General features: G+C 72.8%; 219 protein-coding genes, 1 pseudogene and 1 riboswitch (1 of these 221 running past the window's edge). Of the genes and pseudogenes, 117 read left to right on the plus strand and 103 right to left on the minus strand.

What is annotated here, in order from left to right; translation table 11 throughout:
• Positions 1 to 15 precede the first annotated feature (15 nt).
• Positions 16 to 951 (plus strand): zinc-binding dehydrogenase, encoded by a 936-nt coding sequence (locus ACU436_RS11625; RefSeq protein ID WP_459024445.1) that lies wholly within the window; start codon positions 16 to 18, stop codon positions 949 to 951.
• A gap of 4 nt (positions 952 to 955) precedes the next feature.
• Here ACU436_RS11625 and manD read toward each other — a convergent pair whose 3' ends face one another.
• The 6 genes from manD to ACU436_RS11655 all read right to left on the minus strand — a co-directional run bounded on the left by manD (position 956) and on the right by ACU436_RS11655 (position 7521).
• The gene (gene manD, locus ACU436_RS11630) at positions 956 to 2149 is read right to left on the minus strand and encodes a D-mannonate dehydratase ManD (protein WP_459024447.1); all 1194 of its coding nucleotides are present in this window, start codon (positions 2147 to 2149) and stop codon (positions 956 to 958) included.
• Positions 2150 to 2163: 14 nt separating this feature from the next.
• Positions 2164 to 3033: a carbohydrate ABC transporter permease gene (locus ACU436_RS11635; protein ID WP_459024449.1), complete on the minus strand. Its 870-nt coding sequence runs from the start codon at positions 3031 to 3033 to the stop codon at positions 2164 to 2166.
• Positions 3030 to 3920, minus strand: coding sequence for a carbohydrate ABC transporter permease (locus ACU436_RS11640; RefSeq protein WP_459024450.1), 891 nt, complete (start codon positions 3918 to 3920; stop codon positions 3030 to 3032). The genes ACU436_RS11635 and ACU436_RS11640 overlap by 4 nt, the downstream gene beginning before the upstream one ends.
• Before the next feature lie 13 nt (positions 3921 to 3933).
• Entirely contained in the window at positions 3934 to 5196 is a 1263-nt protein-coding gene (locus tag ACU436_RS11645) for an ABC transporter substrate-binding protein (RefSeq protein ID WP_459024451.1), read from the minus strand.
• A 79-nt stretch (positions 5197 to 5275) separates the two neighbouring features.
• Positions 5276 to 5944 (minus strand): response regulator, encoded by a 669-nt coding sequence (locus ACU436_RS11650; RefSeq protein WP_459025669.1) that lies wholly within the window; start codon positions 5942 to 5944, stop codon positions 5276 to 5278.
• Positions 5945 to 5949: 5 nt separating this feature from the next.
• Positions 5950 to 7521 carry a sensor histidine kinase gene (locus ACU436_RS11655; protein ID WP_459024453.1) on the minus strand — a complete coding sequence of 524 codons (1572 nt, stop codon included), beginning with the start codon at positions 7519 to 7521 and terminating at the stop codon, positions 5950 to 5952.
• A gap of 118 nt (positions 7522 to 7639) precedes the next feature.
• Between ACU436_RS11655 and ACU436_RS11660 the strand changes: the two genes are divergently transcribed.
• Genes ACU436_RS11660 through ACU436_RS11670 form a run of 3 tightly spaced genes read left to right on the plus strand, consistent with a single transcriptional unit; the run spans position 7640 to position 10655 of the window.
• Positions 7640 to 8629 carry a Bug family tripartite tricarboxylate transporter substrate binding protein gene (locus ACU436_RS11660; RefSeq protein ID WP_459024455.1) on the plus strand — a complete coding sequence of 330 codons (990 nt, stop codon included), beginning with the start codon at positions 7640 to 7642 and terminating at the stop codon, positions 8627 to 8629.
• The gene (locus ACU436_RS11665) at positions 8626 to 9120 is read left to right on the plus strand and encodes a tripartite tricarboxylate transporter TctB family protein (protein ID WP_459024457.1); all 495 of its coding nucleotides are present in this window, start codon (positions 8626 to 8628) and stop codon (positions 9118 to 9120) included. Before ACU436_RS11660 ends, ACU436_RS11665 begins: the two co-directional genes overlap by 4 nt.
• An 8-nt stretch (positions 9121 to 9128) precedes the next feature.
• Positions 9129 to 10655 (plus strand): tripartite tricarboxylate transporter permease, encoded by a 1527-nt coding sequence (locus ACU436_RS11670; RefSeq protein ID WP_459025671.1) that lies wholly within the window; start codon positions 9129 to 9131, stop codon positions 10653 to 10655.
• Positions 10656 to 10662: 7 nt separating this feature from the next.
• Here the strand turns inward: ACU436_RS11670 and ACU436_RS11675 are convergent, their stop codons facing one another.
• On the minus strand, positions 10663 to 12096 hold the full coding sequence (locus ACU436_RS11675) for a serine/threonine-protein kinase (RefSeq protein WP_459024459.1): 1434 nt from the start codon (positions 12094 to 12096) through the stop codon (positions 10663 to 10665).
• A gap of 420 nt (positions 12097 to 12516) precedes the next feature.
• The gene (locus ACU436_RS11680; RefSeq protein ID WP_459024461.1) at positions 12517 to 12642 is read right to left on the minus strand and encodes a hypothetical protein; all 126 of its coding nucleotides are present in this window, start codon (positions 12640 to 12642) and stop codon (positions 12517 to 12519) included.
• 579 nt (positions 12643 to 13221) lie between these two features.
• Here ACU436_RS11680 and ACU436_RS11685 point away from each other — a divergent pair.
• From ACU436_RS11685 to ACU436_RS11730, 10 genes are all read left to right on the plus strand, one after another.
• The gene (locus ACU436_RS11685) at positions 13222 to 13902 is read left to right on the plus strand and encodes a methyltransferase domain-containing protein (protein WP_459024462.1); all 681 of its coding nucleotides are present in this window, start codon (positions 13222 to 13224) and stop codon (positions 13900 to 13902) included.
• 13 nt (positions 13903 to 13915) lie between these two features.
• Positions 13916 to 14254 (plus strand): DUF3870 domain-containing protein, encoded by a 339-nt coding sequence (locus ACU436_RS11690; RefSeq protein ID WP_459024464.1) that lies wholly within the window; start codon positions 13916 to 13918, stop codon positions 14252 to 14254.
• A gap of 169 nt (positions 14255 to 14423) precedes the next feature.
• Positions 14424 to 16349, plus strand: a complete 1926-nt coding sequence (locus ACU436_RS11695) for an oxidoreductase (RefSeq protein WP_459024466.1) — start codon at positions 14424 to 14426, stop codon at positions 16347 to 16349.
• A gap of 5 nt (positions 16350 to 16354) precedes the next feature.
• A complete protein-coding gene (locus ACU436_RS11700) occupies positions 16355 to 17677 on the plus strand; it encodes an MFS transporter (protein ID WP_459024468.1) in 1323 nt (440 codons plus the stop codon).
• Positions 17674 to 18213: a MaoC family dehydratase gene (locus ACU436_RS11705; RefSeq protein ID WP_459024470.1), complete on the plus strand. Its 540-nt coding sequence runs from the start codon at positions 17674 to 17676 to the stop codon at positions 18211 to 18213. The genes ACU436_RS11700 and ACU436_RS11705 overlap by 4 nt, the downstream gene beginning before the upstream one ends.
• Positions 18210 to 19448, plus strand: coding sequence for a CaiB/BaiF CoA transferase family protein (locus ACU436_RS11710; protein ID WP_459024472.1), 1239 nt, complete (start codon positions 18210 to 18212; stop codon positions 19446 to 19448). The genes ACU436_RS11705 and ACU436_RS11710 overlap by 4 nt, the downstream gene beginning before the upstream one ends.
• Positions 19433 to 20596 carry an acyl-CoA dehydrogenase family protein gene (locus ACU436_RS11715; protein WP_459024474.1) on the plus strand — a complete coding sequence of 388 codons (1164 nt, stop codon included), beginning with the start codon at positions 19433 to 19435 and terminating at the stop codon, positions 20594 to 20596. The genes ACU436_RS11710 and ACU436_RS11715 overlap by 16 nt, the downstream gene beginning before the upstream one ends.
• A gap of 72 nt (positions 20597 to 20668) precedes the next feature.
• Positions 20669 to 21877, plus strand: coding sequence for a cation:proton antiporter domain-containing protein (locus tag ACU436_RS11720; RefSeq protein WP_459024476.1), 1209 nt, complete (start codon positions 20669 to 20671; stop codon positions 21875 to 21877).
• A 561-nt stretch (positions 21878 to 22438) separates the two neighbouring features.
• Positions 22439 to 24604: a hypothetical protein gene (locus ACU436_RS11725; RefSeq protein ID WP_459024478.1), complete on the plus strand. Its 2166-nt coding sequence runs from the start codon at positions 22439 to 22441 to the stop codon at positions 24602 to 24604.
• A gap of 313 nt (positions 24605 to 24917) precedes the next feature.
• On the plus strand, positions 24918 to 25106 hold the full coding sequence (locus ACU436_RS11730) for a hypothetical protein (RefSeq protein ID WP_459024480.1): 189 nt from the start codon (positions 24918 to 24920) through the stop codon (positions 25104 to 25106).
• An 829-nt stretch (positions 25107 to 25935) separates the two neighbouring features.
• Here the strand turns inward: ACU436_RS11730 and ACU436_RS11735 are convergent.
• Together ACU436_RS11735 and ACU436_RS11740 are read right to left on the minus strand one after the other, a co-directional pair.
• The gene (locus ACU436_RS11735) at positions 25936 to 27585 is read right to left on the minus strand and encodes an alkaline phosphatase family protein (protein ID WP_459024482.1); all 1650 of its coding nucleotides are present in this window, start codon (positions 27583 to 27585) and stop codon (positions 25936 to 25938) included.
• A gap of 48 nt (positions 27586 to 27633) precedes the next feature.
• On the minus strand, positions 27634 to 28686 hold the full coding sequence (locus ACU436_RS11740; protein ID WP_459025673.1) for a LacI family DNA-binding transcriptional regulator: 1053 nt from the start codon (positions 28684 to 28686) through the stop codon (positions 27634 to 27636).
• Positions 28687 to 28930: 244 nt separating this feature from the next.
• Here ACU436_RS11740 and ACU436_RS11745 point away from each other — a divergent pair, with 244 nt between their 5' ends.
• The 9 genes from ACU436_RS11745 to hepT all read left to right on the plus strand — a co-directional run bounded on the left by ACU436_RS11745 (position 28931) and on the right by hepT (position 37692).
• Entirely contained in the window at positions 28931 to 30253 is a 1323-nt protein-coding gene (locus ACU436_RS11745; protein ID WP_459024484.1) for an extracellular solute-binding protein, read from the plus strand.
• Entirely contained in the window at positions 30250 to 31143 is an 894-nt protein-coding gene (locus ACU436_RS11750) for a carbohydrate ABC transporter permease (RefSeq protein ID WP_459024486.1), read from the plus strand. Before ACU436_RS11745 ends, ACU436_RS11750 begins: the two co-directional genes overlap by 4 nt.
• A gap of 127 nt (positions 31144 to 31270) precedes the next feature.
• Entirely contained in the window at positions 31271 to 32056 is a 786-nt protein-coding gene (locus ACU436_RS11755; RefSeq protein ID WP_459025675.1) for a carbohydrate ABC transporter permease, read from the plus strand.
• Positions 32057 to 32066: 10 nt separating this feature from the next.
• Positions 32067 to 32753 (plus strand): ThuA domain-containing protein, encoded by a 687-nt coding sequence (locus ACU436_RS11760; RefSeq protein WP_459024488.1) that lies wholly within the window; start codon positions 32067 to 32069, stop codon positions 32751 to 32753.
• Positions 32738 to 33862, plus strand: coding sequence for a Gfo/Idh/MocA family protein (locus tag ACU436_RS11765; RefSeq protein WP_459024490.1), 1125 nt, complete (start codon positions 32738 to 32740; stop codon positions 33860 to 33862). The genes ACU436_RS11760 and ACU436_RS11765 overlap by 16 nt, the downstream gene beginning before the upstream one ends.
• Before the next feature lie 563 nt (positions 33863 to 34425).
• Positions 34426 to 35697 (plus strand): IS21 family transposase, encoded by a 1272-nt coding sequence (gene istA, locus ACU436_RS11770; RefSeq protein ID WP_459024492.1) that lies wholly within the window; start codon positions 34426 to 34428, stop codon positions 35695 to 35697.
• Positions 35697 to 36494, plus strand: coding sequence for an IS21-like element helper ATPase IstB (gene istB, locus ACU436_RS11775; protein WP_459024493.1), 798 nt, complete (start codon positions 35697 to 35699; stop codon positions 36492 to 36494). The genes istA and istB overlap by 1 nt, the downstream gene beginning before the upstream one ends.
• A gap of 371 nt (positions 36495 to 36865) precedes the next feature.
• On the plus strand, positions 36866 to 37255 hold the full coding sequence (gene mntA / locus ACU436_RS11780) for a type VII toxin-antitoxin system MntA family adenylyltransferase antitoxin (protein WP_459024495.1): 390 nt from the start codon (positions 36866 to 36868) through the stop codon (positions 37253 to 37255).
• Positions 37252 to 37692 carry a type VII toxin-antitoxin system HepT family RNase toxin gene (gene hepT / locus ACU436_RS11785; RefSeq protein ID WP_459024496.1) on the plus strand — a complete coding sequence of 147 codons (441 nt, stop codon included), beginning with the start codon at positions 37252 to 37254 and terminating at the stop codon, positions 37690 to 37692. Before mntA ends, hepT begins: the two co-directional genes overlap by 4 nt.
• Positions 37693 to 37702: 10 nt before the next feature.
• On the opposite strand, the gene ACU436_RS11790 is transcribed toward hepT, so the two are convergent.
• Positions 37703 to 38749: a homocysteine S-methyltransferase family protein gene (locus ACU436_RS11790; protein WP_459024498.1), complete on the minus strand. Its 1047-nt coding sequence runs from the start codon at positions 38747 to 38749 to the stop codon at positions 37703 to 37705.
• Positions 38750 to 38870: 121 nt separating this feature from the next.
• Between ACU436_RS11790 and ACU436_RS11795 the strand changes: the two genes are divergently transcribed.
• From ACU436_RS11795 to ACU436_RS11820, 6 genes are all read left to right on the plus strand, one after another.
• Positions 38871 to 39626 carry an IclR family transcriptional regulator gene (locus ACU436_RS11795; RefSeq protein WP_459024500.1) on the plus strand — a complete coding sequence of 252 codons (756 nt, stop codon included), beginning with the start codon at positions 38871 to 38873 and terminating at the stop codon, positions 39624 to 39626.
• Positions 39627 to 39756: 130 nt separating this feature from the next.
• A complete protein-coding gene (locus ACU436_RS11800) occupies positions 39757 to 40401 on the plus strand; it encodes an ABC transporter permease (protein ID WP_459024501.1) in 645 nt (214 codons plus the stop codon).
• The gene (locus ACU436_RS11805; protein ID WP_459024503.1) at positions 40398 to 41591 is read left to right on the plus strand and encodes a betaine/proline/choline family ABC transporter ATP-binding protein; all 1194 of its coding nucleotides are present in this window, start codon (positions 40398 to 40400) and stop codon (positions 41589 to 41591) included. Before ACU436_RS11800 ends, ACU436_RS11805 begins: the two co-directional genes overlap by 4 nt.
• The gene (locus tag ACU436_RS11810) at positions 41588 to 42349 is read left to right on the plus strand and encodes an ABC transporter permease (RefSeq protein ID WP_459024505.1); all 762 of its coding nucleotides are present in this window, start codon (positions 41588 to 41590) and stop codon (positions 42347 to 42349) included. Before ACU436_RS11805 ends, ACU436_RS11810 begins: the two co-directional genes overlap by 4 nt.
• A 14-nt stretch (positions 42350 to 42363) precedes the next feature.
• A complete protein-coding gene (locus tag ACU436_RS11815; protein ID WP_459024507.1) occupies positions 42364 to 43335 on the plus strand; it encodes a glycine betaine ABC transporter substrate-binding protein in 972 nt (323 codons plus the stop codon).
• Between the two features lie 14 nt (positions 43336 to 43349).
• Entirely contained in the window at positions 43350 to 44195 is an 846-nt protein-coding gene (locus ACU436_RS11820) for a nitrilase-related carbon-nitrogen hydrolase (protein WP_459024509.1), read from the plus strand.
• A gap of 169 nt (positions 44196 to 44364) precedes the next feature.
• Here ACU436_RS11820 and ACU436_RS11825 read toward each other — a convergent pair whose 3' ends face one another.
• From ACU436_RS11825 to ACU436_RS11840, 4 genes are all read right to left on the minus strand, one after another.
• Entirely contained in the window at positions 44365 to 45306 is a 942-nt protein-coding gene (locus ACU436_RS11825) for a right-handed parallel beta-helix repeat-containing protein (protein WP_459024511.1), read from the minus strand.
• A 90-nt stretch (positions 45307 to 45396) separates the two neighbouring features.
• Positions 45397 to 46290 carry a ketopantoate reductase family protein gene (locus tag ACU436_RS11830; protein WP_459024513.1) on the minus strand — a complete coding sequence of 298 codons (894 nt, stop codon included), beginning with the start codon at positions 46288 to 46290 and terminating at the stop codon, positions 45397 to 45399.
• A gap of 54 nt (positions 46291 to 46344) precedes the next feature.
• Positions 46345 to 47607, minus strand: coding sequence for an MFS transporter (locus tag ACU436_RS11835; protein ID WP_459024515.1), 1263 nt, complete (start codon positions 47605 to 47607; stop codon positions 46345 to 46347).
• Complete coding sequence (locus ACU436_RS11840) at positions 47604 to 49061, minus strand: amidohydrolase family protein (protein WP_459024517.1); 1458 nt, start codon at positions 49059 to 49061, stop codon at positions 47604 to 47606. The genes ACU436_RS11835 and ACU436_RS11840 overlap by 4 nt, the downstream gene beginning before the upstream one ends.
• 154 nt (positions 49062 to 49215) lie before the next feature.
• Between ACU436_RS11840 and ACU436_RS11845 the strand changes: the two genes are divergently transcribed.
• From ACU436_RS11845 to ACU436_RS11870, 6 genes are all read left to right on the plus strand, one after another.
• Positions 49216 to 50022: an IclR family transcriptional regulator domain-containing protein gene (locus tag ACU436_RS11845; RefSeq protein WP_459024519.1), complete on the plus strand. Its 807-nt coding sequence runs from the start codon at positions 49216 to 49218 to the stop codon at positions 50020 to 50022.
• A gap of 142 nt (positions 50023 to 50164) precedes the next feature.
• Complete coding sequence (locus ACU436_RS11850) at positions 50165 to 51334, plus strand: CaiB/BaiF CoA transferase family protein (RefSeq protein ID WP_459024521.1); 1170 nt, start codon at positions 50165 to 50167, stop codon at positions 51332 to 51334.
• Positions 51327 to 52127 carry a citryl-CoA lyase gene (locus ACU436_RS11855; RefSeq protein ID WP_459024523.1) on the plus strand — a complete coding sequence of 267 codons (801 nt, stop codon included), beginning with the start codon at positions 51327 to 51329 and terminating at the stop codon, positions 52125 to 52127. Before ACU436_RS11850 ends, ACU436_RS11855 begins: the two co-directional genes overlap by 8 nt.
• The gene (locus ACU436_RS11860) at positions 52120 to 52980 is read left to right on the plus strand and encodes a DODA-type extradiol aromatic ring-opening family dioxygenase (protein WP_459024524.1); all 861 of its coding nucleotides are present in this window, start codon (positions 52120 to 52122) and stop codon (positions 52978 to 52980) included. The genes ACU436_RS11855 and ACU436_RS11860 overlap by 8 nt, the downstream gene beginning before the upstream one ends.
• Positions 52977 to 53339 (plus strand): hypothetical protein, encoded by a 363-nt coding sequence (locus tag ACU436_RS11865; protein WP_459024525.1) that lies wholly within the window; start codon positions 52977 to 52979, stop codon positions 53337 to 53339. The genes ACU436_RS11860 and ACU436_RS11865 overlap by 4 nt, the downstream gene beginning before the upstream one ends.
• Positions 53336 to 54289 carry a quinone oxidoreductase family protein gene (locus ACU436_RS11870; protein ID WP_459024526.1) on the plus strand — a complete coding sequence of 318 codons (954 nt, stop codon included), beginning with the start codon at positions 53336 to 53338 and terminating at the stop codon, positions 54287 to 54289. The genes ACU436_RS11865 and ACU436_RS11870 overlap by 4 nt, the downstream gene beginning before the upstream one ends.
• Before the next feature lie 4 nt (positions 54290 to 54293).
• Here ACU436_RS11870 and ACU436_RS11875 read toward each other — a convergent pair whose 3' ends face one another.
• Positions 54294 to 54716, minus strand: a complete 423-nt coding sequence (locus ACU436_RS11875; protein WP_459024528.1) for a PPOX class F420-dependent oxidoreductase — start codon at positions 54714 to 54716, stop codon at positions 54294 to 54296.
• A gap of 35 nt (positions 54717 to 54751) precedes the next feature.
• Here ACU436_RS11875 and ACU436_RS11880 point away from each other — a divergent pair, with 35 nt between their 5' ends.
• The 3 genes from ACU436_RS11880 (at position 54752) to ACU436_RS11890 (ending at position 58247) form a co-directional block, all read left to right on the plus strand.
• Positions 54752 to 55783, plus strand: coding sequence for a uroporphyrinogen decarboxylase family protein (locus tag ACU436_RS11880; protein ID WP_459024530.1), 1032 nt, complete (start codon positions 54752 to 54754; stop codon positions 55781 to 55783).
• Positions 55784 to 55906: 123 nt separating this feature from the next.
• Positions 55907 to 57100 (plus strand): cytochrome P450, encoded by a 1194-nt coding sequence (locus ACU436_RS11885; RefSeq protein ID WP_459024531.1) that lies wholly within the window; start codon positions 55907 to 55909, stop codon positions 57098 to 57100.
• A 1-nt stretch (position 57101) separates the two neighbouring features.
• Entirely contained in the window at positions 57102 to 58247 is a 1146-nt protein-coding gene (locus ACU436_RS11890) for an acyl-CoA dehydrogenase family protein (protein WP_459024532.1), read from the plus strand.
• 67 nt (positions 58248 to 58314) lie between these two features.
• Here the strand turns inward: ACU436_RS11890 and pdxR are convergent, their stop codons facing one another.
• Positions 58315 to 59742 carry a MocR-like pyridoxine biosynthesis transcription factor PdxR gene (gene pdxR / locus ACU436_RS11895; protein WP_459024534.1) on the minus strand — a complete coding sequence of 476 codons (1428 nt, stop codon included), beginning with the start codon at positions 59740 to 59742 and terminating at the stop codon, positions 58315 to 58317.
• A gap of 181 nt (positions 59743 to 59923) precedes the next feature.
• On the opposite strand from pdxR, the gene ACU436_RS11900 reads away from it, so the two are divergent.
• Positions 59924 to 60976 carry a hypothetical protein gene (locus tag ACU436_RS11900; RefSeq protein ID WP_459024536.1) on the plus strand — a complete coding sequence of 351 codons (1053 nt, stop codon included), beginning with the start codon at positions 59924 to 59926 and terminating at the stop codon, positions 60974 to 60976.
• A 47-nt stretch (positions 60977 to 61023) separates the two neighbouring features.
• Here ACU436_RS11900 and ACU436_RS11905 read toward each other — a convergent pair whose 3' ends face one another.
• On the minus strand, positions 61024 to 62016 hold the full coding sequence (locus tag ACU436_RS11905; protein WP_459024538.1) for a helix-turn-helix domain-containing protein: 993 nt from the start codon (positions 62014 to 62016) through the stop codon (positions 61024 to 61026).
• A 70-nt stretch (positions 62017 to 62086) separates the two neighbouring features.
• Between ACU436_RS11905 and ACU436_RS11910 the strand changes: the two genes are divergently transcribed.
• Both ACU436_RS11910 and metH read left to right on the plus strand, forming a co-directional pair.
• Positions 62087 to 62335, plus strand: coding sequence for a hypothetical protein (locus ACU436_RS11910; protein ID WP_459024539.1), 249 nt, complete (start codon positions 62087 to 62089; stop codon positions 62333 to 62335).
• 11 nt (positions 62336 to 62346) lie between these two features.
• A riboswitch (S-adenosyl-L-homocysteine riboswitch) is annotated at positions 62347 to 62424 on the plus strand.
• 19 nt (positions 62425 to 62443) lie between these two features.
• Complete coding sequence (gene metH / locus ACU436_RS11915) at positions 62444 to 66049, plus strand: methionine synthase (RefSeq protein WP_459024541.1); 3606 nt, start codon at positions 62444 to 62446, stop codon at positions 66047 to 66049.
• Here metH and ACU436_RS11920 read toward each other — a convergent pair.
• Both ACU436_RS11920 and ACU436_RS11925 read right to left on the minus strand, forming a co-directional pair.
• On the minus strand, positions 65983 to 66525 hold the full coding sequence (locus tag ACU436_RS11920; RefSeq protein ID WP_459024543.1) for a molybdopterin-dependent oxidoreductase: 543 nt from the start codon (positions 66523 to 66525) through the stop codon (positions 65983 to 65985). The genes metH and ACU436_RS11920 overlap by 67 nt on opposite strands.
• Positions 66526 to 66651: 126 nt before the next feature.
• Positions 66652 to 67677 (minus strand): hypothetical protein, encoded by a 1026-nt coding sequence (locus ACU436_RS11925; protein WP_459024545.1) that lies wholly within the window; start codon positions 67675 to 67677, stop codon positions 66652 to 66654.
• 116 nt (positions 67678 to 67793) lie between these two features.
• On the opposite strand from ACU436_RS11925, the gene ACU436_RS11930 reads away from it, so the two are divergent.
• Both ACU436_RS11930 and ACU436_RS11935 read left to right on the plus strand, forming a co-directional pair.
• On the plus strand, positions 67794 to 68447 hold the full coding sequence (locus ACU436_RS11930; protein WP_459024547.1) for a TetR/AcrR family transcriptional regulator: 654 nt from the start codon (positions 67794 to 67796) through the stop codon (positions 68445 to 68447).
• A gap of 154 nt (positions 68448 to 68601) precedes the next feature.
• On the plus strand, positions 68602 to 69006 hold the full coding sequence (locus tag ACU436_RS11935) for an AAA family ATPase (protein ID WP_459024548.1): 405 nt from the start codon (positions 68602 to 68604) through the stop codon (positions 69004 to 69006).
• Here the strand turns inward: ACU436_RS11935 and ACU436_RS11940 are convergent.
• Genes ACU436_RS11940 through ACU436_RS11955 form a run of 4 tightly spaced genes read right to left on the minus strand, consistent with a single transcriptional unit; the run spans position 68943 to position 72524 of the window.
• Positions 68943 to 69722 (minus strand): alpha/beta fold hydrolase, encoded by a 780-nt coding sequence (locus ACU436_RS11940; RefSeq protein ID WP_459024550.1) that lies wholly within the window; start codon positions 69720 to 69722, stop codon positions 68943 to 68945. The two genes, ACU436_RS11935 and ACU436_RS11940, sit on opposite strands and share 64 nt — an antisense overlap.
• 21 nt (positions 69723 to 69743) lie before the next feature.
• Complete coding sequence (locus tag ACU436_RS11945) at positions 69744 to 70871, minus strand: amidohydrolase family protein (RefSeq protein ID WP_459025677.1); 1128 nt, start codon at positions 70869 to 70871, stop codon at positions 69744 to 69746.
• Positions 70871 to 72223, minus strand: coding sequence for a type I glutamate--ammonia ligase (locus ACU436_RS11950; protein WP_459024552.1), 1353 nt, complete (start codon positions 72221 to 72223; stop codon positions 70871 to 70873). Before ACU436_RS11950 ends, ACU436_RS11945 begins: the two co-directional genes overlap by 1 nt.
• Positions 72224 to 72254: 31 nt before the next feature.
• Positions 72255 to 72524, minus strand: coding sequence for a hypothetical protein (locus tag ACU436_RS11955; protein WP_459024553.1), 270 nt, complete (start codon positions 72522 to 72524; stop codon positions 72255 to 72257).
• 210 nt (positions 72525 to 72734) lie between these two features.
• Between ACU436_RS11955 and ACU436_RS11960 the strand changes: the two genes are divergently transcribed.
• The 6 genes from ACU436_RS11960 to ACU436_RS11985 all read left to right on the plus strand — a co-directional run bounded on the left by ACU436_RS11960 (position 72735) and on the right by ACU436_RS11985 (position 80320).
• Positions 72735 to 73748 (plus strand): ABC transporter substrate-binding protein, encoded by a 1014-nt coding sequence (locus ACU436_RS11960; protein WP_459025679.1) that lies wholly within the window; start codon positions 72735 to 72737, stop codon positions 73746 to 73748.
• A 41-nt stretch (positions 73749 to 73789) separates the two neighbouring features.
• Entirely contained in the window at positions 73790 to 75286 is a 1497-nt protein-coding gene (locus ACU436_RS11965) for a sugar ABC transporter ATP-binding protein (RefSeq protein ID WP_459024555.1), read from the plus strand.
• A gap of 1 nt (position 75287) precedes the next feature.
• A complete protein-coding gene (locus ACU436_RS11970) occupies positions 75288 to 76334 on the plus strand; it encodes an ABC transporter permease (protein ID WP_459025681.1) in 1047 nt (348 codons plus the stop codon).
• On the plus strand, positions 76331 to 77323 hold the full coding sequence (gene yjfF, locus ACU436_RS11975) for a galactofuranose ABC transporter, permease protein YjfF (protein ID WP_459024557.1): 993 nt from the start codon (positions 76331 to 76333) through the stop codon (positions 77321 to 77323). The genes ACU436_RS11970 and yjfF overlap by 4 nt, the downstream gene beginning before the upstream one ends.
• Positions 77324 to 77479: 156 nt before the next feature.
• Positions 77480 to 78826 carry an MFS transporter gene (locus ACU436_RS11980; RefSeq protein ID WP_459024559.1) on the plus strand — a complete coding sequence of 449 codons (1347 nt, stop codon included), beginning with the start codon at positions 77480 to 77482 and terminating at the stop codon, positions 78824 to 78826.
• Between the two features lie 24 nt (positions 78827 to 78850).
• Entirely contained in the window at positions 78851 to 80320 is a 1470-nt protein-coding gene (locus tag ACU436_RS11985; protein ID WP_459024561.1) for an amidohydrolase family protein, read from the plus strand.
• A gap of 19 nt (positions 80321 to 80339) precedes the next feature.
• On the opposite strand, the gene ACU436_RS11990 is transcribed toward ACU436_RS11985, so the two are convergent.
• The 3 genes from ACU436_RS11990 to ACU436_RS12000 form a co-directional block, all read right to left on the minus strand.
• Entirely contained in the window at positions 80340 to 81335 is a 996-nt protein-coding gene (locus ACU436_RS11990) for an inorganic phosphate transporter (protein ID WP_459024563.1), read from the minus strand.
• Positions 81336 to 81971 (minus strand): DUF47 domain-containing protein, encoded by a 636-nt coding sequence (locus tag ACU436_RS11995; RefSeq protein WP_459024564.1) that lies wholly within the window; start codon positions 81969 to 81971, stop codon positions 81336 to 81338.
• A 61-nt stretch (positions 81972 to 82032) separates the two neighbouring features.
• Positions 82033 to 82389: a hypothetical protein gene (locus ACU436_RS12000; RefSeq protein WP_459024566.1), complete on the minus strand. Its 357-nt coding sequence runs from the start codon at positions 82387 to 82389 to the stop codon at positions 82033 to 82035.
• A gap of 78 nt (positions 82390 to 82467) precedes the next feature.
• Between ACU436_RS12000 and ACU436_RS12005 the strand changes: the two genes are divergently transcribed.
• On the plus strand, positions 82468 to 83217 hold the full coding sequence (locus tag ACU436_RS12005; RefSeq protein ID WP_459024567.1) for an alpha/beta fold hydrolase: 750 nt from the start codon (positions 82468 to 82470) through the stop codon (positions 83215 to 83217).
• Positions 83218 to 83224: 7 nt separating this feature from the next.
• Entirely contained in the window at positions 83225 to 83560 is a 336-nt protein-coding gene (locus ACU436_RS12010; protein WP_459024569.1) for an SAM-dependent methyltransferase, read from the plus strand.
• Positions 83561 to 83593: 33 nt separating this feature from the next.
• Here ACU436_RS12010 and ACU436_RS12015 read toward each other — a convergent pair whose 3' ends face one another.
• Positions 83594 to 84418 carry an NAD(P)H-binding protein gene (locus ACU436_RS12015; protein ID WP_459024571.1) on the minus strand — a complete coding sequence of 275 codons (825 nt, stop codon included), beginning with the start codon at positions 84416 to 84418 and terminating at the stop codon, positions 83594 to 83596.
• Positions 84419 to 84562: 144 nt separating this feature from the next.
• Between ACU436_RS12015 and ACU436_RS12020 the strand changes: the two genes are divergently transcribed.
• Positions 84563 to 86041 (plus strand): DHA2 family efflux MFS transporter permease subunit, encoded by a 1479-nt coding sequence (locus tag ACU436_RS12020; protein ID WP_459024573.1) that lies wholly within the window; start codon positions 84563 to 84565, stop codon positions 86039 to 86041.
• Between the two features lie 406 nt (positions 86042 to 86447).
• Here ACU436_RS12020 and ACU436_RS12025 read toward each other — a convergent pair whose 3' ends face one another.
• Positions 86448 to 87479, minus strand: a complete 1032-nt coding sequence (locus tag ACU436_RS12025) for a LacI family DNA-binding transcriptional regulator (protein WP_459024574.1) — start codon at positions 87477 to 87479, stop codon at positions 86448 to 86450.
• A 168-nt stretch (positions 87480 to 87647) separates the two neighbouring features.
• Here ACU436_RS12025 and ACU436_RS12030 point away from each other — a divergent pair, with 168 nt between their 5' ends.
• Genes ACU436_RS12030 through ACU436_RS12045 form a run of 4 tightly spaced genes read left to right on the plus strand, consistent with a single transcriptional unit; the run spans position 87648 to position 92608 of the window.
• Positions 87648 to 88940, plus strand: a complete 1293-nt coding sequence (locus tag ACU436_RS12030) for an ABC transporter substrate-binding protein (protein ID WP_459024576.1) — start codon at positions 87648 to 87650, stop codon at positions 88938 to 88940.
• Positions 88937 to 89824, plus strand: a complete 888-nt coding sequence (locus tag ACU436_RS12035; protein WP_459024577.1) for a carbohydrate ABC transporter permease — start codon at positions 88937 to 88939, stop codon at positions 89822 to 89824. Before ACU436_RS12030 ends, ACU436_RS12035 begins: the two co-directional genes overlap by 4 nt.
• Complete coding sequence (locus ACU436_RS12040) at positions 89821 to 90714, plus strand: carbohydrate ABC transporter permease (RefSeq protein ID WP_459024579.1); 894 nt, start codon at positions 89821 to 89823, stop codon at positions 90712 to 90714. The genes ACU436_RS12035 and ACU436_RS12040 overlap by 4 nt, the downstream gene beginning before the upstream one ends.
• 1 nt (position 90715) lies before the next feature.
• Entirely contained in the window at positions 90716 to 92608 is a 1893-nt protein-coding gene (locus tag ACU436_RS12045; protein WP_459024580.1) for a glycoside hydrolase family 127 protein, read from the plus strand.
• A gap of 3 nt (positions 92609 to 92611) precedes the next feature.
• Here the strand turns inward: ACU436_RS12045 and ACU436_RS12050 are convergent, their stop codons facing one another.
• From ACU436_RS12050 to ACU436_RS12065, 4 genes are all read right to left on the minus strand, one after another.
• On the minus strand, positions 92612 to 93802 hold the full coding sequence (locus ACU436_RS12050; RefSeq protein WP_459024582.1) for an MFS transporter: 1191 nt from the start codon (positions 93800 to 93802) through the stop codon (positions 92612 to 92614).
• A gap of 70 nt (positions 93803 to 93872) precedes the next feature.
• Entirely contained in the window at positions 93873 to 94535 is a 663-nt protein-coding gene (locus ACU436_RS12055; protein ID WP_459024583.1) for a thioredoxin domain-containing protein, read from the minus strand.
• Positions 94535 to 95017: a MauE/DoxX family redox-associated membrane protein gene (locus ACU436_RS12060; protein ID WP_459024585.1), complete on the minus strand. Its 483-nt coding sequence runs from the start codon at positions 95015 to 95017 to the stop codon at positions 94535 to 94537. Before ACU436_RS12060 ends, ACU436_RS12055 begins: the two co-directional genes overlap by 1 nt.
• A 48-nt stretch (positions 95018 to 95065) precedes the next feature.
• Positions 95066 to 95806 carry a zf-HC2 domain-containing protein gene (locus ACU436_RS12065; RefSeq protein WP_459024587.1) on the minus strand — a complete coding sequence of 247 codons (741 nt, stop codon included), beginning with the start codon at positions 95804 to 95806 and terminating at the stop codon, positions 95066 to 95068.
• Between the two features lie 76 nt (positions 95807 to 95882).
• On the opposite strand from ACU436_RS12065, the gene ACU436_RS12070 reads away from it, so the two are divergent.
• The 5 genes from ACU436_RS12070 (at position 95883) to trxA (ending at position 100695) form a co-directional block, all read left to right on the plus strand.
• Positions 95883 to 96458, plus strand: a complete 576-nt coding sequence (locus ACU436_RS12070; protein ID WP_459024589.1) for a sigma-70 family RNA polymerase sigma factor — start codon at positions 95883 to 95885, stop codon at positions 96456 to 96458.
• A gap of 546 nt (positions 96459 to 97004) precedes the next feature.
• Complete coding sequence (locus tag ACU436_RS12075) at positions 97005 to 97847, plus strand: isocitrate lyase/PEP mutase family protein (RefSeq protein ID WP_459024591.1); 843 nt, start codon at positions 97005 to 97007, stop codon at positions 97845 to 97847.
• 349 nt (positions 97848 to 98196) lie between these two features.
• A complete protein-coding gene (locus ACU436_RS12080; protein WP_459024593.1) occupies positions 98197 to 99228 on the plus strand; it encodes an arabinan endo-1,5-alpha-L-arabinosidase in 1032 nt (343 codons plus the stop codon).
• Between the two features lie 56 nt (positions 99229 to 99284).
• Entirely contained in the window at positions 99285 to 100265 is a 981-nt protein-coding gene (locus tag ACU436_RS12085; protein WP_459024595.1) for an ornithine cyclodeaminase family protein, read from the plus strand.
• A 55-nt stretch (positions 100266 to 100320) separates the two neighbouring features.
• Positions 100321 to 100695, plus strand: coding sequence for a thioredoxin (gene trxA / locus ACU436_RS12090; RefSeq protein ID WP_459024597.1), 375 nt, complete (start codon positions 100321 to 100323; stop codon positions 100693 to 100695).
• A gap of 4 nt (positions 100696 to 100699) precedes the next feature.
• On the opposite strand, the gene ACU436_RS12095 is transcribed toward trxA, so the two are convergent.
• From ACU436_RS12095 to paaZ, 6 genes and pseudogenes are all read right to left on the minus strand, one after another.
• The gene (locus ACU436_RS12095) at positions 100700 to 101788 is read right to left on the minus strand and encodes an NYN domain-containing protein (RefSeq protein WP_459024599.1); all 1089 of its coding nucleotides are present in this window, start codon (positions 101786 to 101788) and stop codon (positions 100700 to 100702) included.
• Positions 101789 to 101991: 203 nt separating this feature from the next.
• A complete protein-coding gene (locus tag ACU436_RS12100) occupies positions 101992 to 103020 on the minus strand; it encodes a hypothetical protein (RefSeq protein ID WP_459024601.1) in 1029 nt (342 codons plus the stop codon).
• 17 nt (positions 103021 to 103037) lie between these two features.
• Complete coding sequence (locus tag ACU436_RS12105; protein WP_459025726.1) at positions 103038 to 103214, minus strand: hypothetical protein; 177 nt, start codon at positions 103212 to 103214, stop codon at positions 103038 to 103040.
• A gap of 26 nt (positions 103215 to 103240) precedes the next feature.
• Positions 103241 to 103531: pseudogene (locus ACU436_RS12110) on the minus strand (cupin domain-containing protein); the annotation flags it as partial.
• 61 nt (positions 103532 to 103592) lie between these two features.
• Positions 103593 to 104918, minus strand: coding sequence for a phenylacetate--CoA ligase PaaK (paaK, locus tag ACU436_RS12115; protein WP_459024603.1), 1326 nt, complete (start codon positions 104916 to 104918; stop codon positions 103593 to 103595).
• A gap of 2 nt (positions 104919 to 104920) precedes the next feature.
• Positions 104921 to 106954: a phenylacetic acid degradation bifunctional protein PaaZ gene (gene paaZ, locus ACU436_RS12120; protein ID WP_459024604.1), complete on the minus strand. Its 2034-nt coding sequence runs from the start codon at positions 106952 to 106954 to the stop codon at positions 104921 to 104923.
• 198 nt (positions 106955 to 107152) lie between these two features.
• On the opposite strand from paaZ, the gene ACU436_RS12125 reads away from it, so the two are divergent.
• The 7 genes from ACU436_RS12125 to paaE all read left to right on the plus strand — a co-directional run bounded on the left by ACU436_RS12125 (position 107153) and on the right by paaE (position 112499).
• Positions 107153 to 107947 carry an enoyl-CoA hydratase/isomerase family protein gene (locus ACU436_RS12125; protein ID WP_459024606.1) on the plus strand — a complete coding sequence of 265 codons (795 nt, stop codon included), beginning with the start codon at positions 107153 to 107155 and terminating at the stop codon, positions 107945 to 107947.
• A complete protein-coding gene (locus ACU436_RS12130) occupies positions 107944 to 108558 on the plus strand; it encodes a TetR/AcrR family transcriptional regulator (RefSeq protein WP_459024608.1) in 615 nt (204 codons plus the stop codon). The genes ACU436_RS12125 and ACU436_RS12130 overlap by 4 nt, the downstream gene beginning before the upstream one ends.
• A 205-nt stretch (positions 108559 to 108763) precedes the next feature.
• Positions 108764 to 109702 carry a 1,2-phenylacetyl-CoA epoxidase subunit PaaA gene (gene paaA, locus ACU436_RS12135; protein ID WP_459024609.1) on the plus strand — a complete coding sequence of 313 codons (939 nt, stop codon included), beginning with the start codon at positions 108764 to 108766 and terminating at the stop codon, positions 109700 to 109702.
• Complete coding sequence (gene paaB, locus ACU436_RS12140; protein WP_459024611.1) at positions 109699 to 109989, plus strand: 1,2-phenylacetyl-CoA epoxidase subunit PaaB; 291 nt, start codon at positions 109699 to 109701, stop codon at positions 109987 to 109989. The genes paaA and paaB overlap by 4 nt, the downstream gene beginning before the upstream one ends.
• 34 nt (positions 109990 to 110023) lie before the next feature.
• On the plus strand, positions 110024 to 110920 hold the full coding sequence (paaC, locus tag ACU436_RS12145; RefSeq protein WP_459024613.1) for a 1,2-phenylacetyl-CoA epoxidase subunit PaaC: 897 nt from the start codon (positions 110024 to 110026) through the stop codon (positions 110918 to 110920).
• Positions 110914 to 111408: a 1,2-phenylacetyl-CoA epoxidase subunit PaaD gene (paaD, locus tag ACU436_RS12150; RefSeq protein WP_459024615.1), complete on the plus strand. Its 495-nt coding sequence runs from the start codon at positions 110914 to 110916 to the stop codon at positions 111406 to 111408. The genes paaC and paaD overlap by 7 nt, the downstream gene beginning before the upstream one ends.
• Positions 111408 to 112499 carry a 1,2-phenylacetyl-CoA epoxidase subunit PaaE gene (gene paaE, locus ACU436_RS12155; protein ID WP_459024616.1) on the plus strand — a complete coding sequence of 364 codons (1092 nt, stop codon included), beginning with the start codon at positions 111408 to 111410 and terminating at the stop codon, positions 112497 to 112499. The genes paaD and paaE overlap by 1 nt, the downstream gene beginning before the upstream one ends.
• Before the next feature lie 103 nt (positions 112500 to 112602).
• Here paaE and ACU436_RS12160 read toward each other — a convergent pair whose 3' ends face one another.
• The 8 genes from ACU436_RS12160 to ACU436_RS12195 form a co-directional block, all read right to left on the minus strand.
• The gene (locus ACU436_RS12160; protein WP_459025682.1) at positions 112603 to 113664 is read right to left on the minus strand and encodes a serine hydrolase domain-containing protein; all 1062 of its coding nucleotides are present in this window, start codon (positions 113662 to 113664) and stop codon (positions 112603 to 112605) included.
• Positions 113664 to 114614 carry an ABC transporter ATP-binding protein gene (locus ACU436_RS12165; protein ID WP_459025684.1) on the minus strand — a complete coding sequence of 317 codons (951 nt, stop codon included), beginning with the start codon at positions 114612 to 114614 and terminating at the stop codon, positions 113664 to 113666. Before ACU436_RS12165 ends, ACU436_RS12160 begins: the two co-directional genes overlap by 1 nt.
• Positions 114614 to 115573 (minus strand): ABC transporter ATP-binding protein, encoded by a 960-nt coding sequence (locus tag ACU436_RS12170; protein ID WP_459024618.1) that lies wholly within the window; start codon positions 115571 to 115573, stop codon positions 114614 to 114616. The genes ACU436_RS12165 and ACU436_RS12170 overlap by 1 nt, the downstream gene beginning before the upstream one ends.
• 73 nt (positions 115574 to 115646) lie before the next feature.
• Positions 115647 to 116786 (minus strand): anhydro-N-acetylmuramic acid kinase, encoded by a 1140-nt coding sequence (locus ACU436_RS12175; protein ID WP_459024620.1) that lies wholly within the window; start codon positions 116784 to 116786, stop codon positions 115647 to 115649.
• Positions 116783 to 117682, minus strand: a complete 900-nt coding sequence (gene murQ, locus ACU436_RS12180; RefSeq protein ID WP_459024622.1) for an N-acetylmuramic acid 6-phosphate etherase — start codon at positions 117680 to 117682, stop codon at positions 116783 to 116785. The genes ACU436_RS12175 and murQ overlap by 4 nt, the downstream gene beginning before the upstream one ends.
• Positions 117679 to 118557, minus strand: coding sequence for an ABC transporter permease (locus ACU436_RS12185; RefSeq protein WP_459024623.1), 879 nt, complete (start codon positions 118555 to 118557; stop codon positions 117679 to 117681). The genes murQ and ACU436_RS12185 overlap by 4 nt, the downstream gene beginning before the upstream one ends.
• A complete protein-coding gene (locus ACU436_RS12190; RefSeq protein ID WP_459024625.1) occupies positions 118554 to 119516 on the minus strand; it encodes an ABC transporter permease in 963 nt (320 codons plus the stop codon). The genes ACU436_RS12185 and ACU436_RS12190 overlap by 4 nt, the downstream gene beginning before the upstream one ends.
• Positions 119513 to 121036 (minus strand): ABC transporter substrate-binding protein, encoded by a 1524-nt coding sequence (locus ACU436_RS12195; RefSeq protein ID WP_459024627.1) that lies wholly within the window; start codon positions 121034 to 121036, stop codon positions 119513 to 119515. Before ACU436_RS12195 ends, ACU436_RS12190 begins: the two co-directional genes overlap by 4 nt.
• Positions 121037 to 121220: 184 nt before the next feature.
• On the opposite strand from ACU436_RS12195, the gene ACU436_RS12200 reads away from it, so the two are divergent.
• The 3 genes from ACU436_RS12200 to ACU436_RS12210 are packed head-to-tail and all read left to right on the plus strand — an operon-like array spanning position 121221 to position 123664.
• Positions 121221 to 122090 (plus strand): MurR/RpiR family transcriptional regulator, encoded by an 870-nt coding sequence (locus ACU436_RS12200; protein ID WP_459024629.1) that lies wholly within the window; start codon positions 121221 to 121223, stop codon positions 122088 to 122090.
• Positions 122087 to 122815, plus strand: a complete 729-nt coding sequence (locus ACU436_RS12205) for a Type 1 glutamine amidotransferase-like domain-containing protein (protein WP_459024630.1) — start codon at positions 122087 to 122089, stop codon at positions 122813 to 122815. Before ACU436_RS12200 ends, ACU436_RS12205 begins: the two co-directional genes overlap by 4 nt.
• A gap of 54 nt (positions 122816 to 122869) precedes the next feature.
• Entirely contained in the window at positions 122870 to 123664 is a 795-nt protein-coding gene (locus ACU436_RS12210) for an SAM-dependent methyltransferase (RefSeq protein ID WP_459024632.1), read from the plus strand.
• Positions 123665 to 123683: 19 nt separating this feature from the next.
• On the opposite strand, the gene ACU436_RS12215 is transcribed toward ACU436_RS12210, so the two are convergent.
• Entirely contained in the window at positions 123684 to 124328 is a 645-nt protein-coding gene (locus ACU436_RS12215; RefSeq protein ID WP_459024633.1) for a universal stress protein, read from the minus strand.
• 135 nt (positions 124329 to 124463) lie between these two features.
• Positions 124464 to 125300, minus strand: a complete 837-nt coding sequence (locus tag ACU436_RS12220) for a sugar phosphate isomerase/epimerase family protein (protein WP_459024635.1) — start codon at positions 125298 to 125300, stop codon at positions 124464 to 124466.
• A 111-nt stretch (positions 125301 to 125411) separates the two neighbouring features.
• On the opposite strand from ACU436_RS12220, the gene ACU436_RS12225 reads away from it, so the two are divergent.
• Positions 125412 to 125684, plus strand: coding sequence for a hypothetical protein (locus ACU436_RS12225; RefSeq protein WP_459024637.1), 273 nt, complete (start codon positions 125412 to 125414; stop codon positions 125682 to 125684).
• Positions 125685 to 125690: 6 nt separating this feature from the next.
• Here the strand turns inward: ACU436_RS12225 and ACU436_RS12230 are convergent, their stop codons facing one another.
• On the minus strand, positions 125691 to 125894 hold the full coding sequence (locus ACU436_RS12230; protein ID WP_459024638.1) for a hypothetical protein: 204 nt from the start codon (positions 125892 to 125894) through the stop codon (positions 125691 to 125693).
• A 217-nt stretch (positions 125895 to 126111) separates the two neighbouring features.
• On the opposite strand from ACU436_RS12230, the gene ACU436_RS12235 reads away from it, so the two are divergent.
• The 4 genes from ACU436_RS12235 to ACU436_RS12250 all read left to right on the plus strand — a co-directional run bounded on the left by ACU436_RS12235 (position 126112) and on the right by ACU436_RS12250 (position 131430).
• On the plus strand, positions 126112 to 127842 hold the full coding sequence (locus ACU436_RS12235; protein WP_459024639.1) for a choline dehydrogenase: 1731 nt from the start codon (positions 126112 to 126114) through the stop codon (positions 127840 to 127842).
• A gap of 72 nt (positions 127843 to 127914) precedes the next feature.
• Positions 127915 to 128934: a LacI family DNA-binding transcriptional regulator gene (locus ACU436_RS12240; RefSeq protein ID WP_459024641.1), complete on the plus strand. Its 1020-nt coding sequence runs from the start codon at positions 127915 to 127917 to the stop codon at positions 128932 to 128934.
• Positions 128934 to 130379, plus strand: a complete 1446-nt coding sequence (locus ACU436_RS12245; protein ID WP_459024643.1) for a mannitol dehydrogenase family protein — start codon at positions 128934 to 128936, stop codon at positions 130377 to 130379. Before ACU436_RS12240 ends, ACU436_RS12245 begins: the two co-directional genes overlap by 1 nt.
• Positions 130380 to 130509: 130 nt before the next feature.
• Positions 130510 to 131430 (plus strand): type IV toxin-antitoxin system AbiEi family antitoxin domain-containing protein, encoded by a 921-nt coding sequence (locus tag ACU436_RS12250; protein ID WP_459024644.1) that lies wholly within the window; start codon positions 130510 to 130512, stop codon positions 131428 to 131430.
• 76 nt (positions 131431 to 131506) lie between these two features.
• Here the strand turns inward: ACU436_RS12250 and uxaC are convergent, their stop codons facing one another.
• A complete protein-coding gene (uxaC, locus tag ACU436_RS12255; protein ID WP_459024645.1) occupies positions 131507 to 132931 on the minus strand; it encodes a glucuronate isomerase in 1425 nt (474 codons plus the stop codon).
• 1 nt (position 132932) lies between these two features.
• Positions 132933 to 134282, minus strand: a complete 1350-nt coding sequence (locus ACU436_RS12260) for a Gfo/Idh/MocA family oxidoreductase (protein ID WP_459024646.1) — start codon at positions 134280 to 134282, stop codon at positions 132933 to 132935.
• A 251-nt stretch (positions 134283 to 134533) separates the two neighbouring features.
• Between ACU436_RS12260 and ACU436_RS12265 the strand changes: the two genes are divergently transcribed.
• Genes ACU436_RS12265 through ACU436_RS12280 form a run of 4 tightly spaced genes read left to right on the plus strand, consistent with a single transcriptional unit; the run spans position 134534 to position 138323 of the window.
• Positions 134534 to 135865: an ABC transporter substrate-binding protein gene (locus tag ACU436_RS12265; RefSeq protein WP_459024648.1), complete on the plus strand. Its 1332-nt coding sequence runs from the start codon at positions 134534 to 134536 to the stop codon at positions 135863 to 135865.
• Between the two features lie 15 nt (positions 135866 to 135880).
• Positions 135881 to 136834, plus strand: coding sequence for a carbohydrate ABC transporter permease (locus ACU436_RS12270; protein WP_459024650.1), 954 nt, complete (start codon positions 135881 to 135883; stop codon positions 136832 to 136834).
• Complete coding sequence (locus tag ACU436_RS12275; RefSeq protein ID WP_459024652.1) at positions 136834 to 137739, plus strand: carbohydrate ABC transporter permease; 906 nt, start codon at positions 136834 to 136836, stop codon at positions 137737 to 137739. Before ACU436_RS12270 ends, ACU436_RS12275 begins: the two co-directional genes overlap by 1 nt.
• Positions 137736 to 138323 (plus strand): hypothetical protein, encoded by a 588-nt coding sequence (locus tag ACU436_RS12280; protein WP_459024654.1) that lies wholly within the window; start codon positions 137736 to 137738, stop codon positions 138321 to 138323. The genes ACU436_RS12275 and ACU436_RS12280 overlap by 4 nt, the downstream gene beginning before the upstream one ends.
• A gap of 98 nt (positions 138324 to 138421) precedes the next feature.
• Here ACU436_RS12280 and ACU436_RS12285 read toward each other — a convergent pair whose 3' ends face one another.
• Positions 138422 to 138640 carry a DUF397 domain-containing protein gene (locus ACU436_RS12285; protein WP_459024656.1) on the minus strand — a complete coding sequence of 73 codons (219 nt, stop codon included), beginning with the start codon at positions 138638 to 138640 and terminating at the stop codon, positions 138422 to 138424.
• 24 nt (positions 138641 to 138664) lie between these two features.
• Entirely contained in the window at positions 138665 to 139510 is an 846-nt protein-coding gene (locus ACU436_RS12290) for a helix-turn-helix domain-containing protein (protein ID WP_459024658.1), read from the minus strand.
• Between the two features lie 59 nt (positions 139511 to 139569).
• Here ACU436_RS12290 and ACU436_RS12295 point away from each other — a divergent pair, with 59 nt between their 5' ends.
• Positions 139570 to 140154 (plus strand): LURP-one-related/scramblase family protein, encoded by a 585-nt coding sequence (locus tag ACU436_RS12295; protein WP_459024660.1) that lies wholly within the window; start codon positions 139570 to 139572, stop codon positions 140152 to 140154.
• On the plus strand, positions 140151 to 141260 hold the full coding sequence (locus ACU436_RS12300; protein WP_459024661.1) for an NAD(P)/FAD-dependent oxidoreductase: 1110 nt from the start codon (positions 140151 to 140153) through the stop codon (positions 141258 to 141260). The genes ACU436_RS12295 and ACU436_RS12300 overlap by 4 nt, the downstream gene beginning before the upstream one ends.
• 4 nt (positions 141261 to 141264) lie before the next feature.
• Here the strand turns inward: ACU436_RS12300 and ACU436_RS12305 are convergent, their stop codons facing one another.
• Both ACU436_RS12305 and ACU436_RS12310 read right to left on the minus strand, forming a co-directional pair.
• Positions 141265 to 142959, minus strand: coding sequence for an acyl-CoA dehydrogenase (locus ACU436_RS12305; RefSeq protein WP_459024663.1), 1695 nt, complete (start codon positions 142957 to 142959; stop codon positions 141265 to 141267).
• Entirely contained in the window at positions 142956 to 143561 is a 606-nt protein-coding gene (locus ACU436_RS12310; protein ID WP_459024665.1) for a TetR/AcrR family transcriptional regulator, read from the minus strand. Before ACU436_RS12310 ends, ACU436_RS12305 begins: the two co-directional genes overlap by 4 nt.
• 84 nt (positions 143562 to 143645) lie before the next feature.
• Between ACU436_RS12310 and ACU436_RS12315 the strand changes: the two genes are divergently transcribed.
• Together ACU436_RS12315 and ACU436_RS12320 are read left to right on the plus strand one after the other, a co-directional pair.
• Positions 143646 to 143870, plus strand: a complete 225-nt coding sequence (locus ACU436_RS12315) for a hypothetical protein (RefSeq protein WP_459024667.1) — start codon at positions 143646 to 143648, stop codon at positions 143868 to 143870.
• Positions 143871 to 143873: 3 nt separating this feature from the next.
• Positions 143874 to 144680, plus strand: coding sequence for an NAD-dependent epimerase/dehydratase family protein (locus tag ACU436_RS12320; protein ID WP_459024669.1), 807 nt, complete (start codon positions 143874 to 143876; stop codon positions 144678 to 144680).
• Here ACU436_RS12320 and ACU436_RS12325 read toward each other — a convergent pair.
• Entirely contained in the window at positions 144637 to 146058 is a 1422-nt protein-coding gene (locus ACU436_RS12325) for an MFS transporter (protein WP_459024671.1), read from the minus strand. The genes ACU436_RS12320 and ACU436_RS12325 overlap by 44 nt on opposite strands.
• Before the next feature lie 45 nt (positions 146059 to 146103).
• On the opposite strand from ACU436_RS12325, the gene ACU436_RS12330 reads away from it, so the two are divergent.
• Positions 146104 to 146544 (plus strand): MarR family winged helix-turn-helix transcriptional regulator, encoded by a 441-nt coding sequence (locus tag ACU436_RS12330; RefSeq protein ID WP_459024673.1) that lies wholly within the window; start codon positions 146104 to 146106, stop codon positions 146542 to 146544.
• A gap of 296 nt (positions 146545 to 146840) precedes the next feature.
• Entirely contained in the window at positions 146841 to 147239 is a 399-nt protein-coding gene (locus ACU436_RS12335; RefSeq protein ID WP_459024675.1) for a hypothetical protein, read from the plus strand.
• A 57-nt stretch (positions 147240 to 147296) separates the two neighbouring features.
• Here the strand turns inward: ACU436_RS12335 and ACU436_RS12340 are convergent, their stop codons facing one another.
• From ACU436_RS12340 to ACU436_RS12360, 5 genes are all read right to left on the minus strand, one after another.
• Positions 147297 to 148295 (minus strand): YncE family protein, encoded by a 999-nt coding sequence (locus tag ACU436_RS12340; protein WP_459024676.1) that lies wholly within the window; start codon positions 148293 to 148295, stop codon positions 147297 to 147299.
• A gap of 145 nt (positions 148296 to 148440) precedes the next feature.
• A complete protein-coding gene (locus ACU436_RS12345; RefSeq protein WP_459024678.1) occupies positions 148441 to 151143 on the minus strand; it encodes an FUSC family protein in 2703 nt (900 codons plus the stop codon).
• Positions 151144 to 151275: 132 nt separating this feature from the next.
• Positions 151276 to 153330, minus strand: a complete 2055-nt coding sequence (locus ACU436_RS12350) for an ATP-dependent Clp protease ATP-binding subunit (RefSeq protein WP_459024680.1) — start codon at positions 153328 to 153330, stop codon at positions 151276 to 151278.
• Between the two features lie 64 nt (positions 153331 to 153394).
• Positions 153395 to 153922 carry a flavin reductase family protein gene (locus ACU436_RS12355; RefSeq protein WP_459024682.1) on the minus strand — a complete coding sequence of 176 codons (528 nt, stop codon included), beginning with the start codon at positions 153920 to 153922 and terminating at the stop codon, positions 153395 to 153397.
• Positions 153923 to 153925: 3 nt separating this feature from the next.
• Positions 153926 to 154525, minus strand: coding sequence for a superoxide dismutase (locus ACU436_RS12360; protein ID WP_459025686.1), 600 nt, complete (start codon positions 154523 to 154525; stop codon positions 153926 to 153928).
• A gap of 131 nt (positions 154526 to 154656) precedes the next feature.
• Here ACU436_RS12360 and ACU436_RS12365 point away from each other — a divergent pair, with 131 nt between their 5' ends.
• The gene (locus tag ACU436_RS12365) at positions 154657 to 155358 is read left to right on the plus strand and encodes a DUF2306 domain-containing protein (protein WP_459024684.1); all 702 of its coding nucleotides are present in this window, start codon (positions 154657 to 154659) and stop codon (positions 155356 to 155358) included.
• On the opposite strand, the gene ACU436_RS12370 is transcribed toward ACU436_RS12365, so the two are convergent.
• Together ACU436_RS12370 and ACU436_RS12375 are read right to left on the minus strand one after the other, a co-directional pair.
• Positions 155273 to 155887 (minus strand): VOC family protein, encoded by a 615-nt coding sequence (locus ACU436_RS12370; RefSeq protein WP_459024686.1) that lies wholly within the window; start codon positions 155885 to 155887, stop codon positions 155273 to 155275. The genes ACU436_RS12365 and ACU436_RS12370 overlap by 86 nt on opposite strands.
• Positions 155884 to 156771: a LysR family transcriptional regulator gene (locus ACU436_RS12375; RefSeq protein ID WP_459024688.1), complete on the minus strand. Its 888-nt coding sequence runs from the start codon at positions 156769 to 156771 to the stop codon at positions 155884 to 155886. The genes ACU436_RS12370 and ACU436_RS12375 overlap by 4 nt, the downstream gene beginning before the upstream one ends.
• 130 nt (positions 156772 to 156901) lie before the next feature.
• On the opposite strand from ACU436_RS12375, the gene ACU436_RS12380 reads away from it, so the two are divergent.
• Positions 156902 to 158218: an MFS transporter gene (locus ACU436_RS12380; RefSeq protein WP_459024690.1), complete on the plus strand. Its 1317-nt coding sequence runs from the start codon at positions 156902 to 156904 to the stop codon at positions 158216 to 158218.
• Positions 158219 to 158254: 36 nt separating this feature from the next.
• Here the strand turns inward: ACU436_RS12380 and ACU436_RS12385 are convergent, their stop codons facing one another.
• Positions 158255 to 159229 carry an acetylxylan esterase gene (locus ACU436_RS12385; RefSeq protein WP_459024692.1) on the minus strand — a complete coding sequence of 325 codons (975 nt, stop codon included), beginning with the start codon at positions 159227 to 159229 and terminating at the stop codon, positions 158255 to 158257.
• 31 nt (positions 159230 to 159260) lie between these two features.
• The gene (locus ACU436_RS12390; RefSeq protein WP_459024694.1) at positions 159261 to 159683 is read right to left on the minus strand and encodes an STAS domain-containing protein; all 423 of its coding nucleotides are present in this window, start codon (positions 159681 to 159683) and stop codon (positions 159261 to 159263) included.
• A gap of 165 nt (positions 159684 to 159848) precedes the next feature.
• Between ACU436_RS12390 and ACU436_RS12395 the strand changes: the two genes are divergently transcribed.
• Positions 159849 to 160061: a hypothetical protein gene (locus ACU436_RS12395; protein ID WP_459024696.1), complete on the plus strand. Its 213-nt coding sequence runs from the start codon at positions 159849 to 159851 to the stop codon at positions 160059 to 160061.
• Positions 160062 to 160184: 123 nt separating this feature from the next.
• Here ACU436_RS12395 and ACU436_RS12400 read toward each other — a convergent pair whose 3' ends face one another.
• From ACU436_RS12400 to tcuA, 3 genes are all read right to left on the minus strand, one after another.
• Positions 160185 to 160643, minus strand: a complete 459-nt coding sequence (locus tag ACU436_RS12400; RefSeq protein WP_459024698.1) for a DoxX family protein — start codon at positions 160641 to 160643, stop codon at positions 160185 to 160187.
• 84 nt (positions 160644 to 160727) lie between these two features.
• A complete protein-coding gene (locus ACU436_RS12405; protein WP_459024700.1) occupies positions 160728 to 161381 on the minus strand; it encodes a GntR family transcriptional regulator in 654 nt (217 codons plus the stop codon).
• A 101-nt stretch (positions 161382 to 161482) separates the two neighbouring features.
• Positions 161483 to 162946: an FAD-dependent tricarballylate dehydrogenase TcuA gene (tcuA, locus tag ACU436_RS12410; protein WP_459024702.1), complete on the minus strand. Its 1464-nt coding sequence runs from the start codon at positions 162944 to 162946 to the stop codon at positions 161483 to 161485.
• An 81-nt stretch (positions 162947 to 163027) separates the two neighbouring features.
• On the opposite strand from tcuA, the gene ACU436_RS12415 reads away from it, so the two are divergent.
• The 5 genes from ACU436_RS12415 (at position 163028) to ACU436_RS12435 (ending at position 167150) form a co-directional block, all read left to right on the plus strand.
• Entirely contained in the window at positions 163028 to 164083 is a 1056-nt protein-coding gene (locus ACU436_RS12415; RefSeq protein WP_459024704.1) for a Bug family tripartite tricarboxylate transporter substrate binding protein, read from the plus strand.
• A complete protein-coding gene (locus ACU436_RS12420) occupies positions 164083 to 164574 on the plus strand; it encodes a tripartite tricarboxylate transporter TctB family protein (RefSeq protein WP_459024706.1) in 492 nt (163 codons plus the stop codon). The genes ACU436_RS12415 and ACU436_RS12420 overlap by 1 nt, the downstream gene beginning before the upstream one ends.
• Positions 164574 to 166076 (plus strand): tripartite tricarboxylate transporter permease, encoded by a 1503-nt coding sequence (locus ACU436_RS12425; protein ID WP_459024708.1) that lies wholly within the window; start codon positions 164574 to 164576, stop codon positions 166074 to 166076. Before ACU436_RS12420 ends, ACU436_RS12425 begins: the two co-directional genes overlap by 1 nt.
• Before the next feature lie 16 nt (positions 166077 to 166092).
• Positions 166093 to 166620 carry a signal peptidase II gene (locus ACU436_RS12430; RefSeq protein ID WP_459024709.1) on the plus strand — a complete coding sequence of 176 codons (528 nt, stop codon included), beginning with the start codon at positions 166093 to 166095 and terminating at the stop codon, positions 166618 to 166620.
• A 374-nt stretch (positions 166621 to 166994) separates the two neighbouring features.
• A complete protein-coding gene (locus tag ACU436_RS12435) occupies positions 166995 to 167150 on the plus strand; it encodes a hypothetical protein (RefSeq protein ID WP_459024711.1) in 156 nt (51 codons plus the stop codon).
• Positions 167151 to 167207: 57 nt separating this feature from the next.
• Here the strand turns inward: ACU436_RS12435 and ACU436_RS12440 are convergent, their stop codons facing one another.
• A complete protein-coding gene (locus ACU436_RS12440; RefSeq protein ID WP_459024713.1) occupies positions 167208 to 167846 on the minus strand; it encodes a DUF1707 SHOCT-like domain-containing protein in 639 nt (212 codons plus the stop codon).
• A gap of 70 nt (positions 167847 to 167916) precedes the next feature.
• Here ACU436_RS12440 and ACU436_RS12445 point away from each other — a divergent pair, with 70 nt between their 5' ends.
• Positions 167917 to 168351 carry a pyridoxamine 5'-phosphate oxidase family protein gene (locus ACU436_RS12445; protein ID WP_459024714.1) on the plus strand — a complete coding sequence of 145 codons (435 nt, stop codon included), beginning with the start codon at positions 167917 to 167919 and terminating at the stop codon, positions 168349 to 168351.
• Positions 168352 to 168368: 17 nt separating this feature from the next.
• Positions 168369 to 169556: a mandelate racemase/muconate lactonizing enzyme family protein gene (locus tag ACU436_RS12450; RefSeq protein WP_459024716.1), complete on the plus strand. Its 1188-nt coding sequence runs from the start codon at positions 168369 to 168371 to the stop codon at positions 169554 to 169556.
• Here ACU436_RS12450 and ACU436_RS12455 read toward each other — a convergent pair.
• Genes ACU436_RS12455 through ACU436_RS12475 form a run of 5 tightly spaced genes read right to left on the minus strand, consistent with a single transcriptional unit; the run spans position 169477 to position 174301 of the window.
• Positions 169477 to 170244, minus strand: coding sequence for a DUF1638 domain-containing protein (locus ACU436_RS12455; RefSeq protein ID WP_459024718.1), 768 nt, complete (start codon positions 170242 to 170244; stop codon positions 169477 to 169479). The genes ACU436_RS12450 and ACU436_RS12455 overlap by 80 nt on opposite strands.
• Positions 170189 to 172006, minus strand: a complete 1818-nt coding sequence (locus ACU436_RS12460; RefSeq protein WP_459024719.1) for an ASKHA domain-containing protein — start codon at positions 172004 to 172006, stop codon at positions 170189 to 170191. The genes ACU436_RS12455 and ACU436_RS12460 overlap by 56 nt, the downstream gene beginning before the upstream one ends.
• Complete coding sequence (locus ACU436_RS12465; RefSeq protein ID WP_459024720.1) at positions 172003 to 172866, minus strand: dihydropteroate synthase; 864 nt, start codon at positions 172864 to 172866, stop codon at positions 172003 to 172005. Before ACU436_RS12465 ends, ACU436_RS12460 begins: the two co-directional genes overlap by 4 nt.
• Positions 172867 to 172868: 2 nt before the next feature.
• The gene (locus ACU436_RS12470) at positions 172869 to 173534 is read right to left on the minus strand and encodes a corrinoid protein (protein ID WP_459024722.1); all 666 of its coding nucleotides are present in this window, start codon (positions 173532 to 173534) and stop codon (positions 172869 to 172871) included.
• Positions 173531 to 174301 carry an IclR family transcriptional regulator gene (locus tag ACU436_RS12475; protein ID WP_459024724.1) on the minus strand — a complete coding sequence of 257 codons (771 nt, stop codon included), beginning with the start codon at positions 174299 to 174301 and terminating at the stop codon, positions 173531 to 173533. The genes ACU436_RS12470 and ACU436_RS12475 overlap by 4 nt, the downstream gene beginning before the upstream one ends.
• Before the next feature lie 126 nt (positions 174302 to 174427).
• Here ACU436_RS12475 and ACU436_RS12480 point away from each other — a divergent pair, with 126 nt between their 5' ends.
• From ACU436_RS12480 to ACU436_RS12490, 3 genes are all read left to right on the plus strand, one after another.
• Positions 174428 to 175867, plus strand: coding sequence for a trimethylamine methyltransferase family protein (locus tag ACU436_RS12480; protein ID WP_459024726.1), 1440 nt, complete (start codon positions 174428 to 174430; stop codon positions 175865 to 175867).
• A 185-nt stretch (positions 175868 to 176052) separates the two neighbouring features.
• Positions 176053 to 178002: a vWA domain-containing protein gene (locus ACU436_RS12485; protein ID WP_459024728.1), complete on the plus strand. Its 1950-nt coding sequence runs from the start codon at positions 176053 to 176055 to the stop codon at positions 178000 to 178002.
• Positions 178002 to 179276, plus strand: a complete 1275-nt coding sequence (locus ACU436_RS12490) for an ABC transporter substrate-binding protein (protein WP_459024730.1) — start codon at positions 178002 to 178004, stop codon at positions 179274 to 179276. The genes ACU436_RS12485 and ACU436_RS12490 overlap by 1 nt, the downstream gene beginning before the upstream one ends.
• Before the next feature lie 29 nt (positions 179277 to 179305).
• Here ACU436_RS12490 and ACU436_RS12495 read toward each other — a convergent pair whose 3' ends face one another.
• The 7 genes from ACU436_RS12495 to ACU436_RS12525 are packed head-to-tail and all read right to left on the minus strand — an operon-like array spanning position 179306 to position 187780.
• A complete protein-coding gene (locus ACU436_RS12495) occupies positions 179306 to 180049 on the minus strand; it encodes an SDR family NAD(P)-dependent oxidoreductase (RefSeq protein WP_459025688.1) in 744 nt (247 codons plus the stop codon).
• A 17-nt stretch (positions 180050 to 180066) separates the two neighbouring features.
• Positions 180067 to 181476, minus strand: coding sequence for an aldehyde dehydrogenase family protein (locus ACU436_RS12500; protein WP_459024731.1), 1410 nt, complete (start codon positions 181474 to 181476; stop codon positions 180067 to 180069).
• Positions 181473 to 182651, minus strand: coding sequence for a M20 family metallopeptidase (locus ACU436_RS12505; protein ID WP_459024732.1), 1179 nt, complete (start codon positions 182649 to 182651; stop codon positions 181473 to 181475). The genes ACU436_RS12500 and ACU436_RS12505 overlap by 4 nt, the downstream gene beginning before the upstream one ends.
• On the minus strand, positions 182648 to 184507 hold the full coding sequence (locus ACU436_RS12510; protein WP_459024734.1) for a dipeptide ABC transporter ATP-binding protein: 1860 nt from the start codon (positions 184505 to 184507) through the stop codon (positions 182648 to 182650). The genes ACU436_RS12505 and ACU436_RS12510 overlap by 4 nt, the downstream gene beginning before the upstream one ends.
• Positions 184504 to 185307, minus strand: coding sequence for an ABC transporter permease (locus tag ACU436_RS12515; RefSeq protein ID WP_459025689.1), 804 nt, complete (start codon positions 185305 to 185307; stop codon positions 184504 to 184506). The genes ACU436_RS12510 and ACU436_RS12515 overlap by 4 nt, the downstream gene beginning before the upstream one ends.
• 5 nt (positions 185308 to 185312) lie before the next feature.
• Entirely contained in the window at positions 185313 to 186257 is a 945-nt protein-coding gene (locus ACU436_RS12520) for an ABC transporter permease (protein ID WP_459025690.1), read from the minus strand.
• A 5-nt stretch (positions 186258 to 186262) separates the two neighbouring features.
• Entirely contained in the window at positions 186263 to 187780 is a 1518-nt protein-coding gene (locus ACU436_RS12525; RefSeq protein WP_459024736.1) for an ABC transporter substrate-binding protein, read from the minus strand.
• 100 nt (positions 187781 to 187880) lie between these two features.
• On the opposite strand from ACU436_RS12525, the gene ACU436_RS12530 reads away from it, so the two are divergent.
• Together ACU436_RS12530 and ACU436_RS12535 are read left to right on the plus strand one after the other, a co-directional pair.
• Positions 187881 to 188651 carry a FadR/GntR family transcriptional regulator gene (locus ACU436_RS12530; RefSeq protein WP_459024737.1) on the plus strand — a complete coding sequence of 257 codons (771 nt, stop codon included), beginning with the start codon at positions 187881 to 187883 and terminating at the stop codon, positions 188649 to 188651.
• Positions 188652 to 188685: 34 nt separating this feature from the next.
• Positions 188686 to 189501 (plus strand): TIGR03620 family F420-dependent LLM class oxidoreductase, encoded by an 816-nt coding sequence (locus ACU436_RS12535; RefSeq protein ID WP_459024739.1) that lies wholly within the window; start codon positions 188686 to 188688, stop codon positions 189499 to 189501.
• Here the strand turns inward: ACU436_RS12535 and ACU436_RS12540 are convergent.
• The 9 genes from ACU436_RS12540 to nikB all read right to left on the minus strand — a co-directional run bounded on the left by ACU436_RS12540 (position 189479) and on the right by nikB (position 197956).
• A complete protein-coding gene (locus ACU436_RS12540) occupies positions 189479 to 190636 on the minus strand; it encodes an RNA polymerase sigma factor (protein WP_459024740.1) in 1158 nt (385 codons plus the stop codon). The two genes, ACU436_RS12535 and ACU436_RS12540, sit on opposite strands and share 23 nt — an antisense overlap.
• On the minus strand, positions 190633 to 191040 hold the full coding sequence (locus ACU436_RS12545) for a YciI family protein (RefSeq protein ID WP_459024741.1): 408 nt from the start codon (positions 191038 to 191040) through the stop codon (positions 190633 to 190635). The genes ACU436_RS12540 and ACU436_RS12545 overlap by 4 nt, the downstream gene beginning before the upstream one ends.
• A gap of 113 nt (positions 191041 to 191153) precedes the next feature.
• Positions 191154 to 192674: an ABC transporter substrate-binding protein gene (locus ACU436_RS12550; protein WP_459024742.1), complete on the minus strand. Its 1521-nt coding sequence runs from the start codon at positions 192672 to 192674 to the stop codon at positions 191154 to 191156.
• Positions 192671 to 193450, minus strand: a complete 780-nt coding sequence (locus ACU436_RS12555; RefSeq protein ID WP_459024743.1) for an endonuclease/exonuclease/phosphatase family protein — start codon at positions 193448 to 193450, stop codon at positions 192671 to 192673. The genes ACU436_RS12550 and ACU436_RS12555 overlap by 4 nt, the downstream gene beginning before the upstream one ends.
• Positions 193447 to 194142: a histidine phosphatase family protein gene (locus ACU436_RS12560; protein WP_459024745.1), complete on the minus strand. Its 696-nt coding sequence runs from the start codon at positions 194140 to 194142 to the stop codon at positions 193447 to 193449. The genes ACU436_RS12555 and ACU436_RS12560 overlap by 4 nt, the downstream gene beginning before the upstream one ends.
• On the minus strand, positions 194139 to 195140 hold the full coding sequence (locus ACU436_RS12565; RefSeq protein WP_459024747.1) for an ABC transporter ATP-binding protein: 1002 nt from the start codon (positions 195138 to 195140) through the stop codon (positions 194139 to 194141). The genes ACU436_RS12560 and ACU436_RS12565 overlap by 4 nt, the downstream gene beginning before the upstream one ends.
• Positions 195130 to 196134: an ABC transporter ATP-binding protein gene (locus ACU436_RS12570; RefSeq protein WP_459024749.1), complete on the minus strand. Its 1005-nt coding sequence runs from the start codon at positions 196132 to 196134 to the stop codon at positions 195130 to 195132. Before ACU436_RS12570 ends, ACU436_RS12565 begins: the two co-directional genes overlap by 11 nt.
• A gap of 2 nt (positions 196135 to 196136) precedes the next feature.
• Positions 196137 to 197030 (minus strand): ABC transporter permease, encoded by an 894-nt coding sequence (locus tag ACU436_RS12575; RefSeq protein ID WP_459024750.1) that lies wholly within the window; start codon positions 197028 to 197030, stop codon positions 196137 to 196139.
• Positions 197027 to 197956, minus strand: coding sequence for a nickel ABC transporter permease (gene nikB / locus ACU436_RS12580; RefSeq protein ID WP_459024752.1), 930 nt, complete (start codon positions 197954 to 197956; stop codon positions 197027 to 197029). The genes ACU436_RS12575 and nikB overlap by 4 nt, the downstream gene beginning before the upstream one ends.
• Positions 197957 to 198150: 194 nt before the next feature.
• On the opposite strand from nikB, the gene ACU436_RS12585 reads away from it, so the two are divergent.
• Genes ACU436_RS12585 through ACU436_RS12595 form a run of 3 tightly spaced genes read left to right on the plus strand, consistent with a single transcriptional unit; the run spans position 198151 to position 200550 of the window.
• A complete protein-coding gene (locus ACU436_RS12585; RefSeq protein WP_459024754.1) occupies positions 198151 to 199119 on the plus strand; it encodes a DUF6772 family protein in 969 nt (322 codons plus the stop codon).
• Between the two features lie 20 nt (positions 199120 to 199139).
• Positions 199140 to 199469 carry a hypothetical protein gene (locus ACU436_RS12590; protein WP_459024755.1) on the plus strand — a complete coding sequence of 110 codons (330 nt, stop codon included), beginning with the start codon at positions 199140 to 199142 and terminating at the stop codon, positions 199467 to 199469.
• A gap of 4 nt (positions 199470 to 199473) precedes the next feature.
• Positions 199474 to 200550: a LacI family DNA-binding transcriptional regulator gene (locus ACU436_RS12595; protein WP_459024757.1), complete on the plus strand. Its 1077-nt coding sequence runs from the start codon at positions 199474 to 199476 to the stop codon at positions 200548 to 200550.
• A 254-nt stretch (positions 200551 to 200804) separates the two neighbouring features.
• On the opposite strand, the gene ACU436_RS12600 is transcribed toward ACU436_RS12595, so the two are convergent.
• The 4 genes from ACU436_RS12600 to ACU436_RS12615 all read right to left on the minus strand — a co-directional run bounded on the left by ACU436_RS12600 (position 200805) and on the right by ACU436_RS12615 (position 204135).
• Positions 200805 to 201227, minus strand: a complete 423-nt coding sequence (locus ACU436_RS12600; RefSeq protein WP_459024758.1) for a hypothetical protein — start codon at positions 201225 to 201227, stop codon at positions 200805 to 200807.
• An 82-nt stretch (positions 201228 to 201309) separates the two neighbouring features.
• Complete coding sequence (locus ACU436_RS12605; RefSeq protein ID WP_459024760.1) at positions 201310 to 202227, minus strand: LLM class F420-dependent oxidoreductase; 918 nt, start codon at positions 202225 to 202227, stop codon at positions 201310 to 201312.
• Between the two features lie 169 nt (positions 202228 to 202396).
• Positions 202397 to 203065 carry a spermidine synthase family protein gene (locus ACU436_RS12610; protein WP_459024762.1) on the minus strand — a complete coding sequence of 223 codons (669 nt, stop codon included), beginning with the start codon at positions 203063 to 203065 and terminating at the stop codon, positions 202397 to 202399.
• Positions 203062 to 204135 (minus strand): methyltransferase domain-containing protein, encoded by a 1074-nt coding sequence (locus tag ACU436_RS12615; RefSeq protein WP_459024764.1) that lies wholly within the window; start codon positions 204133 to 204135, stop codon positions 203062 to 203064. Before ACU436_RS12615 ends, ACU436_RS12610 begins: the two co-directional genes overlap by 4 nt.
• Positions 204136 to 204405: 270 nt before the next feature.
• On the opposite strand from ACU436_RS12615, the gene ACU436_RS12620 reads away from it, so the two are divergent.
• The 5 genes from ACU436_RS12620 to ACU436_RS12640 are packed head-to-tail and all read left to right on the plus strand — an operon-like array spanning position 204406 to position 208972.
• Complete coding sequence (locus ACU436_RS12620) at positions 204406 to 205626, plus strand: ABC transporter substrate-binding protein (protein WP_459024765.1); 1221 nt, start codon at positions 204406 to 204408, stop codon at positions 205624 to 205626.
• Positions 205623 to 206558, plus strand: coding sequence for a carbohydrate ABC transporter permease (locus tag ACU436_RS12625; RefSeq protein WP_459024767.1), 936 nt, complete (start codon positions 205623 to 205625; stop codon positions 206556 to 206558). The genes ACU436_RS12620 and ACU436_RS12625 overlap by 4 nt, the downstream gene beginning before the upstream one ends.
• Positions 206555 to 207376 carry a carbohydrate ABC transporter permease gene (locus ACU436_RS12630; RefSeq protein WP_459024769.1) on the plus strand — a complete coding sequence of 274 codons (822 nt, stop codon included), beginning with the start codon at positions 206555 to 206557 and terminating at the stop codon, positions 207374 to 207376. Before ACU436_RS12625 ends, ACU436_RS12630 begins: the two co-directional genes overlap by 4 nt.
• A gap of 14 nt (positions 207377 to 207390) precedes the next feature.
• Entirely contained in the window at positions 207391 to 208290 is a 900-nt protein-coding gene (locus ACU436_RS12635) for a dihydrodipicolinate synthase family protein (protein WP_459024770.1), read from the plus strand.
• Positions 208283 to 208972, plus strand: coding sequence for a FadR/GntR family transcriptional regulator (locus tag ACU436_RS12640; protein WP_459024772.1), 690 nt, complete (start codon positions 208283 to 208285; stop codon positions 208970 to 208972). Before ACU436_RS12635 ends, ACU436_RS12640 begins: the two co-directional genes overlap by 8 nt.
• A 16-nt stretch (positions 208973 to 208988) precedes the next feature.
• Here ACU436_RS12640 and ACU436_RS12645 read toward each other — a convergent pair whose 3' ends face one another.
• Positions 208989 to 209738, minus strand: a complete 750-nt coding sequence (locus ACU436_RS12645) for a glucose 1-dehydrogenase (protein WP_459025692.1) — start codon at positions 209736 to 209738, stop codon at positions 208989 to 208991.
• 122 nt (positions 209739 to 209860) lie between these two features.
• Here ACU436_RS12645 and ACU436_RS12650 point away from each other — a divergent pair, with 122 nt between their 5' ends.
• The gene (locus tag ACU436_RS12650; protein WP_459024774.1) at positions 209861 to 210796 is read left to right on the plus strand and encodes a dihydrodipicolinate synthase family protein; all 936 of its coding nucleotides are present in this window, start codon (positions 209861 to 209863) and stop codon (positions 210794 to 210796) included.
• A gap of 281 nt (positions 210797 to 211077) precedes the next feature.
• Here the strand turns inward: ACU436_RS12650 and ACU436_RS12655 are convergent, their stop codons facing one another.
• Positions 211078 to 211746 carry an HAD family hydrolase gene (locus tag ACU436_RS12655; protein ID WP_459024775.1) on the minus strand — a complete coding sequence of 223 codons (669 nt, stop codon included), beginning with the start codon at positions 211744 to 211746 and terminating at the stop codon, positions 211078 to 211080.
• A 46-nt stretch (positions 211747 to 211792) separates the two neighbouring features.
• On the opposite strand from ACU436_RS12655, the gene ACU436_RS12660 reads away from it, so the two are divergent.
• Positions 211793 to 212302 (plus strand): DUF6247 family protein, encoded by a 510-nt coding sequence (locus tag ACU436_RS12660; RefSeq protein WP_459024776.1) that lies wholly within the window; start codon positions 211793 to 211795, stop codon positions 212300 to 212302.
• Between the two features lie 144 nt (positions 212303 to 212446).
• Here the strand turns inward: ACU436_RS12660 and ACU436_RS12665 are convergent, their stop codons facing one another.
• Positions 212447 to 212998: a CGNR zinc finger domain-containing protein gene (locus ACU436_RS12665; protein WP_459024778.1), complete on the minus strand. Its 552-nt coding sequence runs from the start codon at positions 212996 to 212998 to the stop codon at positions 212447 to 212449.
• Between the two features lie 30 nt (positions 212999 to 213028).
• Between ACU436_RS12665 and ACU436_RS12670 the strand changes: the two genes are divergently transcribed.
• Positions 213029 to 214198, plus strand: coding sequence for an MFS transporter (locus tag ACU436_RS12670; protein WP_459024780.1), 1170 nt, complete (start codon positions 213029 to 213031; stop codon positions 214196 to 214198).
• An 84-nt stretch (positions 214199 to 214282) separates the two neighbouring features.
• Here the strand turns inward: ACU436_RS12670 and ACU436_RS12675 are convergent, their stop codons facing one another.
• Positions 214283 to 214840 (minus strand): dTDP-4-dehydrorhamnose 3,5-epimerase family protein, encoded by a 558-nt coding sequence (locus ACU436_RS12675; RefSeq protein WP_459024782.1) that lies wholly within the window; start codon positions 214838 to 214840, stop codon positions 214283 to 214285.
• 115 nt (positions 214841 to 214955) lie between these two features.
• On the opposite strand from ACU436_RS12675, the gene ACU436_RS12680 reads away from it, so the two are divergent.
• Complete coding sequence (locus ACU436_RS12680) at positions 214956 to 216074, plus strand: class I SAM-dependent methyltransferase (RefSeq protein ID WP_459024784.1); 1119 nt, start codon at positions 214956 to 214958, stop codon at positions 216072 to 216074.
• Positions 216075 to 216123: 49 nt separating this feature from the next.
• Here ACU436_RS12680 and ACU436_RS12685 read toward each other — a convergent pair whose 3' ends face one another.
• From ACU436_RS12685 to ACU436_RS12695, 3 genes are all read right to left on the minus strand, one after another.
• Positions 216124 to 217218: an acyltransferase family protein gene (locus tag ACU436_RS12685; protein ID WP_459024786.1), complete on the minus strand. Its 1095-nt coding sequence runs from the start codon at positions 217216 to 217218 to the stop codon at positions 216124 to 216126.
• Positions 217219 to 217393: 175 nt separating this feature from the next.
• Entirely contained in the window at positions 217394 to 218833 is a 1440-nt protein-coding gene (locus tag ACU436_RS12690) for an Nramp family divalent metal transporter (RefSeq protein ID WP_459024788.1), read from the minus strand.
• A gap of 285 nt (positions 218834 to 219118) precedes the next feature.
• Positions 219119 to 219745 (minus strand): TetR/AcrR family transcriptional regulator, encoded by a 627-nt coding sequence (locus ACU436_RS12695; protein ID WP_459024790.1) that lies wholly within the window; start codon positions 219743 to 219745, stop codon positions 219119 to 219121.
• 54 nt (positions 219746 to 219799) lie between these two features.
• Between ACU436_RS12695 and ACU436_RS12700 the strand changes: the two genes are divergently transcribed.
• The 4 genes from ACU436_RS12700 to ACU436_RS12715 all read left to right on the plus strand — a co-directional run bounded on the left by ACU436_RS12700 (position 219800) and on the right by ACU436_RS12715 (position 225160).
• The gene (locus ACU436_RS12700) at positions 219800 to 221320 is read left to right on the plus strand and encodes an MFS transporter (protein ID WP_459024792.1); all 1521 of its coding nucleotides are present in this window, start codon (positions 219800 to 219802) and stop codon (positions 221318 to 221320) included.
• A gap of 53 nt (positions 221321 to 221373) precedes the next feature.
• On the plus strand, positions 221374 to 221985 hold the full coding sequence (locus ACU436_RS12705; protein ID WP_459024793.1) for a TetR/AcrR family transcriptional regulator: 612 nt from the start codon (positions 221374 to 221376) through the stop codon (positions 221983 to 221985).
• Entirely contained in the window at positions 221982 to 223481 is a 1500-nt protein-coding gene (locus ACU436_RS12710) for a hypothetical protein (RefSeq protein WP_459024795.1), read from the plus strand. Before ACU436_RS12705 ends, ACU436_RS12710 begins: the two co-directional genes overlap by 4 nt.
• 74 nt (positions 223482 to 223555) lie before the next feature.
• The gene (locus ACU436_RS12715) at positions 223556 to 225160 is read left to right on the plus strand and encodes a peptide chain release factor 3 (protein ID WP_459024797.1); all 1605 of its coding nucleotides are present in this window, start codon (positions 223556 to 223558) and stop codon (positions 225158 to 225160) included.
• A gap of 1 nt (position 225161) precedes the next feature.
• On the opposite strand, the gene ACU436_RS12720 is transcribed toward ACU436_RS12715, so the two are convergent.
• Positions 225162 to 225396, minus strand: partial view of a tetratricopeptide repeat protein gene (locus ACU436_RS12720; RefSeq protein WP_459024799.1) — the 3' end only. 875 nt of this gene lie beyond the right edge of the window; 235 of the gene's 1110 nt are visible here — the last part of the coding sequence; its start codon lies off the right edge, out of view; its stop codon occupies positions 225162 to 225164.

Genomic DNA, 225396 nt, shown 5'->3' on the forward strand with positions numbered 1-225396 from the left:
CTGACCGGTCCGGGGATGCTCCAGCCGGTGGAGGTGCCCGCGCCGGCCGCGGGTGACCTGCCATCGGGCGGGGTCCTGGTGGCGGTCGAACACGGCGGGATCTGCGGCAGCGACCTTCCCTACTTCCGGGCGGGCGGGCGGCCCGTGGTGGAGCCGGGTCGGCCCGCGGGCGCGCCGCCGGGCTTCCCGATGCACGAGATCGTCGGGCGGGTGCAGGCCTCCCGCGACCCGGAGGTGTCGGTGGGGGACCGGGTGGTCGGATGGGCGTCGTCGTCGGACGCGCTGGCCGAGCTGGTGGTCACCGCCGGCTCCGGCCTGCACCCGGTCACGGCGGACGGCCACCGCCCGACCACCGTCGCGGCACAGCCGCTGGCCTGCATCATGTACGCGGTCGACCAGCTGGGTGACCTGCGGGGCAAGCGGGCCGCGGTGCTCGGGCTCGGGGCGATCGGCCTGCTGTTCGCGTGGGAGCTGCGGCAGCGGGGGGCGGCCACGGTCGTCGGCGTCGACCCGGTCGACCGCACCGCCCACGCCGCCGCGTTCGGGCTCGACGAGGTGGTGGTGACGGACAGCCGCGCGTGGTCGGAGGCGCTCGGCGCGGCCGAGCGTCCCGACGTGATCGTCGAGGCCGTGGGACACCAGACCGCCACCGTGGGCGACGCCGTGCGCGCGGTCGCCGACGGCGGCACCGTCTACTGCTTCGGCATCCCGGTGCGCGACGCCTACCCGATCGACGTGTACGCGGTGGTGCGCCGGAACCTGCGGATCATCGGCGGTCTCACCAAGGAGCGGCGCACGGTGCTGGGGCGGGCGCTGGCGCACCTGAAGCTGTTCCCGCACGTGGCCACCGAGCTGGTCACCGACGTCCGCCCCGGCACCGATGCCGTCGCCGCCTACACGGCGGCCTGCACGCCGACGGCGGGCCGCCTGAAGACGGTGCTCGCGCTGTAGGCGCCTACCAGTCGTGGACGGTGCCGTCGCGGAGGCGGTTCACCGGGAGGTAGGAGGGCTCGTACTCGAACTTCGCCGCGGCCTCCTTGTCCACCGTGACGCCGATGCCCGGGGCCTCGCCGGGGTGCAGGTAGCCGCCGTCGAACGTGTAGGAGCGGCGGAACACCTCGTAGGTCTCGGCGGTGTGCGGCGCGAACTCCTGGATGCCGAAGTTGTGGATCGCGAGGTCCAGGTGCAGGCCGGCGGCCATGCCGACGGGAGAGATGTCGGTGGGGCCGTGGATCCCGGATTTCACCTGGTGCAGCGCCGCGAAGTCGAAGAGCTTGCGCATGGCGGTGACCCCGCCGGTGTGGGTCACGGCCGAGCGGACGTAGTCGATGAGCTGCTCGCGGATGAGCGTCTGGTAGTCGAAGACGGAGTTGAACACCTCGCCGATGGCCAGCGGGGTGGTCGTGTGCTCGCGGACGAGCCGCAGGCCCTCCTGGTTCTCGGCGGGCGTGCAGTCCTCCATCCAGAACAGGTCGTACGGCTCGAGGGCCTTGCCGAGCTTCGCCGCCTGGATCGGGGTGAGGCGGTGGTGCACGTCGTGCAGCAGGGGGAGCTCGGGGCCGAACTCGTTCCGCACGGCCTCGAACACCGTCGGCAGGTGGCGCAGGTACGCGCGGGTGTCCCAGACCTCCTCGTTGGGCAGCCCGGTCCGGTCCAGGGGGTTCCCGATGCCGTAGATCGTGTCCAGGCCGGGCACGCCGGACTGTACGCGGATCGACCGGAAGCCCTCCTCCCGGCGCGCGCGGATCGAGTCCAGCACCTCCGGCAGGTCGCGCCCGCTGGCATGCCCGTAGGCCATGATCCCGGTGCGGCTCGCCCCGCCGAGCAGCTGGTAGAGCGGCATGCCCGCGGCCTTGGCCTTGATGTCCCACAGCGCCACGTCGACGGCGGCGATCGCGGCCATCGTCACCGGCCCGCGCCGCCAGTAGGCGCCGCGGTAGAGGTACTGCCAGGTGTCCTCGATCTTGTGGGCGTCGCGGCCGACCAGCAGCGGGACGACGTGGTCGCGCAGGTAGCTCGCCACCGGGAGCTCGCGGCCGTTCAGGGTGGCGTCGCCGTAGCCGACGAGGCCGTCGTCGGTGGTGATCTCGAGCGTGACGAAGTTGCGTCCCGGGCAGGTGACGATGACCTCGGCGCCGGCGATCCGCATGGGGGTCCTCTCTGTTATCCCTTGGTCGCGCCGGCCGTGAGCCCGGCGACGAGGTAGCGCTGGCCGAACACGGCGGCGAGCACGACGGGGACGCTCATCAGCGTGGAGGCGGCCATCAGCCCGCCCCAGTCGATGCTCGCGTAGGAGATGAAGTTGAACAGCGCCACCGGGAGCGTCTTCGTGTTCTCGTCGGAGAGGATCAGCGCGAAGACGAAGTTGTTCCAGCTGAAGACGGTGGCGAGCACGCACGCGGTGGCCGTCCCCGCGGTGGCGAGCGGCAGCGAGATCCGCAGGAACGCGCCGAACGCCGAGAGCCCGTCCACGCGGCCGGCCTCCTCCAGCTCCACCGGCAGGCCCTCGAAGAAGCCGATCATGATCCAGGTGATCAGCGGGACCGAGACGAACATGTGCGACAGCACCAGCACGGAGTAGCCGCCCACCAGCTCCAGCCGGGCGAACACGTAGTACCAGGGCACCAGGAGCGAGATCGCCGGGATGATGCGCGCGATCAGGACCCAGCCGCCCGCCCGGCGCATGCCGAACCGCCCGATCGCCCACGCCGCGGGCACCGCGATCAGCGCGGACAGCGCCGTCGACACGACGGCCACGATGATCGAGTTCACCATCGCCGGCAGGAACACCCCCTGGTCGAAGACCGTGTGGAAGTTGTCGAGCGTGGGGGTGAAGACGATCGCGTCGGCAGTGTTGCTGATCTGCACGTTCGTCTTGAACGCCGCGAGCACCATCCAGACCAGCGGCAGCGCGAACACGAGGCTGACCAGCACGATCGCGGTGAGCCGCAGGCGCTCCGACCGGACCTTGCGGGGGTCGGGGCCCCGGGTCGAGGCGGCGGTGGCCGAGGGCCGAGAGAGGGTGGCTGTCATGATCCGGCCTTCTCCGATCGGAGCCTGAGGACGACGACGATCCCGATGATCAGCACGGTGAACAGGACGAGCACGGCCGCGGCGAGCCCGTACTCCTGGTAGTCGAACGTGATGCCGTAGGCGTAGACGTTGAGGGTCTCGGCCTCGAAGCTGGAGCCGCCGCCCGTGCCCTTCGTGGCGTAGATGAGGTCGAAGGTCTTGAGGGCGTCGACGCTGCGCAGCACCAGCGCGGTGACGATCGTGGTGCCGAGCATCGGCAGCGTGACGAGCCGGAACCGCTGCCACGCGGAGGCGCCGTCCACGAGCGCCGCCTCCTCCGGCTCCTCGGGCAGCGTGGTGAGCCCGGCGAGGAGCAGCAGCGTCATCATCGGCGTCCACTGCCACACGTCGATCAGGACGAGCGTGGGCAGCGACTGCGCCACCGAGCCGAGGAACGGCTGCGGCGGGATGCCGACCAGGCCGAGGATGGCGTTGGCGATCCCGACGGTCGGGTCGAGGATGAGCATCCACACCACGCCGACGGCCACGGGCGTGGCGAGCAGCGGCACCATGAGGATCGTGCGCATCCAGCGCATGCCGCGGAACGGGCGGCGCAGGAGCATCGCCAGCGCCATCCCGAGCACCAGCTCGAGGATCACCGCGGCCACGGTGAACACGGCCGTGCGGCCGACGGCCGGCCAGAACCGGCGGGTGTCACCCAGCGCGTCGGCGTAGTTCACGAGGCCGAGGAAGCTGGTGTCGGCGTTGACCGCGCCGAAGGCGTCGGTCGTGCTGAGCCACGCCGTGTACGCCAGCGGGAAGACGACCATCAGCCCGATGAAGACCACGGCGGGGGCGATCATCGCCCACTTGAGACGGCGGTTCTCCTGTTCGAGGGTCCGAGCCATCAGACCTTCCTCATCAGATCTTGCGCTGCCGGGCGTCGCGGACGAGGAACTCGTCGAACTCGTCGGAGGCGTCGCGCGCCTCCGCCACGAAGTCCTCGCCGAGGATGGAGGCCACCATGGGGCGGCCGACGATGTCGCGGGCGCGCCCGACCTGCACCACGTCCGGCCGGTCGCGGGGCACCCCGGTGGCGGTGCCGGCCTCCATGGAGGCGGCGAGGTCGGCCGGGAACGCGGCCCCGGCCTCCGGGTCCTGCCACGCGGACGTCCGCGCGCCGGGGATCCCGTCGCGTTGCAGGGAGAGCACCGTGGCCGGGCTCGTCGCCCAGCGCAGGAACTCCCATGCGGCGTCGCGCCGCTGCGAGAACGCGTTGATCGCGAGACCCCAGGACGAGATGTTGTACGGCCGGGAGCCCGCGGGCCCGGCGGGGAACGCGGCGAAGCCGGTGCGGTCGCCGACGAGGGAGCTCTTCGGGTCGACGAAGTTGGTGTAGACCGAGTCGGCGTCGATCACGAAGGCCGCCTTGCCCTGGGCGAAGATCGGCGTGATCTGCTCGAGGCTCATGTTCGTGACACCCAGCGGCCCGGCCTCGCGCAGCAGCCGCCCGTAGTACTCGTAGGCGGCCAGCGCCTCCGGCCGGGCGATCCCGGAGCGGCCGTCGACGACGAAGTCGCCGCCGAACGAGTACAGGTAGCTGGAGAACTGGCTCACCGCGAAGTTGCGCTGGCCGCGGCCGGCGAACCCGGTGCGGCCGGCGGCGGGGTCGTGCAGCCGCGCCGCCGTGGTGAAGAGCTCGTCGAGCGTGGTGGGCGGGCCGTCGGGCACCAGGTCACGCCGGTAGTAGAGCGTGGACCGCTCGGTGACGATCGGCACCCCGAACACGCGGCCCTCGGTGGTGACCCGGTCGCGTGCACCCTCCTGCACGTCGGCCCAGTCGTACTCCGCGTCGCCCGCGACGAGATCGGAGAGGTCGGCGAGCCAGCCGTTGCGGGCGAAGAGCAGCTGCTCCTGCAGCGGCCGGTACATCATCACGTCGACGTCCGGCGCGCTCGCGTTGAGCTTGACGTTGTAGGTGGACGAGAGCTGGTCGGCCGTCATGGTCGAGACCGACACCCGCCGGTGGGCGAGGTCCTCGAACTCGCCGATCCGCTCGCGGATCGCGGTGGTCCACACGTGGTTGTTCAGCACGAGCCGCAGGTCGCCGTCCGGCCCGTCCCCGGACCTCCCGCAGCCGGCGAGGCCGGCCGCGGCGAGCGCACCTGCGCCCGCGCGGAGCAAGTCTCGTCGTCGGATCACGCCGCCCCCCGCCGCGTCTTGTCTGATGTCTGGCTGCCGGGGACCCTACGTCAGGGGTCGATCAACCGTTCCAGCGATACCGGCGCTCGGGACGGCCGGTGCCCCCGTAGCGCAGGCGCACGGTGGCGGCGCCGGTGGCGACGAAGTGCTCGAGGTACCGGCGCGCGCTCACCCGGGACAGCTCCGTGAGCTCGGCGCACTCGGCCGCGGACAGGTCGCCGTCGTGCACGCGCAGCACCTGCTCCACCAGCCGGGCGGTGGGCGCGGTGAGGCCCTTGGGCAGCCGAGTCGTGCCGCCGTGGCGCCCGCCGAACACGCTGTCGATGTCGTCCTGCGCGGCCCGCTGCAGGCCGGCGAGGCGGCCGCGCACCCGCGCCACCCGCTCCACGTGCTCGCGCAGGGCGGCCGCGTCGAACGGCTTCACGAGGTAGTGCGTGGCGCCGCCGTGCAGGGCGGTGGTCACGGTGCCCGGGTCGTCGGCGGCGGTGATCACGAGCACGAACGGGTCGTCGGGGGAGCCGGTGCGCAGCTCGCGCAGCACCTCGAGCCCGGACCGGTCGGGCAGGTAGACGTCCAGCAGCACGAGGTCGGGCCGCAGCTCGCCGGCCAGCCGCACGGCGTCGGCGCCGGTGTGGGCGACGCCGACGACCTCGCAGCCGGGGATCCGCGCGACGTACCCGCTGTGCACGCGGGCGACCATGAAGTCGTCGTCGACGACGAGCACGCGCATGGTCATCAGGCCGGCACCTGTGCCGGGTGCAGCGGCAGGCACGCGGTGAACACCGCACCCCCGTCGTTGTCCAGGGTGATCGACCCGCCGCGGCGCAGGCAGACCTGGCGGGCCAGCGCGAGCCCGAGACCGCGCCCGCCGGTGTCGTGCTCGGCGGCCTTGGTGCTGAAGCCGTGCCGGAACACCTCCTCGACCAGCCCGGACGCCACACCGGGCCCGGAGTCGCGGACGGTCACGCGCACGGCGTCCGCCTCCGAGCCGAAGCCGATCTCCACCCAGCCGGCGCCCGCGGCGTCGAGCGCGTTGTCTACGAGGTTGCCGAGCACGGTGACCAGGTCGGCCGAGAGGACCGGGTCCCCTGCCGGGTCGACCGGGTCGAGCCGGCTGTCCGGAGCGAGCCGCAGCTCGGCCCCGCGCTCGGTGGCGAGGCTCGCCTTGGCCACCAGCAGCGCGGCCACCGCGGCGTCCCCGACGCTCGCGCTGACGTCCCGGCGCCACTGGTCCGAGCCCGCCACGATCCCCGCCACGAACCGCCGCACCTCCTCGTGCTCGCCCAGCTCGGTGAGCCCGGCGATCGTGTGCAGCCGGTTGGTGAACTCGTGCGCCTGGGCGCGCAGCGTGTCGGTGACGTGGCGGGAGGCGTCCAGGCGATCCTCCAGGGCGGCCAGCTCCGTGCGGTCCCGGAGCGTGACGACGGCGCCGACGGTCGCCCCGTCCACCACGACGGGCATCCGGTTGAGCACGAGCACCCGGGTGCCGTGCAGCACCACCTGGTCGGCGCCGACCGCCGTGCCGGTGAGCACGTCGCGCAGCCGGTCGTCCAGCTCGAGGTCGTCGACCCGGGCACCGACGGCCGCGATGCCGAGCAGTTCGCTGGCCGCGGCGTTGAGCAGCGTGATCCGGTGGGCCCGGTCCAGGCCCAGCACCCCCTCCTTCACGCCGAGCAGCATCGCCTCGCGCCGCTGCACCAGCTCCACGATCTCCGTGGGTTCCAGGCCGAGGGTCTGCCGCCGTACCCGCCGGGCGAGCAGCAGTGACCCGGCCACCCCGAGCACGACCGCGACCCCCACCAGCGCCGCGGCCGGCCCGGGCGCGGCGAGGAGCCCGGTGAGCAGCGGCGGCGCCTTCACCCGGGCGGCGACGATGCCGACGACGCGCCCGTCGTCGGCGAGCACCGGCACGTGCGCCACGACCGTGCGCCCGTCGGGGTTGCCGACCCATGCCCGCCCGGCGGGCGCGGTGCTCTCCCCGGCCGGGAACGGCTCCCCGACCTCGGCCGGGTCGGCGGCGCTGCGCACGACCAGGCCGGCGTCCACGATCACGATCTCGTCGGCACCCGACAGGTTGCGGGCGCTCGTCCCGAGGGCCGGCAGCGGACCGAAGCTGCGAGCGGCGAGGCTCCCCCGCACGCCGGCGGTGGCCGCCACGTCCTCGGCCACCGACAGCATCCGCCTGCCCTGCGTCTCCCGGAACGCGGCGTCCGACTGCACCACTGCGAGCGCGGTGACGGCGGCGAGCAGGAGCCCCACGATCCCGAGCTGCCAGCCCAGGAACTGCCGTGCCAGCGTCCGCGCCACGCGGGGCAGGGTCTCATGACCAGAACGACCACAACGACCGATGTGGTCCGAAGGCAGACAGCATGGTCGCCGCAGCTCACGATGTGCGCCACGAGAACCTCGACGGAGAGGGAGGCAGATGCGGACCCGAAGCGTGGTCGCAGTGCTCGTGGCGCTCGCCGCGGTGCTGCTGGTGCCGCCGGCGGTCGGCGGGCTCACCGGTGGCGGCGACGGCACGCAGCTGCGTGGCCTGCGGTTCCTGGTGCCCAACGCGCCCGGCGGCGGCTACGACATCACGGCGCGCACGGCGGCCAAGGCGATGGAGGACGCCGGGATCACCGGCGCGGTGGAGGTGTTCAACCTCCCGGGCGCCGGCGGCACGGTGGGGCTCGGGCGCACGGTCAACGAGAGCGGCAACGACCGGCTGGTCATGTCGATGGGGCTGGGCGTGGTCGGCTCGGTCTACACCAACGACTCGCCCGCGACGCTCACCGACGTCACGCCGATCGCGCGCCTCACGGAGGAGACCGAGATCGTCGTCGTCGGCAAGGACTCGCCGCTGCGCACGTTCGACGACCTCGTGGCGGCCTGGAAGGCCGACCCGGGCGCGGTGCCGGTCGGCGGCGGGTCCAGCCCGGGCGGGCCGGACCACCTCGCGCCGATGCTCATGGCCGAGGGCGCCGGGATCGACCCGCGCACCGTCAACTACGTCTCCTACGACGGCGGCGGCGAACTGCTCGCCGCGGTGCTCGGCGGCAAGGTGGCGTTCGGCGTCTCCGGGCTCTCCGAGTACGCCGACCAGATCGAGGCGGGCGAGCTGCGGGTCCTCGCGGTGACGGCGCCGCAGCGCGTCCCGGGCGTCGACGCGCCCACGCTGAAGGAGGCGGGCGTCGACGTGGAGTTCACCAACTGGCGCGGCATCGTCGCGCCGCCCGGCCTCTCCGACGAGGGCCGCGCCGAGCTGATCGACGCGCTCACGACGCTGCGTGAGTCGCCGGAGTGGTCCGAGGCGCTGGAACGCAACGGCTGGCAGGACGCGTTCCTGCCCGGCGACCGGTTCGCGGCGTTCCTGCACTCCGAGAACGACCGGGTCGCCGGTGTCCTGCGGAACCTGGGGTTGGTGGTATGAGTACGTGGCTTCGTGAGCGTTCCGAACTGGGCGTCGCCGCGCTGCTGCTCGCCACCGGCCTGCTGGTGCTCTCGGACGTCGCCATCGCCCCGCGCTCCGGCAACGCCTCCGACCCGCTCGGCCCCAACGCCGTGCCGATCCTGCTGGGCCTGCTGCTCCTGGTGCTGGCCGCGCTGCTGGCCGTCGACGTGCTGCGCGGCGGCCGCGGGGAGGCCGAGGCCGGCGAGGACATCGACCTCGCCGCGCCCGCCGACAAGCGCACCGTGCTCCTGCTCGCCGGCGTGATCGTCGCGACGGCGGCGCTGATCCCGCTGCTCGGGTGGCCGATCGCCGGCACCGTGCTGTTCTGGGGCGCGACGAACGCCCTCGGCTCGCGCGCCTTCCCGCGCGACCTCCTGATCGCCGCCGGCGTCTCGCTGGCGACGTGGCTCGTGTTCGACGCGCTGCTCGGCGTGGACCTGCCCGGCGGACCGCTCATGGGGCTCATCTGATGACGACGATGGAGAACCTCACCCTCCTGTTCGAGGGCTTCGGCCAGGCGCTGACGCCGGCCAACCTGCTGTTCTCGGCGATCGGCGTGCTGCTGGGCACCGCGATCGGCGTGCTGCCCGGCATCGGGCCGGCGATGGCGGTGGCGCTGCTCCTACCCGTCACGTACGCGTTCGACCCGACCGGGGCGTTCATCCTCTTCGCCGGCATCTACTTCGGGGCCATGTTCGGCGGGTCGACCACGTCGATCCTGCTCAACACCCCCGGCGAGAGCGCCTCGGTGATGGCCGCGATCGAGGGCAACCCGATGGCGCGCGCCGGGCGCGGGGCCCAGGCGCTCGCCGCCGCCGCGATCGGCCACTTCATCGGCGGCATCGCGGGCGCGCTCGGGCTGGTGCTGCTCGCGCCGCTGGTGGCCTCGGTCGCGGTCGACATCGGCGCCCCCGACTTCTTCGCGATCATGGTGCTGGCGTTCGTCGCCGTCACCGGGGTGCTGGGCAGCTCCCGCGTGCGCGGGTTCGCGGCGCTCGCGATCGGCCTGACGATCGGGTTGGTCGGGCTGGACCCGCTCTCCGGGCAGGCGCGCCTGACGTTCGGCATCCCGCAGCTCGCCGACGGCATCGACGTCGTGATCGTCGCGGTCGGGTTGTTCGCGGTGGGCGAGGCGCTCTGGGTGGCCGCGCACCTGCGGCGCACCGTCGACCGGCCGATCCCGGTGGGACGGCCGTGGCTGTCCGGCGACGACCTGCGCCGCACGTGGAAGCCGTGGCTGCGCGGCCCGTTCATCGGGTTCACGTTCGGCTCGATCCCGGCCGGCGGTGCCGAGATGTCGACGTTCATGGCGTACGTGACCGAGCGGCGGCTCTCCCGGCGCCGCGAGGAGTTCGGCAAGGGCGCGATCGAGGGCGTCGCCGGGCCGGAGGCGGCGGCCAGCGCGTCGTCGGCGGGCACGCTCGCCACGATGCTCACGCTCGGCCTGCCGACCACCGCGATCGCCGCCGTCATGCTCGCGGCGTTCCAGCAGTTCGGCATCCAGCCCGGCCCGCTGCTGTTCGAGAACGAGCCGGACCTGGTCTGGACCCTCATCGCCAGCCTCTTCATCGGCCTCGTGCTGCTGCTCGTCCTGAACCTGCCGCTCGCGCCGGTGTGGGCCAAGTTGCTGCGGATCCCCCGCCCGTACCTGTACGCGGGGATCCTGTTCTTCGCCTGTGTCGGCGCCTACGCGGTGAGCGGCCAGCCCGTCGACCTGCTCGTGCTGCTCGCGATCGGCGCCGTCGGGTTCCTCATGCGCCGCTACGGCCTCCCGGTCCTGCCCGCGATCATCGGCGTCATCCTCGGGCCCGACGCGGAGCTGCAGCTGCGCCGCGCCCTGCAGCTCGCGAACGGCGACGTCACCACGCTGGTCTCCACGCCGCTGGCGGTGGTGGTGTACCTGGTGATCGCGGCCCTGCTCCTGTTCCCGCTGGTCGGGAAGCTGAGGAACCGCGGCGACGACTCGGACGCCCCACCACCGCCGCGGGAGCGGGTGGGAGTGTGAGCACCGATCAGGAGAAGACCATGCACATCGCCGATGCGAAGGCGGCTTCGCGGGTCTGGGTGGCCAGCGCCCGGCCGCTGTCGTCGCTGATCGAGCACGAGACGGTGGTGTCGCCCTTCGCCGAGGTCGACATCGCCGTCAGCGACGGCGTCGCATCGGCGCCCCATGCAGAAGTGTCGACGTCGAGGGTCCACGGAGCGGATACGGAGGACACGGTGATCCGGTCGCCGTTCCTGTCGGTGTACATCAGAGTCACCGGATAGTTGGCCTCGACCGTGTAGACGTACGACGCGGGGCGTTCACCGCCGCGGCCGATGGGGCCCGGGACGATCGGTGTCGCCGGTGCGACGGTCGTGGGCGGGGCGGTCACCCGTGGCGTCGGCGGAGCAGCTGATGCCGAGGGGACGGCGGCCGGGGCAGCGGAGATGTCTGAGGCCGTGGCAGCGGAGGCACGGCCGACGACGAACCCGACCCCACCCGCAGTGGCCACGAGAACGGCTGCCGCGGCGGCGAGGGCGAGCACGCGCCGAGGATCGCGGCGCGACGAGGGAAGGGTCGCGGTCGGCGTCGGGGACGGCTGGGCTGCTCCGGGGGGCGTGTCCCATTGCCGCAGCGCGTACTGCGCGGCCGCGGCGAGGTCCCGCGCCGTCGAGAACCGCGCCGCCGGATCCTTCGCCATGCCCCGTGCGATCACCTCGTCGAGCGCCCGCGGCACGTCGCCGCGCTGGAGGCTCGGCCGCGGCGGGTCCGCGGTCAGGTGCGCCTTCATGATCGATGGCAGGCTCGCCGCATCGAAGGGCCGGCGCCCGGTCAGGCACTCGGCGAGCGTGCAGGCGAGGGAGTAGATGTCGGACCGGTGGTCCGGCGGCCCACCGTCGAAGCGCTCGGGCGCCATGTACCCGAGCGTCCCGATCGTCGCGCCGCTGCGGGTGACGGCGGTGAGGTGCTCGTCCAGGGCCCGGGCGATGCCGAAGTCGACGAGGTAGGCGAAGTCGGACGGCGTGACGAGGATGTTCGACGGCTTGACGTCGCGGTGCAGCACTCCGTGGGCGTGGGCGTCGGTGAGGGCCTCGGCGACCTGGCCGATCAGGGCGACTGCCCGCCGAAGATCGAGCGGCCCGGACGCGATGAGCCGGTCCATCCCGATCCCGTCGATCAGGCGCATGTCGATGTAGAGCCGCCCGTCGATCTCGCCGAAGTCGTGGATCGGCACGACGTGCGGGTCCTGCAGTCGCGCGGCGCTGTCGGACTCGCGGCGGAAGCGCGCCCGGAAGTCCTCGTCGTGCGCCAGTTCGGAAGGAAGGATCTTGAGCGCCACCGCGCGGCCACGGCGCTGGTCGAACGCCCGGTGGACCTCGCCCATGCCGCCGTGCCCGAGCAGCCCCTCGAGTCGATACTGCCCCAGCTCGACGAGATGGTCGGTGGCTCTGTCGGCGATCACAAGCGCTCCCCGGTCCGATGGTCGCAGTGATCCTCGCGATCGGGAGCCGATCGTTAACGCGCTCCGACCGGGTAGTGAGCGTGGTCAAAGCGGGTGAGCGTTCCGCGGAACGCTCCGTGAGACGGTCTGCGCGCGACACCGATGCGGTGGGCGCGCCGTTCCCGGCCGGGGACGCCAGGCGTCGCACGTTCGCCGGGGCCTCGGGCGTGTTCGTCGGCGCGTCGAACCCGCACGTGAGCGAGTGGCCGGGATGGGTTCACCACCGGGCCCTGGGGTTGCGTGGGCGGCCGTTCCCGACTGTCTGGCACGCCCGATCTTGACGAGCCCGTCGCTGCTGGGTGCCTACCCTTATCCTGTGGTCCCGATCCTGCCTCCCCTTTGGCCACTCGCGATCGTTTGGTGTGTTCCGCGGAACGCGGTTCAGGTTGCCTTCGTGATCCGGCGGGGGAGCAGGGCGTCCAGGATGGGTGCCGGGTCGAGGCGGTCGCCGTCCCAGTCCGGGGTCAGGGTGGTGTGGTCGATCCGTAGTCGGGCCCAGGTGTGCATCTCGATGAGGATTTCGGTGTTCCCGGTCAGCGGTGTCGGGGCCGCCGACGATGCGGGCCGCCCCGGTGCTGGTTCGAAGTGGATGATCACCTGGGTGTCGCCGGGTCCGACAATTTCTGGCTGCGGGAAGATCGGGCTGCGTTTCGCGGAACGTGCGGTGGAGGAAAGAAGGCAGCTGCGTCGTAGTGATGCTGCGGGGATGGTTCGGGACCACGGGATAGTGGCGTGGGCACCCGACAGAGGCGGGCTCGTCGTGAACAGGCGTGCCCAGTCGGGGACGGCCGCCCGCGCCACCCCGGGGGACGGTAGTTGTGCCAACCTGGCCACGTGCTCACGCACGAGATGGACCGGGACGGGGTGGCAGCGCCCGAGACATCGGGAGGGGTCGGTCGCATCGGCGGCGAGAGGACCAGGCTCGCCCAACGCAAGAAAGATCATCTGTAGCCGAACGCCGGTGATCGCGGAACGCGGCGAAAGGAAAGCAAGTGATCACCGCCCGGGAGACCAGGCTCGCCCGAGCGAGGAAGATCGGCCGTGCTGCCTGCACCGCACGCCGCCGCCCGTCTTCGAGGAGAACGCATGTTCGTGTCGTCCCGGTCCGCGGTGGAGTACCGCGCGATGTTCGACCTCACCCCCGAGGACCTGGTGGGTTCGGTGCTCGACTGCTCGGCGGGCGGGTCCAGCTTCACCGCCGAGACGGACGGCCGGGTCGTCGCGGTCGATCCCGCCTATGCGACGGGGCGCCGTGAGCTGGCGGGTGGGCTGCGGGCGGGGCTGGACGAGGCGGACCGGATCATCGACGACAACGAGGACCGGTTCGAGTGGAGCTGGTACGGCAGTCCCGCCCGGCGGGCGGAGCTGCGGCGGGTGGCGGCGGAGCGCTTCCTCGCCGACCGGGAGGGCCGTCCGGAGCGGTATGTCGCCGGTGCCTTGCCGCACCTGCCGCTGTCCTCCGGCAGCGTCGACCTCGTGCTGTGCTCGCACCTGCTGTTCACCTGGTCCGACCGGTTCGGTGAGGACTGGCACCGCCGGGCGCTCGCGGAGCTCGTCCGGGTGGCGCGGCGCGAGGTCCGGGTGTTCCCCGTCGTCGTGTCGGGCACCGGTGAGGCGGTGGCGTTCCTGGACCGCCTGTGCGGCGAGCTCGACGCGCTCGGGCACCGCACGGAGGTCCGGGGTGTGCCCTACCGGTTCCAGCGCGGGGGCGACCAGATGCTCCGCATCGGCGTCGGGTCAGCGCTGGACAGCGTCGCCCGCAGGTGATCGGGTGCGGTGCGTGAAGGACGGGCAGCTCTCCGACGTCGTGCTGGTGGCCGGCTACGCCCAGCTGCCGCAGAGCACGGGCGCGGGGGTGATGTGGCGGCACCTCACGGTGATCGCGCGCATCGACCTGGACTCCGGCCTGGTCGTCGACGCCTCCACGACGCTCGCCACGGCCGTCGCCGACCGGTTCGTGCGCGAGCTGCTGATCGGCAGCGACCCGCTGCGGGACTCCGGGCGCATCCTCGCCACCCTCGAGCGGCACTACTACGGCAACGGGCGCAAGGCGATCATCGGGGCGTTCCGCGACCTCGTGCAGCGGTACGAGGAGTGCCGCGCCGACCTGGGGGGTTGACAGCCGGGGCGGCCGGTTGATCGGATACCGGCACCCCACCGGCCGGCCGAGTCGCCCCGGTGGACGCCGAGTCCGCTGCACGGTGCTCGCCCGCCGGCGAGGTGCCCCGCGCAGGTCGAGGTGAGGCAGTCCTGCACCGCACGCCGTCGTGCGGTGGTGAGGTGACTGCATGCCCGACACCGTGCTGGCCCCGTTCACCGCAGGCCGCCTGGACCTGCCGAACCGCCTGGCGTTCCTCGCCACGGTCAACAACCTCGGCCGCAACACCGAGATCACCGACGACCTCGTGTCGTACTACGCCGCCCGCGCGCGCGGCGGCGCGGGGATCGTCGTCACCGAGGGCCTGTCGGTGCACCCGACCTCCATCCCGAACGGGACCGCGCCGCTGGCCTACGACGAGTCGCTCGTGCCCGGCTTCCGCACGTTGGCCGACGCGTGCCGCCGCCACGGCGCCCGGGTGTTCGGCCAGCTCTGGCACGTGGGCCGGCAGGCGCTGTGGAACCCCACCCTGCAGCCGTGGGCCCCCTCGGGCGGGCGCGACCCGTACAGCGGCGTCACCGCGCGGACGATGACCGACGCGGAGGTCCGAGAGGTCGTGGACGGGTTCGTGCGCTCGGCGGCCAACCTGGCGGCCGCCGGGTTCGACGGCGTGGAGCTGCACGGCGCGCACGGCTACCTGATCACCCAGTTCCTGTCCCCGTGGAGCAACCACCGCGACGACGCGTGGGGCGGCGACACCGCGCGCCGCACCGCCTTCGTGGCCGCGGTGGTGCGGGGCATCCGGGAGGCGTGCGGCCCCGACTTCGCGGTCGGGCTGAAGATCAGCGCCCACGAGTACGTGGACGGCGGGATCGACCTCGCCGAGGCGCAGCGGATCGTGCGGGTGCTCGGCGACACCGCGCCCGTGGACTACCTGGCGGTGAGCCAGGCCAACTTCAGCCCCAGCCTGGAGTACCACGTCCCGGACATGGCCTTCGGCGACGTCCCGTTCGTGCACCTCGCGGCCGGTGTGCGCGAGGTCGCGGGCGGCGTGCCGGTGATGGCGCTGGCCAAGGTGCCCGACGTCGCCACGGCGGAGCGGCTCGTGCGGGACGGCACGGCCGACCTCGTCGGGATGGCGCGGGCGTGGATCGCGGACGCGGACCTCGTGCGCAAGGCCGAGCGCGGCGAGACCCCGCGCCCGTGCACGTACTGCAACGTCTGCTGGGACTTCATCCACACGGGCCGGCGCATCGCCTGCATGTACGCGCCCGGCACGGGCCGTGAGCTGCACGAGGACCTCCCCGCCGCGGACGAGCGGCTGACCGTCCGCGTCGTCGGCGGCGGGCCCGCGGGCCTGGAGGCCGCCCGCACCGCGGCCGGCTGCGGCCACGACGTCCACGTCTACGAGCGCGCCGACCGCCTCGGGGGCCGGCTGCGCCGGGAGGCCGAGACGCCCGGGCGCGAGCGGATGGCGCTCGCGGCCGACTGGCTCGCCGACGCGGTCGCCGCGGCCGGGGCGAGCGTGCACCCCGGCACCGAGGTCACGCCGGAGACCGTGGCCGGGTGGGACGCCGACGACGTCGTCGTGGTCGCCACCGGGGCCGTCCCGGTCGTCGACGAGGTCCCCGGCGTAACAACGGTGCCGCTGGCCGAGGCCGTGCGGCGGGCCGATGAGCTGGCCGGGCCCGTCGTGGTGGTGGACGAGATCGAGGACGAGCCGGTCTACGCGTTCGTCTGCGCGCTCGCCGCACGCGGTACCGAGGTCCGGCTGGTCACCCGTCGCGAGGCGCCGGCCCGGCGCGTCGCCTACGTCAGCCGCATCGGCACGTCTCGGCGGCTCGACGAGGCCGGGGTCGAGGTGCACGCGCTCGTCGAGCCGGTGCGCGCGGAGGACGGGCGGCTCGTCGGGCGGCACGTCTACTCCGGGCGGGAGCGTGACCTCGGACCGGTCGGGACGGTGGTGCTGGCCGGGCCGGCGGCGCCCGGACCGCACCCGGCGGGCGCGCGCGACGCCCTCGTCATCGGCGACGCCTCGTCGCCGCGCAGCTACGTCGCGATCAGCCAGGAGGCCCACGACGTCGCCGCGGGCCTCAGCAACGAGAAGAGGGAGTGACAGCAATGGCGCTGCAACCCGGTACGACCGCCCAGGCGCAGGAGGTGCCGCCGCCGAACCTGCGCCGCGCGGTGCTGGCCACCTCCATCGGCAACTGCCTGGAGTGGTTCGACTTCGCCGTCTACGGCTACATGGCCGTGGTCCTCGGGCAGCTGTTCTTCCCGACGAACGACCCGGCGTCCTCGCTGCTGCTGTCGTTCGCCGCGTTCGGCGCGGCGTTCGTGGTGCGGCCGCTGGGCGGGATGTTCTTCGGTCCGCTCGGCGACCGCGTCGGCCGCCGCGGCGTCCTCTGCGTGATCATCCTGGTGATGTCGGCGGCGACGTTCTGCGTCGGGCTGCTGCCGACCTACGCGACGGTCGGGGTGCTCGCCCCGGCCCTGCTCGTCGCGCTGCGGCTGGTGCAGGGCTTCACCGCGGGCGGCGAGGTCACCGGCGCGACCGCGTTCATCGCCGAGTACTCGCCCGACCGGCGCCGCGGCGAGGTGACGAGCTGGATCCAGTTCTCGGCGACGCTCGGCTTCTTCCTCGGGCTGGCCGCACCGACCGTGCTGAACCTGCTCCTCGACGCCGAGCAGATCGCGGCGTGGGGCTGGCGACTGCCGTTCCTCCTGGCCGGGCCGCTGGGCCTGGTCGGGCTCTACATCCGGCTGCGCCTCGACGAGAGCCCGCAGTTCGAGGAGCTCGAGCGCTCGGGCCAGGTGGTGCGCCACCCGCTGCGCGAGGCCGTCGTCAAGGGCTGGCGGGAGGTGCTGCTGGCCGGCGGAATCGGGATCATCGTGCACCTGGGCTACTTCCTCGCCCTGGTCTACATGCCGACCTACCTGACCAAGGTCCTCGGCTTCGAGCCGCTCCCGGCGTTCCTCGCGACCACCACGGTGGTGGTGCTGAACGTCCTGGTCATCCCGGTGTCCGGGCGGCTGTCGGACCGCATCGGCCGCAAGCCGCTCATGATGGCGGCAGCGGTCGGGTTCGTCGTCGCGACGGTGCCGGTGTTCCTGCTCATCAGCCACGGCGGGGCCGCGACGTTCGTCGGGCTCGGGATCCTCGGCCTGCTGCACGGCACGTACCTGGGCGCGGTCGCCGCCGCCTTCGCCGAGGTCTTCGCCACGAAGGTGCGCTTCGGCGGGTTCTCGGTCGGCCACAACGTCTCGGCCGCGATCTTCGGCGGGGGCACGCCGCTGCTCGCGACCTACCTCGGGGCCGCCCTCGGCACCACGCTCATGCCGGCCTACCTGATCGTCGCGGGCTCGCTGCTCGGCGTGATCGCGGTGGCCTGTTACCGCGAGATGGCCGGGAAGCCGCTGCACGCCACGAAGGAGGGAACATGACCCGCGTCCAACCGGGGTGGCAGGGCCGGTACTTCGAGGACTTCGCCGTCGGCGACGTCTACGAGCACCCGCTCGGCCGCACCGTCACCGAGACCGACAACACCTGGTTCACGCTGCTGACGATGAACACCAACCAGGCGCACTTCAACGCGCAGGTGGGGGAGTCCTCGGAGTTCGGGCGGATGCTCGTCGCCTCGCCGCTGACGATCGCGATCGCCATCGGCCAGTCCGTCACCGACACCACGCAGAACGCCTTCGCGAACCTCGGGCTCGACGGGCTGCGCCTGACCGCCCCGGTGTACGCGGGGGACACGCTGTGGTCGGAGTCGATCGTGCTGGCCAGCCGGGAGTCGCGGTCGCGCCCGGCGGCCGGGATCGTCACGATCCGCACGCGCACGATCAACCAGGACGGTGTCGAGGTGCTGACGTTCGAGCGCACCTTCTACGTCCACCGCCGCGGTGCGGAGCATGCCGCCCCGCCGCGGCCGCGGGCGCGCACCGCGCTCACGCTCGACGGGCAGGAGGAAGCGGGGTGAGGCCGCTCGAGGACGTCCGCATCGTCTCCCTGGAGCAGTACGGCGCGGGCCCGTTCGCGTCGCTGCACCTCGCGCAGCTGGGCGCGGAGGTCATCAAGATCGAGGACCCGACGGTGGGCGGTGACGTCGGCCGGCACGTCCCGCCCTACGCCGAGGGCGGCGACTCGCTGTTCTTCGAGTCGTTCAACCGCGACAAGTCCTCCGTCGTGCTCGACATCCGGACGCCGGAGGGCCGGGAGGTCTTCCACGACCTCGTCCGCAGCGCCGACGCCGTGTTCTCCAACCTGCGCGGCGACGTGCCGGAGAAGCTGGGCATCCGCTACGCCGACCTCGCGGCGGTGAACCCGCGGATCGTCTGCTGCTCGCTCACCGGCTTCGGGATGACGGGGCCGCGGTCGCGGGAGCCGGGCTACGACTACGTGCTGCAGGCGCTCGCGGGCTGGATGTCGGTGACGGGGGAGCCGGGCGGCGCGCCGGAGAAGACCGGCCTGTCGCTGGTGGACTACAGCGGCGGGTTCGTCGCGGCGATCGCGCTGCTCGCCGGCATCCACGCCGCCCGCCGGGACGGGGTCGGCACCGACTGCGACCTGTCCCTCTACGACACCGCGGTCAGCCTGCTGACCTACCCCGGCACCTGGCACCTCACCGAGGGCTACGAGCCGCGCCGCACCCGGCACTCGGCGCACCCCTCGCTGGTGCCGTTCCAGGCGTTCGAGGCGGCCGACGGCTGGCTCGTCGTGGGGTGCGCCAAGGAGAAGTTCTGGCAGCGGCTCACGGTCGTGCTGGAGCGCCCGGACCTCGCCGAGGACCCGCGGTTCGCCACGTTCGCCGACCGGGCGCGGCACGCGGACGAGCTCGTCGCGCTGCTCGAGGAGCTCTTCCGCACGCGGACCGTGGCCGAGTGGCTGGCGCCGCTCTACGCCGCGCCCGTGCCGTGCGCGCCGGTGCACGACGTCGCGGAGGCGCTGCGCGACCCGCACGCCGTGGCCCGGGAGCTGATCACCGAGACCGAGCACCCCCGCTTCGGCCGGGTGCGGGCGCTGCGTTCGCCGGTGCGGCTCGGACCACCCGGCGGCGACACCGCTCCGACCCGCGGCGCGCCCGCGATGGGCGAGCACACCGGGTCCGTGCTGCGCGCGCTCGGCTACGACGACGACCGCATCGCCGCGCTCGCCCGCTCCGGCGCGCTCGGCCCGATCCCCGCCCAGGAGGGCGCACCGTGGACTTCACCCTGAACGACGAGCAGCGTCTGTTCCGCGACACGCTGCGCGACTTCGTCGAGCGCGAGATCAAGCCGGTCGCGCGGTCCTTCGAGCAGTCCGGCCGCTACCCGACGGAGATCGTTGCGGGGATGCGCGAGCTGGGCCTGTTCGGCCTGGTGATCCCCGAGGAGTACGGCGGGCTGGGCGCGGACACCGTGTCCTTCGCGCTCACCTTCGAGGAGATCTCGCGGGGCTGGATGGGCATCGCGGGCGTGCTGGGCAGCCACTCGGTGGCCTGCTGGATGCTCGCCAGGCACGGCACCGAGGAGCAGCGCGCGCGGTTCCTGCCCGAGCTCGCCACGGGCGCGCGGCGCACCGGCATCGCGCTGACCGAGCCGGGCGCGGGCACCGACCTGCAAGGCATCACGACGACGGCGCGCCGCGACGGCGACACCTACGTCGTCAACGGCACCAAGATGTGGATCACCAACGCGCGGCACGCCGACCCGCTGCCGGTGCTGGTCAAGACCGATCCGACGGCGCAGCCCGCGCACCGGGGGATGAGCATGCTGCTCGTCGACGCGGGCACCCCCGGCTTCGAGGTCACCGCCGACATCGGCAAGCTCGGCTACAAGGGCCCCGAGTCCTGCGAGGTCGTGCTCACCGACGCCCGCGTGCCCGCGGCCAACCTCCTCGGCGGCACCGAGGGGCGCGGGCTGCAGCAGGCGCTGTCGGCGCTCGAGACCGGCCGGATCAACATCGCCGCCCGCGGTGTGGGCATCGCCCAGCGCGCCTACGAGGAGGCCCTCGGGTACGCCCGCACCCGCACCGCCTTCGGCGGGCCGATCGGCGACTTCCAGGCGATCCAGCTGCGGCTCGCCGAGATCGCGGTCCGCCTGCAGGGCGCCCGGCTCATGACGTACTGGGCGGCGTCCCGCATGGACGACGGCGTCCGCATGGACACCGAGTCCGGCCTGGCGAAGATCGCCGCGTCCGAGGCCGCCCTGGCGTGCGCGACCGACGCGATGCGCATCCACGGCGGGTACGGCTACTCCACCGAGTTCGAGATCGAGCGCCTCTACCGGGACGCCCCGCTGCTCTCGATCGGCGAGGGCACCAACGACGTGCTGCGCACCGTGGTGGCGAAGGCGCTGCTCGCCGGGCGGGCGAGCATCGGCTGACCGCGCGCCGGCCCGCCCGTTCACCCTTCTCGGGTGTCGGCGTGGCTGCGACCGCGGCGTTGGCTGGGCTGCGTGGACACGACGGCGGTCCTGCTGATCAGCGGATCGCTGTTCCTGTGGGGGATCTTCTCGGGGCGGCTCGAGCGTGCCGACCTGACGGGCGCGATCGTGTTCGTCGCCCTCGGGGGCGCGCTCGCCGGCACCGGTCTCATCGCGGTGCCCGCGGCCGCGGAGACGCTCAAGCCGCTGGTCGAGATCACCTTGGTGTGGGTGCTCTTCTCCGACGCTGCCGGTGTCCCGTTCGGGGAGATGCGCCGCGACCTGGGCCGGATAGTGCGACTGCTGGCCGTCGGGCTGCCGCTCACCGTCGTCGCCGGGTGGGCGCTGGCGTACTGGTTCTTCCCGCACCTCGGGGTGTGGCTGGCCCTGCTGGTGGCGGCGGCCCTCGCGCCGACCGACGCCGCCCTGGGGCTGCCGGTCGTCACCAACCCGGCCGTCCCCGCGCGGGTCCGCAGGCTCATCACCGTCGAGAGCGGCTTGAACGACGGCATCGCCACCCCCGTCGTCATGTTCGCGCTCGCCGGCGCAGCCTCCGCGGAGGGTGTGGCCGGCGCCCCGGGTGTCCGGGAAGCGCTGGTCGAGCTGGGTCTGGGCCTGGTCGTCGGCACCGGGCTCGGCCTGGGCGGTGGCTGGTTGCTGCGCTGGGTGCGAAGCCGCGGGTGGGCGGCCGAGGACTTCGTCGGTATCGCCGTGCTCGCCCTCGCACTCGTCGCCTACGCCGCCGCCCTCACCGTGCACGGGAACGGGTTCGTCGCGGCGTTCTGCGGAGGTCTCGCCTTCGGCGCGATGGCAGGCCCCCGGGGTCCGGCCGAGCTGGTGTTCCTGGAACAGGCGGGCGGCCTGGTGTCCCTGCTGGTCTGGCTGGCGTTCGGGGCGCTGTCCGTCTCGATCATCGCCGACCGGGTCGACCTCGTCATGCTCCTCTACGCCGCCCTCAGCCTGACGCTGCTGCGGATGGTGCCCGTCGCGCTCGCGCTGGTGGGCGCCGGGCTCGACCGGAGGACGGTGCTGTTCGTGGGCTGGTTCGGCCCCCGCGGGCTGGCGTCGCTGGTGTTCGCGCTGCTGACCCTCGAAGAGCTCGGCGCCGCTGCCGACGAGGCCGTCGCCGTCATCGGCCTGACCGTCCTCCTGAGCGTCCTCGCGCACGGCCTGAGCGCCGACCCGTTGGCCTCCCGGTACGGGAGGGCGGCCGCCGAGCGACCGCCGCCGGAACGGCGCTGACCACCTGGTGGGTGGGCGCGGCGCCACCGGAAGCCCATACGGGGCACTCGGACGTCGGACGCCGATGTCAGATATCGGAGCGGGTCTGCGTCCCGGGAAGGGCAGCGCTGACGACGAGCTCGTCGTCAGGATGAATTGGCCGTGCTTTGACTGCGGCGGGCTGTTGGCGATGAGAGTCGGCGGCGATGCCGTCGCCGTCGCGGTGGCCTTCTCACGATGCAGTCGCGGACCAGGTCGATCCGCTGTATGGGAGTAGCGCCCTGCATGGCCAAGACAATGAGCAGGGCCGGAATCAGGATCCGGGCGGCCATGTACCCGACTATCGCGGCGTGCGGCAGCTCAGCAAGCATACCTGCGGTGACGCCGAGCAAGCCGGTATGGTCGGTGAGCATGATCGGGTGCATGATTCGCTCCGCGGGTGGATTCGGCGCCCGTGGGTCGGGCCCGGTCGCAACTCACGTCACCACCGACTGGGGGTCGTCCACCAGAGTGGGCCGGACGGCGCGCTGCTGACATGGGATGTCCGTGGCAGGTTCTGGACAGTGGCGGACAAGGGCGAGCATGAAGCGACGCAAGATCGAGTTCCGGGGGATGCCGGATATTCGCGGTCCTGCCCGGAGGACTCTGGTCGAAGTGCTCCGGCAGCTGATGACGGAGAGCAGGTTCGGCTCACTTGCCGAGTTGGGGGCAGCGATCCGGCCACCCTTGGACAAGCGGCGGTTGTCCGAGTTCGCTCGTGGCGAGCTCCCTGACGCGCACGAGCTGAAGGCGGTCGGCGAGGCCTGTGGGTGGCGCGATTGGCCCCGGCTCCGGCAACTGTTGAACGCTGCGCGGGCCGAGACGACCGCGTCGCACGCCAGGGGGCCAGTCCTGCCGGTCGTAGGTGAGTTCCATGAATGGACGCGGCTGGGCGTGCACCGCCCGATTACCCGGTTGTCATCCGGCGAGGACCTGTCCGAGCGCGTCAACGCCGGCGAGCTGCCTGCTTATGTGCTGCGCGAGAAGGATCTTGAACCGCGGACAGGGCTGCGGCCGGTGCTCGCGGCGATGGCTGACGGATCCGGGCCTCCGTCCGGTCTGGTGTTGATCACCGGTGAGTCGGCGGCGGGCAAGACACGCGCTGCGGTTGAGGCGATGCGCGCTGAGCTGGGCGGATGGCGGTTGCTCAATCCCTACAGCGCCGACGATCTTCGGCGGTACCTTGATGACGGTCTTGATCTTCGACATGTAGTTGTCTGGCTGGACGAGGTTCAAGACTTCCTGCAGACCCCGGTGGGGATCGAGCAGGTGCGTCGGCTATTGGCCAGTCCGACAGGGCCGATCGTGCTGTTGGCCACGTTGCGCACGGACGCTGAGAACATGCTGCGTGGTACGCCGGGGTGGAGAGTGCTCGACGGCCAAGCGCACCGGATCACGCTGCATCGACGGCTCCCGCAGGAGAAGTTCGAGCGGGAACTCAACAGAGCCCACGATCTGCAAGACCCGTGGATCGCCGAGGCCCTGAGCAAGATCGGCAGCCGGTACGGGATCGCCGAATGGCTGGCCGCTGGCCCGCAACTGCTGCGGGAGCTCGACAGGGCTCGCACGAGCAGCGACCCCATTGACGGCGCGGCCGCTGCGATTGTCGAGGCTGCGATCGATTGCTATCGCACTGGATACACCCAGCCGATCCCCGAGTCTCTGCTCGCTGAGGCGCACCGGCTGTATCTCCCTGAGCATCTTGGCCACCCGGACATGAAGAGCTTCTCGGCAGGGCTGGCTCGCGCCCGTCGACCGGTGGCTGGGGCTAGCGGGATGCTCGAACATCACCGGGCATGGGGCGACCTGCCTTTCGACTACCTGCTCGGCAATACCAGCGGCTCCGATTTGTCGGATGTCAACCAAGAGCTTTGGTCCATCTTGCCGATGCATGTCACTAAACCCACAGTCCGTTCGATTGTGCGCGCGGCGCACCGTGCAGGACGCGAGAGCCTGAGCAGCTTGCTGATTTCGCGTTGCGATCCGTTGACACAGGTTGAGTTGTACGTGGAAGTGGGCGACATTGACGAGCTCAAACATCGCAAGGCCTCCGGTGATCATTACGCCACCCGGTGGCTGAACCGGCTGCATGACGGCGAGGTGAACCCAGAGAAAATTGCAGGCCGCGATCATATTTTCGACCGTCCTTCTCTCTTGACACGAGTCCTCGCCGATCGCGGCGATATCCCGTCGCTGTCGCGTCTCGCCGAGACTGGCGATGAGCGGGCTGCGAAGCGATTAGCTCTACTGCTCGACGACGCCGACGCTATGAATGATCTCTACCGGTTGGCTGATCTCGGTGATCAGCGAGCGGCAGAGCAGTTGGCCGTACTTCTCGCTTACGGTGGCGACGTCAGCGGGCTTTCCCGTCGCGCCGACGAGGGCGATCAACACGCTGCCTTCGAGCTAGCCTCGCTCCTGGATAGACGCGGCGATCTCGAAGAACTCTCACGGCGCGCCGATTCCGGCGACCGGCAGGCTGCAGAGCTGCGTGCGTCGTTACTGGCCGACCGTGGCGACATGGACGAGCTCGCCGCCTGCGCTGACGAGGGCGACAGGCATGCCGCAGTGCACCTTGTGAGCCTGCTCGCCGACCGCGGCAACGTCGATGAACTCGCCGCGCGAGCGAACGCGGGCGACCAGCACGCCGCAGACCACCTTGCCGAACTGCGCCAACTTCGCGGAGCGCTGGACATAGCCGGTAATTGAGCCTGAGTTCAGTTCGCTCGGTCGTCGAGTCCGGTCGCCCGATGCGCAGGTCGGCGAACGATATCGACGGTGACCCTATCAAAATACCCCATTGGGCCTGAGAGTTACCACCAAGGTGGCCGGCCGGCGCGGCATCTCACAGCTGAGCTAACTAACGGAGTACGGTTGGCGCGTGTCTTGTCGTTGGTGATACGGCCGCCTCTGAGTAGTTGGAAGTGATCAGGAATGCGCGGCACCGTGCCTGGCTGTGGTCGACCATGTGGAATCTCGGCCGGAACAGCGAGCCGCGCCAGTACTGCAGCCGGTGTTCGTGATGGTGCCCGACGCAGCGTCGCTGGTGGCCCGGGGTTCGCCGGCTGCCGCCGGCAGCTGGCGCCGGACACCCACCTACGGCCCTCGCGTCCCGCTGATGGACGCCGTCCGGGTCGCGTTCCGGGTGTCGGGCCTGCTGCGGGGGTGGGTGCGTTCGGCGGAACGCAGGACGGTCATCGGGTCGAGCTGACCGGGGGATCTGTCATCGGTGGGCGGGCCGTACCCGGCTCGTAGCGCGATCGCTCCGCCCCGTCTCGACCCGGTCCGGGGTGCGATCCCTCCGGTTCGCCTGGTCACCCCGCCGGGGCGAGGTCGGGGCGGGCAACGAGAGCGGCCGCACCCGGGACCGGGTCGACGGGGCGCGGCGATCGGGCTACGAGCCGGGGAACGGCGCGCCCACCGGCAGCCGATCCCCGTGACGAGACCGCCCCGACCGCCGGGCGCCGGTCGCGTTCATGATCCGCGGTATCGGTTGGCCATGGCTGCGGCGACAGCTGTGGACAACCGATACCCGCGATCTTCCCCGCCAAGATCCGAGGTATCGGGCGTCCATGGTCGTGGAGACAGCCATGGACACCCGAAACTCCGGATCACGACCGCGCATCGACGGGCATGAGCTGGTACGCGTTGATCGACCGGGAGCCCTACCTGCCGTGCAGCCGGGCCGACGACCGGACACCGACACGGCGGCCGAACCAGCCACTGCCGCCGCCGACCAGGAACACGATCGCGACCTACCGCCGCAGCACGCCGGCCGGATGCGCCTTCGCGACGCTGATGGAGTTGGGAGGTACCTGCCGCTTGCGAGGGCACCACCTGGACGCCGCTCGCTACGGCCGGAGTTGTCATGCCCCTGCTAGTGTCCCGAACCGAAAGTCCACCACATAACTCGACGGCCCAGCTTCCCGCTGGCCGCACCGGCGAACCGCCCGAGTACGCCCGGTACGAGGCCGGCTCGCCGGCGCACCCAGCGGAAACCTGGATCCGCCGATTTATGCACCGGACTTCCGGTCAGGACACTAGCGGCGGTGGGAGGCGTCGCCGCCGAACGCCGTCAGGAACTCCTGTCGGAACGTGTCCATCCGCCACACGGGCGAATGCGGGCCGGGCCGCAGCCCGTCCTGCCACCGCCAGCCGTCGACCTGGTCGAGCACCTTCGGGTCCTTGGCGACGATCGTGATCGGGACGTCGCGGTTCTCGGTGGCGCCCGTGACGATCGGGGACGGCTGGTGGTCGCCGAGCAGCACGACCACGAGGTTGTCGTCGCCGTAGTTCCGGATGTAGGAGATGAGGCTGGTGAGCGAGTACTGGATGCTGCGGCCGTAGTCCTCGCGCACCTGGGCGGGGTCGCGGCCGAGGATGGCCTCGGGCTGCTCGGTCTGGCCGTCGAGGTAGTCGTACACCGAGCCGTCGCCGACCTGACCCCAGTCCTCCAGGAACGGCGGGAGCGGGGTCCACGGGGCGTGGCTGGTGACGAGCGGGATCTCCGCCATCAGCGGCCCGCGGTCCTTCCGGGAGCGCTCCAGGTCCTCGAAGGCCTTCAACGTGTACTGGTCGGGCATGGTCGCGAAGCTCATCCGCGGGCCCTTGTAGCCGAGCTGGGAGAAATCGTAGATCCGGTCGTAGTGGTACCAGGCGCCCTCGGGCCAGTCGAGGAAGACCCCGGGCATCACGCCGACCGTGCGCCAGCCTGCGCGGCCGAAGTCGGTGATGAGCGTCTGCCGGTCGGTGTGCTCCAGCGCGTCGTGGCGGTGCTGGCTGTCGACCCAGAGCCCGGACAGGAAGGTGGCGTGCGCGAGCCAGCTGCCGGCCCCGGTTGTCGACGAGGTGAGGTACGCGCTGCGCGCCGCGAACCCGGCGTCCTCCAGTTGCTTGGTGCCGTCGTCGAGCATGGCTCGCGTCGGCGGGCCGAGCTGGGGGTCGTCGAGCGCGACGCGCCCGTAGCTCTCGACGAACGCGAACACCACGTCCTTGCCCTGCAGCCCGGCGAGCAGCTGGTCGTCCGGCGTGCTCCGGAACGGGTCGACCGGGACCTCCGTCTCGAACTGCCGCAGGTCCAGCACGTCCCGGCGGACGTCCAGTGCCCGGTACAGGGCGAGGGTGGCGGTGCTGTCCGACGCGAGCTCGAAGTCGGGCACCAGCCGCGCGTCGGTCGTGAGGCACGCGGTCCACGCCGCCGTGACCACCGCGATGGTGCCGATCGCGGCCCGGCGGTGCGGCACCACGACGCAGCGGACGAGGCGCCCGACCGCCCACGTCGTGAGCGTGACGACGGCGACGGCGAGCACGACGGTCGCGATGCCGGCGGCGATCGCCCCGCCCTGGCCGATCGCCTCCCGCACGAAGATGGCGGCGTTCTCCAGGTTGCGCCAGTCCGACAGCAGGTCGAACGGGCGGTTCAGCGCGGCGAAGAAGCCCATGTCGAGGATCTTGAGGACGGTCACCGCGCCGAGGCCCGACCCGATCAGCCCGGTCACGGCCGGCCGGATCCGGCCGGGGAGGGCGAGCACGAGGGTGGCGGCGAGGAGCGCCTCGGCCGGTATGCCCAGGAAGGCACCCGGTGTGATCAGGTCGATGTCGTTCGGCAGGAGCAGGGCGCAGAACACGATCGCCGCGGCCACAGCGGTGAGCGCGGGCCCGGCGACGGGCCGGGGCGGGGTGCCGGTCACGAACGACAACACGGTGGGCGTCGGCGTCGGGTTCAGTGTGCCCCGGGCTCAGCGGACCGGCGGCGCCGTCGTGCTCCGGACGACCAGCTCCGTGGCCAGCTCGACGTGGTGGGAGTCCAGCGCTTCGCCCGCCGCCATCTGCAGCACGGTCTTGACCGCGACGCGCCCCATCTCGCGCAGCGGCTGGCGGACGACGGTGAGCGGGGGGGAGGCCATGCGGGCGAGCTCGGTGTCGTCGAAGCCGGTGACGGAGAGGTCGCGGGGCACGCGCAGGCCCCGCACCCGGGCCGCTTCGAGCACCCCGAGGGCGATGGTGTCGCACCCGCCGACGACGGCGGTGGGCCGTTCGGGCAGGTCGAGCAGCCGCGCGCCGGCACGCAGCCCGACGTCGTAGCGGAAGTGCTCGTTCTGCACGAGTTCCGGGTCGGCCGGGATCCCGGCGTTCTCGAGCGCGGCCCGGTAGCCGTGCAGGCGGGCCTGGTTGCAGCCGGACCCGGGCGGCCCGCCGACGTAGCCGATGCGCCGGTGCCCGAGCGTGAGCAGGTGCTGGGTGGCGGACAGGCCGCCGGCGAAGTTCGTGGACCCGACGCTGGTGACCTCGACCCGGGGGAGGCTCATGGGGTCGAGGACGACGAGGGGCAGCCCGGTGAGCGCGAGCGCGTCGATGTGGGCGCTGGTGAGGGCGCCGGTCACGACGATGACCCCGGCGCGCCCGCTGCCGGCGAGGCGGCGGGCCCAGTCCTGGGCCGTGCCGGCGGGAAGGCGGTCGTCGCCCAGCTGGCCGATCACGACCGAGGCGCCCGCCTCCTCGCCCGCGTGCACCACTCCCTCGATCACCTGCGTCGAGTAGGCGCCGAACTCGCCGTGGACGATCAGCTCGACGGTCGGGCCGGTGCCGGCCGAGCGGCGGGCGGTGGGCGACACGTAGGCGTGCCGGCGCAGCAGCTCCTCGACCAGCGCGCGGGTGTCGGGCGCGACGTCCTCCCGGCCGTTCAGGACCTTGGAGACCGTGGCGACCGAGACGCCCGCCGCCGCGGCGATCGTCGCGAGCGTGGTGCGTCCGGCCTGCCGGCCACCGGCAGACCGCTGCGATGCGGTCAGGAGGGCCTCCTTCGGCCTGTCGTGGGTAGGCGCACGGTAGCCCGTCGAGGCCTCGTTGCGGAAGATTTTATCGAAACTTTTCGGCCGATATCACCCGCATAACGGCGCTTGACGCCCGGAAGGCGCTCTCACTATGGTGCGTGAGCACTTGGTGTTTTCGAAAGATTTCGGAGCTGCCGACCGGCAGTTCCACCGTCCGGATCTAGCGGCCGCATCGATGCGGCCCGGCGCAACGGAGATCGACGTGGATCAGAACGGGTTCTCCCGACGGTCGTTCCTGGCAATGGCGATGGCCGCACCTATCGGCATGAGCGCGCTGGCGTCGTGCGGCACCACCGGCCCCGGCCAGGCTGCCAGCGGTGAGGCCAGCATCTGGTACCTCACGGGCCAGCCCCAGGAAGGCCTCCGCAAGGCGACGGTCGACGCGTTCAACGCCGCCCACCCCGAGGGCCGGCTCGCGGCGACGTTCTTCGAGAACGACGCGTACAAGACCCGCATCCGCACTGCGGTCGGCGCGAACCAGGCGCCATCGATCATCTGGACCTGGGGCGGCGGCGGGCTGCGCGACTACGTGAACAACGGCCAGGTCGACGACCTCACCGAGTTCTTCGCGCAGAACCCGGACCAGAAGGAGAAGCGCTTCGACGCGGCGTTCCCGGCCGCCACGATCGACGGGAAGATCTACGCGGTGCCCTGCGAGCAGGTGTCGCCGATCGTCATGTTCTACAACAAGCAGCTGTTCGAGCAGGTCGGCGCGCAGCCGCCCACCACGTGGAGCGAGCTGATGGCGCTCGTTCCGGTGTTCAACGATGCCGGCGTCGCACCGTTCTCGCTCGCCGGGCAGTCGCGGTGGACCAACATGATGTGGCTGGAGTTCCTGTTCGACCGCCAGGGCGGCCCGCAGGTCTTCGACGCCATCGCGGCGGGCGAGCCGAACGCGTGGTCGCACCCGGCCGCGATCGCCGGGCTGACGAAGGTGCAGGACCTCGTCCGGGCGAACGGGTTCGCCAAGGGCTTCCAGTCGATCGCCGCCGACGCCAACGCCGACCAGGCGCTGCTGCACCAGGGCCGAGCCGCGATGATGTTGCACGGCGCCTGGACCTACGGCTCGATGAAGGAGGAGGGCGGCGACTTCGTGCCGAGCGGCAAGCTCGGCTGGATCCCGTTCCCGGCGATCGAGGGCGGCGCGGGCGACCCGAGCACCGGCGTCGGCAACCCGGCTTCGTTCCTGGCCCTGTCCTCGCAGGCGAGCGAGGAGCAGAAGGCGATCGCGATGGAGTACCTCAAGAGCGGGCTGCTCACCGACGCCGACGTCGACGGGTGGGTCGCCAGCGGCGCCGTGCCGATCGTCAAGGGCGTCGACAGCAAGTTCTCCGGGCCCGACGCCCCGTTCCAGCAGTTCGTCTACGACTCGGCCACGCAGGCGAAGTCGTGGGTGCACTCCTGGGACCAGGCGCTGCTGCCCGGCCCCGCCGAACAGCTGCTCAACAACATCGAGCAGCTGTTCTCGCTGTCGATCACCCCGGAGCAGTTCGCGTCCAACATGAACGCGGTTCCCACGTCGTGACCAGCGGCTCGGTCGGCGTGCGGCAGCACGGGTCGCTCGCGTGGCTCGTGCTGCCCGCGCTCGCGTTCTTCACGGCGTTCGGGATCGTCCCGCTGATCGGTGTGCTCGTTCTGAGCTTCACCAGCTGGAACGGCATCGGTGAGATCACGCCGGCCGGGTTCGACAACTGGGTGGCGGTGCTCACGGACCCCGCGCTGCTGCACTCGCTCGGCGTCACATTCCTGATCATGGCGCTGTCCTGGCTGGTGCAGACCCCGATGAGCATCCTCGTCGGGGTGTTCATCGCGGGTCAGTCGCGCTACCGCACCGTGCTCGCGGTGCTGTACTTCACCCCGCTGCTGCTGAGCTCGGCGGCGATCGCGATCACCTACAAGGCGCTGCTGGACCCCAACTTCGGCCTCGGTGCCTCGCTGGGCATCCCGCTGCTGGTGCAGAACTGGCTGGGCGATCCCGTGCTCGCGGTGGCCACCGTCGTGTTCATCGTGTCCTGGCAGTTCATCCCGTTCCACTCGCTGATCTACCAGGGCGCAGTGCGCCAGGTGCCGGCATCGCTGTACGAGGCCGCCCGGATCGACGGCGCGGGCCGGGTCCGCCAGTTCTTCTCGATCACCCTGCCGCAGCTGAAGTACACGGCGATCACGTCGTCGACGTTGATGGTCGCCGGGTCCATGACTTTCTTCGATCTGATCTTCGTGCTCACCGTCGGCGGCCCGAGCGACGCTACCCGGGTGCTGGCGCTCGACATGTACCTGCGGGGGTTCCGGGGCAACGCGATGGGACCGGCGAGCGTGATCGCGCTGATCATCGTCGTGGTCGCGGTGCTGCTCGCGATGGGCATCCAACGCCTCGGCGGCAAGGACGCCAACGAGAGCCAGCTGGAAGGAGCCTGACGTGGCGACCCCGACCAGCACCGCCGCGGGCGCACCCCCGGAGGAGCGGGCCCAGGCCGCCCGCCGCGCGCAGGCGCCGCGGCGGCGCCCGGCGACCGCGCAACGGCCCAACTACCTCGCGGGCGTCATCAGCTTCCTGTGGCTGATCATCATCATCGTCCCGGTCTACTGGGTCGTCATCACCAGCTTCAAGCCGCAGACGGCCTACTACTCGAGCAACCCGATGCTGCCGGCCGAGCCGACGCTGGAGAACTACCGGACGGTGCTCGAGGCCGACTTCCTCACCTACTTCTCGAACTCGGTGATCGTGACGCTCGGTGCGACGGTGCCCGCCGTGCTGGTCTCGTTCATGGCGGCGTTCGCGATCGTCCGCGGTGGGCGCGGCCGGTTCCTGCGGTTCACCAACACCGTCTTCCTGATGGGGCTGGCGTTCCCGCTGCAGGCCGTGATCATCCCGGTCTACCTGATCATCATCCGGCTGAGCCTCTACGACAGCCACCTCGCGCTGATCCTGCCCTCGATCGCGTTCGCCATCCCGCTGTCGGTGCTGATCCTGGCCAACTTCATCCGCGACGTGCCGAACGAGCTGTTCGAGTCGATGCGGATGGACGGTTCCAGCGAGTGGGGCACGATGTGGCGCCTCGCGTTCCCGTTGACCCGGCCGGCGCTCATCACGGTGTCGATCTACCAGGGCCTGCAGGTGTGGAACGCGTTCCTGCTGCCGCTGGTGCTGACCCAGAGCCCGGAGATGCGGGTGCTCACGCTCGCGCTGTGGGCGTTCCAGGGCGAGTACAACATCAACATTCCCGCGGTGCTCGCGTCCGTGGTGCTCGCCACGCTGCCGATCCTCGCGCTGTACGTGGTCGGCCGGCGGCACCTCCTGGCCGGCATGACCGCCGGCTTCTCGAAGTGAAGGGATCTCCGTGACCGATCGGCAGGCTCTGGTGGTGCGCGGCGGCTGGGAAGGACACCAGCCGGTCGAGTCCACCGACTACTTCCTCCCGCACCTCGAGGCCAACGGGTTCACGGTGCGCGTCGAGGACTCGCCCAAGGTATACGCCGAGCCCGACTACATGGCGGACGTCGACCTGGTCGTGCAGTGCATGACGATGAGCACGATCGAGAAGGACGAGCTCGCCGGCCTGACGGGCGCCGTCGCGAACGGCACCGGGCTCGCGGGCTGGCACGGCGGGATCGCCGACTCCTACCGCAACTCCAGCGACTACCTGCAGCTCATCGGCGGGCAGTTCGCCTGCCACCCGCCGAAGGCACCCGAGGAGCGCAAGGGGGAGCAGGCGGACTACTTCATCCCGTACCGCGTCGAGATCGCCGGGGACCACCCGGTCACGGACGGGATCGGGGACTTCGACCTCGTCACCGAGCAGTACTGGGTGCTCTCCGACGAGTACAACACCGTCCTGGCCACCACCACGCTCGCCAAGAACGAGTGGGAACCGTGGCACCGGCCGATCACCTCGCCCGCGATCTGGACGCGGGACTGGGGCAGGGGCCGGGTGTTCGTCTGCACACCGGGGCACGACATGAACGTGATCCAGGATCGATGTGTCACCACGATCATCCAGCGGGGGATGCTGTGGGCGGCGCGCTGAGGGTCGGGATCGTCGGTGCGGGGAACATCTCGGGGCAGTACTCCGCGAGCCTGGCCCGGCTGCCCCAGCTGCAGGTCACGGCCGTCTGCGACCTGCAGGCCGACCGGGCCGCGGCGCTCGCCGCTGCGCACGACGGCGCCCGGGTGCTCGACCTGCCCGGCCTGCTCGCGGACGGCGACGTCGACGCCGTGCTCGTCCTCACGCTGCCGGCCACGCACGCCGACGTCACCCTCGCGGCGCTCGCCGCCGGCAAGCACGTCTACGTCGAGAAGCCCCTGGCCGCGTCGGTCGCGGAGGGGCGCGAGGTCGTCAAGGCGGCCGCCGGGGCCGGCCTGCGGGTGGGCTGCGCCCCGGACACGGTGCTCGGAACGGGCGTGCAGACCGCCCGCGCCGCCGTCGACGCCGGCCGGATCGGCACGCCGCATTCCGCCACCGCCTTCATGACCACTCCCGGCCACGAGCGCTGGCACCCGGGCCCTGAGTTCTACTACCGGCCGGGCGGCGGCCCGTTGCTGGACATGGGGCCCTACTACCTGACGTCGCTGGTGCAGCTCCTGGGCCCGGTCGTGCGGGTGGTCGGCGCGTCGGCGCGCCCGTCCGCCACCCGGACGATCGGCTCGGGCCCGCGGGCGGGCACGTCGTTCGACGTCACCGTCGACTCCACGATCACCGGGATCCTCGAGCACACGTCCGGCGCGCTGTCCACGCTGGTGATGAGCTTCGACACCTGGGCGGCGCGCCTGCCCCGCATCGAGGTGTACGGCACCGCGGGCTCGCTGTCGGTGCCCGACCCGAACCACTTCGCGGGCCCCGTCGAGCTGTACTCCGCCTCGGCCGTCGACGACGGCTGGGTGGACATCGGGGCCACCGCGGGCTACGTCGACTCCGGCCGCGGGTACGGGCTGGCGGACATGGCGCTCGCGATCGCGGAGGGCCGGCCGCACCGGGCGGGCGACGAGCTCGGCCTGCACGTCCTGGACGTCATGGAGTCCGTGCAGCACGCCGCCGACACCCGGACCTCGGTGCAGCTCACCACCACCTGCGAGCGGCCGGCCGCCGTGGCGGGCATAGTGGATCTCTCGCAGGGTCCTGAACGACTCCGGCCGTAGCGAGCGTCGCGCAGTAGCTTGACCAGGACCGGGTTTCGGGCGGGTCGGCGCCTGATGATCGATCCGAGATGCGGGAAACCGCCCCCACGGAGGGTGTTGCCGAATTGGGGGCGCGCTGCCCAGGCTTGATCAGCGCATGCGGTTCTCAGGCCGCACCCGTGCGGCTCTGTGACCGCACTCGTCGATCACGGTCGCCGCGGGATGGACTCCGGGGCGTTCAGCGGAACGCGGCACCCCGGTCGCCGGCCCCGGCCGGCCGCTGCGAGCAGTACGTCACGGTCGCGACCACCGCGCTGGTGTGCTGCTCGGGCCGATCATGGGCTGTGAGTCGCATTTCAGCGTGGCTGCGGTGGGCGCGCCGTGCCCGGCCGGCCGCTGCTGCCCCGCCTCGCGTCGCCGGCTTCGTGTGCGTGCGCTCCGGTTCGTCGACTCCGTCGCCTGGGGTGGGTGGCTGGGTTGGGTGCACTACCGGATCCTGGGGTGTCGGCGGCGCGTGAAAACTGACCCCTTTACGGCGGGTGAAAGTTGACCCCCTCCACCAGATCGTTCTCAAGATCAGGAGGGTGCTGAGCGTGGAGGACTGGGCCGAGATCCGCCGGTTGCACCGGTCGGAGGGGTTGCCGATCAAGGCGATCACCCGGGTGATGGGGTGTTCGCGCAACACGGTGCGCGCGGCGCTGGCCTCAGATGGGCCACCGAAGTATGAGCGGGCCCCGGCGGGGTCGATCGTGGACGCGGTGGAGCCGCGGATCCGGGAGCTGTTGGCGGCGTATCCGACGATGCCCGCGACGGTGATCGCGGAGCGGATCGGGTGGACCCGGTCGATCCGGGTGTTGCGCGACCGGGTGGCCGAGTTGCGGCCGGCGTATCTGCCGCCGGACCCGGCCTCGCGCACCAGCTATGTGGCCGGGGAGATCGCGCAGTGCGACCTGTGGTTCCCGCCGATCACGCTGCCGGTCGGGTTCGGGCAGGTCCGCAAGCCGACCCAGCTGCCGGTGCTGACGATGGTGACCGGCTATGCCCGGTGGCTGTCGGCGGTGCTGATCCCCTCGCGGAAGGCGCAGGACCTGTTCGCTGGCTGGTGGCAGCTGCTCGAGCGGCTGGGGTCGGTGCCGCGGGTGCTGGTGTGGGACGGTGAGGGCGCGATCGGGCGATGGCGCGGCGGGCGCAGCGAACTCACGACCGAGTGTCAGGCGTTCCGCGGAACGCTCGGGGCGAAGGTGCTGATCTGCCGGCCGGCCGACCCGGAGGCCAAGGGTCTGATCGAACGCGCGCACGACTACCTGGAGCGCTCGTTCCTGCCCGGCCGCACCTTCGGCTCACCGGCGCAGTTCAACACCCAACTCGCCGACTGGTTGGCGGTGGTGAACACCCGGCCTCGCCGCGCTTTGGGCTGCGCCCCGAGCGATCGGATCACCGCGGACCGTCAGGCGATGCTGGCGTTGCCACCGGTGGCGCCGGCGACCGGGTGGCGGGCCTCGACCCGGCTGGCCCGTGACCACTACGTCCGGTTGGGCTCCAACGACTACTCGGTCCATCCCGGCGTGATCGGCCGCCGGATCGAGATCATCGCCGACCTCGACCGGGTGCGAGCCGTCTGCGAGGGCAAGCTGGTCGCCGACCACGAGCGGATCTGGGCGTGGCATCAAACGATCTCCGACCCGGAGCATGTCTCGGCGGCGAAGGTACTGCGCCGCAAGCGGATCGGCATGGTGCGTCCCGCTCCGGAGCCGCAGGTCGAGCAGCGGCGCCTGTCCGATTACGACACCGCACTCGGCCTCACCGACCTCGACACAGGCATGGACACCGGTGCCGGCGAGGGCGGGGTGGCCTGATGCCCACCCAAATGAAGGCCAGCCAGCGGGATCTGGTCGCCGAGGTCGCCTACCTGACCCGGGCGTTGAAGGCGCCCACCCTGCGCGAATCGGTGACCCGGTTGGCCGAGCGGGCCCGCGCCGAGGGCTGGACACATGAGGAGTTCCTGGTCGCTTGCCTGCAACGGGAGGTCTCGGCGCGGGAGTCCCACGGCGGCGAGGGCCGGATCCGGGCCGCGCGGTTCCCGGCCCGCAAGAGCCTGGAGGAGTTCGACTTCGACCACGCCCGCGGCCTCAAACGCGACACCATCGCCCACCTGGGCACCCTCGACTTCGTCACTGCCCGGGACAACGTGGTGTTCCTCGGCCCACCCGGCACCGGCAAAACCCACCTGGCCATCGGCCTGGCCATGCGGGCCTGCCAGGCCGGGCACCGGGTCGGGTTCGCCACCGCCGCCGAGTGGGTCGCCCGCCTCGCCGACGCCCACCACGCCGGCCACCTGCAAGCCGAGCTCACCAAACTCGCCCGAATCCCGCTGCTCGTGGTCGACGAGGTCGGCTACATCCCCTTCGAACCCGAGGCCGCGAACCTGTTCTTCCAGCTCGTGTCCTCCCGCTACGAACGCGCCAGCCTCATCGTCACCTCCAACAAGGTGTTCGGCCGCTGGGGCGAAGTGTTCGGCGACGACGTGGTCGCCGCCGCCATGATCGACCGCCTCGTCCACCACGCCGAGGTCATCGCCCTCAAAGGCGACAGCTACCGACTCAAAGACCGCGACCTCGGCCGCGTCCCCGCGGCCACCACCGACGACACATGACCAACCAAGGGGGTCAACTTTCAGATGCCGCCAGAGGGTCAAGATTCGCGCGCCGTTGACATGGGGTTGCGTTGGCGGCCGTCCCCGGTTGTAGGGCACGCCGGTTCTGGACGAGCCCGTTGCTGCTGGGTGCGCGCGGACTATCCGGTGGTCCCGTCACACCCACCACGGCTCCGGTGAGTTCGATTCGGCAACACCCTCCACGAGGACGCAAAACCTGGTCTCGCAACGATCATGCCCGGCAACGTGGGCGTGTGCATGGTCATGTCGACCCCTTGGGTGTTCGATCCTTACTCGAGACGCGTGGGATCGACTTGATCATGAGGCTTCGGTTCGGCGCGCCCCTACTTGCTCCCGCTACGCTTCCGGACGTGACACCGGACCAGAAGATCGCCGCGCAGATGCACGGGCATCCGGCGATGGCCGGGGTGCAGGTACTGGTGCTGCACGGATCGCGCGCGCGCGGAGACGAGGGCGCGGCTTCGGACTGGGACTTCGGGGTGCTCACCGACGGCACGACCGATCTCGTCGGGTTGTCGGCCGCACTCACGAGCGCCCTGGGCACGGACGCCGTCGACCTCGTCGACCTCCGCCGTGCGAGTGCGCTGCTCCGGTACCGCGCCGCGCGTGACGGCGTGGTGCTCGTGGAGCGTGGCGAGGGCACGTTTCGCGAGTTCCAGCTCGAAGCGGTGCACTTCTGGTGCGATGCCGGCCCGGTCATCCGCGCGGCCCAGAACGACGTGCTCGCGGCGCTCGGATGACGGATCGGGTCGATCGGGAGCTTCTGGCCGAGCGAGCGGCGGCCGTGGTGCGGCACCTCGATCGGGTGGCGGAGCACCTTCCGGCGGATCCTGACGATCTGCGCCCGTTGACCTCCGCGACGGACACCGTCGTTCTACATCTCTGGCAGGCGGTGCAGGTCGTGATCGACCTCGCGGTCTCGACGTGCGTGCGGCTCGGCCTCGGTAGCCCGCCCACGTACGGCGACGCATTCCGGCAACTGGCAGAGGTCGACGTCATCCCCGACGCCCTCGCGGAACGCCTCGGGCGTGCTGCCGGGTTCCGCAACCTCGTCGTGCACGGGTACGGCCGGCTCGACCTCCGGCGCGTCCACGCCATCGCATCGGCCGGCCCGGCGGACCTGAGGGCGTTCCTCGCGGCTCTGCGGGATCGTGCCGACGACACCCGGTCCCGGTAGCGCTCGGTCGTCAGATCGTCCGGCCGTACTCGAGGTTGTGCGGGGCCAGCGCGGGGTCGGTGCCGAAGTAGACGTGACGGGACATGTCCTCGGCGTACCGGCTGGCCGGGGGTGTGCGGCCGAGTGCCTCTGCCATGGCGCGCACGTGGTGCGGGGCCGCGCCGCAGCACAGGCCCAGGTAGCGCACGCCCACCGCGGCGGCGGCGCGGGTGAAGTCGGCGATCTCGAAGCGGTTGCAGGTGAAGGGGTCCAGGGCGGTGGGGAACGGCCGCCCGGAGGGCGGCGGGTACGCGGTGTCGACCAGGCCCTGGAAGTTGGGGTGCTCCGCGTCGGTGCGGTAGGGCACCGGCAGCGCCGCCACCGGGACGTCGACGGCGGCGACCAGCTCGGCCAGCAGGGGGAGCATCGTGGCCGGGCCACGCCCGCAGTTGAGCCCGACGACCGCCGCACCGGCGCCGGCGAGCCGCCGCATCGCCTCCGGCAGCGGGACGCCTTCGCGGGTGGCCGCCACGTCGTGCAGGTTCAGCGTCATCACGGCCGGCAGGCCGGCCTCGCGGACGACCTCCAGCGCGATCATCGCCTCGTCGAGGAAGCCGAACGTCTCGCCGATGACGAAGTCGACGCCCGCGTCGGCCGCCCAGCCGACCTGCTCGGTGAACATCCCTCGTACCCGGTGGGCGCTCGATCGGTCGGCGGGGTCGAAGACGTTGGTGTTGCAGACGTCCCCGGCCAGGAGGGTGCCGGTGGCGGCGGCCACCCGGCTCGCCAGCGCGAGCGCCTGCCGGTTGAGCGGTTCGAGGAGGTCCTCCTTGCCGATGAGCCGCAGCTTCTCGCGGTGGGCGTAGTAGGTGAACGCCTCGACGACGTCCGATCCCGCGTGCACGAACTCCTCGTGCAGGGCGGTGACGCGCTCGGGGCGCTCGAGCACCACCTCGGGGACGAAGGCGCCCGCCTGCAGGTAGCCGCGGCGTTCCAGCTCGAAGAGGTAGCCCTCCGCGCAGACGACGGGCCCGTCGGCGAGCCGGTCGGTGAGGGATTCGGTGATCGGTCGGGACAACGTGCCACCTCCGCTGCGCCGCCCGGCCGCTGGTGGGCGGTATCGATCTACGGGAGCATCATGGGGACGATGAGTGTTGCCGCACGGGCAACACCGTTTCCCAATCTTCGAGGACCGTAGCATGACCAGCGGAAACGAGCGAACAGAACGGCTGATCTCCGGGGTGGAGCGGGCCGTCTCCGTCCTGATGGCCCTCTCCGACGGGCCGGGGCAGCTGGGCACCAACGAGCTCGCCCGGCGCACCGGGATCAACGCGAGCACGGTCTCCCGGCTGCTCGCCACCCTCGCCCGGGACGAGCTCGTGCAGCGGGTGCCGGCCACGGGGCGCTACCGCCTCGGGCTGCGGCTGATCCAGCTCGGCAACGCCGCGCTGGCCGGGGTGGAACTTCGCGAGATCGCCCGCCCGCACCTGCTCGCCCTCATGGAGTCCACCGGCGAGACCGCGACGCTCTCGGTGCCGGCGGGCGACACGGCCGTCACCGTCGACTTCGTGCAGAGCCCGTCGACGGTCCGCAGCGTGGCCGAGGTCGGGCGGCCGAGCGTCATGCACGCCACGTCGACCGGGAAGGTCTACCAGGCCTGGACGGGCGCCCCGACCCCCGCCGCGCTGCCCGCGTTCACGCCGCACACGATCACCGACCCGGACCGGCTCGCCGAGGAGGTGGCTCGGGTCCGGGAGCAGGGGTGGGCGCAGGCGCGGTCGGAACGGGAGGTCGAGCTGCACGCCGTCGCGGTGCCGGTGCTGGATCCGCGTGGCGACCTGGTGGCGATCCTCGCCGTGCAGGGCCCGGCGGGCCGGTTCACGAAGGACGTGATGGCGGCGGCGGTTGCGAGTCTTCAGGAACGGGCAGCGGCATTGTCGGCGACGCTCATGTGAGAGGTCTCGACTGTGTTGCCGCTCGGGCAGTCGCCTTGTGCCCCGGGCACCGCCGTGCCAGAGTCGCCCGACGAGTCGATCAGGAGGTGGTCGTGCAGGGTTCGCGCCGAGCCGGGTCCCGGGGCGTGACGTGAACTTCTTCGACTACCTCGGCAGCCGCTGGGACAACCTCCTCGAGCTGGGCATCGAGCACGCGGCCGTCACGGTCGTGGCAGTGCTGATCGCCACCGTCGTCGGCGTGGGGTTGGGCATGGCCACCTACAACCGCCCGCGGTCACGACAGTTCGTGATCGCGACGACGTCGGTGTTCCTGACCCTCCCGTCGCTGGCGCTCTTCGGCCTCTTCATCAACGTGTTCGGCATCGGGACGACGTCGGTGGTCGTCGCGCTCGTGATGTACTCGCTGCTGCCGATCGTCGCCAACACGGTCGTGGGGCTGCGGGAGGTGGACCCCGCCGTCGTCGAGTCCGCCCAGGGCATGGGCATGGGCCGCGTCCAGCGCCTGCTGCGCATCGAGCTGCCGCTCGCCTGGCCGGTGATCCTCACCGGGATGCGGGTGTCCACCCTGATCACCCTCGGCATCACCGCGATCGGCGCCTACATCCAGGGCCCCGGCCTCGGCAACGACATCTTCGCGGGGGTGTCGCGCCTGTCCAGCCCGAACGCGCTCAACCTCGTGCTCGGCGGCACCCTCGGGGTCGTCGTCCTCGCGGTGCTGTTCGACCTGTTCTACGTACTGCTGAACCGGCTGACGACGTCGAGGGGGATCCGATGAGCCCGACCAAGATCCGCCTCGAGAACCTCACCAAGCGGTTCCCCGGGCAGAAGGAGCCCGCGGTCGACGACCTCTCGCTGGACATCCCCGAGGGTGAGATCGTGATCTTCGTGGGGCCGTCGGGGTGCGGCAAGACCACCACGATGAAGCTGATCAACCGGCTGATCGAGCCGACGTCCGGCCGGATCGTCCTCGACGACGAGGACGTCACCAAGGTCGACGCGGACCGGCTGCGCCGGCGTATCGGTTACGTGATCCAGCAGATCGGGCTCTTCCCGCACCAGACGATCGCGGAGAACATCGCGACGGTCCCGCGCCTGCTGAAGTGGGACAAGGCGCGGATCGCGAAGCGCGTGGACGAGCTGATCGAGACCGTCGGGATGGACCCGGCGGCGTACCGCAACCGGTACCCCAAGCAGCTGTCCGGCGGTCAGCGCCAGCGCATCGGCGTGGCCCGCGCGATGAGCGCCGACCCCGACGTCATGCTCATGGACGAGCCGTTCGGCGCCATCGACCCCATCACCCGCGACCGGCTGCAGAACGAGTTCCTCCGGATCCAGTCGGAGCTCAAGAAGACGATCATCTTCGTCACCCACGACATCGACGAGGCGATCAAGATGGGGGACCGGATCGCGATCCTGCGCGAGGGCTCGCACGTCGCCCAGTACGACACCCCGGAGCGGATCCTCGTGGACCCGGCCGACGACTTCGTCGCCGACTTCATCGGCCGCGGCGCCTCGCTCAAGCGCCTGTCGCTGTCGCGGGTGCGCGACATCGAGCTGAGCGAGTGGCCGACCGTGGCCGAGGACGCCGACCCGGCCCAGGCCCGCCGCATGCTGCTGGAGAGCGACCGGGGCTGCCTGCTCGTGCTCGACGAGGCGCGGCGCCCGCGCAGCTGGGTGGGCGCCGACCACCTGGCGCGCGTGGGCGAGCGCAAGCTCTCCGAGGTCGGCCTGCCGATGACCATGGTGACGCCGTTCGCCACGCTCTCGGACACCCTCAACGAGATGCTCACCGCCCGCTACAGCACCGCGGTCGTCACCGACGAGTCCGGCGCCTACGCCGGCGTCGTCGAGATCGACACGATCAACGAGGCCATCCGCGGGATGCGGACCGGCGAGCGCCGCGCGGCCCGCGATCTGCTCGAAGCGGACCCGGACACAGCGGCCCAGCCGGACCCGGCGCCATGACCGTCGCGATCGCCGAGGAGGTCGAGCGACCGCACCGGCGGTCGCTCGCCGGGTACCTCGTCACGCCCGCCGTGCTCGTGCTGGTGCTGGCCGCGCTCGCGCTGTACGTGGGCAGCCGGACCCTCGACAGCATCGAGGCGCGCCGCCTCACCCTCGAGTTCATCGTCCCCGCCGTGGTGGAGCACGTCGTGCTCACGGTCGTCTCCACCGCGGTCGTCCTGGTCGTCGCGGTGCCGGTCGGGATCCTGCTGACGCGCCCGTTCGCCCGCGGGGTGGTGGCCCCGGCCGTGGCCGTGTTCAACATCGGCCAGGCCGTGCCGTCGATCGGGGTGCTCGTCCTGCTCGCGATCGTCTGGGGCATCGGGTTCTGGCCCGCGGTCGTCGCGCTGGTGGCGTACTCGGCGCTGCCGGTGCTGCGCAACACCGTGGTGGGGCTGCAGCAGGTGGATCCGGCCGTGATCGAGTCGGGCCGCGGGATGGGGATGAGCCGCCGGGGCGTCCTCGCGGGGATCGAGTTGCCGCTCGCCGTCCCGGTCATCCTCACCGGCCTGCGGACCGCGCTCGTGATCAACGTCGGCACGGCGGCGCTGGCGGCGCTGACCAACGCGGGCGGGCTCGGCACGATCATCATCACCGGCCTGGTGCAGAACCGGCCGATCGTGACGGTGGTCGGCAGCGTGCTCACCGCGGTGCTCGCCCTGTTCATCGACTACGTCGGTCGCGTCGCGGAGGACGTGCTCCGGCCCAAGGGTCTGTAAGGGAAGGGATGGCCATGCACATCCGGATGATGGCGGTGCTCGCGGCAGCGGCGCTGGCGGTGACGGCGTGCGGCGGCGGTGGTGGGGATGCCGGCGACACCGGTGGCGGCGGCGGTGCGGGGTCACTGTCCGCGATCGACCTGTCCGGCGCGACGTTCCGGGTCGGCTCGAAGGAGTTCACCGAGCAGATCGTGCTCGGCCAGATCGCCGTGCAGGCCCTGGAGGCCACCGGGGCCTCGGTGGGCAACCTGAACACGATCACCGGCAGCACCAACGTGCGCACGGCGCTCACGGCCGGCGAGCTGGACATGTACTGGGACTACACCGGCACCGGCTGGACCACGTACCTGCAGCACGAGCCGCAGTCGGCGCCCAAGGGCGACCAGGAGCTCTACGACGCGGTGGCGGCCGAGGACAAGGGGAACGGGATCGCCTGGCTCGCGCCCGCCCCCGTGGACAACACCTACGCCATCGCCACCGCACAGGGCCGCGACGCCGAGCTGGGCGTGCACACCTTGAGCGAGTACGCCGCGCTGGTCAACCGCGACCCGGCGCAGGCCCGGATGTGCGCCGCGGCCGAGTTCCTCACCCGTGACGACGGTTGGCCCGGTCTCGAGAAGGCCTACGGCTTCGACCTGCCCGACGACGGGGTCGCCGAGCTGGAGCTGTCCCTGGTCCCGGCGGAGATCGCGAGCGGGCAGAACTGCAACTTCGGCGAGGTGACGGCCACCGACGGCGCCGTTGCGGCCAACAAGCTCGTGATCCTCGAGGACGACCAGCAGTTCTTCGTGCCCTACAACGCCGCGATGACGGTGCGGCAGGAGGTGCTCGACCAGCACCCGCAGCTCGCCGACGTGTTCAACCCGATCGCGGCGAAGCTCACCACCGACCTCATGCGCGGGCTCAACGAGCGCGTGGACGTCGGGGGCGAGCTGCCCGAGGATGTGGCCGAGCAGTTCCTGCAGGACAACGGCTTCATCGGATAGCGGCGGGCCGCCAGGTGCGCATCACACTCGCGCAGGTCGACGCCGCGCTCGGGGACGTCGACGCGAACGCCGACCGCGCGGAGCGGGCCGTGGCAGGCGCCGTTGCAGCCGGGGCGGACCTGGTCGTCTTCCCCGAGCTGCACCTCACCGGCTACTCGATCGGCGGCCTGTCCGACGACGTGTCGATGCGGGCCGACGACCCGCGCCTCGCCCGCGTCGCGCGGCGGGCGGGCGAGGCGGGTGTCCTCGCCGGGTTCGTCGAGGACGGGCCCGGCATCCACACCTACAACAGCACGGGCTACTTCGCCCGAGGCGAGCTCGTGCACCTGCACCGCAAGCTCTACCTGCCGACCTACAAGTCGTTCGAGGAGCGCAAGCACTTCACGCCCGGGCCGAACCTGCGCGCGTTCCCCGGCGCGGGCGGAACCCGGATGGCGGTGCTGCTCTGCAACGACGCCTGGCAGCCGCAGCTCGCGTTCCTCGCCACGCAGGACGGTGCCCGCGTCCTGCTCGTGCCGGCGGCGAGCGCGCAGAGCCAGTTCCCGGGGCACTACGACTCGCGCACCTACTGGCGCGACATCACCCGCTTCTACGCGCGGATGTTCCAGCTCTTCGTGGTGTTCGTGAACCGCGTCGGCGCCGAGGGCGACCTGCGCTTCTGGGGTGGCTCGCACGTCGTCGACCCGTGGGGCGAGACGGTCGCCGAAGCTCCTGACGGGGAGGAGCACCTGCTCACGGTGGACATCGACCTGGCCGACGTCCGCCGCCGTCGCCGCGCCATCCCGCTGGTCAAGGAGGCCCGGCTGGGGTTGATCAGCCGGGAGGTCACGCGCCTGCTGGACGAGGGTGGAGACCTCTAGCGTCCCGAACCGGAAGTCCGGTGCATAAATCGGCGGATCCAGGTTTCCGCTGGGTGCGCCGGCGGGCCGGCCTCGTACCGGGCGTACTCGGACGGTTCGCCGGTGTGCTCAGCGGGGAGCTGGGCCGTCGAGTTGTGTGGTGGACTTCCGGTTCGGGACGTTAGGGGCCTCAGTCCTCGTCGGGCGGGGGGCCGACGTAGCCGTCGGCCTCCTGGTCGTCGTCGAACGTGATCAGCTTCGGGATGCGCGGGTTCAGCGTGTTGCCGTCGACATGGGCGCCGGTGGACCCGTCGGCGAGGGCGATCGCCTTGTCGTTGTGGCCTTCGAAGTCGTTGCCGGTGATCGCCACGTTCTGGACGTCTTTGACCATCACCGCCTGGACGGCGTCGTCGTCGCAGTAGTTGTTGCCGAACGTCCAGTTCGTGCTCGCGCCGGGGCCCTGCACGCCCTCGTCGGGCAGGTTCGGACCCTCGGCGATCAGGCACTGCGCGGCGACGTCCTCGCAGCGGTTGCCGTCGATGACGATGTCGCTGCTCGTCGGGTACTCGTCGCTGTAGTAGCTCTGGAAGCAGTCCGGATGCGGGCCGTCGCCGCAGCCGTCGTCCGAGCAGTCGGATCCGTCGGACACGTCCGAGATCACGTTGCGCTGCATCGTGATGTGGTCGCCGAAGAACCGGATGCCGTCGGTGTCGTCACCGGCGTTGACCGGATGGCGGATCGTGTTGTCCTGGAACACGATGTTGTCGCCCTGGAGCTTCGCGCCCATGGAGTGGGCGTCGACCGAGTCGAACCCCTGGACGACGACGTTGCTGGCGAGGACGTCGATGCCGGCCACCGTGGCCGTGTCGACCCCGACGTAGGTGACGGGCCGGTCGGGCGTCCCGCCGGTGTCGATGGTCAACCGCGAGTCCAGCGTGCCGGACAGGCAGACGACGTCACCCGGCACGACCGGTGGCACGCTGCCGACCGCGCCCTCGATGCTGCACCGTGGCTGGTCGCCCGCCGGGGGCGGCTGGGGGTGGGCGCTCCCGGTCTCGGAGGACCCGCAGCCGGCCAGGCCGAGGGCGGCTACCGCGAGGATCGCCCCCCACCGGGCCAGAGCGAGCCGCACGGGCCCACGGCTCCGCAGAGGCGCGTCTGTGGTCACCCGTCCAGCATGTCCCCCGAGCGGTCATGCCGGCATCAGTTTCTGGCAGGCATCTCAGGATGGGGTTGCGGACCCGGCATCCACGATCTCCGCGACGACCGCGCGGGTGACCGGGGCGCCGTCGGGCAGGGCGCGCAGGATCGGCCCGGCGATGGCGTCGAGCTCCAGGGTGGCGCCGGCGATCGCGTCCTTGAGCATCGACGAGCGCATCCCGGCGGGCAGGCCGGCGATCCGCTTCCCGACGGCGTCCGGGTCGATCTCGGCGCCGGCCGTGGCCGCCGCGGCAGCGGTCTCGGCGACGAGCCCGTCCAACAGGTCGGGGTGGACGCCTGCGGCCGGCCCGATCGGCTGCCTCGCGCGGGTGGTGAGCAGGGCCAGCGGGGCGAGGAAGGAGAGCTTGCGCCACAGCAGCGTGGCCTCGTCGGGCGCGGAGGCGTCGACGTCCAGGCCGGCCGCGCGGAGCAGGTCCTCCGGGTCGACGCGGGCGTGCTCACGTTCCTCGGCGAGCCCGTAGTCGAGGAACGGTGAGACGTGCTCGATCACGCCCGGCGCGACCCGCGTGGCCTCGACCGCGACCGTCATCGGCACGACCGCCGACTGCGGCAGCGCCGCCCGCAGCAGCGCGACGTGGTCGGTGCCGTTGAGCAGCGGCGCCACGGCGGCGTCGGCCAGCAGCGCGGACGGCACCCGGCTCAGCGCGGCGAGCAGGTCCGGGGCCTTGACCGCGACGAACAGGACGTCGACCGGCGCGGTGAGGTACGGGCGCGCGGGCACCCGGGCCCGCCGTTCGCCGAAGCGCTGGCTGCGCAGCGCCAGGCCGTCGACGTTGATCGCGGTGCTCGTGCGCTCCGAGGCCAGCACGGTGACCTCGTGACCGGCCTCGGCGAGCAGGACCGCGAGCATCCCGCCGACCGCGCCCGCCCCGAGAATCCCCACCCGCTCCGCCATGCCCGCTCCTCCCGGCCGTTTCCGCCATCGTGTCACCCGGCCGCGGGCGGCCGCTCAGGCCCGGCGCAGTGCGGGCGGGAGCAGCATGCGCCGGGGGTCGACGAGCACGAGCGCGGCGAGCCCCAGCAGCGGCAGCAGCGTGAGCTGGACGAGCCCGGCGCCCTGCCAGCCGATACCGGCGACGAGCCGGGCGAAGATCAGCCCGGACACCGCGGCGGCGACGTAGTAGGTGAGGATGAACAGCCCCGCGCCGCGGCCGACGTGCTCGGGTCGCACCGAGCGCTGCAGCACCGTGGTGCAGTTGGTGAACAGCACCCCGCTGGCGAAGGTGCCGATCAGGAACGCGAGCACGTAGTGCGCGGCGGCACCGGTGGCCACCGTGTAGGCGAACAGCGTGGACACGGCCGTGCCCACGAAGCCCACGGCCATGAGGATCCGCTGGTCCATCCGGTCGGCGAGCCACCCCACCGGCAGCGCCATCATCGCGCCGAACCCGACGAGCGACGCGGCGAGCGCCGCTTCACCGGGCGCGAAGGCGAGCTCCTCGCGCAGGAACGTCGGGTCGAGGCCGAGGAACCCGTAGAACACCAGGCCGGACACCGCCGAGGTGATCGCGAACGCCATCGAGTTGCGGTTGTACGGGCTGGCGGGAACGTGGTCGTAGCTCGTCTCCTCCGCGGTGGCGCCGCGCCCGGCCACCGCCTCGCTCATCGTCCGCGGCACCGTGACCAGCAGGATCAGCGCGACGACCAGGCCTGCCACGCCGAAGACGTAGAACGGGGTGCGCCAGGTGTCCGAGGCGGCGGCCATGGCCTGCCCGGTCACGGGACCGAGGAACACGCCCAGGCCGAACGCGACCCCGATGAACCCGGCGGCGAAGGCCCGGCGGTGGAAGTAGTAGGCGCCGATGATCGCGTAGATGGCGGTGGCCTGCACGCCCTCACCCACGCCGGAGACCAGCCGGTAGATCGCCATGTCCACGAAGCCCGCGGCGAGCGGGATGGCGATCGTGCCGGCCGAGTAGACGAGCACGCTCGCGACGACGATCGTCTTGCGGGACATCCGGTCGAGCAGGTACCCGGCCGGTATCCCGGTGATCGCGAGTCCCAGCGTGAAGCCGGTGGCGAGCAGGCCGGCCTGGTCGAGCGAGAAGCCGAACTCCTCGCGGATCTCCGGCACGAGCGGGTAGAACACCTGCCGGTCCATCGCGTTCAGGCCGTAGGACAGGCAGAGGACGGCGAAGCCCAGCGCGACCGCCGCCCGGCCCGCCGGTGCCGCCGCCCGCCGGGTCGCTCCCCGTGACGCTTCCTGGGTCATCGCAGCTCCTCCCGGCGCTCGTGGGTGCTGGTGCTGCGGAAGTCGGTGTACGTGTAGGGGTTGTCGAGGATCTTGGTCTCCGGGACGTCCGGGTTCATCCCCTTCTCCCAGGCCTCCTCGCCGAGCTGCGCGCGCAGGTACTCGACGGTGCGCTCCACCGCCTGCCGCGCCGCCGTCAGGTCGACCCCGACGAGCCGGTGGTCGGTCTTCACGACCCGCCCGTTCACCAGCACGGTGTGCACGTCACCGCGCTGGGCCTGGAACGCGACGTGGCCGTGCGGGTGCAGCAGCGGGAACATCACGGGCGAGTGCTCGTTCTTGATCAGCACGAGGTCGGCCAGCTTGCCGGCCTCGACGCTGCCCAGCCGGTCCTCCCGGCCCAGGGCCCGGGCCCCGCCGCGGGTGGCCCACTCCACCACCTGCGCCGCCCGCAGCGAGGAGTGGGTGACGGTGTCGCCCTTCGCGTGCGCCTCCAGGTGCTCGCGGGAGCGGTCGGCGCCCAGGGTGGACCGCATGGCCGAGAAGAGGTCGGCGCTCCACCACACCGAGGTGTCCATCGACAGCGACACCGGGATGCCGTACGCGCGCAGCGCCCAGGTGGGCGGGTAGCCCTGGCCCGCGCTCTGCTCGCTCTCCGTGGACACCGAGGCGGAGCCGCCGCTCGCGGCGATGCGGTGGTAGGAGTCGGGCGAGAGCGAGGCGCTGTGCACGTAGACGGTCTCGGGGGTCATGAAGCCGTGCTCGTGCATGAGCCGGATGCCGTCGTCGCCGGTGGCCCCCCACACCCCGGCGTGCGTGGTGACCGGCACCCCCAGCTCGCGGGCCACCTCGAACGCCGGCTTCTCGGGGAAGGCCGGGTCCCCGGTGACGTCGAACGCGAGCTGGAACCCGAGCACGTCGTCGCCGCGCCCGCCCGGGAAGCGGCGGGTCACGAAGTCGCGGAACCCGGGCGACGCCGTCCAGCTCGCCGGCGCGTCCTGGATGTTGCCGTAGGCCAGGACGAACCGCCCGGGTACCGACGCCAGGGCGTCGACCGCGGCGTCGGCGTGCTCGGGGGTCTGCAGCCCGTGCGACCAGTCCACGGTGGTGGTGACGCCCGCGTCGATCGCTTCGAGGGCGGCGAGCAGGTTGCCCGCGTGCACGTCCTCGGGGCGGAAGACCTTGCCCCACTCGAGGTAGTTCCACACGAAGTACTGCGTCAGCGTCCAGTCGGCGCCGTAGCCGCGCATGGCCGTCTGCCACATGTGCCGGTGGGTGTCGATCATGCCGGGCAGGACGATGCCGCCGGTGGCGTCGATCTCGACGGTGCCGTCGGGCACCGCGAGTGCGGGGCCGACCGCCGCGATGGTCTCGCCGACCACCAGCACGTCGTGATCCGGGAGCACCGTGTGGGCCGCGTCGATGGTGAGGACCGTGCCTCCCCGCAGGACGACGGGCGTGCGCTGGTTCGTCACCTGACGCTCCTTTGCGACGGACGGACGTCCGCGTGCCGGTCGCCCTAGGACGCGCAGCTTTGTGCAGCTCGGGCCGGGTGTCAATCCGCCCTCCGATCGATCCGGCGGCGAGCGTGGGTGTCCGTTCCGCGGACACTGCGGTTACCCTCGTGCGATGCCGCGCGCAGGGACCGGTCCGGACTTCATCGAGGCGCTGGCCCGCGGGCTCGACGTCATCACCGCCTTCCGGCCCGGCCGGCCGGTGATGACGCTCGCCGAGGTGGCCACCGCCACCGACCTCGCCCGCCCGACCGCCCGCCGGATCCTGCTGACGCTCGAGGAGCTCGGCTACGTCCGCACGGCGGATCGGGGCTACACGCTCACGCCCCGGGTGCTCGACCTGGGCGTGTCCTACGTGCGGTCGACAGGGCTGTGGGACGTCGCCCGCCCGCACCTGGAGCGGCTCGTCGCGCGCACCGACGAGTCCTGCTCCATCGCCCAGCTCGACGGCTCGGACATCGTCTACGTCGCCCGCGTGGCCGTGCCGAAGATCGTCACCCTCGCCGTGCAGATCGGCACCCGGTTCCCGGCGCTGCCGACGTCGCTGGGGAAGGTCCAGCTCGCGGCGCTCGCGCCGGACGAGCTGGAGCGGGTGCTGGCCGAGCCCACCCGCTCCGGGCTCGTCCCGCGCTGGCAGCCCGACCCCGCCGAGCGCGACGCGGTGTTGCGCGAGGTGCGGGCCCGCGGCTGGGCGCTCACCGACGAGCAGCTCGCGCTGGGCATCCGCTCGATCGCCGCGCCGCTGCGCGACGGCTCGGGCCGGGTGATCGCGGGGGTCAACGTGAACTGCCACGCCGCCGAGACCTCCGTGGAGCGCCTGCTGGAGCACCACCTCCCGCTCCTGCTGCAGACGGCGGGGGAGATCAGCGCCGACTTCGCCCGCTTGGACACGGTCCCGCACGTGACGGTCACGGCGTCCTGAGTCGCAGCATGGTGGCCATACTCCGGTTCGGCCGGAGTATGGCCACCATGCTGCGGTTCGGGCGAGCTTGACGCGACCTCCCTCCGGGGGAAGGATCCGTTGCCGCGGACATCTGTCCGTTGAACGGACGGAAGGTGGGTGAATGGCCTCTCGCGCGGCGGGGCCGCTGGCCGGGATCCTGGTCGCGGACTTCTCCCGCATCCTGGCCGGCCCGTACGCCACGATGCTGCTGGCCGACATGGGTGCCGACGTGATCAAGGTGGAGGGCCCGACGGGCGACGACACGCGCACCTGGATCCCCCCGGAGCACGACGGCGTCTCGACCTACTACCTCGGGATCAACCGCGGGAAGCGCTCGATCGCGCTCGACCTGCGCGCCGAGTCCGACGCCGAGGCGGCACGCGAGCTGGCGCGACGCGCCGACGTGCTGATCGAGAACTTCAAGCCGGGCGGCCTCGCCCGGTACGGGCTGGACTACGAGTCGGTCCGGGCGGCCAACCCGGGCGTCATCTACAGCTCGATCACGGGGTTCGGCGCCGGGAAGGGCAGCCACGTCCCGGGCTACGACCTGATGGTGCAGGCGATGTCGGGCCTGATGAGCCTCACCGGCGACCCGGACGGCCCGCCGTACCGGGCCGGGATCTCGGTGTTCGACGTGATGGCCGGCAACCACGCGTTGATCGGGATCCTCGCCGCGCTGCGCCACCGCGACCGCACCGGCGAGGGCCAGCTCGTCGAGGTCAACCTGCTCTCCTCGGCGCTGACGGGGCTGGTGAACCACAGCTCGGCGTACGTGGCGGGCGGCGAGGTGCCCTACCGGATGGGCAACGCGCACCCGAGCGTGTTCCCGTACGAGCCGCTGCCCACGGCCGACGACGACATCATCATCGCGGCGGCCAACGACCGGCAGTTCCGCAAGCTGTGCGAGGTGCTGGAGATCCCGGAGGTGGCCGACGACCCGCGGTTCGCCCGCAACGTCGACCGCACCGCCAACCGGGAGGAGCTGCGCCCGGTCCTGGTCGAGCGGCTGGCGCGGCACGGGGCGGTGGAGTGGTTCGAGGAGCTGGTGGCCGTCGGGGTGCCGTGCGGCCCGATCCAGACGATCGACGGCGGGTTCGCGATGGCCGACCGGTTCGGGCTCGACCCGGTCGTCCAGGCGGGCGAGGGGGAACGGGCCATGCCCACCACCCGGCACCCGATCCGGTTCTCCGCCACCCCGGCCGGGTACCGCCTACCCCCGCCGGGGCTCGACGAGCACGGCGCCGAGCTGCGCAGATGGCTCTCGACACCGCAGGATGACCGGCATGCCTGAGTACCGCACAGCCCTGGGGGCGTCCACCCTGGAGAAGATCACGCTCCTCGGGCAGGACCTGGCCGAGGACGTCATGGGCAACGTCGGGTTCGGCGAGCTGTCGTTCTGGCTCGCCACCCAGCGCCGCCCCACGACGGGTGAGACCCGGGTCTTCGAGGCCGTGCTCGCCGCGCTCGCCGACCACGGCTACACGCCGACCGCGATCGTCACCCGGCTCACCTACCTCTCGGCGCCGGACTCGGTACAGGGCGCGCTGGCGGCGGGGCTGCTCGGCGGCGGCTCGCGCTTCCTCGGCGTCACCGAGGACTGCGGCCGGTTCCTGCACGCGCAGCTCCCGCCGGAGCTGCCCACCGACGACGCGGGCTGGGACGCCCTCGCCCTGGGCATCGTGCGCGCGCAGCGGGAGGCGAAGCGGTTCGTGCCCGGCCTCGGCCACCACGTGCACAAGAACGGCGACCCGCGCACCCCGCGCCTCATGGCGATCGCGCGGGAGGAGGACCTGTTCGGGCCGCACCTGCAGCTGTTCGCCGCGATCGGGCGGGTCCACCCCGAGGTCCTCGGGAAGACCCTGCCGCTCAACGGCGCCGGGGTGTGCGGCGCCGCGCTCGCCGACCTGGGCCTGCCCCTGGAGCTGCTGCGCGGGTTCGCCCTGCTCGCGCGCGCGGCCGGCCTGATCGGTCAGCTCGCCGAGGAGCTGCGCCACCCCGTGGGCAATGACATCTTCCTGTCGGTGGACCTGAACAACTCCTCCGTCGAGCCCGATCCGTACGAGCCGGGAGGTCCTCGTGGCTGAAGTGGTCGCGGTGATCGCGTCTACGCACCATCCGTTCTACTACCGCGCCAGCACCTCCACCGGTGCGGACCGCCCGCCGTTCGCGGACGAGTGGGTGCGCAAGGTGGAGGCGTTCCGGGAGACGCTGACGCGGGCCCGGCCGGACGTGCTGGTGATGGTCGGCTCCGACCACTTCCACCAGCTGTGGCTGGACAACATGCCGCAGTTCCTCGTCGGCAAGGCGCCGGTGTACGACGCCAACTGGTACAACGAGGAGCGCGAGTTCGGGCTGCCCCGGATGCGGCTCGCCGGCCAGGAGGACCTCTCCGCGTACATCCTGCGCGAGGGTCTCGACGCCGGCTTCGACCTGGCGTTCTCCAACGAGCTGCGGATCGACCACTCGATCACGTGCCCGATCATCACCCTGCGCCCGGACGCCGACCTGCCGATCGTGCCGGTCTACACGAACATCTTCGCGCCGCCGCTGCCGCAGCCGAAGCGGTTCGTGCAGCTCGGGCGGGCGATCCGGCAGCTCGTCGAGTCGTGGCCGTCGGACCAGCGGGTGGCGGTGATCGGCACCGGGCACCTGTCGCTCGAGCTGGGCGGGCCGCGCCAGTTCGGCCCGCACGGCCCCGATCCGCAGTTCGACCAGAAGGCCGTGGAGTGGATCTCGTCGGGCGACATCGAGGGCTGCCTCGCCGAGGTCACCCTCGACAGCCTGCACGCCCCCGGGAACGCCACCCACGGGTTCATGGACTTCATGCTGATGATGGGCGTGGCGGGGGAGGGGAAGAAAGCCGACTACGTCGACACCTACGACCTCTTCCACACCATGGAGGCCTACTTCACCTGGTACCCGGGGGGTGTTCGGTGAGCAAGTACCTGCTGGACAAGTTCCTGTTCACCGTCGACCGGGACGCGGACCTCGTCGAGCGCTACCGCGCCGACCCCGTCGGCACGGTCGCGTGGTGGGAGGCCGAGGAGGCCAACCGGCTCCTGAACTGCGTCGGCGCCGAGAAGAGCACCTGGCTGGCCTTCGACGACGAGGAGCGCGCCGCGCTGGCGGGGCACGACTACCCGAAGCTCTTCGAGCTGGGCGCGCACCCCTTCCTCACGCTGACGCTGTTCATCGCGATGTTCGAGCGCGACCACGCCGAGCCGCTCGGCTTCCAGCTCGAGTACGCGCGGCGGCTGTCGGGGTTCTCCCTGCCCTACCCGGACATCTCCACGTGAGGGTTGCCCGGATCGTCGAGCTCGGCCGGCCGCCGGTGGTGGCCGACCAGGAGCCGCCCGCGGGCGTCGAGGGGCAGGTGCTGGTCGACGTGCTCGCCGCGCCGATCACCCCGCTCGACCTGCTGTGCGCCACCGGCACCTCGTACTTCGGGAAGCCCGCCACCCCGTACGTCCCCGGCGTGCAGGGCGTCGGGGAGGTCGACGGGCGGACCGTCTGGTTCCCGACGACCGCCGGCATGGCCCCGGGCGACGGCAGCATGGCGGAGGTCGCGGCCGTGGCCGCCGACGACCTGGTGGAGCTCCCGGCGGCCGCCGACGCGGTGGCCGTGGCCGCGGCCGGTCTGTCCGCCGTGGCCGCGCACATGGCGCTGACCTGGTGCGGCGAGCTCGCCGCCGGGGAACAGGTGATCGTGCTCGGCGCGGGCGGTGTGGTGGGCCAGGCGGCCGTGCAGCTGGCCAGGGCGGCCGGGGCGCGCCGGGTGGTGGCGGGCGCCCGCTCGGCCGCGGCGCGGGAGCGCGCCGAGCAGGCCGGGGCCGACGCCGTGGTCGTGCTCGACACCGACGACCACGACGAGCTGGCCTCCCGGTTCACCGCGGCCTGCGACGGCCCGGCCGACCTGGTGCTCGACCCCCTCTTCGGCGCCCCGGCCGCCGGGGCGATGCGGACGCTGCGCCCGGGCGGGCGGCTGGTGAACCTGGGCGGGTCGGCGGCGGAGACCTCGCCGATCGACACGTCCACGCTGCGCAGCCGCTCGCTGCGCCTGCTCGGCTACACCAACAACGCGCTCACCCGCGAGCAGCGCGCCGCCGCCGTCACGGCCGTCGCCGAGCACGTCGCCCGGGGCGAGCTCACCGTCGCGCACGAGGTCGTCCCGCTCGCCGACGCGGCCGGGGCGTGGCAGCGCCAGACCGACGGCCGCGCGGGCGGCCGGATCGTCCTGAGGCCCTAGTGTGCTAGTGGGACTCCGTCCACGGACCGACGCCGCCGATCCGCTCCACCGAGTAGCGGACGATGTAGCCGGGGCCCTTCGGCGCCGGGAACTCGTCGTCGGGGGACATGTAGACCTTCGTCAGGCGGTCCAGCAGGTCCCACGCGTCGTCGCTGGGCTCGACGGCGGCCCGGGCCCGCAGCACCGCGTACGGGTTCAGCACCACGCCGGTGTCCCGGGGCGCCACGAAGGACAGCACGACCCGCGGGTCGCGCTCGATGTTGCGCATCTTCGCGTACCGCGCCATGTGGCCGGACACGATGTCGTCGCCGTCCAGGCCGATCCAGATGACGCTCACCTGCGGACTGCCGTCGGGGTTGATGGTGCTCAGATGGGCCAGCGGGCCGGACTCGATCAGGTCCCGCAGCTCGGTGGGAAGTCCGCTCACACCGCCGATCGTATCGATCTCCTCAAGGAGGATCCGTGTCGTTGCCGTTGCTACCGACGTCCCTCGTCGGAAGCTATGCCCAACCCGACTGGCTGATCGACCGCGCGAAGCTCGCCGGCCGTTTCCCACCCCGCGTGCGGGCCAAGGAGCTGTGGCGCATCCCGCCCGAGCATCTCGCCGAGGCGCAGGACGACGCCACGGTCGTGGCGATCCGCCTGCAGGAGGAGGCCGGGCTCGACATCCTCACCGACGGGGAGATCCGCCGCGAGAGCTACAGCAACCACTTCGCCACCGCGCTCGAGGGCGTCGACGTCGACAACCCGGGCACCGCGCTCGACCGCAGCGGCCACCCCAACCCGGTGCCCCGGATCGTCGGCCCGATCTCGCGGCCGGCGGCGGTGGAGGTGGAGGACCTGCGGTTCCTGCGGGCCCACACCCGCAAGACGATCAAGATGACCGTGCCCGGCCCGTTCACCATGTCGCAGCAGGCCCAGAACGACCACTACCCCGACGCGGAGGCGGCCGCGATGGGCTACGCCGCCGCCGTCAACGCGGAGATCAAGGACCTGTTCGCCGCGGGCGCCGACATCGTGCAGATCGACGAGCCGTACCTGCAGGCCCGCCCGGACGCCGCCCGCGCCTATGGCCTGGAGGCGCTGAACGCGGCGCTCGACGGCGTCACCGGCACCACCGCCGTGCACCTGTGCTTCGGCTACGCCGCGATCATCCACGAGCGGCCGGAGGGCTACTCCTTCCTCCCCGAGCTGGCGGGTTGCACCGCCGACCAGATCTCGATCGAGACCGCGCAGTCCGGGCTCGACCTCGGCGTGCTCGCCGACCTCGCCGACAAGACGATCATCCTCGGCGTCGTCGACCTGTCCGACCACGCCGTGGAGAGCGTGGAGACGGTGGCGGCGCGCACCCGGCGCGCGTTCGACCACGTCCCACCCGAGCGCATCGTGATCGCCACCGACTGCGGCATGAAGTACCTGCCGCGCGACTCGGCGTTCGGGAAGATGCAGGCGATGGCCGAGGCGGCGCGGAAGCTGCGTGCGGAGTTCGTCTGAGTTTCCGGCTGCCGGACGTCGTCTTGACACCACCGGGGACGCACCGGCAGCGTCGATCTCCCGTCCGCGCAGCGGACACCTGTCCACTCTCAGCCCTGCAGCGTTGCCGGAAGGACCTCGGACATGACCGCGAGCGTCTCCGCCCCGACCTACGGCGCGGACATCTACACCGACCAGGCGCTCCTCGAGCCCTACGAGCACTACCGCGCCCTGCGCGAGCTCGGGCCCGCCGTCTGGCTGGAGCAGCACGGGGCGTTCGCGGTGTCGCGCTACGCCGACGCCCGCGCCGTCCTGCTGGACAGTGACACCTTCCGGTCGGCGAACGGGATCGCCCTCAACGAGCCCGCCAACCAGGCGATCCTCGGTTGCACGCTCGCCAGCGACGGCGAGCTGCACGCGCACCTGCGCAAGGTGGTGGCGCACCGGATGCTGCCGCGGGCGCTGCGCCCGATGCGCGATCTCGTCACCGAACGGGCCGACGAGCTCGTGGCCGGCCTCGTGCGGCGGGGCTCCTTCGACGCGGTGTCCGACCTGGCGCGGGCACTGCCGATGTCGGTCGTGCCGGACTTCATCGGCTGGCCGCAGGAGGGGCGCGAGCACCTGCTGGAGTGGGCTGGCGCCAACTTCGACTCCTTCGGGCCGATGAACGCGCGCACCGAGCGGGCGCTGCCCAAGTGCGGCGAGATGGCGGCATTCGGCGCCGAGCTCGTCCGCACCGGCAACGTCCTGCCCGGCAGCCTCGGAGCGGGGGTCCTCGAGGCGCGCGACCGCGGCGAGGTCACCACCGAGCAGTGCATGATGCTGATGCTCGACTACATCGCGCCGTCGCTCGACACCACGATCAGCGCCGTCGGCAGCGCGATCTGGCTCTTCGCGCAGCACCCCGACCAGTGGGACCGCCTGCGGGCCGACCCCGCCCTCGTCACGAACGCCGTCAACGAGGTCGTGCGGTACGAGTCGCCGATCCGGGCGTTCGGGCGGCTGGCCGAGACCGACACCGAGATCGGCGGCGTACCGGTCCCGGCCGGGTCGCGGGTGCTGGTGATCTACGCGTCGGCCAACCGCGACGAGCGCAAGTTCGCGCGCCCCGACGAGTTCGACGTGACCCGCCCCGACGCGGTGCAGCAGCTCGGGTTCGGCGTCGGCGAGCACGGGTGCGCCGGTCAGGCCCTCGCCCGCATGGAGGCCGAGTCCCTGCTCACCGCGCTCGCCCGCTCCGTCACCCGCTTCCGGCTCGACGGCCCGCCCGAGCGCGCCCTCAACAACCTGATCCGCGCGTTCGGCACCGTCGCGGTCAGCGTCGAGACGGAGGACTGAGATGGGCGACCTCGTCGCGGCGGCCCGGGACCTGCAGCCCCTCCTGCGCGACCACGCCGCCGCGGGCGAGGCGGCGGGCGACCTCGCCGCACCGGTCGCCGACGCCCTGCACGACGGGGGCCTGTTCGGCATGTGGACGCCGCGGCCGCTGGGCGGCGCCGAGCTCGACCCGCTGTCGTCGGTGGAGGTCGTGCAAGCGCTCGCCGAGGCCGACCCGTCCGCGGCGTGGGTCCTCATGGCGGCCGCGCTCGCCACCGGCACCGGCGGGGCGTACCTCGGTGACGAGGCCGTGGCCGCGATGTTCGGCGGGCCGCGGTTCCCGGTCGTCGCGGGGCAGGGCACCCGGCCGGGCCGGGCCGTGCGCGACGGCGACGGCTACCGCCTCTCCGGGTCCTGGTCGTTCGCCTCCGGGATCAAGCACGCCCAGTGGATCCACACGCTCGGTGTCGTCGAGGACACCGGCGAACCGCTGATCTTCGTGCTCCCCGTCGAGCAGGCCGAGCTGGTCGACAACTGGGACGTCATGGGCCTGCAGGCCACGGGCAGCATCGACTACACGATCGAGGACGTCCACGTGCCGGCGGCCTTCACCCACCCCGGCCCCACCGAGACCCCGGTGCGGGGCGGGGACCTGTACCGGCTCGGGATCATCCAGTTCGCGCTGATCGGGCACTCCGGGTGGGCGCTGGGCGTCTCCCGCCGGATGCTCGACGAGCTGGCCGCCCTGGTCCGTTCGAAGGCGGGCCGCCCCGGAACGATGGCGGACAACCCGCACTTCCACACGACCTACGGTGAGGCCGAGGCGCGCTGGCACGCGGCACGCGCGTTCGTCCACGAGGCCTGGCGCGCGGCGAGCGGGACGATCGGCTCCGGGAACCCGCTCGACGTGCGGCAGAAGACGATGGTGCGGCTCGCCCTCTACAACGCCACCTGGGCGGCGGAGGAGATCAGCGTCGCGGTCTACCGCGCGGGAGGCACCACCGCCCTGCGTGCCGGGGTGCTCCAGCAGTACTTCCGGGACATGCACGCGGGCACGCAGCACGTCACGAGCGCACCGGGGGTGATCGAGGCCTGCGGACGCCACCTCGGGGGGTTCGCGCCCGGGCACGACTGGCTCTACATGAACCTGGTACCCGGGGACGGCTGAGCGGGACCGCCGCTGCGGCCGCGCACCGTGATCGCCACGGCCGGGCTTGCGGCGTCCGGCGGGCGGGTCACGCGTGGAGTTCGGCGGCGAGGTTGCTGATCGCACGCTCGACCGTGTTGGCGCGGAGCGCGCCGTATCCGATCAGCAGGGCCGAGGGCGCCCGATCGTGGTCCGCCCAGTGGGGCGCCGCTCGTTCGAGTCTGATGCCGTGCTTGGTCGCGACGCCGAGCAGGGCATCCGGGTCGAGCTCCGCAGGCGGCCGCAGCAGGAGGTGCAGCCCCGCCGCCTCGCCCCTGGATCGGATCTCGGGGAGGTGCGTGGTGAGGGCGGCGAGCAGCCGGTCGCGACGGGACCGGTAGATCGGGCGCACCCGGCGCAAGTGTCGGGCGAAGGCGCCGCTGTCGAGGAAGCGGGCGAAGGCGAGTTGCCCGAGGGCTTCGGTGGCGACGTCGTCGAGGAACTTGGCGCGAACGCTCTCGTCGATCAGTCGGGGCGGCGCGATCAGCCAGCCGAGGCGGAGCGCGGGGCTGAGGACCTTGCTCACGCTGCCTCCGTAGGCGACGTGGTCGGGGTCGAGACCTTGCAGCGCGCCGATCGGCAGCCGGTCATAGCGCAACTCGGCGTCGTAGTCGTCCTCGATGACAACGGAGTCGGCCGCCCGGGCCCAGTCGAGCAACTCGACGCGGCGGTCGGCGGACAGGACGACCCCGCTGGGGTAGGAGTGCGCGGGCGAGAGCAGGGCCGCGCCGACGTCCAGCGCGGGCAGGCGCGCGACCTGCATGCCCTGCTCGTCCACGGGCACCGGTACCGGCCGCAGGCCACTCGCGCGGATCAGCAGGCGGTGGTGGGCGAAGCACGGATCCTCGACCGCGACGCGGCGTACGCCGCGTCGGGCAAGGGCTCGGCACAGCAGCGTGAGCGCCTGGGAGAAGCCACCGCAGACCAGCACCTGCTCCTCGGTGGCCCGCACACCCCGCACCCGCCCCAGGTAGGTGGCCAGGGCCGCGCGCAACGGTCGGGTGCCGCGCGGTTCTGGGTAGAGCAGGTCCCGGTCGGGGACCTCACGCAGCGCGTCCCGGTAGTGGCGTAGCCATTCCTGGCGGGGGAACAGCGCCGGATCGGGCAGCCCGCTGGCCGGGGTGGTGTCGTCGGGGCCGAGCATCATCGGCCAGAACGGCGCCCCGCGTCCGGTCGGGCGTGGCCGGCGGCGGGCCGTGTCTTCGCTGCGGACGCGGGTGCCCGATCCGCGACGGGCCTGTAGGTAACCCTCGATCACGAGCTGCTGGTAGGCCTCGACCACGACCGAGCGCGATACGGCCAGCTCACCGGCCAGCACCCGGGAGGGTGGCAGCGGCGTGCCAGGGGCCAGCGTTCCACGGCTGATCGCGTCGCGCAGGCCACGTTCGAGCTGCGCGCGCAGGCTGCGCGGTCGGGAACGGTCGAGCGCGATCAGAACGTCGGCGGGAAAGCCGCTCCTGGACTCGCTCGACCCCATATTGGACCGGCTACTTCCTATCGCTTTGGACCGTTGTCCACACCACCTTCACCTTAGCCTGGTCGCACCCGCCAGATCTGGAGGAAGCGACATGGTGCACGTTGTCGACGAGCGGCCGGCACCCCGACGAGCAGTGCGGGCCGGCCGACCCGCCGCCGCCTGAGACGCACCGGGGGTCATCATGCCCATCACGCACCCGAAGCCGGCGCCGGGGCCGCGCGCCCGCAACCCGTCAGACCGGCACCCGTTGCCGCGACTGCTCGGCCGGCGCAGCGTCCAGATCGCCTTCGCGGGCTGGGTGCTGACCAACGTGGTCCTCATGATCTTCGACCACCTGCCCCTGCACGCCTCGTCGCTGGCCCGACCACCGGCCGTGGACAAGGTCCTCGGCACCGACGCGATGTTCGTGGAGGTGTTCGTGCTGATGGCGGTCGTGCACTTCCTCACCCGCCGCAGGGCGGTGCCCGACCTCGCCGAACGCGCGCCGCGAGCGAGCGTCACGAAGCGGGAGACGCTGCTGGTGATCGGGTACGGTGTGCTGGCCGTGCTGGGTGGTTACGCCCTTGGCCGAGCCTTCGGCTGGCACGCATTCAGCTTCCACCTCGACGGGATGGTGATCCGCACCGGCCAGCAGGCCGTGCCGGCGGAGGCGCTGTCCTGGGCGGCCTACAACCTGCTCGCCTTCGCCGTGATCCCGTTCCTCGTGTTCCGGCGCCGGTACTCGATCGAGCAGCTCAGCCTGCGCTCGAGCAACCGGCGCGCGGACCTCGTTCTGATCGTTGTCGTGCTCGCCCTCGAGTCGACCGCCCAGCTGATCGCGGCCGGGGCGTCCTCGGTGTTGGGGTTGCCCCTCGGGCAGGTCCTGCTGGGCGCGCCGCTGACGTTCGCACTCTGCTTCGCGGGCACCGTCCTGCCCACGATGGTCTTCATCTCCTGCATCCTGACCCCGCGCTACCTGCGGCTGACCAACTCGGTGCCGGCCACGGTGATTCTCGGCGGCCTCACCTATGCGCTGCTGCACTTCTTCGACGGTTGGACGAACCTCGCCTCACCCACCGACGCGCTGGTCTCGGTGCTCTACCTGCTGCTCTTCTACACCGCGCCAGGAATGTTCAAGACGTTCATCACCATCCGTAGCGCCAACGCCTGGACCCACGTGTGGGCCTACCACGCCATCGCGCCGCACACGTTGCTCGACACCCCCATGTTCGTGAAGATCTTCAACATCCGCTGAAGTGCAGGCTGCAACGACGCGTCCCACGCATTAGCTGCGACGGGCTACTAGCCCGCATCGGCGGCCGGGAGGGCCCGGGTGTCCCGCTGGCGGAAGGTACGGCGGTAGGCCGAGGGGGAGGTGCGCATCGCCCGGGAGAAGTGGTGGCGGAACGTCACCGGGGTCTCGAACCCGACCGCGGCCGCGATCTGCTCCACCCCGATGTCGGTGCGCTCGAGCAGGGGAAGGCTCGCCTGGACGCGGCGGGCGATGAGCCACCTGATGGGGCTGGTGCCGGTGCACCGCTGGAACTGGCGCAGGTAGCTGCGGGCGGCCATGTGGGCGCGGGCGGCGAGGTGGTCGAGCGTGATCGGCCGGTGCAGGTTCTCCAGCATCCAGGTCATGCTGAGCGCGATCCGGTTGTCGTCGGGGTCGCCCACCACCGGGCCCTCGATGTACTGCGCCTGCCCGCCTTCGCGGTGCGGTGGGATCACCAGCCTCCGGGCGACCGCGTTCGCCACCGCGGCCCCGTGGTCGCGGCGCACGAGGTGGATGCACAGGTCCAGGCCGGCCGCGCAGCCCGCGCTGGTCAGCACGTCGCCGTCGTCGACGTAGAGCGGGGCGGGGTCGACGTCGATCCTCGGGTGGCGGCGGCGCAGCAGGTCGCTGTGGCGCCAGTGCGTGGTGGCCCTCCGGCCGTCGAGGAGACCGGCCCCGGCGAGCGCGAACGCCCCCGTGCAGATCGACACGAGCCGCGCCCCGTCGTCGTGCGCCCGCCGCAGCGCGGCGACGACCTGCGCGGACGGTTCCCGCTCCGGGTCGGCCACGCTGGGCACGATCACCGTGCCGGCGGCGGCCAGGGCGTCGAGGCCGTGCGGTGTCTGCAACGTGGCGCCGCCGATCACCCGTACCGGGTCGGGGGTCTCGGTGCAGATCGTGAGCGAGTACCAGGGGAGGTCGATCTCGGGCCAGGAGATGCCGAAGACCTCGGTGACGATGCCGGTCTCGAAGGCGGACATCCCGTCGTAGGCGAGGACGGCGACGGAGCCGAAATCACGCATGGCGATATCTTAGCGATGTGCGTCGTCAGCGCCACTGGGCCGCGCAACCGTCGCCGCGCAGGCTGATGGCATGACGAACCGGACGAACCGCAAGAAGTTGCTGGCCGCCTTCCTGACCGCCCTCCGCCGCGGCCTGGCCGACTTCGCCTACGGCATCAACGCCGGGAACGCGATCCGGCACGGTCTGCCCGTGCCCCGACGTGGGGCTCCTGACCACGGCATCCTCCCGATGGCCGGGGTCTCGTCCCCGGTCGCGGCGCGCCCGGCGGCCGTGAGCGCGGCCGCGAGGCGGGGGCCCTGTGTCGCCGGCGCGCGGTAGGCTGTCCGGCACGGGCCGAGAGGCGCTGCAACGGACGCGAGTCCGCCACGCTCGGCCCGCTCCACGTGCAGCAAGGGCGCCTCCGGTCATCGGAGGGGGCGCGCACACATGTCGGACCGTCGCACGGAGGAGCTCGTCGGGCTCCTGAACCAGCGGATCGCCGTACTCGACGGCGCCTGGGGCACGCTGCTGCAGGGCATGGGCCTCACCCCGGCCGACTACCGCAGCGAGCGGTTCGCCGACCACTCCCACGACGTCACGGGCGACCCGGACCTGCTCAACCTGACCCGCCCCGACGTCGTGCTCGAGGGGCACCGCCGCTACTTCGCCGCCGGCGCGGACATCACCACCACGAACACGTTCACCGCCACCTCGATCGGCCAGGCCGACTACGGGATGCAGGCCGCGGTGCGGGAGATGAACGTCCGCGGGGCGCAGCTGGCGCGCCAGGCCGCCGACGAGGCCGGTGGGAAGTTCGTGGCCGGCTCGATCGGCCCGCTCAACGTCACGCTCTCGCTGTCGCCCGACGTCAACGACCCGGCCCACCGGGCGGTCACCTTCGACGAGGTCCGCGCGAGCTACGCCGAGCAGATCGCCGGGCTCGCCGAGGGCGGGGTCGACCTGCTGCTCATCGAGACGATCTTCGACACGTTGAACGCGAAGGCCGCGATCGCGGCGGCCCGCGAGGTGGCGCCGCACCTGCCGCTGTGGATCTCGGTCACGATCGTCGACCTCTCCGGCCGCACCCTCTCCGGTCAGACGGTCGAGGCGTTCTGGAACTCGGTCCGGCACGCGTCGCCGCTCGTCGTCGGCGTCAACTGCTCGCTCGGCGCCGCCGAGATGCGCCCGCACGTCGCGGAGCTCGCCCGCTTCGCCGACACGTACGTCGCCTGCCACCCCAACGCCGGCCTGCCCAACGCGTTCGGCGGCTACGACCAGACCCCCGACGAGACCGCCGGCCTGCTCGGCGAGTTCGCCGGTGCCGGGATGGTCAACATCGTGGGCGGGTGCTGCGGCACCACGCCCGAGCACATCACGCGGCTGGCGTCCGCGGTGTCCGCCCTGGAGCCGCGCCGGGTGGCGGCCCCGCCGGACGCGGCGCGGTTCAGCGGCCTGGAGCCGCTGACCATCGGGCCGGACACCGGCTTCCTGATGATCGGCGAGCGCACGAACGTCACGGGCTCCGCGAAGTTCCGCAGGCTCATCGAGGCGCACGACCACCAGGCCGCCGTCGACGTGGCCGTGGAGCAGGTGCGCGGCGGGGCGAACCTCATCGACGTCAACATGGACGCTGACCTGCTCGAGAGCGAGCGGGAGATGACCACGTTCCTCAACCTGGTCGCCACCGAGCCCGAGGTGGCCCGGGTGCCCATCATGATCGACAGCTCGCGGTGGAGCGTGCTCGAGGCCGGGCTCAAGTGCGTGCAGGGCAAGGGGATCGTCAACTCGATCAGCATGAAGGAGGGCGAGGAGGTCTTCCTCGACCACGCCCGGCGCGTCCGCTCCTACGGCGCGGGCGTCGTCGTCATGGCGTTCGACGAGAAGGGGCAGGCCGACACCGTCGATCGCAAGGTCGAGATCTGCGCGCGGGCGTACGACCTGCTCACCCGGGAGGTCGGCTTCCCGCCCGAGGACATCGTGTTCGACCCCAACGTGCTCGCCGTCGCGACGGGGATGGCCGAGCACAACGGCTACGCGAAGGCCTTCCTCGAGGCGCTGCCGCTGATCAAGGAGCGTTGCCCGGGCGTGCGCACCTCGGGCGGCATCTCCAACCTGTCGTTCTCCTTCCGGGGCAACAACGTGGTGCGCGAGGCGATCCACTCCGCGTTCCTGTTCCACGCGGTGCGCGCCGGTCTGGACATGGGCATCGTCAACGCCGGCCAGCTCGCGGTGTACGAGGACATCCCTGCCGACTTGCTGGAGCTGGTCGAGGACGTGCTGTTCGACCGCCGCGATGACGCCACCGACCGGCTGGTGACCTTCGCCGGCAAGGTCACCGGGCCCGGCACCAAGCGGGAGGTGGACCTGTCGTGGCGCGACGCCCCGGTCGGGCAGCGGCTGTCGCACGCGCTCGTGCACGGCATCGTCGACTTCGTCGAGGCCGACACCGAGGAGGCGCGCACCCAGCTCGCCCGGCCGCTCGAGGTGATCGAGGGCCCGCTGATGGACGGGATGAAGATCGTCGGCGACCTGTTCGGCTCCGGGAAGATGTTCCTCCCGCAGGTGGTGAAGAGCGCGCGGGTGATGAAGCGCGCCGTCGCCTACCTCGAGCCGTTCATGGAGGCCGAGAAGGAGCAGCTGCGGCTCGCCGGGAAGGTGCAGGAGGACCGCGGCCAGGGCAAGGTCGTGGTCGCCACCGTCAAGGGCGACGTGCACGACATCGGCAAGAACATCGTCGGCGTGGTGCTGGCCTGCAACAACTACGAGGTGATCGACCTCGGGGTGATGGTGCCGGCGAGCGTCATCCTCGACACCGCGGTGTCCGAGGGCGCCGACGTCGTGGGCCTGTCCGGGCTGATCACGCCGTCGCTGGACGAGATGGTCGGCGTGGCGCAGGAGATGCAGCGGCGCGGGCTCAAGCTCCCGTTGCTCATCGGCGGCGCCACGACGTCCCGGCAGCACACGGCCGTGCGGATCGCGCCGGCGTACGACTCCAGCACCGTGCACGTCCTCGACGCGTCGCGGGTCACGGGCGTGGTGTCGAAGCTGCTGGACCCGGCGCGGGCCGACCAGCTGGACACGGACAACCGCGCCGAGCAGGAGCGCCTGCGCGTCCAGCACGCCTCCCGGCAGCAGCGGCCGATGCTCACGATCGCGCAGGCTCGGGCCAACCGGGAGCAGGTGGCGTTCGACGACCTGCCGGTGCCCGCCTTCACCGGTGTCCGCACCGTCACCCCGTCGCTCGAGGCGCTGCGGGAGTTCATCGACTGGCAGTTCTTCTTCCTGGCCTGGGAGCTGAAGGGGAAGTACCCGGCCATCCTCGACCGGCCGGAGGCCCGCGAGCTCTTCGACGACGGCAACCGGCTCCTCGACGAGATCATCGCGAACGGGTCCTTGCAGGCCAGGGGCGTGTACGGGTTCTGGCCGGCCCACGCCGACGGCGACGACATCGTCCTGGCGACCCCGGACGAGGTGCGCTTCCCGATGCTGCGCCAGCAGACCGAGAAGCCCCAGGGCCGGGCCAACCGCTGCCTCGCCGACTACATCGCCCCCGCGGGCGACCACCTCGGCGGCTTCGCCGTCTCCGTGCACGGCGCCGATCAGCTCGCAGCCCGGTACGAGGCCGAGCACGACGACTACCGGGCGATCACGGTGAAGGCCATCGCCGACCGGCTCGCCGAGGCGTTCGCCGAGCAGGCGCACCTGGAGGCCCGGCGGGCCTGGTTCGAGCCTGACGCCGACCCGCTGCTGGACGACCTGCACGCCGAGCGGTTCCGCGGCATCCGCCCCGCCCTCGGCTACCCGGCGAGCCCCGACCACAGCCTCAAGAAGGAGCTGTTCGAGCTGCTCGACGCGGAGCGGGCCGGCATCGGCCTGACGAGCTCGTACGCGATGACGCCGGCCGCGAGCGTGAGCGGGCTCATCTTCGCCCACCCGGAAGCCCGCTATTTCACGGTCGGGCGGATCCGGGGCGACCAGCTGCGCGACTACGCCGAGCGCCGGATGCTCCCGCAGTCGGAGGTCGAGGACTGGTTGCGGCCGAACCTGGATTGATCAACGGCGCCCCGCGCGCTCATTCGCCTGATCGGCCCGATCGATGCGCGGTAGAAGGGGCGCACCAGCCACGCGGGCGCCAGGCCGTGGCGCTCCTCCTCCCAGACCCGGCCCCGCGGGTGGCTCCGGATCAGGGGTCCTTTGGTGCGCGTCGGCGCGGCGGTCAGGACCTCGATGCGGGACAGGTGCTTGACGTTGAAGTACCCGTACTGCCGCGGGCTGACGAGCCTGGCCGGTGCTCCGTGGTCGCCGTCGAGCGGGTGGCCGTCGAGTCCGCGGCACACGACGTGGGTGATGGCCGCGCCGGGCAGCAGCGCCGGTTCGCCGACGGCGCGGTAGACCGCCTCGAACGTGACCCCTTCCCAGTGGAGGTCGGTGGCCGACCAGCCGGCGACGCAGTGGAAGTCGGCGGCGCGGACGAGGACGAGCTCGAGGCGCGCTGCCTGATCGCGTTCGCGGTCGCGGTCGGCACCCACTTCATCGCCGCCGACCACGGCGGCCGGAGCCGCGCCGACGTGATGGAGGGGTCGTCAGGCTGCTGCAGGCCCGAGGTGGGGGAGTTGGTGGTTGACGGGCACCGTGGTCACCGTGCGCGGGGTCTGTCAGTTCCGATACCGCTGCGCCACTGCGGTGAAGGCGGCCTTGGGTTCCCAATCCATGCCGGGGTAGGTCTGCCCCTGGCGCCCGTCGAGGAGTTTGACGATGCCCAGGCTTGCCCGGTCCAAGTCGTTCTCGGGGTCGCCGTCCGGGCGGTGCGGGTAGCCGGGCAAGGCGAACAAGAACACGAACGTGCTGTCCACGCCCTCGGTCTCGAAGATCTCCAGCAGTTCGCTCAGATATGCGGCCTGGCCGGCCTCGTCACGCTCATATATGCCGTTCAGTCGTACAGGAGCCTTGGTCTCCGGGTCGTGCTCGACCACTTCCAGCACCCGCCCACCGCGGTCTCCCGCGCCGCGGTAGGCCGCGGTGCCGAACCCGGTGACGGCGAGCGGCTTCGGGCCTTGGGCCAGGGTGCGCACCGCGTCCCGGAACCGGTCGGCGATCTCTGCGGAGCGGATCAGCTCGAACGTCACGATGTCGAAGGGAGTCCAGTCGACCTGCTCGAACTGGATGGATGCGTAGGTGAGCATGCCGTGGAAGCGCTCGCGGACCGTGGCGGCGGCCCCGCGGAGGAATGCGTTGATGCGCACGCCGAGCTCGCGCATCGCTTCGTTTCGCCGCTCGGGTTGGCTCATCAGCTGCTCGACCCGCTCCTCGGGGCTCTCTCCGGGCAGGAACCCGCGGTTCATCACGCTCAGCTCGACCCCTGCGACGAACACGACCGTGGCCCCCTGCTGCCGGAGCCGTTCCGCTCGCTCGGCGCAGTCGCGGAAGAGCGTGAGGATCTGCTCCGGATCCAGCTCCAGCGGATAGGGCGAGAACCAGACCTCCAGGCCGAGCTCGGCGGCGGCACCGGCGGCCAGCTCCATCCGGTCCGGGTCGCCGCCGATGATCTGGATCGCGTTGCAGTGCAGGTCGTCGCGGATGATGGCGAGCTCGCGCCGGACCGCGGCGGGGTCGAAGTGCTCGCGGGATGTCTGGCCGTGCACGACGAATCCGGTGTCGTAGGTCATTCCTCTTGCTCGCACGTGACGTCCTCTCTGGCGGTCTCGGTCGGGTCGAGACTGGCAGAGAAAGTGCGTGCACGCAAGATTGCTTGGGTGCAACTTTGCGCGCACGCAGCTCTGTGTGGAACTCTGTCGCCGTGACGACACCACCAGGGCTGCGGGAGCGGAAGAAGCAGGCCACGCGCCACGCGCTACGCGAGGCGGCCCTGCGCCTGGCCGTCGAGCGCGGACCTGACCAGGTGCGGGTCGAGGACATCGCCGAAGCGGCCGGGGTTTCGCCGCGCACCTACAACAACTATTTCGCCAGCCGCGAGCAGGCGATCGTCTCTGCTGTCACCGCGGACCGGGAGGCGCGCATCGCGGCGGCAGTCGCGGCCCGCCCCGCAGGAGTGCGCCTGGCCGACGCCGTCACCGAAGCGGTGGTCGAGCAGTACACGGGCACCGGTGAGCGCGAACACGAGGCGCTGCTGCTGATCACTACCCAGACCGCGTTGCGCGACGCGTTCCTCGATACCACCGCCGGCATCGAGCCCCAGCTCACCGCGGAGCTCGCCGAACGCCTAGATGCCGCCGGAGCGCACACAGCCCGCGTTCTCGCGGCAAGCGTGGCCGCGGCGGTCCGCATCGCGCTGGAAGGCTGGCTCCGGCCGGCCGGCAACGCACAGGCCGCCGGGAGTCTCGGCGCCGGAGGACTGGTCGTGCCCTCCGGCTCACTGCCCGACCAACTCCGCGCGGCGCTGGCCCCGCTCGCGCCCGCGTTCGACGCCGCCGAGCGACGCACCCAGCCGTAGAACCGACACAACTGGGGCATCAGCTGGGCAGACAGTCGATCCGGAACATGCCGATGCGGCGGGCCGGCGTCCTCGTCAGCCGATTCAACGTGGTCGACGTTGTGACACCACCGAGCAGGCCCTCGTCGATTCCGGGGAGCTGGTCTGCGCACCCGTGACGGCCGGCTACCTCGCGGGCTACGCGCTCGCACGTGATCAGCTCGGGATCGGCGTCACGGTCGTGGTCGAGTGCGTGAACCCGGTACGGGTCGGCCGGGATGCGTGGGCGGCCGTTGCTGCCCAGCAGGAGGCGTGGTTGCTCGATGTCGAGATCGTCTGTTCGGATCCGCGGGAGCACCGGGTACGGGTGGCGAACCGTTCCGTGGACGTGCCGGGACTGATCCTGCCCAGCTGGCGGCAGGTGCTGGACCGCCGGTACGAGCCGTGGGATCGGGACCGCCTTGTCGTCGACACGGCTGCCGTCGGTGTGGAGGAGGCCGTGGACGCCATTCGTCATCAGGTGTCGGTCAGGAACTCCCGCACCGCCGGGCCGGCGACGTCGCGGTACTCCTCGAAGTAGGCGTGCCGCGCCCCGGCCACCAGGTGCAGCCGGGCGCCGGGGATCCGGTCCGCCAGGAGCGGCGCGTTGGCGGTGGGGTTGAGCTCGTCCCGGTCGCCGTGCAGGACGAGCGTGGGTGCGGTGATCCCGGGAAGGGCGTCCCAGGCGTCGTGCCCGTTGCTCGCGAGCAGGTGCTGGTGGCGGGCGTGCCGGGGCATCGCGGGGTCGCCGAGCGTCCAGTAGGGCCCCGGGTGGCGGGCGAGCCACTCGGGGGAGTACATGAGGTCGAGCAGCGCGCGCCGGGCGGCCGCGGGGTCGGGTGCGGCGAGCGCCCGGCGCACCTCGGTGGAGCGTTCCACGGCGTGCGTGCCGCCGGGTGAGGTGCAGCCGAGCACGAGCCGCCGCACCCGGTGCGGGTGGTCCACGGCGATCCACTGGGCGACCCGGCCGCCCATCGACGTGCCGTAGACGTCCGCGCGGTCGACGCCCAGGTGGTCCAGCACGGCGATCGCGTCCTCCGCGAGGCCCCGCGTGCTGTACGGCCCGGGCGGCGCCTCGCTGTCGCCGGTGCCGCGGTGGTCCAGGGTGACGACGCGGCGGTAGGCGTCGAAGTCCTCCCGCACGCGGGTCCACCACCGGTGCGAGCTCGACTGGCCGCTGAGCATCAGGAGCGGCGCGCCGGCACCGGAGAGCTGGAAAGCGATGCGGGTGCTGTCGGGGGCCGCTGCGTGGGTCACGAGCCGATCTTCGCAGCCCGCTCAGCCCAGCCCGTAGACCCGCAGCGCGTTGTCGCGGCCGACCATGTCGACCACCCGGCGGGCGTCGGCGAGGGACCAGTCCCCGTCCGCCACCCAGCCGCCGAGGACCGACGTGACCGCCCGCCGCCACAGCACGGCTCCGAGGTGGTGCAGCTCGGGCGGTCCCCACGCGTCGGAGGAGTACAGCTGCTTCGCGAACGGCGCCAGCTCGAAGGACTCGGCCACCACCTGCGTGCTGCGCACCCCGACGTGGTTCACCGCGAGCCCGACGTCGAAATGGACACCTCGGAACGCCTGCGCGAGGTAGCCGGCCTCTCGGTGGTACGGGTAGCAGTGCAGGAGCACGATCGGCACGTCCGCCACCGCGGGCATCCGGAGGAAGTCCACCAGGTGGATCGGGTTGGCGCGGTGCAGGTCCAGGTCGCGGTCGCCGAACCCGGTGTGGAGCTGGATCGGCAGGCCCAGGCGCACCGCGGTGTGCAGGCCGTGGCGCATCAGCACCGGGTCGACGAGCCTCGGCTCGCCGCTGTCCAGCCAGCGCCGGGACGCGTCGGCCACCGCGTGCGGCGGCGGCGGCGAGAGGTCGATGTCGAAGCCGGCCCGGTAGGCGAGGATCGACTTGACGCCCACGGCGTGTTGCGTCGCGCGGTCCAGCCGGGCCCCGAACTCGTCGGCGTAGTCCTGGCCGGCCACCCCGTCGGCGGCGAGCTCCTCGGCCAGCGACTCCAGCCGGACGATCAGGTGACCGTCGGCCCCCGACGCGGCGGCCATCCCGTCCACGTCGAGGATCGCGTCGGCGCCGTAACCGGTGTCGACCAGCCAGTCCGACACGCCCGCGGCCCGCAGGAACCGTTCGGTCACCGTGCGGACGCCGAGCTCCGAGCGCCGCCTCCAGTACTCGTCGGCGGGCGCGTGCACCGGGAGGTCGAGCACGGGCGCGCTGAAGCGCCGGATCGCGAAGCCGAGCTGCGAGTCGAACTGCGTCATCCACTCCGGGACGGGATCGGGCGAGCCCTCGTTGAGGTGGGTCTCGAACTCGGCGCGGTCGAGCTCGACGGTGAACGCCCCGTGCACGTGGTGGTCGACCAGCCGCAGGCCGGAGACGTGCTCGGCGAGCTCGGAGCCCATCACGCCGACCAGGAGTACCGCAGCTTCTCGGCCACCGCCTCGACGTCCGTCCCGCCGTAGGTCTCGACCTCGTGGCGGCGCACCGCGACGAGCGCTTCGAGGAGCTCCTCGCCGAGCAGGCGGCGGGCGAGGTCCGAGGCCTCCAGCAGGTCGAGCGCGGAAGCCGGGTCCGGGAGGCGCACCGCGCCGGAGCGCGCCGCCTCCTCGGCCGTGAGCGCGGCCGGGGCGACGGTGACCTCGGGCGGCAGCGGCGTGTCGCCTGCGAGGCCCTCGAGCGCGAGCCCGAGGAACACCGCCGTGGCGAGGTAGGGGTTGGCGGACGGGTCGATGCACTTGAGCTCCACGCTCGCGCCGTGCGGGTTGCCGCGCGTCGCCGCGCAGAGCCGCACCGCCGCCTCCCGGTTCTCCCACCCCCAGCAGGCGAACGCGCCGGACCAGTGGCCCGGCTGGAGCCGGTGCGGTGACAGCACGGACCCCGCGAACACCGCGGTGAGCTCCGGCAGCCCGGCGACGATCCCGCCGATCACCGCACCACCGTCGTCGGTCGTCCCGTGCGGGCCCGCGCCGCCCGACAGCAACGGCCGGCCGCCCTGGGTGAGCGAGAGGTGCTGGTGGGCCCCGTTCCCGCTGCCGCCCGCGAACGGCAGCGGCGAGAACGACACGGCGACGTCGTGGTGGCGCGCCACGCGGCAGGCGAGCAGCCGGGCCAGGACGACGTGGTCGGCGGCCGTGAGCGGGTCGGTCGGGCCGATCGAGAGCTCGAGCTGGCTGTCGCCGTACTCGGCGTGGATCTGCTCGATGGGAAGGCCGGCGCGGTCGGCGGCGGCGAGGAGGTCGAGCACGAACGGCTCGACGTCCAGCAGGGCGCCGAGCCCGTACGCGTTCCAGCCCTGCCCGCTACGGGGCGTGAGCACCATCTCCAGCTCGCACCCGACGAGCACGTCGAGGTCCCGTTCCGCGAGCCCGGCCACCGTCCGGCGCAGGAGGCCCCTGGTGCAGACCGGAGCGGGGGCCCCGTCCTGGTCGAACATCTCGGCCGGCGCCCAGGCGACCCCGTCGCCCAGCAGCCGCAGCGCCGCGAGGTCGGCGCGCAGCCGCAGGTCGCCGACCACCCCGAACCGCGGGGTGAACGCGATGGAGTTGTCGACGCAGAAGACGTTCCAGCTCGGCGAGGCGCCCATGCCACTGGCGTGGAACGCGCCCACCCGGCGTGCGGGTACGTGTTTCGCCCTGATCACCCCGGCCGGGTCGACCACGGAGCCCGAGAGCAGCCGGACCCCGGCGTCCTCCAGGCGGGCCGCCGCCGTGGCCAGCTCGTCGGCGGCGAGGACCGGCATCGGGTACGTGGTCACGGGAGCGCACGCTACCGCTCCCGGCGGGGGATCACTCCAGCCGCGACCGGTGGACCGGGCAGTCGGGTGCGATGAGCACCCCGAGACCGGCGCGGGGGTCGTTGGGCAGCATCGGGCACAGGCAGCCGCGCGCGGCGGCCGCGGAGCTGCCGGGGCCCTCGGACTCCCAGACGTCGCCGGGCGCGAGGTCGTCGGGATCGCCGGACGGGTCGCCGGGTGCCTGCGGCCACCCGCCGACGCGTCCGGGGAGCGGGCCGGTCGGCTCATCGTCACCAGTGCCGTTGTGACGCACGCCGTTCATTCAACCGGATTACGCCGGGCGGCCGTTCGCCACGGTGCGTGACGGTGGACGGTGTGACCGGCGAACGTTACCGGCTCTTGACGTGGGCAGCTCTTGACGAAGGACCGTGTTAGCGCTCACAGTTTCCGCCGGATGGGACGCAGGTCACACCGGCCCGCGGTCCGCCACTCCGACGACGCCTGGGGAGGCGCAGTGCGCACGACGACGACGTTGCCCGCGCTACGGAAGAGGGCCGCTGCGCTCGCGATCACGGCGGTGGCCGCGCTGGTGCTCGCCGCATGTGGTGGCGGCGGTGACGGGGGCGGTGCCGATTCCGGGGGGTCGGCGCCCGCGGCCGGTGGGGACACCCTCACGCTGGGCTTCGCCCAGGTCGGCGCCGAGAGCGGGTGGCGCACGGCGAACACGAAGTCGGTGCAGGACGCCGCGGCGGCGGCGGGCATCGAGCTGAAGTTCTCCGACGCCCAGCAGAAGCAGGAGAACCAGATCAAGGCGATCCGCTCCTACATCCAGCAGCGGGTCGACGTGATCGCGTTCAGCCCGGTCGTGGAGTCGGGGTGGGACACCGTGCTGGCGGAGGCGAACCGGGCCAACATCCCGGTGATCCTCACCGACCGTTCCGTCGAACAGGCCGACGGCGGCCTGCTCTACAAGACGTTCCTCGGCTCCGACTTCGTCGAGGAGGGCAAGAAGGCGGGGGAGTGGTTGCTGCAGAACGTCGACGCCTCCGCCGGGCCGGTGAACATCGTGGAGCTGCAGGGCACCACGGGCTCGGCCCCGGCGATCGACCGCAAGCAGGGCTTCGCCGACGTGATCGCGCAGAACCCGAACTACAAGGTCATCGCGTCGCAGACCGGTGACTTCACGCGCTCGGGCGGCCGGCAGGTGATGGAGGCGTTCCTGAAGGCGAACCCGGACATCGATGTCCTGTACGCCCACAACGACGACATGGGGCTCGGCGCGATCGAGGCGATCGAGGCGGCCGGCAAGGTGCCCGGCACCGACATCAAGATCATCACGGTGGACGCGGTCAAGGACGGCATGCAGGCGCTCGCCGACGGGAAGATCAACTTCATCGTGGAGTGCAACCCGCTGCTCGGCCCACAGCTGATGGACCTGGTCAAGAAGGTGGCCGCGGGCGAGGAGGTGCCGGCGCGCGTCGTGACCGAGGAGACGACGTTCGACTCCGCGGCGGCCGAGGCCGCGCTGCCCGACCGCAAGTACTGATGGACGCCCTGGGGCCTGGTACGGGGTGTCCGCTGGTGGAGATGACCGGCATCTCCGTGGCGTTCGGGCCGGTGCAGGCCCTCGACTCGGTCGACCTGCAGCTGTACCCGGGCGAGGTGCACGCGCTGATGGGCGAGAACGGCGCCGGCAAGTCCACGCTGATCAAGGCCCTCACCGGGGTGCACCCGGTGGACGGGGGGCAGATCGGCATGCGGGGCGAGCCCGTGGCGTTCAGCGGGCCGGCCGCGGCCCAGGCCGCCGGGATCAGCACGGTCTACCAGGAGGTGAACCTCTGCCCGAACCTCTCCGTGGCGGAGAACCTGCTCCTGGGCCGGGAGCCGCGCCGCGCCGGTCGCATCGACTGGCGCGGCGCGCGGCGGCGTGCGAGGGACGTGCTGGGGAAGCTGCACCTGGACCTCGACCCGTCCTCGCCGCTCGGTGCGCTCCCGATCGCGCAGCAGCAGCTGGTCGCGATCGCGCGCGCCGTCGAGGTGGACGCCCGCGTGCTCGTGCTCGACGAGCCGACCTCCAGCCTGGACGCGAGCGAGGTCGAGGAGCTGTTCCGGGTGGTCCGCCGGCTGCGCGCCGACGGGGTCGCGATCCTGTTCGTCTCGCACTTCATCGAGCAGGTCTACGCGATCTCCGACCGGATGACCGTGCTGCGCAACGGGCGACGCGTCGGCGAGTACCGCACGGCGGAGATCTCGCGGAGGCAGCTGGTGTCGGCGATGGTCGGGCGCGATCTGGAGGTCCTGGAACGCCTCGACCGCGCGCCGGCCGCTCCCGCCGCCGAGGAGCAGGCCCCGGTCCTGCGGGCCTCCGGGCTGGCGCGCCGGGGCGCGATCGAGCCGGTCGACCTCGTGGTGCGTCCCGGGGAGGTCGTCGGCCTCGCCGGCCTGCTCGGGAGCGGGCGCACCGAGCTCGCCCGGCTGCTGTTCGGTGCCGACCGCGCCGACCACGGCGAGATCGCGGTGGGCGGCCGCTCCGTCCGGATCCGCAGCCCGCGCGCGGCGATCGACGCGGGCATCGCGTTCAGCCCCGAGGACCGCAAGGCCGCGGGCGTGGTGGGCGATCTGTCGGTGCGCGACAACGTCGTCCTCGCCATGCAGGCGTCGCGGGGATGGATGCGGCGCATCCCCGGCCGCAGGCAGGACGAGCTGGCCCGGCGCTTCATCGAGCTGCTCGACATCAGGCCCGCCGACCCGGACGCGCTCCTGCGCAACCTGTCGGGCGGCAACCAGCAGAAGGTGCTGCTGGCCCGGTGGCTGATCACCGAACCGCGGCTGCTCATCCTCGACGAGCCCACGCGCGGCATCGACGTCGGCGCGAAGGCCCAGATCCAGGCCCTCGTGGCGGAACAGGCCCGCCACGGCACGGCCGTGGTGTTCATCTCCGCGGAGCTGGACGAGGTGGTGCGCCTGTCCGACCGGGTCCTCGTGCTGCGCGACCGCAGGCCGGTGGCGGAGCTCGCGGGGGAGGACGTGGACGTGGACCGGGTCATGGAGCTGATCGCCACCGGGGGTGAGGCCGGTGCGTGAGCTGCTGCGCAAGCCGATCTGGCCGCTCATCGCGCTGCTGCTGCTCAACCTGGCCGTGACGCCGAGCTTCTTCGCCGTGCGCGTGCAGGACGGCAGGCTCTACGGCAGCCTGGTCGACATCCTGCACAACGGCGCCCCGCTGGCGCTCACCGCGCTCGGGATGACGCTGGTGATCGCCACGCGCGGGATCGACCTGTCGGTCGGTGCCGTCGTCGCGATCTCGGGGGCCGTGACCTGCACGTGGATCGCCGGCAGCCCCGACCCGGCGAGCCCGGGCGCCGCGCTCGCCGGCATCGGGCTCGCCCTCGGGCTCGCCGTGGTGCTCGGGGCGTGGAACGGGTTCCTCGTCGCCCGGCTCGGGATCCAGCCGATCATCGCGACGCTGGTGCTGATGACGGCCGGGCGTGGCCTCGGCCAGCTCGTCACCGGCGGGCAGATCGTCACGGTCAACAACGCGTTCTTCTCCGGCATCAGCGGGAACGCCCTGCTCACCGTGCCGCTGACGGTGGTCGTGGCCGCAGCGGTGTACGCGCTGGTCGCGCTCGTGACCCGGCGCACCGCGCTCGGCACGCTCGTCGAGGCCGTGGGCATCAACCCGGAGGCCAGCCGGCTCGCCGGGGTGCGCTCGCGCAGCATCGTGTGGACGGTCTACGTCTTCTGCGCCCTCTGCGCCGCCGTCGCCGGGCTGATGATCAGCGCGAACGTCCACGCGGCCGACGCCAACAACGCGGGCCTGTGGCTGGAGCTGGACGCGATCCTCGCCGTCGTCATCGGGGGTACGTCGCTCGCCGGTGGGCGGTACTCGATCGCCGGCACCCTGCTCGGCGCGCTCACCATCCAGACGCTCACCACCACGATCTACTCGGTCGGCATCCCGCCGGAGGTCTCCCTCGTGTTCAAGGCGGTCGTCGTGATCCTGGTGTTCCTGGCCCAGGCGCCGAAGGTGCGGGCGTTGCTCACGCGCCGCCGCCGGGCGGCCGCGCCGCCGGCGCCGCCCGCCGCCCCGGTGGAGCCGGCCACGGCCGAGACGACGGGGAGCAGCCGATGACCGCACTCGCGGAACGCGTGCGCGGCACGTGGCGCCTGCCCACCCGCTTCCTGCCGGTCGTGGTCACGTTCGCCCTGTTCGTGCTCATGTTCGCCGGCGGGAGCCTGCGCTACGAGTCGTTCGCGTCCGGGCAGGTGCTGCTCAACCTGCTGATCGACAACTCGTTCCTGGTGGTGCTCGCGGTCGGGATGACGTTCGTGATCCTCACCGGGGGCATCGACCTGTCCGTCGGATCGGTCGTCGCGCTGTCCACGATGGTGGCGGCCGCGCTGCTGCGGGCCGGCTGGCCGCCCGTGGTGGTGATGCTCCTGGTGCTCGCCGGCGGGGCGGTCTTCGGGCTCGCGATGGGCTCGGTGATCCACTACCTGGAGATCCAGCCGTTCATCGTCACGCTCGCCGGGATGTTCCTCGCCAGGGGGCTGTGCTACGTGATCGACCTGGAGTCCATCGCGATCTCCGACCCGCTGTTCCGCACGATCGCCCAGACCGCGGTGCCGCTGGGCGAGGACCTGTTCCTGAGCCCGAGCGCCCTCGTCGCGCTCGTCGTCGTGGCGGTCGCGGTCCACGTGCTGCACATGACCCGGTTCGGGCGCACGGTCTACGCTGTCGGCGGCAACCCGCAGTCGGCGATGCTGATGGGGTTGCGGGTGGCACAGGCCCGGGTCGGCGTCTACGTGATCAGCGGGGCCTGCTCCGCGCTCGCCGGGCTGCTCTTCACCTTCTACATGCTCTCGGGCTACAGCCTGCACGCCGTGGGGATGGAGCTCGACGCGATCGCGGCCGTCGTCATCGGGGGCACGCTGCTCACCGGCGGGTCCGGTTTCGTGCTCGGCTCCGTCCTCGGCGTGCTCGTGCTCGGCACGATCCAGACGATCCTGTCGTTCGAGGGCACCCTCAGCTCGTGGTGGTCCCGGATCGTGATCGGGCTCCTGCTGCTGGTCTTCGTGGTGCTGCAGCGGGTGCTGTCGCGGCGGGGCGCGACGGCCTGATCGCCGGTGCGGGCGCCGGGGCGTCGCACACGAACTTCGGCGCCCGCACATGAACTGCAGTTGGTGTGCCGGCACCGAAGTTGGTGTGTGACCAGCCGGGGGCGCCGGCCGCGAGTCCGGCCGATGAGTTCTGCCACCCGTGCGGGTCTCATCGGTATGTCCGCTTCCCGGCGCACCTTCCGCCACGTGCTCGCCAACACGCTCGTGGCGTCCGTCGTCAACTCCACCGTCTGGTTCGCCGTGACGTTCTGGGTCTACCTCGAGACGCGGTCGGTGTTCGCCACCGGCGTCATCGCCGGCATGTTCCTCGGTCTCACCGCGCTGTCCGGGGTGTGGTTCGGCGGCATCGTCGACCACCACCGCAAGCGGAACGTCATGATCGGCTCCAGCGCGGCGTCGCTCGCGCTGTACGCGGCGAGCCTCACGGTCTTCCTCGCCGCCGGGCCCGAAGCCTTCCGCGACCCCACCAGCCCGGTGCTGTGGGGGTTCGTGCTCCTGCTGATGAGCGGCGTGATCGTCGGCAACATCCGCGGAATCGCGATGTCCACGGTGGTGACGCTCCTGGTTCCCGAACCCGAGCGGGACCGCGCCAACGGGATGGTCGGCACCGTCACCGGGGTCGCGTTCCTCGTGACGTCGGTGATCAGCGGGCTGCTGATCGGCATGGCGGGCATGCTGGCCGTGGTCCTGCTGGCGCTCACGGCCACCGCGGCGGCGATCGCGCACCTCGCGACCCTGACGATCCCCGAGGTGCGCGCCGTGCCCACCGCAGGGGAGGGCCCTCGCCGCACGGACCTGCGCGGCACCGTCGCGCTGGTGGCCGCCGTGCCCGGCCTGCTCGCCCTGATCGCGTTCTCGACGATCAACAACTTCCTCGGCGGCATCCTGATGGCCCTCGCCGACCCCTACGGCCTGTCGCTGGTGTCGGTGGAGGTCTGGGGGCTGCTCTTCGGCGTGCTGAGCACCGGGTTCATCATCGGCGGGTTCGCGATCAGCAAGCGCGGGCTGGGGCGCAACCCGCTGCGGACCCTGCTCCTGGCGAACCTCGTGCTCTGGGGCGTCTGCAGCGTCTTCGCCCTGCGTTCGTCGATCGTCCTGCTCGCCGTCGGGTTCTTCATCTACCTGTGCGTCGTGCCCTACGCCGAGGCGTCCGAGCAGACCGTGCTGCAGAAGGTCGTGCCCTTCGAGCGGCAGGGCCGGGTGTTCGGGTTCGCGCAGAGCGTCGAGCAGGCCGCGTCCCCGCTCACCGCGTTCCTCATCAGCCCGCTGGCCCAGTTCGTGTTCATGCCGTTCATGACGGACGGCGCCGGCGCCGAGTGGCTCGGCCCGTGGTTCGGCACCGGGCCCGAGCGCGGCATGGCGCTGCTGTTCACCATCGCGGGCATCCTCGGCCTGGTCCTCACGTTCGTCGCGCTCCGCTCGCGCCAGTACCGCGCGCTCTCCGAGCACTACCGGGGCGACCCGGCGGTGTCCGCCCCCACACCGCAGCTCGCCGCGGCCTGACGCGGCCGGTGCGATCATCGGGCCATGACCGTCCACGACCTCGTGCTCAGCGGCGGCCGGGTGATCGACCCCGAGTCCGGCCTCGACGCCGTCCGCAACGTCGGGATCACCGGCGACACCGTGCGGGAGATCGGCCCGGATCTCGTCGGAACCGTCACCGTCGACGTGTCGGGGCTGGTCGTGAGCCCCGGCTTCGTCGACCTGCACAGCCACAGCCAGGACGTCCCGGGCCAGCGGCTGCAGGTGCTCGACGGGGTCACCACGGCCCTCGAGCTGGAGGCCGGGGCGTTCCCGGTGGAGCCGGCCTACCGCCGGGCCGCCGCCGCGGGCCGGCCCGTCAACTACGGGTTCTCGACGTCGTGGGCGGCCGCGCGGATGCGCGTCCTCGCCGGTGCGCCCCCGGTGGCGAACCTCGACGAGCTGCTCGTCAACGTCGCCGATCCGCGCTGGCAGGCGACGGCCACGTCGGCCGACGTCGACCGCATCCTCGGGCTGCTGGAGGCCGACCTCGCGGCGGGGGCGCTGGGGATCGGCGTGCTCGTCGGGTACGCGCCGGGGACCGACCCCGCGGAGTACCTCGCGGTCGCGGCCCTGGCCGCGCGGCACGGGGTCCCGACGTACACGCACGCCCGTGACCTGGTGGAGATGAACCCGCACGTCCCGGTGGACGGGGCGGAGGAGATCGTGCGGGCGGCCGGCGAGACCGGCGCGCACATGCACTACTGCCACCTCAACTCCACCTCCGGCCGGCACGTGGACCGCGTGCTGGCCCTGGTGGAGCGGGTCCGGCGCGAGGGCGCGACGGTGACCACGGAGGCCTACCCGTACGGCGCCGGGATGACCGGGATCGGGGCCGCCTTCCTCGCGCCGGAGCTGCTGCACCGCCGGGGGCTCACCCCGACCTCGATCGGCCATCTCGCCCTCGGCAGGCGCATCGCCGACGCCGACGAGCTGCGGCGCGTGCGGGCGGAGGACCCGGGCGCGCTCGCGTTCGTGCACCAGACCGACGAGGCCGACCCGGGCGCCTTCGGCGTCGTGCAGCGGGCGCTCGCCTTCCCGGACGCCGCGGTGGCGAGCGACGCGATCGCGCCGCAGTGGCCCGCGGGCCCGCACGACCCGCTGGGCTGGCCGCTGCCGCCGCAGGTCGCGACCCACCCGCGCACGGCGGGCACGTTCGGGCGCACGCTGCGGCTCCTGGTGCGGGAACTGGGGCTGCTCAGCCTGCCCGAGGCCGTGCGCCGCTGCACGCTCGTGCCGGCGCGGGTGGTGCAGCAAGCGGCTCCGGCGATGCGCCGCAAGGGCCGGCTGCAGCCCGGGAGCGACGCCGACGTCACGGTCTTCGACCCGGCCACCGTGACCGACCGGTCGACCTACGCCGACACCACCCGCCCGTCGGCCGGGATCCGGCACGTCATGGTCGGAGGCCGGTTCGTGGTGCGCGACGGGGTGCTCGACACCGGCGCGTTGCCCGGGCGGGCCGTGCGCGGCGGCTGATCGCTACTGCGGTCGATCGTCACTGCAGGATCGGGTGCAGCGCCCAGAACGCGAGCGCCGCGGCCAGCGCCGCCATCGGGATCGTGAGCACCCACGCCACCAGGATGTTGCCGGCCACGCCCCACCGGACCGCCGAGAGCCGCTTGGTGGCGCCGACCCCGAGGATCGACGACGTGATCGTCTGGGTCGTCGAGATCGGCGCGGCGAACGCGAACGCGGTGGTGTAGAGCACCGCGGACGCCGTGACCTCGGCGGCGAACCCGCGCGGCGGGTCGAGGTCGATGATCCGCCGCCCGAGCGTCCGCATGATCCGCCAGCCGCCGGAGTACGTGCCCGCGGAGAGCGCGCCCGCCGCGAGCAGGATGACCCACCACGGCACCTCGAAGCCCTCGTGGTAGCCGCCGACGACCAGCGCCAGCACGATCACGCCCATGGTCTTCTGGGCGTCCTGCAGGCCGTGGCCGAGCGCCATGGCCGCGGCGGAGAACGTCTGCGCGTGGCGGAAGCCCCGGCTGAGCGGCTGCGGGTGCGCCCGCCTGAAGATCCACAGGAGCGCGGTCATGAGGAGCCCGGCGAGCGCGAAGCCGACCAGCGGCGACAGCACCATCGGGATGACGACCTTGTCCAGCACCCCCGTCCAGTGCACCGTGCCGGCCGCCGCGAGCGCGGCGCCGACGAGCCCGCCGATCAGCGCGTGCGACGACGAGGACGGCATGCCGAACCACCACGTGACCAGGTTCCACGCGATCGCCCCGACGAGCGCCGCGAGCACCACGACGAGGCCGGAGATCCCCTGCGGGGGGTCGATGATGCCGCTGCCCACGGTGGAGGCGACCTCGGTGCCGAGGAACGCGCCGACCAGGTTCATCACCGCGGCCATGATCAGCGCGGCGCGCGGGGTGAGGGCCCGGGTGGCGACGGAGGTCGCGATCGCGTTGGCGGCGTCGTGGAAGCCGTTCGTGTAGTCGAACACCACCGCCACCACGATCACCACGATGATCGTGGCGAGTTCCACTCAGGACTCCTTGACCGCGATGCTCTCGACGGTGTTGGCCACCGTCTCGAACGCATCGGCGGCCTCTTCGAGGGAGTCGACGACCTCCTTGAGCTTGAGGGCCGTCAGCACGCCCGCAGCATCGACGTCGCCCGGCGGGGAGAGCACCTCCTCCAGCAGCGCGCGGTAGGCGACGTCACCCTCGTCCTCGAGGGAGTTGACGTGCACCCAGTACTCCTTCAGCTCCGACATCGTCGCCAGCCGGGGCATCGCCTCCGCGGTGGCGGCGGCCGCGCGCTGCAACACGTCCGTCTGGACCTTCATCCCGGACGGTAGTTCCGCGAGCCGGTAGAGCACGATCCGGTCGGCGGCCTCCTCCATCGCGTCGACCACGTCGTCCAGCGACGAGGTGAGCCGGTAGATGTCCTCGCGGTCGAACGGGGTCACGAACGTCTTGTTGAGCTTCACCATGATCTCGTGCGTGAGCTCGTCCCCCGCGTTCTCGGCATCCTTGACGCGCTTGGCGAGCTCGGCCCGCTCGGAGGGTGGCGCGGCCACCAGCGCCGCGAGGTCGTCCGCTGCGCGGACGATGTTCTCGGCGGCCCGGGTGAACAGCGGGTAGAAGCCGCGTTCGTGTGGCGTCAGCCTGAATGCCATGGGCAGGTTGTACCTCACCCCGGACGGCCGGGCCGGCGGCGCCCTCCGGAGGTGTCGCCGATCAGAAACCGCGGTGCGCCGTGCGGGACATCCGGAAGAACGCGCGCGTGAACCCGAGCGCCGTGGCCTCGTCGAACGCCTTGCACGTGAAGGCGACCACGGACAGGAAGCGCGGCCCGGTCCACACGTACAGCGAGATCCCCGAGTCGATCAGCGGGATGAAGGCGTCGTACCCCTCGTTCTCCGCGCGGCCCTCGCCGCCCGGGGCGAAGACGGTGGGTTCGCCGTACGTGCGCAGGTCCAGCGCCGCGGGTAGGCCGTGCAGATACTCGGAGATCACCGCGGCGTCGACGGGGCGCTCGAAGTACCCCTCGATGAGGAGCCGCTGCCGGGTGATCTCGGGCGCCAGGTCCTCCACGGCCGGGGAGCGTACCGCGCCGGATCCGAGGGCGGCCGGGCCTGTGCAAGCCGGCCGTGGGGCGCGAGCATGGCAGGCATGACGGTGGTGTTCGTGCACGGCGTCCCCGAGACGAGCGCGCTCTGGAAGGGCGTGCGCGCCCACCTCGACGGCGACGCGCTCGCGGTCGACCTGCCCGGCTTCGGCTCGCCCCGGCCGGCCGGGTTCGGCGCGACGAAGGACGAGTACGCGCGGTGGCTGGCCGGCGAGCTGCGCCGGCTCGGCCGGCCGGTCGACCTGGTGGGGCACGACTGGGGAGCCGGCTTCGTCCTGCGCGTGGCCACGGCGCACGACGTCCCGCTGCGCAGCTGGGCGGTGGACGTGGGCGGCGTGTTCCACCCGGAGTACGTCTGGCACGACCTCGCGCAGGTGTGGCAGACCGAGGGCGTGGGGGAGGAGCAGACGGCGGCCACGGCGGCCGCGGGGCCGGCCGCGCGCGCGGGCTTCCTGCAGGCCGCGGGCGTGCCCGACGCGGACGCGGCGGTCGTCGCCGGGGCCTACGACGCGACGATGGGCGGCTGCATCCTCGACCTGTACCGGTCGGCCGTGCCCAACCCGTACGCCGACTGGGGTGCCGAGCTGGGCCGGCCCGCCCGGGCGCCGGGCCTGGTGCTGCAGCCCACGGCCGACCCGTACGACGACCCGGCCCGGTCCGGTGAGGTGGCCGCCCGGCTCGGCGCCCGCACCCACCCGCTGGACGGCCTCGGGCACTGGTGGATGCTGCAGGACCCGGCGGCGGCCGCGGAGGCCCTGCGCTCGTTCTGGAGGTCGGTCGGCACCCTCCCATGATGGCGGCATGGAGCCAGCGGAGATCAACACCTCTGTCCCGCAGTCGGCGCGGATCTGGAACTACTGGCTCGGCGGGAAGGACGACTACGCCGCCGACCGCGCCGCAGGCGACGAGGTGATGGCCCGGATCCCGGACATCGCCGACGGCGCCCGCGCGGCGCCACCGGAGGCCGGTCTCGCGGGCGTGATCGAGGCTTCGGCGCGAAAACGGGCGAATCCGGCCCGGGAACGCGTCGAAACGCCGATCTTGAGGGCGTGCGGCCTGGTGATCGGCGATCTGGAGCAGGCCCGAGGGTCGCACACCGACATCCGCGCTCGCACACCAACTGCAGTTCGTGTGTGAGCACAGATGTCCGTGTGCGAGCCGGAGGCCCGTTCAGCGGAACGCGTCGGCGTGGGCGCGGGCCCAGTCCCGGAACGCCCGCGGCGCGCGCCCGGTGACCTCCTGCACGGTCGGCAGCACCGCGGACTCGTCCAGCGAGCCGGCGACGTAGAAGTCGAAGAACGCCCGCACGTAGGCCTCGGGCATGCGGGCCGTCATGTCGGTCCATGCCTCGTCGTCGGGCTGCGCCTCGAACCGCAGGTCGCGCCCGAGCACCTCGCCCAGCACGCGGACGCGGTCGGCGGGCAGGAGCGGCTCCGGCCCGGACAGCGCGTGGACGCGGCCGGCGTGGCCGTCCTCGATGAGGGCGGTGGCCGCGACGGCCGCGATGTCGGCGGGATCGATCACGGCGACGCGGACGCCGCCGAACGGGGCCCGCACGACGTCCCCGGCCCGCAGCTGCGGCGCCCACTCGAGCGCGTTCGTCATGAAGCCGTAGGGGCGCAGCAGCGTCCACGGGATCCCGCCGGCCCGCACCGCCTCCTCCGTGCGGATCATGTACGCCGAGACCGCGTTGCTCGTGTCCCCGCTGCCGGCGGAGCCCCCCGACAGCTGCACCACCCGCGACACCCCCGCGTCCCGGGCGGCGGCGAGCACGCCGGGCATGTCCTGGTAGCCGGGGAGCAGGAAGAGCCCCGAGACGCCCTCGAGCACCGGGCGGAGGGTCTCGGGGTGGTCGAGGTCGCCGACCACGCGCTCCGCACCCTCGATCGGTCCGCCGTCCCGGCGGGCCAGCGCCCGCACCGGCGTCTTCCGGTCGACCAGGGCCCGCACGAGCTCGCGTCCGACGTTGCCGGTGGCACCGCTCACCAGGATCACGACGGCGAGCTTAGGGCGAGTGACGGGGACCTCATCCCGGGCAGGGATTAATCCCGCGAGTTTCGTCGGTCCTACTTCTTACAGTGCATTTCCGGCGCCGGGGCCCACCGGCCCGCGCCGGCCGAAGACAACGTGGGGGAAGCAGTGAGCCAGCAGTCCGACGTGCTCGACCGTGGGTCGAGCGCACCCGATACCGCGGGGCAGCTCAGCGCCCGCGACCGCACGGTGATCGGGGTGCTGCTCGTCTCCACGTTCGTCGTCATCCTCAATGAAACGATCATGAGCGTGGCGTTGCCGACGCTCATGTCCGAGCTCGACGTCGACGCGAGCGTGGGCCAGTGGCTCACCACCGGGTTCCTGCTCACGATGTCCGTGGTCATCCCGATCACCGGCTTCCTGATCCGGCGGGTTCCCACCCGCAGGCTCTTCGGGATCGCCATGGCGCTGTTCAGCGCGGGTACGTTCCTCGCGGCGGTGGCGCCGGGCTTCACGGTCCTCCTCGGTGCCCGGGTGGTCCAGGCCAGCGGCACCGCGATCATGCTCCCGCTGCTGATGACCACCGTGATGACGCTCGTGCCGCCGTCACGCCGCGGGGCCGTGATGGGCAACATCTCGATCGTCATCTCGGTGGCGCCCGCGATCGGTCCCGCCGTGTCGGGCATCGTGCTCACCCAGTTCGGCTGGCGCTACATGTTCTGGCTGGTCCTGCCCATCGCGCTCGCCGCGCTGCTGCTGGGGATGCGCCTGATCTCGAACGTCGGCGACTCCACGTCCGCCCCGATCGACGTGCCGTCGGTCGTGCTCTCGGTGCTCGGCTTCGGCGGTCTCGTCTACGGCCTGAGCAGCGTCGGCCACTCCGCCGACGGTGCGTCGCCGCTGATGCTCTGGGGGGCGTTCGGCGTCGGTGTGGTGGCGCTCGTGGTGTTCGTCGCGCGGCAGCTCGTGCTGCAGCGCACCGACCGCGCGCTGCTCGACCTGCGCACCTTCCGCTCGCCGACGTTCTCCGTGGCGAGCGCGATGATGATGCTGATGATGGCCGTGCTGCTCGGCACCGTCATCCTGCTGCCGATCTACCTGCAGGGCGTGCTCGGGCTCGAGACGTTCACGATCGGCCTGCTGCTCCTGCCGGGCGGCCTGCTGATGGGCCTGCTGGGCCCGGTCGTGGGGCGCCTGTACGACCGGTTCGGTGCGCGGGCGCTGCTGGTGCCCGGCACGGCGGCCACGAGCGCCGCGCTGTGGTCCACCACGCTGTTCACGCAGGGCAGCTCGGTGCTGCAGGTCCTCGGGTTCCACCTGCTGCTGTCCATCGGGCTGGCGTTCGTGTTCACGCCGCTGTTCACGTCGGGGCTGGGCGCCGTGGAGCCGCGGCTGTACTCCTACGGCAGCGCGATCTTCGGCACCACCCAGCAGCTCGCGGGTGCCGCCGGGGTGGCGCTCCTGGTGAGCATCATGTCCGTCGGCTCCACGTCGCTCGCGGCGGAGGGCGCGTCGCTGGTGGAGCAGACGGCGGGCGGCATCCACAGCGCGTTCCAGGTGGCGGCGTTCCTGTCGCTGCTCGCGATCGTGGGCGCGTTCTTCATCCGCAGCTCGTCGACGGAGGGCGACGCGCCAGCGGGCCACTAGTGGCCCGAACCGGAAGTCCACCACATAACTCGACGGCCTGGATCCGCCGATTTATGTACCGGACTTCCGGTTCGGGACACTGGTGCGGTGACCACGTACGTTCGCCGGGTCGACCGGAGTGGCCCGCCTGACGGCCCCGGGTGGAGCGAACGGCACCCTCGCACGCTAGGTGCGATCGATCCCGGATTTGTCGATCATGAACGGTCCAGCGGCGACACCGGCAGACTCGCTCGCACACCAACTTGTGCGCTCACACACCAACTGCAGTTGCTGTGCCGGCCACCAAGTTGGTGTGCGACCTCTTCGGGAGCGACCGTTTGCCCTTGATCGCCGCTGCACGACCAGGGTGATGGCGATGGCAGCTCCCGACGCCCGTGGTCACGAAGTCGGGACGTGGCGCTGGGCGTCAGCGTCGCGCGATCGTCGAGCCGCGGATCACCAGCCGGGTGGGCAGGTACTGGGTGCCGTGGCCGACGTCCACCCCGTCCAGCGCGGCGAACACCCGCTGGGCCGCCGTGCGGCCGAGCCGCTGCAGGTTCGGGTCGATGCTGGTCAGCTGGGGCCGGGCGTTGGTGGTGAGCACCTCCCAGTCGTCGAACCCCATCACGGCGATGTCCTGGGGCACCGCGCGGCCGAGGTCGCGCGCCGTGTCGAGCACGCCGCGGGCGATCTGGTCGGAGCCGCAGAGCACGGCGTCGACGTCCGGGTGCTGCTCCAGGAGCAGGGCGGCGGCGTCGCGGCCCCAGTGCTCGGACCAGTCACCGAACATGATGTCGCCCACGAGTTCGAGCCCGGCCGCGGCGAGCGCCTCGCGGGTGCCGACGGCGCGGTCCTGGGCCGCCGCGTAGCCCGGGTCGCCGGAGATGTGGGCCACGCGGGTGCGCCCGCTGCTCGCCAGGTGCTGCACCGCGAGGTGGGAGGCGCCGGTGTTGTCGGGTGTGAGCGAGAGGTCGGCCGGGTCGTCGGACGGGGCGTAGGCGTACACGACCGGCACCGGGATGTCCGGCCCGAGTGACGGGCGCGGGTCGGTGCGCTCGCCCACGACGATGAGCCCGTCGACGCGGCGGGAGAGCAGCGCACGCAGGTGGTGCTGCTCTCGGATGGCGTCGCCGCGGGCGTCGCAGAGGAACACGTTGACCTGGCCGGCGCCGAACGCGTCCTCCGCGCCCGTCAGGATCGGGATGACGAACCGGCCCACCAGGTCGCTGGTGAGCAGCCCGACGGTGCCGGTGCGCCCCGCGATCAGGCCGCGGGCGAGCGGGTTGGGGCTGAAGGCGAGCCGGTCGGCGGCGTCGATCACGCGCTGCCGGGTGGCGGGGGCGACCTGGTCGCGGCCGTTGAGCGCCTTGGAGGCCGTCGCGACCGACACGCCGGCGAGCCGGGCGACGTCCGTGAGCGTCACCGGCTTCGGGTTGCGCGCCGGCTCCGTGCGGGTCATCAGACCTCCCTGGTTGCCGGACTGTAACAACGATCGGCGTTGACCGCGGCCCTCCCCACCGCTACCTTGCCGAAAAGGTTTTCGCCGTCTGCGGCCTGGTCTGATCACCTGTGGCCGACAGGGGTTTCTCACAGGATTCCCGCTCGACGAGGAGCACGAGGAGACAGCATGAGGAACGTCCGGGGCCGCTCGGTGCTCGCCGGTGCCGTCGCCGCCTTGATGCTGGGTGTGGCCGCCTGCAGTGGTGGTGGCGGTGATACCGGAGGGGGAGCGGCGGCCGCCGGGCCGGACGGCGTCGACGACGGCACCACCCTCACGCTGTGGACGAGGGCGCCGCTGGAGAAGCAGGCGAACCTGCTGGTCGACGCGTACAACGCGAGCCACCAGAACAAGGTGGAGCTCACGGTCACGCCGAACGACGACTACGTGGCCAAGGTGGGCGCCGCGGCCGGCGCGGGTGGCCTGCCGGACCTGTTCGCCGCCGACATCGTCTACATCCCGAGCTGGGTGCAGCAGGGGCTGTTCCAGGACATCAGCGCCAACATCGACGGGCTCCCCTTCAAGGACACGATCAACAAGGGTCACCTGGCGGCCGGCACGTACGAGGACAAGGAGTACATCCTCCCGTTCGTGCTGGACCTGTCGATGCTGTTCTGGAACAAGGACCTGTTCCGCGAGGCCGGCCTCGACCCGGAGAAGCCGCCCACCTCGCTCCAGGAGTACGCGGCCGCGGCCAAGAAGATCCAGGATCTGGGCAAGCCCGACACCTACGGCACCGCCACCGGCCTCAACTGCGGCGGCTGCCTCGTCTTCACGTGGTTCCCGACCGTCTGGGCCGCGGGCGAGCAGGTCATGAGCCCGGACGGCACGCAGTCGCTGCTCGCCTCGCCGACCGCCACGCAGGTCTACGACGTGTGGCGCGACCTGTGGGCCTCCGGCGCCGTGCTGCCCTCCTCCCGCGACGAGGCCGGCCCGACGTGGACCGCGGGCTTCACCGAGGGCAAGGTCGGCCTGCAGTTCTACCCGGCCACCCTGCTGTCCTCCACGCACGGCTTCGACGTCGGGGTCGCGGGCATCCCCGGTCCCACCGGTGGCAGTTCCACGTTCGTCGGCGGCGACGGCATCGGCGTCTCGAAGGACTCCGAGAAGGCCGCGCAGGCGTGGAACTTCCTGTCCTGGCTGATGTCGGAGGACGCGCAGGTCGAGGTGCTGGGCAAGGACCTCGACGTCGTGTCGCGCTCGGACCTCACGGACAACCAGTACGCCGTCTCGGACCCGCGACTCGTGACGATCAACGAGGTGGCGACGAAGGGCGAGACGCCCGTGGCCACCAACTTCCAGCAGGCGTTCAACGCCACGAACAGCCCGTGGTTGACGCTCGTGCGCGACGCCGTGCTCGGCGACGGCGCGGGCGTCGCGAAGAACAACGACGAGATCACCGCGGTCCTGTCCCAGCAATGACGGTCGCAACGGTTCCTCGCAGGCCCGCCGGGCGGGCGGTGCAGGGCTGGCTCTACGCCACGCCCACCGCGGTGTTCGTCGTGGCGTTGTTCGTGCTGCCGCTGCTGCTCGTGGTGCTGATGTCGGCGTCGCGGTGGCCGCTGCTGACGGGCGACCAGGGGTGGAACCTCCCGGCCAACTACTCCCGCGCCGTCACCAACCGGTTCTTCCTCGACTCGGTGGTCTTCACGGTGAAGTACACGGTGCTCGCCACCGTGCTGCTCATCGGGCTCGGGCTGGGGCTCGCGCTGCTGGTGCAGGAGTCGAGCCGCTGGAAGGGCCTCATGCGCACGGCGTTCCTGGTGCCGAGCGCGCTCGGGCTGGCGTCGGCGTCGCTGCTGTTCTACGTGCTGTACTCGCCGTTCGCCGGGCCGTTCGCACCGATCATGGAAGGGCTGGGTGCCACGTTCCTCGGCACGCCCGACGCCGCGCTGTGGTCCACGCTCTTCCTGATCGTGTGGCGCTACGCGGGCTTCTACATGCTGCTGATGCTCGTGGGCCTGCAGGCCGTGCCGGCCGACGTGTTCGAGGCCGCCCGGATCGACGGCGCCGGGCGGTGGCAGACGTTCCGGCACGTCACGATCCCGCTGCTGCGCCCGACGCTCGCGCTCTGCACGGTGCTGTGCGTCACCGGGTCGCTGCTCGCGTTCGAGCAGTTCTACATCCTGACGAAGGGCGGCCCGGACAACAGCACGATCTCGGTGGTCCAGCTGATCTACACGGTCGCCTTCCAGGGCCAGAACGACCTCGGCGTCGCCGCGGCCCTCTCGGTCCTGGTGCTGGCCGTGCTGGTGCTGGTCAACGTGCTGCAGATCCGCGCGTTCCACCGTCCGGAGGAGAGTTGACCGCACAGATCTCGCGGGCCGCGCCGCCGTCACCCCCGACGCGTGCGGCGCGGCCCGCCCCGGCCACCACCCTCGCCGGCGTCGCGCTGCGCACCCCGTACTGGGTCTTCACCGGCGCGCTCGCGGTGATCTTCCTGTACCCGCTGGTCTGGACGGCGGTGGCGTCGGTGTCGCCGCACGCGGGCACCAGCCAGGTGGACGGGTGGGGTTTCGGCAACTACCGGGCGCTCGCGGACTACCAGGCCGGGATCTGGCAGTACCTCGCCAACTCGGCGGTCGTCTCGTTGCTCACGGTGGCGCTCACGCTCGGGGTGTCGACGCTGGGCGGGTACGCGTTCGCCCGCTTCTCGTTCCCGGGGAAGAACCTGCTGTTCCTGGTGACGCTCGCGATCCTCATGGTCCCGTACGCCACCCTGCTGATCCCGCTGTACGTGCTGCTCACGCAGGTGGGGCTGCAGAACTCGCTCGTCGGGCTCGCGCTGGTGATGACGATGTTCCAGCTGCCGTTCTCGACGTTCATGATGCGGATCTCGTTCGAGGCCGTGCCGCGCGAGCTGGACGAGGCGGCGATGGTCGACGGCTGCTCCACCTTCGACGCGCTGTGGCGGGTGCTGATCCCGGCCGTCAAGCCGGGCCTCGTCACGGTGGGGCTCTTCGCGTTCCTCGCGGCCTGGAACGACTTCATGGCGCCGCTGATCCTGATCAACGACACCGACCGCATGACGCTGCCGCTCGCGGTCTCCAACCTGCGCGGCCAGGTGCAGGGCGTGGTCGACTACGGCGCGACGGAAGCCGGCGTCGTCGTCCTCGCGCTGCCGTGCATCGTGCTGTTCCTGGTGCTCCAACGCCACTACGTGCGCGGCTTCATGTCGGGCGCCTTGAAGGGATGAGATGACTCCCGTCGTGCCCACCCGCGGGCGGCTGCGCCCGCTCGCCATCGGCGAGGTGACGATCACCGGCGGCTTCTGGGCGAAGCGCCAGCAGGTGAACGCGGCCGCGACGCTCGCCCACGTCGAGCAGTGGCTCGAACGGGAGGGCTGGATCGCCAACTTCGACCTCGCGGCGGCGGGCGGGCTCCCCGACGGCCGCCGCGGCCGGGAGTTCTCCGACTCGGAGGTCTACAAGTACCTGGAGGCGCTCGCCTGGGAGATCGGCCGCACCGGCGACCCCGCGCTCGAGGACCGGTTCCGGAAGGTGGTGGCCCGGGTCGCCGCCGCCCAGGAGCCCGACGGCTACGTCAACACGAAGTTCGGCCGGCCGGGACAGGGGCAGCGCTGGTCGGACCTGGAGTGGGGCCACGAGCTGTACTGCGTCGGCCACCTGCTGCAGGCCGCCGTCGCGCGCGCCCGCACCCGGCCGGGCGCCGACGACGGGCTCGTCGAGGTCGCCCGCAACGCCGCCGACCTGGTCTGCGCGGTGTTCGGGCCTGGTGGGATCGAGTCGGTGTGCGGGCATGCGGAGATCGAGCCAGCCCTCGTCGAGTTCGCCCGCGTCACCGGCGACGGGCGCTACCTCGACCAGGCCGCGGTCTTCGTGGAGCGCCGCGGCCACGGGGTCCTGCGCGACATCGAGTGGGGCCGCGGGTACTACCAGGACGACGTCCCCGTGCGGGAGGCCACCGTGCTGCGCGGGCACGCCGTGCGCGCCGGGTACCTGTCCGCCGGGGCCGCCGACGTCGCCGTGGAGCGGGGCGACGGCGAGCTGCTCGCGGCGCTGGTCACGCAGTGGGACAACACAGTGGCCCGGCGCACCTACCTCACCGGCGGCGTGGGCTCGCACCACCAGGACGAGGCGTTCGGCGACGACTGGGTGCTGCCGCCGGACCGCGCCTACTCCGAGACGTGCGCCTCCGTCGCATCGATCATGTTCAGCTGGCGGCTGCTGCTCGCGCGCGGCTCCGCGCGCTACGCCGACCTCATCGAGCGCAACCTGTTCAACGTGGTCGCGACCTCGCCGTCGGCCGAGGGCACGGCGTTCTTCTACGCGAACACGCTGCACCAGCGCCGGCCCGGCACGCCGGCGCCGGACGGGGCGGTGTCGCCGCGGGCGTCGGCGTCGCTGCGGGCGCCCTGGTTCGAGGTCTCCTGCTGCCCGCCCAACGTCGCCCGGACCCTCGCGAGCCTCTCCGCCTACGTCGCCACCGCCGACGACGACGGTGTGCAGCTGCACCAGTACGCGCCGGCCACCATCCGCACCACGCTGCCGGACGGCACCGCCGTGGCCTTCGACGTGGAGACCGGCTACCCGCACCACGGAGCCGTCCGCGTCCACGTCCGCGAGGACGCCACGTGGACGCTCTCGCTGCGGGTCCCGGCGTGGGCGGACGGCGCGCGTCTCGTCGTCGACGGGGCCGAGGAACCGGTGGCGCCCGGAACCGTCGAGGTGCGGCGGGCCTTCCGCGCGGGCGACGTCGTAGAGCTGCACCTGCCGGTCACGCCGCGGTTCACCGCCGCCGACCCGCGGATCGACGCCGTGCGCGGCTGCCTCGCCGTCGAGCGCGGGCCCGAGGTGCTGTGCCTGGAGTCGGTCGACCTGGCCGCCACGAGCGCAGTCCGGTTCGACGACATCGCGGGCGTCCGGATCGACCCTGCGGTACCCCCGCGGGAGGTGGACGGCGCGGTCGTGGTGCGGCTGCGCCGCTCGTCCGGGCCCGCCCGCCCGTGGCCGTACGGCGGGCCGGACGCGGGCGAGGAGGGCGAGGTGCTCGACGTCCCGCTGGTCCCGTACCACGAGTGGGCGCAGCGCGGCCCGTCGACGATGCGGGTGTGGCTGCCGGTGCGGTGACGCTCAGCGCACCGAGCGGATCCGGTAGACCAGGATCGCGCCCGCGGCCTCGATCACGGCCGCCACGAGGTAGAGCGCTCCGTACCCGCCCAGCCCCGTGACGACCGGGGCGGCGATCGCCGGGGCGAGCACCTGGGGGAGCGAGCTCGCGATGTTGAGCACCCCCAGGTCCTTTCCGCGGTCGTGCGCCGCGGGGAGCACCTGGGTGAGCAGCGCGAAGTCGACCGCGCTGTACGCCCCGAAGCCGATGCCGAGGGCCACCGCGGCGGTGACCGCGCCCGGCCACGCCGGCCACACCGCGATCAGCACCGCGGCGGCGGCCATGATCAGCGCACCGGCGGTGACGAACACCCGTCGCCGCCCGGTGCGGTCCGACAGCGTGCCCGCGAGGATGACCGAACCCAGCATGGCCGCCGAGTAGACCGCCGTGAGGATCAGCACGCCGGCGGCCGGGTCGGCGATGCCCACGACGTCGGACAGGAAGAAGAACAGGTAGAGCAGCACGATCGCGTTGCCGAGGTTCACCAGGAACCGGGTGAGGAATCCCCAGCCGAAGTCCGGGTGGCGCACCGGGTTGATCCAGAACCCGCGCAGGAACTCGCCCCACCGCCACGCCCGGCGGGGCCGGAGCCGCGCGCGCCGCCCCGAGAGGACGTAGGGCAGGCTGCAGAGCAGGGCGGCGGTCGCGCAGAGGACGTACCCGGTGGCGGTGACGCCACCGAGGACCGCGAGCCCGGTGCCGGCGCCCACCCCGACGACGAGCGCCAGGCCGAGGTACCCGGCCGCCGTGCCCCGCTGGGACGCCGGCACCTCGTCGGGCACGGCGGCGCTCAGCGCGGCGTAGGGGGCGTTCAGCAGCGTCTGCACCGCGCACCAGCCGATCACCAGGAACGGGACGGCCGGCGCCGCGGCGAGCAGCGCGATCGCGACGGCGCCGCCGGCGAACCCCAGCGCGATCCACGGCCGGCGCCGGCCGAACCGGGAGCGGGTGCGGTCCGACAGCGCGCCGAACAGGGGGTTCGCCACCAGCGAGCATACGGCGCCGGCCCCGAGCACCAGCGCGAGCACGGCCTCCTTGTCGGTGGGCGCGAGCGCCTCGACCTGCTGGGGCAACAGCACCTGGAGCGGCCCGAACAGGCCCGCGTACAGGCCGATCCAGGCCAGCGCGAACCGGACGACCCAACCCGCCGACACCCGATCCGCCGGATCGGCATGCCCGCACGACGTCATTCTCCCCCTTCACCCCCGGGAAGGAGGATACGTCTCAGCTCCCGGCGACCGCGGTACGAAGGGCGTCGGCGGTGTGATCCACCTCCTGCCCGTTCACCAGCACGGTGGGCGTCGCGGTGACGCCGGCCTGGGATGCGGCGTCGGTGACCGAGCGCGTCCAGTCCGCGTACGTGCCCTCCTGGACGCAGGTGGCGAAGTCGCCGCCCGCGCCCGCCTGCCCGCCGAGCGCCACGAGCTGCTCGTCGGGCAGACCCGCACCGCCCTCCGGGGGCTGGTTGGCGTACAGCAGCTGGGCGAACCGCGGGAGCACACCGGCGTCGGCGGCGCAGCCCGCGGCGGCGGACGAGCGGCTCGAGTACTGGGTGCTGGAGAAGCGGTTCAGGTACGCCACCGGGTGGTAGGCGACCCGGGCCTGCCCGGACGCGACGAGCTGGTCGATCGTGGCGCCCGCCTGCTGCTCGTACTGCCGGCAGGCCGGGCACTGGAAGTCCAGGTAGAGGTCGATGGTCGCCGGCGCGTCGGGGTCACCGACCGTGACCCCGGCCGCGGTGGCGCCCGCCGGCAGGTCGCCGCCCGCGCCCGCTTGGGCGCGGTAGACGCCGAACCCGACGGCGCCGGCGAACAGCACGAGCACGACGACCGCCGCGAGCGTGAGGGTCGACGGCCCCCGGCGCCGGACGGTGGGAGTGCGAGGCATCAGGAGGGCTCCTTCATGAGTGCGAGGCGACCGGCGGGCCACCGGGTGAGGAGGACGGCGAGCACCGTCAGCGCGGCGTCGCGGGCGAGCTCGAGCCCGTACGTCGGGTCCTGCCCGGCGCCGAGCTCACCCCCGGAGCCGAAGCAGCCGCAGTCGATCCGCAGCCCGCGCGCCCACGCCGAGGCGATCCCGACGACGAACGCGAGCATCAGCACGGCCGAGACCGCCGCGGCCGCCCGGACCCCGGCCCCGACCACGAGCAGCACCCCCAGCAGCAGCTCCACGACCGGGAGGCCGGCGCCGACGACCTGCGCGGCCGTCTCGGGCAGGAGCCGGTACGCGCGGACCGCGCGCACGGAGGCGTCCAGATCGGCGATCTTCGACGCGCCGGCCACCAGCCAGACGCCGCCGAGCAGCAACCGGGCCGCGGTGCTCAGCCAGGGGAGCAGCGCGGGTGGGGAGGAGGTGGCGGTACGCATCATCGAAGGTGGTCGTCCTGGACGCGCCCCCGGTTCCCGCGTCGTGTCGGCTCAGGCGGCCCGGTGGTGGGCCGTGGGCTGCAGGCCGCCTTCGGCGAAGCCGTCGCCGTCCACCCCCTCGTCGCGTCCGGTGACCGTCTCGGGGGCGGTCTCGGCGGCCGTTCCGCCGCCGAGGCGCCCGAGCCGGGCGTGCAGCAGCAGGAGGACCAGGCCGATGACCACCGGCACGTGCCCGGCGAGCCGGGCGACCTCGACGTGCCCGGCGAGCAGGTCCATCGTGCTGAGGGCCACCAGCAGCGCCACGAACGCGCCGATCACCGGCACCAGGCCGCCCGCCCGCCGGGCCCCGGTGGCGGCCCACGCGAACGCGACGCCGAGGGCCAGGTTCCAGGCCGCGCTCTCGTGCGAGAAGTGCGCCATGCTCGCCCCCGCCAGCTCACCCGGCCCGGCCCCGGCCGCGGCGACGATCCCGCTCAGCGCCAGCGCGAGCTGCCCGACGGCGAGCACCGCGAGCGCGGCGCGGACGGCGTCGCGGGCGATCGCGCGCCACGTCCGTCGCGGCGCGGGGCGGGACTCGCCGGCGTCGAGCGCGGCGAGGAGCCCCGGCAGCACGTCGGGGAGGTCCTCGGCGGGGCGGAGCCGGGCCAGCCGGGTGACGTGCGCGGCCCGGTCGGAGAAGGCGCGGCAGGCGGCGCAGCCCTCGAGGTGGCGTTCGACCACCCCGGAGCCCACCCCTGGGTCCTCGCCGTCCATCCGCGCTGAGATCGCGTTCCGGCAGTCCTGGCACCGCATGTGCCTATGGTCGCAACGAGCGCCCCCGTGGTTCCCGCCGCGGCCCGCGGAAAGTGGCCGTGGATAGGCTGGGCGCGTGGCCCAGCGAGCGGACGACGAACAGATCACCGCGTGGGCGCTGGCGGCCGGGCGCGGTGACCGCGAGGCGCTGTCGGCGTTCGTGCGGGCCACCCAGCGCGACGTGCTGCGGTTCGTGTCGCACCTGGCCGACCCCGGGCAGGCGGAGGACCTCGCGCAGGAGACCTACCTGCGGGCCGTCGGGGCGCTGCCGCGGTTCGAGGCCGCCGCGTCGGGTCGCACCTGGCTGCTGTCGATCGCCCGGCGCGTCGCGGCCGACGCGGTGCGCGCGGCGGGGCGGCGGCCCCGCACCACCGCGATCGCCGACTGGGACGCCGTGGTGGTGGGCACCGGGGCGGTGCGTCGCGCGGGCGACGAGGCGGTGCTGCTCGAACAGCTGGTCGCGGCCCTGCACCCGGACCGCCACGAGGCGTTCGTGCTCACGCAGGTGCTCGACCTGAGCTACGCCGAGGCGGCGCAGGTGTGCGGCTGCCCGGTGGGCACGATCCGGTCCCGGGTGGCGCGTGCCCGCGAGGACCTGGTGCGGGCCCTCGACGGCGGGACGACCGACGGTGGGCGGCGCCGCGAGGCCTAGGAGGTCCTGACGACTCCGGCCGTGGCGAGCGGCGTCCAGGTGGAGTCCGCACAAGGCGAACGCTCGCACCGATAGGGATGTGATCAGCGGATCCGTGACATGAACGGCACATCGAGGCCGTTGCCAGATCCAGCTGCCGGGCGGCGGCCCGTGATCAGCGGTATCGGTTGTCCATGGTTGTGGCAACGACGATGTGCACCCGATAACGGCAGGTCCGGGCGGCGATCAAGGGATGATGGTCGCTGTTGAAGATCGACTGGCGACCGTTTCGCCTCGATCGCCGAACGCCGCCGCGGCCCGATTCGGCAACACCCCCCATCCGCGGCCCAAGTCACGATCCTGGCGATCAAGACGCTCCCAGGGCCGACGCAAGAAGCGATCCAGGCCCCACCGACCAGGCACGGCCCGAGAGGCCCGGCACCCGTGACGAGCGCACGCACGCCCAGCGCTCGGCCGGCGCCGGCGATGAGCCGTAGGCCCGAGTTGTTCAGGGCGCTCCGCGCCTCCCGGGAAATCCGGCTGGCGCCGCTCGGTACGGTCGGCCTTGTGTCGACGAGGCTGACCAGCAGTGACCTGACCGGTACCGACATGACCGCCCGGTTCCGGGCCCTGCACGTTCCTGGTGACCCGTTGGTGATGCCCAACCCGTGGGACGAGGGGACGGCGAAGGCGCTCGCCACCATGGGGTTCGCGGCCCTGGCCACCACGAGCAGTGGGTTCGCGGCCAGCACGGGTCTCGTCGACGGCGCGGTGGGCGCGGTCGACGCGCTCGAGCACGCCGCGGCGGTGGCCCTGTGCGTGGACATCCCGGTCAACGCCGACCTCGAGGACGGGTGGGGCGACGACCCGGCCGAGGTGGCGAGCACCGTGGCAGAGGCCGTCGATGGCGGCCTGGCGGGCTGTTCGATCGAGGACTACAGCGCGGGCGCGGACCCGGAGATCCACGACATCGGCCTGGCCGCCGAGCGGATCGCGGCCGCGTCGGACGCCGCCAAGGAGGGGCGCGGGCTCGTGCTCACCGCGCGCGCCGAGAACTTCATCCGCGGCAACCCCGACCTCGGTGACACGATCGAGCGTCTGCAGGCCTACCAGGAGGCGGGCGCCGAGGTGCTGTACGCGCCGGGCCTGGTGGAGCTCGCCGACATCCGCAGCGTCGTGTCGTCGGTCGATCGGCCGCTGAACGTGCTCGTCGTGCCCGGGATGGCGCCGATCGGGGAGCTGGCCGAGGCCGGCGTGGCCCGCATCTCGGTGGGAGGTACGTTCAGCGCGGTGGCGTTCGGGGCGCTCGCCCGTGCCGCGCGCGAGTTGAAGGAGCACGGCACGTACGGCTTCTTCGAGCTCGCCCGCGAGGGCCGCGAGCTGACGACGAAAGCCTTCCGGCTCCACTAGTGTCCCGAACCGGAAGTCCACCACATGACTCGACGGCCCGGCTTCCCGCTGGCCGCACCGGCGAACCGCCCGAGTACGCCCGGTACGAGGCCGGCCCGCCGGCGCACCCGGCGGAAACCTGGATCCGCCGATTCATGCACCGGACTTCCGGTTCAGGACACTAGACCCACGTAGAAATCACTAGATCCAGTAGGCGCTTCGGCGCGTTCGAGTGACGCGGCTCACTCTCGGGTGATTTCGCGGGTGTCGGGTCGTTGTTCTACCCGCTGTCGCGCATACGCTGATCGCCGCCTCTCGACGATCTTGCTCTCCGGGTCGCCGCGGGCGCCATGTCCCTCGCGCAGAACGGATGACGCCCGTGCGACTCGCGCCGCTCCTCACCGTCGTCGCTGCAGTGGTCGGGCTCACGGCGGCCGTGGCCCCGCCGGCCGCGGCGACCCCCGCGCCCGCCCAGGCGGAGGAACCCTGGCGGCTCAGCGGAGACCTCGCAGCGCACGACCCGGGGCTCGTCGTCGGTGGTGGTGGTGACAGCTGGTACGTGTTCGCCACGGGCGAGGAGAACAAGGGCGCCGGCAACATCCAGGTCCGTTCGTCGCCGGACGGGCACGACTGGACCTACGAGGGCACGGTCTGGGACGAGATCCCCGGGTGGGTCCAGGAGGCCGTGCCGGGCGTGAAGAACCTCTGGGCCCCGGAGGTCTACGAGGCCAACGGCATGTACTACCTGTACTACGCCGCGTCCACCTGGGGGCACAACAGGTCGGTGATCGGGCTCGCCACGAACGAGACACTCGACCCGTCCGACCCGGCCTACAAGTGGGTGGACCGCGGCGAGGTCATCGGCTCCGAGCCGGACGACGACTACAACGCCATCGACCCGGGCATCGTCGAGGACGGGTCGGGCACGCCGTGGATGGCGTTCGGCTCGTACTGGAGCGGGATCCGGATGGTGCAGCTGGACTGGCCGTCGGGGAAGGTCGCCGACCCCGACGAGGAGCCGCTGCACATCGCCGACCGCAAGGCCGCGCCCAACGCCATCGAGGCGGCCTACATCGTGAAGAACGACGGCTACTACTACCTCTTCACGTCGTGGGGGCAGTGCTGCCAGGGCTCCGACAGCGACTACAAGATCATGGTCGGGCGCTCGAAGAAGGTGACCGGGCCCTACGTCGACCGGGAAGACCGCAAGCTCCTCGACGGGGGCGGCACCACGGTCCTCGTCGACCAGGGCAACCGCGTCGGGCCGGGCGGCCAGTCCGCCTCCGACGACGTCATCGCCTACCACTACTACGACAAGTCCGAGGACGGGGCCACCAAGCTGGCCATCCAGTCGCTGGTGTGGGACGACGACGGCTGGCCGGAACTGCAGAGCAAGGACTGACCGCTGCTCGACGGGCCGGTCGGCGCCCTGACCGGCCGGACCGACGGAGGCATGCGGTGCTCGTACTCACCGGCGCGCAGGTGGAGGAGCTGCTCGACCTCGACGAGCTGATCGACGCCGTGGCCGCGGCCATGGCCGACCTGAGCGCCGGGCGCGCGTCGGCGCCGGACCGGAACGGCGCCGTCGTGCCCGAGCACGAGGGACTGCTCGCCGCGATGCCGGGCTATGTCCCGTCGGCCGGGGCGCTGGTCACCAAGCTGGTGTCGCTCTACCCGCACAACGCGGGCACCGGCCTGCCGACCCACCAGGCCGTGATCGTGAGCTGCGACCCGCGGACCGGGCGCCCGCAGGCGTTGCTGGACGGCGAGGTGATCACCGCGCTCCGCACCGGGGCGGCGTCGGCGCTCTCGGCGCGGCTGCTCGCCCGCCCCGGCGCGGCGGTCCTCGCGATCCTCGGCACCGGGGTGCAGGCGCGGTCGCACGCGCGGGCGATGTGCTGCGTCCGCCCGGTCCGGGAGATCCGGGTCGGCTCTCGCGACCCGGCACGTGCGGTGGCCCTCGCCGACGAGCTGGCGGCCGAGCTGGGCGTGGCGGCGGTCGCCGCCGCCTCGTACGCCGACGCGCTGGACGGCGCCGACATCGCCTGCGGCACCACCTCTGCGGGCGATCCGGCGATCCGGCGCGCCCGGCTCGCCCCGGGCGTGCACGTCACGTCCGTGCGCTTCGGTGGCCGCGAGCTCGACGACGCCACGGTGGCGGATGCGCTCGTGTGCGTCGAGTCGCGGCGCGCGGCGCTGGCACCGTTCCCCGCGGGCGCGGCCGACCTGCTCGAACCCATCAGGGCCGGGGTGATCGGCGAGGAACACCTGCACGCCGAGTTGGGCGAGCTCGTGGCCGGCACCCGGCCCGGCCGGACGTCGGACGACCAGATCACCCTCTACAAGTCGGTCGGCGTCGCCGTGCAGGACGCCGCCGCGGCCGCGCTCGTGCTGCGGGCCGCCCGCGACCGGGGCGTCGGCACCGAGGTGCCGCTGTAGCCGGCCTTACCCGGGGGCGGGGAACACGCCGCGGACGGGTGCCGTTGGACGGGGAATGGCCACGATCGAACTGACCACCGAGAACTTCAACGACGTCGTCGGGGACGGAACCGTGCTCGTCGACTTCTGGGCGTCCTGGTGCGGCCCGTGCCGTCAGTTCGCCCCGGTGTTCGAGGAGGCGTCGCAGACCCACGAGGACATCACCTTCGGCAAGGTCGACACCGAGGCGCAGACCGCGCTGGCACAGTCCTTCGGCATCTCGTCGATCCCCACGCTGATGGCGGTGCGGGACGGCGTCGTGCTCTACTCACAGCCCGGCGCGCTGCCGGCTGCGGCCCTCGAGGACCTCATCGGGCAGGTCCGCGGCGTCGACATGGATGCCGTGCGCCGCGAGGTCGCCCAGCAGGAGCAGGCGGAACCGCAGGCCTGAGCCGTCACCCCGGAACGCGCAGCAGGTAGTCGTTCGCGGCCACGTCCCAGCTCATGTCGACCAGGTCGCGGGCGCGCGCGGCCTTGGCGAAGGACAGGAACGTGTTGAAGCCGTAGCGCTTCTCGCTGAACCCGGGCCGCTGCTTGCGCAACTTGTCCTTGAGGCCGCTGAGCGGCGGGGGCGAACCGGGGGCCTGCAGCTGCCGGACGACGTCGACGAGCAGGGCGAAGGCGTCGTCGACCTCCGTCCCGTCCTCGGCGAAGCTCACCTCGGGATCGCCCTGGGCCGATCCGGCGCGCAGCTGGAGGACGTGCTGGCCCTCCAGGTGCCGCAGGAGCTCACCGAAGCCGCGGAACCCGAGCTCGGCCTCGTCGAACGTGGGGTCCTTGCGCAGGACCGCGCGCTTGAGCCGGGAAGCGAGCACCGGCCCGTCCGCGTGGCGCTGCAGGCCGGCGAGGGTGCGCGTGATGAGCTGCGCGGCGTCCCCGTCGTCCGCCTGGGTCGGCTCCTCGGCCGGCGGCGCAGGCTCCTCCGCCGGCTGCTCGACGGGCTGCACGTTCGGTACCGCCTGCGGGCGGGACCGGCTACGCCCCCGGCGGGCCGGCTGTCCCGGCTCGACCCCGGGCAGGCGGTCGTAGAACAGGAACTCGTCGCAGGCCGGCGGCAGGAGCGCGGACGTCGAGGACTGCACGCCGATCCCGATCACCCGCTTGTCGAGCTCCCGGAGCTTGTGGACCAGTGGCGTGAAGTCGGAGTCGCCGGTGCCGATCGCGAACGTGGTGATGAACCCGCGCGCGAACGCGAGCTCGATCGCATCGACCGCCATCTTGATGTCGGCGGCGTTCTTGCGGGAGCCGCCCAGGCGCTGCGGGATCTCGATGAGCTCCACCTGCGCCCTGGCCAGCAGCCTGCGGTCCTCGTCGAAGGCGGACCAGTCGGCGTACGCCCGCCGGGCCACCACCCGCCCGCGCTCGGCGAGCGCGTCGGCCACGGGCCCGAAGTCGAACGGGGCCACCCCGAGCCCGTCGCGGGCCCCGATCGCCAGGTTCTCGTAGTCGAGGAACAGGGCGATGCGCTCGTCATCGTTGATCATTGGCGGCTCCGGGTGCTCGGTCGTGCCGCAGACACTAGGGCGTGTCTGGTGGATCAGGGTCGCTGGGCTTCGGGATCCAGATCGTCCCTGGCAAGGCGGAGGCGCGAGCCGTCGTACCTGGTGTACCCCGTCGTGCCGACAACGCAGCCAGGGGCGATCTGGGCCCGAAGACCGCGATCATGATCCGCCAGACACGCCCTAGATCAGGCCGGCCGGAGCAGCCGCGCCGCGCGGTCGCCCGCCGCGAGCGCGTCCGGGTTGCCGCGCCCGTGCGACTCGCGGGCCACCTCGACGAACTTGATCGCGTGCTCGTCGCGGGTGGCGACGGCCCGGTCGATGATCTCGTCGGCGTCGGCGTCGGGGGCCGAGGTCGCACCGGTGGGCTCGCTGCCGAGGGGCCGGTACGCGCTGGTGATCGCGGCGGAGACCGCCCATGCCGTCTCGTACGTCGCGCGCCACAGCTGCACCGGCAGCGCGGGGAGCACGAGCGCGGCCGCCCGGGGCGCCGTGGCCGCGTGCACCAGCATCACCGGGTTGCCGTGCGCCCAGCGGTCGTAGCCGGTGACGGCCGCGTCGACCAGCGCGTCGAGTGCCCGCGGTACGGCGGCGGCCTCCTGCACCGGCCGGAGGCGGCCCAGCGCGGGCGGCCACGCGGGCGTCTCCCCGAGCCGCGCGATCCGGGTGCGGGCACCCCCGACGGCGTCGACCGCGGGGAGCGCGGCGAGCGCGGTGCCGGCGTCGGCAGTGCCGGCGGGAGGACGCTGACCGGGCAGCGGCTGCCAGCGCGCGGCCCAGTAACCCAGCGCGGCGGCGAGCTCGTCGAGGCGCTCGGGCGTCTCCCGCTCCCGCAGCGCGCGCACGGCGTGGCCCGTGCGGATCAGCCCGTGGGTCGACGCGGCGACGGCTCCCGGCAGCAGCCGCGGCCACCAGCGGGCGAGCACGTCCGTCCACGGCTCCCGGTGCACCAGTTCGGTGAACAGGGCGCACCAGTCACCGAGCCGTACCGGGTCCCCGAGCGGCTCGCGCCACTCCGCCTCACGGATCGGCCAGCGGGCCTCGGGAGCGGAGTCGAGGCGCTGCACGTACTCCTCGACCCACCGCTCGACGTCCGCACCGCGGCCGAGCCGGATCAGGGCGTCGGCCGCCATCGGGCCGTGGTTGCTCAGCCAGCCGACGAACTCCGGGCCGGTCCCGCGCAGCCGCTGGTAGGTCTCGTCCAACACGTCGTCCATGTGATCAGTGGGCACCCTCAACCCGGCTGCAGGTCAACCCCCGGCAACGCCGTGTGCCAGTGCGGGCTGCGGACGAAGTGGTTGTCGAAGCGGTCCCGGGTCTCGAGGATCTCCTGCGGGCTCGCCTCGCCCCTGAGCACGCGCTCGGCGAGGCGGCAGTAGGCGAACCGGTCGGGGATCGCGGGCGTGTACACGACGAGCACGTCGGCGGGGCGCCGTCGTCGGCGCTGAAGGCGTGGGTGGTGCCGCGGGGTACGAGCAGGAAGTCGCCCTCCTCGAGCGTGACGACCCGGTCGCCCGCGAGCGCGCGCATGGCCCCGCCGAGCACGAAGAACATCTCCGCCGACTCCCGGTGGAAGTGCGGTGCCGCGCCGTCGCCGGCCGCCTGGAGGATCGATCGGTTGGCGTTGAGTGCGCCGCCCGTCGGGTCGTGGTCGGCCAGCAACTGCATCCTGGTGGCGCCCACGGCCAGCACCTCGGCGTCGCCGGCCCGGGTGAGGAGGAATGGCATGCCGGTAGGAGGGGGTCGGCGGGGCGGAACGTGACATCGGTGGCCCCCGCCGTGACCCGTGTCACCGCAGACGCTGGTCCTTGAGCCGCTGGAGCTTGCCCACCGACCGTTCGAGGGTCTCGGGGTCCACGACCTCGCAGCGGACGCTCACCCCGACCGTGTCCTTGACGGCCGTCACCAGCTCCGCGGAGGCGGTGCTGCGGCGCGCGGCCGGGCAGTCCGGCCGCGCTTCCACGCGGACCGTCATCGCGTCGAGCCGCTCCTCGGTGGTCAGGACGAGCTGGAAGTGCGGAGCGAGGCCCGCGATGCGCAGCACGACCTCCTCGATCTGGGTGGGGAACACGTTCACCCCCCGAAGAATGATCATGTCGTCGCTGCGGCCGGTGATCTTCTGCATCCGCCGCATGGCCGGCCGCGCGGTGCCCGGCAGCAGCCGGGTGAGGTCGCGCGTGCGGTACCGGATGATCGGGAGCGCCTCCTTGGTGAGCGAGGTGAACAGCAGCTCGCCCTCCTCCCCGTCGGGCACCGGCACCCCGTCGAGGGGATCGACCACCTCGGGGTAGAAGGCGTCCTCCCAGATGTGCAGCCCGTCCTTGGTCTCCACGCACTCCTGCGAGACACCGGGGCCCATCACCTCGGACAGCCCGTAGATGTCGACGGCGTGCATCCCCGTGCGGCTCTCGATCTCGCCGCGCATCTGCTCGGTCCACGGCTCCGCGCCGAGGATCCCGGTCCGCAGCGACGAGGACGCCGGGTCGATGCCCTGCTTCTCGAACTCGTCGATGATCGTGAGCATGTACGACGGGGTGACCATGATGATCTCGGGGCGGAAGTCCTGGATCAGCTGCACCTGCCGCGGCGTCATGCCCCCGGACACCGGGATGACCGTGGCCCCCAGCTTCTCCGCCCCGTAGTGCGCACCCAGGCCGCCGGTGAACAGGCCGTACCCGTACGCGACGTGCACCTTGTGCCCGGGCCGCCCGCCCGCCGCGCGGATCGAGCGGGCCATGAGCGTGGCCCAGGTGTCGATGTCGTGCTCGGTGTAGCCGACCACCGTGGGTTTGCCCGTGGTGCCCGACGAGGCGTGGACGCGCCGCACCCGCTCCTGCGGGACCGCGAACATGCCGAACGGGTAGTTGTCGCGCAGGTCGGCCTTGGAGGTGGTGGGGAACTTCGCGAGATCGGCCGGCTCCCTGCAGTCGTCGGGGTGCACGCCGGCGGCGTCGAAGCTCGCCCGGTAGAACGGCACGTTCTCGTACGCGTGCCGCAGCGTCCAGCGCAGGCGTTCCAGCTGCAGCGCCCGCAGCTCGTCCACCGACATGCGCTCGGCCGGGTCGAGCAGCTCGGCGGGCGGCGCGTCCCCGAGACGCCGATCGATCGTCGTCATCGTCAGCTCTCCTTCTTCGCCACCAGCGTCAGCACGTCGTAGCGTGCCACCGACTCGCCGTCCTGGCGCGTGACGTCGGCGTCCCACCGGACCTCGCCGTACCCGGCGGTGTCGCGCGGCGTGAGCTGCTTGCAGGTGAGCGTGACCGTCAGCTCGTCACCGAACTTCACGGGCGTGATGAAGCGCAGGTCGTCGACGCCGAAGTTGGCCAGCACGGGGCCCGGGTCGGGGTCGACGAACAGGCCCGCGGCGAGCGACACCACGAGGTAGCCGTGGGCCACGCGCCCGCCGAAGAGCGGGTTCGCCGCGGCCGCCTCGGCGTCCATGTGGGCGTAGAAGGTGTCACCGGTGAACTCGGCGAAGTGCTCGACGTCCTCCTGGGTGACCCGGCGCGGGCCGGCGACGACCGTATCGCCCACCCGCAGCTCCTCCAGGTGCTTGCGGAACGGGTGGACGTCGGTGACGGTGCGCCGCGACCCCGGCACCCAGCGGCCGGTGATCGCGGTCAGGGTGTCCGGGTCGGCCTGCACGGCCGTGCGCTGCATGTGGTGCAGGACGCCGCGGATGCCGCCCATCTCCTCGCCGCCGCCCGCGCGGCCGGGGCCGCCGTGCACCAGTGCCGGGAGCGGGGAACCGTGCCCGGTGGACTCCTTCGCGTCCTGATCGTTCAGCACGAGGAGCCGCCCGTGCCACGGGGCGACGCCGAGCACCACCTCGCGCGCGAACGCCGCGTCGGCGGTGACGACCGACCCGGCGAGGCTGCCCCGCCCGCGGGCGGCCAGGTCGACGAGCTCCTCGGTGCTCGCGTAGGGCAGCACGGTGGAGACCGGGCCGAACGCCTCGACCTCGTGCGGCTCGGCCCGCTGCGGGTCGCCCACCAGCAGGATCGGGGAGACGAACGCGCCGCGCTCCGGGTCGGCGTCGACCACGTCGACCTTCTCGGGGTCGCCGAAGACGATCCGCCCGGCGTCGGCGAGGGCCTTGACGCTGCGGCGCACCTCCTCGCGCTGCTCCAGGCTCGCAAGCGCTCCCATCCGCACGCCCTCGCTCGCCGGGTTGCCGATCGTCGTGCGCGCCAGGCGTGCCGAGACGGCCTCGACCACGGCGTCGACGTGTCGCTCCGGCACGAACGCCCGCCGGATCGCGGTGCACTTCTGGCCCGCCTTCACCGTCATCTCGGTGACGAGACCCTTCACGTACAGGTCGAACTCCGGCGTTCCCGGCGCCGCGTCGGGGCCGAGGATCGACAGGTTGAGCGAGTCGGCCTCGGCGCTGAACCGCACCGCGCGCCGCACGACCGTGGGGTGCGTGCGCAGCTTCGCCGCGGTCGACGCCGAACCGGTGAACGCGACGAGGTCCTGCTCGGTGAGGTGGTCGAACAGGTCACCGGTGCTGCCGGCCACGAACTGCAGCGAGCCCTCGGGCAGCAGCCCGGAACCGACGATCAGCTCCAGGAGCGCGGCCGTGAGGAATGCGGTGGGGCTGGCCGGCTTGACCAGCGACGGCACGCCGGCGAGGAACGCGGGCGCGAGCTTCTCCAGCGGTCCCCAGACCGGGAAGTTGAACGCGTTGACCTGCACCGCGACCCCGTGCCGCGGCGTGCAGAGGTGCTGGGCGACGAACGTGCCGCCGCGGCCCAGCGGCTCGACGCCGCCGTCGACGTAGAAGGTGTCGTTGGGCAGCTCCCGGCGGCCCTTCGACGCGTACGCGAGCAGCACGCCGATGCCGCCGTCGACGTCGAACTTCGAGTCGCCGAGCGTCGCGCCGGTCTGCGCGGAGACGGCGTAGAGGTGGTCGCGGTGCTCGCGCAGGTGCTGGCCGAGCGCCTTGAGCAGCGCCGCCCGCTGGTGGAAGGTCAGCTCCCGCAGCGCAGGGCCCCCGACCCGCCTGCCGTGGTCCAGCGCGGCGGCGAAGTCGATGCCGGCCGACGAGATGCGGGCGACCTCGGCGCCGGTCACCGCGTCGTGCAGCGGCCGGCCCTCCTCGGCCGGACGGTGCCAGCCACCGCTCACGTAGCTGCGCAGGACAGGCGCCATCGGCGTCCTCCGTTGGTCTCGCTCAACCGACCGTTCGTTCGGGGGCCGACGCTAGCACCGATGGTCGGAGCATCCCAGGGGGCGCCAGAAGTTCAGGAAAGCCACATTCATGTACTCCAGGTTCATGAATGTGGCTTTCCTGAACCGTCGGCTTCGCGAGGGGCGACCGATCGTTCGGTCGGCCGCTACCCTGGCCCGATGACCGATGATCCGGCCGTCCGCCTCGAGCGGGACGGGGCCGTCGCCGTGCTCACCTTGGCGCGGCCCGCGCGCTACAACGCCCTCACCCTGGAGCTCAAGAACGCGCTGCTGGCCGCCCTCGGCGAGCTGGCCGCGGCCCAGGACGTGCGCGCGCTGGTGGTCACCGGTGCGGGCAAGGCGTTCTGCGTGGGGCAGGACCTCGGTGAGCACGCCGAGGCACTGCGCGGCGATCGGGCCACGGCGTTCGACACCGTGGCCGAGCACTACAACCCGATCGTCCGGGGGCTCACCGACCTGCCGTTCCCGGTGGTCGCGGCGATCAACGGGCCGTGCGTGGGGGCGGGGCTGGGCTTCGCGCTGGCGTGCGACCTGCGCGTCGCCGCGGCCGGGGCGTCCTTCTCCACCGCGTTCACCGGGATCGGGCTCACCGCCGACTCCGGGCTCTCGGCGAGCCTCGCGCACGCCGTCGGCGTCCCGCGGGCGCTCGAGCTGATGCTGCTCGGCGAGAGCTTCACCGCGGAGGAGGCGCAGGCCTGGGGACTGGTGCGGGCGGTCGTGCCGGCCGGCGAGGTGCTCGCGAGCGCGCTGGAGCTGGCTCGCCGGCTCGCCGCCGGGCCCACGAAGGCGTACGCCGAGGTCCGGCGGGCGGTGCGGTACGGGGCCACGGCGCCGCTGGACGACGTGCTCACCGCCGAGGCCCTCGCGCAGGCGCGGCTCGCCGCCACGGCCGACCACGTGCAGGCGGTGGCGGCGTTCGTCGAGAAGCGGCGTCCCACCTTCGAGGGCAGATGAGTACGCAGACGGGCGGGCGGGTGCGCCGACCGAGCCACGGCCCCGGATCGCTCCTCGAGGTGGCGGTGGGGGAGTTCCTCACCCGCGGTTACGACGCCACGTCGATGGAGGACCTGTCCCGCGCCGCCGGGATCACGAAGTCGTCGTTCTACCACCACTTCAGCGGCAAGGAGGCGTTGCTGCGCGCGGCCCTGGAACGCGCGCTGGACGGCCTGTTCGCGATCCTCGACTCCGACGCGGCGCGTTCCGGCACGCCGCTCGAACGGCTGCGCCACATCGTCCGCGAGCAGGTGACCGTGCTCGTGGCGGAGCTCCCGTACGTCACCGTGTTGCTGCGGGTGCGGGGCAACACCGAGTCGGAGCGCTGGGCCCTCGAGCGCCGCCGCGAGTTCGACGCGTACGTCTCGGAGCTGGTCCGGCAGGCCGTGGAGGCGGGGGAGCTGCGGGAGGAGGTCGACCCCGCGCTCGCGGCGCGGCTGCTGTCCGGCCTCGTGAACTCCGTGGTCGAGTGGGCGCGCCCCGGCCGCGACCCCGACCCCCTGCCCGACGTCGTCGCGCGGGCGGCGTTCGAGGGCATCCTCCCGGCCGGGAAGCCGGAACCCGACCGGTGACGTCGTCCGGGCGGCGCCCCTGAGCCGACTTCACACACCCGAGCCTGCCTTCACACAAGGCCGGCCTTGTGAAGCCCCTGCTGGGTGTGTGAAGTCGCCGTCTGACGGGCGGGCGTGCACCGCGCGGGTGTGGTCGGCGTGGGTTGCGCGGCCGGCCCCCGTGCGTCACCATGAACCGAACGAACATTCGGTACGGAGGCTAGGCATGGACGAGACGGCCCTGGCCGCGCACTTCGACGCGACGATCGCGGGTGACGAGCGGATCGAGCCCCGGGACTGGATGCCCGAGGCGTACCGCAGGACCCTGGTCCGCCAGATCGCCCAGCACGCCCACTCGGAGATCATCGGCATGCAGCCTGAGGGCAACTGGATCCGGCGTGCCCCCAGCCTGCGGCGCAAGGCGATCCTGCTGGCCAAGGTGCAGGACGAGGCCGGGCACGGCATGTACCTCTACGCGGCCGCCGAGACGCTCGGGGTCGACCGCGAGGAGCTCACCGAGATGCTCATCGCGAACCGGCAGAAGTACTCCTCGATCTTCAACTACCCCGCGCTGTCCTACGCCGACGTCGGCGTGATCGGCTGGCTCGTCGACGGGGCGGCGATCTGCAACCAGGTCCCCCTGTGCCGCTGCTCCTACGGCCCGTACGCCCGCGCGATGGTGCGGATCTGCAAGGAGGAGTCGTTCCACCAGCGGCAGGGCTACGAGCTGCTGCTCGCGATGGTGAACGGCACCGACGCGCAGCGGGAGATGGTGCAGGAGTCGACGAACCGGTTCTGGTGGCCGTCCCTGATGATGTTCGGCCCGCCGGACGGCGACTCGCCCAACACCCGGCAGTCGATGGCGTGGGGCATCAAGCGGCACACCAACGACGAGCTGCGGCAGCGCTTCGTCGACATGACCGTGCCCCAGGCCGAGGCGCTGGGCGTCACGCTGCCCGACCCCGGCCTGCGCTGGAACGCCGAGCGCGGGCACCACGACTTCAGCGAGCCGGACTGGGCGGAGCTCAAGGCCGTGATCTCAGGCTCGGGGCCCTGCAACGCGCAGCGGCTGGCGCAGCGCCGGCGCGCGCACGAGGAAGGGGCGTGGGTGCGCGAGGCCGCGCAGGCGTACGCGGAGAAGCACGCGCGGGAGGTGGCGGCGTGAGCGAGCGTGCGAGCTGGCCGCTCTACGAGGTGTTCGTGCGCGGCAAGCGCGGACTCAACCACGTGCACGTCGGCTCGCTGCACGCCGCCGACGCCGAGATGGCGCTGCACAACGCCCGCGACCTGTACACCCGCCGCAACGAGGGCGTCTCGATCTGGGTGGTGAAGGCCTCCGACATCACCGCGTCGAGCCCGTCGGAGAAGGACCCGTTCTTCGCGCCGTCGGGGGACAAGGTCTACCGGCACCCGACGTTCTACGCGATCCCCGAGGACGTGCCGCACCTGTGAGCGAGCTTGCGGGCGAGCGCAGCGAGGGAGAGCGGTGAGCGACCCGACCAACGCCTACCAGGCCCTCGCCGAGACGCTGGGGCACGACGACCCGCGCTGGGCGTTCGGCACCGGCGTGGAGGACGTGCAGGCGGAGATCACCTCGCCGGTGCCCGAGGGCGCCGACCCGGCCGATCTGGCCGCCTACTGCCTCATGCTCGGCGACGACGCCTTGATCTGCAGCCACCGGCTCACGGAGTGGGTGACGAACGCCCCCGAGCTGGAGGAGGAGGTCGCGCTGGCCAACACCGCGCTCGACCTGCTCGGCCAGGCGCGGGTGCTGCTGGCGCGCGCCGGCCACGTCGAAGGGCGGCGGCGGGACGAGGACGCGCTGGCCTTCGAGCGCGCCGAACCGGAGTTCCGCAACGTCGCGCTCGCCGAGGTGCCCGACGAGCGCGACTTCGCCCGGGCCATCGCCCGGCTCCTGCTGTTCTCGACGTGGCGGCTCGCGTTGCTGCAGCGGCTGCTCGGCTCCCGGGACCCGGTGGTCGCCGCAGTTGCCGGGAAGGGCGTCAAGGAGCTGACCTACCACCGCGACCACGCCGCCCGCTGGACCCTGCGCCTCGGCGGCGGCACGCCGCAGTCGCACCGGCGCATGCAGGCCGCGCTCGACGCGCTGTGGCCGTGCGTCGAGGAGCTGTACCGCACGTCCGACGTCGAGCGCCGCCTCGCCGATGCGGGGGTCGCGGTGGACCCGGCGGCGACCCGGGAGGAGGTCGACGCCGTGCTCGACGAGGTGCTCGCCCGCGCCACGCTCACCCGCCCCGCGGTCCCGGCGGCCGGCCCGATCGGCGGCCGTGGCGGCCGGGACGGTCTGCACACCGAGTACCTGGGGCACGTGCTCGCCGAGATGCAGAGCCTGGCCCGCCAGCACCCGGGGGCGACATGGTGACCGATGCGCGCCAGGTCGTCGCGGATGTCGTCGACCCCGAGATGCCGATGCTGACCCTCGCCGACCTCGGCGTCATCCGGGGCGTCGAGACGGACGGCGCCGACGTCACCGTCACGATCACGCCGACCTACTCCGGGTGCCCCGCCCTGGAGGTGATGCGCGACGACCTGCGGGCCAGGCTCGCCGCGGCCGGGTACGCCCGGGTCGAGGTGCGCACCGTCCTCTCGCCGGCGTGGAGCACGGACTGGATCTCGCCGGCGGGCCGCCGGAAGCTGGCCGAGCACGGCGTGGCCCCGCCCGACCGCGTGGGCCCCCGCGCCGCCGGCCCCGTACCGCTGACGCTCGCCGCGCCGACCGCGGTCGTACGCTGCCCGCGCTGCGGCTCGCCCGCCACGGAGGAGCTCTCCCGGTTCGGCCCGACGTCGTGCACGGCCCTGCGCCGCTGCACCGCCTGCCGCGAACCGTTCGAGCACATGAAGGAGCACTGATGGCGGCGCCGCAGGTCGACGTCCCGGTTCCGCGCACCAGCGGCTTCCACCGGCTGCGGGTCGCCGACGTCGAGCGGCTGTGCGACGACGCCGTGGCCGTCACCTTCGACGTGCCCGCCGACCTGCGAGACGCCTTCGCGTTCCGCCCGGGGCAGTACCTCACGCTGCGGCTGCACCACGACGGCACGGAGGAGCGGCGGTCGTACTCGATCTGCGCGCCGGCGGGGGCGCTGCCGAAGGTCGGCGTGCGGCGGGTCGCCGGGGGGCTCTTCTCCGAGTGGCTCGTCGACCGGGTCGCGCCGGGCGACGCGATCGAGGTGGCCCCGCCCGCGGGCTCGTTCACCCCGGATCTGGCGCCGGGCGCGCACCACGGGCTGGTGGCTGCGGGGTCGGGGATCACGCCGGTGCTGTCGATCGCCGCGTCGGTACTGGCCGCCCACCCGGACGCCCGCGTCACCCTGCTCTACGGGAACCGGCGCACCGACACCGTGATGTTCACCGAGGAGCTCGCCGACCTCAAGAACGCCCACGGCCCGCGGCTGCACCTGCTGCACGTGCTCTCCCGGGAGCCGATGGAGGCCGAGATCTTCACCGGCCGCCTCGACACCGCGAAGCTGCGCACGCTGCTGGGCGCGCTCGTCGACGTCGCGGGCGTGGACCAGTGGTGGTTGTGCGGTCCGCTCGGCATGACGGAGTCCGCCGTGGAGGTGCTCACCGGGTTCGGCGTGGACCGCAAGCGGGTGCACCGCGAGCTGTTCTACGTCGACGAGCCGCCGCCCGAGCTGCGCCGCCCCGACCCGGCGATCGAGGGCGCCACCAGCGAGGTCACCGTGGTGCTGAACGGCCGGACCACCACCATGACGCTGCCCCGCGCCGAGAGCGTCCTCGACGCCGCCCAGCGGGTGCGCGGGGACCTCCCCTTCGCCTGCAAGGGCGGGGTCTGCGGCACCTGCCGGGCGAAGGTCACGGCGGGCGAGGTGACGATGCGGCGCAACTTCGCGCTCGAGGACGACGAGGTCGCGGCGGGGTTCGTCCTGACCTGCCAGTCGCGCCCCGACACCGACGCGGTGACGGTCGACTTCGACAGCTGAGGCTCGTCGCGGTCGGCCCTCGGGGTGGACGCCGACACACCAACGTCGGCGTTCACACACCAACTGCAGTTGGTGTGTGAACACCAGAGTTCGTGTGTGACCGCTACTGGTGCAGCAGCCGGTGCGCGGCGTGCAGGGCCGGCAGCCACATCTCCTCGTTCGGCACCGGCTCGCCGGTGACCTGCAGCCGGTTGGTGGCGAGCACGACGCTCGCCCGGTGCTCCGGTAGGACGGCGAGGGTGGTGCCCGTGAAGCCGGGGTGCCCGTACGCCGTGGTCGTGCACCCGTCCACTGTGGTGCTCCACGAGCGGAAGCCGCGCGACTGGCCCGGGTCCGGCCCCGCCGCCAGGTAGGTGCCGAGGGCGGGCCACGGCCCGTCGCCGGCCGCGGACGTGCACAGTGCGGCGCCGATCCGCAGCAGGTCCTCGACGTCTCCGAACAGGCCGGCGTGCCCGGACACCCCGCCGAACGTGTGGAAGGCGTTGCCGTCGGCCACCTCGCCGACGATCACGTGATCGCGCCAGCCGGTGAAGTCGGTGCGGGAGCGGGGCACCGGGTGGGGCTCGCCGGTGTCGAGCATCCGCTGCTCGATCGCGTCGCCGGTGCCGCTCGCGGCGACCTCCGGGCCAGGCGGCGTCCCGAAGGCCGTCCGATCCAGGCCGGCGGGCCGCAGCACCAGCTCGGCGACGGCGTCCGGCAGCCGCGCGCCGGCCGCGACCTCGACGACCTGCCCGAGCAGCATGAACCCGATGTCCGAGTAGTGCCGCCCGCTGCCGGGGGCGTAGCGCAGCGGCAGCGTCCGCGCGAGCCGGGCGCCCTCCTCGGGACCGTCGGCATCGCAGTACGTCGGCCACCAGTCCCACAGCCCGCCGCGGTGCAGCAGCAGGTCGTCCACCGTGACCGGGGGAGCGTCCGGGAGGTAGCGGCGCAGCGGGTCGTCCGGCGCGACCTCGAGGGCGACGAGCGCGGTCGTGGTGAACGCCTTCGTGATCGACGCGAGATCGAGGGCGGTCGCCTCCGTCATCGGCAGCGGCTCGGCGATCCCGAGCACCTGCCGGTGCCCGGCAACCGCGAGCGCGTCGACGTCCGGCGCGCGCACGGCGAGGCAGGCGCCGGGCGGTCCCGTCTCCGGGGCCACGAGCGCCTCCACGACCTCCCGGAGCATCACCGCAGCGCCCCTGCCCGGGCGGCGACGTGGCAGGCCGCGTGGTGGCCCGGCCGGATCTCGACCAGCGGCGGCAGCTCGGCGCGGCAGACGTCCTCCGCCTCCGCGCAGCGCGGGTGGAACGGGCAGCCGGTGGGAGGCCGGACGGGGTCGGGCACCTCGCCCACCACGGTGGGGGTGAGCGGCTGGTCGATCGTCGGGTCCGGCACCGGCACGGCGGCGCGCAGCCCGGCGGTGTAGGGGTGCAGCGGATCGGCGAGGACCTCCCGCCAGCCGCCCTCCTCGACGAACCTCCCGAAGTACATGACGGCGACCCGGTCGCTGATCTGGCGCACCATCGCCATGTCGTGGCTGATGAACACCTGGGCCAGGCCCAGCTCGGCGCGCAGGTGCGCGAGCAGGTTCATCACCTCGGCCCGCACCGACACGTCCAGGGCGGACACCGGCTCGTCGAGCAGCAGCACCCGCGGCTCCGGCGCGAGGGCGCGGGCGATCCCGACGCGCTGGCGCTGGCCGCCCGACATCTCGTGCGGCAGCCGCTCCGCGAACCCGGCGGGGAGGCCGACGAGGTCCAGGAGCTGCTCGACCCGGCCCGGCCGGCGCAGCCCGTGCACGGCGAGCACCTCGTCGAGGGCCGCGCCGACCGGCTGGCGCGGGTTCAGCGAGGAGAACGGGTCCTGGAACACCATCTGGATGTGCCGGCGGTGCGCCCGCAGGCGCCTGCCGCGCAGCGCCGTGAGGTCGACGCCGTCGAGCAGGACCCGGCCCTGCGTCGGGTCCTCCAGCCGCACCAGCACCCGGGCCAGCGTCGACTTGCCGCAGCCGGACTCGCCGACGACTCCCAGCGTCTCGCCCGGCGCGAGGGCGAAGGAGACACCGTTGAGCGCGTGCACCTCCGCCTCGGAACCGCGCACCGGGAACCGCTTGACGAGGTCGATCGCCTCCAGCATCACGTCCACTCCTGCACCGGCACCCAGCAGGCCGCCCGGCCCGCGCCCCGGTCCAGCAGCGGGGGGCGTTCCGCGCAGGCGTCGCGGGCCTGGAGGCAGCGCGGGCGGAACGCGCACCCGTCGACCTGTTCGGTGGGCAGCGGCGGCCGGCCGGGGATCTGCGCGAGCGGGGGACGGGTGTCGTCGGCGGGGTTGGGCAGCGACGCGAGCAGCCGCGCGGTGTACGGGTGCTGCGGCGCGGCGAAGATCTCGCGCACCGGCGCGTCCTCGACGACGTGCCCGCCGTACATCACGACCACCCGCTCCACGAGCCGCGCGACCACACCGAGGTCGTGGGTGACCCAGATCGTCGTCATGCCCAGCTCGCGCTGCAGTTCGGCGACGAGCCCGAGGATCTGCTGCTGGATGGTGACGTCGAGCGCGGTGGTCGGCTCGTCGGCGATCAGCAGGGTCGGGCGCAGCGCGAGCGCCATCGCGATCACGACGCGCTGGCGCATGCCGCCGGAGAACTCGTGCGGGTACGCCCGGACGGTCCGCGCCGGGTCCGGGATGCCGACGCGCGCGAACAGCTCGAGGGTGCGCTCCCGGGCCGCGGCGGCGTCCACACCGTGGACGCGCATCACCTCGGCCACCTGGTCCCCGACCCGCTGCAGCGGGTGCAGCGAGGTCATGGGGTCCTGGTAGACCATCGCGATCTCGCGCCCGCGCAGCGCCCGCATCTCGGGCTCGGCGAGCGTCGCGAGGTCGCGCCCGGAGAAGCGGACGCTGCCGCGGGTGATCCGCAGCGGTTCGCCGAGCAGCCGCATCAGGGCGAGCATCGTCACCGACTTGCCCGAGCCGCTCTCGCCCACGACCCCGACGGTCTCGCCGGGGCGCAGCACGAGGTCGACGCCGTGCACGATCGAGAGGGCGCCGGCCCCCACGGCGAGGTCGCGCACCTCCAGTACGGGCGCGCTCACGCCGCGCCCCCACCGAACGCCAGCATGGTGGCGTTACTGGCACAGGACCGCAGTATGGCCACCTTGCTGGCTCTCATGTGGCGCCTCCGGCCACCGTCAGGCGCAGCGCCTTCGGCGCCGTCGCAGGTTCGGGGAGTCGCAGTGGGCGCGCACCCGGCGTGATCGTGCCCAGGATGCGCGCGGCGCTCGCGCCGGTGCAGGCCGGAAGCGTTGCGGGCACGCCGTGCAGGGTCTGCCAGCCGATCAGCGCGAACGCGATCGCCTCCTTCGCGTCGCCGGGCGCGCCCAGCTCGGCCGAGGGCACGAGCCGGACGCCGGGCAGTTCGGCGCCGAGCATCCGCATCAGGGTCGGGTTGGCGGCGCCGCCACCGGAGACGACGAGCGTGTCGACCTCCGCGCCCCGTACCGCGTCGGCCACGGTGCGCGCGGTGAGCGCGGTGAGCGTGGCGATGAGGTCGGTGGTCTCCCTCCCGAGGAAGGGGTCGAGGTACCCGTCGTGGAACAGCTCCTTGCCGGTGGTCTTGGGCGGGGGCAGCCGGTAGTAGGGCTCGGTGAGCAGCTCGGCGAGCAGGTCGTCGTCCACGCGGCCGCGGGCGGCGAGCGCGCCGTCGACGTCGAAGCCGGCCGGGTGGGCGCCGGTGCGCAGGACCGCGGCGTCGATCAGGGCGTTCGCCGGGCCGGTGTCCCAGGCGAGCCGTCCAGGAACGGTGACGTTGGCGATCCCGCCCAGGTTCAGGGCGGCCGGGCGGCCGGGGAGCCCGGCGAGCAGCAGCGTGTCGAGGTACGAGACGAGCGGGGCGCCCTGGCCGCCCGCCGTGATGTCGCGGATCCGGACGTCCGCCACGACCGGCACGCCGAGCCGCTCGGCGATCCAGGCGGGCTGCCCGATCTGCAGGGTGCCGAGGGCCCGGGTCCCCTCCACCCAGTGGAAGACGGTCTGGCCGTGCGAGCAGACGGCGTCGACGGGAGGCGCGGCTGCGGCTGCCGCCGCGAACGCCTGCCCGATCAGCGTGTCCAGCGCGCACACCTCGGCGAGCGTGGTGGCGGCGGGCGGCAGCGCGGCGCGCAGGCGCGCCCGCAGCGCGGGGTCGTACGGGGTGCTCGCGGTGGCCGTCACGTGCCCGTGGAGGCCGTCCCCCTCCGTCGCGAAGTCGACGACGGCCGCGTCGATCCCGTCGTGGGACGTGCCGGAGATCAGCCCGAGTACCTTCACCGCTCCTCCAGGACGTCCCGGAGCCGCCCGCCGGCCGCGGCCAGGCGGGCGCTCGCCTCGTCGGCGTCGAGCCCGCGTTCGAGGCGCAGGATCGCGAGCTTCACCCGCATCCCCGACGCCTCCAGGGCCTCCTCGGCCCGTTCCCGGGAGGCGCCGGTGACGGTGCGGACCATCCGGATCGCCCGCTCGCGCAGCTTCGCGTTGGTGGCGCCCAGGTCGACCATGAGGTTGCCGTAGGTCTTGCCCAGCTGCACCATCGAGATCGTCGAGAACATGTTGAGCACCAGCTTCTGGGCGGTGCCCGCCTTGAGCCGGGTGGAGCCGGCGACCACCTCCGGGCCCACCACCACCTCGATCGCGTGCTCGGCGGCCGCCGACAGCGGGGTGCCCGCGTTGCAGGACACCCCCACCGTCAGCGCGCCCCGCTCGCGCGCCTCGGCGACGGCCGCCAGGACGTAGGGCGTGCGCCCGCTCGCCGTGATCCCGACGACCGAGTCGGCGGGCCCCACACCCTCCGCGGCGATGACCGCGCGCCCGGCGTCCGCGTCGTCCTCGACGCCCTCCTGCGCGGTGAAAACCGCGGGCGAGCCGCCGGCGATGAGCCCGCGGACCAGTTCCGGCGGCGTGCTGAAGGTCGGCGGGCACTCGGACGCGTCGAGGACGCCCAGGCGGCCCGGCGTCCCCGCCCCGACGTAGAGCAGCCGGCCCCCGTCGCGCATCCGCTGCGCCACGGCCTCGATGGCCGGCACGATCCGCGGCAGGGCGGCCCGCACGGCGACCGGCACCGTCGCGTCCGCCTCGTTCATGAGGGCGGCGAGCTCGGCGACGCTCGCGCGGTCGATGTCCGCGTACCGCGGGTCGACGCGCTCGGTCTCCAACCCGGAAAGCTCCGTCACCGGCCACTCCCGTTCCGTGGGTCCAGGGCGTCGCGCAGGCCGTCGCCCAGCAGGTTGAGGCCCACGACCAGGGCGACGATGACCGCGCCGGGGGCGGCCATGGTCCACCAGGCGACGTTCACGAGCACCCGCGCCTCCAGGACCATCGCGCCGAGCGACGGGGCGGGTGGCGGGGTGCCCAGGCCGAGGAACGACAGGGACGCCTCGGTGAGCACCGCCCACGACAGCGACAGGGTGACCTGCACGATCACGATCGGCGCGATGTTCGGCAGCACGTGCCGGGCCAGCGTCCGCAGCGGGGAGAACCCCAGCACGGTGGTGGCGCGCACGAAGTCCGCCTCCCGCAGCGACAGCACCGGGCCGCGCGCGACGCGCACGAAGATCGGGGTGTAGACGATCGCGATGGCGATCGCCACCGTCAGCCAGGTGCGGGTGAACGCCGACGCGAGCGCGAGCGCGAGCAGGAGCGGCGGGAACGCGAAGAGCACGTTGGTCACGCCGAGGACGGAGCGGTCCGACCAACCGCGGAAGAACCCGGCGGCCACTCCCGCCGCCGTGCCGGCCACGGTGGCGATGGCCACCGCCACCACCGCGATCTGCAACGACGCCGCCGCGCCGGCCGCCGAGCGGGCGAACACGTCGCGACCGAACTGGTCGGTGCCGAACCAGTGCGCTCCGGACGGTCCGGAGAGCCGCTGTGCCGGCGCCTGGGCGAGCGGGTCGGGCAGCAGGCCCAGCGCCGCGGCCAGCGCGCCAAGGGCGACGACCCCGACGAGCACCGCGCCGACCGCGCCGCTGCGGCTCCCGAGCGTCCGTCGCAGCAGGCCACGGCGCCCGGTGGCGGCGGGCAGCCCGGTCGTGACGAGCGTGCTCACGACGCCCGCACCCGCGGGTCGATCACCCGGTACAGCAGGTCGGTGCCGAGGTTGACCAGCACGAACGTCAGCGCGATGACGAGCACCGTGCTCTGCACCACGGCGTACTCCTTCTGCTGGATGCCGAGCAGCACCTGCCGCCCGATCCCCGGCACGGAGAAGATCTGCTCGACGACCACGGCGCCGCCGAGCAGGTAGCCGAACTGCAGCCCGGTCATCGTGAGGATCGGGACGAGGGCGCCCGGCAGGACGTGCCGCAGCGCGAGCCGCCGTGGGCCGACGCCCTTGCCGCGGGCGGTGCGGACGTAGTCCTGGGAGCGCACCTCCAGCAGCGCCGACCGCGCGGTCCGCATGATCGGGGCGGCCAGGCCGAAGCCGAGGACGAGGGCCGGCATGAGCAGTTGCTGCAGGTGCAGCCCCGGGTCGGCGGTCAGTGCCGCGAACTGCTCGGCGTTCGGGTTGTAGCCGAGGAACCGCGCCGAGAGCGCGAGCAGCGCCGAGCCCAGCAGGAACGCCGGCACGGACAGCCCGGCGAGCCCCACCGCCTGCCCGGCGGCGTCCCGGGCGGAGTTCGGGCGCGACGCGGACAGCATCGCGGCGGCGACGCCGAGCACCAGCCCGATCACCAGTGACAGCACCGCGAGCTCGAGGGTGATCGGGAGTGCGGCCGCCGTCATCGCCAGCACCGACTCGCCGCTCCGCTGCGACGTGCCGAGGTTGCCCGTGGCGACGGCGCCGAGCCAGGACAGGAACTGGGCGGGCGGCGGCTGGTCCAGCCCGTAGTACGCCTCGAGCGCGGCGCGCTGGGCCGGGGTGAGCGCGGCCGCCTCGGTGCCGAGGCTCGCGGTGACCTGGTCGCCGGGGATCGCCCGGAGCATGACGAAGACGAGCACCGCGACGCCGAGGAGGGTGGCGAGGGCTTCGAGGAGGCGCCGGAGCAGCGGGTGGCGAGCGATCATGACCCGCCGGCGGTGGTCTCGCGCAGGTACTTCAGCGAGCCGTTGGCCATCGGGGTGAAGCCGCTGACGTCGCCACCGGTGACGGTGTAGGTGAAGCTGGTGAACAGCCAGACCCAGGCCGCGTTGTCCTCCAGCTGCGCCGAGACCTGCCGGTAGATCGCCTTGCGCGCCTCGGGGTCGGCGGTGGCCTTGCCCTGCGCGAAGAGCTCGTCCAACGCCGGGGAGGAGTAGCCGGCGACCTTGTTGAAGTTGCCGGTGCTGGTGAAGTACCGCCCGTAGCTGCCGTCCGGGTCGGGCCGGCCGCCGTTGAGCGCCACCGCGGTCTGGAAGTCGGCCGCAACCCAGCGGTCGACGTAGGCGCCCGACTCCAGTACGTCCAGGTTCAGGGTGATGCCGGCCTCGGCCAGCTGGGCCTGGATGTTGGTGGCCTCGTTCACCGAGGTGGCGTACTCGCCCTGCGACACGATCGTCGAGAGCGTCAGGCCGCCGGCGTGCCCGGCGGCGGCGAGGTGCCGCTTGGCCGCCTCGACGTCCCGTTGCGGGCACGGGCGCGCGGCCGGGTCGGACCGGTAGGCGGGGGAGGTGATCGGTCCGGTCACCTCCCCCTCGCCCAGCGCCGCCGTGTCGAGCACCTGCCGGCGGTCGATGGCGCACTGGATCGCCAGCCGCACGTCGAGGTTGTCGAGCGGCGCCTGGCGGGCGTTCAGCTGCAGCACGTGGTAGGCGAGCTGCGGTGTCTCGGTCACGGTGAGGCCCGACCCCTCGGCGCTCTGCGCCACGAGCGGGTCGTCGAACACCGCGAAGTCGATGTTGCCGGACTGCATCGCCGACACGATCGACGTCTCGTCGGGGATCACCCGGAACTCCAGCGACGGGATCCGGGGTGCCCCGCCCCAGTAGCTCTGGTTGGGGGAGAGGGCGATCGACTGGTTCGGGGTGCGCTGGGCGAGCGTGAACGGGCCGGTGCCGTTGGGCGTCTCGGCGAGGGCCTGCTCGGTGGCGTCGCTCGCCAGCATCGCGAGGTTCACCGAGGCCAGGGCGGCGAGGATGCCCGCGTCCGGACCGGAGAGGGCCAGTACGACGGTGGCCGGGTCCGGCGCCTCCACGGAGGTGACAGCAGCCAGGCTCGCGGCCGAGACGGCGCCGGTCGCCTCGTCCCGGATCCGGTCGAGGGAGGCCTTCGCGTCGGCGGAGTCGAAGGCGCTCCCGTCGGCGAACGTGACGCCCTGGCGCAGCGCCATCGTGATCGTCGCGCCGTCCTCGGACACCTGCCAGGACTCGGCGAGACCCGGCACGACCTCGAGGTTCGCGTCCAGCTCGGTGAGGGTGCCGTAGAGCTGTTCGAGGACCTGTACGGCCTGGAACTGGGTGGCCTTCCAGGGGAAGAGGGTGTCCGGGTCGGACGTCGCGCCGACGACCAGGCCGCTCGGCCCGTCACCGGGCGGCGCGCCCCCGCCCCCGGAGCAGGCGGTGAGCAGCACCGCTCCCGCCACGACCACCGCACCCAGCCGACCGCGCATGGCGGCTACCGGATCACAGCGCCCGTCCGGGGTCAAGAGTTTTCGTGAACGGCGATCTGGATGTAACAAATTGCCGCCAGGCGTGGATACTGCGGCCCGTGAGCGAGCGGAGCTTGCGGAGCGAGCGAACCATCGGCACAGCGTGTCCGCGAAGCGGTCGCCCGAGCGTCAGCGAGGGCGGACGATGAGTGTTCTGGTGCGGATCCGTTCCGTGGCGCCGTCGCTGCGCCCGGCGCAGCGGCGGGTGGCCGAGGCGGTGCTGCGGGACCCGGCCGGAACCGCGGAGCTGCCGATCGGCCGGCTCGCGCAGCGGTGCGCGACCTCGGCGGCCACCGTGATGCGGTTCTGCCGGTCGGCGGGCTTCCAGGGCTATCCCGAGCTGCGGCTCGCACTCGCGCGCGAGACCGGGATCCAGGCCGCGGGCGAGGGCGCCGTGCTCTCGCCGGACATCGACCGCGACGACTCGCTCGCCGACGTCGTCGCCAAGATCGCGTTCAGCGACGCCGCCGCCGTGCAGGACACCGCCGCCAACCTGGACCTGGACGCGCTGGCCGCCGCGGTCGAGGCCGTGGCCGCGGCGCGCCGGATCGACGTCTACGGCATCGGGGCGAGCGGCTTCGTCGGGCAGGACCTGCACCAGAAGCTGCACCGCATCGGGCTGCTGGCGTTCGCGTGGCCCGATCCGCACGCCGCGCTCACGTCGGCCGCGCTGCTGGACACCGGCTGCGTCGCGATCGCGATCTCGCACACCGGCTCCACGGTCGACACCGTGGACGCGCTGTGCGCCGCGCGGGAGTCGGGCGCGCGCACGATCGCGATCACCAACTTCGTGCCGTCCCCGCTGACCGGGCACGCCGACCTCGTGCTCACCACCGCCGCCCGCGAGACGACGTTCCGCTCCGGCGCGATGGCGAGCCGGATCGCCCAGCTCGCCGTGATCGACTGCCTGTTCGTCGGCGTGGCCCAACGCTCGTACGACCGGACGACGACCGCGCTGAACCGCACGTACCGGGCGGTGCGGTCCCGCCGGCTCGTGGGGGAGGACGCGGGATGAGGCTGCTGCTCAGCTCCTGGTTCCTGGGGCCCGGGGAGCGGCCGCAGGTGCTGCCGCCGGCCACGACGGCACGTCGCGCCGGCATCGTGCTCAACGCCTTGGACGCGTTCGGGCCGTCCCGGGCCCGCGACTTCGGCCGCGAGGCCGACACCTGGGAGGCCTTCGGGTACCGCTGCGAGGAGCTCGATCTGCGGGAGTACTTCGCGGATCGCGACGGGCTCGCCGCGCGGCTGTCCGGGCTCGACCTGGTCTGGGCGATGGGCGGCAACGCCTTCGTGCTGGCCCGCGCGATGACCGGATCGGGGTTCGGCGCCGCGGTGCGGGAGCAACTGGACCGGCCGGACTTCGGCTACGGCGGCTACTCCGCGGGCGCGTGCGTCGCGGGTCCGGACCTGCGCGGGATCGACCTCGTCGACGACCCGGCCGTGCTGCCCGACGGCTACCCGCCGTCGCTCGAGCCGCGCTGCCTCGGGCTCGTGGACTTCCGGATCGTCCCGCACTGGAGGTCGGACCACCCCGACGCCCCCGGTGCGGAGCGGGCCGCCGCCCGCCTCACCGCCGACGGCCTGGCGCACCGGTGCCTGCGGGACGGGGAGACCATGAGCGTGCACGACGGCACGGTGGTGGTGTCCGGGGGCCGTCACGGGTTCCACCCGCTGCCGCCTCGTGGGCGGCCGGTGTTCGAGGCCCTGGTCGACCGGCTTCGCGAGGACGAGCCGGAGTGACCCTTGGTTTACCCGGCGGTGGATCCCGCCGATCACGCGTGGTAGGCATCCGGTGTGTCCGAACCGTGTCCCATCGACACCACCGTCCCGCACTCGGCCCGGTTCTGGAACTACCTCCTCGGCGGCAAGGACAACTACGCCGTCGACCGCCAGGCCGCCGACCAGGTGCTCCAGCACATGCCCGAGCTCGGCGATGGCGCCCGTGCCGACCGCGGGTTCCTGGCCCGCGCCGTCAGGCACCTGGTCGCCGAGGCGGGGATCCGCCAGTTCCTCGACGTCGGCACCGGGCTGCCCACGGCGAACAACACGCACGAGGTGGCCCAGCGGCTCGCGCCCGAGACACGGATCGTCTACGTCGACAACGACCCGATCGTCATGGCACACGCCAAGGCACTGCTCACGAGCTCGCCCGAGGGCGTCACCGACTACATCCACGCCGATCTGCGAGATCCGGACGGGATCCTGCGCGCGGCCGCCCGCACGCTCGACTTCACCCAGCCGATCGCACTGATGCTGCTCGGCATCCTCAACTTCGTCGTCGACGAGGAAGAAGCGCGCGGCGTCGTCGACCGGCTGGTCGCCGCCCTGCCGTCGGGGAGCTACGTGGCGATCTCCCATCCCACTCCCGAGGTCGACCCGGACAAGATCCGTGCGGGCGTCGAGATGTGGAACGCCGGCGGCGGCGCGCAGATGACGATCCGCAGCAAGGCCGAACTGCTGCGGTTCTTCGATGGGCTGGAGCTGCTGGAGCCGGGGGTGGTGTCGGACTCCCTGTGGCGGCCGGACCCGATCGAGGTCGGTGAGCCCGTACCCGTCTACCACTTCGGCGGCGTCGCCCGGAAGCCGTGAGCTGACGGCAGGGGCGGTCTCAGGCGGGCCGGGGTGCCAGCAGCACCGGGCAGGGTGCGTGCTGCACGGCGCTGCAGCCCACCAACCCGACGCGGGCCGGGATGCGGTGGCGCGGCCCGCCGAGCACGAGCAGGTCGGCGTCGAGCCCTTCGCCCACGAGCTCGTGGGGGTGCACCCGCAGCAGGCGGGGGACCACGGTGAGGCCCGGTACCTGCGCGGTGAGCTCCGCGACGGCCGCGTCGAGGATCTCGTGCCCGCGGGCCAGGGCGTCGGTGAGCCCGACGCTGCGCTCCCCGAAGGAGAGCGGCACGCCGTGGACCGGGACGACCACCGCCTCCAGCCCGACCGCGGCGGCGGCGGCCTCCGCGAGGACGGCGGCGTCCGATGGCAGGTCGCGCACCGCGGCGACCACGCGCCGCGTCGGGGTCCGGTCGCGGTCGTCCGGGCCGATGACGAGGACGCTGCGCCCGGCGAGCGCGGCGACGGTGACGAGCCGGTCCTCGGCGGTGCCGGGTGCGGGTTCGATCCGGACCCGCCGCCCGGATCGTCGCCAGGCCCGGGCCACCGAGGCCGGTACGTCCGGCTCGTGGGCCATGACGACGAGGTCCTCGGTCGGGCGTTGCGGGGCTGTTGGCGGCGCGAGCGCGGACGTGCGCTGGCTCATCCAGGGGCTCCCTCTCGGCGGCTGCTCGCTCGCGAGTCGAGTTGCTGTCGCGGAGCGACGGTGCTCCCCTTGTTCCCGCTGGGCCAGACCACTCGCCGGACTTCACCCGGAAGGGGGCCGGGCCGATCGGTAGGTCTAGCCCTTTGCCAGTTCGCGGACGTACGCGATCCCGTCGCGCAGCCGCTCGCGCAGCGGGACCTCGGTCGAGAAGTCCTCCATCGACACCCAGCCCTGGTAGCCGACGCCCGCGAGTGCGTCGAAGAGCCGCTGCAGCGGGGCGGCTCCGGTGCGCATGGGTGCCCACTCCCAGCTCCAGGGCGGTGACGCGCCCGGCGCGGGTTGCAGCACCGCGTTCTTGACGTGCACGTGGGCGAGGTGGTCGCCGAGGATCTCCAGGCTCCACGGGTCGAACTCGTATCCCTCGCGCACCATGTTCCCGACGTCGTGGATGACGCCGACGGCGCGCGGGTCGACGCCGTCGAGGAAGCGGGCCGCGGCCGACGCGCTGGAGACGATCGACTGGTGGTGCAGCTCGAGCAGCGCCTGCACCCCGTGCCGCAGCGCGAGGTCGGCGACGGCCCGGTACTCCTCGCGACGCCGGGCGAACGTCTCCCGGTAGCCCTCCCGGCCGGGGGCGCCGACCTGCACGCGCATCCGGGGCGCCCCGAGCGCAGCGGCCCCGCGCATCAGGCGCTCCACGGTGTCGAGGTCGTCGCAGCGCGCGTAGGGGCCGACAGCGGGGATGTCGAGGCCGGCGGCGCGGGTCAGCTCCCTGATCCGCGGTGCGTCCTCCTCGAAGCCGGATGCCGGCAGCGTGCAGCGGTTGCCGCGCCAGAAGTCGGGCGGGGCGTCCGTGGCGGGGTCGTCGGCCACGCGCCACTCGATCCCGTCGAACCCCAGGGCCGCGACCTCTCCGACGGCCTCCTCGGGCGTCCACTCCGGCAGGCTCACGGTGCAGACGGCGATCTTCATGCCCGCGAGTCTGGCACCGGCGCCGCGGGTGGCAGCGCGGCGCGAGACGTCGGTCACACGCGGTAGGGCGGCGGGGTCACTCGCCCCTTGCGGGCGCCACCCGCGCGAGCGATGATCGGCGCCACCGACCGGATGCAGGTGGTCGCGCAGCGTCAGGTTCGGGCCGTGGGGCGGCCCGAGGAGGGAGGCGTCGTGTCGGCCGATCAGGAGTATTCAGGTGACTACGGGTACGACCTCGCGCACGAGGTGCACGCGGCCCTGAACAACATCCCGGGTCCGCGTGCCGCGCCGCAGACCGCCGTGCCGGCCGGAGCCGCCGGGTCGGTCACGGTCGACCTGCACGGCGACCTCGGCTACGACTCGGCCCACGAGGGGGGCAGCTGAGCGGCCCTACGCCGGGTGCCGGGTCCGGCCCTCCGCCGCGAGCCGGTAGCGCAGTTGCTGCTCGCTCGCCTCGTCGTACTCCCGCGGCGTGAGGTAGACGGTGCGCGTCCCGTCGCTGACGCGGACGATGTCGCCCCGCTCGCCCTCCGGAGCGGGGTGGCCGAGGGGGTTCTGCAGGAGCCGGGTGATCTCGAGCGGGCTTCCGTTCACGGCTCCGGCTCGGCTTCCGGTGACCTCTCGGTGAACAGCACGTTGCCATTCTGCACCGTGCGGGCGAACCCCGGGTGGCGTCACCCGCTCACGCTGCGTGAGAGCGGCCCCCGCCGCGATCGGGCGTCACTCGATCCGGCTAACGTCGCCCGCGACTCGCTCGATAGCCGGGTGGCGTACGGGCGGGTGTCCGAGGGGGAGAGGGCGTGAGGGGCGAGTGTCTGTGACCGGCTATGACGTCTTGATCGTGGGGGGTGGGCCGGCCGGCTGCATCCTGGCCAACCGGTTGAGCGAGGACCCGTCGATGCGGGTGCTGCTCCTGGAGGCGGGCGGCCCCGACCACTGGTGGGACCTGCGGATCCAGCTACCGCTCGCGCTGGGCTTCCCGGTCGGGCACCGCACCTTCGACTGGCGCTACGAGTCCGAGCCCGAGCCCGGCCTGGGGATGCGGAAGCTGCACCACCCGCGCGGCAAGGTGCTCGGCGGCTCGAGCAGCATCAACGGGATGCTCTACGAGCGCGGCCACCGGGCGAGCTACGACCGGTGGGCCGACGAGGCCGGCTCGCAGGTGTGGGACTACGCGCACTGCGAGCCGTACTTCCGCCGGCTGGAGGGCTGCGTGGACGAGCCGCGCGGCACCGGCCGGGGCCGGAGCGGCCCGCAGGCGCTGAACCGCGGCCCCGCGCAGGGCCCGATCTTCGACGCCTTCTTCGAGGCGGCGCAGCAGGCCGGCTACAAGGTCGTCCCCGACGTCAACGACAACGCGCAGGAAGGCTTCTCCGCGCTGGACCAGGCGGTCCGGGGCGGGAAGCGCGCGTCGGCCGCGGTGTCGTACCTGCACCCGGTGGAGAGCAGGCCGAACGTCGACGTCCAGTGCCACGCGACGGTCAGCAAGGTCCTCTTCGAGGGCACGCGGGCCGTCGGCGTCCGCTACCGGGACCGCAACGGCCAGACGCACGACGTCCGCGCCGCCGAGACGATCCTGTCCGCGGGCGCGATCGCCACCCCGCAGATCCTGCAGCTGTCCGGCGTGGGCGACGGCGAGCACCTGCGCGGGCTGGGCATCCCCGTGGCGCACGAACTGCCCGGGGTGGGCGAGTCGCTGCAGGAACACCTCGCCGTGCACGTCCAGCACCGGTGCACCCAGCCCGTCTCGATGTCGGACATCCGGAACAAGTCGAAGTGGCCGGGCGTCGTCCTCGACGCCCTGGTGTTCGGCAAGGGCCCGGGCACCCGCAACCCGATGCAGGCGGGCGGCTTCGTCTGCAGCGACTTCGCCGAGGGCGGCGAGCCGGACCTGATGTTCCTGCTCGCACCGCTCGCCATGAACAGCTCCGACGAGTCCGTCGAGGTCACCGCGCACGGCTACCAGATGCACGTCGGCGTGATGCGGTCGGAGTCGCGTGGCTCGGTGAAGATCGCCTCGCCGATCCCGGCCGTGCACCCGAAGATCCTGGTGAACTTCCTGTCCGACCCGAAGGACCGGGACCGGTGGGTCGAGGCCGTCCGGCGGGCCCGCGACCTGCTCGCCCAGCCCGCGTTCCGGGACCTCGACGGCGGGGAGACGATCCCGGGGTCGCATGTCCGCAGCGACGAGGAGGTCATGGCCTGGGTGCGGCGCATCGGCCGTGTGGGTTACCACCCCTCGTGCACCGCGGCGATGGGCCGCGGCGACATGGCGGTGGTGGACCCGGACACGTTGCGGGTGCACGGGGTGGACGGGCTGCGGGTGGTCGACGCGTCGGTCATGCCGTCGCTGACCAACGCCAACACGCTCGCGCCCACCATGATGATCGCCGAGAAGGCGGCCGACATCATCGCCGGCAAGGCCGCACTCCCGCCCAGGCTGCCGGAGCGGCCGCGCCTCGTGCCGCGCCCCGAGAGGCCGATCGTGGCGCCGCAGCAGGCCATGCCGTCCGGCGCCTCGCTCTTCGCCGACTCCTGGTGACGTAAGCGCTTCCGTTCTTGACACTTGCTGCAATGGTTTGCAGGCTGTGCTCAGCCGGCGAACGGGAGCAGCATGGCGGTCACGATCCACGAGGTGGCGAAGGGTGCCGACGTCTCGGTGTCCACCGTGTCGCGGGCGTTCACGATGCCCGACATGGTGAACGCCGCGACGCGCCGGAAGGTGCTGCAGGTGGCCGAGGAGCTCGGCTACCAGCCCAACCGGGCGGCGCGCGGGCTCGTCACCGGTAAGACCGGCAACATCGGGGTGGTCGTGCCCGACGTCGCCAACCCGTTCTTCTCGGCCATGCTCAAGGGCTGCACCGCGCGGGCGCGCGAGGTGCGGCACGTCGTCTTCCTCGCCGACGCCGCGGAGGACCCGCGGGTCGAGGCCGAGGTCGTCGGCGCGATGGCGAAGCAGGTGGACGGGGTCGTGCTCTGCTCGCCCCGGATGCAGCCGTCCCAGCTCGAGCGGCTGGTCGGTTCCACGCCGCTGGTGCTGGTCAACAGCGACGAGGCCGGCCTGCCCGCCGTGCTCATGGACTCGGCCGACGGGGCGCGCCAGGCCGTCGAACACCTCGCCGCGCTCGGCCACCGGCGGGTCGCCCACCTGGGCGGGCCGCCCGCGTCGTGGGCGGGGGAGCAGCGGTTGCGCGGCCTGCGCGCCGCGGCGCCCGCGTGCGACGTCGAGACCGTCGAGCTCGGCCCGTTCCCGCCCACGTTCCAGGGCGGGGTGCAGGCCGCCGATCTCGCGCTGGCCCGCGGCGTCAGCGCGATCCTCGCCTTCAACGACCTGATGGCGGTGGGCGTGCTCAACCGGCTCGCCTCCCGCGGCGTGGCCGTGCCGGGGGACATCAGCGTGGTCGGGTTCGACGACATCGAGATGTCGTCCATGACCACCGAGCCGCTCACCACCGTGCGGATGCCGATGGAAGCGGCCGGGCGGGCGGCCGTCGACCTGCTGCTCGACGGGCTCGACGCGCCGGACGAGCCGGAGGCCACGCACCGGTGGCTCCCCACGCAGCTCATCGTGCGGTCCACCACGGCGCCGCCTCGGCAGGGCTCCGACTCCGCCCATGTGCTGGCGGGCCGGTGATGGCCCGTCTCTCGTTCGCCGCGCTCGCCGACCTGCCGGCGGCGCTGCGCCCGCCGATCGACCCGCGCGCGCTCGGCACCGGCATCGTGCACCTCGGCATCGGCGCCTTCCACCGCGCCCACCAGGCCGTCTTCACCGAGGAGGCGGTCGCGGCCGCGGGCGGCGACTGGGGGATCTGCGGGGTCACCCAGCGCAGCCGCGGCGTGCTCGACCAGCTGCAGCCGCAGGACGGCCTCTACTCGGTGCTCGTGCGCGGCGAGGACACCTCCCTGCGCGTGGCCGGCGCCGTGCGCGACCTGCTGTTCGCCGCCGAGGAGGGGGAGCGGCTGCAGGCGTTGCTCGCCGCACCCGGCACCCGCCTCGTCACGCTCACCGTCACCGAGAAGGGCTACCGGCACGACCCCGCCACCGGCCGGCTGCGCCGCGCCGACCCCGACGTGGCCGCCGACCTCGCCGGGCAGGGGCCGCCCCGCACGGTCGTCGGGCAGCTCGTGCGCGGCCTGCAGGCCCGCCGCGCCGCCGACGCCGGCCCGATCACGCTGCTGTCGTGCGACAACCTGCCGGCCAACGGCGACGTGCTGCGCGGGCTCGTCATGGACTTCTGCGCCGCGCTCCCCGGGGGTGAGTCCCTCGCGAGCTGGGTCGCCGGGTCGGTGTCGTTCCCGTCGTCGATGGTCGACCGGATCGTCCCGGCCACCACCGACGAGGACCGCGCCGAGGCCGCCCGCCTCCTCGGGTTCGAGGACCGGGGCGTCGTCGTCACCGAGCCGTTCCGGCAGTGGGTGGTGGAGGACCGCTTCGCGGCCGGCCGTCCCGCGTGGGAGCGCGCCGGCGCCGTGCTCACCGGGGACGTCGCGCCGTACGAGGCGATGAAGCTGAGGCTGCTCAACGGCAGCCATTCCACCCTCGCCTACCTCGGCGCCCTGGCCGGGCACGCGCACGTCGCCGACGCCATGGCCGACCCGGGCATCGCCGGCGTCGTCGCGCACCTCATGGCCGACGACGTCGAGCCCACCCTCGCCGTCCCCGACGGGTACGACGTGGCCGCCTACCAGCGGGAGCTGATCGACCGCTTCCACAACCCGGCGCTGCGCCACCGCACCGTCCAGATCGCGATGGACGGCACGCAGAAGCTCCCGCAGCGCCTGCTCGGCACGATCGCCGACCGCCTCGCCGCAGGCGCCGAGCCCCGCTACGCCTGCCTCGGCGTCGCGGCCTGGATGCGCTACGTCTGGACCGCGGAGACCGTGGACGACCCGATGGCCGCCCGCCTGAAGAAGCTGACGGCCGACGCCGCGACACCGCAGGCGGCGGCGGAGGCCTTGCTGTCCCTGGAGGAGGTCTTCGGCGAGGAGCTGCCGGAGAACGGACGGTTCCGCCAGCTGGTGACGGAGAGTCTGGAGGCCCTGACGAAGGGCGGGGTAGCCGCAGCGACAGCCTCCTGAGAAGGACTTCGCACACCCAGCTCGGACTCCGCACAAGGCCCGCCTTGTGCGGAGTTCCGGCTGGGTGTGCGAAGTGGCCGAGATTCGTCGTTCGGGCCCGCCGGTCGCCGGGGCCAGGGATGCTTCCCTCGTGGATCTGCCCGAACTCACGCTGCGGCCCCACCTCTTGGCCGCCGGCTTCTCCGATGACGAAATGCGCCGGTTGGTGCGGTCCGGGCAGCTCACGCCGGTGCGCCGCGGTGCCTACGTCCGGGGCGAGCTTCCGGACGACGTCCTCGGGCGGCACGCCCTGCAGATCGCGGCCGCCATGGGTGAGCTGGCCGGCGACGCGGTGGTCAGCCACGTCTCGGCCGCGGTACTGCACGGCCTGCGGATCTGGGGGGTCCGGCTCGGCCCGGTACACGTGACCCGGCGTCGGCCGGGCGGCGGACGCCGCGGTGCACTGGTCCACGTGCACGTGGCCTCGCTGGATCCTTCGGAGATCACCACGATCGCCGGGCTGCCGGTCACATCACTCGCACGCACGGCCGCTGACCTCGCGCGGATGCTGCCGTTCGAGCAGGCCGTGGTGGTCGCCGACTCCGCGATGTTCTACAAGCGCCCGGATCGCGTGGAGCCAGGCGACCTCATCGACGTGCTGGATGCCGTCCCTCGTCGGCCGGGCACGCGGTCCGCCCGGCGCGCGATCGCCTTGTCGAACGGGCTCAGCGAGAGCGTCGGGGAGTCCCGCAGCCGGCTGGCCATCGCTGCCGCGGGTCTGCCCGTGCCGGTGCTGCAATGGGAGGTACGCGCCTCGGCCACCGGCGCCTTCATCGGCCGCGTGGATGTCGGCTGGCCCGAGCTGCGCACCGTCGGCGAGTTCGACGGCCTCGTCAAGTACGGGCGGACGCTGCGCCCCGGCCAGGACGTGGCGGAGGTCCTCGTCGCGGAGAAGATGCGGGAGGACGCGCTCCGCGACGAGGACCTCGGCGTGGTCCGCTGGATCTGGTCGGACCTGGCGAACTTCGCCGCGACGGCGAAGCGCCTCCGTTCCCGCTTCCGCCCGATCTGACCACTCCGCGCACCTGCCGCCGACTTCGCACAAGGCCCGACTTGTGCGAAGTGGCTGCTGGGTGTGCGAAGTGGCCCTATGGGCGGGGGGCGTAGGCCTCTCTCGGGATCGTCGTGCTCAGGTCCACTGCTGTCTCCAGGGCCTCGTCCTGGCTCAGCTGGCCGTTCTTCACCAATTGGGCCAGGTAGCCGCTGTCCACCCGCCTCGCCAGGTCGTGTCGTGCCGGGATGGAGGCGAAGGCCCGCGTGTCGTCGACGAAGCCGGCCGTGTTGTAGAAGCCGGCCGTCTCCGTCACGGCCTCGCGGAAGCGGCGCATGGCGTGCGGGCTGTCCAGGAACCACCAGGGGACGCCCAGGCGCATCGACGGGTAGACACCGGCCAGGGGCGCGAGCTCGCGGGAGTAGGTGGTCTCGTCGATCGTGAAGACCACGCACCGGAAGCCGGGGTCGGTGCCGAACGCGGACAGCATCGGGCGCAGCCCGCGCGCGAAGTCGACGGGCAGCGGGATGTCGAATCCCTTGTCGGGGCCGAACCGGTCGTGGACTCCCCCGTGGTGGTTGCGCAGGACGCCCGGGTGGATCTGCATGACGAGGCCGTCGTCGCGGCTCATCCGGGCCATCTCGAAGAGCATGTGCGCGGTGAACGCGTCGGCGGCGGCCGCGTCGACCGAGCCGGCGAGGGCGGCGGCGTAGATCCGTTCGGCGTCGGCGCGGTCGAGGGGGGTGGTGTCGGCGGTGGTGTGGCCGTGGTCGGTGGCCAGGGCGCCGAGCCGGCGGAAGTGCTCCCGGCGCTGTTGCAGGGCGGCGAGGTAGCCGGTGTAGGTGTCGATGCCGGTGCCGGCGGCCTCCCCGAGCTCCTCGACGTCCTGCTTCCACGTGGGCCGGTGCAGGTGCACCAGCGCGTCGGGCCGGAACGTCGGCACCACGCGGCCGCCCCAGTCGGACGCGGCGATCGCCGCGTGCGCGTCGAGGCTCGACGCGGGTGCGTCGGTCGTCGCGAGGATCTCCAGGTTGAACCGGTCGAACAGCGCGCGGGGCCGGAACTCCGGGCGGGCGATGCAGGCGGCGATCGTGTCGTAGATCGCGTCGGCCGACTCCTGCGACGGCTGCACGTTCACCCCGAACACGTCGTGCAGCTCCTGCTCCAGCCAGAACCGCGACGGCGTCCCGCGGAACAGGTGCCACCCGGCGCAGAACCGCCGCCAGATCGCCCGGCCGTCGGTCTCGACGGGGCCGCCGTCGCGGCGCGGGACGCCGAGCTCCTCGAGCCGGACGCCCTGGGACACGAGCATCCGGGTGACGTAGTGGTCGGGCACGACGAGCAGCTGCGCCGGGTCCGGGAACGGCTGGTCGTCGGCGAGCACGGAGGCCTCGACGTGGCCGTGCATGCTGATCAGCGGCAGGTCGCGGACCGCGGCGAAGATCTCGCGCGCGATGGTGCGCACGGCCGGGTCGGTGGGCAGGATGCGGTCGTCGTCGAGCTGAAGCGGTCGAGCGGACATGTCAGAGCTCCAGGATGTCGGCGGCGCGGACCGGCAGGCCGGTCTCGAACGATCGGTTGGCGGCGAGGCCGGTGAGCAGCGAGAGCGCGCCGTCGCGGTGGGTGGAGGCGCGGCCGAGCGGGTCGTCGACGGGTTGCCCGCCGAAGATGTCGGCGAGCATCCGCTCGTCGCCGCCGCCGTGGCCGCCGCTGGTGTCGGGAAGGTCCAGGTCCTCGGGCTTCTCCCAGTGCTTGCGCAGGGTGAGCCGGGCGCCGCGCTCGGGCTCGGGCCGGACCTCGGTGCCCGGCCGCCCGTGCAGCGCCTCGCCCGCGACCGTGCCCGCGGTGCCCGGGTCGACGAACGAGTTCTCCATGACGTCCAGCTCGAGGCGCCCGGCGCTGCCGTTGAACCCCACCCGGTAGCCCTCCCACGGCGAGTAGGCGGTGAGGTGGTAGCTCATCGTGGCGCCGCTGCGGTAGCGGACGGCCACCGCCATGTCGTCCTCGATGGTGATGCCCGGCCCGAAGACGTTCTGGTCCCGGTGGTAGCCGTCCTCGTGCTCGGCGTCGAGGTAGAGCGCGGTCATTTTCTCGTTGCCGGCCAGGTGCAGCGCGAACGGGTCGTCGGCGGCCTCGGGGGCGCCGTGCGCGCGGGCGTAGGGCTGGGCGATGCCGCGGCGGTTGCCGTTCTCGTCGCCGTAGAAGAACAGCCGCCCGAGCCCGTAGACGACGTCGGGGGAGGAGGCGATCCACCAGTTGACGAGGTCGAAGTGGTGGGTGGCCTTGTGCACCATGAGGCCGCCGGAGTTGGCCTTGTCCCGGTGCCAGCGGCGGAAGTAGTCGGCGCCGTGGCGGGTGTCGAGCAGCCACTCGAAGTGCACCGACCCGATCTCGCCGATCGCGCCCGACGCGATCACCTCGCGCACCCGCGCGTGCAACGGGTTGTAGCGGTAGTTGAACGTGACGGTGATCTCGCGCCCGGTCTCGGCCTGGGCGTCGAGGATCCGCCGGCACTTCTGCGCGTCGGTGGTCATCGGCTTCTCGGTGATCACGTCCCGGCCGGCCCGCAGCGCGGCGACGATGTACTCGTCGTGGGTGCGGTCGATCGAGGTGACGATCACGGTGTCGACGCGCTCGGCGTCCAGCATCCGGCCGAAGTCCTGCGCGCCGTAGGTCGGGACGGCCGGCAGGCCGGCCGCGACGACGGTGCGGTTGTGCACGTCCATGCGGGTGTGGTTGACGTCGCAGAAGGCGACGAGCTGCGCCGTGTCGACGTGCGCGCCGGTGATCGCGTCGACGAACATCTGGGCGCGGCCACCGAGGCCGACGATCGCGTAGCGGGGGCGCGGCGAGTTCGCGGCGCTGGGGGACATGCACACTCCCTGTGCTGGTGCCGTTTGCAAAGGGTTGCAAGGCGGCGGTTCGGCTGAGCGGGCAGCTCACGGCGTTGTCGAGCACCGCTGCCGAGGCGGCGGCGGACCAATGATGCAAACGGCTGAAAAAAACCGCAAGACGTTGTTGACGCCGCGCCCCCGGCTCTGAACTAATTGCGCGACGAGCCAGGCCCTGTGCTCGCCGCCACAGAGGGTGGCCGAACACGGCCAGTGTGATCGAAGGAGCTCCCATGGCCATCCTCGGGTCCGCCCGATCCGTGCGCGCGCTACTGGCGGGCGCGGCGGTGCTCACCGTCCTCGCCACCGCCGCGTGTGGCGGCGGGTCGCGCGCGAGCGACCAGGAAGCGGGTGGCCCGCCCGAACGCGAGCAGCCGGTGCAGCTCGAGGTCACGTGGTGGGGCGGGCCGGCGCGGGCCGAGCTCACGCAGAAGGTGCTCGACCTCTACACGCAGAAGCACCCGAACGTCACCTTCACCACGCAGTGGCAGGGCTACTCGGGCTACTACGACAAGGTCAACACCACCGCGGCGGGCCGCAACGCCGCCGACATCATCCAGATCGACAACCGCGTGCTGCGCGAGTACGCGAACAAGGAGCTGATCACCCCGCTCGACGCGTGGGTCGGCAACACCCTGCAGGTCGACGGCATCGACCCGAAGCTGCTGGGCACCGGCAAGGTCGACGACAAGCTGTACGCCGTGCCGCTCGCGGCCAACACGGGCGCCTTCGTCGTGGACAAGACGGTGGTGGAGCCGCTCGGCCTGCTCCCGCCGGAGGCCGGGTGGGCGTCGTGGGACGAGTTCGGCACCTGGGCCGCGAAGGTCACCCAGGCCACCGGCCAGGCGCCGTGGGCCTTCCGGGACGAGAGCGCGAGCATGTCGGTGTTCGAGTTCTGGCTGCGCCAGCAGGGCAAGGAGCTCTACGACGGCCAGAAGCCGGGCTTCACCACCGAGGACGTCACGAAGTGGTTCGAGCTGTGGGCCGGGTTCCGCGAGAGCGGCGCCGCGTCGCCGGCCGAGGTCGCCCAGCCCGCCAACGGCGGTGACATCTCGAAGAACACCGTCATCACCCAGCAGACCGCGGGCACGTTCAGCTACGACAACCAGCTCACCGAGATCGCCAAGGGCACGGACCACGAGCTGGTGCTGGTCCCGATGCCCGGGTCGCAGACCGGCGCGTACGCCCGGCCGTCGCAGTTCTTCACCGCCTACTCGCAGGGCGACAACGTCGCCACCGCCGTCGACGTCATCAACTTCTTCGTCAGCGACCCGGAGGCGGGCGCGATCCTCGGCACCGAGCGGGGCCTGCCGCCCGCCAAGCAGGTGCGCGACGCGGTGTCGCCGAACTTCGACGACCAGCTGAAGGGCGTGCTGGCGTTCGACGAGCGGGTCACGGCCCAGGCCGGCCCCACCCCGCCGGTGCCGGCGCAGGGCGACTCGCAGATGGGGCGGCTGCTGCAGGCCTCGGCGGAGAACGTCGGTTTCGGCCGCCAGACCCCGGCCGACGGCGCCGCGGAGTTCGTCGCGCAGGCCACGGGCGAGCTCGAGCGCGCGGCGAGCTGACGGGGAGCACGCTCGATGGTGGACACGGCGGTACGGCCGACGCCCGGCGCGGCCCCGCGGGAGACGGCACCCGGCGTCCGGCGCCGGAAGGAGGCGATCGCGGGCTACGTGTTCCTCAGCCCGTGGCTGCTCGGCCTCTTCGGAATCACGCTGCTGCCGATGCTCTACTCGCTCTACCTGAGCTTCACCGACTACGACCTGCTGCAGGACCCGGAGTGGGTGGGCCTGGAGAACTACGAGCGGATGTTCACGGGCGACCCCCAGTTCTGGAGCTCGGTCAAGGTCACCCTGCTGTTCGCCGTCACGTCGGTGCCGCTCAAGCTCGCCGTCGCCCTGGGCGTCGCGCTGCTGCTCCACCGCAACCGGCGCGGCGTCGGGCTGTACCGCTCGCTGTACTACGTGCCGTCGCTGCTGGGGGGCAGCGTCGCGATCGCGATCGTGTGGCAGACGCTGTTCGGCGGCCAGGGCGCGATCAACGCATTCCTCGCGTTCTTCGGCGTCGAGGGCCGGGCCTGGATCGCCGACCCGGCCACCGCGCTGGGCACGCTGGTGATCCTGGCGGCCTGGCAGTTCGGCGCCCCGATGGTGATCTTCCTCGCCGGCCTCAAGCAGATCCCCGCGGAGATGTTCGAGGCCGCCGCGCTCGACGGCGCCGGGCGGTTCACGCAGTTCTGGCACGTCACGCTGCCGCTGCTGTCGCCGGTGCTGTTCTTCAACCTGGTGCTGGAGACGATCGCCGGGTTCCAGAGCTTCACTGCCGCCTTCGTCATCAGCGGCGGCATCGGCGGCCCGGCCGACTCCACGTTGCTCTACACGCTCTACCTGTACCTGCGCGGCTTCGGTGACTTCCAGATGGGCTACGCCTCGGCGATGGCCTGGGTGTTCCTCGTGGTGCTCGGCGCCGTCACCGCGATCGTCTTCCGCAGCGGCTCGCTCTGGGTCCACTACGCCGACGAGGGGGACCGCTGATGGCCACGACCACCGCCGTCGCACCGGTCGGCTCGTCCCCGGCGGCGCCCGGCCCCACCGGGCAGAACCGGCGCCCCTGGTACGAGGGCACCACCGCGCACGTCGTGTTGATCGCGATCCTGCTCGTCGCGCTCTACCCGATCGCCTACATGATCGGCACGTCGTTCAAGGCGCCGGAGGAGATCCTCAACAACGTCAACGTGCTCCCCGGCCAGTTCAGCCCCGGCAACTACGCGGACGGCTGGGCCGGCATCCCGGGCGTCACGTTCGGCCGGTTCTTCCTCAACAGCGCCGTGATCGCGCTCGGTGTCGTGGTCGGCAACGTGGTGGCCTGCTCGCTGGCCGCGTTCGCGTTCGCGCGCCTCAAGTTCCCGCTGCGCGGCCTCTGGTTCGCGCTCATGATCGGCACCTTGCTGCTGCCGCACCACGTGCTGATCGTCCCGCAGTACGTGCTGTTCAACAGCCTGCAGTGGATCAACACGCCGCTGCCGCTGATCGTGCCGAAGTTCCTCGCCACCGAGGCGTTCTTCGTGTTCCTCATGGTGCAGTTCATGCGCGGCATCCCGCGCAGCCTCGACGAGGCGGCCGAGATCGACGGCTGCGGGCCCTACCGGCGGTTCTTCTTCGTGGTGCTGCCGCTCACCAAGCCCGCGCTCGTCACCACCGCGGTGTTCTCGTTCATCTGGACCTGGAACGACTTCTTCACTCAGCTCGTCTACCTCAACGACCTCGAGGCCTACACCGTGCCGATCGGGCTGCGGCTGTTCCTGGACTCGAGCGGGCAGAACGCGGTGGCCCCGATGTTCGCGATGTCGGTGCTCTCGCTGGTGCCGGTGTTTCTGTTCTTCCTGGTGTTCCAGCGGCTCATCGTCGACGGGATCAACACCAGCGGGATCAAGGGATGACCGCGGCCTTGCCCGTACGCGGCTGGAAGGAGCAGCTGCGGCGGGTCGGCGAGCTGGCGCTGCTCGGCATCGTCGCCGTGCTGGTGAGCCTCCCGGTGCTGACGCTCGGCGCCGTGGTGGCCACCCTGTCCACGGCCGTCGGGCACTGGGCCGACCACGACGACCTGCCGCCGTGGCGGGCGATGGGCGCCGAGTTCGTGCGACGGCTGCTGCCCGGGGTGCCGGTGGGCGTGGTCGGGGTGCTCGCGGCGCTCGTGGTCTCCCAGCAGGTCGCCTGGCTGCGCGCCGGCGTGGTGCCCGGTGGTGGCGCGGTGCTCGCGGTGTTCGGGGTGGCCGTCGCGTGCCTGGCGGCCGTGGTGCTGCTCGCCGTGCCGCGGCTGGCCGGCGGCAGGTGGCGGTCCGCGCTCGCCGCGGGGTGGACGGACCTGTTGCGCGCGCCGGTCGCCGGCATCGCGGCCCTGGCCGTCACGGGGATCGCGGTCCTGCTGGCGGTGCTCCTGCCCGGGGTGGTGCTCCTGCTCCCCGCACTGCTGGTGCTCGCGCTGCACGCGGTGCACCGCAGGCTGGTGCTGCCCCGCGCGTAGCTCGTTGCCGCAATAGCGACGACTTCGCACATCCAGTACCGACTTCGCACAAGTCGGGCCTTGTGCGAAGGCAGTGCTGGATGTGCGAAGTTGGGTTCTCAGACCGCCGCGAACTCGCCCCCGCGGACGCCGGCGAGGAACGCCGTCCACGCCACGGCCGAGTGGCCGTGGGCCTCCCGGGACCGGTCCTTCGTGTCACGGACCGCGACGCCGCCGCCGGGGAGGGGGGCCACCTCGACGCAGCCGCTGCTGTTGCCGCCGCTGCCGCTGAAGCTGCTCGTGCGCCAGGCCAGGCCGTCGAGGTTCGGGGTGGGCATCGGGCACCTCTTCGCGTCGCGGCCTCACATCTGCGTGGCCACCCGCTCGATCAGGGCCGCCGACTCCTCGGGGCTCAGCGCCAGCGAGCGCAGGTGGTCGAACACGACCCTACCCCGGGCGACGTCGTCGGCCTTCTCGATGTGGACCGATCCCATGGGGTGCTCGACGTAGCCGATGTCGGGCTCTCCCAACCTCTCGAAGTTGAGCAGCGTGAACGCGCCGGTGACGCCCTGATAGGCGCCGACGTCCGCCGGCAGCACCTGGACCGTGACCGTGTCGAGCTCCCCGGCCTCCAGCACGCTCGCGAGCTGCGCGCACATGACGTCGGGGCTGCCGATCACCCGCCGCACCGCCGCCTCCTCGATCACCGCGACCAGCGTCAGCGGGTTCTCCGGGTCGGCGAGCCGCTGCTGCCGGATCATGCGGACCTCGACGTCGTTCTCGCGCACGGCCCGGCTGCCGACGTGCAGCGACCTCGCGAACAGGGCGCGCGCGTAGTCGGCCGTCTGCAGCAGTCCGGGCAGGTAGTTCACGGTGTACTCGCGCACCGCGCTCGCCTCGGCCTCGAGGGGCACGTAGCCCTGGTCGTCGAGGCCGTAGGCGCGCCACCAGCCCTTCGCCCCGGCCTCGCGCGTGAGGGTGAGCAGGGCGTTCCAGTCGTCGCCGGAGACTCCGAAGATGTCCATCATCGTGCGCACGACGTGGACGTCGACGCCCTGGTGGGCGTTCTCGATGCGGCTGAGCTTGCTCGGGGAGAAGTCCAGTTTCGGGGCGAGGTCCTCGATCGTCAGGCCGGACTTCCGCCGCAGGTCGCGCAGGATGCGGGCGAGCTGTCGCCTGCGGACGAGGGCCCCGCTGCGCACAGCCATGGTCACAGAGTGTCAGTGGGAGATGCGGGGTGAAAGATCCAGGTGCGAGACTCGCGCCCATGCACGTCCCGCGCTTCTTCATCCGACAGAAGATCACGATGATGGTCAACCGCTACGAGATCCGGGGCGCGGGTCCGGACGGTGGCGAGGGCCCGCTCCTCGCGTTCGCCCAGCAGAAGCGCATGAAGCTGCGGGAGGAGGTGGTCTTCTACGCCGACGAGTCCCGGTCGCGTCAGGTGTTCTCGTTCAAGGCCCGCCAGCGCCTGGACGTGCACGCCGAGCACGACGTGTTCGACGAGCACGGCAACGCGATCGGCTACTTCCGCAAGGCGTTCGGCGCGAGCCTGCTGCGCTCGACCTGGACCATGTCCGGCCCGGGCTACGAGGCGGTCGGCAAGGAGCGCAGGCCGATCCTGGCCATCGTGCGCCGGATCTGGGACTTCATCCCGTACCTGGGCGACGTCTGGGTGCCGTTCGTCTTCCACTTCGACTTCGTGGACACCGCGACCGGGCGGCCGGTGCTGTCCAGCGAGCGGCGCAAGGCGATCCGGGACCGCTACGTCGTCGACGTGCCCGACCCGCGCGTCGACTTCCGGGTGGCCGCGTCCATGGCGGTGGCGCTCGACGCGCTGCAGTCGCGGTGAGCGGGCCGCAACGCGTCGCCGTCGTCGGCGCGGGCATCCTCGGGGCATGCGTGGGCTGGAACCTCGCCCGGCGCGGCGTCGCGGTGGTCCTCCTGGACGCGGGCCGGCCGGGCGAGGGCGTCACCAACTGGTCCTTCTCGTGGGTCAACGCCAGCAACAAGACCGCGCGCAGGTCCTACTTCGACCTGAACGTGGCGGGCATGGTGGCGTATCGGGAGCTGGCCAGGACCATCGGGCCGGACTCGTGGTGGCATCCCAGCGGCCACCTGCGGTGGGCGGACGATCCCGCAGCCGAGGCGACGCTCCTGGGAACGGCCGGGCTGCTGGCCGGCTGGGACTACCGGGTCGAGATGTGCACGGGGGCCGAGGTGCGCCGCCGCCTCGAACCGGCCATCACGGTGCCGGCCGAGGTCCCGGTCGCCTTCTACCCCGACGAGGCCTGGGTGCACGGGCGCCGTCTCGTCGCCCGCCTGGTCGACCAGGCCGTTGCCGCCGGCGCCGAGCACCGGTCCGGCACCGCGGTAGTCGACATCGGCACCGGTGCCGACGGGAGCATCCGGACGGTCACCCTGTCCGACGGGAGCCGTCTCGACGTCGACGTCGTCGTGAACGCGGCCGGCCCGGGCGCCGCCCACGTCGCCGGGCTCGTCGGACGGCACCTGCCGATGCGCCGGGAACCCGGCGCCGTCACCCGGCTCGGCTGTGCCGAGGTCCCGGTTCACCGGGCAATGCACGCGCCGCACATCGAGATCCGTCCCGACGGAGACGGTTCGGTGGTGCTCCACAGCCGCGAGATCGACGCGCTCATCGACACGGGCGAAGATCCCGCGGAACTCGCGCGGCTGCTCCACGAATCGGCGCGGCGGGTCGTTCCGGCGCTCGGTGACTCCCGCATCGCGGAGACCCGGGTGGCCGAGCGGCCCATCCCGGCCGACGGATTTCCCTGCGTGGGAGCGGTGCCGTCCGTGCCGGGCTACCACGAGGCCGTGTCCCACAGCGGCATCACGCTCGGGCCGGTGATCGGCCGCCTGCTGGCCTCGGAGATCCTCAGCGGGACGAGGGACGAGATGCTCGCGGACTTCCGCCCGGAGCGGTTCCCCGCGTGATCCGTCAGAACCAGTCCGGGTCCATCTCCACGGTGGTGCGGTCGAGGTCGGCGAGCAGGTCGAGCTGCGGGCCGGTGCGGGGCAGCTCGCGGCGGAAGAAGTAGCGGGCCGCCTGCCGCTTCCCGCGGTGGAACGGCTCGTCGCGGTCGCCGCAGGCGAGGTACTGCTCGAGCCAGATCCAGGCGATGACGGCGTGGCCGACGGCCTCGAGGTAGGTCGAGGCGTCGGCCAGCCGGTCCGGGTCGGCCGAGTCGTGGATCCGCCCGGTGACGGCGACGACCCGGTCCCAGACCGCGCCGAGCTGCCCGGCCAGCTCCGCCGCCTCGCCGGTCGTGGCGCGGGCGCAGGTGGTGGCGACCGTCTCGCGCAGCAGGGCGAGGCCGGCGCCGCCCTGCATGGCGACCTTGCGGCCGAGCAGGTCGAGCGCCTGGATGCCGTGGGTGCCCTCGTGGATGGGGTTGAGCCGGTTGTCGCGGTAGTGCTGCTCGACGTCGTACTCGCGCGTGTAGCCGTACCCGCCGTGCACCTGGATCGCGAGGTCGTTGGCCGCCAGGCACCACTGCGACGGCCAGCTCTTCGCGACCGGGGTGAGCACGTCGAGCAGGAGCCGGGCGCGGCCCGGGTCGGCGCTCGCGTCCTGCTCGTCGAGCAGCCGGCCGCAGTAGAGCACGAGCGCGAGGGCGCCCTCGGCGTAGCACTTCTGCGCGAGCAGCATCCGGCGGACGTCCGCGTGCTCGATGATCGGGACGGGCGGTGCGGCCGGGTCCTTCGCCGCCGGCGCGCGGCCCTGGGTGCGCGTGCGGGCGTAGTCGAGGGACTTGAGGTAGCCGGTGTAGCCGAGGGCCGCCGCGCCCGCGCCGACGCCGATCCTCGCCTCGTTCATCATGTGGAACATGCAGGCCAGCCCGCCGTGCTCGGGCCCGACGAGGTGGCCGACGGCACCCGCGCCCTCGCCGAAGTTGAGCAGGGTGTTGGTGGTGCCGCGGAAGCCCATCTTGTGGTTGAGCCCGGCCAGCGCGACGTCGTTGCGCTGGCCGTCCGGCAGGAACTTCGGCACCGCGAACAGCGAGATCCCCCGCACACCCCCAGGTCCGCCCGGGATCTTGGCGAGCACGAGGTGGACGATGTTCTCGCCGAGCTCGTGCTCGCCCGCGGAGATCCACATCTTGTTGCCGAACAGTCGGTACGAGCCGTCGGGCCGCGGTTCGGCGCGGGTGGTGATGTCGGCGAGCGCGGAGCCGGCCTGCGGCTCGGAGAGGCACATCGTGCCGTGGAAACGGCCCTCGAGCATCGGGCGGACGTACGCCTCGACCTGTTCGGGTGTGCCGTGGGCGCGCAGCAGGTTGGCGGCGGCGATGGTCAGGAACGGGTAGGCCCACGTGCCGGGGTTGGCGGCCTGGAACCAGGCGAAGGCGGCCGTGGACACCACGTGTGGCAGCTCGACGGCGCTCTCGACGAGCCCGGTCTGCGCCAGCACGTCCAGCGCCTCGCGGACCTCGGGGATCATGTGCACGCGCTCGCCGTCGAACGTGGGCTCCTCGGCGTCGGCGCGCTTGTTGTGCGGCGCGAACTGCTCGTCCGCGACCTCGGCGGCGAGGTCGAGCACCGCGTCGACGGTCTCGCGGGGGAGCAGGGACCCGGCGTCGAGCCAGTCGTGGAGCAGGAAGTCCAGGTCCCGGCGCGACAGCAGCAGCGTCATGACGGATCACCCTTCAGCGCGCGCAGCACGACGTCGGTGAGGTGCTCGAGGTAGTCGGGCCCGGCCGGGGCGCGCCGGACCGAGAGCCGCCAGTACACGGGCGCGGCGACGAGGTCCAGGGCCATCTCGAGGTCGGTGCCGGCGGGCAGCTCGCCGCGGTCGACGGCGCGCTGCAGGACGGTGGCGCCCAGTGCGCGCCGCGGCTCGCCGATCGCGGCCCGCACGGCCTCGGCCACCTCCGGGTTGCGCACGCCCTCGGCTGCGAGGTCGGGGAGGATCCGGGAGAAGCGGGGGTGGGTGAGCCAATCCTGCAGCGCCTGCAGGAGGCCGAGGAGGTCGCCGCGCAGCGCGCCGGTGTCGGGCGCCGTGGCCAGCTCGAGGCTGAAGTCCCCGAGCACGGCCATGACCATCTCCTGCTTCGACGGCCAGCGCCGGTAGAGCGCGCTCTTGCCGACGCCCGCCCGCCGCGCGACGGCCTCCATCGAGAGCTTGCCGTAACCGGTCTCGGCGAGCTCGTCGAGCACCGCCTCGGTGATCGCCTCGGTGACGTCCGGCTGCAGGACGGCCGCGCCCGTCGGGGTCCGCTTCCGGCTTACTCCCACGGTCGTCGAGTATGGCATGGACGGGACGGTACCGTCCCGTTAGTGTTCGTCGGGACGGAACCGTATCGTCCTTTGGGGGATGGGATGACCGCACCGGATGTCGTCGACCGGGCGCTGGAGCTGCTGCTCGCCCACGACATGGCCGGGTTCGCCGGTCTCTGGGCCGCCGACGGGACCATGGAGTTCCCGTTCGCGCCCGACGGCTACCCGCGGCGGCTGGATGACACCACCTGGACGCCGCTCGCTACGGCCGGAGTTGTTCAGGACCCTCCTCGGCGGCGCCGAGGAGCTGGCGGCGCTGGGCGGTGACCGGTGACCGTGCTCGTCACCGGCGGCACCGGCACCACCGGCAGCCGCGTCGTCGCCGCGCTGCGCGAGCGGGGCGTGCCGGTGCGCGTCGCGAGCCGCCGCCCGGCGGTGGGGCAGGTCCGCTTCGAGTGGGCCGACCCCGCCACGCACGCGGCGGCGCTCGACGGGGTCCGGGCCGTCTACCTCGTGGCCCCGGTGGGCGTCGCCGACCCCGCCCCGCTCGTCGCGCCCTTCCTCGACCGGGCGCGCGAGTGCGGGGTGCGGCGGGTGGTGCTGCTCAGCTCGTCGGCGGTGCCGGAGGGCGCCCCCGGCCTCGGTGAGCTGCACCGGATGGTGCGGGCGGGCGTCGCGGAGCCCACCGTGCTGCGGCCGTCCTGGTTCATGCAGAACCTCCTCGGCGACCACCCGCACGCGCGTTCCGCACGCGTCGACGGCGAGATCGTCACGGCCACCGGCGACGGGCGGGTGGCGTTCGTCGACGCGGGTGACATCGCGGCGGTCGCCGCCCACGCCCTCGCCGACGAGGAGCCGCGCGTCGGCGAGTACGTGCTGACCGGGCCGGAGGCGCTGAGCTACGCCGGCGCCGCCGCCGTGCTGACCGAGGTCACCGGCCGTCCCGTCCGTCACCGGTCGGTCGGCGTGGCCGAGCTGGCCGAGCGCCTCGTCGCGGCGGGCTACCCGGCCGACTTCTCCGCGGTGCTCGCCGGCCTCGACGCGGACATCGCCCGCGGCGCCGAGGACCGCACCACCTCCGCCGTCCGGGACGTCACCGGCCGCCCGCCGCGGTCGTTCCGGGAGGTCGCGTCGTGAGGCTGCCGGCCGGTGCCGGGCCCACCTCCCGGCGTGGGGCGATCACGAGGGCGCAGGCCACCAGGGCGGTCGCCACCGCGAGCACCAGGGTGAGTCCCGCGGCCGGATCGGGCGTGGCGAGCAGGATCCAGCCGAACCCGGCCGCGCCCAGCGAACCGCCGAGCTGGCGGGCGAACATCAGCGTCGCCATCGTCGCGCCCATGCTCTCGGCCGGCGCGAGGCCCATCCCGAGCAGCGTGTACGCGGCCATGCCGAGCCCCAGCGCCGCGCCGGCCATGGTGAGCCCCGCGACGGCCACGGTGTAGCGCAGGAGCGTGGGCTCGGCCGCGAGCTGGGGGAGCGCGGCGAGCAGCCCGAGGCCCCCGACCCCGAGTGCGAGCGAGAGCCGTCCCCACGGCGCGAGCCGCGGGCGCCGGCGGGCCAGCACCGAGAACGCGGTGCTCGCGGCTAGCTGGCCCCCGGTGAGGGCGAGCAACAGCGCGCCGGTGACCGCGGTGCCCGCGCCCAGCCCGGAGGCCAGGGCGAGCGGGACGAACGCGAACGTCCCGAACAGCGCGATGCCCGACAGCGCGGTGACGGCGACGGCGCGGGCGAGCGGCACGATCGTCAACAGCGCCGGCGGGACGAGCGGGTTCTCGGCCCGCCGCTCGACGCGCACGAACGCGACGGCGCAGACCACCACCGCACCCGCCAGCAGCGCCGCCCACGGCGGGCTGCTGCCGAGGCCGTCGCTCGACCCGAGCGCGACCAGTGCCGCGCCCCCGACCGCGACCAGCGCCGCGCCGCCGACGTCGAAGGCGCCGGTGCGCCGTTCCCGCCGCCCGGGGAGCGCCCGCCACCCCAGCGCCAGTGCCACGGCGCAGATCGGCAGCGGCAGCGCGAACACCCAGCGCCAGCCCGCGGTGGCCGCGACGATCCCGCCGAGCGGTGGTCCGGCGAGCGCGGAGACGGCGAAGACGGCGGTGCTCCAGACCTGGCGGCCGATCCGCTCCTGCGCGTCGAAGAGCTCGCCGAGCGCGCTGATCGCGGTGACGACGAGTCCGCCACCGCCGACGCCCTGCACCACCCGCGCGGCCAGCAGTGCCGGGAACGTCGGTGCGAACGCCGAGGCCAGCGAGCCGACCGTGAACAGCAGCAGCGCGGCGACGAAGACCGCCCGCCGCCCGAACCGGTCGCCCAGTGCCCCGTGCGCCGGGGTCGACACGGTGACGGCCAGCAGGGAGACGGTGAAGACGGCGGGCGCGGCCGCGGGCTGCCCGAGGTCGGCGCCGATCGCCGGCAGGGCGGCCACCGCGATCGTGCCCTCCAGCTGCGCCACGAGCATGCCGAGGAGCAGCGCGGCGAAGGCGAGCTCCCGCCCCCTCAAAGATGCGTGCATATCGCACACGCTATTATGTGCGCATCGCACACGCAAGGAGGGGTCGTGGAGACAGGTGAGCCGGGGGCCGCACTGTTCCGCCTCGTGCGGTACTGGTCGCGCCGATGGATCCTGCAGGCGTCCGAGGAGCTCACGGGGGAGCAGCGGCGGGTGCAGGACATCCTCGTGCTCGACGCCGTGGCGGCCGCCGCGCGGCGCGATCCCGAGGTGGCGGTGGCCGACGTCGCCCACCAGCTGGGCATCGACCGGTCCGGCGCGAGCCGGTTCGTCACCGCCGCGGTGGAGCACGGCTACCTGGAGCGGCGCCCGTCCGCGGCCGACGCCCGCCGCGCGGTGCTCACCCCCACCCCGGGCGGCCGGGAGCTGCTCACCGGCTCGCGCGCGTGGCAGGAGCAGGTCTACGGCCGGCTCACGCAGGACTGGGATCCGGAGGACGCGGCCCGGTTCGCCGGCTACCTGCAGCGGCTGGAGTCGGAGCTGCCCTGAACGCGAACACGCAGCGTGTCCGCCAGGAGAGATACGCCCTCATTCAGGTGGTCGGCCCTCACCGTGCGTCGCGGTCGGCGTCCGCCGCTGCTTTCCGGGCCGGGTTCGGCGGTCTCGAAAGAAGGCGTAACCAAACGCAAAGTAATGGATTCATTCGATAGTGGCGCCGGATTGTTGATATCCGGGGCGGGCCACTAACGTTTTTCGCAGTCAGCGACGGCTCCCCGGTCATCAGCGCTGACTCCGAATCGGGTCGGCTCCGCCGGCTCAGTACCCCCTCGAACAGGAGATCAACTGTGCTGAAGAAGGCTGGAATCGTCGTGGCCACGGCCGCTGCCGGTCTGCTCGCGGTGAGTCCGCTCGCCTTCGCAGGCGACGACGATGGTCACGGTCACGGCCACAGCAAGGTCGAGGACGTCAACAGCGTCGACGGCTCGAACGAGGGCCTGATCAACGTCGCCGGCAACAACCTCTCCGCCCCGGTGAACGCGTGCGACAACCAGGTTCCGGTGAACGTCCTGGGTGTCCAGGTGCCGCTCAACAACACCTCGGTTCTCGCCGACCTCACCGGTGCGCTCGGCGGTGGCCTGCTGGGTGCGAACGAGTCGGATGCGGACTCCGACGGCGACACCACGCTCGACGACTCCTGCTCGGCGGCGGCCGAGACCGGCGACAGCGTCGAGATCGACGACTGATCATCGGGTAGATCGCGGTAACGGCGCCGGACCTTCGGGTCCGGCGCCGTTCTCGGTTCAGCGGGGGAGCGGGAGGACGGTGACGCTGCCGGCACGCGAGTCCGGCGGGTCGCCGCACACGTAGAGCGCATCCCGGCTCGTCACGATCCCGCGCGAGCCATTCTTGATCCTGATGTTCCGGATCACCTGGTTGCTGGTGCTGTCGATCACCGACACCGACGGCTCCTCCAGCCCGTCGGCGACGTACACCCGATCGCCCCTGGCCGTTGCCCGGCCCGGGTCATCGGCGACCGGAACGGTCGCCACCACCGCGGCCGATTCGGGGTCGATGACCGTGACGTCGTCGGAGAAGGCGTTCGGCACGAACAACTGCCCGCCGGAACCGATCACGACGTCCTTCGGGTCCTTACCGGCCTCGACGGTGGCGAGCACCTTGCCGGCGGCCGGGTCGATCACCGATACCTTGTCGTCGTTGACGTCGGCCGTGTAGAGCCGGTCGCCGTCCGGGCTCACGGCGAGGTCGACCGGGCCCGCGCTGCTCCCCAGCGGGATCGGCGGGAGCGCCTCGAAGGTGTCCGCGTCGAGGACCCAGATCTCGTCGGTGCCGGTGTTGGCCAGGTAGATGCGGCTGCCGTCGGGGGCGACCTCGACGCCGTTCGGGATGTCGCGCTCGTTCGGGTCGGAGCCGATCGGCACCGCTCGGAGCATGCTGTTGTCGCTCGTGTCGAGCACGGCCAGCTCGTCGGAGTTGGGCAGGGCCACGTAGGCGCGGTCCCCCCGCGGGCTCAGCGCGATGTCGTTCGGGGCGGTGCGCACGTTCGGGTCCGTCCGCGTGTTGATCGTGGCGATCACCGCGTTCCGGTCGGTGTCGATGACCGACACCGTGTCGTCGCCGAAGTTGGCGACGTACAGCCGTGGGGCCGAGGGATGCAGGGCGATCCCGCCCGGACTGTTGCCCACCGGGATGGTGATCTGCCGGTCCGGCGCGGCCACCTCGCCGGCCAGCGCCACCGGGGCCACGCCCACCGGCAGCGCCACCGCCACCGCCGCCACCACGGGCGCCCACCTCACCGGATGCCCGCCCGCTCGTCGTCCCCCGCGCATGATGATCGATCCTTTCGTCGGTCCCCTCCAATCGATCATCGTTCACACACCGCGCGCGGTTACCCGGAAGGACCAGATCGGGCGATCACGGCGAGGGTCACATCGGCGCCCGGGGGTGCTCCGCGCGCCGGGCGTGGTCGTCACACGCCCCGCGGGCGCTGCGGGGACCACCGGGCGCCCGCAGATCGCGGTGGGTACGGCAGCGGCGCTCCTGCCGCCCCTCGCCCGGGCCGTCGGGCTCCCTGCGGACCACGATGTCGTGCCGGCCGGGGCTCGCGTCCACGCTCACCCAGTCGGCGTGCGGCGCCGGGTCGCCGGCGAGCCCGTTCGCGCCGGCCGGCGTGCAGACCAGGAGGTAGTAGCCGGACTCGGTCGAGGTGAGCCGGTAGCGCCCGTCGGCGTCGGTCGTGGTCCGGTCGTGCTGGCGGCCCCGCACGTCGACGAGGGCGAGGGTGGCCTCGGCCGGCTGCCTGCTCGACCACTGCACGCGACCGTGCACGGCCGGCTCCTGGGCCGGCTCGCTCCCGGTCGGGCGCGCCGGGACGACGACACCGGGGGCGCCGGCGAGCGTCACGAGCGTGGCGTGCAGCCGGGTGAGCTCGTGGACGAGCGGGCGCGCGGGGTGGTCGGCGACGTCGAGCGCCGCCAGCCGGTCGGCGGTGGCCGCGATCGGCACCGGATCGGGCTGGGGCCGGTCCTGCACGAGGGCGTCGACCAGCTCGGCGATCCCGGTGACGGCGGCGCCGAGCCGGGCGCGCCGCGTGTCGTCGAGGTGGGCCGCGGCGTCGGCCGACCGGGCCACCCGCCTCGCGTGGTGGGCGAGGCCGGTGTAGATCATGATGCGGCGGCGTTGCGCGGCGCCTGCCGCCGGGAGCGCCGACCGGGTCAGCGGGCGTGAGATGAGCAGGACCTGGTGCAGCTGGGCGTCGAGGAGGCGCGCGGCGCCCGGCAGGTCGGCCGGGGTCCGCGGGTCGCGGAGGTGCTCCCCGAGTCGCTCCAGCAGCGTGCGCAGGCTGTCGAGCAGCGCCTTGCGTGCTGCGGTCGCGGCGGCCCGGGTGCGGATCGGGAGCACGAGGAGGCACACCCCGCACCCGATCACGCCGCCGATCGCGGTCTCCTCCAGCCGCAGCACCATCAGCGCGGGCGTGAACGTGCCGAGCACGGCGTAGAGCTCGCCGACCAGCAGGGTGATGAAGAAGATCATCACCGCGTACGAGATCCGCAGCAGGTAGAACCCGAGGAAGATGCTGACCAGGATCACGGGCAGCACCGCCGCGAGGTTCGACCCGGTCAGCGCCACGAGCGGGATGGCCCCGACCAGCCCCAGGATCGTGCCGAGGATGCGGTTGAGCGCCTTCATGACGGTCTCGGCGACGGTCGCGGTGCCCGTGAACGCGATGAACGCGGCGAGCACCGCCCAGTAGTAGCGCTGCCCGGACAGGGCGTCGCCCGCCGCGATCGCCAGCCCCGCCGCCACGGCGACCTGGACGGCCTGCCGGGTCGTGAGCGAGAGCCGGGACCAGTACCCGCCGGTGCTGCCCTCGATCATCGCGCGCACGGTGATCGCCGACCCGGGCATGTTCCCGGCGAACAGCTGCACCGCCGGCGTGAAGCCGCCCTCCTCGTCGGTCCGGGCGGAGCGGGAGGCGACCACGGCGCTGCGGCCGGCGGCGGGGGTCACCACGGCCGTCCAGTCGCGCCACGCACGGGCCAGCCCGGAAGCGGCCTCCGCCATCCGCCGCACCACGTGCGACGCCTCGACCGGCATCGTGTCGGCGCCGGCCGCGGCCGTCCCGTCCGTCGTGAGGGGCATCGCGATCGTCCCGACGACCTGCCGCGCCCCGGCCTCCAACCGGACGGCATGCTCCTCCACAGCGCTCCACGGCCCGCTGCGCACCGCGTCGAGCAGGCCGCGGACCTGCTCGGCCACCGCTGCCGGCAGGACCGTGCCGGACGCGACGAGCAACCGGACCGTCTCCGCGAGCTCCGCGGCGGCGAGCTCACCGTCGAACAGCGCGTGCCGCATCGCGTCCGCCGCGTCGTCGTCGACGACGGCGCCCGGCGTCCCGAGCTGCCCGTCGATCATCACCGCGGCCTCGTTGACCTGCACCGAACGTCCGTGCAGGCGGGCCAGGGCGCGGACCGCCCGCTCCCCGCCGGAGTCGGGGGCGGCGAGCAGGTCGGCCGCGGCGTCGCCCACCGCACGCGCCCTCGCCTCGAACGCGCGCAGCATGCGCCGCAGGACGCGGTCGTTGTGCACGGGGAACAGCACCAGGTGCAGCACCATGGACCAGCCGACGGCGACCAGCACGGCGAGCGCGACGGCGGGGAGCGCGGGCAGGGTCAGGCCGAGGAACAGGGCGAAGAAGTAGCCCATGAAGGCGATCATGCCGCCGATGAAGTACCGGGGCCCGAACCGGCGGATGAACACCGCCGCGAACATCACGACGACGAACACCATCAGCGACGCCAGCCGGAACCGGTCCACGGCGATCGCGACGCCCATGCCCGCGAACATGAAGAGCGGCAGGCCGAGCAGCGTGACGGCCTGACCCCCACGGGTGGCGTCGGTGAGGGCGAACGCCGCCATCATCGACACCACCGCACCGAGCATCATGGGCACCAGGGCGGGCTGGCCGGTGAGCCACGCGACGACGTACTCCACGCCGAGCGCGGTGGCCACGCCACCGACGGCGCGTGCGGCGGAGGTCAAGCGGTTGAGACCCGGGTCGGATGCGACCAACCGGTCGAGCCAGTTGGCCCCCCACAGCCTGCTCGCGGGCGCCATCGCGGCGGTCACTGCGGGCAGAGCGGCACAGAAAGTTGCATATGCTAACGATATAGGCCGCGCGCGGTCACACACCAACATGTGCGCCGGCACACCAACTGCAGTTGGTGTGCGAGCACCGAAGTTCGTGTGTGACGCCTCGGCTCAGCCCGCGTGGGGCTGCAGCACCAGCGCTCCGTCGCTCACGTCCACCACCACGCGGCCGCCGGGGCCGAGCTCGCCCCCGATGATCAGGCGGGAGAGGGCGCGGTCGACCTCGCGGGCGATGGTGCGGCGCAGCGGGCGCGCCCCGAGCTCCGGCTGGTGGCCGAGCTCGGCGAGCCGGTCGACGGCGGCGGGCGTGACCTCGAGCCCGATGTCCTGCGCGCGGAGCCGATCGGCGGTGCCCTCGAGCAGCAGCTCGGTGATGCTGCGCAGCTCGCCGCGGTCGAGGGCGGAGAACAGCACGATGTCGTCCACCCGGTTGAGGAACTCGGGCCGGAAGTGCACGCGCGCCATGCCGAGCACCCCCTCGCGCACCTCGTCGGTGAGCCGGCCGGTGGCGGCGAGCAGGCGGTCGGCGCCCAGGTTGCTCGTCATGATCACCACGGTGTGGGTGAAGTCGACGGCCCGGCCGTGGGCGTCGGTGAGCCGGCCGGCGTCGAGCACCTGCAACAGCGTGTTGATCACCTCGGCGTTCGCCTTCTCGATCTCGTCGAGCAGGAGCACGGCGTAACGGGTGCGCCGCACGGCCTCGGTGAGCTGGCCCGCGTCCTCGTAGCCGACGTGCCCGGGCGGCGCGCCCACCAGGCGCATGGCGCTGCCGCGGTCGGCGTACTCGCTCATGTCGAACCGCAGCAGCGCATCGACGCTGCCGAAGAGCGCCTCCGCGAGCGCCCGCGCGAGCTCGGTCTTGCCCACGCCGGTGGGGCCGAGGAACAGGAACGACCCGACCGGCCGGTCCGGGTGGGCGAGCCCGGCCCGCCCGGCGCGCACGGCGTCGGCCACGGTCTCGACGGCCTCGTCCTGCCCGACCACGCGCCGGTGCAGCAACGCCTCCAGGTCCAGCAGCCTGCGCCGCTCGGCGCCGGTGAGCCGGGCGACGGGGATGCCGGTGCTGTCGGAGACGATGCGGGCCACGTCGTCCGGGCCGATCTCCACCGTCCCGCCGGCCTTCTGCCGTTCGGGGCCCAGGGCGGCCTCGGCCGCCTCGATCTCACGGGTGAGCAGGTGCGCGCGCTCGAAGTCGTCGGCGTCGACGGCCACCTCGCGCGCCCGCCGCAGCTGGTCGAGCTCCTCCGCGCCCGCGCGATCGGCCGGGCCGGGGGCCGGTTCACCGGCGCGGATCCGGGCCCGGGAGCTCGCCCGGTCCAGGAGGTCGATCGCCTTGTCCGGCAGGAACCGGTCGGCGACGTAACGGTCGGAGAGCTCGGCCGCGGCCACGACCGCCGCGTCGGAGATCCGGACGCCGTGGTGCTCCTCGTAGCGCGCCCGCAGGCCGCGCAGGATCGCGATCGTGGCCTCCACCGTGGGCTCGGCGATCGGCACCGGCTCGAACCGGCGTTCCAGCGCGGCGTCCTTCTCGATGTGGCGCCGGTACTCCCGCACGGTGGTGGCGCCGATCAACCGCAGGTCGCCTCGGGCGAGCGCAGGCTTGAGCAGCGTGGCCGCGTCCATCGGCGCACCCTCGGCCGATCCGGCCCCGATCACGGTGTGCAGCTCGTCCAGGAACAGCACGATGGACCGCTCCGCGGCCACGACCTCGTCGATCACACCGGTGAGCCGCTGTTCGAAGTCGCCGCGGTAGCGCGTGCCCGCCACCATGCCCCCCAGATCGAGGGCCACGACCCGCACGCCGCGCAGCGACTCGGGCACGGCGCCGTCGGCCACCCGCTGGGCGACGCCCTCCGCGATCGCGGTCTTGCCGACGCCCGGATCACCCACCAGCACCGGGTTGTTCTTCGTGCGCCGGGCCAGCACCTCGAGCACCTGGTCGATCTCGGTGTCGCGCCCGATCACCGGGTCCAGCGCACCCGCGGCAGCGTCCGCGGTGAGGTCGCGGCCGAACCGGTCGAGCTTGGGCGTGCGCCCACCGGTGGCGGGTTGCCGGCTCGCGGTACCGCCCAGGCTGTCGCCGAGCGTGCTCTCGAGGTTGCCGATGAGTCGCTCGAAGATGTCGTCGAAGGGCCCGGAGCCGGGTCCGGGTCGGTCCTGCGGCACGTGAACCTCCTGGTGCTCCACCCCGATGGTCCTCCGTCCGGGCCGATCGCGCCGCCCCCGGTCGTCAGGAGGCGGTCGGCGCCGGCCCGAGGACGTGGAAACCGCGGTCGTGGTGGACCAGGGGCCGGCCCGACCGCCCGGACGAACGGACCCCGACCACCTCGGCGACCACGACCGTCGCGTCCCCGACGGGCACGCGCGTCAGCGGGTGGCAGCGCAGGGCCGTGGGCGCCTCCGGGAGCCACGGCTCCCCGGTGGCCAGCGGGGTCCAGCGGGTGGCCGGGCCGAACCGCTCCGCCCCCGACGTCGCGAAGCACCGGGCCAGGTCGACGTTGCGGGCCTCGAGCAGGTGGACGAGGAACGAGTCCGCGGCCAGCAGGGCCGCGGCCGCGCTCGTCCGGTGGGAGATCGACAGGACGAGCGCGGGCGGCGTCACCGACACCGACGCCACCGACGACGCCGTCAGCCCCACCGGCGCACCGGCGCCGTCGCGGGCGGTGACCACGGCGACGCCGGTGGGGTGGTGGCGGAAGGATTCCCGGAACGCGCTCGCGAGCAGGTCCGTCGGCGCTTCCGTCCCGGTCGGGGCCATCGGTCAGATCCCGCGGGCCTTCGCGAAGCGGTCGGCCGCGTCGGCCCAGTTGACGACGTTCCACCAGGCCTTGACGTAGTCGGGCTTGACGTTGCGGTACTGCAGGTAGAAGGCGTGCTCCCACATGTCGAGCATGACGAGGGGGACCTGGCCGGCGGGGAGGTTGGCCTGCTGGTCGTAGAGCTGGTGGACCAGCAGGCGCTGACCCAGCTGGTCCCAGCCGAGGATGGCCCAGCCGGAGCCCTGGATGGTGGTGGCGGCGGTGAAGTGGGCGCGGAATGCGTCGAAGGAGCCGAAGTCCTCGTCGAGGGCGGCGGCGAGCTCGCCGGTGGGCTTGTCGCCGCCGTCGGGGGACAGGTTCTGCCAGAAGGTGGAGTGGTTGACGTGGCCGCCGAGGTTGAACGCGAGGGTCTTCTCGAGGCCGACGATGGCGCCGTAGTCGCCGCCGTCGCGGGCGGCGGCGAGCTTGTCGAGGGTCTGGTTGAGGGCGCCGACGTAGGTCTGGTGGTGCTTGGAGTGGTGCAGCTCCATGATCTCGCCGGCGATGTGCGGGGCGAGGGCGCCGTAGTCGTAGGGCAGGTCGGGCAGCGAGTACGTCATGATCCGATCGTCGAACCTCGACCCGGGTTCACCTCAAGCCGACCATGGCCCAGGTCACGTACGTCAGCGGGAGTAGGCGAACCGCCGACCCCGAGCGGACGACAGCATCCCCCGCGCGGCCGACGATCGGGCGCATGGACGCCCAGGTACTGCGCCCGCGCCGGGTCTGGCTGATGCTGCTGGTCGCCGTGGTGGCGAGCGCGGTCATGGTGGTGCCGTACGCGCTGCTCGACGCCGGGTCCAGCCGGCTGGACGTCGAGGGCGGGCCGCACTACGGCCTGCTGGTCGCGCACGTCTTCACCGCGACCGTCGCGCTGGTGCTCGGGCCGCTGCAGTTCGTGCCGGCGATCCGGGCGCGCAGGCGGTGGCACCGCCGGATCGGGCGGACCTACCTGCTGGTGGGCGTCCTGCCCGCGGCGGTCACGGCCGTACCGGTCGCGCTCCTGTCCGGCCGGATCGTCACCCAGGTCGGGCTGGTGATCCCGGCGCTGGGGTGGCTGGTGACGGCCGCGCTGGCGGTCCGCGCGATCCGCCGTGGCGACGTCGCCGCGCACCGGGCGTGGATGACGCGCAACTACGCGCTGACCTTCCTCGCCGTCACCGCGCGGATCCTGGTGCCGCTGGTGCTGCTGACGGGGCTGGCCACCGGCGCGATCGCCCCGGCTGCCGTACCGGCGGCCGCCTCGTCGCTGATCCCGGTGGGCCAGGTGCTCGGCTGGGTGATCAACCTCGTGGTGGCGGAGGTGCTGATCAGGCGAGCTCGACGGTTCCGGACGGCGTCTCGACCAGCGCGCGCAGTGCCGGCGCCGGTCCCTGCTCGACGGGGAGATCCGTGACGCCGAGGGCCGCGAGGCGGGTCCGGACGCCGGCCGGGTCGGGATGCGTCGCCGTGAACGACCGCAACCGCGCACCGCGGGCGGCGGAACGGCTCGGGTGCTCGGTGTCGCCCCACGCGATGACGAACGGCACCACCTCGGGCACGGTGCCCGGCGGCGGCGTGAGCCGCCACGCCAGCCGCACCCCGTCGCCGCGCAGGCGCGCCATGTCCCGGGCCGCCCCGGGGTCGTACCCGCGGGAACGGGCGGTGGCGACGTCCGCGTCGAGGTCCGCGACCCGCACCGCCCAGGCGGCCAGGCGGGGCGCGCTGAGCCCGTCGACGCCGAACGGCCGCGGCTGCGCGGGTGCGGGCTGGTCCGCGTCCGGGCCGATCACCTCGAGGTAGGAGCCCGCACCGAGGTCGGCGAGCGCGTTGCGGGTGCCCACCCCGTCGTGCGCGCCGCCGGGGCTCGTCACGAGCCCGCGGCCGGCCAGCGCGGCGACGGTGGCGTCGAGGTCGGGGGTGGCGAGGACGAGGTGGTCGATCATGGGGCGATCATGCCGGTCGAGAGGCTCGTGGGCCCGCTCGCGAGCACGGCGGCCGCGAGCGCCTTCGTGGCCGGGCGTCCCTCGGTCCGCGGGTTGGTCAGCAGCACCAGGTCGAGGTAGCCGAGCTCGGGCAGGCGGTGCTGCGGGCCGAGCGGGGTGAGCTGTACGGGCACCAGGCTGCTGGCCAGCGCCGAGATCCCGATGCCCGCCGCGACCGCCCCGATCAGGCCGTTGACGCCGCGGCAGACGCACGCGGGGCGGTATGTGATGTCGGCCCGCTGCAGGGCGTTCTCCATGGCGGATCGGGACAGGCTGGGGTTCGGGTACACGACCAGGGGGAGCGGTTTGCTCGCGTCCAGCCGCGTGGATGCGGTGCCCACCCACACGAGTCGGTCGCGCTTCACGAGCTGACCCCGTGGCTCGCCGCGCGGGCGCTTCCCCACGAACAGGTCGAGCCGGTCGTTCTCGAGCCTGCGATGCAGAGAACCGCTCTGGTCGATGGACAGGTCGAGGTCGACGAGCGGGTTGTCGCGGCGGAAGTCACGCAGGATGTGCGGCAGCCGGGTGAGCGCGAGGTCGTCGGACATCCCGATCCGGAGCCGCCCGTGCGGGCGCTCCTCGTTGAAGAAGACGGCGGCCTGCTCGTGGGCCGCGAGGATGGAGCGGGCGAATCCGATCATGGCCTCGCCGTCGGGGGTCATGGCGACGGTGTGCGTGTCGCGGTGCACGAGCACGCGCCCGGTGGCGTCCTCGAGCTTGCGGATGTGCTGGCTGACCGTGGGCTGGCGGATGCCGAGCCGCGCCGCGGCCTGGGTGAAGCTGCGGGTCTGGGCCACGGCGAGGAACGTCTGGAGCTGGGCGGGGTCGTAGATCATCTGTGCCATATTGCTCCGTGATAACAGTTAGTCGGCTGATCGTCGTTCACAATACGCTGCTTGCGGGGGACACTGAGGTACGGATTTCTGCGAGAACTACGAAGGGTTATCCGTGACAACGGCTGCGGCCGACATACCCGTGAGCGGGACCACATCCACCATCGATTCCACTCCTCGCCGCGCCAGCACATTCGCCGCGTTGCGCGTCCCCAACTTCCGGATCTACGTCAGCGCTCACGCGGTCGCCAGCACCGGCACGTGGATGCAGAACATCGCCCTGGAATGGCTCGTCCTCGAGCTCAGCGGGAGCCCGGCCGCGGTGGGCATCACGATGGCCTGCCAGTTCCTCCCGATGCTGCTGCTCGGCATGTACGGCGGGATGATCGCCGACCGCTACCCGAAGCGGATCATCCTGATGATCACCCAGAGCCTGTTCGGGCTCCTGAGCGCCGTGCTCGCCGCCCTGACCATCTCCGGGCAGATCCGGGTGGAGTACGTCTACCTGTTCGCGCTCGCCGCGGGCCTCGTGTTCGTGGTCGACAACCCGACGCGCCAGGTCTTCGTCAACGAGGTCGTGCCGGAACGGTACGTGCGCAACGCCATCGCGCTGAACGCCGCGGTGTTCCAGACCAGCCGCCTGATCGGGCCGGCGGTGGCCGGCATCATGATCGCCACGGTCGGGTCGGGGTGGGCGTTCGCCGCGAACGCCGTGTCCTACATCGCCCCGCTCACCGGCCTGATGCTCATCCGCTCCGCCGACCTGATCCGGACGCCCCCGCTGGAGCGGGCGCCCGGGCAGCTGCGCGTGGCGCTGCGGTACGTGGCCGAGCGCCCGCACGTCGCGTGGACGATCGTGCTCGTCGGCCTGATCGGCACGTTCGGGCTCAAGTTCCCGGTGGTGCTCACGGCCATGGCGGACCAGGAGTTCGCCGGCTCGACCGTCACCGGGGCGCAGCTCTACGGGCTCTTCAACGTCGTGATCGCCGTCGGGTCGGTGGCCGGCGCGCTGATCGCGGGCGGGCGCACGCACCCCCGGCTGCGCACGATCGTCCTCGCCGGGGCCGCGTTCGGCGCCGCGCAGCTCGCGGCGGCGCTCGCCCCCGGGCTGGGCGTCTTCCTCGCGGCGCTGGTGGCGATGGGCATGGTGAACCTCGCGTTCCAGGCGATGGCGAACTCGTCGGTGCAGTCCTGGGTGGACGGTGACGTCCGCGGCCGCGTGATGAGCATCTACATGCTCGCGTTCGTCGGCGGCACCCCGCTCGGCGGTCCCGTGGTCGGCTGGATCACCGACGCCTTCGGCGCCCGCGTCGGCATGGCCTTCTGCGGGCTGGTGCCGCTCCTCGCCGCCGTGGGGGTGGCGTACGCGCTCTCCCGGCACGCCCGGACGCAGCCGACGGCCGCCGCGGGGTCACACACCAACTCCGGTGCCGCCACACCAACTGCAGTTGGTGTGTGACGGCAGAAGTTGGTGTGCGAGCGCCCCTGACCCGGCCTATCGACCGAGGAGCTCGTCCAGCCAGCGGATCTGGGCCTGCCGCTGGTAGGACTCGCCGCCCTCGTGGTCGTTGAAGCGGTAGACCTCGATGTCCTTGCTGGTGCCGCCGTAGTTGTTGTACGCGGCGTACACCGTGGAGGGCGGGCAGATCAGGTCCATCAGCGCCACCGAGAACAGGCTCGGCGCCGTGGCGCGCTTCGCGAAGTTCACCGCGTCGAAGTACGAGAGGGTGTGCAGCACGTCGTCCACCCGCGCCCGGTGCACCGCGAGGTAACGGGTGAGCTCGGCGAACGGGTCCTTGTCGCAGATGTCGAGCGCGCGGGTGAAATGGCAGAGGAACGGGACGTCGGGCAGCGCGGCCGCGACGTCCGGCACCAGCCCGGCCACGGCGAGCGTGATCCCGCCGCCCTGGCTGGCCCCCTGCACCGACACGCGCCCGGCGTCGACGCCGGGCAGCGTGCGCACGGCCTCGACGGCGCGCACGGCGTCGGTGAACACCCGCCGGTAGAAGTAGGTGTCCGGGTCGTCGATGCCGCGGGTCATGAAGCCCGGCGTGGCGGGGCCCGAACCGTGCGGATCGGCGGTGCGCCCACCCGCGCCCCAACGGGCGCCCTGCCCGCGGGTGTCCACGAGCAGGTGGGCGTAGCCGGCGCTCGCCCAGCGCAGCGACTCGCCCGGCAGGTCGCGGCCCCCGTTGTAGCCGATGAACTCGACGACGGCGGGAAGGGGACCGTTCTCGCCGCGGGGCACCGTGAACCAGGCGCCGATGCGGTCGCCACCGAACCCGCTGAAGGCCACGTCCCGGACCGTGACCGTGCGGTAGGGCGTGTCCACCTCCTCGGACCGGACGTCCAGGTCGTGGCCGCGGGCCTCGTCGAGGGTCCGCGTCCAGAACGCGTCGAAGTCGTCGGGTTCGCGGACGTCGGGGCGGTAGGCGACGAGCTCGTCAAGGGGCAGATCGGCGCGGGCCACGGATCTCCTGTCCTCGGATGGGGATGCGGTCTCAGAGGCTGAGGAGGGCGCTGTCCAGGTCGGGGTGCAACTGCAGGATCTGCTGCAGGTTCATCGTCTCCCACGGGCGCAGGACGGCGCTGTTGCCGGGTGGCGCCACGAGGCGCAGCGGGGGGAGGGGCTCGGGCGGCCGGGATCGGTAGCCGCCGCTGCCGGCGGGCGCGGTGGTACGGGTGGCCAGCTCGGCGAGGGTCCCGAGTCCGGAGGAGCCGAGGAAGCTCACCGCCGTCAGGTCCACGACGACGCCGGTGAGGTCCGGCCACTGCAGCGTCTCGTCGACCGTCGTCATCAGCTCGCGCGCGGTGAGCAGGTCCAGCTCGCCGGTCACCGTGACCACGGCCGCCGAGCCGACGCGCTTCGCGGTCAGCGTCATGGCGTCCGCGGGGTCACCGCGGCTGGGGTCGCTGTCGGTCATCCCGGCACCGTATCGGGCGCTCCTGCGCCATGGCGACGCGGCGCGTGACCGGTGTGGTGCACGAGCTGCTACGGATCGTGAGCGAGAGGGGGCGGATGTAGCCCGTTCGGGCGGGGTATCCGGCGTTTCGTGTACCGGTACCGCCTGACGGGGTAGCCGACCCGCGTGTGGATCTCGCTCGGGGTGCCGGTCGCCGTCTTGCTGGCGACGCTGCTGCTGCAGCGGCTGGAGGCCAAGCTCCTGAGTACGCCCCAGCGGGTCGATCATCGCGAGCGTCCGGCGCCGGGCGGCTCCGTACCGCTGCTGGCCGTCGGTCCCCTCGAGCCACCGCCTCCGCACCCCGAGGCGGACCGTCCCGTTCTGCGCGGGGCGGCCTGAACGGCGGTCACACACCAACCGTGGTGCCGGCACAGCAACTGCAGTTGGTGTGTGAGCGCCAAAGTTGGTGTGCGAGGCGCTGTCACCTGCTCGGACGCCGCCGAGCGATCCCGGCCTCGGACGTCACGACGCCGGTGCGGGTGAGCGGAGTGCCCGCGCGTGGTGCGCGACCACGGCGAGCGTCGCCGCGAGGAACAGCACCTGCATGGCGGTGCGGGGCAGCAGTGGGGTGTCGGTGCCCTCCAGCGCCGCGTGGACGTTCGCCGGGAACATGACGACGAGCAGCACGGTCAGCCCGCCCGCTGCCCAGGGCGCGAGGCGGGGGAGCAGCAGCCCGGCCGCGCCGGCGAGCTCCAGGACCCCCGTGATCGTCACGAGGAGCTCGGGCGCCGGCAGCGCAGGCGGAACCATCGCGACCAGCTCCTGACGCATCCCGACGAAGTGCACGACGCCGGTGAGCGTGAACATCGCCGCCAGGCCTCCGCGGAGCGCGACCGGCCACGGTCGCAGGGCGCGCACCCCGAGCGCGCCCGCGCCGAGCAGGAGCGCGGTGACGGCGACGAGGGTGATCAGTGGTTCCATGACGTACTCCGGTCTTGGCAGTGACAAATTGACACTGACAAGATGCATGAGGACGACCTGTCTTGTCAACGACAAGACGGCGGGTCACGGTGCCGGTGTGGCGGCCGCCTCCCGCAGCAGGGCCAGCCGGATCTCCCGCGCGGTGGTCATGTGCTGCCGGGCGATCTCCCGCGCCGCCTGCTCGTCACGCCCGCGCACCGCCGCGACGAGCCGGGCGTGCTCGTCGAGCGCGGTGGACCACCGGTCGCCGACCGAGAGGGTCGACCGCGGGGCGTGCACGAGGTGGATGGACAGGCGCTCCAGCAGGTCCAGCAGCACCGGGTTGTGCGTGGCCTCCCAGATCGCGGAGTGGAACTCGAGGTTGGTGCGGGTGCGGGTGGCGTCGTCGAGGTCGGTGAGGGCCCGGTCGCGGGCGAGGAGGCCCTCCAGGCGCATCAGGTCGGCGTCGCCGCGGCTGTGCGCCGCCTGCCCCGCGGCCTCGGCCTCCAGCAGCACGCGCATGTCGTAGACCTGCACCACCTCGTGCGGGTCGATCGAGCGCACCTGCATGCCGCGGCCGCCGGGCGCGAGCAGGCGGTCCTGCTGCAGGCGGCTCAGCGCCTCCCGCACCGGCGTGCGGGACACGCCGAACCGCTCGGCCAGCGCGATCTCCCGCAGCGGCGTGCCCGGCGGGAGCGCGCCGGACAGGATCTGCCCGCGCAGGTCCTCGTAGACGGTCTGCGCGTCCGTCCCCGTCATTCAGTGCCCACCGATGCGGGATCGGGGGAGCGAACGGCACCCTCGCGCGTCAGGTGCGAGCGAACGGGCCGTTCGGCCCACCCGCTCCGGGTGACATCCCATTACGCCAGCATTCCCGCGCGGCGCCCGAACACCACGCCCGAGGTGAGCCCGCTGCCGCCCGGGTAGTTGCCGCTGAACAGCCCGCCCAGCATCTCGCCGCAGACGAACAGGCCGGGCAGCGGCGCGCCCGCGGCGTCGAGCACCCGGCCGGAGACATCGGCGCGCAGCCCGCCGAACGTGAACGTGATCCCGCAGGTCACGGGGAAGGCGTAGTACGGCGGGGTCTCGCACGGGATCGCCCAGTTCGACTTCGGCGGTTCGACGTGGGCGCTCCGGCCGTCCTTGACGGCGAGGTCGAGCGGGACGTCCCGGTCGACGCCAAGGTTGAACCCCTCCACGGTGCGGGTGAGCGCCGCGGCGTCGACGCCCATCCCGGCCGCGAGCTCGGCGAGGGTGGAGCCGGTGACGACCGACGCGCCAGGCATGTCGTACTCCTCGACGCGCAGCTGCGGGCGGGTGGTGGCGTCGAAGACCTGGAACGCGAGCCCGTCGGGCTGGGCGAGGATCCGGGCGCCGTACTCGGCGTACGTGTAGTTGCGGAAGTCGGCGCCCTCGTCGACGAACCGCTCCCCGCGCTTGTTGACCATGATCCCCAGCGGGTAGCCGCTGCGGGTGAGCTGGTTCGTCAGTTCCCGATCGCCCTCGTTGCCGGGGAACCAGGCGTCCCAGGCCACGCTGTGGCAGCTGCCCCAGTCGCCGTACGGCGCGGCGCCGGCGGCGAGGGCCGCGGTCAGCATGTCGCCGGTGTTGAGCGGGGTGCCGCGCACCTTGGCCCGGCCCCAGTCCTCGCCGAGATGGCGTCGGCGCAGGTCGCGGTCGGCCTCGAAGCCACCGGCGGCGAGCACCACGGACTCGGCGCGGACGGTGCCGGTGTGTCCCTCGGCGTCCCGCCAGGTGACGCCGGGGCCGTCGGGCAGCAGGTCGAGGGCGCGGGTGCCGTAGCGGATCTCGACGCCGGCCTTCTCCGCCGCCGCGGTGTGCTGCTCGATCAGGCCCTTGCCGCCCCCGGTGCTGCCCACCGCGAGCCCGCCCCAGAACACCTGCCGCCCCTGCGCGTCCGGGTACGCCTGCCGCTCGTACATCAGCCGGTAGCGCAGCCCCTTGCCGTGCAACCAGCGGACCGCGTCCTGGCTCTCGCCCACCAGCACCTCGGTGAGCACGGGGTCGTTGCGGCCGCCGGTCACCTTCGCGATGTCGGCGGTGAACTCCTCGGCCGGGTACGGCGGCAGGACGCTGACCCCGTGCCGCTCGTCGGCGTCGAGCAGGTCGGACACGTCGGCGAGCCCGCCGTGCGCGATCCGGATGGCCCCGGCCGTGAAGTAGCTGTTGCCGCCGGCCTGCGCCGGTTCGCCCTTCTCCAGCACCAGCACTCGCCGGCCTCGTTCGGCCGCGGCGTGCGCGGCGGTGAACCCGGCGTTGCCACCGCCCACCACGACGACGTCGACGTCCATCTCCTCGTGCATGCGCCCTCCGCTTGTCAGTCCGTGCACATCACTGTATACAGCGGTCGACAGTACGGTCGAGCGCGCGACGGGGGACCGGTGATGGAGCCATCCGGAACGACCGCATCCGGAACGACGGAGGAGCGGGCTCCTCGAAAGCGCCTGGGACGCAGCGGGGTGGTCGCGCTCGCGGCGGCGGTCGCGGCGACGGCCGCGGTCGTGCTCACCGCGCCCGCCGAGAGCCGGGGCGGTGAGCTGGCGGACGTGCTCGGCGACGAGCAGCTGCGGATCATGGCCCCGGCCGCGCCCGGCGGGGGCTGGGACCAGACCTCGCGCGAGATGCAGAAGGCCCTGCGCGAGGTCGTGGGGCGCACGGAGGTCTACAACGTCGCCGGTGCCGGCGGCACGATCGGGCTCAGCCAGTTCGTCCGCCACGAAGGCGACCCGGCCGAGCTGATGACGACCGGGCTGATCATGATGGGTGCCGTCGTCGCCAACGGCTCGCCGCACTCGCTCGCCGACACGACCCCGCTCGCGCGCCTCACCACCGACTACCAGGTCGTGGTGGTCGCCGCCGACTCCCCGCTCACCGACGTGCCCGGCCTGGTCTCGGCGATGCAGGCCGACGTCGCAGCGGTCTCGATCTCCGGTGGGTCCGCCGGTGGCGTCGAGCAGATCATGGCCGGGCTGTTCGCGCAGGCCGTCGGGGCCGACCCCGCGAAGGTCAGCTACGTCGCCCACTCCGGCGGCGGCGAGGCACTCACCACCGTCCTGTCCGGGCGGTCGACGATCGGGATCTTCGGGCTCTCGGAGATCGAACCGCAGATCCAGGCCGGCACGGTGCGCGCGCTCGCCGTGTCGAGCGCGGAGCGCCTGCCGTCGCTGCCCGACGTGCCGTCGCTGAAGGAGTCGGGGCTGGACGTCGTCGTCGAGAACTGGCGCGGGATCGTCGCCCCCGCCGGCATCTCCGACCAGCAGGAACAGGCGCTCGAGGACATGATCGTCCGGATGGCGCACACCGACTCCTGGCGCGATGCGCTCGCCAAGCGCGGGTGGGGCGATGCCCTGCTCGCCGGTCCGGAGTTCGAGGAGTTCGTGAAGTCCGAGCAGGAGCGGGTGTCACGGGTGCTCTCGCAGATCGGGTTGGGGGGCAAGTGATGGCCGACGAGGATCAGCCGGTCCGGGCCGACCGGCACACCGTGCTCGCGACGGCCGCGTTCGGCGCGCTGCTGCTGGTCGCCGCCGTGCTCGTGATCGTCGACGCCGTGCGGCTACCGGCCACCTCGGCCGTGGTCGGACCCGCCGCCGTGCCGCTGCCGGTCGGCGTGGCGCTCGGCGTGGTGGGCGCGTTGCTGCTGGTCGACGCCCGCCGCAAGCTCCCGCTCGCCGGAGCCGGCGAGCCGTGGCAGTCCCGGGCCGGGCTGCGCGTGCTCGGGCTCGTCGCGGCGCTGGTCGGGTTCGCGCTGCTCCTGCCGCTCCTGGGCTACGTCGTCACGGCCACCGCGCTCTTCGCCGCCGCGGCACTGCTGCTCGACGCCCCGCGCGACTGGCGGGTGCTCGCCTGGGGCTGGGCCCTGTCCGCCGTCGTGTTCCTGGTGTTCGACCGCCTGATCGGGCTCACGCTGCCCGCCGGCCCCTGGGGGTTCTGATGGATCAGGTGTCCCTCCTCCTCGAGGGCTTCGCCGGCGCGCTGACCCCCGAACACCTGCTGTGGGCGTTCCTCGGCGTCACGATCGGCACCGCCGTGGGCGTGCTGCCCGGCATCGGCCCCGCGCTCACCGTCGCGCTGCTGCTCCCGATCACGTTCCGGCTGGAGCCCTCCAGCGCCCTGATCATGTTCGCCGGCATCTACTACGGCGGGATGTACGGCGGGTCGACCACGTCGATCCTGCTCAACACGCCCGGCGAGAGCGCCTCCATGATCTCGGCGCTCGAGGGCAACAAGATGGCGCGCGCCGGGCGGGCGGCCGCGGCGCTGGCCACCGCGGCACTGGGCAGCTTCGTGGCCGGCACGATCGGCACCGTCGCGCTCACGTTCCTCGCGCCCGTCGTGGCCGACTTCGCCACCGACTTCGGCCCGCCGGAGTACGTCGCGCTGATGGCCGTCGCGTTCGTGACGGTCAGCGCGCTGCTCGGCCCCAACCTGCTGAAGGGCTTCGCGAGCCTGCTCGTCGGCGTCACGATCGGGTTGATCGGCATCGACGCGCAGACCGGGCAGCCCCGGCTCACCTTCGGCATCGACGCCCTGCTCGACGGCATCGACGTCGTGATCGTGGTGGTGGCGCTCTTCGCGCTGTCCGAGGCGTTCGGGCACCTGCTCACCGGCACCGGGCACTCCACCGTCGAGCCGCTGCGCGGGCCGGCCGTGCTGTCCCGCTCCGACTTCCGGCGCTCCTGGCCCGCGTGGCTGCGCGGCACCGTGTTCGGGTTCCCGATCGGGAGCCTGCCCGCGGGCGGTGCCGAGGTGCCGACCTTCCTGTCCTACGCCGCGGAGAAGCGCCTGTCCCGCCACCCCGAGGAGTTCGGGAAGGGCGCGATCGAGGGCGTCGCCGGGCCGGAGGCCGCCAACAACGCGGCCGCGGCCGGCGTGCTGGTGCCGCTGCTCACGATCGGGCTGCCCACGTCGGCCACCGCCGCGGTGATCCTCACGGCATTCCAGTCCTACGGGCTGCAGCCGGGCCCGCAGCTCTTCACCGAGTCCGGCGCGCTGGTCTGGACGCTCATCGCGAGCCTGTACGTCGGCAACGTGATGCTGCTGGTGCTCAACCTGCCGCTCGTGCGGATCTGGGCCCGGCTGCTCGAGATCCCGGCGTACGGCATCTACGCGGGCGTGCTGGTGTTCGCGACGCTCGGGGCGTTCGCGGCCGGCGGCACCACCGTCGACCTGCTGGTGCTGTGCGGGCTCGGCCTGCTCGGGCTGCTGATGCGCACGGCGGGGGTGCCGGTGGCGCCCGCCGTGGTCGGGCTGATCCTCGGCCCGCTCGCCGAGCAGCAGCTGCGCCGCGCGCTCACGCTCTCCGAGGGCGACCCGTCGATCCTGCTGTCCTCGCCCATCACGGTGTTCCTCTGGGTCGTGGTGCTGCTGGCGCTGCTGACCCCGCTCCTGCTGCCCGTCGCCAAGCGCCGCCGCCGCGCCCTCACCGGGCCGTGACAGTATCGAGCGGGTGATGGAGCAGCAGGCCGCGACCGCCACGCGCGCGCAGCGGTGGACGCGCGGTGCACCGTGGATCGCGGTCGGCCTCGCACTGGTGGTGCTGGCCGTCGACCAGCTCTCCAAGCTCTGGGCCACCACGAACCTGACCGAAGGCGAGCGGCTGCCGCTGCTCGGCGACGCCCTGGGCATCAAGCTGATCTACAACCCGGGCGCCGCGTTCTCGATCGGCGCGGGCAGCACGTGGATCTTCACCATCGTCGCCGCGGGGGCCGTGGTGGCGGGCGGCTGTTACGCCTGGCAGGTGCGCTCGCGTCCGTGGGCGGTCTGCATCGGCCTGCTGCTCGGCGGCGCCGTGACGCACCTGCTCGACCGGCTCTTCCGGGCGCCATCGTTCGGCCAGGGGCACGTCGTCGACTTCATCGCCTACTTCGACTGGTTCATCGGCAACGTCGCGGACATCGCGCTCTTCGCGGGCGGCGTCCTCCTGCTCGTCCTGTCCTGGCTCGGGTTCACGCTGCGGCCCGCCGCGCCGGCCGAGTAGCGCCAGTACGGCGGCCCAGACCAGGACGGCCGGGGCACGGACGCCGTCGACGACGAGCCCGCCGCAGAGTGCGTCGAGTGCGATGGCGGCGTTGAAGACCCCGGCGTAGAGCGACGACACCATCTCGCGGGCCTGCGGTGCGGCGGCCGTCATCCAGTTCTGCGCGGTCACCGGCACCCCGCCGTACGCGACGCCCCAGCCGACGACCGCGCCCACCGGCGGCCGATCCCGGACGAGGTAGACCTGAGAGGGGTTCGATCAAGACCGCACCCCGCTGACGTCGACATGATCATGAAATCCGGCGCCGCGATGCTCCCACAACTGGTCACGGTCAAGATCGCGAGTATCGGTTGGCCATTGTCGTGGGGGCAGCCATGGGCAACCGATACTTCGGATCATGCCCGCGCATCGACGGCATCGGCCCCGCGCCGCCGATCAGCAACATGATCACGATCTACAGCTTTGGTACTGGTTCTCCGGCCGTGATCTTCTTCTGCCGGGCCGAGCGCGGGACGCCGGTCAGGCGCTGATCCGGGTGGCGGCGCGGACCGTTCGGTGGTCCGCCGGCGACGACGAGCCGGCCGGCCCTACCGCCACCACCAGCGGGTGCGGCGCGGCGGGCGGATCTCCACCCCGCCTGCCCGCACCGAGCCGCGGATGCGGAACAGCGGGCCCTGCGGTGCGTCCGGGCGGTGTCGGAGGCGGTTCTCGACGCCGGAGAGGGTGGCCTGCAGGTCGCCGTGCTCCACGCGGGCCCCGGCGGGCAGGCGCATCTCCACCGAGCCCGCCACCACCTCCAGCTCGACGTCGACGACGTCGTGCGGGATGTCCGCCTCGGTGAAGTCGAGCTCGGCGGAGCCGAGGGTGATGCGCACGACCAGGTGCGCCGGCACGTCCCAGGCGCCCCGGCGGCTGACCGAGCCCAGCATGCAGCGGATCCCGTCGCCGCTGCCGGTGTCGCTCACGGTCGCGGCCGGCCGGTGGACGGGAGGGCGGGCGGGCATCGGGACCTGCGCCGGTCGCTCCGGGTGGGTCAGGCCGGGCAGGTCGAGCAGCACGGCGTTCAGCTCGCCGCGGGTGTGCGCGGCGAGGGCGGTGTCGACGCGGCGGGTGAACTCGTCGAGGTCGAGGAGGCCGGTGCCGGTGGCCCGCTGCAGCAGCCCGACGACGTGCTCGCGCTCCGAGTCGGAGACACGCAGGAACCGGGCGGCGGACTCGTCGGGCACATCCCTACCGTAGCCATCCGGGAACGGCCGGGTGACCGACCGTGTTGGTGATCATGATCGAGGGGTTTGAATGAGCGATACGAGGACCGGCGTGGAGTTCACCGCGGCCGATCGGGAGTTCCTGGCCACGCCCCGGATGGGTTTCCTCACCGTGCCCGACGGCACCGGGTTCCCGCAGCCGCGGCCGGTGTGGTTCGAGGTCACCGAGGACGGCCTGGTGCAGGTGTTCTCCGAGGCCGCGTCGCCGAAGATCCGGCGGCTGCGCCGGGACCCGCGGGCGTCGATCGTGGCGGCGGGCGACATCGACGAGCCGGCGAGGTGGATCGCGGTCAGCGGCAGCGCGACCGTCGAGGAGGACGGCGTCCCCGAGCTGGCGGACCGCCTGGCACACCACTACTGGGACCTCGACGACCCGGCGAAGGCCGCGGAGTTCCGGGAGCTCATGCAGCTGGACCTGGTCCGCATCGTCATCCGGCCCGAACGGATCAGCCGCTACGGGGGCTGACGGCTATCGTCGGCCGCATGAAGGTCGTCGCTGTCGAGACGGTTCGCGTCGAGGACTTCCCCAACCTGCTGTGGGTGCAGGTGCACACCGACGACGGCCTGGTCGGGCTCGGCGAGACGTTCTACGCCGCGCGCGCGGCCGAGGCCCACGTGCACGAGACCGTCGCCCCGTACCTGGTCGGGAAGGACCCGCTGCGGATCGAGGCGCACAACCGGGCCCTGCACGGCTACGTCGGCTACAGCGGTTCCGGCGCGGAGACCCGCGCCCGGTCGGCCGTCGACATCGCCCTGTGGGACCTGCTCGGCCAGGCCACCGGGCAGCCGCTGCACGTCCTGCTCGGCGGCATGACGCGGCCCCGCGTGCGGACCTACAACACCTGCGCCGGCCCGGCCTACGTCCGCGGCGCCGGCGGGCAGAAGGTCGCGAACTGGGGGCTGGCCGAGGGCCGGTACGAGGACCTGCACGCCCAGCTGCACCACCCCGACGCGCTCGCCGAGGACCTGCTCGAATCGGGCATCACGGCGATGAAGATCTGGCCGTTCGACCCGTACGCCGAGGCGCACGACGGCGCGCTCATCACACCCGGCGAGCTGGCGAAGGGGCTGGAGCCGATCCGCCGGATCCGCGACGCCGTCGGCGACACGATGGACGTCATGATCGAGCTGCACGCCCTGTGGGACGTGCCGACGGCGATCCGGATCGCGCACGCGCTCGAGGAGTACACCCCGTTCTGGATCGAGGACCCGGTGCGCGCCGACGTCGTCGACGGGCTGTCGGCCGTCGCGGCCGCGACACCCACCCGGGTGGCGGCGGGGGAGACGGTGGCCGGGGTGGAGGCCTTCCAGCGGCTGCTGGCGGAGCGGGCCATCGGCGTCGCCACCGTCGACGTCACCTGGTGCGGCGGCCTCACCGTCGCCCGCAAGGTGGCGGACGCCGCCGCGGCCCGCGGCGTGCCCGTCGCCCCGCACGACTGCACCGGCCCGGTCGCCCTGACCGCCTGCACCCACCTGTCCACGGCCGCACCGAACGCGCTCCTGCAGGAGACCGTGCGCGCGGCCTACCTCGGCTGGTACCGCGACCTGGTCACCGAGCTCCCGGCCGTCGCCGACGGGCACATCACCTCGCTCACCGGGCCCGGGCTCGGCACGGCGCTGCTGCCGGATCTGAAGGACCGGCCGGGCACGGTGGTGACCACCAGCCGCTGAGGAGCCGCTCCAGCTCGGCCTCCAGCCCGGCCTCGCCGACGTCGACCACCTCCAGCGGAAGGCGCAGGAATGCGGCCGCGCGCTCGGCGGCCGCCCGGATCCGCGGCACCGGGTGCTGGGCGAGCCAGACGACGCGCCGGTAGTGGCGGAAGTACTCCTCGCGCAGCTCGGGGTGGCGGTCCAGGCCCAGCTCCCGGAGCACCGACCGGTCGAAGGAGAGCGCGAGGTAGTCGGTGAGCACGTACGTGCCCGGCTCGTCCTCCAGGAGCGCGCGCATGCGCTCGGCGCCGGCGAAGGTGTCGTAGCAGCTGGAACCGCGCAGCCGCGGCACGCCGAGCCGCTCGCACACCTCGTCGAGGGCCCCGTACGTCCCGCAGTCGGCGTACGCGACGGCGACGGCGGCGTCGGTGGCCAGCAAGTCGGCGACCCGCTCCTCGACGGCGGCCGCGATCCGCTCGGGCCGGTTGTGCAGGAGCGGCGGCAGCGGATGGACGTCGAGGGCCCACCCCCGCCGCGAGGCGACCGAGGCGATGTGGGAGGCGATGGCCCCGCAGGCGACGACCGCGGTCCGGGGAGGTTCAGGAAAGCCACATTCATGAACCTGGAGTACATGAATGTGGCTTTCCTGAACTTCACGTGGGGAAGGCCAGCTGGTCGATGAACCTGTCGTTGAAGTCCTCCCGGTCACTGAGCTCGACGTAGCGCACCTCCTCCAGCAGGGCCTCGGCGGCCGCCCGCTCCCGTACCGAGAGCAGGGCCATCTTGGCGCCCTCGCCCGCGACGTTGCCGGCGCTGACGATCCGCACGACCGGGATCCCCGGGACGAGGCCGATCCGGACGGCGGCGGCGGGGGACAGGTAGCTGCCGAACGAACCGGCCAGCAGCACCTGCGCCACGTCTGCCGGGTCGAGCCCCAGCTCCTCCGCGAGCAGCCGCCAGCCGGTGGCGATCGCGGCCTTGGCGAACTGCAACTCCCGCACGTCGCGCTGGGACAGGTACACGCCGGGCGCGAGCACGAACACGCGTTCCTCGCCGACGAGCTGCAGCCGGTCGGCGAGCCCCGGCCGCTGTGCCTCTGCCGCCTCGCGGGTCAGCAGGCGTCCCGAACCGTCCAGCAGCCCGACGTTCAGCAGCGCGGCGACGGCGTCGACCAGCCCGGACCCGCACAGCCCCACCGGCACGACGTCGCCGATCACCTGGACCGCCACGTCCTCGTCGGAGATCTTGACGCCCTCGATCGCGCCCGGCGCGGCCCGCATGCCGCAGCGGATCTGCGCGCCCTCGAACGCGGGACCCGCGGGCGCGGCCGTGGTGAGGACGCGCTCGCCGTCGGACAGCACGATCTCGCAGTTCGTGCCGACGTCGACGAACAGGCGGACGCGCTTGTCGCGGTCCATGCCGGACGCGAGCGCGCCGGCGACGATGTCCCCGCCGACGTACGCGCCGAGCGCCGGGAACACGTACGCACGCGCGGCCGGGTGCAGGGCGAGCCCGAGGTCGCCGGCGCGTAGGCCCGCGAACGACCGGGTGGACATCACGAACGGCGCCACCCCGAGCGGCTCGGGGTCGATGCCGAGCGCGAGCGCGGTCATCGTGGCGTTGCCCGCGACCGCCACCTCGTAGACCTCCGCCGGCTCGACCTCCGCGCCCGCGCAGAGCTCGTGGGCCAGCTGGTTCAGGGCGTCGCGGGCGTGCGCGGTGAGCCGGCCGAGCGCCTGCGGGTCGAGCATGGTGGCGCTGATCCGGGTGATCACGTCGCCGCCGAGCGGCTGTTGCGGGTTGAGGATCGACGCGACGCCGGTCGGCGTGCCGGTGGTGAGGTCGAGCAGCGTGGCGACGACGGTGGTGGTGCCGAGGTCGAACGCGATGCCGAACATCCGTCCGGTGGTGTCGCCGGGTTCGACGTCGATCAGCACGTCGTCGACCAGCACGGCCGTCACGCGGAAGTCCGCCGCGCGCAGGGCGCGGGGCAGGGCGCGCAGTGCGTGCAGGTCGACCGCGGGCTCCAGGTCGTCGAGCGCGGCGAGGAGCCGCTCGAGGTCGGTGCGCTGGTCGGTGAGGGTGGGTTCGGGCAGCTGCACGCACCGCTTCTGCACCGCGGGACGCAGGATCACCTGCCGCCCGACGCCCACCGTGGCCGCCTTCGGCCGGGTGACGAGCGGCGGCACCGTGACGCGGACGTCGCCGGTGGCGGGTGCCCGGCAGGCGAGCCGCCAGCCCGCGCGCAGCTCGTCGGCGTCGAACGCCCGCGGGTCCAGCCGCGAGACCGGGACGTCCCCGTCCGTGACGCGGACCTTGCACTTGCGGCAGGTGCCGTGCCCGCCGCAGGTGGAGTCGATCGCGATGCCGTTCCAGCTCGCGGCGTCGAACAGGGTGACGCCGGACGGCACCCGCACCTCGCGGGCCCGACCGCCGTCGACCTCGTAGGAGATGCGCACCCGGTCGTTCATGACGCCGCCTGCTGCTTCTTCGCCCGGTGCGCGGCGATCCAGGCCGCGCCCCACTCGTCGTTGCCGAGCAGCAGGTCGGCGGCCTTGACCGCCTCGACGATCTGCGGGGTGCGCACGTCCATGACCGCGCTGGTGAGCCCGCACCGCATCGCCATCGGCAGGAACGCGGCGCCCAGCGCGTGCCGGTCCGGCATGCCGAACGACACGTTGGACGCACCGAGCGTCATGTTCAGGCCGAACTCGGAGCGGATCAGCTCGATGGTGTCGAGGGTCTTGCCGACGAGCGTGGAGTCGGCGCCGATCGGCATGGCCAGCGGGTCGATCACGATGTCGGACAGGGGGATGCCGTACTCGCCGACCGCGATGTCGACGATCTTGCGGGTGATCTCCAGCCGCTTGTGCGGGTCGTCGGGGATCTCGTCCTCCTCGTTGGGGAGGGCGATCACGGCGGCCCCGTGCTCCTTGACGAGCGGCAGGATCGCGTCGAGCCGCTCCCGTTCGCCGGTGACGGAGTTGACCAGCGCCTTGCCGCGGTAGGCCGCGAGACCCGCTTCGAGCGCCTCGACCACGGACGAGTCGATGCAGAGCGGCAGGTCGGTGAGCTCCTGGATCATGGTGACGGCGCCGGAGAGCAGCTCGGCCTCGTCGGCGAGCGGCACCCCCATGTTGACGTCGAGCATCGTGGCGCCGCCCGCCACCTGCTGCTCCACGTCCACGGCGATGCGGGAGAGGTCACCGGCGCGCAGCCGCTCGGCGAACAGCTTGCGGCCGGTGGGGTTGATCCGCTCGCCGATCAGGCAGAACGGCTGGTCGGGGCCGAGGACGACCTCGCGGGTGGCGGAGCTGACGGTGGTGTGCACGGCTAGACTCCGACCATCGCGCGCTTGCCGGCGATGAGCTCCTTGGCGCGGCGCACGGCGGTGGAGGCGTCCGCGGCGTACCCGTCGGCGCCGACGGCGTCGGCGTACTCCTGGGTGACGGGGGCGCCGCCGACCATGACGATCACCTGGTCGCGCAGGCCGGCCTTCTGCAGCGCGTTGATGTTGGCCTTGAACATCGGCATGGTCGTGGTGAGGAACGCGGAGAACCCGACGATGTCGGGCTTGTGCTCCAGCACGCCCGCCACCACCTTCTCCGGTGAGACCTGCACGCCGAGGTCGATGACGTGGAAGCCGGCGCCCTCGAGCATGATGTTGACCAGGTTCTTGCCGATGTCGTGCACGTCGCCCTTCACGGTGCTCATCAGGAAGGTGCCGACGGTCCGGGCGCCGGTCTCGGCGAGCAGGGGGCGGAGCCGGTCGAGCGCGCCGGCCATCGCGCGGCCGGCGATGAGCATCTCCGGCACGAAGAAGTCGCCGCGTTCGAAGCGCGCGCCGACCTCCTCCAGCGACGGGATGAGCGCCTCGAACAGCATCGTCTCCGGCGCCATCCCGGTGTCGAGGCCCTGCTCGGTGAGCTCCAGCACCCGGGGCGCGTTGCCGACGAGGGTCTCGTCGTAGAGCGCCCGAAGGATCTCCTCGCCGGTCATGCGGACACTTCCCTTCCCAGATGGTGGCCGAGCTGGGCGGAGAGCCCGCGCAGCTCGTGGACCAGTACTTCCCCGAGCCGGGTGATCCCGTGGTCGTTGATGCGCGTGGTGGGGCCGGACACCGAGACCGCGGCGATCACGGCCCCGTCGACGCCCCGGACCGGGGCGGCCACCGCGCCGAGCCCGACCTCCAGCTCGTCGAGCGAGACGGCCCAGCCGCGCCGGCGCACCTCGACGAGCATGTGCTCGAGCGTCGCCCGGTCGACGGGGGAGTGTGCGGTGCGCCGTTCCAGGTGCCCGGGCGGCAGCGGCAGCGCCCCGTACGCGTAGAGCACCTTGCCCAGCGCGGTGCAGTGGGCCGCCACGTCGACGCCGACCCAGTTGGTGGATCCGAGCAGGTACCGGCTGTCGATCTGCGCGATCTGCACGACCTCCCGGCCGCGCGGCACGGACAGGTTCACCGTCTCCTCGGTGGTCTCGCTGATCCGGTCCAGCGTGGGCCGGGCGAGCTCGACGAGGTCGTGCAGCGCGCTGGGGCGGGCGGCGTAGATCGAGAACAGCGCGCCGGGCCGGAACGCGCCGCTCTGGTCGCGCTGCACGAGCCTGCTGCGCTCCAGGGCCTGCAGCAGCCGCGAGGTGGTGGACTTCGCGAGCCCCAGCTCGGCCACGAGCGAGGTGAACGTCCGCGGCGCGCCCGACTCGACCACGAGCGCGAGCAGCGCGCTCGCACGGTCGACGGCCTGGCTGCCCAGTTGTTGAGTCGGCATCGCCCGAGTCCGTTCCCACAAGAGTTCCATGTTATGGAACCAGTGTTCCGAGGAATGCCGTTAGGATCCTGCCGGCACGGGTCCTCGTCAAGGCCCGTTTTCCGGGGAGTTCCGCAGGGGGTCTGCATGTTCCGCAACGCCATGCCGCGCTACGAGATCCTTTCCGGGGAAGCGCTGACCACCCTCGAGGGTGGGTGGCGACGGATCGTGAGCGAGATCGGTGTGGAGTTCGATTCCGAGCGCGCGCTGGAGCTGTTCCGGCAGGCCGGTCAGAAGGTCGAGGACCAGTGTGTGATCTTCGATCCGGACTTCGTCCTGGAGCAGGTCGCGAAGGCGCCGCGGTCCTTCGACGTGCAGGCGCGCAACCCGGCTCACACGGTGCACATCGGCGACGACTCGATGGTCTTCGGCAGCGTGTACGGGCCACCGTTCGTGCGCGAGGGTGACGTCCGCCGCGACGCGCACCTCGCCGACCTCCACTCGTTCGCCAAGCTCGCGCAGAGCTTCGACGCCATCGACTCCGCAGGTGGGGTGGTGTGCGAGCCCGAGGACACGCCGCTCGACTCGCGGCACCTCGACATGACCTACGCCCTGCAGACGCTCACCGACAAGATCTACATGGGCAACGTCGTCTCGGGGGCGAACGCCCGCGACACGCTGGCGATGACCGAGATCCTCTTCGGCGGCCGCGAGGCGATCGAGGCCACTCCCGCCACCATCTCCCTGATCAACTGCAACTCCCCGTTGCGGTGGGACGAGCGGATGCTGGAAGCGCAGTTCGAGTACTCCGCGGCGGGCCAGCCGGTCGTGCTCACCCCGTTCCTGTTGATGGGTGCGATGTCGCCGGTTTCCATTCCGGCGACGCTTGCGCAACAGATGGCCGAGGCGCTCACCGGCATCACGTTGTCACAATTGATCAGGCCGGGGGCACCCGTGATCTTCGGGTCGTTCCTGTCGAACATCGACATGCAGTCCGGTTCACCCTGTTTCGGAACACCCGAATCGGCTATCGGGTTGCTCTGCACGGGTCAGATCGCCCGGCGGTTCGGCCTCCCGGTGCGTTCCGGCGGCGGGCTGACGTCCAGCCAGACCCCTGACGCGCAGGCCGGCTACGAGAGCCTGATGACCATGCTCCCGACGTTCCTCGCGGGCATCAACTGGGTCATGCACGCCGCCGGCTGGCTGGAGGGCGGGCTCGTGGCGTCGTACGAGAAGTACGTGCTCGACGTCCAGGTGCTGGAGATGCTGCAGCAGGAGTTCACGCCGCTCGAGATCGACGAGGCGTCGCTGGCGTTCGGCGCCCACGACGAGGTGCGCCACGGCGGGCACTTCCTCGGCGCCGCCCACACCATGGAGCGCTTCCGCACCTGCTTCTACCGCCCGTTCGTCAACAGCTCGGACAACTACGACCGCTGGATGCGGGGCGGGGGGAAGGACGCCGCGGCCCGCGCGGCCGACGTGGCGCGGAGGAAGCTCGCGGAGTACGAGCCCCCGCCCCTGGACGAGGCGGTCCGCGAGGAGCTGGCGGCGTTCGTGACGCGCCGGAGGCGCGAACTGGGGGACTAGCAGCGCCCGCCCGCTGGACGAACGGCACGTTCGTCCAGCTCTATCGGACGAGAGTGCCGTTCGTGCAGCGGGGGCCTCACCGGGATCCGGGTCGTGACTGTCGTACCTCTTGAGTACGGTGGGTGACCGATCGGGCGATGGCGCGTTCGTCCGTTCACTCGACGCCGAGGAGCGGGGGGCAGCGCGTGACCGACGCGGGGGATGGGGGTTCCGCGTCCGGTCCGTCCCGCCGCCCGTCCACGCCGGGCGAGCGGGCAGCGGGGTTCGGGATCGCGGTCCTCGGCATCGTGCTCGTGGCGATCACGCCCAACCCGCCGGAAACGATCATCCACTGGGTCCAGATCATCGGCGGGGCATCGCTGACGGCGTCCCTCGTGGCGTTCGCCGGCTGGCGGGAGGTCAAGGACGAGGCGCTGCCGTGGATCCTGAAATGGCTGAAGAACGGTGCCGTCCCGATCGGCGTGTCGATCGTGCTCACCGCGGTGCTCGCCGTCGGGGTGCCACCGGCCCTGGACGTGGTCCACGGCCTCTCCGTGCGGCTCCTCGGCTGCTCGCCGGCCACCCAGCTGCGGGTGGTGGCGAGCCCGGAGACCGTCACCACGGCGCGTCAGCTGGCGAGCGCGTACGAGCGGTGGACCGCCGCCGAGGACTACGGCTGCCCCGCCGTCGACGTCTACGTGTACGCGGGCCCGGTCGGGGAGATCCGCGCCCGGATGGGCTCGGCCGACGGGTGGTCGGACGAGTCCGGCGCCCTGAAGGAGATCGGGCCGCGGCCCGACGTCTGGCTGGCCGGCACGAGCCACGAGCTCACCGGCCTGGGTGGTGCCGGCGCCGGCGGGGCGGTCGCCGCGAGCACCCCGATCGCCGTCTCGCCGGTGGTGCTGGCGGTGCCGGCCTCGACCGACCCGGGCCCGGACCGGGGCGCACCCTGGGCCAGCCTGTTCGCCCGCCTCACCGATCGGGGTGTCGGGGTCGTGCGGGCCGATCCGAGCACCACGGAGCTCGGGCTGCTCGCCACCGCGATGCTCTACGGGCAGGGCGGCCGGGACGGGCCCCCGAGCCCGGACCGGCTCGAACCGCCCGAGGTCGAACGGCGCATCGCGCAGTCGCTCGACCAGGGCGCCTTCCCGCTCACCGACACGCTCGGTCTGCTGTGCCGGCACCGCACCCTGGGGTCGCGGGCCGCGATCGTCGCCTCCGAGCAGCAGGTCGTGCGGTACAACACGGGTGCGCCGCTCGGCGGGTCGTGCCTCTCCCGCACGGACGAGCCGGGCCGCCTCGTCGCGCTGTACCCGTCGGACAGCCGGGGCCTGGACCACCAGTTCGTCCGCCTGTCCTGGAGCGAGCCGCCGCAACAGGAGGCCGCCGCGCGGTTCGGGGAGTGGCTGCGCACCGACCCCGGACGGGAGGCGATCGTCGCCGGCGGCCTGCGGCCCGTGGGCGCGTACTCCGTGGGGTCGGGGCTCACCACGTCGGGCATCGATCCCGGTGCGCTCCCGGCCGTGGCGCCGATCCCGCCGCAGCAGTGGGACGCCACCCGCGCGGCGTACGCGGCCGCGGAGCGGCGGGGCCGGGTGATCTTCGCGTTGGACACGTCCGGGTCGATGGCGGCCGCCGGGCCGGAAGGCCCGAGGTCGGTCGTCGCCGCGGGCGCGGTCTCCGCGGCGCTGGGGCAGATGGGCCCGCGCGACCGGTTCGGCCTCTGGTCGTTCCCGGACGCCGCGGGCACCGGGCCGGTCGAGGCCCTGCCGGTCGGCCCGTTCGACCCGTCGCGGCTCGCCACCGCCCGTCAGCTGCTCTCCCAGGTGCGGCCGGGCGGGAACACCCCGCTCTTCCGCACCGTGATCGACGCGGCCGCAACCCTCGAACCGGACGACCCGGCCCAGGTCGATGCCGTCGTCGTGGTCACCGACGGGGAGGACACCAGCAGCGGTGTCGGCGCCGGCGCCGTCACCGAGGCGCTCGCGGGCAGCGGCGTGCGGGTCGTCGTCGTCACGATCGGGGAGATCCGCTGCTCCGACCCCGGCCTCTCCGCGGTCACCACGGCCACCGCGGGCGAGTGCCTCGACGCCGACCTGACGAACCTCGACACCACGCTGGGCACCGCCACGGCCGGGCTCTGGGGAGGTCGTTGATGATCCGCATCCCGCGCGGACCGCTCGTCTGGACGTGTGCCGGTATCGCGGCGGGGCTGGCGGTCGCCCTGGTTGCGACGGTCCTCCCGGGCCTGCTCACCGACCCGGACGCGCTCGAGGACGGCCCGATCGTCATCCTCACCGGCCGCGACGACAGCATCGGCGGGCAGCGCCAGCAGCTGGTCAACCAGTGGAACCAGGTGCACCCGGACAACCAGGCCCGGATCGTCGAGCTGCCCGCCCTCGCCGACGCCCAGCGGAGCGAGATGCTGGCCAGGGCGCAGGCCGCGCGCGGCGAGGTCGACGTGTTCAACCTGGACGTCACGTGGACGGCCGAGTTCGCCGAGAACGGCTACATCCGCCGCCTGGACGAGTCCCGGCTCTCCACGAGCGGCTTCCTCGACGGGCCGCTCGCCACCTGCCGCTACGGCGGCCGGCTCCGGGCGTTGCCCTTCAACACCGACGTCGGGCTGCTCTACTACCGGTCCGACCTGGTCGAGGAGCCGCCACGCACGTGGGACGAGCTCGAGGAGCAGGTCGAGGCCGCTCGCACCCGCACCGGGAACGCCGTCGACGGGTACGCGGGGCAGTTCGCCGACTACGAGGGCCTCACCGTCAACGCCCTGGAGGCCGTGCGGGGCGCCGGCGGGTCGATCGTGGACGACGCGGGCGACGTCGTCGTGCGCGACCAGCAGGCCGCGATCACCGAGGGCCTGGAACGGCTGCGGGTGATCGCGCCGACCGGGGTACCCGAGCTCGACGAGGACGCGAGCATCCAGCTGTTCCAGTCCGGGCGCGCGCTGTTCATGCGCAACTGGCCGCGGGCCTACCGGTCGCTCACCCAGGACCTGGAGGGGTCGGCCCCGGTGCGGTTCGGGGTCGCGCCGCTGCCCGGCGGCACCGGCGTGCTGGGCGGGCAGAACCTGGCGGTCTCGGCCCACTCCGAACGCCCGCGCGCGGCGCAGGCCCTGATCGAGTTCCTCACCGGCGACCGGAGCCAGCAGATCCTCTTCGAGCGCGGCGGCCTGCCCGCCACCCGGTCGGTGGTGTACTCCGACCAGGCCGTCCGCGACCGGTACCCGTACGTCGAGATCCTCGAGGAGGCGCTCGGCACGGCGAAGCTCCGGCCCACCCAGCCGCACTACGCTCGGTTCAGCGAGGTGTTCCGCGCGGCCGTCACCGGTTACCTGCGCCAGGGCGAGCTCCTGCCGGACGACCTGCAGGCGCAGCTGGAGGCGGCAGCGCAAGGCCGCCTGACCCCAGGCGACGGGTGACGGTCGGCGCTCGGCGCCGGGGCGGGGCCTCAGAGACCGGGCGGGTCGTAGCGGCCGTCTACCGCCGTCCAGCCGCCGTCGACCGTCAGCACGCTGCCGGTCACGAAGCTCGCCGCGTCCGAGGCCAGGTACACGACGGCCCCGGCCAGCTCGGACGGCTGCGCCCACCGGCCGAGCGCGCTCTTCGCCGCGTAGGCGGCCTCCCACGTGGGGTCGGCGCGGATCTGGGTGGTCAGCGGCGTCTCGACGACGCCGGGCGCGATCGCGTTCACCCGCACCCCGCGCGGCCCCAGCTCCGCGGCGGCCGTGCGCAGCAGTTGCACGAGGCCGGCCTTGGTGGCCGCGTAGACCCCCTGCCCGGGCTCGACCGTGACGGCCCGGATCGAGGTGAACCCGATGACCGACCCGCGGCCGCGCTCGGCCATCGGGCCGCCGAACGCCCGCACCAGGTCGAACGATGCCCGCAGGTTCAGGTCCACGACCCGGTCGAACTCGCTGTCGGCGTAGTCCAGCAGCCGTTTGCGCACGTTGGTGGCCGCCGTGAACACCAGCACGTCGACGGTGCCGAGCTCCGAGGCCGCGCGGTAGAGCGCCTCCCGGTCGAGGACGTCCAGCTGGTAGGGGGTCCCGGCCCCGGTGGAGGCCGCGGCGTCGGCGTCGCGGTCGGCGCAGACCACGTCCGCGCCGTGCGCCGCCAGCGCGCGGGCCGCCTCGCGCCCGATCCCGCTGCCGGCCCCCACGACCACCGCGCGGCGGCCGTCGAGGGAGAACATCCGTCCGTAGTCCGCGCTCACGGGCGGATCACCGCCATCCGCGTCACCGTCAGTTCCTCCACCGCGAAGCGCGGTCCTTCCCGCCCGATCCCGGAGTCCTTCACGCCGCCGTAGGGCATCGTGTCCGAGCGGAAGCCCGGCACCTCGTTGATGACGACGCCGCCCACCTCCAGGCGGTCGATCGCGCGGAAGGCCGAGGAGAGCGACCGGGTGAAGACGCTCGCGTGCAGCCCGTAGCGCGAGTCGTTGACGGCGTCGAACGCGGTCTCCAGGTCGGGTACGGCGCGCACGCAGACCACCGGGCCGAACACCTCCTCGTCCCAGGCGCGCACCCCGTCCGGCACATCGGCCAGTACGGTCGGTACGCCGTCGCCCAGCCGCCGCGCGCCCGCGGCGACGGCCTCGTCGACCCACTCGTCCACCCGCTTCTGCGAGCCGGGGTCGATCAGCGCGGAGACCTGGGTGGACGGGTCCCGCGGGTCCCCGACCCGGACGTCCGCGAGGCCCGCGGCCAGCCGGTCGAGCAGCGGTTCGGCCACCGCGTCCTCCACCAGCACCCGCTGCACCGAGATGCACGCCTGCCCGGACGCGTAGAACCCGCCGCGCAGGATCGCGGCGGCCGCGGCGTCGAGGTCGGCGTCGGCGGCGACGACGAGCGCGGCGTTCGAGCCCAGCTCCAGCAGCACCTTCCGGGGTGCGGCCGAGCGCGCGATCCGGTGCCCGACCTCGGCCGAGCCGGTGAACGAGACGGCCCCGATCCGCGGGTCGGTCACCAGCCGCGCGCCGACCTCGGCGTCCCCCGTCACGAGCTGGGCCATCGCCGGGGGCAGGCCGGCCTCGCGCAGCGCGTGCACCAGCCAGAGCGTGGAGAGGGGCGTCTGCGGCGCGGGTTTGCCGATCACCGGGCATCCGGCGGCGATCGCCGGGGCGAACTTGTGGGCGGCGAGCAGCAGCGGGTAGTTGAACCCGGTGATCCCGACGACGACGCCGATCGGGCGCCGGGTCCAGAACCCGATCATCCCGTCGCCGGAGGGCAGCAGGTCCAGGGGCACGGTCTCGCCGTGCAGCCGCGCGACCTCCTCGGCCGCGGCGGCGAGCGTGACGAGCGACCGGTCGACCTCGACCCGGCAGTCCACGAGCGGCTTGCCGGTCTCCAGGACGAGCAGCTCTTCGAGGTCCTCCCGGTGGGCGGCGAGCGCGTCCCGGGTGGCGAGCAGCACGTCCCGGCGGACGCGCGAGGGCAGCGCGGCCGCCTCGGAGCGGACGGCGAGCGCGGCGTCGAGCGCTGCCGAGGCGTCGTCGACCGTGCCGACCGGACCCGGCGCGACGACGGAGCCGTCGTGGGGGAACACGACGTCGGCCGTCGCGGCCGGTACCCAGCCGTCGCCGATCGGGAGGCCTTCGGGGAACGGGAGGCCGGGGGTCACCGCAGGAACCGATCGGCCGCCGCGGCGTACACGTGGGCGCAGCGCACGATGTCCTCGACCTCCACGAACTCGTCGGCCTGGTGGGCGATCCACTTCCCGCCCGGCCCGTAGACGACGGTGGGGATCCCGGCGTCGCGGGTGAGGATCGTGCCGTCGGTGGCGCCGGGCACGCCGCCGTGGCGGGCGGGCTCGCCGAGCACGTCCTCGTGGGCCGCGGCGAGCGCGGTGACCAGCGGGTGGTCGGCGGGGATCTCCACGCACGGGCGGTCGTCGACGACCGACAGCTCGGCCGCGACCCCGTCCGGGTCACCGGCCGCGGCGGCGAGCTCGCGCACCCGCCCCACCAGCGCCGCGTGGTCGACCCCGGGGATCGTGCGCACGTCGACGGCGACGGTCGCCCGGGCGGGGATGACGTTGATCTGGTCGAGCGAGCCGGCGCGGCTCACCGTCGGGGTCACGTAGACCTCGCCGAGGTGCTCGTGCGCGGGATGCGCCTTCTGCAGCTCCTCCTGGAGCGCGACGAGCGCGACGAGCAGCCGCCCGGCCGCGGGCAGCGGGTTGCGCCCGTGCTGGGGCATGGCGCCGTGGGCCATCGCGCCGAGGAGGTCCACCCGGATCCGCACCGCCCCCTTGGCCGACGTGCAGATCTCGCCCTCCTCGGGTTCGCAGACGATCGCGCCGTCGACGCCGCGGGCGAGGTCGGTGCCGGCGAAGTGCTTGGCCCCGAGCATGAGGCCCTCCTCGTCGACGAGCGCGCAGACGAGCACCCGGCCCGGGAACGGCCCGGCGAGCTGCAGGGCCCGCACGCCGTGCAGCATCGCCGCCACCCCGGACTTCATGTCCGCGGAGCCGCGGCCGTAGAGCCGGCCGTCGCGGATCTCGGCGCCGTACGGGTCGACGCTCCAGCGGTCCGGGTCGCCTTCGGTGACGACGTCGGTGTGCCCCTCGAACGCGAGCGTGCGCCCCGGCCCGCCACCGCCCTCGACGACGGCGACGACGTTCGGCCGGCCCGGCGCGACCTCCGTGATCTGCGGGTCCCAGCCGAACGACCGCATCGTCTCGGCCACCAGCGCCGCGGCGGGCGCCTCCCGGAAGCCGTTCTCGTTCACCGTGCGCAGGCGCACGAGGTCGCGGGTGAGCGCGACGACTGCCTCTTCGTCGACCGGGTGTCTCACGGCAACTCCTCCGGTGCCCCGCGGGCGAGGTCGGAGGCGGTCCGTCCGGCCAGGGCTCCGCGGATCGTGGGGACGGCGGCGACGAGCCGCCGCGTGTACGGGTGCTCGGGCGCGCCGGCCACCTGCGCCGACGGGCCGAGCTCGACCAGCTCGCCGCGGTGCAGCACGGCGATCGTGTCGCAGACGTGGCGTACGACCGACAGGTCGTGCGAGACGAACACCAGCGTGAGCCGGAACCGTTCGACGAGGTCGGCGAGCAGGTTCAGGATCTGCGCGCGCACCGACACGTCCAGGGCGCTCACCGGCTCGTCGGCCACGAGGACGGACGGCCGGGGCGCGAGCGCCCGCGCGATCGAGATGCGCTGGCGCTGCCCGCCGGAGAACTGGTGCGGGTAGCGGTCGCCCGCGTCCGCCGGCAGCCCGACGGCGGCGAGCAGCTCCGCCACCCGGCCGCGCACGTCCGGCTCGTGGCGCCCGGCGAGCGGCTCGGCGACGATGTCGCGCACCCGCATCCGTGGGTCCAGGGAGCCCATCGGGTCCTGGAACACCACCTGCAGCCGCTCGCGCAGGAACCCGAGGCGCCGCTCCGGCTGCCCACCGACGTCGCGGCCGTCGAAGGTGATCGTCCCGGAGGTGGGGGAGTCGAGCCCGGCGAGCAGCCGGATCAGCGTCGACTTGCCCGACCCGGACTCGCCGACCAGCCCGAACCGCTGCCCCTCCGCGATGTCGAACGACACGCCCCGCAGTGCGTGAACCGGGGTCGGTGCCTGCCCCAGCGAGGTGCGGGGTCGCCGGTAGGTGCGGTGCAGGTCGCGGACCTCGATCAGCGGCTGCGGAGGTTCAGGAAAGCCACATTCATGAACCTGCAGCACAGGAATGTGGCTTTCCTGAACTTCGGCGACGCCCACCGGGTGGTGGCACGCATAGCCGCCGCCGTTCTGCTCGCTCCACCCGGGGACGACCGCGCAGTCGTCGGCGGCGTCCGGGCAGCGGGTGCGGAACACGCACCCGTCGGGGAAGCGGCCCGAGGCCGGCACCGAGCCGGGGATGGTGCGCAGCCGGCCGTCGCCGTCGAGGTCGGTCAGGTCGGACGCCGCGAGCAGCCCCTGCGTGTAGGGGTGGCGCGGGCGCGTGAACACCTCGTGCACCGGGCCGGACTCCACGATCCGCCCGCCGTACATGACCAGCACCCGCTCGCACACCGTGGCGACGACGGCGAGGTCGTGCGTGATGAAGAGCAGCGCCGCGCCGCGTTCGGCCACGCCGGAGAGGATCAGGTCCAGCACCTGGGCCTGCACCGTGACGTCCAGCGCGGTGGTCGGCTCGTCGGCGAGGAGCACCGACGGGCCGTTGGCCAGCGCGATCGCGATCATGACGCGCTGGCGTTGCCCGCCGGAGAGCTGGTGCGGGTAGGCGCGGGCGAGCCGCTCGGGTTCGGGCAGGTGCATGCGGTCGAGCAACTCCACGGCCGCCGCGCGGGCGGCCCCGCGGTCGGGCCGGGTCCCGTGCAGGCGCATCACCTCGGCCACCTGGTCGCCCACCCGCATCGACGGGTTGAGCGCCGACATCGGCTCCTGGAACACCATCGTCATCGCGGCGCCGCGCACGGTGGCCATGCGCTGCTCCGGCGCGCCGACGAGGTCGTGGCCGACGCCGGCGAGCCGTACCGACCCGCCCGCGTGCACCCCCTCGGGCAGCAGGCCCAGCATCGCGAGCGCGGTGAGCGACTTGCCGGAGCCGGACTCGCCGATCAGCCCCACCCGCTCACCCGCCGCGATCGTGAACGACACGTCGGAGACGAGCCGCAGGTCGGACGTGGCGACGTCCAGGCCGTCGACCTCGAGGACGCCCTTCATCGACGCAGCCTCGGGTCGAACCGGTCCCGCAGCCCGTCGCCGAGCAGGTTGAAGCCGAGCACCGCCACCGCGATCGCGAGTCCCGGCCACAGCGACAGCTCGGGCTTCAGGTAGAGCAGCTGCTGCGCCTCCTGCAGCATCCGCCCCCAGGACGGGGTCGGCGGTCGGGTGCCGAAGCCGAGGAACGACAGCGCCGCCTCGGCGAGCACCGCGATCGCGAACGACACCGACGCCTGCACGAGCAGGATCCCGGCGATGTTGGGCAGGACGTGCCGGGCGGCGATGGCCGTGGGTGGGCGCCCGGCGGAGCGGGCGGCGAGCACGTACTCGGTGGCGAGCACCTGCATCGCCCCGCCGCGGGCGAGCCGGGCGAACGACGGGACCGTCGCGATGCCGATCGCGACCATCGCGGTGAGCGTGCTCGGCCCGTACACCGCCCCGAACATGATCGCGAGCAGCAGCGCGGGGAACGCGAGCACGAGGTCGTTGCCGCGCATCACGAGCTCGGAGAGCCACCCCGGCCCCATCGCCGCCAGGATGCCGATCGGCGTGCCGATCACGCCCGCCAGCCCGACGGCAACCACGCCGACGAACAGCGTGGTGCGGGCCCCGACCAGGAGCTGGCTCGCGACGTCGCGGCCGAAGGTGTCGGTGCCCAGCCAGTGGGCGAGGCCCGGCGCCGCGAGGCGGGCGTTCGGGTCGACCTGGACGGCGTCGTAGGGCGTCCAGACGAACGAGACCAGCGCCGCCGCCACGACGAGCCCGACGATCCCGCCGCCGGCGACGAGCGCGGCCGGCATGCGGGTCACGTCGCCCGCCTCAGGCGCGGGTCCAGCACCGTGTAGGCCACGTCCACCAGGAAGTTGACGACCAGCACGGCCAGCACGATCACGATCACCACGCCCTGCACGAGCAGCAGGTCGCGGTTGGCGACGCCGTCCAGCAGGAGGCTGCCCAGCCCGGGGATGACGAACACCCGCTCCACCACGACGGCGCCCACCAGCAGCGTCGCCAGCTGCAGGCCCAGCACGGTGACCACCGGGATCGCGGCGTTGCGCAGCCCGTGCCGCACCAGCGCCCGGCCGGGGGGGAGGCCCTTGGAGCGGGCGGTGCGCAGGTAGTCCTCGCGCAGCACGTCGAGGACGGCGGAGCGGACGTACCGGGTGAGGACGGCGCCCTGCACGAGTCCGAGCGCGAGGGCCGGGAGCAGCAGCTTCCGCAGGAAGTCCACGGGGTCCTGGGCGGGTGGCGTCCACCCGCCGGAGGGGAGCCAGCCCAGCCGCACCGCGAAGACCGTGACGAGCAGGATGCCGGCGAGGAAGCTCGGCACCGCGACGCCGACCTGGCTGAACGCCGTGATCGCGGTGCCGCTGGCCCGCCGGTGGCGCACCGCGGCGAGCACGCCGAGGGGCAGCGCCACGGCGAGCGCCACCGCCATCCCGGACAGGACCAGCCAGGTCGTGACGAGCAGCCGGTCGACGATCTGCGGCCCGATGTCGACCTGGGTGACGTAGGAGCGGCCGAAGTCCCCGACGGGCAGGCCGCTGACCCAGTCCAGGTACTGCACGACGAGCGGCCGGTCGGTGCCGAACGCCGCGCGCGTGGCCGCGACCGCGTCCTCCGTGGCGTTCACACCCAGCGCCACGCGGGCCGGGTCGCCGGGCAGCACGGACATGAACGCGAACACGACCACGGACGCCACCACGAGGCTGACGACGAACACCGCGGTGCGGCGGACGAGCTGCAGCAGCACGGCTAGCCGCGCGAGAGCGCGGTGAGATCGAGGGCCTCGCCGATCCGGTTCTGGGGCAGGCCCTGCACGTCGGTGTCCGCGACGATCAGGTTCGGGAGCAGGAAGAGCCAGTCGGCCGCCGCGTCCTCGGCGATCAGCCGCCCGACCTGCCGCAGATCGGTGATCTGCTGTTCCTGGCTGCCGGTCTCGGAGTCGGCGAGCAGCCGCTGGACCTCCGGGTTGTCGTAGCGCCAGTAGTACGTCGGGTCGCCGAAGGTGCGGATGTCGCGCGGCTCGACGTGGGAGACGATCGAGAGGTCGTAGTCGGCGTTCTTGAAGACCGAGTCGAGCCAGCGGGCCGGGAACTCCAGCGGCTCGATCCGGGTCTGGATCCCGATGGCCGCGAGCTGGCTCTGCACGACCTGCGCCGCCGCGACGGCGTAGGGCAGGTTGGCGATCCGGAACCGCAGCGAGGGGTTCGGCGTGCCTGCCTCGGCGAGCAGCGCCCGGGCCGCGTCGGGGTCGTACGGGGTGACGTCGGGCAGCGGCTCGTACCAGGGGTCGGTCGGCGGGACCATCGTGTCGATCAGGGTGCCGCGGCCCGCCCACGCCGTGTTCAGCACGGCCTGGTGGTCGATCGCCATCGCGATGGCGCGGCGCACCCGCGGGTCGCTCGTGGGGCCGGCGGCGTTGTTCATGGCGAGGGTGACCTCGCCGTTGGTCGTGCCCTCGATCACCTGGAAGCGGGGATCCCCGTCGAACTGCGCGAGCGCCTCGGGTGCCTGCACGGTGCCGATCACGTCGATGCCGTCGGTGAGCAGGGCGTTGACGGCGGCGGTGGCGTCGTCGAAGTACTGCAGGTCGACCTGGGCGATCGCGGGCTTCTCGCCCCAGTAGTCGTCGCGCCGGGCCAGCACGAGCGCGTCGCCCCGGCGGAACTCCGACACCCGGTAGGGGCCCGTGCCGACGGGGGTGTTCGCGAGGTCGGCCACGCCGGAGGCGTCGAACATCGCGCCGATGCGGGTGGTCATCCGGAAGAGCCAGCTGTTGCTGGGCCGGCTCAGCGTCACCCGGGCCTCGGTCGGGGACACGACCTCGACCCCCGACACGACGTCCATGCCGCTCTTGAGCGAGACGGTCCACGCGTCGGACTTCACCCGCTCGATGCTGAACTTCACGTCGTCGGCGGTGAACGGCTCGCCGTTCGAGAACGTCACTCCGTCGCGGAGCGTGAAGTCGTAGCCGAGCCCGTCCGGGCTGACCGTCCAGGACTCGGCGAGTGCCGGCTCGATCTCGCCGGTCTGCTGGTTCAGCTGGACGAGGCCCTCGTAGACGTTGACGAGCAGCGCCTCGGGGATCGCCGCGCCGTCGGTGCGGGTGAAGTCGAGGTTGGCCGGCTCGGCGGTGAGCCCGATCCGCAGTGGGGCGTCCGGGCTGCCCGGGGCGGCGCCGGAGGAGGCCGTCGATCCCGCGGAACAGCCGGCCGCGAGCAGGGCGCCGGCCAGCAGTAGGACGCCCGGACGGAGGAGCGAACGCGTCACCTGGAGGATCCTCCCACAACTGGTCTGACCAGTGGACTCACCGAGCGGCTACGGTGTCATGGGCGGTCCAGTGGGTCAAGCACGAGCGGAGCACGCACACGTGGCGGATTCAGGGAGCAGGCCGTTCGAGCCGGTGCGGCCGGTCCGCGCCTACGAGAGCATCGTCGAACAGGTCGAGGACCGGGTGTTCCGCGGCCAGCTGCGGCCCGGTGAGCGGCTGCCCAGCGAGCGGGAGATGACCGCCCAGTTCGGCGTCAGCCGCTCCACCGTGCGCGAGGCGCTGCGGGTGCTCGCGAGCGACGGCCTGGTGCGCTCGCGCCCCGGCGACCGGGGCGGCCCGGAGGTGCTGCCGTTCTCCCCGGCCACACTGCACAAGTCGGTCACCCGGCTCGTGCGCGTGGACGAGGTGGGGCTCGCCGAGCTCGTCCAGTTCCGGATGCTGCTCGAGGGCTCGGCGAACCTGCTCGCGGCCACGTTCGCCAGCGACGACGAGTTGGCGGCGATGGGCAGCGCCCTGGCCGGGATGGAGGCCGCGCTCGACCGCGGCCACGAGGAGTTCAGCCACGCCGACGTCGCGTTCCACGACACGGTGGCGCGGGCGAGCCGCAACATGCTGATCCAGGTGTGCAGCGACGTCGTGCGGGGGGTCGTCCTGGGCCTGATCTCGCAGAAGATCGCTGACGCCCCGGACCGGCGTGAGGTCATGGAGCGATCGCTGCAGCACCACCGCGACGTGCTCGACGCCGTGCGCCGCCGGGAGGGAGCCCGCGCCGCCCGGCTGGCCCGCGAGTCGCTCTACGAGTACTACGCCGGCTACGTCCCCGAGGAGGAGCGCACGCTGCTGCGCGCCCTCCTGGACGAGGACGGTTGACCTGAAGCTCGGTTCAGGTCCTAGCGTCGCTGTCATGATCGATGGACTGGGCCGGTACGGGGTCGCGCTCTCCGTGGGCGAGGATCTGGAGGCGCACGCGGACGCCGTGGAACGGTTGGGCTACACCGCGATCTGGGTGGCCGGCGGGCAGCTCCCGACCCTCGAACCGCTGCTGCGGATCCTGCGGGCCACGACCCGGATCGCCGTGGTGCCGGGGATCATCCCGCTCGACGTGCACGGGCCCGAGGCGATCGCCGAGCTGTACGCGGAGGCCGAGCGGCTCGCGCCGGGACGCCTGGTGGTGGGTCTCGGCAAGCAGACCGGGGGAATCGCGGCACTGGGACGTGCACTGGACGAGCTGGACGGCGCGGTGCCGCGGGAGCGCCTGCTGCTCGCGGCGCTCGGCCCGCGCAAGCTGGACGTGGCCCGGGAGCGGTTCGGCGGCGCCGTCACGCTGCTGGTGGACCCCGGCTACACGACCTGGGCCCGGGAGCGGCTCGGCGCCGCACCGGCGCTCGTGGTCGACCAGCTCGTCGTCCTCGACGAGGACCCGGGGCCGGCGCGCGCGGCGGCGCGGGAGGTACTGGGCTTCCTCGCCACCGTGCCCGGCTACGCGGCGGCCTTCTCCCGGATGGGCTTCGCCGACGCCGACATCCGAGACCTCTCCGACGGTCTCGTCGACGCGACGGTCGCCTGGGGCGGCGTCGAGCGGGTGGTCGCGCGGCTGCGCGAGCAGGAGGCCGCGGGGGCCGGCCACGTGGTGGTCGCACCCCTGGGCGGTCCGGGTGAGCTCGAGACCGTGGAACGGCTGGCCCGAGCGCTCCCCGTCAGCGGCTCCGGCGGGCGTTGAGCCGGGCGGCCTGGCGGGTCAGGTGGGCGCGCTCGGCGAGGTTGGGGGCCTTGTGGGCGGCCTCGGCGTACAGCCGCGCCGCCGTCGCCAGGTCGCCGTCGCGCTCGTGGAGGTACGCCGCCACCGCCGCGTGGCGGGGCAGCGAGTCGTCCAGCGCCGCGAGCGCCGCCAGCCCGGCGCGCGGTCCGTCGGCCTCGCCGACGGCCACCGCGCGGTTGAGCCGGACGACCGGGCTGTCGGTCAGCCGCTCCAGCTCGTCGTACCACTCGACGATCTGCGGCCAGTCGGTCTCCCCGGCGGTCTGCGCATCGGCGTGGAGCGCCGCGACGGCGGCCTGGGCCTGGAACTCGCCCAGCCGGTCGCGGGCCAGGGCCGCCTGCAGGATCGTGACGCCCTCGGCGATCGCCGTGGTGTCCCACCGGCCGCGGTCCTGCTCGGCGAGCGGCACCAGGCCGCCGTCGGGGGCGGTCCGGCCGGCGCGGCGGGCATGGTGGAGCAGCATGAGGGCGAGCAGCCCCGCCACCTCGGGGTGATCGATCACCGCTGCGAGCTGCCGGGTGAGCCGGATGGCCTCGGCGGCGAGGTCGACGTCCCCGGAGTACCCCTCGTTGAAGACCAGGTAGAGGACGCGCAGCACGGTGGCGACGTCGCCGGGCCGGTCGAACCGCACGCTCGCGACCGTGCGCTTGGCCCGGCTGATGCGCTGCGCCATCGTCGCCTCGGGCACCAGGTAGGCCTGGGCGATCTGGCGGGTGGTCAGCCCGCCGACGGCGCGCAGCGTGAGCGCGACCGCGGACGACGGCGTCAGCGACGGGTGCGCGCACAGGAAGTAGAGCTGCAACGTGTCGTCCACGGCGGCGGCGGGACCGGGTGCCGGCTCCTCCTCGACGAGGTCCTCGCGCCGCCGGCGGGCCGTGTCCGCCCGGGTGGCGTCGAGGAACTTGCGCCACGCCACGGTGACCAGCCAGCCCTTCGGGTCCCGCGGCGGGCCGGCGGGCCAGGCGCGGACCGCCTCGACCAGCGCGTCCTGCACGGCGTCCTCGGCCGTCGCGAAGTCGGCCCCGCGACGGACGAGGACCCCGAGCACGCCCGGTGTGAGGCTGCGGAGCAGGGCCTCGTCCACCGGAGCGCTCATTCGGTGATGGTGGGCGGCTCGCCGTAGAACGGGCGCAGCTCGAGCCACTCGTGGATCGGCTTCCCGCCCGCCCCCGGGGCGGCCGACAGCTCCCCGGCCAGCTCGAGCGCGCGTTCGTAGCTGTCGACGTCGATCACCATCCAGCCGGCGATGAGGTCCTTGGTCTCGGCGAACGGGCCGTCGGTGACCGGCGGGCGTCCCTCGCCGTCGTAACGGACGAACGTCCCCTCGGGGGCGAGCGCCTGGCCCTCGACGTACTCGCCGGTCCCCTCCAGCCGGGTCGCGAAGTCGCGCATGTACTGCAGGTGCGCCGAGACCTCCTCCGGCGTCCACTGGTCCATGGGCACGTCGTTGACCGCCGCCGGGGCGCCGCGGTAGTGCTTGAGCAGCAGGTACTTGGCCATCGTGGTGTCTCTCCTCGGTGCGGGGCGACCCATTCTGGCCGCCCTCACCGCGAGGACGGAGCCGGTCCCGGGTTCTCGACATCGCCGGCGAAGAATCTCGGCCGGACGGAGCGTCAGGAGCCCGCGGCCGCGTCGATCGACACCGGACGGAACTGCGGGCGGCCGTCGACCGGTAGCTCGAAGCCCTTCACGCGGGCGCGGACGGCGTAGTTGTTGCGCAGGTCGGCGGGGAAGATGCCCACGGCGTCGTCCCAGATGACCTGCGCCGCCCGGGCGTACAGGCGTTCGCGCTCGCCCTGGTCGAGCGAGGATCGGGCGCCGAGCAGCAGCCGGTCCAGCTCCGGGTTGCAGTAGCCGTTGCGGTCGGCCGAGCACGTGTAGAGCCGCCCCAGGGTGAAGTCGGCGTCGCCCGTGCCGGTCGTGTTGGTCTGCAGGTTCAGGTCGAAGTTCTTCGTGTTGAGGTCCTGGAGCCACTGCGGGCGCTCCTTCTCCAGGGGCTCCACCGTGACGCCGACCGCGGCCCACGCCGACACCATCGCCTGGGCGAGCGCCCGGATGTTCGGCCCGCCGTCGCGCGGCCACTGCATCGACACGCGCAGGCCGTCCGGGTGCCCGGCCTCGGCGAGCAGCGCCTTCGACCGCGCCGGGTCGTAGGGGTAGGGCTGGAGCTCCGGGGCGCCGAAGACGTCCTGGGTTATCGGCGCCTTCGCCACGCTCGCGCTGTCGCCGAACAGGTCGCCGATGATCGCGTTCAGGTCCAGGGCCTGCCACATCGCCTGCCGGACCCGTACGTCGTCGAACGGCGCTCGGGACGAGTTGAACCAGGTGAAGTAGTACTGGAAGCTCGGCCCGCTGCCGTAGGTGATGTCCGGCTGCCCGTCCACCTCGGACACCTGGTCGGGCGGGATGGACTGCAGCACGTCGACCTCGCCGGTGCGCAGCGCCGTGATCCGCGCCGCGGTCTCGGGGATGTTCACGATCTCGACGCGGTCGAGCGTGGCCATCTCACCCCAGTAGGCGTCGTTGCGCGCCAGCACCACCCGGTCGTCCGGGGTGAAGCTCTCGAACACGAACGGGCCCGTCCCGATCGGCTTCTCCCAGTACGCCGGGTCGTTCACGTGGTCGGCCGGGCCGATGAACACCAGCGACAGCGAGCTGGGCAGGGTGCCGAGCGGCTCGGACGTGCGGAAGGTGACGGTGTGCTCGTCGGTGGCCTCGATCGACTCGACGGCCGCGAACAGCGGGGCGAGCGACCACTTCAGCGCCTGGCCCCGTTCCACCGATGCCTGCACGTCCCGGGCGGTGAGCGGCGTGCCGTCGCTGAAGGTCACGCCCTGGCGCAGGTGGAAGACCCACGTGTGGTCGTCGGTCGGCTCGAACGACTCGGCCAGCACGCCGACCGGCTTCCCGTCCTCCATCGCGACGAGGGTCTCGAGGACCTGCTGCACCGCGGTCTGCGTGGGCTCCTCCGCCGGGTACTGGTGGGCGTCGAGCGACACCGGGAAGAGTGCGGGGGAGTAGCGCAGCACCTGCTCCTCGCCCGCACCCCCGCTGCCCGCCGACATCGTGGTGCAGGCGGACAGGGCCATGACGCCGGCGACGGCCGCCGCGGTCAGAAGCCTTCGCACGCTCACGGGTGGACCCCTTCGTCCAGGGTGAACGTCGCGACCACGGGCTTGTGGTCGGACGGGGCGGAGCCGTCGTGGAAGAACTCGACGGCCTCACCGGTGCGGGCGCGCACCGGCCCGCGGGAGAAGATCCAGTCGATCGCCTTGGCCGGTGACTGCACGGGCGAGAGGCGCGTGCCGCGGCCGCTGCTGAACGGCATCGGGACGACCGGGTGGGTGGGCGGCGCGGGGGAGCCGAGCGCGGTGAACGAGTCGAGGAACCCGGCGTTGCCCAGCTCCCACAGGGGCCCGCCGATGTCGTTGACGTCGGAGGTGAACAGGCACGGCCCGGTGCCCGCCAGCTCGTCGAGAGCGGCGATCACGGCGCGGGCCTGCGGGACGCGCTGGTTCACACCGCTCGCGCGTTCCTCGGCGTGGCCCGGCCAGGTCAGGTGCGCGGTGGCGAAGACGAGCTCCGATCCCTCCGCCGTGCGCAGGCGCACCCAGAACAGGCCGGCGGTGGGATCGAGGATCCCCACGTCCCGGACCCCGTACGCGACCGGCTCGAACAGCTCGCGGCGCCACCAGAGGTTGCTCTGCCGCGCCCAGCCCGGGTGGTCGTCGACCACGCGGGCGTGGCCGGTGAGCTCCTCGTCGACCAGGTCGCGCGAACCGGGCCGCAGCTCCTGGGTGGCGAGCAGGTCGGGCGGCCGGGTGCGGAAGAACGCCCGGAGCGCGGGCTCCCGCTCGGCGAGGTGCGCGTCGCCCCAGAGGTTGTAGGTCATCGCGACGAAGGTGGTCATGCGGCCTCCTCGGGTGCCGGCGCGTTGTAGGCGACGAGCCGGGCGCTGCGGCTCCCGCCCCCTTCGAGGACGAACTCGAGCTCGGTGGCTGAGCAGTTGGTGGGCGGGTCGAGGCCCTGGTGCCCACCCGCGGGCAGGTCCATCGCCTGAGCCGTCGCCACCCGGACCGGCCCGCCGTGGGTGAAGACGACGACGGTGTGCCGGCTCCCGACCGGGGTGGCGGCGAAGGGCGCGAGCACGTCGTCGAGCGCGGCCGCCACCCGCACCCGCACCTCGGCGAACGTCTCGCCGCCGCCGCGCCGGACGTCCTCGCCGCGGCGCAAGGCCCGGATGGCGTCGGGGAACTCGGCCGCGATCTCGACGAAGCCGCGCCCGCTCCACGTGCCGACCGCCGCCTCCCGCCAGCGGGCGTCGGTGCGCGCGGAGAGCCCGGTGCGTGCCAGGTAGGGCGCCGCGGTCTCGGAGACCCGGACCAGGTCGCTGGCCACCACGAGGTCCGGGGTGCCGTGCCGGTCCAGGCCCGCGGCGATCGCGCGGGCCTGCGCGTGGCCGCGCGGGGTGAGCCCCGGCCCGGTCTGGCCCTCGAACCGCTCGGCGGCGTTGCCCTGCGACTCGCCGTGGCGCACGAGCACCACGCGCACGGCGCGCCAGTCGTCGAGGTCGGGGTCGTCGAGGATGCCGTGCTTGTTCATCGGACGGCTCCGGCGGCGAGCGGCTCGGCGAAGTGGCAGGCGCTCGGGTGCCCGTGCCGCTCCACGAGCTCGGGCGCCTCCTCCGCGCACCGCGCGGCCGCCTTCGGGCAGCGGGTGCGGAACCGGCACCCCGAGGGCGGGGCCGCGGGCGAGGGCAGGTCGCCCTGCAACAGGATCCGGTCCCGTTCGGGCTGGTCCCACGGCCGTGGCACCGGCGCCGCGGAGAGCAGGGCCTGCGTGTACGGGTGCGTCGGCCGCTCGAACAGCTCCCGGCGCGGGGCGTGCTCGACCACCGTGCCCAGGTACATCACCGCGATCTCGTCGCTGATGTGGCGGACGACGGACAGGTCGTGGGCGATGAACAGGTAGGTGAGGCCCAGGTCGCGCTGCAGGTCCTGCAGGAGGTTCAGCACCTGCGCCTGCACCGAGACGTCGAGCGCCGAGACCGCCTCGTCACAGATCACGAGCTCGGGCCGCAGCGCGAGGGCCCGGGCGATGCCGATGCGCTGGCGCTGGCCGCCGGAGAACTGGTGCGGGTAGCGGTCGGCGTGGGAGGGGTCGAGGCCCACGCGTTCGAGGAGGTCGCGCACCTCGGCCGCCCACCGCTCGCGCGGGACGACGTCGGGGTGGATCTCCCAGGCCTCGCTGACGATCTGCTCGACGGTGCGCCGCGGGTTCAGGGAGGCGTACGGGTCCTGGAAGATCATCTGGATGTCCCGCCGGAGGCTGCGCATCTCCGCGGGCGGCACGGTGGTCAGGTCCCGGCCCTGGAACAGCACCTGCCCGGAGGTGGCCCGTTCGAGGCCGATGATCGTGCGGGCGAGGGTCGACTTGCCGGAGCCGGACTCACCGACCAGGCCGAGGGTGCGCCCGGGGGCGAGGTCGAACGATACCCCGGCGACGGCCTGGACGGCGCCGATCTGGCGGCGGAGCAGGGCGGAGCGGATCGGGAAGGTGGTGTGCAGGTCACGTACGGACAGAAGCGATTCACGCTCCACCTAGGACCTCCTCGGCGCGGTGGCAGGCGGAGGCGCGTCCCGCGCCGGGCATTCCCCGCAGGGCCGGGCGCTCGTCCCGGCAGCGGTCGATCGCGTAGGGGCAGCGGGGGTGGAACGGGCAGCCCGGTGGCAGCGCGGCGAGGTTGGGCGGCGCTCCCGGGATCGGGGTGAGCCGGTCCCCGCCGCTCGCGACGCTCGGCAGGGACGCCATCAGCCCGGCGGCGTACGGGTGGGCGGGACGCTCGTAGACCTCCCGGATCCGGCCGGTCTCGGCCGCCCGCCCGGCGTACATCAGCAGCATGCGGTCGGCGACGTCGGCGACCACCCCGAGGTCGTGCGTGATCAGCACCATCGCCATCCCGTACTCCTGCTGCAGGCTCGCCAGCAAGGCCATGACCTGCGCCTGCACCGTGACGTCGAGCGCGGTCGTGGGCTCGTCGGCGATGAGCAGCCGCGGGTTGAGCGCGATCGCCATCGCGATCATCACCCGCTGCCGCATGCCGCCGGAGAACTGGTGCGGGTAGTCGTCGACGCGCCTCGCGGCGTCGGGGATGCCGACGCGCTTCATGAGGTCGACCGCGCCCGCCTTGGCCTCCCGCCGGGACGCCCCGCGGTGGCGGCGGAACATCTCCCCGATCTGCGCGCCCACCCGGAACACGGGGTTGAGCGAGCTGAGCGGGTCCTGGAAGACCATCGCCATCTGCGGGCCGCGCAGCCTGCGCACCTCGGCCGGATGCCGGGTGAGCAGGTCGACGCCGTCGTAGGCGATCCGGCCGCCCGCGACGTGGCCCGCGGGGCGGGGGAGCAGGCCCATCACGGCCTGCGCGGTGACGCTCTTGCCGCTGCCGGACTCGCCGAGCACGGCGAGGGTCTCGCCGGGCGCGACGCTGAAGCTCAGCCCGTCGACGGGAGTGATCACCCCGGTGGGGGTGCGGAACCGCACGCGGAGGTCCCTGACCTCGAGCAAAGGGACCTCCAGTGGTGGCTGCGACATCTTCACAGGCTCTTCAGTCGGGGGTCGAAGCGGTCGCGCAGCGCGTCGCCGAGGACGCCGAAGGCCACGACGAGCAGGGCGAGGGCGAGGCCGGGGATCGTCGCGATCCACCACGCCTCCGCGAGGTAGTTGCGGCCGCCCGCGATCGTGACGCCCCAGCTCGGCACGCTGGTGGGCGTGCCGAGGCCGAGGAAGGAGAGCGACGCCTCGGCGAGGATCACGTGCCCCAGCTCGACGGTGGCCACCACGAGCACCGGGGCCACGCAGGCGGGCAGGACGCACCGGCGGATCAGGTGCCACGTGCCCGCACCGAGCGTGCGCGTGGCGTCGACGTACTCGCGGCCGCGCACCGTGAGCACCTGGCTGCGGACGACGCGGGCGAACGTGACCCAGTTGGACACGGCCAGGACGATCACGACGTTCACGACGCTCGGGCCGAGCAGGGCGGCGATGAAGATGGCCAGCAGGATCGAGGGGAACGTCAGCTGCACGTCGGCCAGGCGCATGAGCACGCCGTCGAGCCATCCGCCGAAGTACCCCGCGACGACGCCGACGGTCACCCCGATCAGGCCGGCGAGCAGCAGCGTCGCCAGGCCGACCGCGATCGAGACGCGCGCGCCCTGCAGCATCTGGGCGAGCAGGTCCTGCCCGACCTGGTCGGTGCCGAACACGGCGAGGCCGCCGTCGCTCGTGCGCGAACCCGGCGGGAGCAGCCGGTCGGCGGTGTGCGTGACCACCGAGTCGTACGCGAGGAGCACCGGGCCGGCGATCGCGGCCACCACGTACACCGCGATGACGGCGAGCGCGAACCGGATGCGGAGGCTGCCGGGCCGCCGGGTGGCCGGTGCGGCGGACGGCGTGGTGCCGGCGGGTGCCGGAGGGGCGGTCACGGTCATGCCCGGCCCGCCAGCCGCACGCGGGGGTCGAGGTAGCCGTAGAGCACGTCGACGACGAGGTTGATCAGCACGAACCCGGTGGCGATCACCAGCACCGCGGCCTGCACGACGCCGTAGTCGCGGTGCGAGATCGAGTCGATGAGCAGCCGCCCGACCCCGGGCCACGCGAAGACGGTCTCCACGATCACCGTGCCGCCCAGGAGCGTGCCGAACTGGAGGCCGACGACCGTGATGATCGGGATGAGGGCGTTGCGGATGGCGTGCGGGAAGATCACGACCCGCTCGGTGAGGCCCTTGGCCCGCGCCGTCTGCACGTAGCCCTCGTGGATCACCTCGAGCAGCCCGCTGCGGGTGAGCCGCACGAGGATCGCGAGGAACGGCAGGGCGAGGGTGACGGCCGGCAGCACCATGTGGGCCGGGGAGCCGGTGCCGGCGCTGGGGAGCAGCCCGAAGGTGCGCGAGAGCACGAGGATCAGCACGATGCCCAGCCAGAACGACGGCGTCGACTGGCTGACCAGCGAGAACACCGAGACGATCCGGTCGGTGAGGGTGTTCACGCGCAGCGCCGCCACGATGCCGAGCGGGATCCCGACGAGGAGCGAGAGGGACAGCGCCACCACGGCGAGCTCCGTGGTGGCGGGCAGGCGCTCCACCACGAGGCCCAGCGCGTCGCCCGAGAGCCGGTACGACGGGCCGAAGTCGAGCCGGGCGACGTCGGCGAGGTAGGCGCCGTACTGCACGAGCACCGGCCGGTCGAGGCCGAGCTGGGCACGGAGCGCGGCGACCTGGTCCGGGGTGGCGTCGGAGCCGAGGATGAGCAGCGCCGGGTCACCGGGTACCAGCCGCAGCACCAGGAAGATGATCGTGACGGCGCCCCACAGCACGAACACCGAGAAGGCGAGCCGCCGGGCGAGGTAGGCCGCCATCAGCGGCTCCGGGTGGGACGCATCGTTGCATCGGCTCCATTAACGTTAATGGCGACAGACCGGGGCAGGCTAGGAGGACAAGTTGCAGGCTGTCAAGGTGCCGCGGGGAGTCGAGCGGCGAGCTTGACCGCCTTGTTCCATTAACGTTAATGTCCGCGTCCGCCCCGATACGATGCCCATCGCCTGGAGTTCGCATGTCCGAAGCTCGCTCCGCGCCACCCGCGGAGTCCGCGTTCCGGTCGGCCCTGCTGTCGGTCGACCCGCGCCTGTCGAAGTTCCAGCCCCTGCAACGCATCCTCGCGTTCGACTCGTTCGACTCGGGCACGCACGGCTGGACCGAGCTGCTCGGCAACTACGACGGGCGCGGCAACCTCGACACGGTCGACGACCACATGCGCGACTTCCGGCCGCCGCAGCTCTCGTCGTGCACGTTCTTCGACATCGGCACGCACGGGGCGATGACCGGCACGTACGCGCTCAAGCTCGCGACGCGCCCGATCCCGGGCCACACGGCCACCGCGATCCGGCGCCTCACGATGAGCGGCCGCGGGCCGCTGCAGATCGAGGCCTACTTCACCTACAAGGCCGAGGCCACGCTCGGCGGCGGACCGGAGAACGACCGGTTCGGCGACGTCGTGTGGGACGGCAACCTGCACCCGTCGGAGGCGCAGTTCGGCGCGTTCACCGTGGCCACCGACCTGTGCGGGGACGGCGGCCTGCGCTACCACACGGTGGCGCGCTACCTGAACACCGATCTCGAGAACCGGATGGCCCGGCAGTGGGTCTACCCGACGGTGCCCGAGCCGACCCCGCGCGAGCACCTCGAGGGCAAGGTCAAGCTCGGCTACGCCGCCGACTTCACCGCCCCGAACCCGGAGGACTGGGAGCCGTTCGGCGAGGCCCAGGGGCTCTGCTACAACGAGGTGCCCACCAAGGTCAACTGGCACTACCTGCGCTGGCAGATCGACACCGAGAACCGGCGCAACGTGGAGCTGCAGGTCAACGACCGCGTCTTCGACATGAGCGACGTGCCGGTGCCGCCGTACGCGGACCGCTACGACTCGCTGGAGAACCTCCTGAACTTCTACTTCTCCGTCCGCACGCACTCCGCTACGCGGAACTTCCTGTTCCTCGACTCCGTCGTCATCTCCGTCGATTGGTGAGCACCACTGTGAGCCCCCTGATGAGGCAGTCCCAGACCGCGGTCCTGGAGCGCAACACGACGCTCACGGGAGAGTTCGCCACCGAGCCGTACGAGGCGGCGTGGGCGGGCGAGGCGCGGTGGTTCGTCCAGGTGCTCGAACGCTCCGCCGAGGACGCCGAGCTGACCCTGACCACGCAGGTCTCACCGGACGGGCTGACGTGGTGCGACGAGGGCGGCGCCCACCGCGCCGAGGGCGAGCTGACCACCTGGGCCGTGCGCGAGTTCGGGCAGTGGCTGCGGGTCCGCGGCGCGGTCACCCCGGCCGGGGCGCAGGTCAAGGTCCGCATCTACCTCGCCGTCAAGAGCTGACCGGATGACCGCCCGCCGGCCGACGCTGCGCGACATCGCCGAGGCCCTCGGCCTGTCGGTCAACACCGTGTCGCGGGCGCTGGCCGGCAAGTCCGACATCAGCGCCCGGACCCGGCGGCTGGTGGAGGCGGAGGCGCAGCGGATCGGCTACGTCCCGAACACGCTCGCGCGCTCGCTCGTGCTGGGCTCGGGGATGACGCTCGGCCTGGTGATCACCACCCCGTCCAACCCGTTCTACGCCCAGCTCATCCACGGCGTGGAGGTGCAGGGGCGCAAGCACGGGTACTCGGTGCTGCTGCTCGTCACGGACGAGTCGGAGGACATCGAGCGCGGCGCGGTCGAGTCGTTGCTGCGGGCCGCGGTCGACGGTGTGCTCGCGGTGCCGGTGCAGGGTGGCGCCGACCCCTGGCAGCGGCTCGGCACGGCGGGCATCCCGCTCGTCCTCGTCAACCGCGACCTGCCCGGGGGCGCGCACGACTTCGTCGGCATCGACTACGAGCAGGGCGCCTACGACGCCACGGCGCACGCCATCGCGACCGGCGCCCGGCGGATCTGGATGCTCGAGGAGGACCTGCCGATCACCACGATCGCCGGCCGTGTCGCGGGCTTCCGGCGGGCCATGGCCGAGGCCGGGCTGCCGGTGGCCGAGGACGCGGTGCGCTCGGTGCCGACGCGGCGCCACGAGTCGGCGGCGCTGCCCTGGCAGCCGGAGGAGTCGTACGTGGTGGCGCAGGAGATCGTCGACCGCGCCGACCGCCCCGACGCCGTGGTGGTGGGCAACGACTACTTCGCGCTCGGCCTGTACCGCGCGCTCGCCGAGCGCGGGCTGCGGGTGCCCGACGACATGCTGGTGCTCGGCTACGGCGACTTCCCGTTCTCGGGTTTCCTCACCCCGCCGCTCACCAGCGTGCGGCTGCCCGCCTACGAGGTGGGCGCCTCGGCCGTGGACCTGCTGGTCGAGCGGGTCCGGAACCGATCTGGCGCACCGGCGCAGAAACGCCTGCTACGCCCGGACCTGGTGGTGCGCCCGTCGTCGACGCCGGTGGCCGGCACGCCCGACCGACGCGCTCGCGGCCGGTGACCGAGCCGCGAAGGCTCGTCAGCGCGTCGATGCCGACCGGGTGAAGGGCTCGACCGGGCCACTCGGTGCCCGGGGGTGGCCGAGGCCCGTGGCGAGCGCGGCGACGGCCTGTGCTGGTAGCTCGACCGTCCGCGCCGCCACGGCCGCGGGCGGCGTGGCGGGTTCGCGCCCGATCGACGATTCGGCGCGTTCGCGTGTCGAATTCGCCCGTTCTCGCGCCGAAGCAATGATCATGCCCGCGAGACCGGCCTCCGCTAGGGGTTCTGGCCGTAACGCCGCAGGATCTCGTCCACCTCGTCCAGGCCGCGCCACTTCTCGACGAGGAACTCGCAGGCCTGGGGCTCGGTCATCTCGGGGAACTCCTCGACCATGGCCGCCAGGAGGCGGTTCGCCTCGTCCCGGCTCAGGCCCCTGGTCAGTGCCTCGCTGAGGTACGTCTGGCGGGCGGCGGACGGGCGGCCGCCGCCGGTGCCGCGACCGGGGAGGGTCTCACGCCACTGCACGATCTCGTCCAATCTCGCCGCGAGCCAGCCGGGGGCGCCGTCGATCTCGACGTCGGGTTCCGGGAAGGGGTGGGCGGAGTCGCTCGGGTACCGGGAGCGCCACTTGTGCACCGCGTGCCGGCTCACCCCGAACGCCTCGGCGACACCGAGGACGCCGAGGTAGCGCTCCGCCATGCCAAAACCTTGTCTCTTGCGTGGACATAGTATCTGCGGGAGTCGGCCCCCGTCAACGAGCGAGACGACGTTACCGGGTCCGTCAGCCGCGCATCAGCTCCACCACCGGCTCGAACGCCTCGTAGTACGGCTCGTGCACGGTGATGTAGGAGAAGCCGTAGCGCTCGCGAGACGCCCGCAGCTGCTCGGCGATCTGCGCGTGCGTGCCGATCAGCAGGAACGGCGTCTCCAGAACCTCCTCGACGGTCATCTCGCCGAACCGGCTCACGAGGTCCTCCGCGGCGGCCCGCCGGTCGTCGGTGGGCACGACCATCTGGGCGAGCATGTTCCACTCGACGTCGTCCGCGCGGGCGCCCGCCAGCTCCCGCGTGAACCGCACCCGCTCGTCGGCCTCGGCGGCGGTGCCGAGGCGGAACGTCCCCGGTGGCCGGCCCGGGATCTGGTAGACGCCCGCGACGCCGATGATGTCGGCGTACCGCGCCGCGACCGACAGCACCCGGTCGCCGGTGCCGCCGACGATGAGCGGCGGGCCGGAGCCGCCGAAGCCCGTGCGCTGCACCGGGACCGGGGAGTGCCCGCCGGGCAGCGCCGCCAGGTCGGTGGTGAAGAACCGGCGCAGCTGCGTGATCGTCTCCTCCAGCCGGCGGGCCCGTGCCCCGAAGGGCTCCCACGGGATGCCGGCCGTGTCGAACTCGTGCTTCATGTGCCCGGCGCCCAACCCCAGCTCCAGGCGCCCGCCGGACAGGACGTCGAGCGTCGCCGCATCCCGGGCGAGCAGGGCGGGGTTCCAGAACGGCGCGCTCAGCACGAGCGTGCCGACCCGCAGGTGCTCGGTGGCGTCGGCCGCGGCCTGCAGCACCGGGAACGGGGCGGGGGCGCCCAGGTGGTCGGGGGCGAAGACCGTGTGGAAGCCCGCGCGCTCGGCGCGGCGGCAGCGCTCCTGCAAGGCCTCGCGCGTCGGGAACCCGAAGACGTTGAAGGAGAACCGGAACTCGCGCACCTGATCAGCGTGCCGAGGGGGGCCGGGGTGCACAACCGCGGTTCGCCCCGGGCGGACGCGCGCCGCATCCGCCCGACCGCCGACTCCGCACACCCAGCCAGGTCTTCGCACAGGGCCCGCCGTATGCGAAGCGCCCACCCGGTGTGCGAAGTCGTGTCGGGCCGCGCGGTCAGGCCCCCGGGCGGGGGCCGATGCCGAGCGTCACCACGTCGGGGGCGCCGCGCTGCACCGGCACCTCGAGGGTCGTGACGTCGCTGAAGAGCCCTCCCATCCGCGCGACGAGGGCGGGGGAGGGGGCGGCGCTCCACACCGCGACGATCCCGCCGGGGGAGAGCGCGCGGGCCGCGGCCGACAGACCGGAGTCGGTGTAGAGCCGCGCGTTGGCCGGGCTGACGAGCCAGTCCGGTCCGTTGTCCGTGTCGAGGCAGATCGCGTCGAACGATCCGGGGGCGGCCGCCGCGATCAGGTCGGCGACGTCCGCCTCGTGCACGGCCACGCGCGGGTCGGCGAGGGCGTCGCCGTGCAGCGGCGCGAGGGGGCCGCGGTTCCAGCGGATCACGGCGCCCTCGCGCTCCACCACCTCGACCGCCGTCACCGCGGGGTGCACGAGCGCGGCGGCCAGCGAGAACCCGACGCCGAGCCCGCCGATGAGCATCCGCCCCGGCGGCGGCATCCGGTCGGCGGTGGCGGTGACGAGCAGCCGCTCGGAGCTGCCGCCGCGGGTGTCCATGAGGAAGACGCCGTTCGCGATGATCTCGTGGTGGTCCCCGGCCCGGCGCAGCACCAGCTCGCCGGCACGACCGGTGGTGCGTTCGACGACCTGTGCCTCGCTGCTCACGATGCCTCCGTCCGGCAGACGTACATGATGTTCTGGGGGCGCGGGGTGTCGAGCGCCCGGACGTCGGTGAACCCGGCGTCGGCGAGCATCGCGCGCGCTCGTTCCCGCCCCCACATCGCGCCGAGCCCGCTGCCGCCGGTCGCGATCGAGGTGGGCACGCAGAACAGCAGGCTGATGCCGTACGACAGCGGGGCGTAGGGGTTGTCGGCGTTGTCCTCGAGCCGGGTGGCGAAGTTCGTGTCGATCATCACGAACACGCCGCCGGGGGCGAGGGCGTCGCGCACCCTGCCCAGCACGACCTCCGGCGCGGCCTGGTCGTGGATGGCGTCGAACGCCGTGATCACGTCGTAGGGCCGGTCCGGGGCGAGCCCGGCGGCGTCGCCGACGGCGAAGGCGGCGTTGGGCAGCCCCATCGCCGCGCGCTCCGCCTCCGCGTCGTCGATCGCCGGGGTGGCGATGTCGATGCCGTCGAACGTCGAGTCCGGGAACTCCCGCGCCATCACGTTGACGGCGTGGCCGGTACCGCAGCCGAGGTCGAGGACGCGGGCGCCGGCCCGCAGCCGCTCGGCGAGGCCGGGTACGCGCCCGAGGAAGCCGTCGACGAGGTGCTCGTCGTAAACGTGGCGCCACGTCTCGCCGAGCCCGCCGGCCGAGACCGCCGCGTACTCCGCGATCGGCACGCCGCCTCCCTCGGTGAAGCACCGTTCGACCTGTGGCAGGACGGTCCCGAGGGTGCGCAGGCTGCTCGCGATCGGGCCGATGTTGCGCGACGTGGCGCCGGTCAGGAGGGCGGCGTGCGCCTCGGGAAGGCGGTGCCTGCCGTCGGCCGGGTCGTACTCCATGATCCCGCCGGTCACCATCGCGCCCAGCCATTCCCGCACGTAACGCTCGTGCAACCCGGCCCGCTCGGCCAGCTCGTCGCTGGTGGCGGGCCCGCGGGTCGCGGCCTCGAACAGGCCGGTGCGGTACCCGATGCCGATCAGCATCGTGAGCATGCCGCCGGTGAGCACGCCCAGCAGCTGCTCGCCGAAGGCGCGGGTGCGGTCCGGGTCGGGGGCGTCGGGCTCCATCCCGGCGAGTCTTCCAGTAGGAGTGCACTGATGGGCCCGGGTCCGAGTCATGTCGGCGGCAGCGTCGCACGGAGGCGCTGGCCGGCCACGAGGCGGGTGATCGGCAGAGTAGGGACATGAGCGGCGCCGGTGCAGCTGATGTCCCGATCCGGCCGATCAAGGGCGGAGGTTCGCGGTCGGATCGACCGGCGACGCTCGCCTGCGGCGGGTTTGACAGAGTTCAGATATCTAACCTATTTTCCCGCTCGGACTCGGACAAGGAGGTCGGACATGCGGGCAGTCCTGAGAGCGGGCGTCGTGATGGCCGCCGCCGTCCTCGCGGCGGCAGGGTGCGCAGGTGGTGGCGAGAGCGGTGAGGGTGCGGCGACCGAGCCGTTGTCGGTCTGGCAGTTCTACGGCGACGAGTCGATGCCGACCGGCAAGCCGTTCTACGACCTCGTGGCGCGCTACGAGCAGCAGAGCGGCAACGACGTCGACATCCGCTTCATCCCCTACGACGACTTCAACCGCACGCTGACCCAGGCCGCGGCGGCGGGTGACGGCCCGGACGTCGCGCTGATCAGCGCGTTCGACACGGCCGCGATGGCGGACGCCGGGGTGATCCAGGACCTGTCCGCCCAGGTGGAGGCCTGGGGGCAGCAGGACGCCTACTTCCCGACGGGTTGGAGTTCCACGCAGGTGGACGGCCAGACGTACGGGATCCCGCACCTGGCCGACGCCTACGCGGTGTACTACAACACGGCGATGGTGCCGCAGGCCCCGACGACCTGGTCCGAGATGGAGTCCACGGCCGCAGCGCTGTCCGCAGACGGGCGGGCCGGGCTCGCCGTCAGCGGGGTCGAGGGCGCCGAGGGTGCCACCGGCCTCGAGATCCGGATGCTCGCGGCCGGCGCGCAGCCGACCGAGATCGACAGCCCCGGTGGGCACGCCGCGCTCGAGTCGTTCCAGCGGATGGTGGGCAGCGGCGCGCTGTCCGAGGGCTTCCTCACCTGGAACGAGGAGGACGCGAAGAACCAGTTCGCCACCGGCCAGGCCGCGATGATGATCAACTCGGCGACCTACGTGAGCATCCTGCGCGAGGAGAACCCCGACCTGCAGTGGAGCGTCGCCGTGCTGCCGTCGGAGGCCAGCGGCCAGACGGTGCTGTCGGCGGAGAACCTGACGATCGGCGCCACCAGCGACGACGTCGACCGGGCCTGGGACCTCATCACGTTCATGCAGCGGCCCGACGAGCTGCAGACCTACCTGCCGGAGCGGAACAAGCTGCCGGCCCGGGGCGACGTGCCGGGCACGGCGGAGGACCCGGTGCGCGCGGTCTTCGCCCAGCAGCTCCAGCAGGCGTGGGCGCCCGACGCCGCGCTCGCGGCGCACAACACGGAGGTCCTGACGGCGCTGCAGGCCGCGCTCCAGCAGGTGATCAGCGGTACCCCCGTGCCGGACGCCGCGCGCACCGCCCAGGCCACGATCGACGAGGCACTCGCGACCTCATGACCGCGGTTCTGGAGCGCGCCCGCACGCCCGCGCCGGCCCACCGGCCGCGCCGGCGTTCGGGCAACCGGGCCGACCAGCTGTTCCTGCTGCCCGCGGTGCTTTTCGTCGCCGTCACCGTGGTGTACCCGCTGGTCTACAGCGTGCTGCAGGCCTTCCAGGACGTCGGGCTCAAGGAGGTCATCCGGGGCGGGGCGGAGTGGGTGGGGTTCGCCAACTTCGCCGACCAGTTCGGCCGGCCCGAGTTCTGGCAGGCCCTGTGGCTGTCGCTGGTCTACACCGTCGGCACGGTCGCACTGACCTACGTCGGCGGCCTCGCCCTCGCGCTGCTGTTCGTCCGCCGGTTCGCCGGCCGCAACGTGATGCGGGCGCTCCTGATGCTGGCCTGGATCCTGCCGACGGTGGTGGGCGCGAACGTCTGGCGCTGGCTGCTCGACGGCTCCTACGGGCTGCTCAACGCGGTGCTGCGCGGGCTCGGGCTCATCGACGGCGACTTCTTCTGGCTGGGCCAGCCGGGTCCCGCCCTCGTGTCGGTGATCGCGGCCACCGCGTGGAGCTTCGCGCCGTTCGCGATGATCCTCATGGTCGCGGGCCTGCAGGGGGTGCCGGCGACGCTCTACGAGGCGGCCCGCATCGACGGCGCGTCGGCGTGGCAGCAGTTCCGGCACGTCACGCTGCCGGCGCTGCGGCCGGTCAGCATCACGGTGATGCTGCTGATCTTCATCTTCGCCTTCAAGACGTTCGACACCATCTACCTCATGACCAGGGGCGGCCCGGGCGGCGCCACGCTCACCCTGCCGCTCTACGCCTTCCAGGAGGCGTTCGAGTTCCGCCGCTACGACACGGCCGCCGTGGCCACCACCGTCATGCTCCTGGTGCCGCTGGTGCTGTCGGTCTTCTACTTCCGGTCGCTGCGCAAGGAGGAGGCGGCATGACGCGCGAGCGGATCCGGCTCGTCATCGCCGTCGCCGTGACGGCGGTCTACCTGATCCCCGTCTACTGGATGCTCAACACGTCGTTCAAGGCGCAGGCCGACGTCTTCGCGCGGCCACCCGCGCTCGTGCCGGTGCCCCCGACGCTCGCCGCGTACCAGAGCGCCGTCTTCGGCGACCCGGACATCGCCCGCGGCCTGCTCAACACGTTCGTCATCGCGACCGGGACCACGATCCTCACGCTCGTCGTGGCCGTCCCGGCGGCCTACGCGCTCGCCCGCCTGCGCATCCGGTGGGTCACACCCGCGCTGCTGCTGTTCCTCGCCGTGCAGATGATCCCGGCCGTCAACCTCGCGCTGCCGATGTTCGTGCTGTTCGGGCGGGTGGGCCTGGTCAACACCTACGCCGGCCTGATCATCGCGAACTGCTCGCTCTCGATCCCCCTGGCCATCACGATCATGCGGCCCTACTTCCTGTCGGTGCCCGGCGAGGTCCTCGAGGCGGCGCGCGTGGACGGCTGCACGACGTTCGGCGCGTTCGTCCGCGTGGCCCTGCCGGTCAGCATCCCCGGCGTGATCACGATGGCGGTCGTCAGCTTCCTCGGAGCGTGGGGCGAGTTCGTGTTCGGGCTCGCGCTCGCGACCGGCGACGAGCTGCAGCCGGTCAGCGTGGTGATCGCGAAGCTCACCAACGCGTTCGGCACCCGGTGGAACGAGCTCATGGCCGTGTCCGCCGTCGTGGCCGTGCCCGTGATCGTGCTGTTCGTGCTGCTCCAGCGTTACATCGTCGCCGGCCTGACCGACGGCGCCACAAAGGGTTAGAGGGGATTTCCTGCATGCTCGAGATCTGGGCCGCCACGCCGACGCCGTTCACGGCGGACGGGAAGCTCGCCCTCGACGTCGTCGCGGCGCAGGCCGCACACCTGCACGCGGCGGGCGTGGCGGGGGTGTTCGTCGGCGGCACGACGGGCGAGTTCACCGCCATGGACGCGGCCGAGCGGCAGTCGCTGGTCGAGGCGTGGCAGGACGCCCGGCCCACCGGCATGGGTCTGGGCGTGCACGTCGGGCACACCGACCTGGCGCAGGCCCAGCAGCTGGCTGCGCACGCGGAGTCGTGCGGGGCCGACCTCGTGGCGGCCGTCGGCCCGTACTACGGCGACGCGCCGAGCATCGACGCGCTCGTGGGACACCTGGCCGGGATCGCCGCGGCCGCGCCGGGCACGCCGTTCGGCTTCTACCACATCCCGAGCATGACCGGGTCGCGCTACCGGCCGTCCGAGGTCGTCGGGGCGCTCGCCGCGGCGGCCCCGACGACCGCCGCCGTGAAGTTCACCGACGGCGACCTGCTGGAGTTCGACCGCACCCGCGCGGCCGCACCCGGGCTCGACGCCTACTTCGGTCGCGACGAGCTGCTGCCCGCGGCCCTGGCCTGCGGCGCCGACCGCGTGATCGGCACCCTGTACAACGGCATGGCCCCACTCGCGCACGCCGTCGCGGCGGCGTTCCACCGCGGCGACGCGGCCGGCGCCTACCGGCTGCACGCGCCGTTCCGCGAGGTCGCCGGGGCGGCGAACGCGCACGGCGGGATCGGGTTCCTGAAGGCGCTGATGAACGAGCTCGGACCGGACGCGGGGCCGGGCCGCTCGCCGTACGGGCGCCTGGACGCCGCCGCCCGGGCCGCGGTGGACGACCTCGCCGTCGCGGTGCGCACCGCTCAGGAGGCTGCCGATGGCTAGGTCGCCCATCTACCTCGAGGCCCAGGCCCGGCTGCGGGACTTCATCACCGAGGCCGGGCTCGGGCCGGGTGACCGGCTGCCGCCCGAGGCCGCGCTCGCGGAGCGGCTCGGCGTGAGCCGGCTGTCCCTGCGGGAGGCGACCCGGAGCCTGCAGACCCTGGGCGTCATCGAGGCCCGGCCCGGCAACGGCCTGTTCGTCTCGGCGTTCTCCTTCCGCCCGCTGATCGAGCAGCTGCCCTACGGCCTGGCTGCCGTCGGTACGGGGCTGGAGGAGATCCTCACGGCGCGCGAGGCGATGGAGGTCGGCCTGATGCCGGCCGTCGCGCGGCTGAACCCGCAGGTCGAGCTGGCCGAGTGCGCCCGGCTCGCCGACGAGATGACCGCGCTCGAGGGCCGCGGGATGCCGATCACCGAGGTGGACAAGCGGTTCCACCTGCTGCTCTACCGCGCGCTGGGCAACCCGCTCGTCGACAACCTCATCGAGGTGTTCTGGGAGCTGTTCACCCGCCTCGGCGACTCCATCCCCGTGCCCGAGGGCGGGCGCGGCGCCGTGCACCTGCAGATCATCCGCGCCCTGCAGACCGGCGACGCCGCCGAGAGCATCGCGGCGATGCAGCAGCACTTCGACGACATCCGGGTGCGCGCGGCCTTGCTGCGCACCCCGGCGTCGGACGCGGGCTGACGTGCCGGCGCCGCCGCTACCAGCCTGCGACGGATCCCGCATCCACGGGCAGCGTCACGCCCGTCACGAAGCTCGCATCGTCCGACAGGAGCCACACCACCGCCGCCGCGACCTCCTCGGCCTCACCGATCCGCTGCAGCGCCTGCGGCTTCATGATCTCCTTGAGCCGCTCCGGGGTGGACCCGCGCGCGAAGCCGGTCATGATCGTGCCGGGGGCGACGGCGTTGACCCGGATGAGGTCCTCGGCGTACTCGACGGCAGCGTTCTTCGTCAGCCCGACGAGCCCGTGCTTCGCCGCCGTGTACGGCGACAGCCGCTTCACCCCGCGCAGGCCCGCGTTCGAGGCCGTGTTGACGATCGACCCGCCGCCGCTGGTCAGCATCTGGCGGATCTGGCGCTTCATCCCGAGGAAGACGCCGCGCAGGTTCACCGCGATGACGCGGTCGAAGTCCTCGTCCTCGATGTCGGCGAGGAGCTTGCCGCCCCCGCCGATACCGGCGTTGTTGTGCGCGAAGTCGAGCCGGCCGTACCGCGCGACGACGGCGGCGACGAGCGCGTCGTGATCCTCCGGACGCGAGACGTCGCAGACCTGGAAGAAGGCCTCACCGCCGGCCTCCTTCACCAGCCGGACGGTCTCCTCGCCCCCCTCGCGGGCCGACTCCAGATCGGAGACGGCCACCCGGGCGCCCTCCTGGCCCGCCCGGACGGCGCTTGCCCGCCCGATCCCGCTCGCTGCCCCGGTGACCAACCCGGCCTTGCCCTCCATCGAACCCACGGCGCCCCCTCGGACCTCGTCGTCCCTGCCATCGTCGGACAGAACGGGACGGGCGGGGCGGCCGCGAGCGCACGATTGCTTGGTCCTGCGTGCACACCGGTGAAGGAGAATGCGTGGAACCGCTGACCGCAGCCGCGTTGCGCGGCGTCTGGGCCACCGCACTGCTGCCGATCCGGCCCGACGAGAGCATCGACGTCGACCGGCTCGCCGCCGCGCTCGACCACGTGCTCGCCGCCGGCGTGCACGGCGTCTACACGGGCGGCACCGCGGGGGAGTTCCACACGCTCACCGAGGCCGAGTACGACCGGCTGCACGCGCTCGTGGCGGAGCGCTGCACCGCGGCGGGCATGCCGTTCCAGCTCGGGGCGAGCCATCCCGGCGGACAGCTGTCGCTGGACCGGATCGCCCGCGCCGCCGCGCTGCGGCCCGGCGCGATCCAGGTGGTGCTGCCCGACTGGCTGCCGCTGGGGCCCGACGAGGTGCTCGCCGCCGTCGAGCGGATGGCGTCCGTGGCGGCCGGGGTGCCGCTCGTGCTCTACAACCCGCCGTACGCGAAGACGCAGGTCTCGCCGGAGCTGTTCGGGAAGCTGGCCGCCGAGGTACCGGCGCTGATCGGGGTCAAGGTGCCCGGCGGCGACGACGCCTGGTACGCGCGGATGGCGGACGCGGTGGGCGGGCGGCTCGCGGTGTTCGTGGCCGGGCACACCCTGGCGTCGGGACACGCACGGGGCGCCGCGGGCGCCTACTCGAACGTGGCCTGCCTGAACCCCGCAGGCGCGGCCCGCTGGTACACGCAGATCACGAGCGACCTGCCCGCCGCGCTGGCGTTCGAGGAACGGCTGCGCGGCTTCCTGGACGCGCACATCGCCCCGCTCGCCCGCGCCGGCTACTGCGACCCGGCCCTGGACAAGACCCTCGCCGCGGTCGGCGGCTGGGCCCGGATCGGCACGAGGGTGCGCTGGCCCCACCGCTCGGTGCCCGAGGAGTCGGTCCCGGCCCTGCGCGCGGCGGCGGAAGCCGCGCTCCCGGAGCTGTTCACGCCGGCGTGAGCCGGGTTCCCCCCCTCGGGGCCGGTGGGTTCGCTTGGGCGGCGGTGCGCATGATCCGCCGTTTCGGTTGCCCATTGCTGTGGCGGCCGCCATGGGCAACCGGTACCGGCGATCTCCACGCCCGTGATCCGCGGTATCGGGTGCTCATCGTCGTGGCCGCAGCGATGGACACCCGATAGTTCGGATCATGCCGGTGGGTGCGCCACGCGGGACGAATCGTTCCGGCGCCGGGTGGCGGTGAGCCGGCAACAGCCGGCCGATCCCGTTGACCCGCAACATGATCACGATCTACCGACGGGCTGATGGCAGGTGCTGATGACGTGCTGGATCGCAGAGGCAACATTCTCGGCGACATGGGTGGGCTGGTAGGAGTCCTGGGTCCAGGGCCGGCCGTCCGTCACCCACACGCTTCGGAGACCGAGCGCATCGGCGCCCGCGATGTCGGCGTGCAGTGAGTCGCCGATGACCCAGGCGCCCGAGAGGGGGACGCCGACGGCTTCCGCTGCCGCCTGGAACATCTCCGGCTCCGGCTTCTTGTGGCCGACGTCTTCGGAGATGACCCAGCCCTGGACGAGCCGGTCGAGTCCGGTGTTGCGGATCTTTGCTTCTTGCTGGGCGGTGCGGCCGTTGGTGACGATCACGGGGATCCAGCCGTCCGCCTGTGCTCTGCCCAGCATTTCGCGGGAGGAGTGCGCAAGGACGACGCGGTCGGCGGCGCCGTTGTCGAGTAGGGCGCGGATGACGGTGGCCGGCGCAACGTCCCCGTATCGCTCGGTCAGAGCGGCGACGACCTCGTGACGGACGGTGTAGCCGCTGGCGTCGACCGTCATCACCCAGGTGAGGTCGGTGGCGGGCAGGCCCTGCTCAGCGAGGAAGGCGGCGACGGCGTCGCGGAAGGCCGCATCGCGGTCGACCAGGGTGTTGTCGAGGTCCAACAGCAGCAACGGCATGCCCGGCAGTAGATCATCTCCCAGAGGGGGCGAAGGCTCGGTCGGCATGTCGGCGCCGGAGATCGCGCTCGTCCTACGCCGAGCTCGTATGGTGCTGTCGTCGCCTCAGCGCCCGTTCACAGGCGGGCGCCGGCGCACGCGGTGGGTTCGCGTTCCGCAGAACGCTCGGCGCAGATTCGGTGCGAGCGGTGTCGCGGCCGATACGCTGATGGACGTGACCGCCGTCAACCCGTTCGACGCGTCGCCGGTCCCGGACCTCCCACCCGAGACCACCCCGGCCGCGATCCGTGATGCCCTGATCGACGAGGAGCGCGCCGAGTTCGAGCGGGCGTACCGCGAGGCGATCGACGAGGCTGCGCAGACCATGGACCTGACCAGGGTGCTGGATGTGCTGCGCAACTACCACCGCATCGCGTGGCTGACCCAACGTCAGGGCGTCGCAGCGCATCGACGCATGCTGGACAGGGCGGCCGCGATCCTGCAGGCGGGAAGCAACCCGGACGGCATCCCAGCAGAGGACGTACGCGCCAGGGGTCGGAAGCGGCTCGGCGAGTAGGTGTTCCGCGTCATAGTCGATGCTGACGCTGCCGATCAGGTCGACGCACTTCCTGTTGCCCGGTCGCCCCGCCCGCCGGCGCTGGACCCGCTGGCGGCCCCCGTACCCACCTGACCACCGAACGAACGGCACGCCCGTACTGCGTCAGCCGGCGGCGCGGCGGCGGGCGCGGTGGTTGGCCACGTTGACCCGGTTGCCGCAGACCTCGGGGACGCAGTAGCGGCGCCGGCCCGCCCTGCTGGTGTCGACGAACATGCCGTCGCAGGTGGGCGAGGCGCAGTGGCGGAACCGGTCCGGCCCGAGTGCGCGGAGCGCGGACAGCAGGGCGGTGCCGGTGAGGAGCGCGAGCTCCTCCGCGACCGCTGCGCCGGGCCGGGCGCGGACCTGCCACTCCCAGCGGCCGGCGGCGTCCCGGGTCAGATCCAGCCCGCCGGTGGCGGCGGTGAGCGCGGCGAGCCGTTCGGGGTCGGGTTTCTCGAGCAGAGCGCGTAGCGTCCGCCGCAGGGCGTGCACGGCGGTCACGTCGGCGGCCGTGGGTTCGGCGGCCGGGAGCAGGTCGCGGTCGGCGAGGAAGCGGGCGAGGGCGGCGGCGTCGGGGAGCAGGTCGCCGGTGCGCGCCATGACCTCGGGCGCGCTGTTGACGAGGTCGGTGGCCACCGCCGCACCGACCCGGTAATCGTCTAGTAGGAGTTGCACCCCTTACGAGCCTCCTCTATCGTGTAACGGGTGAATGCAGCCTACACCTCTGTACGGGTTCGGCCGGGAGTGGTGCTCGCCGGGCTGCTGGCACTGGCGTTGAACCTGCGCACCGCACTCGCCGGGTACCCGCCGCTCATCGAGGCCGTCCGCGCCGACCTCGGCTTCTCGGCAGGCGCCGCGGGGTTCGTGCAGACCGGGGCCGTGCTGATGATGGCGGTCGGCTCGCTCGCCGGTCCGGCCGCCGCCCGCCGCGGGGGGCCGGAGCGCGCGCTCGTCGGGGCGGTCGGGCTGGTCGCGTTGGGCAGCCTCGTGCGGGGCGTCCCCGCGGCCGTGCCCCTGGTGGCGGGCGGCCTCCTGGCGGGCTTCGGCATCGGGGTGGCCGGTGTGCTGCTCACCGGCGTGGTGAAGCAGCACCTGGCCGACCGGGCCGGGGCCGTCACCGGCGCGTACGTCGTCGCGATGATGATCCCCGCGACGGTGGCGAGCGCGGTGGCGGTACCGCTGGCGGTCGGCGTGGGCGGGTGGTCGCTCGCGCTGGCCGTGTGGGCGGTGCCGGCGGTGCTCGCGGTCGCGGCGTGGGTCCCGGTGGCGCGCCGGGTGGAGCGGCCCGCGCCGACCGCGCGGGCCGGCCTGCCGTGGCGCGACCGCTTCGCCCGGCTCGCGGCCGCCCACCAGTCGGCGGCCTCGCTGCTCGTGTACGGCTGGATGACGTGGCTCGCGCCCTACCTCACGAGCCGGGGGTGGAGCCCGCGCGACGCGGGGATCGTGCTCGCGGTGTGGGCCGCGGCGCAGGTGCCGGGCGCCCTCGTGATCCCCGCGCTGGCCGAGCGCAGCGGGCGCTGGCGGTTCTGGTCGTGCATGGCGCTCGCCAGCACGGCGGTCGGCACGCTCGGCCTGTTGCTCGCGCCCGTGGCGCCGGTCGTGGGGCCGTGGGGGTGGGCCGTGCTCGTCGGCATCGGGTCCGGCGCCGGGTTCCCGCTGGGCCTCGCCGTGGTTGCCTGGCGCACCCCGGACGCCGCGGCCAGCGCCGCCACCAGCGGGATGGCGCTCGGCGTCGGCTACACCGTGGCCGGCATCGGCCCGTTCGTGATGGGGCTGCTCATCGACCTGACCGCCGGCTACGCCGCCGCGATCGGAGTCCTCGTCGTCGGCGTGGCCGTGCAGGCGACCGCGATCATCCGCATCGGCGACGGTTGACACCCGGCTCGGCACACCAACTCCGGCGCTCACACACGAACTGCAGTTGGTGTGCCGGCACCACGGTTGGTGTGCGAGCCGCCCTCAGCGTCCGGCCGGTTCGCCCAGCAGCCGGGTGAGCTCCGCCCACGACCGCCCGGCCCTGTCCTTCTCGCTCATCACCGAGACCGGCAGCGGCCAGTCGACCGCGAGGTCCGGGTCGTCATAGCGGACGGTGACGTCCTCGGCGGGGTCGTGCGGGGCGTCGATCCGGTAGCAGGTGTCGGCCTCGGTGATCGCCTGGAAGCCGTGCAGGCACCCGCGCGGGATGTAGATGCTCGTCATGTTCTCGTCGTCGAGGCGGAACGACTCGACGCGTCCCATGGTCGGCGAGCCGGGTCGCGCGTCCACCACGACGTCGAGGATGGCCCCCCGCGCACAGCGCACCAGCTTCGCCTCGCCACGCCCGACCCGGCCATGGAGACCGCGGAGCCCGGCGCGTACCGTGCGCGACTGGGAGTCCTGCAGGAACGCGTGCGGGTCCACGCCAGCGTCTCGCGCCACGTCGGCGTCGAAGGTGCGGCTGAACCATCCGCGTTCGTCGCGGTGCGGCGACGGCTCGAACACCAGGAGGCCGGCGATCCCGGTCTCTCGGACGTGCATGGTGCCTCCACCGACGGTACTCGTGTGACGGTTCGATGTGCCTGGGTGACGTCCCGGGCCTCCGGGCCGACCTTACCGCCGTGCTTTTCGCGAACCGGACCGATCCGGGAGACCGATGGTGATCGCCAGCCCCGCCTGCCGTTCCTGTCACCGCACCGACGGAGACATCGTCCTGGACCTCGGCGCGCAGCCGTCGTCCGAGCTCTTCCCGAAGATCGACGATCCCGGTCCCGACGTGCTGTTCCCGTTGCGGATGTGGCTGTGTGCGAGCTGCGGGCTCGCCCAGCTCGCCGACGACGCCGACGTACCGGAGGAGGTCGTGGGCGCCGAGCCGGCGGCGCTCACCACCCAGCGGTCCGACGCCGTACGCGAGCTCGTGGCGGCCGGTGCCCTCCCGTCCGGCGGCACCGCCGCCGAGTTCCCGAGCCCGCACGGCGGCACGTGGCTGGAGCTGCTCGCCGGGCACGGTCTCAGCGCGGTGCCCCGGCAGGAGGGTGCCGACCTGGTGGTCGACGGCTGCTTCGGGGTGATGCACGAACGCGACCAGGAGGCGGCGCTGCGGGAGCGCACGGCGGCGGTGCGGCCGGGGGGCCGGCTCGTCGTGCAGTTCCACTCGTTGCACGCCATCGTCTCCGGCACGCAGTGGAACGCGCTGCGGCTGGGGCATTACGCGTACTACTCGACGCCCGCCATGATCGGCATGCTCGGGCGGGCCGGGTTCACCGTCACCACCGCCCGCCGGTTCCCCCTCTACGGCGGCACGGTGGCGCTCGTCGCCGGCCGCACGTCCGAGTCGCCTGCCGTGGACACGGCCGCGGTCGACGCCGTGGTGGCGCCCGAGCTCGCCGCGGGCATGCTGCGGCCGGGCAAGGTCGGTGCCCTGCAGCACTCGGTGCAGCGCACGGCCGGGTCGCTGCGCGAGATGCTCGTGGCGCAGCGGGCCGCCGGCCGCCGGGTGTACGGGTACGCGGCGGCCTCGCGCGCCGTGTCGCTGCTGCGCCTCGCCGACCTGGACGCCGGCCTGCTGCGCGGCGTCGCGGACGCCTCCCCGGGCAAGCAGGACCGGCGCATGCCCGGCACCGACATCCCGATCATCACCCCCGAGGACCTCGTGGCGGCCGAGCCGGACGTCGTGCTCGTGTTCGTCTCGGAGCTCGTCGCCGAGGCGAGGGCGGCGCTGCCGGAGATCGAGCGGTGCGGGGGCGCCTGGGTGGACGCGGGCTCGGGCCGGTAGCCGATCCCGAGCCGTGAGTGGACACGAGTGCTAGGGCACCCGTATCCACTCACGACCGCCGGAGGCGGCTCCGGTCCGGGGCGGGGGCGAACGCCGCGGCCAGGGTCTCGGCGAGGCGGTCGGGGACCGGGCTGTCCTTGTGGCGGAGGGCGGGTCGTTCCACCAGGTACCAGGACGCGGCGGCCGGCAGCAGGGCGAGCGCGATCGAGACGGCCACGAACACCCCGATCGGGGCGGTGCCGAGCGCGGTCAGCACGAGGAGCTGCTGCAGCGGCCAGTGGTAGATGTAGAAGCCGTACGACAGGTCCGTGCGCGTCCGCCACGCGAAGGCCGTGCCGGCCCACAGGCAGAGGTACGCGAACGGCACCGCACCGAGCACCCGGTAGTCGTCGAACAGGGCCAGGCTCAGGAGGAACAGGCCCGCTGCGCCCGCCACGAGGCCGCCGCGCAGCCGCACCCGGTCGGCGTACAGGTACGCGGTGGCGCCCAGCAGGAACATCAGCACGAGGCGGATGATCCGGTCGTTCAGCAGGACCGGCAGGCCGGCCTCCTGCATCGCCGTGAGCGCGAGGAGTACGGCCGCGGCCACCGGGACGAGCGCCGGGCGGCGCCGCAGCAGTCCGAGCGCGCCGAGCACGCCGACGATCACGTAGCAGAACGCCTCGAACGCCAGCGACCACACGGCCCCGTTGAAGCTGTTCTCCTTCGGCAGGTCGGCGAGGATCCCGGCGATGTCGAAGTGGACGATCAGGAGCCCGGCGTTCTGGAACACGTAGTCCCAGGCTGACGGGGTGCCGGTGAACGCCTGCAGCGGCGACATGCCCTGCAGGGCGGCGGCGAGCGGCGCGACGACGAAGGCGACCACGACGAGGCACACCCAGAACCCGGGCATGATCCGCAGGAACCGGTGCCACGCGAAGCGCGGGAACGACTCCAGCCCGAACCAGCTGCGCGTGACCAGGTACCCGCTGAGGACGAAGAACCCGTCGAGGGCGAAGTCGCCGATCCCGGCCCGGCCGATCCCCAGCTGCTCGCCCGAGTAGGCGGACACGCCGTGGTCGACGGCCACGAGCAGCGCGAAGAGCAGCCGCAGCGCGTCGAAGCCGTTGCGGCGGGGGTCGAAGCGGTCCTGCAGGCTCGCCATGGGGCCTTCCGGTCGCAGTGCGGGTGGGCGTCACCCACACTGCGACCGGGTCACTGAACGGACGCTGAGTGATCGGCTCGGCTAGATGAGGCCGATCGCCCACATCAGGCCGACGATGACGATCCACAGCGTCAACGCGACCACGAGCCGCAGCCACAGCTGCTTCACCACGTGGCTACCCCGAGAACTGGTCGAGGACGAGCAGCACCGACAGGAAGCCGAAGAACAGGAACGACACGGCCAGCACCGCCAGCCGTACCCCGCCGATCTTCAGCTCCTTCGGCAGCGCCTTCCGGTTGAGCATGATCAGCAGGCCGGAGTAGATGAACATCTGGACGCCTGCGATGGAGGACGCGATCAGGACGAGCAGGAACGGCTGGTCGACGCCCGCGATGAGGATCAGCGAGCCCAGGACGATCATGAACCAGACGGACGTGGCGTAGATCCGGCTCTCGGTCCAGGTCTGGTTGTCCTTCAGCGCATGGATCTTGAACTGGTCGGCGATGAGCCGGCTGGTGTAGTCGAGGATCCCGAGGTTGGTCGTGAAGAGCGTGAGGACCGCGGCGATCCAGAACGCGACGCCGAACCACGGCGCCACGGTGTCCTGCAGGACCTGCCCTTCCAGCAGCAGGAACGCGAGGTCCTGCTCCGTCACCCGGCCGACGCCCAGGGTCGAGTAGGCCAGGACCGACATGATGATGAGCGTCAGCACCCCGATGAGGAAGAAGGTGATGAACTGCTCCCAGTTGGCCACCTTCCACCAGCCCCGCCACCGCCGCATGTTCTCGGCGTCGGTCGGGAACATGTACCCGAGTGACGGCTTCGCCTCCTCGTGTCCGGTGATGGGGGAGACGATCTTGGGCATGTGCAGGCCCATCCCCATCCCCTTGTCCCGGATGTAGTTGCTCTGCACGAGGTTGTTGGCGCCGCCCGCGCCGGCGAAGGCCAGGGCGCCGAGCAGCAGCGCGATGCCCAGCCCCTCCTGCCCGACGGGGAAGCCGACGCCGCTGGTGAAGAGCGCGCCCCAGGCCTCGCCCGTGGTGGCGGACGGGATCGCGATCACGACGAAGAGCAGGATCAGGGCCACCAGTACGCCCTGGATCTTCTCGACCGCCTGGTAGACGACGGGCGAGAGGGTGAGCGTGATGCCGATGGCGAGCAGCGCCGCGATCGTGATCGGGACGACCGGCGCGTCCTCGCCCATCCCGAACACGTACGTCGCGGCCGTCGCGGCGCCGGTGGCCCACCCGGGCCAGAAGTTCTGGAAGAGGGCGAAGAGGACGAACAGCCACCACCACGGCTTCCAGAACCGGCTGAAGCCGGTGATCGCGGTCTCCCCGGTGGCGAGCGTGTAGCGCTCGATCTCCATGTTGAGGAAGAACTGGATCGCGAACCCCACGATCGCGGCCCACATGAAGGTGAAGCCGACCTGGGTGGTGATGTAGGGCCAGAGGATGATCTCCCCGGACCCGATGGCGGTGGCCAGGATGATGACGCTCGCCCCGGTCACCTTCCGCAGTCGCACCGGTTCCGGCAGGTCCCGGAAGTCGACGGGTGGGAGGTACTTGCTCGGAAGGGTGGTCTGGCTCCGCTCTGGACTGCTCGATGCCGTCATCGGGTTCCTCGTCTCACCGCGGGCGAATGGGACTGTGTCGGTCGTGCATCCGCGCCGGCTCGGAACTGCGGTGGTGGACGGCGCCGGCGTTCCGCGGCCGTTCGCATCGAGCTGGTGATGGAGCTGCGTCGTCGCTCAGGGCCCACCGCGCCTCCTTGCGCGTCGGGGTGGCGCATGCCACCGCGTGAACCACCTCACCCGCAAAGGTGAGGAACCGGATGATCGCATCAGCTCGCGGTAAGCGCTGTCAAGCGCTTGCGGTGGCTCCGTCGCCGCTGCGCTCGGTCAGGCGTGGGCGTGGTGCGCCTCGGAGAGGGCGCGGCTGTGGGCCACGAGCCGGGGGTAGTCCACGGCGATCCCGGACAGGAGGGCCTCGACCGCCTGCCCGACCTCGTGGTCGGTGGTGGGGGCGTGGCCGAACAGCGCGCGGTAGTGCACCACCGAGGACAGCATGTCCAGTACGAGGCCGCGGTCGAGGTCGGCACGCAGGTCGCCGCGGGCCACCGCGCGTTCCAGCATCTCCCCGACGGCGGCGCGCGGCGGGTCGAACAGGGTGGCGAGGAACGCGTCGCGCAGCTCGGGGACGGCGGCGCAGTCCGCGAACAGCGCGGCGAGCACGCCCGGCCGGATCCGGCGGAAGGCGGCGAGGAAGACCCCGATCCCCTCGCCGAGGTCGCAGAGCGTGCAGCCGGTGTCGGGGACCGGGGAGTCGCCGAGGCGCGTCGCGAGCGTTGCGAGGGCGAGGTGCTGGCGGGTGGGCCAGCGCCGGTAGATCGCGGGCTTCGTCGCCTCGGCGCGCCGCGCCACCTCCTCGATGGTGAGGCGTCCGTACCCGGACTCGTCGAGCACGGCGAGCGTCGCCTCCAGCACGGTGGCGTCGATCTGCGGGTCCCGAGGGCGGCCGGTGGGCATGGCCCTCAGCCTAGCGTTCTGTTACGTTCCGGGACGTAATAAAAAGGGGGACCGATGACTGCACCCGACCCGGTTCGTGCCGGGCGCCGCGAGTGGGTCGCGCTCGGCGCGCTCGTGCTGCCCACGCTGATCGTCGCGATGGACCTCGTGGTCCTCATCCTCGCGACACCTGCGCTGAGCGAGGCCCTGCAACCGAGCGGCACCCAACTGTTGTGGATCACCGATGTCTACGGGTTCCTCATCGCAGGCTCGCTCGTCACGATGGGCACGCTCGGCGACCGCATCGGCCGCCGGAAGCTCCTGCTCGCCGGGGCCGCGGCGTTCGGGGCGGCGAGCGTGCTCGCCGCGTTCGCGCCGACCGCCGAGCTGCTGATCCTGGCCAGGGCGCTGCTCGGGATCGCAGGCGCCACGCTGATGCCGTCCACGCTGTCGCTGCTGCGGAGCCTGTTCCACGACCCGGCGCAGCGCACGTTCGCGATCGGGCTGTGGGTCACGACCTTCTCGGCAGGCACCGTGATCGGCCCGCTCGTCGCGGGCGTCCTGCTGCAGTACTTCTGGTGGGGCTCGGTGTTCCTGCTCAACCTGCCGGTGATGGCGGCGCTGCTGGTGGTGGGGCCGCGGTTGCTGCCCGAGGTGCGCGACCCCGCACCCGGCCGGTTCGACATCCCGGGTGCGGCGACGTCCGTGCTCGCCATGCTCGCCGTGATCTACGGCGTCAAGCGGATCGCCGAGGGTGGTGCCGACCAGACCGCGCTGCTCGCGCTGGTCGCAGGCGTCGCGATCGGTGCGGCGTTCGTCCGCCGGCAGCGGCGGATCGCCCACCCGCTGCTCGACCTCGGCCTGTTCCGGTCCGCCGCGTTCAGCACCTCGGTGCTGGTCAACGTGCTCATCGGCGTGACGCTGGCGGGGATCTTCCTGTTCGTCGCCCAGTACCTGCAGCTCGTGATCGGCATGAGCCCGCTGGCTGCCGGCCTGTGGCTGATCCCGTCGACGGCCGGGATCATCGCCGGATCGCTGCTGACACCGGTGCTGGTGCGCCGGTTCCCGGCGCCGCGCCTGGTGAGCGGCGGCCTCGCCGTCGCCGCCGTCGGGCTGGCCGTCATCGCCCAGGTCGGCGCGGAGCCCGATCTCGCGCTCGTCATCGCGGGCACGGTGGTGCTCGGGATCGGGGCCGCACCGGCGTCGACCCTCAGCGTCGACCTGATCATCGGTTCCGCGCCCGCCGAGCGGGCCGGTGCGGCCTCCGCGATCTCCGAGACCGGCAACGAGCTGGGCAACGCGCTCGGCATCGCGCTGCTCGGCAGCATCGGCGTGGCGGTCTACCGCGGGGTCATGACCGACGGCCTGCCGGCCACCGCGCACCTGGCGCCGCACGACGCTGCGGCGGCCGCGGACACGCTCGCCGGCGCGTACGACGCCGCGGCCGGGCTTCCCGCGGCGGCCGGGGCGGAGCTGGTCGGGGCAGCCACCGAGGCGTTCGCCGCGGGGATGCAGCTGGCCGCGTGGACGGGCGCCGCGCTGGCACTGGCCGTCGCGCTCGCGGCGCCGATCCTGCTGCGCCGCACGACGCGCTGACAGGGCCTCAGCGGGTTACCAGGTACAAACTCATACTCGGTATGGTCAACGCCGTGAGTACTCGGCGGGACCGGAACAAGGCCCGGATGCGTGAGCGGATCTCCGATGTGGCCACCGCGCTGTTCCTGCAGCGCGGGTTCGACGAGGTGTCGGTGTCGGAGATCGCCGAGGCGGCGGACGTGGCCCGCCCGACCGTCTTCGCGCACTTCCCGCACAAGGAGGACCTGCTGCTCGACCGCTTCGACGACACCCTCGCCGAGCTGACCGGAGCGGTCGAGCAGCGCACGCCCGCGAGCTCGGCGGTGGCCGCGGTCGCCGACTGGGTGGTGGCCCGGGCTCGTGCGCAGGACCTGCCGGTCGGGATCCGCGAGGAGTACGCGCGGTTCTGGCAGGTCGTCGCGGGGTCGCGGGCGTTGCAGGCCCGCGCCCGGGAGCTCGCGGAGATCGCGGAGGGGCGCCTCGCCGGGGCCATGGCCGACGGCGGGTCCCCGGCGCCCGCGCTCGCCGCGGCACTCACGGTCGCCGCCGTGCGCGGGATCTTCCTGCCGCAGGTGCGGACGTTGCTCGCCGGTGGCGCGGTACCCGACGCCGACCAGTACGCCCGGCGTCTGGGTGCCGCCCTCGGGGCCGTCGAGGCCGCCGTAGAACGGCTCGCCGTCCGATGACCGCCGACGGTGTGACTCCGCGGCGGATCCGTCTCGGCGTCGTCCGCGGCATCTCGCACGGGTTGTTCGGCCCGCCGGACGACTTCATGACCCCGGCGCGGACGCTCGGGGCGCGGCTCGTGCGCGTCTACGTCTACTGGTCGCAGGTCGAGCCGGCGCGCGGGCGGTACGACTGGCGGATCGTGGACGACATCCTCGCCCAGCTCGACGGCGACGAGGACGCCTGGATCACGGTCTGCTCCAGCTCACCGTGGGCCACCCGCACGCCGACCGACTTCCAGCCGCCCTCCCCGGCGGTCGACGACGAGGCCTACAGCGCGTTCGTCACCGCGCTGGTGGCCCGGTGTTCCGGCCGGATCCGGTACTGGCAGTGCAACAACGAGCCCAGCAACACCGGGCTGCTCTGGGCGGGCACCGCGGCCGAGTACGTCCACCAGCTCGAGCTGTTCGCCGCCGCGGTGCGCCGGGCGGACCCGGCCGCGTCGGTCGTGCTCGGCGGCTGCGGGTACGACGTGCTGTCCAGCCCGCCGGGCAGCCCGGAGCGGACGTTCTTCGACCAGCTCGCCGCCGCCGGCCGGGACAGCTTCGACCTGTTCGACCTGCACCTCTACGACGACCCGGCGGCGATCCCGGAGCACGTCGAGACCGCCCGCGGCTTCATGCTCGCCCACGGCTACGTCAAGCCCGTCGTGGTGGGCGAGTACAACGGCCCGACGTTCCTCCAGTTCCCCCTGGCGACCGCCGAGTTCGAGCGCACGTTCGTGGACGTCCTCACCGCCGACCAGGCGATCGCCATGAGCACGCAGGAGCTCGCCGCTCAGCTGGTCGACGAGACGCCCGACCGCCGAGCGGTGCGCCTCCTCTACGAGCGCCGCGACGACCTCCCCGCCGAGCTGGCCATGTTCCTGGCCGACGCGCCGGCAGAGCTCGCCGGGCTCCGCGAGCGCCTGGGCCACCGGCAGCTCGTGCAGCGGGCCCTGCTCGCCCTCGCGTGCGGCGTGGACGTGCTGGCCTGCTGGAACCTGGCCCCCGAGGTGGCGAACCACACCGACCGCCACAACATCATGGACCTGATGTTCGGCTCCCTCGCCCTGATGGACCACGAGGACGGCGCCATCCGGTCCCCTCGCCCGCGGGCCCGGGCGCACCGCCTGCTGGCCGCGCTCCTGACGGACGCCACCGACGTGCGTCCGGTCGACGAGGCGGGCGTCACCGCCGTCCGGATCGAGAGTGCCCGGGCGGCTCCGGTCCTCGTGGCGTGGACCCGGCCTGTCGACCCGCTCGACGAGTCGGGGCCCCCGGCTCGGATCGCCCCCGAGTGGTCGCACCCCGAGGTGCATGCGCTCGATGTCCACGGGCGGCGCCCCCGGCCGGTGCTCGCCGGCGGCCGGGCCCACCTCGTCGTCGGCCCCACTCCGGTGCTGCTCAGCAGGAAGCCACTCCCCAACGTCGGGCCAGGCGGGGCTCGAAGATCGACCGACGACCTTCTCCCCTGATCGACGACAGCCGCTGCGGCGGCGGAGGGTCGCGAACCACCTCCCCGGGCCGGGGTCGGTAGGCTGGAGGCCTCATGTCAGAGGTCCTTGCGGAGCCGGTCCGGGTGCCGGCCGAGGCGCGAAGGCGCCGCACGTTCGCCGTGATCAGCCACCCGGACGCCGGCAAGTCCACCCTCACCGAGGCGCTCGCGCTCTACGCCGAGGTGATCGACACGGCCGGCGCGGTGCACGGCAAGTCGGGGCGGCGCGGCGTCACGTCCGACTGGATGGAGATGGAGCGCAAGCGCGGCATCTCCATCACGTCCGCGGTGCTGCAGTTCGCCTACCGCGACTGCGTGATCAACCTGCTCGACACGCCCGGCCACGGCGACTTCTCCGAGGACACCTACCGGGTGCTCGCCGCCGTCGACGCCGCGGTGATGCTGCTCGACGCCGCGAAGGGCCTCGAGCCGCAGACGCTCAAGCTGTTCGACGTCTGCCGCTCCCGCGGGATCCCGGTGCTCACGTTCGTCAACAAGTGGGACCGGCCCGGCCGGGAGGCGCTCGAGCTGCTCGACGAGGTGGAGCAGACGATCGGGCTGCGCCCGATGCCGCTCACCTGGCCGCTCGGGATCGCGGGTGAGCTGCGCGGGCTGCTCGAGGTCGCGACGGGGGAGTTCACGCGGTACTCGCGCACCGCGGGCGGGGCCACCCGTGCCGAGGCCGAGGCCGTGCCGGAGGCGGAGATCGCCGCGGCCGAGCCGGAGTTCTGGCCGGCCGCGCAGGACGAGCTCGCGCTGCTGCACGAGATCGGAGCCGGCTTCGAGGAGAAGGACTTCCTCGCCGGTACCGCCACACCGGTCCTCTTCGGAGCGGCGCTCACCGGCGTCGGGGTCCGGCGGCTACTGGACGCGCTGGTCGACCTCGCGCCCGCCCCGGAGCCGCGTGACGACGCCGACGGCAACCCGCGCCCCCTCGACGCCGCGACCTCCGGCCTGGTGTTCAAGGTGCAGGCCGGCATGGACCGCGCCCACCGCGACCGCATGGCGTTCGTGCGGATCTGCTCGGGACGGTTCGAGCGCGGCATGGTGCTCACCCACGCCGCCACCGGCCGCCCGTTCGCCACGAAGTACGCGCAGGCGGTGTTCGGCCAGCAGCGCACCACCGTGGAGGAGGCGTTCCCGGGTGACATCGTCGGCCTGGTCAACGCGGGTGCCCTGCGTCCCGGCGACACCCTGTACGCGACCGACCCGGTGCAGTTCCCGGCGATCCCGAGCTTCGCGCCGGAGCACTTCGCCGTGGTGCGTGCCGCCGACACCGGCGCGTTCAAGCAGTTCCGGCGCGGCATCGAGCAGCTCGACAGCGAGGGCGTCATCCAGGTGCTGGTCTCCGACCTGCGCGGCGAGCAGGCCCCGGTGCTCGCGGCGGTCGGGCCGCTGCAGTTCGAGGTGGTGACCTCCCGGCTGGAGTCGGAGTTCCGCGCGCCCGTCACGCTGGAGCACCTGGGCTACACGATCACCCGCCGCACCGACGAGGCCGGCGCCGCCATGCTGGCCGGCCAGAGCGAGGTGGAGGTCCTCACCCGCCGTGCCGACGGCGTCCTGCTCGCGGTGTTCAGCAACAAGTGGCGGATGGAGACCGTCCGCCGCAAGTTCGACGACCTGGTGCTGGAGCCGCTGCCGGCGGGCAGCGGGCGCTGAGTCAGCCGCCGAGCTGGGCGAGGACGGTGCTGAGCTCGTGCACGAGCGGGTGGTCCGGGCCGTGCGTGCTCCGGTAGCCCTCGATCGCGTCGCTCAGCAGCGGCACCGCCTCCGCGTTGCGGCCCTGGTTGGCGCGCAGCGCCGCCAGGTCGACCTGCACGCCGAGGGTCGCCGCGTGCCGCGGTCCGTGCACCCGCCGGTAGTCGTCGAGCACCCTGGCGAGCAGCGTCTCGGCC

This window comes from Pseudonocardia wallangbongensis (assembly GCF_054486945.1).

Coding starts and splice junctions, on each gene's coding strand:
- ACU436_RS11815 (WP_459024507.1), top strand. CDS start 42,364: ATGCACATCCGGATGATGGCGGTGCTCGCGGCAGCGGCGCTGGCGGTG.
- ACU436_RS12390 (WP_459024694.1), bottom strand. CDS start 159,683: ATGACCGACAGCGACCCCAGCCGCGGTGACCCCGCGGACGCCATGACG.
- ACU436_RS12225 (WP_459024637.1), top strand. CDS start 125,412: ATGATCGGCGCCACCGACCGGATGCAGGTGGTCGCGCAGCGTCAGGTT.
- ACU436_RS12165 (WP_459025684.1), bottom strand. CDS start 114,614: ATGCTGGAGGCGATCGACCTCGTCAAGCGGTTCCCGGTGCGCGGTTCC.
- ACU436_RS12080 (WP_459024593.1), top strand. CDS start 98,197: ATGACGCCCGTGCGACTCGCGCCGCTCCTCACCGTCGTCGCTGCAGTG.
- ACU436_RS11855 (WP_459024523.1), top strand. CDS start 51,327: ATGCCTGAGTACCGCACAGCCCTGGGGGCGTCCACCCTGGAGAAGATC.
- ACU436_RS12025 (WP_459024574.1), bottom strand. CDS start 87,479: ATGACCCGCACGGAGCCGGCGCGCAACCCGAAGCCGGTGACGCTCACG.
- ACU436_RS12420 (WP_459024706.1), top strand. CDS start 164,083: ATGGCCGACGAGGATCAGCCGGTCCGGGCCGACCGGCACACCGTGCTC.
- ACU436_RS12480 (WP_459024726.1), top strand. CDS start 174,428: ATGTTCCGCAACGCCATGCCGCGCTACGAGATCCTTTCCGGGGAAGCG.
- ACU436_RS12060 (WP_459024585.1), bottom strand. CDS start 95,017: ATGATGCGTACCGCCACCTCCTCCCCACCCGCGCTGCTCCCCTGGCTG.
- ACU436_RS12355 (WP_459024682.1), bottom strand. CDS start 153,922: ATGGCCCCGACCGGGACGGAAGCGCCGACGGACCTGCTCGCGAGCGCG.
- ACU436_RS11670 (WP_459025671.1), top strand. CDS start 9,129: ATGGAGAACCTCACCCTCCTGTTCGAGGGCTTCGGCCAGGCGCTGACG.
- ACU436_RS11635 (WP_459024449.1), bottom strand. CDS start 3,033: ATGACAGCCACCCTCTCTCGGCCCTCGGCCACCGCCGCCTCGACCCGG.
- ACU436_RS11795 (WP_459024500.1), top strand. CDS start 38,871: ATGACCAGCGGAAACGAGCGAACAGAACGGCTGATCTCCGGGGTGGAG.
- ACU436_RS12010 (WP_459024569.1), top strand. CDS start 83,225: ATGGAGCCAGCGGAGATCAACACCTCTGTCCCGCAGTCGGCGCGGATC.
- ACU436_RS12275 (WP_459024652.1), top strand. CDS start 136,834: ATGGCCACGACCACCGCCGTCGCACCGGTCGGCTCGTCCCCGGCGGCG.
- ACU436_RS12535 (WP_459024739.1), top strand. CDS start 188,686: ATGATCGATGGACTGGGCCGGTACGGGGTCGCGCTCTCCGTGGGCGAG.
- paaE (WP_459024616.1), top strand. CDS start 111,408: ATGGCGGCGCCGCAGGTCGACGTCCCGGTTCCGCGCACCAGCGGCTTC.
- ACU436_RS12265 (WP_459024648.1), top strand. CDS start 134,534: ATGGCCATCCTCGGGTCCGCCCGATCCGTGCGCGCGCTACTGGCGGGC.
- ACU436_RS11640 (WP_459024450.1), bottom strand. CDS start 3,920: ATGGCTCGGACCCTCGAACAGGAGAACCGCCGTCTCAAGTGGGCGATG.
- ACU436_RS12640 (WP_459024772.1), top strand. CDS start 208,283: ATGGCTAGGTCGCCCATCTACCTCGAGGCCCAGGCCCGGCTGCGGGAC.
- ACU436_RS12655 (WP_459024775.1), bottom strand. CDS start 211,746: ATGCCGTTGCTGCTGTTGGACCTCGACAACACCCTGGTCGACCGCGAT.
- ACU436_RS12365 (WP_459024684.1), top strand. CDS start 154,657: ATGGACGCCCAGGTACTGCGCCCGCGCCGGGTCTGGCTGATGCTGCTG.
- ACU436_RS12620 (WP_459024765.1), top strand. CDS start 204,406: ATGCGGGCAGTCCTGAGAGCGGGCGTCGTGATGGCCGCCGCCGTCCTC.
- ACU436_RS11985 (WP_459024561.1), top strand. CDS start 78,851: ATGACCGTCCACGACCTCGTGCTCAGCGGCGGCCGGGTGATCGACCCC.
- ACU436_RS12430 (WP_459024709.1), top strand. CDS start 166,093: ATGGAGCAGCAGGCCGCGACCGCCACGCGCGCGCAGCGGTGGACGCGC.
- ACU436_RS12285 (WP_459024656.1), bottom strand. CDS start 138,640: ATGCCCACCCCGAACCTCGACGGCCTGGCCTGGCGCACGAGCAGCTTC.
- ACU436_RS12590 (WP_459024755.1), top strand. CDS start 199,140: ATGAGGCAGTCCCAGACCGCGGTCCTGGAGCGCAACACGACGCTCACG.
- uxaC (WP_459024645.1), bottom strand. CDS start 132,931: ATGTCCGCTCGACCGCTTCAGCTCGACGACGACCGCATCCTGCCCACC.
- ACU436_RS11910 (WP_459024539.1), top strand. CDS start 62,087: ATGACGAACCGGACGAACCGCAAGAAGTTGCTGGCCGCCTTCCTGACC.
- ACU436_RS12595 (WP_459024757.1), top strand. CDS start 199,474: ATGACCGCCCGCCGGCCGACGCTGCGCGACATCGCCGAGGCCCTCGGC.
- pdxR (WP_459024534.1), bottom strand. CDS start 59,742: ATGGGGTCGAGCGAGTCCAGGAGCGGCTTTCCCGCCGACGTTCTGATC.
- ACU436_RS11900 (WP_459024536.1), top strand. CDS start 59,924: ATGCCCATCACGCACCCGAAGCCGGCGCCGGGGCCGCGCGCCCGCAAC.
- ACU436_RS12200 (WP_459024629.1), top strand. CDS start 121,221: ATGAGTGTTCTGGTGCGGATCCGTTCCGTGGCGCCGTCGCTGCGCCCG.
- ACU436_RS12280 (WP_459024654.1), top strand. CDS start 137,736: ATGACCGCGGCCTTGCCCGTACGCGGCTGGAAGGAGCAGCTGCGGCGG.
- ACU436_RS12240 (WP_459024641.1), top strand. CDS start 127,915: ATGGCGGTCACGATCCACGAGGTGGCGAAGGGTGCCGACGTCTCGGTG.
- ACU436_RS11830 (WP_459024513.1), bottom strand. CDS start 46,290: ATGGCGGAGCGGGTGGGGATTCTCGGGGCGGGCGCGGTCGGCGGGATG.
- ACU436_RS12405 (WP_459024700.1), bottom strand. CDS start 161,381: ATGACGGGGACGGACGCGCAGACCGTCTACGAGGACCTGCGCGGGCAG.
- yjfF (WP_459024557.1), top strand. CDS start 76,331: ATGACCGCACTCGCGGAACGCGTGCGCGGCACGTGGCGCCTGCCCACC.
- ACU436_RS12205 (WP_459024630.1), top strand. CDS start 122,087: ATGAGGCTGCTGCTCAGCTCCTGGTTCCTGGGGCCCGGGGAGCGGCCG.
- ACU436_RS12490 (WP_459024730.1), top strand. CDS start 178,002: ATGATCCGCATCCCGCGCGGACCGCTCGTCTGGACGTGTGCCGGTATC.
- paaD (WP_459024615.1), top strand. CDS start 110,914: ATGGTGACCGATGCGCGCCAGGTCGTCGCGGATGTCGTCGACCCCGAG.
- ACU436_RS12510 (WP_459024734.1), bottom strand. CDS start 184,507: ATGAAGGGCGTCCTCGAGGTCGACGGCCTGGACGTCGCCACGTCCGAC.
- ACU436_RS12005 (WP_459024567.1), top strand. CDS start 82,468: ATGACGGTGGTGTTCGTGCACGGCGTCCCCGAGACGAGCGCGCTCTGG.
- ACU436_RS12370 (WP_459024686.1), bottom strand. CDS start 155,887: ATGATCGACCACCTCGTCCTCGCCACCCCCGACCTCGACGCCACCGTC.
- paaA (WP_459024609.1), top strand. CDS start 108,764: ATGGACGAGACGGCCCTGGCCGCGCACTTCGACGCGACGATCGCGGGT.
- ACU436_RS11995 (WP_459024564.1), bottom strand. CDS start 81,971: ATGGCATTCAGGCTGACGCCACACGAACGCGGCTTCTACCCGCTGTTC.
- ACU436_RS11955 (WP_459024553.1), bottom strand. CDS start 72,524: ATGAACGGCGTGCGTCACAACGGCACTGGTGACGATGAGCCGACCGGC.
- ACU436_RS12315 (WP_459024667.1), top strand. CDS start 143,646: ATGACCGCACCGGATGTCGTCGACCGGGCGCTGGAGCTGCTGCTCGCC.
- ACU436_RS11650 (WP_459025669.1), bottom strand. CDS start 5,944: ATGCGCGTGCTCGTCGTCGACGACGACTTCATGGTCGCCCGCGTGCAC.
- ACU436_RS12295 (WP_459024660.1), top strand. CDS start 139,570: ATGCACGTCCCGCGCTTCTTCATCCGACAGAAGATCACGATGATGGTC.
- ACU436_RS11705 (WP_459024470.1), top strand. CDS start 17,674: ATGACCCGCGTCCAACCGGGGTGGCAGGGCCGGTACTTCGAGGACTTC.
- ACU436_RS11980 (WP_459024559.1), top strand. CDS start 77,480: ATGTCCGCTTCCCGGCGCACCTTCCGCCACGTGCTCGCCAACACGCTC.
- ACU436_RS12045 (WP_459024580.1), top strand. CDS start 90,716: ATGACTCCCGTCGTGCCCACCCGCGGGCGGCTGCGCCCGCTCGCCATC.
- ACU436_RS12260 (WP_459024646.1), bottom strand. CDS start 134,282: ATGTCCCCCAGCGCCGCGAACTCGCCGCGCCCCCGCTACGCGATCGTC.
- hepT (WP_459024496.1), top strand. CDS start 37,252: ATGACGGATCGGGTCGATCGGGAGCTTCTGGCCGAGCGAGCGGCGGCC.
- ACU436_RS12435 (WP_459024711.1), top strand. CDS start 166,995: ATGGGCAACCGATACTTCGGATCATGCCCGCGCATCGACGGCATCGGC.
- ACU436_RS12700 (WP_459024792.1), top strand. CDS start 219,800: ATGACTGCACCCGACCCGGTTCGTGCCGGGCGCCGCGAGTGGGTCGCG.
- ACU436_RS12470 (WP_459024722.1), bottom strand. CDS start 173,534: ATGACCGGCGAGGAGATCCTTCGGGCGCTCTACGACGAGACCCTCGTC.
- trxA (WP_459024597.1), top strand. CDS start 100,321: ATGGCCACGATCGAACTGACCACCGAGAACTTCAACGACGTCGTCGGG.
- ACU436_RS11700 (WP_459024468.1), top strand. CDS start 16,355: ATGGCGCTGCAACCCGGTACGACCGCCCAGGCGCAGGAGGTGCCGCCG.
- ACU436_RS12100 (WP_459024601.1), bottom strand. CDS start 103,020: ATGGACGACGTGTTGGACGAGACCTACCAGCGGCTGCGCGGGACCGGC.
- ACU436_RS12130 (WP_459024608.1), top strand. CDS start 107,944: ATGAGTACGCAGACGGGCGGGCGGGTGCGCCGACCGAGCCACGGCCCC.
- ACU436_RS11885 (WP_459024531.1), top strand. CDS start 55,907: ATGACCGCGAGCGTCTCCGCCCCGACCTACGGCGCGGACATCTACACC.
- ACU436_RS12055 (WP_459024583.1), bottom strand. CDS start 94,535: ATGCCTCGCACTCCCACCGTCCGGCGCCGGGGGCCGTCGACCCTCACG.
- ACU436_RS12630 (WP_459024769.1), top strand. CDS start 206,555: ATGACGCGCGAGCGGATCCGGCTCGTCATCGCCGTCGCCGTGACGGCG.
- ACU436_RS12645 (WP_459025692.1), bottom strand. CDS start 209,738: ATGGAGGGCAAGGCCGGGTTGGTCACCGGGGCAGCGAGCGGGATCGGG.
- ACU436_RS11730 (WP_459024480.1), top strand. CDS start 24,918: ATGGTGCCCGACGCAGCGTCGCTGGTGGCCCGGGGTTCGCCGGCTGCC.
- ACU436_RS12270 (WP_459024650.1), top strand. CDS start 135,881: ATGGTGGACACGGCGGTACGGCCGACGCCCGGCGCGGCCCCGCGGGAG.
- ACU436_RS12715 (WP_459024797.1), top strand. CDS start 223,556: ATGTCAGAGGTCCTTGCGGAGCCGGTCCGGGTGCCGGCCGAGGCGCGA.
- ACU436_RS12675 (WP_459024782.1), bottom strand. CDS start 214,840: ATGCACGTCCGAGAGACCGGGATCGCCGGCCTCCTGGTGTTCGAGCCG.
- ACU436_RS12585 (WP_459024754.1), top strand. CDS start 198,151: ATGTCCGAAGCTCGCTCCGCGCCACCCGCGGAGTCCGCGTTCCGGTCG.
- ACU436_RS12245 (WP_459024643.1), top strand. CDS start 128,934: ATGGCCCGTCTCTCGTTCGCCGCGCTCGCCGACCTGCCGGCGGCGCTG.
- ACU436_RS12495 (WP_459025688.1), bottom strand. CDS start 180,049: ATGTTCTCCCTCGACGGCCGCCGCGCGGTGGTCGTGGGGGCCGGCAGC.
- ACU436_RS12600 (WP_459024758.1), bottom strand. CDS start 201,227: ATGGCGGAGCGCTACCTCGGCGTCCTCGGTGTCGCCGAGGCGTTCGGG.
- tcuA (WP_459024702.1), bottom strand. CDS start 162,946: ATGCACGAGGAGATGGACGTCGACGTCGTCGTGGTGGGCGGTGGCAAC.
- ACU436_RS12190 (WP_459024625.1), bottom strand. CDS start 119,516: ATGATCGCTCGCCACCCGCTGCTCCGGCGCCTCCTCGAAGCCCTCGCC.
- ACU436_RS12215 (WP_459024633.1), bottom strand. CDS start 124,328: ATGAGCCAGCGCACGTCCGCGCTCGCGCCGCCAACAGCCCCGCAACGC.
- ACU436_RS11680 (WP_459024461.1), bottom strand. CDS start 12,642: ATGCACACCTGGGCCCGACTACGGATCGACCACACCACCCTGACCCCG.
- ACU436_RS12220 (WP_459024635.1), bottom strand. CDS start 125,300: ATGAAGATCGCCGTCTGCACCGTGAGCCTGCCGGAGTGGACGCCCGAG.
- ACU436_RS12305 (WP_459024663.1), bottom strand. CDS start 142,959: ATGACGCTGCTGCTGTCGCGCCGGGACCTGGACTTCCTGCTCCACGAC.
- ACU436_RS11725 (WP_459024478.1), top strand. CDS start 22,439: ATGAAGCGACGCAAGATCGAGTTCCGGGGGATGCCGGATATTCGCGGT.
- ACU436_RS12685 (WP_459024786.1), bottom strand. CDS start 217,218: ATGGCGAGCCTGCAGGACCGCTTCGACCCCCGCCGCAACGGCTTCGAC.
- ACU436_RS12375 (WP_459024688.1), bottom strand. CDS start 156,771: ATGGCACAGATGATCTACGACCCCGCCCAGCTCCAGACGTTCCTCGCC.
- ACU436_RS12710 (WP_459024795.1), top strand. CDS start 221,982: ATGACCGCCGACGGTGTGACTCCGCGGCGGATCCGTCTCGGCGTCGTC.
- paaZ (WP_459024604.1), bottom strand. CDS start 106,954: ATGGCGCCTGTCCTGCGCAGCTACGTGAGCGGTGGCTGGCACCGTCCG.
- ACU436_RS11695 (WP_459024466.1), top strand. CDS start 14,424: ATGCCCGACACCGTGCTGGCCCCGTTCACCGCAGGCCGCCTGGACCTG.
- ACU436_RS11810 (WP_459024505.1), top strand. CDS start 41,588: ATGACCGTCGCGATCGCCGAGGAGGTCGAGCGACCGCACCGGCGGTCG.
- ACU436_RS11845 (WP_459024519.1), top strand. CDS start 49,216: ATGCCGCGCGCAGGGACCGGTCCGGACTTCATCGAGGCGCTGGCCCGC.
- ACU436_RS11625 (WP_459024445.1), top strand. CDS start 16: ATGCTCCAGCCGGTGGAGGTGCCCGCGCCGGCCGCGGGTGACCTGCCA.
- ACU436_RS12545 (WP_459024741.1), bottom strand. CDS start 191,040: ATGGCCAAGTACCTGCTGCTCAAGCACTACCGCGGCGCCCCGGCGGCG.
- ACU436_RS12195 (WP_459024627.1), bottom strand. CDS start 121,036: ATGCGCGGTCGGCTGGGTGCGGTGGTCGTGGCGGGAGCGGTGCTGCTC.
- ACU436_RS12450 (WP_459024716.1), top strand. CDS start 168,369: ATGAAGGTCGTCGCTGTCGAGACGGTTCGCGTCGAGGACTTCCCCAAC.
- ACU436_RS11945 (WP_459025677.1), bottom strand. CDS start 70,871: ATGGGCTCCGAGCTCGCCGAGCACGTCTCCGGCCTGCGGCTGGTCGAC.
- istB (WP_459024493.1), top strand. CDS start 35,697: ATGCCCACCCAAATGAAGGCCAGCCAGCGGGATCTGGTCGCCGAGGTC.
- ACU436_RS12570 (WP_459024749.1), bottom strand. CDS start 196,134: ATGTCGCAGCCACCACTGGAGGTCCCTTTGCTCGAGGTCAGGGACCTC.
- ACU436_RS12065 (WP_459024587.1), bottom strand. CDS start 95,806: ATGCGGTGCCAGGACTGCCGGAACGCGATCTCAGCGCGGATGGACGGC.
- ACU436_RS12035 (WP_459024577.1), top strand. CDS start 88,937: ATGACGGTCGCAACGGTTCCTCGCAGGCCCGCCGGGCGGGCGGTGCAG.
- ACU436_RS12575 (WP_459024750.1), bottom strand. CDS start 197,030: ATGACCGTGACCGCCCCTCCGGCACCCGCCGGCACCACGCCGTCCGCC.
- ACU436_RS12690 (WP_459024788.1), bottom strand. CDS start 218,833: ATGACGGCATCGAGCAGTCCAGAGCGGAGCCAGACCACCCTTCCGAGC.
- metH (WP_459024541.1), top strand. CDS start 62,444: ATGTCGGACCGTCGCACGGAGGAGCTCGTCGGGCTCCTGAACCAGCGG.
- ACU436_RS11660 (WP_459024455.1), top strand. CDS start 7,640: ATGCGGACCCGAAGCGTGGTCGCAGTGCTCGTGGCGCTCGCCGCGGTG.
- ACU436_RS12560 (WP_459024745.1), bottom strand. CDS start 194,142: ATGAACAAGCACGGCATCCTCGACGACCCCGACCTCGACGACTGGCGC.
- ACU436_RS12695 (WP_459024790.1), bottom strand. CDS start 219,745: ATGCCCACCGGCCGCCCTCGGGACCCGCAGATCGACGCCACCGTGCTG.
- manD (WP_459024447.1), bottom strand. CDS start 2,149: ATGCGGATCGCCGGCGCCGAGGTCATCGTCACCTGCCCGGGACGCAAC.
- ACU436_RS12615 (WP_459024764.1), bottom strand. CDS start 204,135: ATGGAGCCCGACGCCCCCGACCCGGACCGCACCCGCGCCTTCGGCGAG.
- ACU436_RS11805 (WP_459024503.1), top strand. CDS start 40,398: ATGAGCCCGACCAAGATCCGCCTCGAGAACCTCACCAAGCGGTTCCCC.
- ACU436_RS11905 (WP_459024538.1), bottom strand. CDS start 62,016: ATGCGTGATTTCGGCTCCGTCGCCGTCCTCGCCTACGACGGGATGTCC.
- ACU436_RS12515 (WP_459025689.1), bottom strand. CDS start 185,307: ATGCCGGCCGCGCTCGTCGCCGGCGGCGGGATCGTCGGGCTCGTCGTG.
- ACU436_RS12555 (WP_459024743.1), bottom strand. CDS start 193,450: ATGACCACCTTCGTCGCGATGACCTACAACCTCTGGGGCGACGCGCAC.
- ACU436_RS12425 (WP_459024708.1), top strand. CDS start 164,574: ATGGATCAGGTGTCCCTCCTCCTCGAGGGCTTCGCCGGCGCGCTGACC.
- ACU436_RS12680 (WP_459024784.1), top strand. CDS start 214,956: ATGGTGATCGCCAGCCCCGCCTGCCGTTCCTGTCACCGCACCGACGGA.
- ACU436_RS12400 (WP_459024698.1), bottom strand. CDS start 160,643: ATGGAACCACTGATCACCCTCGTCGCCGTCACCGCGCTCCTGCTCGGC.
- ACU436_RS12660 (WP_459024776.1), top strand. CDS start 211,793: ATGTCGGCGCCGGAGATCGCGCTCGTCCTACGCCGAGCTCGTATGGTG.
- ACU436_RS12160 (WP_459025682.1), bottom strand. CDS start 113,664: ATGCTCCGGGAGGTCGTGGAGGCGCTCGTGGCCCCGGAGACGGGACCG.
- ACU436_RS11665 (WP_459024457.1), top strand. CDS start 8,626: ATGAGTACGTGGCTTCGTGAGCGTTCCGAACTGGGCGTCGCCGCGCTG.
- ACU436_RS12030 (WP_459024576.1), top strand. CDS start 87,648: ATGAGGAACGTCCGGGGCCGCTCGGTGCTCGCCGGTGCCGTCGCCGCC.
- ACU436_RS11850 (WP_459024521.1), top strand. CDS start 50,165: ATGGCCTCTCGCGCGGCGGGGCCGCTGGCCGGGATCCTGGTCGCGGAC.
- nikB (WP_459024752.1), bottom strand. CDS start 197,956: ATGGCGGCCTACCTCGCCCGGCGGCTCGCCTTCTCGGTGTTCGTGCTG.
- ACU436_RS11890 (WP_459024532.1), top strand. CDS start 57,102: ATGGGCGACCTCGTCGCGGCGGCCCGGGACCTGCAGCCCCTCCTGCGC.
- ACU436_RS12095 (WP_459024599.1), bottom strand. CDS start 101,788: ATGATCAACGATGACGAGCGCATCGCCCTGTTCCTCGACTACGAGAAC.
- ACU436_RS12325 (WP_459024671.1), bottom strand. CDS start 146,058: ATGCACGCATCTTTGAGGGGGCGGGAGCTCGCCTTCGCCGCGCTGCTC.
- ACU436_RS12415 (WP_459024704.1), top strand. CDS start 163,028: ATGGAGCCATCCGGAACGACCGCATCCGGAACGACGGAGGAGCGGGCT.
- ACU436_RS12460 (WP_459024719.1), bottom strand. CDS start 172,006: ATGAACGACCGGGTGCGCATCTCCTACGAGGTCGACGGCGGTCGGGCC.
- ACU436_RS12635 (WP_459024770.1), top strand. CDS start 207,391: ATGCTCGAGATCTGGGCCGCCACGCCGACGCCGTTCACGGCGGACGGG.
- ACU436_RS12475 (WP_459024724.1), bottom strand. CDS start 174,301: ATGCCGACTCAACAACTGGGCAGCCAGGCCGTCGACCGTGCGAGCGCG.
- ACU436_RS11965 (WP_459024555.1), top strand. CDS start 73,790: ATGACCGGCATCTCCGTGGCGTTCGGGCCGGTGCAGGCCCTCGACTCG.
- ACU436_RS12125 (WP_459024606.1), top strand. CDS start 107,153: ATGACCGATGATCCGGCCGTCCGCCTCGAGCGGGACGGGGCCGTCGCC.
- paaK (WP_459024603.1), bottom strand. CDS start 104,918: ATGACGACGATCGATCGGCGTCTCGGGGACGCGCCGCCCGCCGAGCTG.
- ACU436_RS12290 (WP_459024658.1), bottom strand. CDS start 139,510: ATGGCTGTGCGCAGCGGGGCCCTCGTCCGCAGGCGACAGCTCGCCCGC.
- ACU436_RS11835 (WP_459024515.1), bottom strand. CDS start 47,607: ATGACCCAGGAAGCGTCACGGGGAGCGACCCGGCGGGCGGCGGCACCG.
- ACU436_RS12445 (WP_459024714.1), top strand. CDS start 167,917: ATGAGCGATACGAGGACCGGCGTGGAGTTCACCGCGGCCGATCGGGAG.
- ACU436_RS12625 (WP_459024767.1), top strand. CDS start 205,623: ATGACCGCGGTTCTGGAGCGCGCCCGCACGCCCGCGCCGGCCCACCGG.
- ACU436_RS11685 (WP_459024462.1), top strand. CDS start 13,222: ATGTTCGTGTCGTCCCGGTCCGCGGTGGAGTACCGCGCGATGTTCGAC.
- ACU436_RS12540 (WP_459024740.1), bottom strand. CDS start 190,636: ATGAGCGCTCCGGTGGACGAGGCCCTGCTCCGCAGCCTCACACCGGGC.